The organism is Gimesia benthica (assembly GCF_009720525.1).
GTDB classification, from domain to species: domain Bacteria; phylum Planctomycetota; class Planctomycetia; order Planctomycetales; family Planctomycetaceae; genus Gimesia; species Gimesia benthica.
Window position 1 is genome coordinate 5,011,978 of record NZ_CP043930.1, and the last position, 230,686, is coordinate 5,242,663.

At 52.3% G+C, this 230,686-nt stretch carries 172 protein-coding genes and 8 pseudogenes (2 of these 180 running past the window's edge); 83 read left to right on the forward strand and 97 right to left on the reverse strand.

Going from position 1 to position 230,686, the window contains the following annotated elements; all coding sequences use genetic code 11:
• Both F1728_RS19465 and F1728_RS19470 read right to left on the reverse strand, forming a co-directional pair.
• Positions 1–174 carry the start of an IS91 family transposase gene (locus F1728_RS19465; protein ID WP_145043935.1) on the reverse strand. 1,050 nt of this gene lie to the left of the window's left edge, so the window shows 174 of its 1,224 coding nt (coding positions 1–174); its start codon is at positions 172–174; its stop codon lies beyond the left edge, outside the window.
• The gene (locus F1728_RS19470) at positions 171–1,040 is read right to left on the reverse strand and encodes a tyrosine-type recombinase/integrase (RefSeq protein WP_145043933.1); all 870 of its coding nucleotides are present in this window, start codon (positions 1,038–1,040) and stop codon (positions 171–173) included. Before F1728_RS19470 ends, F1728_RS19465 begins: the two co-directional genes overlap by 4 nt.
• A 483-nt stretch (positions 1,041–1,523) precedes the next feature.
• Here F1728_RS19470 and F1728_RS19475 point away from each other — a divergent pair, with 483 nt between their 5' ends.
• The 12 genes from F1728_RS19475 (at position 1,524) to F1728_RS19530 (ending at position 9,188) form a co-directional block, all read left to right on the forward strand.
• Entirely contained in the window at positions 1,524–2,096 is a 573-nt protein-coding gene (locus F1728_RS19475) for a hypothetical protein (protein ID WP_155365463.1), read from the forward strand.
• A 1-nt stretch (position 2,097) separates the two neighbouring features.
• Positions 2,098–2,475 carry a DUF1257 domain-containing protein gene (locus F1728_RS19480; protein ID WP_155365464.1) on the forward strand — a complete coding sequence of 126 codons (378 nt, stop codon included), beginning with the start codon at positions 2,098–2,100 and terminating at the stop codon, positions 2,473–2,475.
• A complete protein-coding gene (locus tag F1728_RS19485) occupies positions 2,462–2,656 on the forward strand; it encodes a DUF2997 domain-containing protein (RefSeq protein WP_155365465.1) in 195 nt (64 codons plus the stop codon). Before F1728_RS19480 ends, F1728_RS19485 begins: the two co-directional genes overlap by 14 nt.
• 59 nt (positions 2,657–2,715) lie before the next feature.
• A complete protein-coding gene (locus tag F1728_RS19490) occupies positions 2,716–3,321 on the forward strand; it encodes a hypothetical protein (RefSeq protein WP_228030248.1) in 606 nt (201 codons plus the stop codon).
• A 45-nt stretch (positions 3,322–3,366) separates the two neighbouring features.
• Complete coding sequence (locus F1728_RS19495; RefSeq protein WP_155365466.1) at positions 3,367–4,863, forward strand: AAA family ATPase; 1,497 nt, start codon at positions 3,367–3,369, stop codon at positions 4,861–4,863.
• A gap of 22 nt (positions 4,864–4,885) precedes the next feature.
• Complete coding sequence (locus F1728_RS19500) at positions 4,886–5,833, forward strand: hypothetical protein (RefSeq protein WP_155365467.1); 948 nt, start codon at positions 4,886–4,888, stop codon at positions 5,831–5,833.
• A 9-nt stretch (positions 5,834–5,842) separates the two neighbouring features.
• A complete protein-coding gene (locus F1728_RS19505) occupies positions 5,843–6,088 on the forward strand; it encodes a hypothetical protein (protein ID WP_155365468.1) in 246 nt (81 codons plus the stop codon).
• Between the two features lie 96 nt (positions 6,089–6,184).
• Positions 6,185–6,400 carry a hypothetical protein gene (locus F1728_RS19510; protein WP_155365469.1) on the forward strand — a complete coding sequence of 72 codons (216 nt, stop codon included), beginning with the start codon at positions 6,185–6,187 and terminating at the stop codon, positions 6,398–6,400.
• A gap of 214 nt (positions 6,401–6,614) precedes the next feature.
• The gene (locus tag F1728_RS19515; RefSeq protein ID WP_155365470.1) at positions 6,615–6,839 is read left to right on the forward strand and encodes a MoaD/ThiS family protein; all 225 of its coding nucleotides are present in this window, start codon (positions 6,615–6,617) and stop codon (positions 6,837–6,839) included.
• A gap of 90 nt (positions 6,840–6,929) precedes the next feature.
• Entirely contained in the window at positions 6,930–7,946 is a 1,017-nt protein-coding gene (locus F1728_RS19520) for a hypothetical protein (protein ID WP_155365471.1), read from the forward strand.
• Between the two features lie 19 nt (positions 7,947–7,965).
• Positions 7,966–8,526, forward strand: a complete 561-nt coding sequence (locus F1728_RS19525; protein WP_155365472.1) for an MPN domain-containing protein — start codon at positions 7,966–7,968, stop codon at positions 8,524–8,526.
• Positions 8,523–9,188, forward strand: coding sequence for a ThiF family adenylyltransferase (locus F1728_RS19530; protein WP_155365473.1), 666 nt, complete (start codon positions 8,523–8,525; stop codon positions 9,186–9,188). Before F1728_RS19525 ends, F1728_RS19530 begins: the two co-directional genes overlap by 4 nt.
• Positions 9,189–9,215: 27 nt before the next feature.
• On the opposite strand, the gene F1728_RS19535 is transcribed toward F1728_RS19530, so the two are convergent.
• Positions 9,216–10,445: a tyrosine-type recombinase/integrase gene (locus F1728_RS19535; protein WP_194242446.1), complete on the reverse strand. Its 1,230-nt coding sequence runs from the start codon at positions 10,443–10,445 to the stop codon at positions 9,216–9,218.
• A 333-nt stretch (positions 10,446–10,778) separates the two neighbouring features.
• On the opposite strand from F1728_RS19535, the gene F1728_RS19540 reads away from it, so the two are divergent.
• The 6 genes from F1728_RS19540 (at position 10,779) to F1728_RS19565 (ending at position 18,854) form a co-directional block, all read left to right on the forward strand.
• Entirely contained in the window at positions 10,779–12,122 is a 1,344-nt protein-coding gene (locus F1728_RS19540; protein ID WP_155365475.1) for a hypothetical protein, read from the forward strand.
• Positions 12,123–12,811: 689 nt separating this feature from the next.
• Positions 12,812–13,069 (forward strand): hypothetical protein, encoded by a 258-nt coding sequence (locus F1728_RS19545; protein ID WP_155365476.1) that lies wholly within the window; start codon positions 12,812–12,814, stop codon positions 13,067–13,069.
• 212 nt (positions 13,070–13,281) lie between these two features.
• Positions 13,282–14,502 (forward strand): recombinase family protein, encoded by a 1,221-nt coding sequence (locus F1728_RS19550; protein WP_155365477.1) that lies wholly within the window; start codon positions 13,282–13,284, stop codon positions 14,500–14,502.
• Positions 14,503–14,584: 82 nt separating this feature from the next.
• Positions 14,585–15,649, forward strand: a complete 1,065-nt coding sequence (locus F1728_RS19555) for a hypothetical protein (RefSeq protein WP_155365478.1) — start codon at positions 14,585–14,587, stop codon at positions 15,647–15,649.
• 830 nt (positions 15,650–16,479) lie between these two features.
• The gene (locus F1728_RS19560) at positions 16,480–17,847 is read left to right on the forward strand and encodes an IS701 family transposase (RefSeq protein ID WP_155365479.1); all 1,368 of its coding nucleotides are present in this window, start codon (positions 16,480–16,482) and stop codon (positions 17,845–17,847) included.
• Between the two features lie 78 nt (positions 17,848–17,925).
• Positions 17,926–18,854, forward strand: a protein-coding gene (locus F1728_RS19565) for an IS630 family transposase (RefSeq protein WP_261344466.1) whose coding sequence is annotated in 2 segments (ribosomal slippage) — positions 17,926–18,246 and positions 18,249–18,854 — 927 coding nt in all. Because the reading frame shifts where the segments join, the coding sequence is not laid out codon by codon here.
• A gap of 371 nt (positions 18,855–19,225) precedes the next feature.
• Here F1728_RS19565 and F1728_RS19570 read toward each other — a convergent pair.
• Positions 19,226–20,287: an integrase core domain-containing protein gene (locus tag F1728_RS19570; protein WP_155365481.1), complete on the reverse strand. Its 1,062-nt coding sequence runs from the start codon at positions 20,285–20,287 to the stop codon at positions 19,226–19,228.
• A gap of 159 nt (positions 20,288–20,446) precedes the next feature.
• Here F1728_RS19570 and F1728_RS19580 point away from each other — a divergent pair.
• Positions 20,447–21,754 (forward strand): annotated as a pseudogene (locus tag F1728_RS19580) (IS110 family transposase).
• A 77-nt stretch (positions 21,755–21,831) separates the two neighbouring features.
• On the opposite strand, the gene F1728_RS19585 reads toward F1728_RS19580, so the two are convergent.
• The 3 genes from F1728_RS19585 to F1728_RS19590 form a co-directional block, all read right to left on the reverse strand.
• The gene (locus F1728_RS19585; RefSeq protein WP_155365484.1) at positions 21,832–22,143 is read right to left on the reverse strand and encodes a transposase; all 312 of its coding nucleotides are present in this window, start codon (positions 22,141–22,143) and stop codon (positions 21,832–21,834) included.
• 102 nt (positions 22,144–22,245) lie between these two features.
• Entirely contained in the window at positions 22,246–22,545 is a 300-nt protein-coding gene (locus F1728_RS32620; RefSeq protein WP_390642225.1) for an SLOG cluster 4 domain-containing protein, read from the reverse strand.
• 419 nt (positions 22,546–22,964) lie between these two features.
• Entirely contained in the window at positions 22,965–23,231 is a 267-nt protein-coding gene (locus F1728_RS19590; protein WP_155365485.1) for a hypothetical protein, read from the reverse strand.
• Positions 23,232–24,024: 793 nt separating this feature from the next.
• On the opposite strand from F1728_RS19590, the gene F1728_RS19595 reads away from it, so the two are divergent.
• Positions 24,025–24,564 carry a ferredoxin--NADP reductase gene (locus F1728_RS19595; RefSeq protein ID WP_261344558.1) on the forward strand — a complete coding sequence of 180 codons (540 nt, stop codon included), beginning with the start codon at positions 24,025–24,027 and terminating at the stop codon, positions 24,562–24,564.
• A 253-nt stretch (positions 24,565–24,817) separates the two neighbouring features.
• Here the strand turns inward: F1728_RS19595 and F1728_RS19600 are convergent, their stop codons facing one another.
• From F1728_RS19600 to F1728_RS19610, 3 genes are all read right to left on the reverse strand, one after another.
• Complete coding sequence (locus F1728_RS19600) at positions 24,818–25,072, reverse strand: hypothetical protein (protein ID WP_155365487.1); 255 nt, start codon at positions 25,070–25,072, stop codon at positions 24,818–24,820.
• 53 nt (positions 25,073–25,125) lie between these two features.
• Positions 25,126–26,553, reverse strand: a complete 1,428-nt coding sequence (locus tag F1728_RS19605; RefSeq protein ID WP_155365488.1) for a TolC family protein — start codon at positions 26,551–26,553, stop codon at positions 25,126–25,128.
• Between the two features lie 151 nt (positions 26,554–26,704).
• Positions 26,705–28,114: a PP2C family protein-serine/threonine phosphatase gene (locus tag F1728_RS19610; protein ID WP_155365489.1), complete on the reverse strand. Its 1,410-nt coding sequence runs from the start codon at positions 28,112–28,114 to the stop codon at positions 26,705–26,707.
• Positions 28,115–28,157: 43 nt separating this feature from the next.
• On the opposite strand from F1728_RS19610, the gene F1728_RS31765 reads away from it, so the two are divergent.
• Positions 28,158–28,511 (forward strand): integrase core domain-containing protein, encoded by a 354-nt coding sequence (locus tag F1728_RS31765; protein ID WP_390644250.1) that lies wholly within the window; start codon positions 28,158–28,160, stop codon positions 28,509–28,511.
• Between the two features lie 259 nt (positions 28,512–28,770).
• Here F1728_RS31765 and F1728_RS19620 read toward each other — a convergent pair whose 3' ends face one another.
• The 4 genes from F1728_RS19620 to F1728_RS19630 form a co-directional block, all read right to left on the reverse strand.
• Positions 28,771–29,241 (reverse strand): amidohydrolase family protein, encoded by a 471-nt coding sequence (locus F1728_RS19620; RefSeq protein ID WP_145187196.1) that lies wholly within the window; start codon positions 29,239–29,241, stop codon positions 28,771–28,773.
• A 39-nt stretch (positions 29,242–29,280) separates the two neighbouring features.
• Positions 29,281–31,920 carry an efflux RND transporter permease subunit gene (locus F1728_RS32265; RefSeq protein WP_261344467.1) on the reverse strand — a complete coding sequence of 880 codons (2,640 nt, stop codon included), beginning with the start codon at positions 31,918–31,920 and terminating at the stop codon, positions 29,281–29,283.
• Complete coding sequence (locus F1728_RS32270) at positions 31,920–32,801, reverse strand: efflux RND transporter permease subunit (RefSeq protein ID WP_261344468.1); 882 nt, start codon at positions 32,799–32,801, stop codon at positions 31,920–31,922. The genes F1728_RS32265 and F1728_RS32270 overlap by 1 nt, the downstream gene beginning before the upstream one ends.
• 79 nt (positions 32,802–32,880) lie before the next feature.
• Positions 32,881–34,758 (reverse strand): efflux RND transporter periplasmic adaptor subunit, encoded by a 1,878-nt coding sequence (locus F1728_RS19630; protein WP_155365491.1) that lies wholly within the window; start codon positions 34,756–34,758, stop codon positions 32,881–32,883.
• 1,840 nt (positions 34,759–36,598) lie between these two features.
• Between F1728_RS19630 and F1728_RS19635 the strand changes: the two genes are divergently transcribed.
• The 8 genes from F1728_RS19635 (at position 36,599) to F1728_RS19670 (ending at position 45,658) form a co-directional block, all read left to right on the forward strand.
• On the forward strand, positions 36,599–37,156 hold the full coding sequence (locus F1728_RS19635) for a hypothetical protein (protein WP_145187188.1): 558 nt from the start codon (positions 36,599–36,601) through the stop codon (positions 37,154–37,156).
• A gap of 442 nt (positions 37,157–37,598) precedes the next feature.
• Positions 37,599–38,426, forward strand: coding sequence for a hypothetical protein (locus F1728_RS19640; RefSeq protein WP_145187185.1), 828 nt, complete (start codon positions 37,599–37,601; stop codon positions 38,424–38,426).
• Between the two features lie 374 nt (positions 38,427–38,800).
• Positions 38,801–39,091, forward strand: coding sequence for a glycogen-binding domain-containing protein (locus F1728_RS19645; protein WP_145187182.1), 291 nt, complete (start codon positions 38,801–38,803; stop codon positions 39,089–39,091).
• A 113-nt stretch (positions 39,092–39,204) separates the two neighbouring features.
• A complete protein-coding gene (locus F1728_RS19650; protein WP_145187179.1) occupies positions 39,205–39,654 on the forward strand; it encodes a hypothetical protein in 450 nt (149 codons plus the stop codon).
• Between the two features lie 337 nt (positions 39,655–39,991).
• On the forward strand, positions 39,992–41,254 hold the full coding sequence (locus F1728_RS19655) for a cation:proton antiporter (RefSeq protein WP_155365492.1): 1,263 nt from the start codon (positions 39,992–39,994) through the stop codon (positions 41,252–41,254).
• A gap of 314 nt (positions 41,255–41,568) precedes the next feature.
• A complete protein-coding gene (locus F1728_RS19660) occupies positions 41,569–42,930 on the forward strand; it encodes a Glu/Leu/Phe/Val family dehydrogenase (protein ID WP_155365493.1) in 1,362 nt (453 codons plus the stop codon).
• A gap of 200 nt (positions 42,931–43,130) precedes the next feature.
• Positions 43,131–44,042: an AlbA family DNA-binding domain-containing protein gene (locus tag F1728_RS19665; protein WP_155365494.1), complete on the forward strand. Its 912-nt coding sequence runs from the start codon at positions 43,131–43,133 to the stop codon at positions 44,040–44,042.
• Positions 44,043–44,077: 35 nt separating this feature from the next.
• Positions 44,078–45,658 carry a PP2C family protein-serine/threonine phosphatase gene (locus F1728_RS19670; protein WP_155365495.1) on the forward strand — a complete coding sequence of 527 codons (1,581 nt, stop codon included), beginning with the start codon at positions 44,078–44,080 and terminating at the stop codon, positions 45,656–45,658.
• 66 nt (positions 45,659–45,724) lie between these two features.
• On the opposite strand, the gene F1728_RS19675 is transcribed toward F1728_RS19670, so the two are convergent.
• Positions 45,725–46,783, reverse strand: a complete 1,059-nt coding sequence (locus tag F1728_RS19675) for a GNAT family N-acetyltransferase (RefSeq protein WP_155365496.1) — start codon at positions 46,781–46,783, stop codon at positions 45,725–45,727.
• Positions 46,784–47,389: 606 nt separating this feature from the next.
• On the opposite strand from F1728_RS19675, the pseudogene F1728_RS32625 reads away from it, so the two are divergent.
• A pseudogene (locus F1728_RS32625) lies at positions 47,390–47,779 on the forward strand (recombinase family protein).
• A gap of 16 nt (positions 47,780–47,795) precedes the next feature.
• On the opposite strand, the gene F1728_RS19685 reads toward F1728_RS32625, so the two are convergent.
• The 5 genes from F1728_RS19685 to F1728_RS19705 form a co-directional block, all read right to left on the reverse strand.
• Positions 47,796–48,896 (reverse strand): hypothetical protein, encoded by a 1,101-nt coding sequence (locus tag F1728_RS19685; protein ID WP_155365497.1) that lies wholly within the window; start codon positions 48,894–48,896, stop codon positions 47,796–47,798.
• On the reverse strand, positions 48,893–49,147 hold the full coding sequence (locus F1728_RS19690) for a hypothetical protein (RefSeq protein WP_155365498.1): 255 nt from the start codon (positions 49,145–49,147) through the stop codon (positions 48,893–48,895). Before F1728_RS19690 ends, F1728_RS19685 begins: the two co-directional genes overlap by 4 nt.
• Positions 49,148–49,160: 13 nt before the next feature.
• The gene (locus F1728_RS19695; RefSeq protein WP_155365499.1) at positions 49,161–49,349 is read right to left on the reverse strand and encodes a hypothetical protein; all 189 of its coding nucleotides are present in this window, start codon (positions 49,347–49,349) and stop codon (positions 49,161–49,163) included.
• 205 nt (positions 49,350–49,554) lie between these two features.
• Positions 49,555–49,938 (reverse strand): hypothetical protein, encoded by a 384-nt coding sequence (locus tag F1728_RS19700; RefSeq protein WP_194242449.1) that lies wholly within the window; start codon positions 49,936–49,938, stop codon positions 49,555–49,557.
• A gap of 796 nt (positions 49,939–50,734) precedes the next feature.
• Complete coding sequence (locus tag F1728_RS19705; protein ID WP_155365500.1) at positions 50,735–51,247, reverse strand: response regulator; 513 nt, start codon at positions 51,245–51,247, stop codon at positions 50,735–50,737.
• Between the two features lie 428 nt (positions 51,248–51,675).
• Between F1728_RS19705 and F1728_RS19710 the strand changes: the two genes are divergently transcribed.
• From F1728_RS19710 to F1728_RS19725, 4 genes are all read left to right on the forward strand, one after another.
• Positions 51,676–52,023, forward strand: a complete 348-nt coding sequence (locus tag F1728_RS19710) for a hypothetical protein (protein WP_155365501.1) — start codon at positions 51,676–51,678, stop codon at positions 52,021–52,023.
• A 432-nt stretch (positions 52,024–52,455) separates the two neighbouring features.
• Positions 52,456–53,190 carry an IS5 family transposase gene (locus F1728_RS19715; RefSeq protein ID WP_155365502.1) on the forward strand — a complete coding sequence of 245 codons (735 nt, stop codon included), beginning with the start codon at positions 52,456–52,458 and terminating at the stop codon, positions 53,188–53,190.
• On the forward strand, positions 53,187–53,546 hold the full coding sequence (locus F1728_RS19720; RefSeq protein WP_155365503.1) for a hypothetical protein: 360 nt from the start codon (positions 53,187–53,189) through the stop codon (positions 53,544–53,546). Before F1728_RS19715 ends, F1728_RS19720 begins: the two co-directional genes overlap by 4 nt.
• Positions 53,547–53,801: a transposase gene (locus F1728_RS19725; RefSeq protein WP_155365504.1), complete on the forward strand. Its 255-nt coding sequence runs from the start codon at positions 53,547–53,549 to the stop codon at positions 53,799–53,801. It begins immediately after the preceding gene.
• A gap of 862 nt (positions 53,802–54,663) precedes the next feature.
• Here F1728_RS19725 and F1728_RS19730 read toward each other — a convergent pair.
• Positions 54,664–55,838 (reverse strand): annotated as a pseudogene (locus F1728_RS19730) (IS3 family transposase).
• 497 nt (positions 55,839–56,335) lie between these two features.
• On the opposite strand from F1728_RS19730, the gene F1728_RS32630 reads away from it, so the two are divergent.
• The 3 genes from F1728_RS32630 to F1728_RS19750 all read left to right on the forward strand — a co-directional run bounded on the left by F1728_RS32630 (position 56,336) and on the right by F1728_RS19750 (position 60,165).
• Positions 56,336–56,554 (forward strand): transposase, encoded by a 219-nt coding sequence (locus F1728_RS32630; protein ID WP_155367436.1) that lies wholly within the window; start codon positions 56,336–56,338, stop codon positions 56,552–56,554.
• A gap of 633 nt (positions 56,555–57,187) precedes the next feature.
• Positions 57,188–58,690, forward strand: coding sequence for a TolC family protein (locus F1728_RS19745; RefSeq protein WP_155365506.1), 1,503 nt, complete (start codon positions 57,188–57,190; stop codon positions 58,688–58,690).
• Positions 58,691–58,755: 65 nt separating this feature from the next.
• On the forward strand, positions 58,756–60,165 hold the full coding sequence (locus F1728_RS19750; RefSeq protein WP_155365507.1) for a multicopper oxidase family protein: 1,410 nt from the start codon (positions 58,756–58,758) through the stop codon (positions 60,163–60,165).
• Positions 60,166–60,807: 642 nt separating this feature from the next.
• Here F1728_RS19750 and F1728_RS19755 read toward each other — a convergent pair.
• The 18 genes and pseudogenes from F1728_RS19755 to F1728_RS19840 form a co-directional block, all read right to left on the reverse strand.
• Positions 60,808–61,395 (reverse strand): annotated as a pseudogene (locus F1728_RS19755) (glucoamylase family protein); the annotation flags it as partial.
• Positions 61,396–61,578: 183 nt separating this feature from the next.
• On the reverse strand, positions 61,579–61,887 hold the full coding sequence (locus tag F1728_RS19760; RefSeq protein WP_228030253.1) for a DUF5676 family membrane protein: 309 nt from the start codon (positions 61,885–61,887) through the stop codon (positions 61,579–61,581).
• Positions 61,880–62,071 carry a YHS domain-containing protein gene (locus F1728_RS19765; protein WP_228030254.1) on the reverse strand — a complete coding sequence of 64 codons (192 nt, stop codon included), beginning with the start codon at positions 62,069–62,071 and terminating at the stop codon, positions 61,880–61,882. The genes F1728_RS19760 and F1728_RS19765 overlap by 8 nt, the downstream gene beginning before the upstream one ends.
• A gap of 441 nt (positions 62,072–62,512) precedes the next feature.
• Positions 62,513–63,853 (reverse strand): APC family permease, encoded by a 1,341-nt coding sequence (locus F1728_RS19770; RefSeq protein ID WP_155365510.1) that lies wholly within the window; start codon positions 63,851–63,853, stop codon positions 62,513–62,515.
• Between the two features lies 1 nt (position 63,854).
• Entirely contained in the window at positions 63,855–64,223 is a 369-nt protein-coding gene (locus F1728_RS19775; protein ID WP_155365511.1) for a DUF5676 family membrane protein, read from the reverse strand.
• 192 nt (positions 64,224–64,415) lie between these two features.
• A complete protein-coding gene (locus F1728_RS19780) occupies positions 64,416–64,604 on the reverse strand; it encodes a YHS domain-containing protein (RefSeq protein WP_155365512.1) in 189 nt (62 codons plus the stop codon).
• 68 nt (positions 64,605–64,672) lie between these two features.
• Entirely contained in the window at positions 64,673–65,329 is a 657-nt protein-coding gene (locus F1728_RS19785) for a methyltransferase family protein (RefSeq protein WP_155365513.1), read from the reverse strand.
• A 105-nt stretch (positions 65,330–65,434) separates the two neighbouring features.
• Positions 65,435–67,543, reverse strand: a complete 2,109-nt coding sequence (locus tag F1728_RS19790) for a copper-translocating P-type ATPase (RefSeq protein ID WP_155365514.1) — start codon at positions 67,541–67,543, stop codon at positions 65,435–65,437.
• A gap of 21 nt (positions 67,544–67,564) precedes the next feature.
• Positions 67,565–69,517 carry a M48 family metallopeptidase gene (locus F1728_RS19795; protein WP_155365515.1) on the reverse strand — a complete coding sequence of 651 codons (1,953 nt, stop codon included), beginning with the start codon at positions 69,515–69,517 and terminating at the stop codon, positions 67,565–67,567.
• A gap of 15 nt (positions 69,518–69,532) precedes the next feature.
• Positions 69,533–70,135, reverse strand: a complete 603-nt coding sequence (locus tag F1728_RS19800) for a LemA family protein (protein ID WP_155365516.1) — start codon at positions 70,133–70,135, stop codon at positions 69,533–69,535.
• 85 nt (positions 70,136–70,220) lie between these two features.
• Complete coding sequence (locus F1728_RS19805) at positions 70,221–70,556, reverse strand: DUF302 domain-containing protein (RefSeq protein WP_155365517.1); 336 nt, start codon at positions 70,554–70,556, stop codon at positions 70,221–70,223.
• 238 nt (positions 70,557–70,794) lie between these two features.
• Positions 70,795–70,947, reverse strand: a complete 153-nt coding sequence (locus F1728_RS32635; RefSeq protein ID WP_155365518.1) for a hypothetical protein — start codon at positions 70,945–70,947, stop codon at positions 70,795–70,797.
• Complete coding sequence (locus F1728_RS19815; protein ID WP_228030255.1) at positions 70,944–71,159, reverse strand: hypothetical protein; 216 nt, start codon at positions 71,157–71,159, stop codon at positions 70,944–70,946. Before F1728_RS19815 ends, F1728_RS32635 begins: the two co-directional genes overlap by 4 nt.
• Before the next feature lie 59 nt (positions 71,160–71,218).
• Complete coding sequence (locus F1728_RS19820) at positions 71,219–71,911, reverse strand: carbonic anhydrase (RefSeq protein WP_155365519.1); 693 nt, start codon at positions 71,909–71,911, stop codon at positions 71,219–71,221.
• 2 nt (positions 71,912–71,913) lie between these two features.
• Entirely contained in the window at positions 71,914–72,687 is a 774-nt protein-coding gene (locus tag F1728_RS19825; protein WP_155365520.1) for a hypothetical protein, read from the reverse strand.
• A 340-nt stretch (positions 72,688–73,027) separates the two neighbouring features.
• The gene (locus F1728_RS19830) at positions 73,028–73,849 is read right to left on the reverse strand and encodes a cytochrome c3 family protein (protein ID WP_155365521.1); all 822 of its coding nucleotides are present in this window, start codon (positions 73,847–73,849) and stop codon (positions 73,028–73,030) included.
• A gap of 94 nt (positions 73,850–73,943) precedes the next feature.
• Positions 73,944–74,990: an IS3 family transposase gene (locus F1728_RS19835; RefSeq protein ID WP_155364858.1), complete on the reverse strand. Its 1,047-nt coding sequence runs from the start codon at positions 74,988–74,990 to the stop codon at positions 73,944–73,946.
• Positions 74,906–75,142, reverse strand: a pseudogene (locus F1728_RS19840) (transposase); the annotation flags it as partial. The pseudogene F1728_RS19840 and the gene F1728_RS19835, both read right to left, overlap by 85 nt.
• Positions 75,143–75,609: 467 nt before the next feature.
• Between F1728_RS19840 and F1728_RS19845 the strand changes: the two are divergent.
• Complete coding sequence (locus tag F1728_RS19845) at positions 75,610–79,557, forward strand: serine/threonine-protein kinase (RefSeq protein ID WP_155365522.1); 3,948 nt, start codon at positions 75,610–75,612, stop codon at positions 79,555–79,557.
• A 118-nt stretch (positions 79,558–79,675) separates the two neighbouring features.
• Here F1728_RS19845 and F1728_RS19850 read toward each other — a convergent pair whose 3' ends face one another.
• From F1728_RS19850 to F1728_RS19865, 4 genes are all read right to left on the reverse strand, one after another.
• A complete protein-coding gene (locus F1728_RS19850) occupies positions 79,676–80,773 on the reverse strand; it encodes a hypothetical protein (RefSeq protein ID WP_155365523.1) in 1,098 nt (365 codons plus the stop codon).
• Between the two features lie 68 nt (positions 80,774–80,841).
• Entirely contained in the window at positions 80,842–81,075 is a 234-nt protein-coding gene (locus F1728_RS19855; RefSeq protein ID WP_155365524.1) for a hypothetical protein, read from the reverse strand.
• Between the two features lie 171 nt (positions 81,076–81,246).
• Positions 81,247–81,807: a hypothetical protein gene (locus F1728_RS19860; RefSeq protein ID WP_155365525.1), complete on the reverse strand. Its 561-nt coding sequence runs from the start codon at positions 81,805–81,807 to the stop codon at positions 81,247–81,249.
• Between the two features lie 173 nt (positions 81,808–81,980).
• Positions 81,981–82,523: a hypothetical protein gene (locus F1728_RS19865; RefSeq protein WP_155365526.1), complete on the reverse strand. Its 543-nt coding sequence runs from the start codon at positions 82,521–82,523 to the stop codon at positions 81,981–81,983.
• Positions 82,524–83,021: 498 nt separating this feature from the next.
• Here F1728_RS19865 and F1728_RS19870 point away from each other — a divergent pair, with 498 nt between their 5' ends.
• The gene (locus F1728_RS19870; RefSeq protein ID WP_155365527.1) at positions 83,022–83,279 is read left to right on the forward strand and encodes a hypothetical protein; all 258 of its coding nucleotides are present in this window, start codon (positions 83,022–83,024) and stop codon (positions 83,277–83,279) included.
• A gap of 78 nt (positions 83,280–83,357) precedes the next feature.
• Positions 83,358–83,834, forward strand: a complete 477-nt coding sequence (locus F1728_RS19875) for a hypothetical protein (RefSeq protein ID WP_155365528.1) — start codon at positions 83,358–83,360, stop codon at positions 83,832–83,834.
• Positions 83,835–83,889: 55 nt separating this feature from the next.
• Here the strand turns inward: F1728_RS19875 and F1728_RS19880 are convergent, their stop codons facing one another.
• The gene (locus F1728_RS19880; protein WP_155365529.1) at positions 83,890–84,519 is read right to left on the reverse strand and encodes a sigma-70 family RNA polymerase sigma factor; all 630 of its coding nucleotides are present in this window, start codon (positions 84,517–84,519) and stop codon (positions 83,890–83,892) included.
• Positions 84,520–84,839: 320 nt separating this feature from the next.
• On the opposite strand from F1728_RS19880, the gene F1728_RS19885 reads away from it, so the two are divergent.
• Complete coding sequence (locus F1728_RS19885) at positions 84,840–86,552, forward strand: hypothetical protein (protein WP_155365530.1); 1,713 nt, start codon at positions 84,840–84,842, stop codon at positions 86,550–86,552.
• Positions 86,553–86,948: 396 nt separating this feature from the next.
• On the opposite strand, the gene F1728_RS19890 is transcribed toward F1728_RS19885, so the two are convergent.
• From F1728_RS19890 to F1728_RS19900, 3 genes and pseudogenes are all read right to left on the reverse strand, one after another.
• Positions 86,949–90,800, reverse strand: coding sequence for a mechanosensitive ion channel domain-containing protein (locus tag F1728_RS19890; RefSeq protein ID WP_155365531.1), 3,852 nt, complete (start codon positions 90,798–90,800; stop codon positions 86,949–86,951).
• Positions 90,801–91,231: 431 nt separating this feature from the next.
• Positions 91,232–95,071: a hypothetical protein gene (locus F1728_RS19895; RefSeq protein ID WP_155365532.1), complete on the reverse strand. Its 3,840-nt coding sequence runs from the start codon at positions 95,069–95,071 to the stop codon at positions 91,232–91,234.
• Between the two features lie 30 nt (positions 95,072–95,101).
• Positions 95,102–95,592, reverse strand: a pseudogene (locus tag F1728_RS19900) (hypothetical protein); the annotation flags it as partial.
• A gap of 825 nt (positions 95,593–96,417) precedes the next feature.
• On the opposite strand from F1728_RS19900, the gene F1728_RS19905 reads away from it, so the two are divergent.
• From F1728_RS19905 to F1728_RS19915, 3 genes are all read left to right on the forward strand, one after another.
• Positions 96,418–96,957: an ester cyclase gene (locus tag F1728_RS19905; RefSeq protein WP_155365534.1), complete on the forward strand. Its 540-nt coding sequence runs from the start codon at positions 96,418–96,420 to the stop codon at positions 96,955–96,957.
• Between the two features lie 334 nt (positions 96,958–97,291).
• Positions 97,292–100,213: a tripartite tricarboxylate transporter substrate-binding protein gene (locus F1728_RS19910; protein WP_155365535.1), complete on the forward strand. Its 2,922-nt coding sequence runs from the start codon at positions 97,292–97,294 to the stop codon at positions 100,211–100,213.
• A gap of 89 nt (positions 100,214–100,302) precedes the next feature.
• On the forward strand, positions 100,303–101,700 hold the full coding sequence (locus F1728_RS19915) for a sulfatase family protein (protein WP_155365536.1): 1,398 nt from the start codon (positions 100,303–100,305) through the stop codon (positions 101,698–101,700).
• Positions 101,701–101,861: 161 nt separating this feature from the next.
• On the opposite strand, the gene F1728_RS19920 is transcribed toward F1728_RS19915, so the two are convergent.
• The 6 genes from F1728_RS19920 to F1728_RS19945 form a co-directional block, all read right to left on the reverse strand.
• Positions 101,862–102,026: a hypothetical protein gene (locus F1728_RS19920; protein ID WP_155365537.1), complete on the reverse strand. Its 165-nt coding sequence runs from the start codon at positions 102,024–102,026 to the stop codon at positions 101,862–101,864.
• Positions 102,027–102,306: 280 nt separating this feature from the next.
• The gene (locus F1728_RS19925; RefSeq protein WP_155365538.1) at positions 102,307–103,389 is read right to left on the reverse strand and encodes an HD domain-containing phosphohydrolase; all 1,083 of its coding nucleotides are present in this window, start codon (positions 103,387–103,389) and stop codon (positions 102,307–102,309) included.
• Positions 103,386–107,417, reverse strand: a complete 4,032-nt coding sequence (locus F1728_RS19930) for a PAS domain S-box protein (protein ID WP_194242451.1) — start codon at positions 107,415–107,417, stop codon at positions 103,386–103,388. Before F1728_RS19930 ends, F1728_RS19925 begins: the two co-directional genes overlap by 4 nt.
• Before the next feature lie 505 nt (positions 107,418–107,922).
• Positions 107,923–110,547, reverse strand: coding sequence for a hypothetical protein (locus F1728_RS19935; RefSeq protein ID WP_194242452.1), 2,625 nt, complete (start codon positions 110,545–110,547; stop codon positions 107,923–107,925).
• A gap of 69 nt (positions 110,548–110,616) precedes the next feature.
• Positions 110,617–111,705, reverse strand: a complete 1,089-nt coding sequence (locus F1728_RS19940) for a DUF1559 family PulG-like putative transporter (protein ID WP_194242453.1) — start codon at positions 111,703–111,705, stop codon at positions 110,617–110,619.
• On the reverse strand, positions 111,695–112,546 hold the full coding sequence (locus tag F1728_RS19945) for a DUF4339 domain-containing protein (RefSeq protein WP_194242454.1): 852 nt from the start codon (positions 112,544–112,546) through the stop codon (positions 111,695–111,697). The genes F1728_RS19940 and F1728_RS19945 overlap by 11 nt, the downstream gene beginning before the upstream one ends.
• A gap of 290 nt (positions 112,547–112,836) precedes the next feature.
• Here F1728_RS19945 and F1728_RS32640 point away from each other — a divergent pair.
• The 6 genes and pseudogenes from F1728_RS32640 to F1728_RS19975 form a co-directional block, all read left to right on the forward strand.
• Positions 112,837–112,953 (forward strand): annotated as a pseudogene (locus F1728_RS32640) (helix-turn-helix domain-containing protein); the annotation flags it as partial.
• A gap of 107 nt (positions 112,954–113,060) precedes the next feature.
• Positions 113,061–113,537: a hypothetical protein gene (locus tag F1728_RS19955; protein WP_155365543.1), complete on the forward strand. Its 477-nt coding sequence runs from the start codon at positions 113,061–113,063 to the stop codon at positions 113,535–113,537.
• A 238-nt stretch (positions 113,538–113,775) separates the two neighbouring features.
• Complete coding sequence (locus F1728_RS19960; RefSeq protein WP_228030256.1) at positions 113,776–115,212, forward strand: efflux RND transporter periplasmic adaptor subunit; 1,437 nt, start codon at positions 113,776–113,778, stop codon at positions 115,210–115,212.
• 9 nt (positions 115,213–115,221) lie between these two features.
• Complete coding sequence (locus F1728_RS19965; RefSeq protein ID WP_155365544.1) at positions 115,222–118,662, forward strand: efflux RND transporter permease subunit; 3,441 nt, start codon at positions 115,222–115,224, stop codon at positions 118,660–118,662.
• Between the two features lie 29 nt (positions 118,663–118,691).
• The gene (locus F1728_RS19970; protein WP_155365545.1) at positions 118,692–119,189 is read left to right on the forward strand and encodes a hypothetical protein; all 498 of its coding nucleotides are present in this window, start codon (positions 118,692–118,694) and stop codon (positions 119,187–119,189) included.
• A 125-nt stretch (positions 119,190–119,314) separates the two neighbouring features.
• The gene (locus F1728_RS19975) at positions 119,315–119,665 is read left to right on the forward strand and encodes a DUF3147 family protein (RefSeq protein WP_155365546.1); all 351 of its coding nucleotides are present in this window, start codon (positions 119,315–119,317) and stop codon (positions 119,663–119,665) included.
• 24 nt (positions 119,666–119,689) lie between these two features.
• On the opposite strand, the gene F1728_RS19980 is transcribed toward F1728_RS19975, so the two are convergent.
• Both F1728_RS19980 and F1728_RS19985 read right to left on the reverse strand, forming a co-directional pair.
• Positions 119,690–120,925, reverse strand: coding sequence for a glycosyltransferase (locus F1728_RS19980; RefSeq protein WP_155365547.1), 1,236 nt, complete (start codon positions 120,923–120,925; stop codon positions 119,690–119,692).
• The gene (locus F1728_RS19985; protein ID WP_155365548.1) at positions 120,922–121,716 is read right to left on the reverse strand and encodes a hypothetical protein; all 795 of its coding nucleotides are present in this window, start codon (positions 121,714–121,716) and stop codon (positions 120,922–120,924) included. The genes F1728_RS19980 and F1728_RS19985 overlap by 4 nt, the downstream gene beginning before the upstream one ends.
• 409 nt (positions 121,717–122,125) lie before the next feature.
• Between F1728_RS19985 and F1728_RS19990 the strand changes: the two genes are divergently transcribed.
• The gene (locus F1728_RS19990) at positions 122,126–123,352 is read left to right on the forward strand and encodes an ATP-grasp domain-containing protein (protein ID WP_145043625.1); all 1,227 of its coding nucleotides are present in this window, start codon (positions 122,126–122,128) and stop codon (positions 123,350–123,352) included.
• A 60-nt stretch (positions 123,353–123,412) separates the two neighbouring features.
• Positions 123,413–125,443 carry a hypothetical protein gene (locus tag F1728_RS19995; RefSeq protein WP_155365549.1) on the forward strand — a complete coding sequence of 677 codons (2,031 nt, stop codon included), beginning with the start codon at positions 123,413–123,415 and terminating at the stop codon, positions 125,441–125,443.
• Between the two features lie 36 nt (positions 125,444–125,479).
• Here the strand turns inward: F1728_RS19995 and F1728_RS20000 are convergent, their stop codons facing one another.
• Both F1728_RS20000 and F1728_RS20005 read right to left on the reverse strand, forming a co-directional pair.
• Positions 125,480–128,434, reverse strand: a complete 2,955-nt coding sequence (locus F1728_RS20000; protein ID WP_155365550.1) for a PVC-type heme-binding CxxCH protein — start codon at positions 128,432–128,434, stop codon at positions 125,480–125,482.
• 17 nt (positions 128,435–128,451) lie between these two features.
• Positions 128,452–129,405: an amidohydrolase family protein gene (locus F1728_RS20005; RefSeq protein ID WP_155365551.1), complete on the reverse strand. Its 954-nt coding sequence runs from the start codon at positions 129,403–129,405 to the stop codon at positions 128,452–128,454.
• Between the two features lie 169 nt (positions 129,406–129,574).
• On the opposite strand from F1728_RS20005, the gene F1728_RS20010 reads away from it, so the two are divergent.
• Positions 129,575–130,477 carry a hypothetical protein gene (locus tag F1728_RS20010; protein ID WP_155365552.1) on the forward strand — a complete coding sequence of 301 codons (903 nt, stop codon included), beginning with the start codon at positions 129,575–129,577 and terminating at the stop codon, positions 130,475–130,477.
• A 6-nt stretch (positions 130,478–130,483) separates the two neighbouring features.
• Here the strand turns inward: F1728_RS20010 and F1728_RS20015 are convergent, their stop codons facing one another.
• A complete protein-coding gene (locus tag F1728_RS20015) occupies positions 130,484–130,897 on the reverse strand; it encodes a DUF2721 domain-containing protein (RefSeq protein WP_155365553.1) in 414 nt (137 codons plus the stop codon).
• A 79-nt stretch (positions 130,898–130,976) separates the two neighbouring features.
• Positions 130,977–132,443, reverse strand: coding sequence for a sulfatase-like hydrolase/transferase (locus F1728_RS20020; RefSeq protein WP_155365554.1), 1,467 nt, complete (start codon positions 132,441–132,443; stop codon positions 130,977–130,979).
• Between the two features lie 225 nt (positions 132,444–132,668).
• On the opposite strand from F1728_RS20020, the gene F1728_RS20025 reads away from it, so the two are divergent.
• From F1728_RS20025 to F1728_RS20035, 3 genes are all read left to right on the forward strand, one after another.
• On the forward strand, positions 132,669–134,159 hold the full coding sequence (locus tag F1728_RS20025) for a glycoside hydrolase family protein (protein WP_155365555.1): 1,491 nt from the start codon (positions 132,669–132,671) through the stop codon (positions 134,157–134,159).
• A gap of 212 nt (positions 134,160–134,371) precedes the next feature.
• A complete protein-coding gene (locus F1728_RS20030) occupies positions 134,372–135,697 on the forward strand; it encodes a hypothetical protein (protein ID WP_155365556.1) in 1,326 nt (441 codons plus the stop codon).
• 181 nt (positions 135,698–135,878) lie between these two features.
• Positions 135,879–137,441, forward strand: a complete 1,563-nt coding sequence (locus F1728_RS20035) for a LamG-like jellyroll fold domain-containing protein (RefSeq protein ID WP_194242455.1) — start codon at positions 135,879–135,881, stop codon at positions 137,439–137,441.
• Positions 137,442–137,532: 91 nt separating this feature from the next.
• Here F1728_RS20035 and F1728_RS20040 read toward each other — a convergent pair whose 3' ends face one another.
• The 4 genes from F1728_RS20040 to F1728_RS20055 form a co-directional block, all read right to left on the reverse strand.
• The gene (locus F1728_RS20040; protein WP_155365558.1) at positions 137,533–138,225 is read right to left on the reverse strand and encodes an ABC transporter ATP-binding protein; all 693 of its coding nucleotides are present in this window, start codon (positions 138,223–138,225) and stop codon (positions 137,533–137,535) included.
• A 4-nt stretch (positions 138,226–138,229) separates the two neighbouring features.
• Entirely contained in the window at positions 138,230–139,450 is a 1,221-nt protein-coding gene (locus tag F1728_RS20045) for an ABC transporter permease (RefSeq protein ID WP_155365559.1), read from the reverse strand.
• 29 nt (positions 139,451–139,479) lie between these two features.
• Positions 139,480–140,271 carry a hypothetical protein gene (locus tag F1728_RS20050; protein WP_155365560.1) on the reverse strand — a complete coding sequence of 264 codons (792 nt, stop codon included), beginning with the start codon at positions 140,269–140,271 and terminating at the stop codon, positions 139,480–139,482.
• 206 nt (positions 140,272–140,477) lie between these two features.
• Entirely contained in the window at positions 140,478–140,870 is a 393-nt protein-coding gene (locus F1728_RS20055) for a hypothetical protein (RefSeq protein WP_155365561.1), read from the reverse strand.
• A 527-nt stretch (positions 140,871–141,397) separates the two neighbouring features.
• Between F1728_RS20055 and katG the strand changes: the two genes are divergently transcribed.
• On the forward strand, positions 141,398–143,809 hold the full coding sequence (gene katG, locus F1728_RS20060; RefSeq protein ID WP_155365562.1) for a catalase/peroxidase HPI: 2,412 nt from the start codon (positions 141,398–141,400) through the stop codon (positions 143,807–143,809).
• A gap of 87 nt (positions 143,810–143,896) precedes the next feature.
• Here the strand turns inward: katG and F1728_RS20065 are convergent, their stop codons facing one another.
• Positions 143,897–145,330: a sulfatase family protein gene (locus tag F1728_RS20065; protein WP_194242456.1), complete on the reverse strand. Its 1,434-nt coding sequence runs from the start codon at positions 145,328–145,330 to the stop codon at positions 143,897–143,899.
• Positions 145,331–145,461: 131 nt separating this feature from the next.
• The gene (locus tag F1728_RS20070) at positions 145,462–146,832 is read right to left on the reverse strand and encodes a Gfo/Idh/MocA family protein (protein WP_155365564.1); all 1,371 of its coding nucleotides are present in this window, start codon (positions 146,830–146,832) and stop codon (positions 145,462–145,464) included.
• Positions 146,833–147,215: 383 nt separating this feature from the next.
• Between F1728_RS20070 and F1728_RS20075 the strand changes: the two genes are divergently transcribed.
• The 3 genes from F1728_RS20075 (at position 147,216) to F1728_RS20085 (ending at position 149,221) form a co-directional block, all read left to right on the forward strand.
• Entirely contained in the window at positions 147,216–148,112 is an 897-nt protein-coding gene (locus F1728_RS20075) for a dienelactone hydrolase family protein (RefSeq protein ID WP_155365565.1), read from the forward strand.
• Between the two features lie 34 nt (positions 148,113–148,146).
• Positions 148,147–148,671 (forward strand): DUF3916 domain-containing protein, encoded by a 525-nt coding sequence (locus F1728_RS20080; RefSeq protein WP_155365566.1) that lies wholly within the window; start codon positions 148,147–148,149, stop codon positions 148,669–148,671.
• 67 nt (positions 148,672–148,738) lie between these two features.
• On the forward strand, positions 148,739–149,221 hold the full coding sequence (locus tag F1728_RS20085; protein WP_155365567.1) for a hypothetical protein: 483 nt from the start codon (positions 148,739–148,741) through the stop codon (positions 149,219–149,221).
• A 91-nt stretch (positions 149,222–149,312) separates the two neighbouring features.
• Here F1728_RS20085 and F1728_RS32645 read toward each other — a convergent pair whose 3' ends face one another.
• The 4 genes and pseudogenes from F1728_RS32645 to F1728_RS20100 form a co-directional block, all read right to left on the reverse strand.
• Positions 149,313–150,002 carry a class I SAM-dependent methyltransferase gene (locus F1728_RS32645; protein WP_228030869.1) on the reverse strand — a complete coding sequence of 230 codons (690 nt, stop codon included), beginning with the start codon at positions 150,000–150,002 and terminating at the stop codon, positions 149,313–149,315.
• 51 nt (positions 150,003–150,053) lie between these two features.
• Positions 150,054–153,179: pseudogene (locus F1728_RS20090) on the reverse strand (efflux RND transporter permease subunit); the annotation flags it as partial.
• Positions 153,176–154,576 (reverse strand): efflux RND transporter periplasmic adaptor subunit, encoded by a 1,401-nt coding sequence (locus tag F1728_RS20095; RefSeq protein ID WP_155365569.1) that lies wholly within the window; start codon positions 154,574–154,576, stop codon positions 153,176–153,178. The pseudogene F1728_RS20090 and the gene F1728_RS20095, both read right to left, overlap by 4 nt.
• Positions 154,577–154,930: 354 nt before the next feature.
• Entirely contained in the window at positions 154,931–155,551 is a 621-nt protein-coding gene (locus F1728_RS20100) for a TetR/AcrR family transcriptional regulator (RefSeq protein WP_155365570.1), read from the reverse strand.
• A 217-nt stretch (positions 155,552–155,768) separates the two neighbouring features.
• Between F1728_RS20100 and F1728_RS20105 the strand changes: the two genes are divergently transcribed.
• From F1728_RS20105 to F1728_RS20115, 3 genes are all read left to right on the forward strand, one after another.
• Positions 155,769–157,361 (forward strand): efflux RND transporter periplasmic adaptor subunit, encoded by a 1,593-nt coding sequence (locus F1728_RS20105; protein ID WP_194242457.1) that lies wholly within the window; start codon positions 155,769–155,771, stop codon positions 157,359–157,361.
• Positions 157,358–160,726, forward strand: coding sequence for an efflux RND transporter permease subunit (locus tag F1728_RS20110; protein WP_155365572.1), 3,369 nt, complete (start codon positions 157,358–157,360; stop codon positions 160,724–160,726). The genes F1728_RS20105 and F1728_RS20110 overlap by 4 nt, the downstream gene beginning before the upstream one ends.
• A gap of 90 nt (positions 160,727–160,816) precedes the next feature.
• Positions 160,817–161,527 (forward strand): class I SAM-dependent methyltransferase, encoded by a 711-nt coding sequence (locus F1728_RS20115; RefSeq protein WP_155365573.1) that lies wholly within the window; start codon positions 160,817–160,819, stop codon positions 161,525–161,527.
• Positions 161,528–161,535: 8 nt separating this feature from the next.
• Here the strand turns inward: F1728_RS20115 and F1728_RS20120 are convergent, their stop codons facing one another.
• Positions 161,536–163,614 (reverse strand): FAD-dependent oxidoreductase, encoded by a 2,079-nt coding sequence (locus F1728_RS20120; RefSeq protein ID WP_155365574.1) that lies wholly within the window; start codon positions 163,612–163,614, stop codon positions 161,536–161,538.
• A 265-nt stretch (positions 163,615–163,879) separates the two neighbouring features.
• Between F1728_RS20120 and malQ the strand changes: the two genes are divergently transcribed.
• The 6 genes from malQ (at position 163,880) to F1728_RS20150 (ending at position 174,002) form a co-directional block, all read left to right on the forward strand.
• Positions 163,880–165,412, forward strand: a complete 1,533-nt coding sequence (gene malQ / locus F1728_RS20125; protein WP_155365575.1) for a 4-alpha-glucanotransferase — start codon at positions 163,880–163,882, stop codon at positions 165,410–165,412.
• A 48-nt stretch (positions 165,413–165,460) separates the two neighbouring features.
• Positions 165,461–166,540 (forward strand): transaldolase, encoded by a 1,080-nt coding sequence (tal, locus tag F1728_RS20130; RefSeq protein WP_155365576.1) that lies wholly within the window; start codon positions 165,461–165,463, stop codon positions 166,538–166,540.
• A 1,106-nt stretch (positions 166,541–167,646) separates the two neighbouring features.
• On the forward strand, positions 167,647–167,871 hold the full coding sequence (locus tag F1728_RS20135) for a hypothetical protein (protein ID WP_155365577.1): 225 nt from the start codon (positions 167,647–167,649) through the stop codon (positions 167,869–167,871).
• Between the two features lie 157 nt (positions 167,872–168,028).
• Positions 168,029–169,984, forward strand: a complete 1,956-nt coding sequence (locus F1728_RS20140; RefSeq protein ID WP_155365578.1) for an efflux RND transporter periplasmic adaptor subunit — start codon at positions 168,029–168,031, stop codon at positions 169,982–169,984.
• Complete coding sequence (locus F1728_RS20145; RefSeq protein WP_155365579.1) at positions 169,981–173,502, forward strand: efflux RND transporter permease subunit; 3,522 nt, start codon at positions 169,981–169,983, stop codon at positions 173,500–173,502. Before F1728_RS20140 ends, F1728_RS20145 begins: the two co-directional genes overlap by 4 nt.
• A gap of 35 nt (positions 173,503–173,537) precedes the next feature.
• Complete coding sequence (locus tag F1728_RS20150) at positions 173,538–174,002, forward strand: hypothetical protein (RefSeq protein WP_155365580.1); 465 nt, start codon at positions 173,538–173,540, stop codon at positions 174,000–174,002.
• A gap of 114 nt (positions 174,003–174,116) precedes the next feature.
• Here F1728_RS20150 and F1728_RS20155 read toward each other — a convergent pair whose 3' ends face one another.
• The 6 genes from F1728_RS20155 to F1728_RS20180 form a co-directional block, all read right to left on the reverse strand.
• On the reverse strand, positions 174,117–175,088 hold the full coding sequence (locus F1728_RS20155; protein ID WP_155365581.1) for a cation diffusion facilitator family transporter: 972 nt from the start codon (positions 175,086–175,088) through the stop codon (positions 174,117–174,119).
• 166 nt (positions 175,089–175,254) lie between these two features.
• A complete protein-coding gene (gene glnT, locus F1728_RS20160; RefSeq protein ID WP_155365582.1) occupies positions 175,255–176,616 on the reverse strand; it encodes a type III glutamate--ammonia ligase in 1,362 nt (453 codons plus the stop codon).
• Between the two features lie 47 nt (positions 176,617–176,663).
• Positions 176,664–178,019: an FMN-binding glutamate synthase family protein gene (locus F1728_RS20165; RefSeq protein ID WP_155365583.1), complete on the reverse strand. Its 1,356-nt coding sequence runs from the start codon at positions 178,017–178,019 to the stop codon at positions 176,664–176,666.
• A 38-nt stretch (positions 178,020–178,057) separates the two neighbouring features.
• On the reverse strand, positions 178,058–178,750 hold the full coding sequence (locus F1728_RS20170) for a GltB/FmdC/FwdC-like GXGXG domain-containing protein (protein WP_155365584.1): 693 nt from the start codon (positions 178,748–178,750) through the stop codon (positions 178,058–178,060).
• Positions 178,738–179,631 carry a class II glutamine amidotransferase domain-containing protein gene (locus F1728_RS20175; protein ID WP_155367439.1) on the reverse strand — a complete coding sequence of 298 codons (894 nt, stop codon included), beginning with the start codon at positions 179,629–179,631 and terminating at the stop codon, positions 178,738–178,740. Before F1728_RS20175 ends, F1728_RS20170 begins: the two co-directional genes overlap by 13 nt.
• 159 nt (positions 179,632–179,790) lie before the next feature.
• On the reverse strand, positions 179,791–182,916 hold the full coding sequence (locus F1728_RS20180) for a DEAD/DEAH box helicase (protein WP_155365585.1): 3,126 nt from the start codon (positions 182,914–182,916) through the stop codon (positions 179,791–179,793).
• A 214-nt stretch (positions 182,917–183,130) separates the two neighbouring features.
• Here F1728_RS20180 and F1728_RS20185 point away from each other — a divergent pair, with 214 nt between their 5' ends.
• Positions 183,131–184,393, forward strand: a complete 1,263-nt coding sequence (locus F1728_RS20185; protein ID WP_155365586.1) for a sialidase family protein — start codon at positions 183,131–183,133, stop codon at positions 184,391–184,393.
• A 325-nt stretch (positions 184,394–184,718) separates the two neighbouring features.
• Here the strand turns inward: F1728_RS20185 and F1728_RS20190 are convergent, their stop codons facing one another.
• From F1728_RS20190 to F1728_RS20215, 6 genes are all read right to left on the reverse strand, one after another.
• Entirely contained in the window at positions 184,719–185,012 is a 294-nt protein-coding gene (locus F1728_RS20190) for a hypothetical protein (RefSeq protein ID WP_155365587.1), read from the reverse strand.
• A gap of 152 nt (positions 185,013–185,164) precedes the next feature.
• Entirely contained in the window at positions 185,165–189,433 is a 4,269-nt protein-coding gene (locus F1728_RS20195; protein WP_155365588.1) for a M56 family metallopeptidase, read from the reverse strand.
• A 56-nt stretch (positions 189,434–189,489) separates the two neighbouring features.
• Positions 189,490–189,846, reverse strand: coding sequence for a BlaI/MecI/CopY family transcriptional regulator (locus F1728_RS20200; protein WP_155365589.1), 357 nt, complete (start codon positions 189,844–189,846; stop codon positions 189,490–189,492).
• Positions 189,847–189,991: 145 nt separating this feature from the next.
• Entirely contained in the window at positions 189,992–190,801 is an 810-nt protein-coding gene (locus F1728_RS20205) for a glycerophosphodiester phosphodiesterase (RefSeq protein ID WP_155365590.1), read from the reverse strand.
• A 90-nt stretch (positions 190,802–190,891) separates the two neighbouring features.
• Positions 190,892–192,367 (reverse strand): DUF1501 domain-containing protein, encoded by a 1,476-nt coding sequence (locus F1728_RS20210; RefSeq protein ID WP_155365591.1) that lies wholly within the window; start codon positions 192,365–192,367, stop codon positions 190,892–190,894.
• Between the two features lie 6 nt (positions 192,368–192,373).
• Positions 192,374–195,148 carry a PSD1 and planctomycete cytochrome C domain-containing protein gene (locus F1728_RS20215; RefSeq protein WP_155365592.1) on the reverse strand — a complete coding sequence of 925 codons (2,775 nt, stop codon included), beginning with the start codon at positions 195,146–195,148 and terminating at the stop codon, positions 192,374–192,376.
• Positions 195,149–195,505: 357 nt separating this feature from the next.
• On the opposite strand from F1728_RS20215, the gene F1728_RS20220 reads away from it, so the two are divergent.
• The 3 genes from F1728_RS20220 (at position 195,506) to F1728_RS20230 (ending at position 199,503) form a co-directional block, all read left to right on the forward strand.
• The gene (locus F1728_RS20220; protein WP_155365593.1) at positions 195,506–196,663 is read left to right on the forward strand and encodes a hypothetical protein; all 1,158 of its coding nucleotides are present in this window, start codon (positions 195,506–195,508) and stop codon (positions 196,661–196,663) included.
• A 180-nt stretch (positions 196,664–196,843) separates the two neighbouring features.
• Positions 196,844–198,040: a hypothetical protein gene (locus tag F1728_RS20225; RefSeq protein WP_155365594.1), complete on the forward strand. Its 1,197-nt coding sequence runs from the start codon at positions 196,844–196,846 to the stop codon at positions 198,038–198,040.
• Between the two features lie 29 nt (positions 198,041–198,069).
• Positions 198,070–199,503, forward strand: a complete 1,434-nt coding sequence (locus tag F1728_RS20230) for a sulfatase (RefSeq protein ID WP_155365595.1) — start codon at positions 198,070–198,072, stop codon at positions 199,501–199,503.
• A gap of 8 nt (positions 199,504–199,511) precedes the next feature.
• On the opposite strand, the gene F1728_RS20235 is transcribed toward F1728_RS20230, so the two are convergent.
• The 3 genes from F1728_RS20235 to F1728_RS20245 form a co-directional block, all read right to left on the reverse strand.
• Positions 199,512–200,921 carry a DUF1501 domain-containing protein gene (locus F1728_RS20235; RefSeq protein ID WP_145043540.1) on the reverse strand — a complete coding sequence of 470 codons (1,410 nt, stop codon included), beginning with the start codon at positions 200,919–200,921 and terminating at the stop codon, positions 199,512–199,514.
• Between the two features lie 286 nt (positions 200,922–201,207).
• Positions 201,208–202,164, reverse strand: a complete 957-nt coding sequence (locus F1728_RS20240) for an amidohydrolase family protein (RefSeq protein ID WP_155365596.1) — start codon at positions 202,162–202,164, stop codon at positions 201,208–201,210.
• 97 nt (positions 202,165–202,261) lie between these two features.
• Positions 202,262–203,737, reverse strand: coding sequence for a sulfatase (locus F1728_RS20245; RefSeq protein WP_155365597.1), 1,476 nt, complete (start codon positions 203,735–203,737; stop codon positions 202,262–202,264).
• Positions 203,738–204,028: 291 nt separating this feature from the next.
• On the opposite strand from F1728_RS20245, the gene F1728_RS20250 reads away from it, so the two are divergent.
• Positions 204,029–206,563, forward strand: a complete 2,535-nt coding sequence (locus tag F1728_RS20250; RefSeq protein WP_155365598.1) for a hypothetical protein — start codon at positions 204,029–204,031, stop codon at positions 206,561–206,563.
• Between the two features lie 14 nt (positions 206,564–206,577).
• On the opposite strand, the gene mntR is transcribed toward F1728_RS20250, so the two are convergent.
• The 3 genes from mntR to F1728_RS20265 form a co-directional block, all read right to left on the reverse strand.
• Positions 206,578–207,027 carry a manganese-binding transcriptional regulator MntR gene (mntR, locus tag F1728_RS20255; RefSeq protein WP_261344560.1) on the reverse strand — a complete coding sequence of 150 codons (450 nt, stop codon included), beginning with the start codon at positions 207,025–207,027 and terminating at the stop codon, positions 206,578–206,580.
• A gap of 145 nt (positions 207,028–207,172) precedes the next feature.
• Positions 207,173–208,288 carry an alpha/beta hydrolase family protein gene (locus tag F1728_RS20260; RefSeq protein ID WP_155365599.1) on the reverse strand — a complete coding sequence of 372 codons (1,116 nt, stop codon included), beginning with the start codon at positions 208,286–208,288 and terminating at the stop codon, positions 207,173–207,175.
• A gap of 173 nt (positions 208,289–208,461) precedes the next feature.
• Positions 208,462–209,754, reverse strand: coding sequence for a hypothetical protein (locus tag F1728_RS20265; RefSeq protein WP_155365600.1), 1,293 nt, complete (start codon positions 209,752–209,754; stop codon positions 208,462–208,464).
• Between the two features lie 334 nt (positions 209,755–210,088).
• Here F1728_RS20265 and F1728_RS20270 point away from each other — a divergent pair, with 334 nt between their 5' ends.
• A complete protein-coding gene (locus F1728_RS20270; RefSeq protein ID WP_145043521.1) occupies positions 210,089–210,286 on the forward strand; it encodes a cold-shock protein in 198 nt (65 codons plus the stop codon).
• A gap of 89 nt (positions 210,287–210,375) precedes the next feature.
• On the opposite strand, the gene F1728_RS20275 is transcribed toward F1728_RS20270, so the two are convergent.
• Both F1728_RS20275 and F1728_RS20280 read right to left on the reverse strand, forming a co-directional pair.
• Positions 210,376–211,611, reverse strand: coding sequence for an aminotransferase class V-fold PLP-dependent enzyme (locus F1728_RS20275; protein ID WP_155365601.1), 1,236 nt, complete (start codon positions 211,609–211,611; stop codon positions 210,376–210,378).
• A gap of 319 nt (positions 211,612–211,930) precedes the next feature.
• Entirely contained in the window at positions 211,931–213,370 is a 1,440-nt protein-coding gene (locus tag F1728_RS20280) for a hypothetical protein (RefSeq protein WP_155365602.1), read from the reverse strand.
• Positions 213,371–213,735: 365 nt separating this feature from the next.
• Here F1728_RS20280 and F1728_RS20285 point away from each other — a divergent pair, with 365 nt between their 5' ends.
• Positions 213,736–215,010, forward strand: coding sequence for a YkgJ family cysteine cluster protein (locus tag F1728_RS20285; RefSeq protein WP_155365603.1), 1,275 nt, complete (start codon positions 213,736–213,738; stop codon positions 215,008–215,010).
• On the opposite strand, the gene F1728_RS20290 is transcribed toward F1728_RS20285, so the two are convergent.
• Positions 214,991–215,311 (reverse strand): DUF427 domain-containing protein, encoded by a 321-nt coding sequence (locus F1728_RS20290; protein WP_155365604.1) that lies wholly within the window; start codon positions 215,309–215,311, stop codon positions 214,991–214,993. The two genes, F1728_RS20285 and F1728_RS20290, sit on opposite strands and share 20 nt — an antisense overlap.
• Positions 215,312–215,512: 201 nt before the next feature.
• Positions 215,513–215,848 carry a hypothetical protein gene (locus F1728_RS20295; RefSeq protein WP_155365605.1) on the reverse strand — a complete coding sequence of 112 codons (336 nt, stop codon included), beginning with the start codon at positions 215,846–215,848 and terminating at the stop codon, positions 215,513–215,515.
• A gap of 357 nt (positions 215,849–216,205) precedes the next feature.
• Here F1728_RS20295 and F1728_RS20300 point away from each other — a divergent pair, with 357 nt between their 5' ends.
• From F1728_RS20300 to F1728_RS20315, 4 genes are all read left to right on the forward strand, one after another.
• Positions 216,206–216,700 carry a hypothetical protein gene (locus F1728_RS20300; RefSeq protein WP_155365606.1) on the forward strand — a complete coding sequence of 165 codons (495 nt, stop codon included), beginning with the start codon at positions 216,206–216,208 and terminating at the stop codon, positions 216,698–216,700.
• 488 nt (positions 216,701–217,188) lie between these two features.
• Positions 217,189–217,626 carry a hypothetical protein gene (locus F1728_RS20305; RefSeq protein ID WP_155365607.1) on the forward strand — a complete coding sequence of 146 codons (438 nt, stop codon included), beginning with the start codon at positions 217,189–217,191 and terminating at the stop codon, positions 217,624–217,626.
• Positions 217,627–217,712: 86 nt separating this feature from the next.
• Complete coding sequence (locus F1728_RS20310) at positions 217,713–218,795, forward strand: Mrp/NBP35 family ATP-binding protein (RefSeq protein WP_155365608.1); 1,083 nt, start codon at positions 217,713–217,715, stop codon at positions 218,793–218,795.
• 139 nt (positions 218,796–218,934) lie between these two features.
• Positions 218,935–219,372, forward strand: a complete 438-nt coding sequence (locus F1728_RS20315; protein ID WP_228030258.1) for a SufE family protein — start codon at positions 218,935–218,937, stop codon at positions 219,370–219,372.
• Positions 219,373–219,413: 41 nt separating this feature from the next.
• Here F1728_RS20315 and F1728_RS20320 read toward each other — a convergent pair whose 3' ends face one another.
• The gene (locus tag F1728_RS20320) at positions 219,414–220,769 is read right to left on the reverse strand and encodes a hypothetical protein (RefSeq protein ID WP_155365610.1); all 1,356 of its coding nucleotides are present in this window, start codon (positions 220,767–220,769) and stop codon (positions 219,414–219,416) included.
• A gap of 294 nt (positions 220,770–221,063) precedes the next feature.
• Here F1728_RS20320 and F1728_RS20325 point away from each other — a divergent pair, with 294 nt between their 5' ends.
• Positions 221,064–222,254, forward strand: a complete 1,191-nt coding sequence (locus F1728_RS20325; RefSeq protein WP_155365611.1) for a DUF1570 domain-containing protein — start codon at positions 221,064–221,066, stop codon at positions 222,252–222,254.
• Between the two features lie 12 nt (positions 222,255–222,266).
• Here the strand turns inward: F1728_RS20325 and F1728_RS20330 are convergent, their stop codons facing one another.
• Positions 222,267–223,289 carry a disk-shape morphogenesis protein volactin gene (locus tag F1728_RS20330; RefSeq protein WP_155365612.1) on the reverse strand — a complete coding sequence of 341 codons (1,023 nt, stop codon included), beginning with the start codon at positions 223,287–223,289 and terminating at the stop codon, positions 222,267–222,269.
• A complete protein-coding gene (locus F1728_RS20335; protein ID WP_155365613.1) occupies positions 223,286–225,118 on the reverse strand; it encodes a hypothetical protein in 1,833 nt (610 codons plus the stop codon). Before F1728_RS20335 ends, F1728_RS20330 begins: the two co-directional genes overlap by 4 nt.
• A 395-nt stretch (positions 225,119–225,513) precedes the next feature.
• On the opposite strand from F1728_RS20335, the gene F1728_RS20340 reads away from it, so the two are divergent.
• Both F1728_RS20340 and purB read left to right on the forward strand, forming a co-directional pair.
• Entirely contained in the window at positions 225,514–226,194 is a 681-nt protein-coding gene (locus F1728_RS20340) for a metal-dependent transcriptional regulator (protein ID WP_145046486.1), read from the forward strand.
• Between the two features lie 92 nt (positions 226,195–226,286).
• Positions 226,287–227,717 carry an adenylosuccinate lyase gene (purB, locus tag F1728_RS20345; protein ID WP_155365614.1) on the forward strand — a complete coding sequence of 477 codons (1,431 nt, stop codon included), beginning with the start codon at positions 226,287–226,289 and terminating at the stop codon, positions 227,715–227,717.
• A 91-nt stretch (positions 227,718–227,808) separates the two neighbouring features.
• On the opposite strand, the gene F1728_RS20350 is transcribed toward purB, so the two are convergent.
• Together F1728_RS20350 and F1728_RS20355 are read right to left on the reverse strand one after the other, a co-directional pair.
• Positions 227,809–229,257: a DUF1501 domain-containing protein gene (locus F1728_RS20350; protein ID WP_155365615.1), complete on the reverse strand. Its 1,449-nt coding sequence runs from the start codon at positions 229,255–229,257 to the stop codon at positions 227,809–227,811.
• A gap of 4 nt (positions 229,258–229,261) precedes the next feature.
• A protein-coding gene (locus tag F1728_RS20355) for a PSD1 and planctomycete cytochrome C domain-containing protein (protein ID WP_155365616.1) crosses the window boundary here: on the reverse strand, positions 229,262–230,686 show its 3' portion. The gene runs 1,008 nt beyond the window's last position; only the last 1,425 of its 2,433 coding nucleotides appear in the window; its start codon lies off the right edge, out of view — the gene reads right to left on this strand; it ends in the stop codon at positions 229,262–229,264.

The window sequence follows — 230,686 nt, forward strand, 5'->3', positions numbered from 1 at the left end:
CTGCCGATGGTCGCAGGAGCGGCACGTTTCCACATGCCCTCCCAGGACCGCAGTCCGGCAGTTCTGCAACGCCCGCATGACGCGGCGCTGGGCAACGGACGTGGGATAGCGCTTCAGGTATTCCGCACCGTACTGCCGCACGACGTCAGCGAGTTCCCACCGGGGACGCGTCATGAGTCCTCCTGTGGCGTGTCTGGCTGGTCTTGCTCATGGAGCAGTTCCAGGGGACTGCGGGTGCCGCCGATCAGGTGCTTGGAAACGTGCGTGTAGATCGAGGTGGTCCGCAGGCTGGCATGGCCCAGGAGTTCCTGGATGACCCGCAGTTCCGTGCCGGCTTCGAGTAGATGCGTGGCGAAACTGTGACGCAGCATGTGCGGCGTGACGGCTTTGTCCAGGCCGGCCTCACTACAGGCGTCCCGGCAGACTCGTTGCACCGATCCCACGGCGATCGGCTTGATCCGTGAAGGACCGAGAAACAGCCAGTCGGCCGGACGGGCGGCCCACCAGTAGTGCCGCAGCGTTTGCAGCAACAGGGGTGAGAGCAGTGTATAGCGATCTTTGTTTCCCTTGCCCTGCACGATGCGGATCACCATCCTCTGGCTGTCGATGTCGCACACCCGCAAACGCACTGCCTCGGAAATCCGCAATCCCGACGCGTAGGCCGTCATCAGGATGGTGCGGTGCTTGAAGGAGTGCACCGCCTGAAAGAAGCGGCACACCTCGTCAAAACTCAGCACTTCCGGTAAATGCCGTTCGGGCCGGGGGCAGCGAATGTCCTGCACGATCTCGCCGCGCTGAAGTGTATTCCGATACAGAAACCGCAGTGCCGCCAGTGCCTGATTGTAGGTTCCCCAGGCGACTTGCCGGTCCTGGACCAGATACAGCAGGTAAGTCCGGATGGCCTCCGGTCCCAGGACTTCCGGGCTTTTACCGAAGTGCCGGGCAAAGCGGGACACGTTGTTGACGTAAAGCTTGATCGTTTTCGGGGACAGGTTCCGCAGTTCCATGTCCTCGATCATGCGCTGCCGCAGTGGAGTCATCACTGGACCTTTCGTGAAACAGAGATTTCAGAGACCGGGAAGGTACTGAAACTATGCCTCACAAATGGCGTAAGCGCAAATCGGAATATTCGGAACAGGCCGTACAGACGGACCTGGGTACCTACGTGTGCTTTACGGTCCGGGGGGACGAGCCCTCAGCGGAAGGATCAATCACAGTTGCCGATCCCAGGCCTACCGCGAAGCGGTTTAGTTCAATATATAGGGGAAAGATTAGCTATCGTACGATGGTATTTGATCCCAAATTCAAACTCTTCATCAGTAAAAACGCCTCGCATTGCACATAATGCGTGGCGTTTTGTTTTTACACATCCCCAATCAGAAAGGAGCATTACTTGGAATACGTAGTTTTAACGTTCGTCTCTGTCGGTCTGTTGCTGGCCGTTATCGCTTTCATCAAGGAACGGCGGTTGCGGCTGGCGCTGCAGGGAATTCTCAGGCACTTGATTCAACGCTGGAGGACACATGGAAAAACTGACTCTGCAAATCACACTAACACTAATCCTGCTGACCGGAGCCAGCTGTAGTTCCGACGAAAACAGCCGTGTGGTCGAACTGGCCACGCGGCAGCTGGAACGCCAGGCTGAGCAGAACCAGCGGATGGCGGAACTCCAGCAGGAAGTCGCCTCCGGATCACGGGAACTGGTGGAAGCGGATGCCAGGTCCCGGCAGGAAATGGTCACTCTGCAGCGCGAGATACAAGCCGAGCGAAACGAGATTGGACACCAGAGGGACCAGCTGGAGGCAGAACGCCGTGAAATTGCTGACAGACGACACCGTGACCCGATCATTGCGGCGGCGATCACTAGGGTGGCCATGGTGGTCGTTAGCCTGCTGCCCCTGTTGATCTGCTGGTTGCTGCTCAGGCAGAAAATCGAACCCGCAAACGATCAGCAAATGACGGAGTTGCTGCTGGAAGACCTGGTCTCAGCGGAACCATGGCTGATGTCACCTGCAAATACAAATCCGGACAAACCACGGCTGCCGGATTTCCCGCAGCCCCCCGATCCAGAACATCCCACAAAAAGGAACACATGAAATGTCACACATAGTCACGATCCAGACAGAGGTCCGCGACGTAGAAGCACTGGGCCTGGCCTGCCGTCGACTCGAACTGGGAGAACCCGTTCAAGAGACTGTCCCGCTGTTTAGCGGGGAAGCCACGGGCTATGCAGTCCGTCTCCCCGACTGGCGGTATCCCGTCGTCTTTGACGTCGAACGGGGCCAAGTCCGCTACGACAACTTTGAAGGCCGCTGGGGTGAGCCGGCTCACCTCAATCGGCTGCTGCAATCCTATGGCGTCGAAAAATGCCGTCTGGAAGCGCGCCGGAAGGGACATTCCGTCCTGGAAAACCAGCTCAGCGATGGTTCCATCAAACTCACCATTCAGATCGGAGAGGGTCATGCAAACGATTGAAATCATCATTTCTACCGACGGTCAGTCCCGGATCGAAACCCGCGGCTTTACCGGTTCCCGCTGCCGGGACGCCAGCCAGTTTCTGGAATCAGCCCTGGGAAAAGTTTCCTCGGAGCAACTGACCGCCGAATACCACCAGTGTGTCCAACATCCTCCCAACCAATTGCGACAGGAGAATTAGTTTTCACTTCACATGAGATACAGGTTTTACCTAAGAGTATCATTGACGATCCCCCACCGGTGCGAGTCCTGGTCGTCGTCGAAGGGACGAACGACATCAAATTCCTGACGCGCATCTCGACGCTGCTCCATGTCGAGCAGCCCGCACTCCCTGATCTGGCTGCCATGGAAGGCATCGGGGAACTCATCTTTCTCCCGATCGGCGGCCATCCCCGGGCCTGGATCAAGCGACTGGCCCCACTTCAGCTTCCTGAGTTTTATCTCTTTGATAGGGAAAGCCCTCCTGAGACAGAGCAGCGGGCAACGCTGGTTGCCGAGATCAACCGACGAACTCGTTGCCGTGCCGTGCTGACGCGGAAACGGAGCCTGGAAAACTATCTGCATCCCCATGCCATCCAGGCCGTTGCCGAGATCATACCTGAATTCGGGGACCATGATTGCGTGGCCTCAGAAGTGGCACAGCGGATATTCAATAGCCGGCATGACGACTATTGCTGGGAACGGCTCGATCGTCGGCCGCAGATCAAGCTCAGGAATCGGGCCAAGCACTGGCTCAATACCAGTGCGGTTGAAAAAATGACGGTCCCTCTGCTGCAGGAACGCGATCCGGACGGGGAAATCATTTCCTGGCTGGAAACGATCGGCCAACTGGCTGAGACCGCTTAAGCACACTTCACACACCTATTTCTTCAAACCAACAAGGAAACACCTATGTTACTATCCGAACGACTGGCGGAGAATGTACGCGCCTGCTTTACCGGGATCTGGATTCAGAGCCACGAACATGACGAGGCGTTACTGGAAATCACGCGACTCTGCCACAGCAAAGACTGGGGCCTGCTCTCCTGGGACATTGACCGGGGACTGCAGGGGACAGAAGTCCTTGGGGAGAGTGACTCATCGTATCCCGATCCCCTGGCAGCCATTCACAGTCTGAACAGTCAGACCAATCCAGATCGGCCCACACTGCTGGTTCTCAAGAATTTCCACCGGTTCATCAATTCCCCGGAAATCATCCAGGCCCTGACGCAACAGATTAGCCTGGGAAAGCAGACCCGGACCTTCGTGATTGTCCTGTCCAGCCTGGTCCAGATTCCCACGGAACTGGAAAAACTGTTCGTCTGTCTGGAGCACGATCTTCCCGATCGGAGCCAGTTGGAGGAAATTGCCCGCAGTATCGCCACGGAGCCCGGTGAACTACCTGAAGGAGCGGAACTGGAGCGTGTGCTGGACGCCGCCTGTGGACTGACTCGCTATGAAGCCGAAGGAGCCTTCAGCCTCTCCCTGGTACGGCACGGACGCATCGACGTCTCCGTCGTGCTGGAACTGAAGGCTCAGACGCTGCTGAAAAGCGGTTTGTTAACGCTTCACAGCGGCTCGGAATCATTTGACGACCTGGGAGGCCTGGAATCCCTCAAGGCCTTTTGCCGGCGTGCGCTGCGTCCCAGGATGCAGGAATCATCCCATGTGCGTCCACGGGGCGTGCTGCTGCTGGGAGTCCCTGGTACCGGCAAAAGCGCCTTTGCCAAAGCCCTGGGAAAGGAGACTGGACGGGCCACACTGACGCTCGACGTCGGAGCCCTGATGGGCGCGCTGGTTGGCCAGACTGAAGAGCGAACACGTCGAGCACTCCGGATCGTCGATGCGATGCAACCCGCCGTCCTGTTTATTGACGAAGTCGAAAAAGGACTGAGCGGGGCTGCTTCTTCCGGACAGTCCGACAGCGGGGTCTCCACACGCATGCTGGGAACGCTTTTGAGCTGGCTCAACGACCACACGTCAGACGTATTCGTGGTCTGTACTGCCAACGACATCTCAAAGCTTCCTCCGGAACTGATCCGCGCCGAGCGTTTTGACGGTCTCTTCTTTCTGGATCTGCCGGGGGATGGCCAGAAGCAGGCGATCTGGAACATCTACCGCGAACAGTATGACCTCACTGAGGACCAGAAGCTGCCTGAGGATCGGCACTGGACTGGTTCCGAAATCCGGGCCTGCTGTCGCCTGGCAGCCTTGCTGGATGTCCCGTTAACTCAGGCTGCTGAAAACGTGGTCCCCGTGGCTGTCACAGCCGCAGAATCGGTGGCTCGCCTCAGGCGTTGGGCCAGCAACCGTTGCCTGTCTGCAGAGCAGCCGGGCGTCTTTGTTCACGGAGAGCGGTCGGGAGCCCGTGCACAACGAAAGCTCTCCCGCGATCCTCGCAGAAACTAAACCTGACTCAAATCAAGGAGAAATGACTACTATGGCTATGATTGAAGAAGAAGTTCAAACCCGCCACGATCCCATCGACCGACTTCGGGCGACTATGTGTGCCACGCGGGTCAGTTTTGAATGGTTCGGTACCCGGAAGTCACTCACACGCGACCAGAAGGCCCAGGCTGCTGAGTCGTTTGGGGCGGAAGGAGCGTTCCTGAGTGCCGGTAAAAAGCTGCTGGATACGGGACATCCCCGTTTTCGGGCTGTGAGTGCGGTCCGCAACCAGGTACGCAAGTACTGGACTTCGGTCAGTCTCCCCTTTCCGGAACCTGGAATTCGGCTATTGCGACAAGATGCGTTGAACGCCTTCCAGGAGCAGATGCACCAGTTTACTAAAGAACTGGCAGACGCGGTCGCGGAACTGGATGAACAATATCTGTCCATGAAATCAGCGGCCCGGGAGCGACTGGGGAGTCTATTCAATGACGATGATTACCCCGGGACACTTATTGGTTTATTTGAGATCAGCTGGGAATTTCCCAGTATCGAACCGCCGAATTACCTCCGGCAGCTCAATCCCGAGCTCTACGAGCAGGAATGCCAGCGCGTGCAGTCGCGATTCGAAGAGGCGGTCCGGCTGGCGGAAGACGCCTTTCTGGACGAACTGTCGAAGCTGGTATCTCATCTGACGGACCGTCTGAGCGGACAGGCCGACGGCCATCCCAAGGTCTTCCGGGATTCGGCTATCGGGAATCTGCACGAGTTCTTCGAACGCTTCCGGTCGCTGAATGTCCGTTCCAACGAGCAGCTGGATGCGCTCGTCTCCCAGTGCCAGAACATTGTGGAGGGGATTCAGCCCCAGGAACTGAGAAAGCGGGACGCACTCCGGCAGCAGGTCGCCTCCGATCTGTCTGGCGTCCAGGCTGCCCTGGATGGCCTACTGGTTGATCGTCCGCGACGTCAGATCATGCGGACCCCAAAGTAAGGAGGCCACATGCAACTCATCATCACAGCTGAGGGGCAAATCCGCTGTATTTACGCGGAAGCCATTGACCTGGCGACCATTGGTCGCATGCGCATCTCACGCGGCTCGTTCGTTGAACCGAATACTGACGGTCAATGGATCGTGGATCTGTCCCCCATTCAGGGACCGCGGCTGGGGCCGTTCGCGCAACGGAGTGCGGCCCTGCAGTCAGAAATTGACTGGCTGGAGCAGCACTGGCTCTCCCCCAGCCCCTGATATTGTATTTTTCCAACACTATGCCCCGGTCTTGCAGAATTGTCTCTGCAGGGCCGGGGCTTTTTTTATTGAACCCTTGTTTTTAGGAGACATTAGATGAAGCAGTCAGACTTGAATCGGGCCGTCGCCCTGGCTACCGGCGAGACAATTGCCACCGTTAAACGCTTGGGCTTCCTGCTGGCGGAGCCCCATGAATCCGTTGATCCGGATTCAGAAACGTCGGGACCACTGGTGATCGACTGGGACGAACTGGACAACCAGCGAATGATTACTCAGGCAGAGGGATTGAATCATGTGCCGTCATGGGTCTGATTCCAATTCCGTCGGGTTTCTTTGTCTCAGTCAGACAGATGTGCCCTTCCACACGAACCGCCTGCAAATGCTCCGCAGCGGGCGGCAACGGGGACGACGCAGCTTTAAATCCCGGCATAGAAAACGACGTCGCAAACGAAAGTCGCTTGGTTAAAACAGTGAGTCCTCTTTTACCTCTTCAATTCAATTCAAATCAATTCCAGAGAGGAATGCTATGAAAGTTTTACTGATAAACAACGATGGCGGCGGATTCGCGGACTACATCGAAGTTGCCATGGGAACTACGGTCGCTCAACTGTTTGAAGAACGCATGGGAGATGCGAACGCTTCGGACTACCTGATCCGGGTTAATCGTCAGCCGTGTCCCCCCGATCAGACGTTACAGGACGGGGACCGGATTTCGATCACTCCGACAAAAATCGAAGGTGCGAAAAGCTAGCCTTTTTTGAAGTGAATTAATTTGTCTCTGACAGGCTGTCGGAATTACAGTCCCGGCAGCCTGTTTTCAATTAACAGGAGTAAACAACCTATGAAACAGAGTCCAAAAAGGGTCTGGCGGATGGCCAGTCTCATTGAGCAACAACTCAGCTTACAGGAAAATGAGATAAACCTCGGGCTGCCGGAAGCGGCCTGGTTAAGCTGTCTGCGGTTGATCCGCATGAGACAACAGACGCAGGAACGGGGTTGGTTCCAAGCGACCTCAAGACTGGATCGGGAACTGACAACGGAGGTACTTCAACTAACGCAGCAACTAGTGACGTTGCAACAGGAACTGGAGTCAGCCACTGTTGAAAAGCCTGTTCCTGCAATACGCATCATCTACGAAGACCTGCTGGCCCTGGAAGAAGAGTTTGCTGGATACGACATCGACCTCAAGACTAAGTCTATTTCGGTGGTGACAGAGTCGATTGTGCTGGAAGGCGTCTATCTGGGGGCGTTTGAGATTCGGCTGGAACTGGTAGCCTCGAATTCAGACTCACCCTTTCACTACACGGTGATTGCCCACGATCCGCAGCCACCGATTACCAATGACTCGGTCACGCATCCGCATGTGCAGTATGACAATGTTTGTGAAGGAGACGCCCGCGTGCCCATCAGACGCTCCCTGGAACAGGGGCGGCTGCTGGACTTTTTCGTGCTGGTGACTCGTCTGTTACAAACCTACAACGCTGAAAGTCCCTACGTCGCCCTCAGCGATTGGCATAGTGCGGAATGCAGCGAGTGTGCGGATGTCGTGACCTCAGACGAACAAGCCTATTGCACCAACTGCGAGAACCGGTTGTGCCTGCAATGTGCCAATCGCTGTGCCGACTGTAACTCCTCATTTTGCCACGATTGCGTGACCCGCTGTGAAGTCTGTCGCGATGACTGCTGCGAATCCTGTTTGAAAGAGTGTGGACTCTGTCGTTCCAGTTGTTGTTCAAATTGCCTCGATAATGAAGAAAGGTGCCCGATCTGTGAATCACAAGAAGACGAAGAAACGAACGAACCGGACCAGGATATCTCCTCGCCGGAGACGGTCTCCTCTGCCGACACTCTGCTTTAGCCCGACCGCCTGGGCCAAATTGCTGTTTTTGCGTGATTATGGGGATACGGAGGTCGGAGGCTTTGGAATCACGGCCCCAACGGATCTGCTGCTGGTTCAGGACCTGCAACTGGTGAAACAGACCTGCTCTCTGGTCCATGTCGCTTTCGACGATGAGGCGGTGGCAAATTTCTTTGACGATCAGGTCGATGCTGGCCTCCGTCCTGAGCAGTTTGGCCGGATCTGGATTCATACTCACCCGGGAGCGTGTCCGGAGCCCAGCCCGACCGATGAAGCGACCTTCGAACGCGTCTTCGGTCGAGCCGACTGGGCCGTGATGTTCATTCTGGCGCGGCAGGGAAGGTCCTATGCGCGACTGCGGATGAATACCGGCCCCGCGTTTGAATGTGAGATCCCGGTCAGGCGGGATTACTCTGAGCCCTTTCCGGGCTGTGACCCCGAGTGCTGGGAAGAGGAATATTTAACGAACGTGCATCCCGAACAATACAAACCCGGTATGTCGTTATCGGCACTGGACAGTATTCACTGGGATGCCGACTGGTTTTTCGATGATCCTGATATGGAAGGAGACCTAAAGTGACAAATAAAACAGTAGACCGTTTTCAGAGACAGAGTGGACTGGTCCCAGCTGAAAGGCTTTCAGAGATTACGGCGACCGTGATTGGTGTGGGGGCCATCGGCCGTCAGGTGGCCCTGCAACTGGCAGCGATCGGGACTCCGCGGATTCAATTAATTGACTTTGATACGGTCGAGTTGACCAATATCACAACTCAAGGGTACCAGGTGGCCGATCTGGGCAAGTACAAGACGACTGCGACGCGAGAGGCTGCTGAAAGTCTGGCGTCTGAAATCAGTGTCACGGAGCTACAGGACCGTTTTCGTCCACGGTACAACACGGGCAGCGTAATCTTCTGCTGTGTGGATTCCATTTCCGCACGGGAAGCGATCTGGCGTGCCATCTCAGCGAAATGTGACTTCTTCGTGGATGGCCGGATGCTGGGGGAGGTGATCCGGGTGCTGGCGATCTCCCCTGCAGAGATGATGGACTATTATGAAGCCACGCTGTTTGATCAGTCGGAGGCTCACACGGGTGCCTGCACTGCCCAGAGTACGATCTACACAGTCAATATTGCAGCGGGCATAATGCTGCACCAGTTCAGTCGCTTCCTGCGTCGTCTACCGGTTGACAGGGATCTGAGCCTGAACCTGCTGGCGAGCGAATTGGTTCTCGCTCCTGAGTGAACTCCAACCTCTTCTGGGTAAGTGATTTTAAGCCGCTGATACCAGCTCATTACTGCGTTTGGTGAAAACTTCGATCAAGGGCAGGAACTGTCTTTGAGCGGCTTCCAGATAATGTTCCCGTAACTGGTCCAGGTGGGTGTAAGTGCTTATCGCAGACTTGCTGACGGCATGGCCCATCAAGTATTTACGGTAGTATTCTGGCATCCCAGCGTTCATCATGGCTGTGCTGAACAGATGGCGAAAATCTTTAAGTGTCGCCTTGGCTGGCCAGGATAACTGGTCAGCCAGGCGACGAAATTCGTTTTCAATATGGTCATACTTCAGTCCGCCAGCTTCCTGGAGTAGCTGATCTCGAATCTGTATCCCCTGCTCTGCACTGAGGTTCGTGCTTTTTCTACAACGACGGGTATACTCCTTGGTGATCTCATCCAGGGAATAACTCAACAAAAGTGATTTTTCAGTTCCTCCCCACACGCTACGGCGGTGAAGTAACAGCCCTGAATCCATGTGGCGGAATTGCTTCTCAAATAATGTCCGAACAGGTTCCAGCAAAGGCAATCGCTTATCCCGCCTCCCCTTGGTCCTGTAACTTATCTGGGGCAGGCAGACGACTTTCAACCAACCATCTGAGGTCAGGTTATCCCGGAAAAGAAAACAGGGTTCGGAAGCCCTGAGGCCATAAAATATCAACAGGGCGAACAGTTGAAGCTGATAGCTGTCGCATTTTTCCAGAAATTGTGCCGCCATGGGTACTGTGATGTCGGGCTCACCAAACAAGTCTGGTGCGACTGACTCAGTTTGTCTGAACTTTCCCTGGAAAGGATTTCGGAATCCTGAAGGCATTAAGTTTCCACGATCAGGGTCCGCCGCCCAGATATACATTCCCCGGACAACATCGAGAACATAATCAGAAGAAACCATGGTATGTTTCTCTGTATTAGGGTGCCCGTTTGAAGAAATCTGCAGGTTTTTCAGATGCGATTGAAACTGTAAGACCAGTTCTCGATTGATGTTAGTGGCTGATGGACATGTCGTTGAAATCAGTGGTTGATTTACGAAACAGCGATAATGTTCTAATGCTGATGCGTATCGCCTGACCGTTTTGGGATCGATTTCACCGGCATCGGCTCGACGTTGTAAGTGACTTTGATACAACTCCAGCAGACTCTGATGTTTCAGTTTTCCTCGCCCCAAACCGGATGAGCGAAAGTGCTTGAGGCGCTCCTCAATTTCGCGGGCGCGAAAGATGGCGGTCACCAGGTCACCGTCGACCCGTTCTGTGAGATTCTTTTTCGCAGCAGGGTCCCAGAACTGCAGTCGGAAGTAGTCGTTTTGCCTGTAAATTCGCACCTTTTGAGGCGGATCGATCCCGTCCGGGAAATTCTCGATGCGAGTCCACTTATGTTTTTCACGATATTGGTTCCAACAATTTTTTGATTTATGATAAAATGCCTTTTTGTTCATCACACACCTCGCATAAAAGGGTTCTGTTTCCCTTTAGGCATGTGCGCAATGGAGATTCTTTATCACACAAGTGTTTAAATAATTTCTATTTATGTTTATCAAGCATAAAAGAAATAGGTACTGCAAATGTCAAGTATTCAAAAAATTGAAATCCCCAACAATCATGGGACGTTTACTTTTGAATTATGCCATCGCGAACTTAATTTTGGGGGCGCCAGGCAAGGTGAATATTACTGGATGGACGGTCGCAAGTTTCGAAATGGATCAGGCGGTTCCAATTTTCGATCATGCATTGATTTCTGGTGGGCTTGTGCAGAAGAAGCAAACGAGGCAGACGACCTTTATAATCAAGAGAATCTTGTTCAGGCAGAGATCTATTCACTGATCAATACATCAAGAGCGATGCAGAATGTATTTCTCGATGCTCATCTTCACAAATTAGTCGGTCTGCAACCTAAATGTGAATCACATCCACCACACGAGTCACAGAAACCAAGTAAGAGCGCCTACAACCTCCCTGAAGAGGAAATTATGCGACTCAGACAAATCGTTGACTCACGCAATGTGCTCGAAGTTCAGAATGAACTGGAGCAGCTGTTTCTAGGTGATCAGCCTGAAGAAAAAGATAGTCCTCAATTTGCTGAGAAATATGAGAGTTGGATAAAGGAACCGTTGGATGTATTTCGAACGGGAGGCAGGCAAACGCTGCAAGAATACATTCAGAGTGAGCTGAAGCAGAAAATTTCAAAACACCGAAAACGTGGAAATAATTCCGATTCTCGATTATTTCTAAACATGTTTTCATACGAAAGCAAAGTAGCCTTCTATCGATGTTATGCGAGTGCCTGGGCATTTATATTACCGACATTAGAACAATATAAGGGAGTTAACGAGCTATCGGTTCGCTTCATGGGGATGTGGCACCATCAGAACCAGCCTGGGGAAATTGAGGGGAAAGTATATCATATATTCTCGGGCCAGGTGCTCTCCCTGCATCCGTTATCAGCCTTTGTCCTGAACGATTCGACAGCGTTGTCAGTGATTGGTAATTGGGTTGGAAATCCCCAATATCAACACCTGATTGAACATAATAAAGTAGCAGATTCCCCAGAATACTGGGAAGTCGTTTTAATCATTTTGATCGCTGCGAATGAATACAAGCAGTCACACCAAAAGTGGGATGAATCCCGTGGAAAGAAAGAACTCGTCAATTCACCAAAAGTTGCACATGAAGCGAGCATTAGTAATGACCTGTCGGTGGCTGAAAATATTGAAGACTATCTTGCTCAACGAAGTGTTTTTTGTGAAGAGTGTGCCGGGTTTTTGGAGTATCAGAATCATTTAGCTACTGGTGGTCAAAGTGTCCTTAATCTCCGCTGCCGAAGCTGTGGGCAGAAAAGAAACATGAAAATCGAGTCTGCAGATTTTGAAAAATATTTTTTTGATTCATCTGATGCAGACTGCAAATAAAGCTGAAGACGTAAAAATGATATGTCAGCGTCCTAGGCTTTTTGATCTCAAGCTTTCTGAAAATTCTTCTGTTTTGTTCCTGAAATATAATCTGCCCTACTGACGATCGAAGTGGTGGATGGGGCAGAAAAGACCTGAGAAGGTTACTCTCAGCTGTCCCTGCCTCTCTTCTCTATCAAGAAACTTTCAGTGACAACAACCCACCATAGGATGTCGGACACGATCTTCTAAAAGTCTGGACGAGTAACGGATGCCGGTGAAAGAATACATCGACTAGGCTGTCGTTGTATCATTGCGTTATTCGGATGACTCCTGAAAATCAGGAACGGAGTTGAGTTCTCCTGTATATCCTGGCTGGTTTCCGATTCCCCGTCTCCAGCCTTAAGCCTTTGAGCTTATTGTAACTTCTATGCATCTCTCCTGCCGTCGATCTCACTGCCTGGTGACGATGCGGCGATGCTGACTGAATCTGTCTGCATATCTGGGTACCCCCTCACTTTCCCGCTTCAACTCTGAAGATGAAACAAGCCAGATTCAATAGACATGATGACCAGGGCGAACAGGAGAATCTCATCGCTGGTATTGTCCCAGAATGTAAATGAGTCATCTGGGGCAGGTAGCTGTCAAAACTTCAGAACTATAAAAAAAGTGACAAAACCCCACAGGTCTCATTCCCAAAGGAGGTGCCAATGACTGAACGTGAGAGAGTAAATAAGGAAATGCAATCCAGCCACAGAAAGTATGATCAGGGGTGTAGTGGGGCAACTTCCAGGGAGCGGTTGACGCAAATCTCTCATCTGGTAGCTGATGGCGACATCAGTCCTCTCAGTAAACTTCCCCCCAAACAACTTCAAATCGTAATTCAGTTAGTTCGTGACAAACGACGCAAAAAAATGCTGCAGTTGCTCGCAAGAGTGATTTTTGAAGATTTGAAAAACAGCTGGTAGCCACTTTTATTTTAGGGCCTTAAGACGATGTCTTCCTGCCAGATTCAAACTTAAATCACTTTGAAAAAAACTGCTGCGCACATGCCTACTGTGTGTCTGACGCGGTTCAGATCAGCGCCTAAACAGGTGCTGTAAATATCATCGGTATTTGAATTTAAGGCATATGCCAGGCGATTCTATGCCGGAACATCCAATAAAACAGGAGCGTTTCAATGCTAAAAACAAAATTTGGCAGAAACCCAAACCCGCGGGTAGTCATTTATGCTCGAATGTCGAGCAGCAGGCAAAATCCAAGAAGCCCGGAACAACAGATCGATACGATCACGGACACACTTAAACGCTTGGGGCTGAATTGGCAGGTAGTCGCAGTTTATCGGGACGATGCCATCTCCGGGCGCTATTTTCGTAAGCGACCAGGATTTCAAAAAATGCTTCGGGAGCTTAAGTCAGGCGTTATAAGAGCTGAATATGTTCTTGTTGACACCTTTGAACGACTGTCTCGCGCTGAAAACAACGCTGAGATTCGTCGTATGTTGGTCAAGGCAGGAGCACTTGTCTTGACGGCTGACAGTCAATTTGCAGATCCGAATAGCGTGCCAGGACGCGCATTGTCTTTCATGGAGACTTATCGTGCGTCTGAAGAGTGCCGTGTCAAAGCACATAATGTTTTACGCGGTAAAAAAGACGCCATTCGACAAGGAAAATGGCCCGGTGGTTCTCCACCATTCGGATTCTTTCTGAAGAATGTCATGGTGGTCCGAAATGGAGTTGAAGAATTGGATCACCGTGTTCTGATACCGATTCCGGAGCAGAAATGGATTGTCGAATTAATCTTTACCTTGTCTGCACAAGAAAACCTTGGTCCAGTTCGCATCTGCAAAAAACTTAATAACCATCCTGATATTCCAAGCCACCTGAGCCCCTTCACCGAAGCCACAGTTGCCAGCATCCTTCGCAACGAACTGTATTATGGTGAGATGGTCTGGGGCAAAAACTGTACTGGGATCGAGGATGACGTAAGAGTCCTGCAGAGCATTCCGGAAGAAGAATGGGAAGTAAACTCTGAATTCTGTGAAGCCATAATCACCAAAGAGCTATGGCAGCAATCAATGCAGATGATTGAGTCACGTCGCCATAAAGTGACACAGCCTGATCTGGACGGTCAGGATGCTGCTCATTCTGTGCTTCGTCCCAGTGGAGTGGCACTGAAGTACCCACTATCTGGATTGGTAGTCTGTTCTTCCTGCGGGCGGGCCATGGTCTCATCGGCCAGTTCTGCTTATACCACCAAGGCCGGTGAGGTTCATAGCTACGCTTCATACGGTTGCCCAGCTTACCGTTCTGGGGCATGTGATAATGATCGCCGGGTTCCGGAATCCTGGCTGCGAGAAACCGTGATTCAACTTGTAAAAGACAGGCTGTTTCCTCACTAAAAACAATAGATTCTTTTTCTTGAAATGGGTGACGGTAATCCACCGTCACCCCTCTTAAAACTATATCGAAAGGACTCGACTGATGAATCATAAATCGAAATTGATTGAATCAGCTGAATTAAATGAGTTAGCGAAATTAATTCAGAGGCAGTTCGAACAGGACTGCCCTGAGTTGTCTATGAAAATCAGTAATCTGCAATCTGAGTTGAAGCAGCTTGAACGACTGCGTCAAGGATGGCAACAATCTCTGGGCAATCCAGACCTGCCCCTCGAAACCCGTTCTGCTTTAGAGCAGGATATCGCCGATACGATGAAACAGATACTTGAGATTGAGACCAGAATTTCTGAACTGGAATCAGCAAGTTCGAAAACGCAGGAAGCATTAGATCCAGAAGCGATAGCAGAGAGATTGGATCATCTTGCTAGTCTTCTGGAAGGCGATCATGCATCGGCAATGAACGTCGCATTATCGCAGCATATTGAAGGAATCTACTGTGATGACACCGGTAAAGTTGTAGTACGCATGTGCCGGTTAGGTGCGTTGGCAAATCCGGATGAGATGATTCATCTACTAGCCAGACCAGATGTTGGCATTTCTGACAGTCAAGACACTGGTACTGAAGCGATCAGGGACAGGGGGCGAAGACGCACCAGACGTAACCTGGGGGATCATTTTGAAGATGACGATGTCGCAGACTTCGCGAACGACTTTGCCGTCGACCCCCGTCGGTATTCACAACTGGGAGATGAATGGTTCACAGAGGATGTGTTTCACATACCGGATCGCCCTCTCTGCTGGTCCGCCGCACATGCACGTGAAGTCGCGGAATACAGGCTGAATAATCATGCTTCCATGGAAGTGACAGCAGACTATTTCGAAACGACGGTACCTACGATTCGTAAAGCATTGAACTATGCGAAAGAACATTATGGGATAGATGCTTTAGGGAAATCAATCAGCAAGCCTTCCCGTCGGTGTTGGGCAAAAGACCATGCAATCCAAGTGGCACAATTCTTCAGGCGTCCAGGGGCCAGTGTGAAGAAAGCGGAGGCAGTTTTCGGTAAATCACAACCAACACTGGCAAAAGCCAAACGCCTGGCAGTTGAAATCGAGAAATCGAAGGAAACTACTTCGAGTTCTGACTAATATTTTACTGCCCCCTGGGCTTTACTACCCTTCGGTAAGATGATTCCTGTGTGACCAGCTGGTGGTATTATTCACTGTCAGCTGGTCGCCCTGCCGGCGTCAGAGAGGTCTGCTGCATCAGTGGGATTTCCCCAAGCGGAGATCTTCAAGGTTGAGTCTGATTCGGTCAGAGTGAACAAATTCCGCATGGTATTAGGTTGGTCTGCAGGCCAGCCAGCAAGACTTTTTTTTAGCTATCCCGGACCGGACTCAGCATCCTCATTTTTTGTCCACAGCTTTTCTGGTGCCGTAGCTCATTTTTTGAACTCAATCCGTACTACAGAAATGGTAAAGTCACCTACTCCTCTCCTAGATGCTAAAAACAAGGATTGGCATGAGTCGGTTTGCACTCCCGAACAAAGACCTGGGCAGCACGACGTCGCAAATTCTGAATTCAGAGTAACATACGACTCAAAAAAGTATCGGAAAGTCCTCTCGCATCCTCCCTTGTAGAGGGTCATATACAGGGTGGGATACGAGATAATTTACCGATGATATTTTTAGTCTGAAAGCTGACGTTAATCAGACTGTTGGTCTGATTTTGTAGGTATTTAAATTGCTATAGATAATCCCTCTATCCTGGATATGCGTCTTAGAAATATAATTTACAGCACTTGCGGCTCGTGTAAACAACGGCCAGAAAACTTAGCGCCTGCATGAGAGTGGCAAATTGGCATAAAAACGTAGTGACTAGTACTACAGCGCCTGAACGATTGATCTTTTACGCCAAAGCGATTTTAGAGTATAACATTAATCGTTTGACCGGTTTTCTGTAGCTGGGAGGTTCAAGGATGGACGTGCAAGCGATTGAGTCGCTGATGCCGGAACTGAAATCTTTTGTGAGTCGCTACCTGCCTCACTTTGGGCGGGTGCAGAATCATTCGCATGCGATGACGATCTTGCAGGGACTGCTCGCTGGCGGTGATCGACGAAACGTAGAGAACATGGCAGAAACAATCGAAGGCGGGGTAGTACGCACATTGCAGAAGTTCATTGCCCAGGCTGTCTGGTCCGATCAGGAGGTGCTTGCAGAACTTCGACAACATGTCTGCGAAGCCCTGGGTGAAGAAGATGGTCTGCTGATCGTTGATGAGACCGGTTTTCCCAAGAAGGGCAACCAGTCCGTGGGGGTAGCCCGACAATATTCGGGAACGCTCGGTCGCGTCGATAACTGCCAAGTGGGCGTTTTTGTGAGTTATTGCAGTTCGCAAGGCGAAACACTGATTGATCGTCGACTGTTTCTTCCTGAACAATGGATGGCAGATGAACAACGTCTCGCGCAGGCCGGTGTTCCCTCCACCGTCATTTTTCGCAGTAAGCCGGAACTGGCCAGTGAAATGATCCAACAGGCAATCATTGAGGGTGTCCCATTTCAATGGGTCTGTGGCGATAGTGTTTACGGCACCAGTCCGGTATTCGTGCAAACCGTTCGGGAGTTGGGAAAGTGGTATGTCGTGGAGACAACCTGTGATGCCAGAGTGTGGACCACCAAACCGAAGTTACGGCCCGTCGGCCAGACAACACGCCAGGGTGGCCGCCCTACAAAGAACCCCAAGCCCCTGAAGAAGCCCCAACGCGTGGATGAACTGGTGGCAAATCTTCCCGCGTCTTCCTGGAAGCGGATGACCGTTGCGGAAGGAAGTCAGGGACCACGCCTCTACGAATATACAGAAATCACAGTCTGGTTTTCCGAACAGTCGCGTCCGACCGATCAGCGGGAACGGCTGCTTGTTCGCCGTTCTGTGGGACAAGATTCTGAATTAAAATATCAACGCTCCAATGCCCCCGCTGAGATTCCCTTGAAGAAGTTAGCGGAAGTCGGTGGCAGCCGCTGGTGCATTGAAAAGAACTTCCAGAGTGGTAAAGGCGAATGCGGGCTGGATGAATACGAAACGCGTGGTTGGATCGGTTGGCACCATCACACCTGCCTGTCGATGCTGGCGTTGCTGTTTTTAACCTTACAGAAACAGCGGCTGGGGAAAAAAACATCACGGGCTGACTGTTCCGGAGGTCCGCAACGTACTCAGACACCTGCTATATACAAGAGGCTGGACCGCGGCAGAACTCGTTCAATGGAGCCAATGGCGAATGGCCCGCAATCAGATCGCAAAACACTGCCACGAACAAAGAAGAAGAAAAGAACTTCGAAGACGCACTAGAGCGCATCACATTTTAGCATAGCGCGATTGCGACAGTTCAGGTAAACTGGTGAGGTCTCATTTCAGGGAGGATTTCACATGTTGATTTATTCCAAAGAACGCCGCCTCGAAGTTCTGCAAGCGGATGCAGCCGGTTTAACGACACGGGAGATTGCGTTGCAATTTCAATGCAGCGAATCGTGGGTTAGACGGGTCAAACAGGAATATCGAGAGCAGGGAAAAACCAGTCCTGCCACCAGGCGTAAACGAGTTCCCGAGTGGCATTCCCTGGCAGATCGTATTCAGGCTGCAGTCTCAAATAAGCCGGATATCACTCTGCAGGAATTGAAGGATGAGCTTGGTACAACACTCTGTCGTCAGACGTTGTGCCGTGCTTTAAAACGCTTGAAACTCACTCTCAAAAAAAAGTCCTGATCGCATCAGAGCAGGATCGCCCCGATGTTCAACAACGTCGCGCCGAATGGAAAGTGAGACAGCAGGGACTGGATCCGGAACGGTTTGTTTTTCTCGACGAAACATGGGCAAAAACAAATATGACTCGTCCCAGGGGACGCTCATTGAAAGGGACCCGATTGATGGCCAGGACGCCTCACGGGCATTGGAAAACGACCACATTCCTGGCCGGTTTGCGAACCAGTGGCTTAGTGGCGCCCCTGGTTGTTGATGGAGCCATCAATGGTGATGTGTTTGTGGCTTATGTACAACAGCACCTGGTTTCTGTTCTCCGGAAAGGAGATATTGTGGTCATGGATAACCTGAGTAGCCACAAGCGATCAGAAGTGCGCGAGGCGATTGAAGCTGTGGGAGCCGAACTGTGGTACCTGCCTCCCTACAGCCCTGATCTCAATCCCATAGAGCAGGCTTTTTCCAAATTCAAATGGCTGATCAAAAGCGCGGAAGAACGGACCGTATCCGGTCTGTGGGCAGCCTGTGGCAGACTCGTTGATCAGATCACCAGCACAGAAAGCAGGAACTACATTACACACTGCGGATACCGCTACGGTTAACTGTGATGCGCTCTAGAAAACGTAAACAGGCGCTGTAGTACTAGATGGCCATTATTTGGTTTAAGGCCAGACTCTCAGTATATGAGTCATTTCTGATCCGGAAATAGCGGGGGCAAGGTCAATCTCCTGATTAGTATATCAATTTCTGGATGCGGTTAAGGGGGCACGTCAATCAAAGTAAAACCGGTCGTTGGGTACAAAAAGACCGTCGCCCGTTAAGTCCCGTAGCCAATTGATCTTTGAAAATAGATCTGTCGAAAGAACTGATGTGTACCGTGGCACATATGCCTTGAAGGACTGTTGGTTGTGACTTTTTCGGAGCGAACGCGCGTACGCTGAGCGTGAAGAAATGACTTGCGTTTCGATTTGATCTACGCCGCAATCCGCTCGTACGATTTGATCAGCCCGCCGAGATGTTCTTCGCAGTGGATCTCATCAAGCCTGATCGTCTCAAATTCCGGCGGTGGCTCGGCACAGCAGGGCGGCAGATATTCTCGTGAGCTGTGCGCTCGATGTTTGGTGTAATAAGAAATGAATTCCGAAACGAGATAATCGAGATGTGTCTTGCCGAAAGTGATGAAATGGTTCAAGGCTTCGTATTTAATCGTTTGCACAAACCTTTCGACCTGGGCATTCAGATTGGGAGATCGGATCGGCAGCCTCTTCGGTTGGATGTCTTCGTTCTTCAGAAACTGCCTGAACTCGGCAGAGAACTTGGTGTCTCGATCATGGATCAGGTAGGTCTGTTTCTGCTCCCGGTCAGCAACGTGGTTTGCGAACGCTTTCGCTTGTTTTGTGACCCAGGCAGAATCTGGATTTCGCGTTGAAGGTGTCACAAAGACTTCACGCGTCTCAAGATGCATGAAAACCAACACATACAAATCGACGAGCCCCTGCGGTGTCACCGCTCGTTTCGTAAAGAAATCGTATGCCCAGAGTGTTTCCGCATGAGTTTTGAGAAACTGATCCCAGGTGCCGGTACTTCGTTTCGGACTCGGCTCGATTCCTGCTTCCTTGACGATATTTTTCACAGTCTGACGGCAGATCCGGGAAATACCGAGTTTCCGAAGTTCACCCAGGATACGAGTATAGCCGAACCCTGTTTCCCGGGCGATCTTGAGATCCAGTTCTCGCAGTACGGCACTCTTTCCTGGTCGACCAATGAGCTTTCTCTTCCGCCTTCGTTTCTCTTCCCGTACCCAGCGATGAAAAGTCCCGGGTGTGAGGATCGTAATCAGTTCATTAATCGCTTTTCCGAGCGGCTTGCCATATTTCAAGAGCTGAGCACGTTCGTGAGGTTTCGTATGAATTTCACCTGGAATACGGTCCCGCAGAATCCGGTTCTCATTTTTCAAGTAGAGGACGTATTTGGCCAACAGACTGTCGGAAGCAGTCGCTATCAGTGTCAGCAGGGGATGAAAAAGTTGGAGCATCGTGGTAGAATCAGTCTCGGTGGTAACATGCTGTAAAATAAGGAGATGTCACTTTATTTGTACTCCGCTGTGACACAGTTCACATTCGATGGACGGCCTCTTCCAGTGCTCTGCGGAACCTTCAGCGAACCGCCTGTCACCAAACCGGAGGGACGAATCATGAAGCGATTTATTGGACTGGATGTCCACAAAACAGTTGTCGAAATATGCATGATCAACGAAGCAGGAAAAATTCTTTCCCGTCGCCGCATTGACTGCACCCGTCAAAAACTACTGAAATTTGCTCAAGAGCTGACTCCAGACGATGCCGTAGCCCTCGAAGTGACGACTAATGCCTGGTCGGTTGCAGATTTGCTGGAACCATTTGTTAGACTGGTGGTGGTCAGCAATCCTATGAAAACCAAGGCCATCGCCGAAGCCTAAGTGAAGACCGATAAGGTCGATGCAGAAGTGCTCGCACAACTGCTGCGCTGCGACTACCTGCCCAGCGTGTGGGTTCCTGACGCGACTACGCGTGTCATGCGACAGTTGACCAGTCGGCGGGAGCGGCTGGTTAGCGAGCAAACACGACTGATGAATCGAATACAAAGTGTTCTTGCCGGCCTGCTTGTGGTTGTTCCAGTCAAGACTCTCTTCAGCCAGGAAGGTCAGCTGTGGCTATCAGAGTGCGAATTGCCGGCTCACGAACGGGCGTTGATCGAGTCGGATCTGCGTCTGATCCAAACCGTTCGTCAGGAAATCGAGGGGGTGGAGAAATCACTTCGAGAAGAGGCCTGGAAGATACCTCATGTTCGACTTCTGATGACGATTCCCGGTTTCGATTATTGCACGGCCGTGACACTGATGGCGGCACTGGGGGACCTCTCCCGCTTCAAGGACGGCGATCAGGCTGCGAGTTACCTGGGGTTGGTACCATCGATCAAGCAATCGGCCAACACTTGCTCTTATGGATCAATTACAAAACAAGGGAATTCTCATGCGCGATGGATGCTGACCCAGGCGGCTCAGAATATGGCCCGCCATCCTGGGCCGTTGGGAGTCTCATTTCGGCGTCTGGCCAAACGAAAATGCTGGAACGTAGCGGTCTGTGCAACGGCCCGCAAGCTGGTCACCATTGCCTGGCTGATGCTCAAAAACAATGAGCCTTACCGCTACGCCAGTCCGACAACGACGCAACATAAACTCACCCGTCTTCGCGTTGCCGTAACAGGTCAACAGCGCAAAGCGAAACACAAGGGACGTCGTCCCGGTGTAAAAAACGGCCAGAATCCACCCACGCGGCAAGTCCCCTCGCTGAATCAGGTCTGCGAACAGGAAGCATTGCCACCAGCCCATGGATTCGAGCAGTTACCCACCGGAGAACAGAAAATCCTGCGTACCCTGGGTGTGATCGAGTATGTTCAGGAGATTCAGTCTGAACGACGGATACCTCGTACCATAAGATCAAAGAAGAAAACACCTCAATGATTAACTCCGGACGGCTCTTTAAGTTCCAGAGAGAGTAACCTGGATGAGATCTCAACATCAGCCGCGATAAACTGAGTTCAAAAGCAGAGAGGCAGTAGAAAATGCGAATTCGGAATTGACATTTCCAGAGGTAAGATGTCACGCTCCATCCGCAAACGCTTATTCTCTTCACGCAGTCGCTTCAACTCTTCGTTCTCGGTATCACTTTCCGGCTGGGAGAACTTTGCCTTCCAGTGATGTATCAGGTTCTCATTGACATCCAGGCTGCGTGCCACTTCAGAAACTTTATAACCCTGTTCGGTGACCATTTTAACGGCTTCGATTTTGAACTCTTCAGTGAATGACCGCCGGGTACGTTTGGGTTTCGAATTCGAATGTTCTTTGCTCATGTTGTTCCTCCTCAGAATAGTTTACACTCTTTTTAGAGCGCCCACTATTTCTGGGGAACTTCAGAACGACCTCACGTCCCATCAGCCCACTGTCAGTAAAGATCAGCACGTGGTGGGCGAGTGTTGGAGAACCATATTTATAAGCATGCTCATCAAGACTAAGGGCGGGAGAAATACCGATAACGGTCCCCCCTTCTTAAAAGCTCCCTGTGTAGCAGCGAGAGGCAAACCAGGACACGCTCCCGTAATCATAATACGGCCTTCTGCAGCAATTTCTTCACCAAGTTGAGTAGCACGATCCAAAAAATGTGCTGGAATATCACTCCCTGCACCTCCCATGACGCCAATTATGAGTGGCATCGGATCTTCACTCACAGGCTTTATGGACTGTTTCCGTTTCATAGACCTTTCCTATGCTCCAATTATTTGCAGGGACACTACAGGTAGCCACAATAAAATCCACCGCTTCTTGCTGTCCTGTCACTGGATGCACAACGCCTGCCTTATCTTCATGTAAGTCGAGAAAATATCGTAAGAATCTTTACCACACTGGTATAATAATTAATGCATGTTCCAGCCATCATTCGGTTTGCAAAGACTGCTATACCTAAAGTTATCGTACTGAAAAGTTATGATAGTCATAGCGCACATACATAAATCAAGCCATTTTGTACGTTTCGGGCCATAGAGATCTCTGCTTTGACTGCCACGTCTCATGATTTGCTAGTCAAGACCCCGGGAAACGGGCGCTCTCAATTTGAAGTACCCGTTTCCCGGTTGACCGATCATTCGGTCATCGGTGATTGGTCCATACGCGTGGATCAACGAATGATCGAATGCTGGCGCGTCGATGCACCGCGTAAATACTTGTCCGGATTCCGTTTCACCGCGGCGACGCATCCCTCACAGCAAACGAAGATCGACTGACCTCCGACGGTCACGCGAATTGGCTTGCCCATCGAACCCAGCGGCTCCTGAGTCACTGGACAGGTTCGTTGCCTCAACGCGGCGACCTGGTCAGTTGCAGAGAGTTGAGCAATCCCTTCCATGCCGGCCGGGATCGACGGAGCTTGCACAGCGTTGGGCATCGCTGGTCGAATCTCTCCAGTGCCGAACGATGGAATGGGCGGGAACGCCGGTTGCCGGCTCCTGCTGTCGCTGTAAGGAGATCTCGAATCAAAGAAGGGACTCGTTGATGGTGGGACCGTTTGGCGGGGAAATCTGCTTTGAGACAGTGGGACAGAGTAGTTCCCACGGAAGCCAGAAGGTGCAGGGGCGTAGTGACCACTCGAATTTTGGTATCCGCAAATCCCATTTGAGCATCCGCCCGCGGTGGAGTAGCTGTGAGGGTAGTTGAAATTGCTTGAGTAAATGCCATTGGTGCTGCAACCGCACCCCCGCGATGGATAGGTCGAGAATCCATCGTTGGCTGAAGAAGGGACGGCCGTGGCAACGAGTGCCGCTACGGATGCAAGGGTCGTCAGGATTTTGCAGGTCATTGTTCACTCCCAAGTAATCGGAACAGATGTAGAGAAGACGTCCAGTCGTTCATCACGGAGCGTCAATGGACCGCGTTGTCAGTATACGATGCACGCCGCGTGCCAAACGTCATCTCAGCACTGCTTTTCTCCGCTTGAAAATCCCGATCGTCCGTAAATACATAGCTCACAGAGCGGTTTCTGCATCTGTGCCAGAACAACAGAGCCCGCTGTTTTGTTGTCGTCGAATCGACAACTTTTGACATCAATTCGATCTGCCAGGACTGTGATTGAAAAATCGACCAGAACTATAAATCTCAATTCCAGGAGAGGATTATCTTCTACCCAGGACTTTCTTTGAGGATCTCAGGATGCACTTGACTCCTGTATTGGTATCACACCGCTGATGAGTATGTTACGACACATGCGCGACACGGGGAGTCAGCGGCCGGTCACGCTGCTGTTTGCCAACAAGACCGAATCCGACATTGTTTTCCACGATGAATTGGCCAAGATGCAGGCCGCCCAACAACCGCCACTGCGCGTGGTGCATATCATTTCCCGCCCGGATGAGTCATGCACCAAGGAACGAGGCCACATCGACGTTGAAAAACTGGACCGTTGGCTCGGCGATGATTTAACGGGGAAAGGCTACTATATCTGCGGCCCGGCGTCGTTGACGAAACAAGTTGCCAAGGCACTGCGTCAATGCAAGGTTCCGCAGGATCGTATGCACGCCGAATCGTTTTCGCTGCTGGAGGACACCGCCCCGGTGACTTGGCGCAGCGTCCAGCGGAGTTGGGCGACGGTCGTTATGGTGTGTGTCACACTGGTTCTAGTTGTGGTGGCCGCCGTGATGCGTGCCGACGGGACGACTTCGCCTGACGATCACGGTGAACATTCCCCCGCCAAATCCGCGCACAGTCACTCGAATCATGAGTAGCGTTTTTTTTGGGTGGGGGGAACCGATTCTGGAACAGAATTCACAATTCTGTGAAGAAACACCCTTTGTTCTGCATCTAATTACGAAGGTTAAGTAACTTCGATCTGTTCGACGCGCGAATGAGAACGCGTTGAGAAAGCAGCCTCCCTGTCTCAGCTAAGAAGGATTTCTTAAACCACAAACGCAGAACTCATCTGGTGTTGGTCCCCGTACTCGGAGTAAGTGTCAGTGGCCTCGACGGCGTACTTCCCGGTCACTTGCCTGGTTCGTCATTGTTGTCCCTAGGCTCCGCTGCTTCATACTGATGCGGCAGACTTTCCAGATAGCCCGAGACTTGTCTGGAATGACAAACACAATTGTCGTAGAATGTATAGGGAAGTGGAGGTGGATCACAGTACTGGCAATCGACCTGACTGCCGGAATAGTCGTGGTAAGTCGAGGCACAACCTGTAATCAGTATCGCTCCCAGCGTTGAGAACCATTTCATCCCCTTTTGAGCGTTGTTCATCTTAAGCTCCTTTGTTTGCAACTGCGTTTTCATCGGTTGCAGTAAAAAACGGTCTATTCTGGTTCTTCAGGTAATGGCAAATTATTGAAAGCCTCGGGTGCTGCGGGAATGGGTTGCAAATTCTGTGTATCACTGCCACCAATGACCCGTTCTAATTCTGCCAGCGATTGTCCTAATGAAGCTTCGAGCCTCAGGTAACTCACCTCAAACCGCAGCAATTCTCTCCAGTTATCCACCAACTGTAAAAAGTCGACTTCTCCGGTGTTATAGGCCTGGCTGGAGACTTCCAGTGTCTGGCGGGCTTTGGGGAGAATATCTTCACTGAACAGAGTTAACAGATCCTGCTGGCTTTTGGCTTGAGCAAATAGGTCCGCGACTTCTTCAAGTGTTTCGTCTTTCAATGAATCATAAGTTCGGGCCGTTGATACTGCTTTTGCCTCTGCGGAGCGAACTGCTGAATCCAACTTTTTTCTGTAAACCGGCAGGTTAATTCCTGCCGTGATTAAAAATGAATCGTTTCCGTTGGCAACAGGACTGACACCGGTAGATCCGACATCGATCCAGGTGGCCCCCAAAGTGACATCCGGTTTATACGCAAGGCGCGCCAAGTTTAGAGCTTGCCTGTCTTTTTCGAGTGTTGCTAATTGTGCATGCAACTCAGGACGAGAGGCTATCGCCTGACGTTGCAGCCAGTCTAAGTCGGCAGGTAGAGATCCCGGTTCGATATGTTCGAGTGCCAGTAATTTTGTCTGAGGTGAAATATGCAACAAACGAGCAAGTTTTGCCTGACCACTCACTAGCTTTTGTTCCAGACGAATCAATTCATTTTCGACATTCGAGATTTCCAGTTCAGCACGCAACAAGTCCTGCTGACTGACTTTTCCTGTCTTGTAACGTACGTTAGCTACGTCACGAATCTCGACTAATAATTGTTTATCTGCCTCAGTTACATTAATAGTCTGCTGAATAAAATAGAGTTCGTAATAGGCTCGTTTTACTTTAGCAACTGTGGCTAGTTCGACTGCTGCCAGTTGGGCTCTTGTCTCGTTTGTCTGTGATTCAGCCAGTTCTCCCTGTGCATTCAGTTTCCCGCGAGCTGGGAACTTCTGTGATATATTCAAGGCAAACTCCTGAGGGCCAGCAGCGGTCTGGACCTGTTCCGGATAAAACGTCATCCCCAGATTTGGGTCTTGCAAGCTTGAAGCAACAGGGACTTGATAAGCATTGGCTTCGACACGTTTTCGGGCAGCCTGGATATCCGGGTTTTGAGATAATGCGTACTGAATATATTCTTCAACCGAATGGGGCCCCTCCAAATCAGCAGCGACTGGATTGACTGTCTCTTGAGTCGGCGAGTATGCGGCTTGATGAACAGCCTGGGAAACTTGAGCGTACCCGGGGTCGTGGATCTGCTGCGCAGATTTACAACCGTTCAATAGTAGAAACAAGCTTAAAAAATGAACTGTATACTTCATGGCCATCCTTGGCCTCCCCCCGTGTTATGATCGATAACGACACATATTAGTTGTCATCGGTAAATTTGATTTGACCGAAACAGAGATTACTACTAAATCTTCAGTGAACCGAATTCGCACGTAACGATATTTCGGATTAGGTAATATCCAGTTCTGTTTACTGAGGGACTGACTGAACTTCCTCGTAAACTGTGGATGCCTGATGCTCAGAATTTTTCAGATAGGGAACCAATTCACATTTTAGCGCCAACAATGTCAGATCATCATTCGGCGAAGAATTACAACGCCACTCAGCTATCACTTCATTGATTTTCATGATAGCGACAATGAGCGGCCTCTCATTTACTAGAGAGAACCAGGATGTTAATCGTGCTAACCCGAAGAGATCGCCTTGAGAGTTGGCAGATTCTGTCACGCCATCACTGAAGAGTAAGATCCGATCGCCCGGTGACAGAACGGTGTCTAATTGTTCCCATTCTGCATTTGCATCTAGTCCAATTAATAACCCCGTGCTTTTAAGGGAATCGAGTGAACCGGAATCTCTTATCAGAATCCCAGGAAGATGACCTGCACTAACCCATGATAAGGCACGCGATTCAGGTTTCCAACGTGCAAGAAACATTGAAGCAAAATTGCCTGGTAGGATCGTTGCCGCAAACTGACGATTTACTTCTTTTATTATCCGGATCAGATCGAATGGGGATTTTTCTGAAGCGGCCAATAGTAGTGATTTCAACATCGCTGCTCCCATCGCGGCTGGAACACCGTGACCACTTACATCAGCTATGCAAATTAACCATGATCCGTCTGATAGTGGTAAAAAATCGTAGTAATCTCCAGCAACGCTGTCCGCCGGTTCAAAAATGTGTGCTGTTTCAAGACCCGGAATCTGAACGCCTTGGGGTAGTAAATACTGTTGTATCTTTCGTGCCTTCTCCATCTGATAACGACGGTCGCGGTCGTTATCATTTAGTGACATACTCATGGAATTGATGGCCGTTGATAGCTGATTGATTTCACTACTGGAGAATGACGGGGCGACAGCCCCTAATTGTCCGGAAGTTATATTTTCGACTGTCTTCAACAATTGACTTAATGGCCTACCCACAATCTTTAAGAGCACGTAATTGACGATGCCAGCAGCCAACAATCCTAATATTCCCAGAACGGCAAGCTGAATTAGAACCTTCTTTCGTATCGCACGGCGCACATTTTTTAATGTTTCAATTACAAATACACTTGCTTCTTCACCAGACTGATGTCCGACGACAAGCTGGTGTTGACTGAATTCGTTCCATTGAATCGATTGTGGTTTTGAAAAATCGTATTGAGATAATATTGATTTGCTCTCAGGAGAAGAATTTCCAGCTTTAAGGTAAGTGCCATGCATGCTAACTATGATTTGATGACCGGGGGAAGCCGACTTTCGCATCTCCGAGCAGACTCTATCAATATATCCCTGGACGTCACCATGACTATGATCTTGTATCAAATGTGAAACGGCGGACTGAATCGCAATAGATTCATCATTCAAGCCGGTTCGCATTTGATCTGTCGCATTTTGCATTTCCCTAGCGGACAGTCTCGCTACACCTCTGGTCAGTACCGCTCTGAAAAACGCTATCGAATCCCGGCGGCCCGAGACCCAGCGGTTGCTGCACCATAGTGATCGGGGCTGCCAGTACACCAGCGACCTCTATCAAACGACGTTGAAGACACTCGGGATCACATGCTCCATGAGCCGAACCGGATGCTGTTACGATAACGCCGTGATGGAACGATTTTTCTGGTCACTCAAACACGAGTGGACCAAACATGAGAAGTATGCCGATCTCACAGAAGCACGCCTGAGCGTGTTCCGCTACATTGAGACGTTCTACAATTCAAAACGTTTACATCAAACATTAAACTATCAATGTCCCGACCAGTTCGAGAGAATATACGCTCAACAACTGGCCGCATAATTCACTCTTCGGGAGTCCGCCAGTCCTGGGCTATCGCAAACAATGCTGACATGATGTTAAATATTCTTCATTCGATGATGAAATTAGACAGCAGAATAAAAATGCTAAAAGTTGAATTTGTTATATGTGCTTTTACAAAAGAATACATGGAACGCCTGAGCGTCGTTTGTTAGCGCAACATTCAATCACTCAGGTGTTCCAACTCAGGAGTCGACCTGAAATAAGTAACGTATTCTTAAGCCTGCAAAGATTGCTTCTCTCACTTACGTAATGTCGCGGCATACAATTCGTCGACCTTGCTCAGATAGGTTTCCGGATCTGCAGCGATCTTTTTGGTACAAGGAGGGCAACAGACATAAACTATCCGCCCGTCTACAATGGTCCATTTCGGTTTCTGTGGCAGCTCTTTTTTCATCACCGGGCACATGTGCTGTGCTTTTGCAAAATTGCCATGAATTGTCGACCAGTGCTGAGGGTCGACCTTGCTTTTTAAGCAGCCTTTACAACACAGGTAAACAGATTCTTTACCGACATTGACTTTGATTGGCTGACCATGATTACCCAGTTTCTGTCCCGAGACCGGACAAATCTGCTGGGCCTTGATACGTAACTGATCGCGTTGACTTAGCTTTCCATCGGCCTGTAGTTGTTGTGCCTCTAACAGGTTCTGCCCACAGACTACGGTTCCTGCTACGACAGCCAGTGCAAAAATCATTTTGATACATTTCATAATATTCTCCTTAAAACTAAAAAACGAATTCAGACCCGACTAGGAAACGGGCCCGGTAAGTGCTGGATCGAACGACGAATTCTGCGATCCAGACTGTTGTTGATCCTGACAGAGCACGTGTCCCTGCAGCCCCACTCTAATTTTGAATTCCAGGTATGCACAATAGATGGTAGGGACGATGAATGTAGTGAAAGGTTCGACCAGCATGCCACCCAGCACAGGCAGTGCCATCGCGCGGGCCACATCTGCCCCGCGCCCCTGCGAAATCAATACTGGCAGCAGGGCAAAAATCGTGGTCAACGTCGTCATTACACAAGGGCGAATGCGTTTCAGCCCTGCTTCATAGATGGCTTCGCGTAAGTCAGCGATGCTGGTAACCGAACGGCGTTTCAGTGTCTGCTGAATGTAGGTAGCCATCACCACGCCATCGTCAACCGCAATACCAAACAGAGCGATAAATCCGACCCAAACTGCGGTATTCATATCCACGCCCATCCATGCTACAGCAATCATTCCACCGGCAAAGGCCACCGGAATCCCCGAAAAGACGATCGCCGCGATGGCCAGATCTTGAAAACTCAAATAGATAATCAACAGATTAACCAGCAGTACTGTGGGAATGATCCACATCAGTCGCCGGTTGGCTTCGATCTGGTTCTGAAACGACCCCACAGCCTGTAACTCGAAATTTCCATCGGGAAAGGTCAGTGTCCCGTTTTCCCGAGCAGCCCGTAATGCAGACATCACCTCATCAACGGTTTCCAGATCCCCAGAAGCACCTGAAGGAGAGAATGCGACGTGGGCAACGAGACGGGCATCTTCGCTGTTAATCGCCCCTGGCCCCCAGGTCGTAGTAACGTCTGCCAGACGTTCCAGGGGCACAATATCTCCGCCGTGTGTCACCACGGATACCTGACGTAAATCATCCAGATCCTTGCGGACGCTCCGTTCAAAACGGACCTGTATCGGGTAGCGTTCGCGACCTTCCACTGTCGTAGTGACATCGATTCCTCCTAACCCGGCAGACACGATCTGATTTACCATCATCGTCGTCATGCCATAGCGGGCGGCTTCTTCCCGGTCGACTTCGAATTCATAGTAAGGCTTGCCCATCACAATGTCGGGATTGACGGTTCCCGCGTTGACATAATGGTTCTGCTTCAGGTTTTTTGCGACTGCCAGCGATGCTTTTGACAAGCCCTCCAAATCGTCGCCGTAAACCCGAATCGCCATTGAGGCCTTGATGCCGCTCTGCAGCATGACGACACGTCCTTCGATCGGCTGCAGAGGTGAAGCCGGTGTTACCCCCGGCAGGGTAGCCACTTTGTTGATTTCGTCCCAGATCTGTCTTGCGGTTATCCCTTCCCGCCATTCGGCGCGGGGCTTGAGCATGACATAAGTTTCGACCATTGCCGCTGGTGCCGGGTCGAGTGCAGATTCCGCGCGACCAATTTTACCCAGTACATTTTGCACTTCCGGGATCTCTTTGATCAACGTATCCTGGGCCTGCAAGATCTCCATCGTCTGAGAGAAACTGGCAGCTGGATACAGGCTGGGCATATAGAACCAGCTGCCTTCATCCAGGGCAATCCAGTCATCCGACTTCAGTCCCGTAAAAAAGTGTTTCGCATCCACATAGCCGGGCACCTCGTTAAGGTCTGCTCCGAGTAGCGAGACGACCTGTTCCAGGGGACGTAACACCGTCGGCAAGCCCAACCAGGCGCCTGCCCCCAGAACCATGATCATCGCGGGGATAGAGAGCATCAGCAGCTTATGCCGTAGCGCCATCCTGAGCCGGCCCGCATACAGAAACCGCACAAAACGACTGGCGGGATTCTCTTCCATGGAACGAATTTTCTCGCACGTTACCCACCAGCCCAGCAGAAAACCGGCTACCGCAGCAAAGACAGTTGCCGCATACAGGGTCAACGACGACCCTTCGGCGATGTGGTCTCCCCAGACAAACCAACAGAGGGCGGCTGTGAGACAGCCTACGCCCGCGCCTGCCGCCAGTTGTCCCCAGCGGGGGATTTGCGAACTGCGGAGAAAGATCCGACAGAGCATCGGCAGCACGATCACCGCTACAATCAGGCTGGACACCAGCGCGAACGTCTTAGTCCAGGCAAGTGGAGCGAACAGTCTATGATCACGGCCGGTCAGAAAAAAGACGGGTAGAAAGCTGATGATCGTCGTACTGACGGCGGTGATTACGGCGGGGATCACCTCAGCGGCTGAATCACGGATGACGGTCAGCCGCTGCTGGGGACCACCCGCAGAACCGTTGGCTTCCCAGTCGGACAGGCTGCCATAGATGTTTTCCAGAATGATAATCCCCATATCGACCATCGTGCCGATCGCAATCGCGATACCTGCCAGCGACATGATATTGGCATCGACACCAAAAGTTTTCATGGCAATGAACGACATCAGCACCGCCATGGGCAGTGTGATGGCAATAATGATGCTGGCGCGGATGTGCAGCAGAAACAGAACCATAACCGCGATGGTGATGATCGTTTCATGAATTAACGCTTCGGTCAGCGTGGAAACCGTCTCGTCGATCAAGACACTCCGATCGTAGACGCCATGTATTTTTATTCCACCCAACTCCGTCTCCAGAGAATCAATTTTGGACTGAACACGCTCGATCACTTTACGGGGGTTCTCACCATAGCGCATCACCACCACCCCCCCACGGATTCATGTCCATTAAAATCCAGGGCACCGCGTCGGAAGGCAGGACCGGTCTGGACCTGGGCTACGTCGCTGATACGAATCGGCACGCCTTTGCTGACGGTGATCACCGTACTGTTGATCTGTTCGATGGTTTCCTGTTCCGTTTTATCCGCACCGATAAAACCCTTGCCGCGAACAATGAATTCCATCCCGCCCGTCTCGACGGTCTTGGCGCCGACGTCGATGTTTGATGCCTTGACCGAATCAATTACCTTGCTGAGCGGGATGTTATGGTAGCGGAGTTCATCCGGGTCAACTTCGATCTGATACTGTTTCACATAGCCGCCAATCGAAGCCACCTCTGCCACACCGTCTACTGACTGGAGCGCGTACTTAATAAAGAAGTCCTGCTTCGATCTCAACTCAGCCAGATCCATATCTTTTGGCGGCTCAAGCACATAGTAGAATATTTGTCCTAAAGCAGTGGCATCTGGTGCGAGTGTTGGAACCACACCCTCCGGTAGAGAACCGTTGACTGTAGTCAGTTGTTCTGCCACACGAGAACGGGCCCAGTAGAAATCGACATCATCGTCAAACGTAACCTGCACGAAGCTAAAGCCGAACATGCTTTTGCCACGGACACTTTTGGAACCCGGTACCGCCTGTAACGCAATCGAAAGTGGATATGTAATCTGGTCTTCCACATCTTTCGGAGACCGTCCGGCCCATTCAGTGAGCACGATTACCTGGTTTTCGCCCACATTGGGAATCGCATCGATGGGAACCTGTTGCGCCGAGTACCAGCCATAACCGAGCAGAGCAACGGACAGTAGTACAATCAGGAGTCGTTGACGGAGGCAAAAATCGAGTACGCTGTGAATCATTGTCGAGCCTTCTTATTCTGTCCGGCGGCTGTTTGTGGTGTGACGGGCCGTGGTGGTTTCAGTTTCAAAGATTCGTGTTCTATTTCCATGTCCATAGGCATATCAATTGGGGGCAGGCTGTCGTCAAATTCCATGATTTCAGGCATATCCAGGGGGGGAGTTCCATATCATTCCCTGAGTCGAACTGATTCTTCGATGCATCTGCAGTTTTGATTATTTCCAGATATTTCTGAGGATGTTCCAAAAGACTTTCGCGGCAGCCTTCACAACAGATGAAAACAGTTTCTCCATTCACGTCTACTTTGGGAGGTGCGCCCATCGAACCTAGATACATCATGGTTACCGGACAAATCCGTTGATTTTCGACCAGTTTTTGGTCTGTTTTAGGGAGTTTCGAAAGCGTGGCCAACATCGTTTCCGACAGGCCTTCATCCGGCAGCGGTTCGGCCCGAGTCGGATCAATCAGAGAAGGATTACCCGCCAACTGCATCTGCGAATCGATCAGGAAGTTCCCCCTGGTCGCCACCTGTTCCCCTTGTGTCACCCCTTTCAGGATCACGATCTGCTCACCACAGATCGGACCGAGTACGACGTTGCGTATCTCAAAGCGACCTGGCTTGGTTTCGACATAGAGCACACTGTGTTCGCCCGCCATCAGAACCGCATCGCGGGGCACTGTGAGCGCTTCACTCTCAGCAAATGACTGCGACACATAACCATACTGCGACGTGGGAACCAGATCTTGGCCTGACAGAGGGCACTTACCGGAGGCTTTGGCGATAATATGAGGATGTCGCGGACAAATCCAACAATCCGCTAACTCGGAATCATAGATGCCGCTTGACTTTGCTTTGCTTCCCGCAGGAAGGGAGATCGTCGCGCGTGCATAATCTCCGACGCGTAACTGTCCTTGTAGATTCGGTATCACAATCCGCACACCCACCGTACGAGTCTGGGGATCGACCTGAGGATCGATAAACGCCACACGGCCGGAAATGGTCTCATCGGGCTGAGACTGGATAATCGCCTCGACTTTCTGTCCGTAACGGATCGCTGCAGCATCTTCAGGAAACAGCTCGAGCATCAGCCACAACTGCGAAAGATCGGCCAACTGATAGATGACCTGACCTTCTTTGACATACTGGCCTTCGATGGCCTGTTTTTTGATCACCGTTCCACTGATGGGGGCACATAAATGCATTCGGCTATTAGCAGTGCCCGTTTTTTCGATTTCGTCGATCTGTGACATTGTCATGCCAAGTTCGACTAACCTCTGTTTCGAACTCTGATAGAGATTTTCGTTAGTCTGGATCACCCGCTGAAGTGTGGCAGAGCGACTGTGCTTTAACGCTTTTTTTGCCAGAAGCAGCTCGACCTGACTCGAATAAAGCAGGGGCGAGTAAATATATGCCAGATGATCTCCCTGTTTGACTTCGACACCGGTGAAGTCGGCATAGAGTCGTTCAATACGACCGTCCACATAGGCAGACAGTGTTTTAAGGTTGCCTTCGTCATAGCCCAATTCACCCACGGAATGGATTGTATGAGTCAGAGGGAGTGATTGGACCGTTGCGGTTTGAATATTGGCAATCCGTCTGGCAGCGGGATCAATGTGGACTGCGCGGGGATCTGAGTTCGAGCCATCGGAAGTCGCGGGCACAAGCTCCATTGCACACACCGGACACCGGCCGGGTTCTGATTGAGGCGGGGTGCACATCATCGGACAAATATATTTGATGGCTTTGCTGAGAGCAGAACCGTGACTATGGCCTCCTCCGCCTGCAGTAATAAATCCCATCTGCTGGGCGACTCCCAGTCCGGCGATCAACAGTGCCCCACACAGCAGAAACAGTGCTGGTTGTACCAGTAGTCGAATCCACCAATGGCGTGTCTCCTGTTTGCGCTGAGAGGCTGCATTATCTACAGCGCAGATCTCACTTTTATTAGAATTATTCATACCAACCTCAACAGAATTGTTTCAGCCAACTGTAATCTCTTAGGAAAATGGGGTCTGTCCGTTTTACTTTGGCCAGGGATTGATGAATCGAAAACGCATCAACTCTGGAGCGTGTTAATACAACTGTAAAACAGGGGCAAACTGCGCGCACAAAGACAGCAAAGGCGTGAGATCAGATCAGCCAGCGGCAAAGAATCTCTTGCTGGCGAGGAATGGGCCGAAATGAGAATGGCAGGGTGTCAAACGTAGCGTCTGCTTGCGATTGTTTCATGCAGACAGCAAACGTGACGACCAGTGCGGCTGCGCGCCGGGATGATTCACGTTCATGTGAACTACGATTTTCATCCGGAGCGGCAGGAAGTTCCTTCTCGACTGAACATCGGCATTGCAGCTGATGAGATGATTGAGAGCAGCAACTGTATTCCGCTTCAATCAAGGGTAAGCAGCAGCACGCTTCAGTACCACAATGACTACCAGCCTGCGCTAACGGAACAATTCCCCCGAAGAGAGTTGCTGCCACCAGCACACAGGAAGTCAATGAGTGAATAGAAAACGGAAACATCGCTACACCAGTCAAAAGGAAAGTCTCATTTGTTTTAAGGCCCAGACTTACGACAGTCAAGTCTGAATTCTGTTCACGCTAAGCTGAGCAATTCTCATGGTCTACCCTAATACTGGATTTTTAAAGACTTTGCATCGTTTAATGCGATCAGAAATTTGTTACTGATTGCGAAACGATAGCGCAGGGAAAAAAAACAGACGTGTGAGCAGCGCGTAAAGATATTGCTAAAACTAACCTATAGCGTGAAGCGGCAAAGAGATACGCAGCGATCAAGGGACACCAGAGATGCTGAAATACAGCGAGGTTTTCCCAATTTTGGTGGCTGATCGACAAGAGTCGTCACCACCGTCAACTGTGACAGGCTCACCAATTTTTCGGAAGGATTTTTCGCGTCTGATGACGGTACAAGGGGACTAACGGGCTGGCTTTGCTTACCACAATGACAGTTTGTCCCGCAAGAGCATGAACCAGGTTCTGCAGCCTGAGTTTCGATACAACAGGCGTCTTTTTCTGACTGTGACTCACAACCAGAGGCAGAGTCTGTCGTGATTTCTGTACCCTCTCCACAATGGCAGATTGGTGCACCCGTACAACAACAGCAGTTCGTGAACGATAGAGAACAACCAAGGCTACAGTTACAGGAAGCAGCAGGTAGATCTTGCAATGGAACTGTCAGCATAGCTAGACAGATCAAAATGCGAGTCGTGATTGTATTAGTCATCCACATGAAAGAAAAACCCTTTATTCTCTGCTGCCCTGTGTCAGCGAGGAAGTTTCTATCCATTTAAATCGGTCCATACAGAAATGAACTACAGGCGAACTATCTGGAAATCGTCAATCTTTTCAGGATGTGTCGCAAAAATGTAGATGCTAAAGATTTGGGTAGACTGCGGGAGTATCTTCATAATCAGACATAGAGTCAATAGAGGTTACGCTTGCATCTCTATCATGTAATCGATGCAGAAACTGGTGAGATGAAAATCTCCAATCTGAATCTGAACTCATTACATTTCAATCACTTCCATCATCAGGGGAGGCGATTCATTACATAAATAGAATGGCCCCTTTAAGTTCGTTCTGTCGATTATGCCAACCCAAATGGACCAATTCTCCCGCAGTTATATTTCAATGTTGCCAGGTCACTATTTCTTCAAAGTGAGCTAAAAAAAGCTGATATTTACAAATTCAAAGTAAGTCGTGAAGAAACCGGTATCATCACGCATCCAATACCAGCGATAGCGTTCAATTTAACATTTCAAATATTTTTGGGAGAAGATCATGAAACACTCACGTCTCTTATTAGCAGGAATCTGTTTTGCTATCGTCGCGCCTGCGATATTGTCAAAAGATCTGTCGGCGTTTGCCCCGCCGGGATCGCGCCCATATATGGGAAAGCCTCACTATGGGTCGAGCACTTTCCGTTCATCGCGCAACATGAATCACGCGAGAGATTATTCTCGTGACCTCTATTACTATACTCGTGATGCTCAAACCATCGACCCAGAACTGGCAAGGTCAGAGTCCACAGAACTCGCGCGGAATATCGACGCTACGAAAAAGGAACTCGCCACGATCCGCAAAGAGTACGCCGGAGATAAAGAAGTCCTGGCGAGCTTAAAGGTAATTGAAGACCATCTAACGAATGCAACAGCACAACACAAGAAACTACACGCTGAATGCCAGATGGACACGTTCGATCGAACTGCTGGGATGAAATGCTGCAGTGACATCACCAAAGAGTTGGAAAAAGCGATGGCTGAGCATGCAGCGCTGATGCGTAAACTCGAAATTAAGGAACTAGCCAATAGTAAGAAGGAAACCACACCAAAAAAGTAAGTGTTTGTGATCTCTCCAACAATACTGGCGATCCTTACAGACAATGAAGGAGAGCATTATTTCATATTTTGACAAATTGAATACCTGCAAACGAGAGGGGATTCACCAAGGAAGTTGCTGTTCTTCCTTGGTGCCTTCGGATCTAGACGGATGAGAAATTCAAGATTTCATTGATTTTGTTTGTCAGAGTCGAGGCAAGGCCGCTCGCACTTCGTTCCAGCGATTGCTGCTAAAGGCCGAAGAGGAAATGGCTTAGAAAGCGACCATCCTCAATGCTCACGACAGCAAGTTCTCTCTGGCCTTAAAATAGATTGATGCGGAATACAAACATGATGCTGCCAAAGACACCATGATAACACGAAGGCGAAGCTCGAAAATCAGAAATAAAAGAGGTTTCCGTCTAGATTCTCAGTTAAAAATCAGTTGAATGAGGAGCGTTATAATGAACTACGCCACAAGGACCAAGAATTTTCAAATTGTTTTGACTTTGGTCGCAGTCCTTTTCTTATTGAGTTTAGTCAGTTTGAGGACAGTCCGCGCACAAAGTTCTACAGCGAAAGGTAGTCCTCACACGAATCACACTTCAGGCAAGTCAACCACCGGTGACCAATCGTTAGCCGCTCAAATTCAAGACTTACAAACCAAAGTGGCGAAACTCGAAATGACGTTACAGCAAAAGCACGATGGCAAAATGGGCTCCGGGATGAAAAGCAATCCGATGAAGGACATGATGGGGAAAGGTATGGGAAAAAAAGTTGGCATGGGCATGGCAACAATGTCTGGGCAGCGAATGTCTGAAATGGGAATGATGAATGGAAAAGGAATGTCGGGAATGGCAATGATGGGACAGATGAAAGGCATGGGGCAGATGCAGATGCCGTCGGCATTGCCTGGGTTTGCCGGCGCATCGCACATCTATCATATTGGCGCCACCAGTTTTTTTCTCGACCATTCACAGCACATCACGTTGACTCAAGAACAACAAGTAAAGCTGAATCAAATCAAGGAAAAGGTGTTGTTGGGTCAGGCCACATTTGACCGTTGGATTTCGGAGGCAGAGCAGGAACTTTGGGTGTTAACCAGTTCCGATACGCCCGCCGCGGCCAAGATTGAGACCAAGATTCGTGAAATCGAAAAACTCCGTAGCGACAAGCGGATCGCCTACATCCGAGCAGTCGGGGAAGCAGCCAGGGTTCTCACTGACGAACAACGTCAAACTCTCGTCGGAAACTTGTCTCCGGATCACCAGACGACGGGGGCGCGCGAATAGAACTAAGTCATCACTCACGCGGGAAAAGGTCTGAGAATAGTTACTAAATTTTTTATAGAGCAAGATGAAGAATAAGTAAGAATACGAACAATAACCACCGCTACGGCAACGTATAATTTGCCATGAGCAGAATTTTGTGAACTAGAAGCACGAGATCACGTTTAGCAAATGATTTGTTTGTCACGGCATCCAACTATAGCGATTCAAAATGCTGCCAAAGCTTTGAATGCTGCCAGGTCTGATTCTGGCAGTCAATTGGGGGTGGGAAGCAAATCATCACCTCTGTGGCAAAGACAAAGTCCACCCAAGTAGATTCTGAAATCATTAAGACTCTCGACGAAAAACCCTCTTGTAATGTAACAAGGAACAGTTTTATGTCAAAACGAAAAACAAAATCGACGAAGTTTAACTGCCACGCACCAGACGCTGAAGTTGTGTTTTTGGCCGGTACATTCAATGACTGGCAAATGGATGCAACACCGATGACAACGGACGGCAAAGGTAACTGGACTACCGAATTGAAATTACCACCCGGGAGGAGTGAATATAAGTTCGTCGTGGACGGCCAGTGGTGCTGTGAGCCAAACTGCCAGACTTCGGACGAATGCCCCAAATGTGTTCCGAATGACTTCGGCACGCTGAACCGGTTCGTCGATGTCGTATGATTTTCCCCGTACATTACGGGCAATGAAAGGAGAGACGAAAAACAGCACGTTCACAATATACGGTCAGAAAAACCATGTTTGTCCTCAACTAACTAGTTAAAGGAGCCACGCTCATGACAAAGAAAACTAACCTCATCAGCAAGCTTAGCATCACTACTGGACTTACACTCGCTATTTCGATGATGGTGTGGTGGTCCGTTGCAGCCCAAGCAGATGACAAAAAACATGATGCTCATCATGGGCATGATGCGGTCCATATGAACCACATCAAGACCCAAGCAGAGGCGGAAGCTCTGAAGCCGGGAGACTCGATTGCCATGGCGTGTAGCATGTGCAAGCATGTGATGGTCCAGCATGTGACTAAGGACAAATCGCATGTCAAAATGCTGACTATTGGCCAAAAGCACAAATGTGCCGCTTGTGGCGGTAGTGTCGCTGTTGTTGGTACCGGTAAAGGCAAAGGAAAGAACGAAGAAGTGAACCATGTTTGCTCGAAGTGTGGTGATGACGCGATGTTTGTCTGTGCGACCAAGCCTGGCAGCGGTGCTAAACACCATCACTAACCAGGCAAAAAGAAACCTGAAATAGTTAAGACTTAATCTGACCGTGAGGGTCAGGACTACACCAAGCTGTCACCGTAGGGCAGAATCCCAACCTGCCCTACGGTTGTATAAGTCCCTGTGGGGAGTCAAATTCGCTATGTGCCGATTCGTCCTTTACATGGAGGCCGAGATCACTCTGAATGTCTTAACAACGCGCCCATCTAACCGAGCATCGTCGATAATCATTGCGTCTGAGCCACTCAACGACGAGCCAGACTGAGAACCCGTTCCGCACAACAACCTGTTACTGATACTTCCCAACCGTTCATTGCAGATGCGAGGCATCGGATAATCGCTCATGGATATAATATCTGTCACGATTGTCGCCCTGGGAACCATTTTCTTCGGTCTTGTTTCGGCGCGTTTGCGGCAGAGTGTCGTCACTGCACCAATGGTCTTCGTCTTATTCGGTCTGTTGATTGGAGATGCGGGCTTTCGCCTACTCGAATTCCAACTGGCAAACAACGCAATATATTTTCTTGCTGAACTGACTTTGGTCATAGTCCTGTTCACAGACGCATCGCGGATCGACCTGAAACTGCTGTACAGGGAACATAATCTGCCGGTCCGGTTACTGACGATTGGACTGCCGCTTAGTATTGCTTTCGGTACCCTTATCGCTTGGTTGTTATTACAAGAACTGGGTTTTTGGCAGGCCGCTGTATTGGCGACGATTGTGACGCCAACTGATGCCGCTTTGGCCCATGTTGTAGTTACGAATAAATTAGTACCGATTCGAATTCGCCAAAGCATCAGCGTCGAAAGTGGTTTGAATGATGGGCTATGTCTACCACTGTTTCTGATCTTTTTGTGCGGCGCACGTGTGGCTGAGCATCCAGAGTCGACCACGTATTGGGTTCGTTTTACCGCGATGCAAGTCGGCCTTGGTCCACTGGTCGGCATCGGAGTTGGCTACGTCGGGGGTAAACTGATTGAGCATGCGTCACGACGCGAGTGGATCAGTCATTCGTTTCTCGAACTCACGACACTCGCCCTAGCACTGCTCTCTTTTGGTGCAGCCGAGTTAGTCGGCGGCAACGGTTTCATTGCGGCCTTCTGTGCAGGACTGACCATCGGAAACGTCTCGCGAGCACTCTGCGGCGCAGTTCGCGAATTCGCAGAGACCGAAGGGCAGTTACTGACGTTGCTGGTATTTCTAGTTTTTGGTGCCGTCCTGCTGCCGCAGGCCTTTGCCAACATCACATTCCTTGGGTTTTTCTACAGTATTATGGGATTGACTGTGCTAAGGATGCTGCCTGTGGCAGTGAGCCTTGTGGGAACACGGCTGCGACGGGATACACGTTTGTTTGTCGGCTGGTTCGGACCACGCGGAGTTGCATCGATTGTATTTGCTTTGGTGCTGATGGAAGAAATTGCTATCCCTGCTCGGCAGGAGGTCTTCGCAGTAGCCATGGCGACGGTGGCTTTAAGTGTGTTCAGTCACGGATTAACTGCCTATCCTGCAGCGAAATGGTATGCTCGTCGCACAACGGCCACGAAGAAATTGGGTGCAGCCGCTGAGCACGAATCAATCAACGAAATGCCGTTTCACCGATACTGAGGTAATTTCCACGGACGCGAACTCATGGCGTGTTGACGAAGTTCCGGAAGTGGAGAACGTTTTTGCGTTTGTCATATATATGATGCGCCGTGCATCAACGGGGATCAATTGGGACAGGATAGTGGTTCCAATATTGCTGGCCGTGGAGGGCTTGTGTTGCCAAGGCCGTAAAAGAAGAAAAAAATCTACTACATTCTGAAGAATGCCGTCCTAAGCAGCATCTAAGGAACTATAGGAGACTGGTGCTCTCTAAACCGAGTCAGCATTCAGCCTTGAACAGGCTATAGCAGACATGATTTCAAGAGGTAGTAACGATGGCCAAACAGGAAGTTAACGGAATTTTTGAGGACGCCATTGGTCGACTTGATCAGGCAGCTGAATTCACAAAAATTGATAAAGAGGCAATCGAGCGACTGCGGCACCCCAAGGCTGTGCTGCAGGTCTCAATACCGGTTCGCATGGATGATGGCTCGCTACGGATTTTTCAAGGATTTCGTGTCCGACACGACGACACACGTGGACCGACAAAAGGTGGCATCCGCTTTCACCCAGGCGTGTCTCTGGATGAAGTAAAGGCGCTGGCCTTCTGGATGACCTGCAAGTGTGCCGTGGTGGGCATCCCATTTGGAGGCGGAAAGGGCGGCGTGATTGTTGACCCAAAACAACTTTCACGGATGGAGTTGGAACGGCTGAGCCGCGGATTTATCGGACAAGTCGCAGACTTCGTTGGGCCAGAAACTGACATTCCGGCCCCGGACGTGTATACAAACGCCATGATTATGGGTTGGATGATGGATGAATATTCAAAAATTCATCGCCAACGTATACCGGCTGTGATCACCGGCAAACCAATTCCTTTGGGCGGTAGTCTAGGGCGTGACGACGCGACGGGCCGTGGAGCATACTATTGTATTAAGGAATTGGAGAAGCTGAAGGATTGGCAACCAACCGACATTCGTGTTGCCGTTCAGGGATTCGGAAATGCGGGACAACATGTCTCACGACTGCTACATGCTGACGGCTACCGTATCGTCGCCATCAGTGATTCGCGAGGTGGTATCTATCGAGCCGAAGGACTTGATATTCCAAGGGCCATCAAGTTGAAACAAGAAGGCCAGATGATTGGTGGCGTCTATAGTGAAAGATCAGTATGTGATTGTCCCGTTTGTGGAGACGCTGAGTCAAAGTGCAAATGTACCACAAATGACCCAGCTACGGGTGAATCAATCAGCAATGCCGATCTGCTGGAATTGGGCGTGGATATTCTGATTCCCGCCGCGCTGGAGAATCAATTAACCGCTGACAACGCCAGCCGAATCAAGGCGCCAATGATTGTCGAGGTCGCCAATGGCCCCACAACAAGCGCTGCTGAAGAAATTTTGGACAAACGAAACACGTTCGTGGTTCCGGATATTCTGGCTAATGCGGGGGGCGTTACAGTAAGCTACTTTGAGTGGGCTCAGAACCGTGCGGGATATTATTGGACGCAAGATGAAGTACAAGATCGCTTGCAGCGCATTATCGCTCGGGAGTTCAACGCGATATACGAACTGATGACAAATCATGCAATCAATATGCGAACGGCCGCCTATGCCCAAGGATTGAACCGAATCAGCGAAGCGATTGAGTCACAAGGCACCCGCCAATATTTCTCGAACGGCATCGACTCAAATTAAAGATGAGAACGAGACCAGCGTAAGTTAATCGACTCTATGAAAGCTGATGTGAGAGTGACTGGAGACAGCATGAGCAAAGACTTAATTCTGAACTTTAAGGTAGTCCCGTGGACCGGTGTGCCGTTCCTTGCTGTGCTCGGGCTTGCGTTCATGGTCACGCCACTCACCTAAAGATTTATCGGCAAGGAAGACAAAATCAAATGAATCACACATTCGACCGAGATCCATCAACCGAGATGGCTACCGATGTAACCGTTAGAAGAGAAGCAGCGCTATCGCATAATGAGCAACTTAACAACCAAGGAAGACGAACGGAACGGCGTCATGATCGGCTGAAGTGGCTCGTGCCGGTTCATACACTGAGCGGTGTTATTCTGGGAATTTTGATTTTGCATCCCGTGACAATGGTCATCTATTGTTTCGAATTTCATCCCGAACTTACGCAATCCGGCGTTCTTCACTTGGTTGCATCGCGGATGGGGAGCGCTTTCATGCCTCAAATGTGGCCGATGACCGGAGCATTTGCACTGATCGGGGGATTGTTGGGAATGGGGTCGGGGCTCTATGCGCGTGCCATCACGTGGAAACTACTCCTCGTTTCTCAACTGGACCGGAAATTGGGGATGACGATCCACTTACTCATCGCTACGGGTGAAAGTGACGTCGTCGAGTTCAAATCCTCGCTGCGGTGGGACCACCGTCAGAAGAAGTGCAATAAGGCTCTCGAGATAGTGATTGTCAAAACGATTGCTGGATTCTTGAACCATGATGGTGGTGACCTACTGGTCGGTGTGGCCGATGATGGATCAATTGTCGGCTTGGAAGATGACTACGCTACCTTGCGAAAAAAGGACCGTGATGGCTTTGAATTGCTGCTAATGCAGTTGGTCAAAAACGCACTCGGCGGTGACGTGTGCACGTTGCTGCACGCGGTCTTCCAGGAGATCGATGGCGGTGACGTATGCCGTGTGTTGATCGAGCCATCAGAACGCCCTGTGTATGTCCAGCATGAAGGGAGGGCGTGGTACTTCGTGCGTACGGGCAACTCAACCCGCGAACTTGATACCAAGGAGGCGATTGATCATATCGCGCGGCGAAAGTCACGATTGTGAGCCTTCCGAATTCTAAACGAGAGTTCAACTGGTTGGTGACGAGCATCGATAATATGTCATGCCTTGATGTCACGTTACTTGAAAGAAACTACAACAAGTGTGTCGCGAGAACTTATCTGGCAAGAAAACTTTTCCAGGAAAAATCTATGAACTTGAATTTGCCGCTTCACACTCGATCAATTCGTTTCCAACTACTATTAGCGGTCAATCTGCCACTCGCGGTGTTGGCAACGCTGTTCCTTGTTTATGATTTTCGTCGAGAAATATCAGATCGAGTGGTTGAAAAGAGGATCGCTCTCGACGAAGAAGCCAAGACCATGCTGCCGGCGGTGTTGCAGATGCGACATCACGGCAAAGATTCTGTACAGAGTTACATAAATACTGTCTGTGCTCGCATGCAGGACAGTGACTCACCGGGTCACCACATTGCCGTTGTCTTCCCAGAGGCAATGTTGCAGGCGGAAATACATCATCGTGCATCTCCTGAAATGATTCAGACGTTACAACAGGCCGCTCAATCTTCCACTCGGCGGGCTTATGTGGGAGAGCAAGAAATCATCGTGGGCAATTACGGACAGGATGGAACAACCATTTTCGTTTCAGAGACAATGGAGCGTCTCCGTAGATCAGTTTGGAACGATCTAGGCCGGCAAATAGTAGTTTTCCTGATTCTGGCTTGCGTCGCCGCAATTGTGGTCAACGTTGTGTTGCTCCGTTTCGTAACGGCTCCGCTCAGGCGGCTCGTCAATACCGTCCGCGACATTGCAGCGGGAAAGCTCGGCAGTCGAGCTGTGGCGTTTTCGTCGGCCGAACTCCGGTTCCTGGCCAACGAGATCAATCAGATGAGTGAAGCACTTACTGCGGCTGACCGGTATCGCGGCCTCCAAATGGCTAAGGCTCGCGAAATCCAACAACATGTGCTCCCGGATACACAATCCATACCCGGTTTAACGATGGCAAGCCTGTTCCTGCCAGCTGATGAAGTCGGCGGGGACTACTATGATGTCATCTCACTATCGGACGGAACTGTATTACTGTGTGTGGCGGATGTCACCGGCCATGGTGTATCGGCCGCCATGGCGACCGTATTATTGCGGTCGTTATTACACACGGCGGCTGAGTCCCTTTGCTGTCCAAGAGAGATCTTGGACTTTGTTAACCGGCGTTTCGAAGAAGCCACGTTACCGGGAGATTTTGCCACAGTAATCCTGGTTCAAATCGATGTGCAATCTCAACGACTGGAATACGCCAGCGCAGGCCATGAAACCGCACTACTTCTGTCTCCGGACGGCGAGCGACGTGCCCTGGAGTCTACCGGCTTAATTCTTGGAATTGATGCGAATGCGACATGGGAATCGCAAGAGTACGACCTCGTACAAGGCGAACGGTTAATGCTCGTGACCGATGGAGTTACGGAAACTCATGGTCCCAACGGCACATTATTCGGCCGCGACCGTTTGGTAGAGTTGCTGGAAAGTTCTTCAGAGTTGTCACTCAACGAGGTCATTGATAGGATTAAACATGACTTGGCTGCATTTCAACAGGAAGCGGTGCAGCACGATGATGTAACGATCGTGCTGGCTGCTCTGGATAGCCACACCTCGAGTTACCGATAAAACTGATGTGGTATCAGTGGCATGGTCTCGGTTACCCGTTGATAGACCGTTTATTTTCTGAAACAGTTACAGCAGTTCGGCGTTTGTCAGGTGCCAGCAATTGGAGTCGTGCAGGACTTCCATTTGAAAGTCTTTAAACTGGGGATTGTCATGCACAAAGACCTGGGTCGACGACTTACGTTGAAAGAACCCGAATCGCGAAAGCATGTTTGCGATTTCTTTTCGACCAAAATAATTCATGACGATCGTTTCCATTCTGATCTGACGGCAGTGCTGGATGAAAGCCACCAGTAACTGTTGGAATGATTTCTGGTCGCGATAGAAAAAGTCCTGAATTCCCGCTGCATGGTCACCATTTCGGCCGGTTTCCCCAATCACATAAACCAGATAGCCCAGTAGCTCCTGCTCACGGTTCTCCAAAGTCATGATCTGGAAGCGAGTCGACGGCTCATGACAAAAACGCCATTCCAGAAATTCGCGCGTGCGCTCGACCATGATAAGATTGTGAGCATGCTTTTCAAAAAGTCGATGAAACCGTTCATCAATCGGTGCGTCATTATTTACTTTAAGACGATGCGACTTGAATGTTCTGGATTCGAGAGAGTAGAGATTAAGTGCCAGATCAATGAGTACTGTCGCTCCTTTTCTGACAAATCTGTTCGAGATTTTATTCTTAAGCTTGTATTCACTGCGCAGCGGTTTGACCCAATGCTGGAAGGTGCCGATTTGTTTGTAGCGACATCGTTTAAAGACCGCCGCCGCAGTTTCCGTCATGCCATACACAAAGTGAAAGTCCGTTTCGGGCAGGTGAGAGATTAAGGCGCGTTGCAGTTTGAGCGCTGCCTGAGCCGATCTGTGTGCTTCATCGATGTTGATTGCTTCAGCCTGACCGACTGCGAAGGACTGGCCGTCATAGTTCACTCGCCTTCGCAACAGGCCGGTAGAACCAATAAGTTTACCGGCTGATTCTTCCCGGGCCAGCCAGCAGAGGTTTTCACCAAATGGATTCTGCCGTTGAGACCAGTTAAACCACTGCGGGTCGTTTTTCTGAAAATTCCGATTAATCAGGGAAGTCAGTTCTTCCTGATCGTCACTCGGTTTGGCCTGGGTGATAGAGTAGCCCATGTTATTTCAGCCCGCTTCTGAAAATAAAAAGTGCAATTATGCCTTAGATAGACGCTGCTGAAGTCTAGGTCTCGGGGACATAAAGTCAAATTAGTTCTGATCAACATGATTTCTTGTCTCGTTTGCATACTATTTCTTTCTTTGAAGCTGGCTTTCAAATTAAGACGGTAGAGATTACCTGGAACATGCCAATCATTCTTCAACACTTGAAAGTGCCACAGCTAATGTTTTCTTAAATATCAACTTTTTCGCACTTAGATGTAAACACCGGTCAGAAAACGTAGGGCCTGCCGGTCGACAGCATAGCCTGAATACTTGATATATTTAGATATTATTTTCAAATCCAGAATCTTTGTAACAACTCCTAATGAACAAATTCATGTTGCCACGTTTCTCTAATGGTGGAGAAACATTGTCAGCCAAATGAAGGACATTCAAAATTGTACTTCATGAATTTCAGCAACATCGTTTGATTGGCTATGCCCGAGTGAACACAGATGATCAAGAACTCTCACTTCAAGTTGATTCTCCTACAACATAGGGGGCGAACGAGAGCATATCTTCTGTGACAAACTCTCGGGCGCTAAAACTGATCGAACGGGGTTTTTGCTTTACCAAGAAAGTTTGCGACTTGGAGATACTCTCCTTGTTTGGAAGCTCGACCGTCTGGGACGATCAATGAGCCATCTCGTAACTATGATCGAAGAGCTGAAGGAACGAGAAATCGGATTTCGTTCGATTAGTGTCGGTATCATCGATACAACAACACCTTCATGAGAACTGGTCTTTCACGTCTTCTCTACTCTCGCCCAATTCGAACGGCGACTTATACAAGAGAGAACTAAAGCTGGCTTGGCTGCAGGGGATGACGATTCTGCCACATCCAATCGTCGTACATGTGGTGACCGGAAACCAGCGAAACTGGAACGCGAACAGACACAAATCCCGCTACTCCAGAGCCCTTCTGCTCGCGTCCTAATTCGATCGGACATCTGATAAGTGATCGTTGCTATTAAAGTAGTCGATTCAGGAACTGAGCGAGCACGGGACCGCAGCGTGCCGCATCGTAATTTGATCGCGAATTCCACGCCGCTTCGCGCAATTTCGCAACCAGCGAACGGTCAGCAAGCGTCTGTGCGAGTTCGTCTGCCGTGTCGAACTCTAACAGGGGGTAATCCCTCAGGTAGCTCTTGATGGCACCATAACCCTGCCTCGGAATTGCCACGGGAACCCCCGCAGCCACGCTGGTGATTAATCGGTCGGGAATTGTCAGGTAGAAACGGTCGTCGCGTGCACATCCCTGAGTGTTATACGCGATCAGACTCGCATCAAATTCACCAATTTTGTCGATCAATTCTCGCATCGGAAGTGGTGAGAAATGGCGGCGATGCGGGTGACCATCATCCGTCTCGGGCGACCGGGCATGGTGTAAATCAATGCCCGTACCGAGGATGCTGTTCATTAACGGACGCACGTCGTCGGCCGTAGTGGCTGTGGGACTGCTCATGTCTGTTCGCCCGACGAAAATCAAACTCGGACTCGCCGCCGTGCGACGCAGTTCGCAAGTCGCCTGAAAGCTTCGAGGCCAGCAGGGAGGGATGACGACCGATGGTGGAAAGCCGGTGCGAAAGACTCGGCCACGCACATACCCCTCGGTCAGGTCCGACGGAAACACGATTCCATCCAGAAATCGGGCGGCCCTTCGCAGATAAAAGTCCTGCCGGAGAATTCCACCATGTGACAAGGCCAGAGGGTAACACAGCAGCAGTAATACCACTTTGACATCTGGACGGGCCTTTTTTATCGCCAGCAAATCAGGCAGTGGCAGTGTTCCCCAGTAGCCGATGACAATTTTTGATTGAGTTTCGTCAAGCGTGGACAGTACGGAGTTCAGATATCCAGGGTCACTGGTTCCCCATAGCTGATCTCTCAGTCGAGAAAATTTCGATCTCCAATTTCTCCGGTTCTTCGTGGCACTTTGGGAATCCGGCAGAGCCCCAAATCCGGCCACATGACCGTCCAGCATGGCCTGCAGGCTGTCGGTGTGTTCGCACTGCGTGTCGGTACCGAGTACCGTAACAATTGTTCGCTCCAGTGAAGAATGGCTTCTCATGAGGTCACCCTGATTTGATTTAGTGTGCGGAATACATAAACGCAGCCAAGCTCCCTTTGAATTAAAGGTTCGCCCTCCCTGTCGATTGCAATTTCTCCACCATTGCCTGCTCCTTCCATAGTCAATGCAAGATGGGTAGCAGTTTGATAGCGGGCTTCGCTCACACTAACGTTGTAGAACACGGTGGTGGCCCCGAACAACCAGCCCAGAATAAAGATTTCCAGCGCACCCACTATCATTTCCCAACGCATGATTTTCTCCCGCTCAGTCTTGCTGCTTGAGGTGTCCATCTTCACCGTGCCGGTGTCCGCGCATCATGAATAAATGGCACGAGAACATAAGAACAACAAAGACAAACATCGTCACACCTTCGCCGACGCCGAACAAAGTTAGAATTAAAATCAGCAAGAACGGCAGCACACAGCCTATCAGCATGTGGACGAAATATTTCACGTTTCATCACCCCCGTTGGTCATTCTTGCTGAATCTTACAAGCGCAGCCAACTACAGCGGTGATTAAATTAGTACTTAATCGCTCACGCAAGGCTGCATTTTTTACCAGTTATTAATGTCTCATTAGAACAAAAATCACCGATTGCCCGATGAAAGAGCTCTCTTCAAAACCGACACTCAATCAAAAATACTACTTATGTTTCGGCTACTCTTTTTTCAACTTAGCGAGATATACATCGGGATCGCTGAGTAGCTTATCTTTGCAGCCATCGCAGCAAATCCATACAGGCTGATCGTTAGCGTCGACTTTTTGAGGTGGTCCCATCACACCGAGCATCTTACCTGAGACAGGACAAACATGCTGTTTCTCTGCTGAAGCTGCATCTTCAGTAGACAGTTTCGATAGTGCGACGTTCATTTTTTCCATGTCGCTTTGTCCGTTCATACCCTGGTGGCTGTGGTTACCGTGGCCATCACTGGTAGAAGGAGAGCTTGAGTCAGTGGGTTGAGTACGATCAGAACCACAACCGAATAGGAAAATTGAAATAAATATGACTGACAAGAGACTAAAAGGAACCATGTATTTCATCAAAATCCTCGTATATCTTAGAAACAAAAACAACCATGTCCACAAAACGACTTTGCAGCACCTCGGTTAGATGCACAATCACTACAGTTTCTTCATGAAAATTGAAATTCTTTTTCTAGATGATTTACGAATTGAATTTCTGTCAGATCAATAGACCTGACTTGTCAGCAAAGATCGGAATTCTCCTTAGTTTCATATTATTTTGACGAATATTATGAAATGACCTTCCTGCCGCTTCATAGATCGCGTTGCATAAATCTTCGACATCATAAATCTTACGAAACATTAGTGTTTGTTGAATGTAAGTCGTCATTAGAACGCCATTATCAAAGGCGATACCAAACAATGCTATGAATCCCAACTGACGACGTAGACAACTAGCCGCCACCCGACTCTCACACTACAAATACCGCGACTACTCAATTAAGATAAATGCGTTACTGTAATATTAGTTGATAATTGGCGATTGGCCGATGTTATGTCAAATCATAGGATGAACACATCCGGCTGCCTGGAGACAACCGGACGCGCTTCTAAAGGAATGGTTTCCTCAAATAGGATTCAATGGTTGTGGCCAGCATGGCCGTCCGAACCACTATTTCCTCCTCCGGTTGATCGGCAGCCGTTGGCACCAGCGATGAGTATTGCGGCTGCTAACAAGACAACCACGTACAGGATTCTTGACATAATAACCTCCTTGTTGTTTGAGTAGAAGAAAAACGGAATTATAAGAAACGAGAGAGGACTGCTATATGGGAACCATTATAGTCGGCGGAATTCGCTCAATTCGGAGTCACTACTGGTCGGCACGCAGTATACGTACCGTGGCCAGCCATTTAACGAGATCTTGTCGAACGTGTTGGACAAGCCGAAGCAAGACGCCGCCGTATTCGATCACTCGGTCGACGCTGGAGAACTCTTTCCAAGCAGTGGTCGGTTGTGGGCACTGGACCGCATATAGCCAGACGGGTAATCGAAGACACGTAACCTGAAGCTTGCACGCAACCAACCAGCCGCTCTCATCGGGCATGGACTCATTGACCAGCACAAGATCGGGCGAAAATTGGGCGATTGAGCCAGCCACGGCCGCACCGACTTCCGCCCGTATGACGCGGCAATCGTGTTCTTCAAGGACGACTTTCAATCCAGCGTAAACTTCGTCTCGAAATTCGACAACAAGCACGCGCGGTCGAATCGGTGAGTATCCGGTCGCGGTCGCGATTGAATCACTTATGCGGCACAATGAGGCATCGATTGAACTGCGGAAATCTGCTTTACAGAATCGCAATTCGGTCATAGTTTTAAACATTACAGAACCTTTCTGCTTATGGTATAATGGAGGGTTTAAAGAAGTTCAGTAATTCCAAACGACCGCCGCGGAAATCCCAACGAAGCCGAGTTCGTCAGCGTTTGGGGAGCGCAATCTGAAGTCTTATCAACTTCCGCAGCTATTGCCAAAACGGGAATTCATGCCTTGGACGGAGATTATCGACGGCACGACCACAACTGATCGGCGCGAGACCATCCCCATTCGAAAAGCCTTACACTATGAAGCGAGAGAGAGCAATGCAGCGATCAAGCGAACCGTGATAAGTACTGCGTTCTTGATTGCAGTGCACGGCAGGGAGCGCAATTGGCGTCAGCATATTAGCGTCGAACTCGTCGCCGCTGACTTTGCAGGGCGAATCTTCTTCCGGCTGAAGAGGATTCGTAGGTCGTGAGGGATGTTTCTCCGACTTGCAGGAGCATGAGTTCTCGCACGAACAACCCTCGGAAGATGCTGTCGATAATCCTTTTTTGCAGCAACTGCTTGGTGTGTTACCGAATTCAGAACAGCAAGCGTTCTGCCTCTTTCTGGAGAAATGGCCTGACAGCGATTTGGATTGGTTAAGGTCTAACTGGCCACAACAATTGCAGTTCGATGCCGCCGTGCCTATGGCACAATGGCAAGCTGAAACGGGGGCCGCGGGGAGTGCAAACATCGCAACCGTCAACCAGATGATGGCTTTGGCAGCATACTGTTGCACTCGTTTGACGAACATCACCGGCTCCGATTTCACTGACAATTTAACAGGACTACAGTAAATATCGGTATTTTAACTAGCCGGACTTCAACGATTATTCCGGATTTGATCGACGGGGATAAGGCAACGGAAGTCTGACCAGAGCCACCAAGAACGTTTGAGAGCGGGATTATCGTCATTAACAGCGAATTTGAGCAATGTCAGTTTCCGAATATAGTGAACGCACGGTGGTTCGGTGAGGCAGCGTGATCGTTTTGACTCAACGCGCCGTCGCCACGACAACAACAAACTGTTTGCGAGAGTTCAATATAAAACACTGTGTGTCAGTTAGTTGCGTCTCTTTATTTAGAGTTGGCATAGAAAATGCTGTTTAGTCGTCCCTGAAATACAGTTTTGAATCTTTATTCTTAGACTGGAAATGTCAAACAGCCTAACATAGAGATTGCAAGGGATTCTGTTTTTCAGCTCCAAAACCTTGCAATTTGAGTCTGCCATGAAGCCTAAACCGCGTGCCCAATCCAGTCAGCTCGATCTTTTTCAAGCGCATTTCGATCAGCTGCTCAATCTCGATCATCGGCTCTGTATTCTGGCTCGAAAAATTGACTGGCAGCGGTTCGATGTCGCCTTTGCTCATTGCTACAGTTCGGAAATGGGAGCGCCTGGCAAAGACATTCGGCTGCTCGTCGGACTGCATTATCTGAAGCACATGTTTAACGAATCAGACGAATCGCTGTTGGACCGCTGGGTGGAGAATCCATACTTACAATACTATTGTGGCTTCACGACGATGCAGCATGACGGGCCATTACACTTGACGTGCCTGGTGAAATGGCGGCAACGGGTGGGAGGAGAAAAGCTTCTGGCCCTGCTAACCGAAACAGTTACGATTGCTGTCAAAGATAAACAGATCACTAAAAAAGAACTGGCTCAGGTCAATGTCGACACAACGGTTCAGGAAAAGAACATCACTCATCCAACTGATTTAAAGCTGTACCTGAAGGCGCTCAACAATCTGTCTGCGGTAGCGAAACAGCACGGTGTCAAATTGCGGCAAACTTACTGCCGCGTCGCGAAGCAGGCAGCCCAGATGGTCGGTCGCTACGCGCATGCCAGACAGTTTAAGCGGATGCGAAATCGATTGCGAAAACTGAGGACCTGGCTGGGTCGTGTGATTCGGGACATGCGACGCAAAGTGCCACAGTCGGATGCGGCTCGGAAGGATTGTTGATCCTGTGCGAGCGTGTGCATGCTCAGCAGCAACAGGATCAGCACAAAAATTACAGCCTGCACGAACCGGAAATGAAGTGCATCAGCAATGGGAAAAATCACAAGAGTTACGAATTTGGCCAGAAGATTTGGGTGACCTCGACAAATCGCCACAACTGGATTGTGGGAATTACTCTTTGCCAGGGGAACCCTTACGATGGGCACACACTGAAACAGGCGATCGCCACGACAGAACAGATCACTCAGGTCGACGTGACAGACTGCTTCGTTGATAACGGCTATCGTGGACATGGCTGCGTCGGCTTGGCACAGGTACACACTGCGGGCAGCAGCACACGAAAACTGACGCGAACTTAAATGAAACGCCGCAAGCGATGTAGTGCGGTCGAGCCGAAAATCGGACACCTCAAGAGCGACAATCGAATGGGCCGCTGCTTTTTGAGAGGCCTGATGGGAGATGAATTCAACGCGGTGTTGGCGGCAGCCGGGTCGAACTTAAAGAAACTGCTGCGGGCGATCACGTCTGCGCTAATTTTGTGGCTGTGGAGCGGGGACAAGGCTCGTTTTGGGGAAATGCATTCCAATCAGCGACTCGCTCCAGCACCAGTCTGAGTCCAATTCAATGGCATGAGTCGGGATAGTTCACCCGTCGAGATCACAGTGACTTTTTCAGGGACGACGACACAGCAAGAAGTGGTCAATTTGCGGATGAATGCTGGTTCGACAATGCGGTCGATCTGCCGGAGCAAGTGAACTTCTGGGTTGAACGACTCCAGATCAATAACCGTCCTGGTCCTGGGCGTGCATCAGTCGGTTTACTTAATCAACCTTCACGACGTTCATTGTTCCGGTTGCGTATTGTGCTTATATGGAGTTTAAGATGCGAGTTGGTTTTCATGATCAACTCATCTCTGGTCATAACCAGAAAGAGGAAGTAATGCGCACCTCAATTAATTTCTGCGCGCCATCTACTTTTTCTACTGCGTCTTCCTATTCTTCCATCTATAATCCGGTCATTCCATTCCCCGACTACAGGAGACGACCATGTATGTGAAGGATCATGTTTCTCTGGAGAAACTCAAGAAGCCTGCTCGATCAGAAAAGAATTCCAGAATTACTCGCCGAATTCAAATCATCATTCTGACCACACAAAGTTAAACGGCTCCGGGAATAGCGCTGTCGTTGAGCCTGTCGCGCAGAACCTGCTAGAAATGGGTGCAACGCTTCAATCAACGGAGACTCATGGGTTTACAGGATCTTCCGGGACGGGGCCGCAATGCATTGCTCACTCTGGTAGAACAGAAAACATTCAAAAAACGACTTGATACGGGTCCCACAGACGTGAACGAAGTTTGCACGTTTTGAGGCGAGGATTTACGACAGACCTTAAAAAATGAGTTTGAAAAATCTTGCTTGCTGGTTGCGGTTTACTACTTGTTGGACTTCGCCAGGAATAGTGGGCGCGGTGTTAAGGTTAGGTGGCCTGTTCAAACTGTTCGGGGCTTTTATAGCCCAAGGCTGAATGTTTTCGCTTGCGATTATAAAACGTTTCGATGTAGACAAAGACGCTCAAACGCGCTCTCTGACGGGTTGTGTACCGCTCCTGATAGACCAGTTCCTTTTTCAGAGTTGCGAAGAAGGATTCCATGGGGGCATTGTCCCAGCAGTTCCCCTTCCGGCTCATGCTGCATTTGATCCCGTGTTCTCTCAACAACCGTTGATACGCATCACTGGCATATTGACTCCCGCGATCAGAATGAATCAGTAATCCTTCCCCGGGATGCTGCCGGCCGATGGCCATCTTCAAGGCATCGCTTACCAGATCAGCTGTCATGGTCTTTGACATCGACCAGCCTACAACCTTTCGCGTATATAAGTCGAGAACGGCAGCCAAATACAACCAGCCCTCATCAGTCCATAAATACGTGATATCACTCACCCAGATCTGGTTGGCCTGTGTGGGAGAGTCAAACTGTTGATTCAACAGATTCTCAGCCACCCGCAGATGGTGATTCGAGTCCGTTGTGACACAGAATTTCTTCGTCGTTTTGGCATGAATTTCTGCTTCCCGCATGTATTTTGCCACGGTATTCACGCTACATTTGCAGCCACGCTCCTGGAGTTCCTGATGAATCCGTGGTGAGCCGTAAACCTGCTGGTTCTCCTGATGGATCGCACGGATTTCCTCAATCAGCTTCTGCTGACGAAGTTGGCGGACACCCGGTTCGCGTCGTTTCCAGGTATAGTAACCGCTCCGTGAAACCTGAAAGGTCTGGCACATGGCAGTGACTTCAAAGGACTGCTCGTTTTCTTCGATAAAGGCAAAACTCATTGATTTTCCTTCGCAAAAAAAACGGTGGCTTTTTTTAAAATGTCCCGTTCCATTTTAAGACGACGATTCTCTTCGCGTAGCCGCTTCAGTTCTGCTTTTTCATCTTCCGTCAGCGAAGGCGATTCTTTGTCCTGGGGCATGAATTTTTCTTTCCATTTACGAATCTGGCTGGCGTGGACTCCCAGGCTCCGGGCAGCTGCAGCGATTGAATAGCCCTCTTGAGTCACCAGACGCACCGCATCCAGCTTGAATTCCTCGGAATAAACGCGTCGTGATACCTTAGGTTTTGACGACGATGATTTAGCATTTCTGGACATACTGAACTCCTCTCAGAGAGTATACACTCTCAGGCAGGCGCCCACTATTCCTGGGGAAGTCCATGTTGCATCAACTGGGATACGAATCATTGAATCCTCGCCCCCAGCACAGAAACGCCGACGAATCCGGCCAGCAGGCTTTTAAAAAAAGTTCCCCGAAACAGTCCAAGCCATAGCCGTGCAACACCCGAATCAAAAGCTGAGAATCTTTTTCCAGGACGAAGCGCATTTCGGACAACAAGGAACCCTCACTCGTGTCTGGGCTCCCAAAGGTTCTCGGCCTCGGGTGATGCGGTAAACTCAGTACGACTATATGTGGGTGATTTGCGTGGTCTGTCCTGAAACCGGTCAGGCGGAAGGGCTACTCAGTCCATGCTTGAATATGAAAATGATCCATATATTTCTTGAGCAGTTTTCCAAGACCATTCCCGTTGATGAGTATGCCGTGGTGATCTGGGATAGTGCCGGTTTTCATTGGTCGAAGGTGTTGATGATTCCTGAAAACATCACATTGGTTTGTCTTTTCTCCCTACAGCCCAGAATTGAATCCCATTGAAAACCATTGGCACTATCTGAAGAGTGACTTCTGGTCGAATCGGGTTTACGCGGACTTCGAAGCATTAATGGATGCAGCGGAAACTGCTTGGCATAAAGCCTGCATGGACACCGATCTGAAAAAAACCGTTTGCAATACACCATACGCAGTTATTTCTTGAAACACGTATAAACACTGCATTAGATGGTGTAATCATTGGTCCCGCCTACCGGGGGAAAGTTAGTTTTTTAATGTCCTGTTTTTAGAAGGAGCATGAAAATTGCAAGGATGTTTTTTTGCTGTGGCTGCGATAGGCCTAGTTGTGAGCGTGAGCAACTGAACGTCATTATGTCGTGAGATAGCTCAGGCTTTCTATCAATAGCCAAATCGAAAAAACTACCTAATCCAAAAAACCGGAATATACAAACTGAGTTCACAGGATATTTGGTCATAATGACTATTCTGGTGAAATCAATTTTGTCGATCACATTATTGTAGTATGTCGTTTTTGCTGTCTTGGTAGCTAGATTAGTTACAATCTATATAGCTCCTGTTTTCCAACGAACCCAAGAGCGCACTTAAGAGTTTTAGATATTGTCGATTTGGATTTTACTAATTCTAGCTGAGAAAAGAATATTATCGTAATCATCGTTGTACATGATGTTTAGATGGCACCGTCATTCTATTCTACATAAAACCGTTGAAATCGATATATTTGGATAAAACAATAGTACAGATCTCGCCGATAACTATAAGTTAAGGGAATCGCGTGTAAAGAATTTGCGAGGCTAGTTCTAGACTTCGGGGGGCTGTGGTGAAATCAAAGAATCTAATTTCTATCTTACTGGCAATAGTATCAATTAGTGGATGTGCAGCCAGTACGAAAAGGGATGTTGCTAATCAAATAGGTAAAAAACCTGTACCAGCAGAAAATGATACTTCGCAAGTCATTGTGCGCGATGATGCGGAAGCAGAATATGATGCAACCTCTGAGACTGAAACGCGACTCGTATCGCATCAAGAGTCAATTGAGTTACCAGTAGAGAAATACGATCCACTTCTTCTCCCCATGCCGGGTGATGTTGTAACAAACCAAAGTACTGCGATATCACTGGATGAGCTAGAAGCTTTGGCACAAGCCAATAATCCGACACTGGTCCAGGCGGCAGCGCAAGTTGAAGCATCGCGTGGCGCAGCCTATCAGGCGGGGCTCTACCCAAACCCGGTTGTAGGATATGCCAGCGATCAAATTGGCATCAATGGCACGGCTGGTGAATTACAGGGGGCATTCGTCTCACAGGAATTTGTCACAGGTGGTAAGCTGAAGCTCAGTCGCGCGAAATGGACAAAGCAGGTCGCAGTTGCGGAAACCAACTTATCAGCCCAGTACACGCGGGTCTTGAATGACGTGCGGATTCATTTCTACCGGACACTGGCAGCGCAGCAGTTACTCGCAGTCCAAGGTAAACTTCTGGAGAATGCGAAAGATAATTTACAAACACATAAAGAGATGCTTAATCTAGGACAGACGAATCAGTCCGGCCTGTTGCAGGCGGAAGTCGACTTGCATCGCGCACAATTGAAACAGCAGGCGGCTGAGAACGACTTGGAACAGGAGTGGCGAAATCTAGTGGCGATGGTGGGTACTCCTGAATTACAATGTACAACTCTGAGAGGGAGGCTTGAGCCTCCTCAGGAATTTTATGACTGGAATTCGGCGCTCAATCAGTTATTAGAAAGCAGTCCTGAAATCGTTGCTGCCTGGGAACGTGTGCAACATGACGAAATAACCGTAGAGCGTGAACGTGTCCAACCGATTCCTAATATTCTGGTCGATGTCAATTTCGGTCATAATTTCGAGACCGATAATTCAGTAGCAGGGGTCACCGTCGGGTTACCTATTCCCATCTTCGACAAAAATCAAGGCACCGTGGATCAGGCCTTAGCCGATCTCAACCGATCTCGGGCGGATGTGAAACGGTTGGAATTATCTTTGATGAGCAGGCTTTCAACAGAGTTTAGAAATTATCAGACCGCGTGTCAGCATGTAGAAACTTACAGAGATGAAATGTTACCTAAGGGTAAGCAAGCCTACGATCTGTTACATCACAGTTATAAGGAGCGGCGCGCTCCCTGGCCTGATGTGTTGATGGCACAGCAGATCTATCTCAATTTGCAGGCAGACTATATCATGAGTCAATTAAAGTATCATGAAAGTGAGATTGCCATTAGCGGTATGTTATTGACAGGTGGACTGGCCGAGCCTCCTGCGCCAGTGGGTGGCGGACATATCAATGCCGTTCCCAAACCCCGGTAATCGTAAGAGACCATGAACAACGATCATTTAGCAAAACGAAATAAAACAAAATGAAAGGCCTATCAATGGGTACTCAAAATGACCGCAGGGACTTTCTAAAGCAGGGTGCGGCAGCCACAGCCGGATTGTTTGCTGCGGGGACCGCTATGGGGCAGTCATCGGAAAGCGGAGCTTCTTCCGATAAATATCAAGGTCAGGGAGGCACATATCCCCGTATGCATCCAGGCACTGGTGGCCCAGTTGGTAGTCCGACTGACCGAGGGAAACTCGTGCCCGGATTGCGAAAAGCGGGGGAGCCACCAGTCAATGTGATTGCACCTGATTTGAAAACATTGAGCGGGAAAATTGTAAATGGTGCGCGCGAGTTCCATTTGCAGGCGACCCCCACCCGTAGAGAAGTACTGCCGGGGATCTGGATGGACGCGTATGGATTTAACGGCCAGTTTCCCGGTCCTGTATTAGAAATGTATCAAGGCGAACGAGTACGGATTGTTTTTCGTAATGATTTGCCAGAGCCGACAACTCTGCATTCACATGGCTTGGAACTCCCCATTAGTATGGACGGAATACCTGCCGTTACACAAGACCTGATTCAACCGGGCAAGACCTTTGTCTATGAATATGACGTACATCAGGAAGGTAGTTTTTTCTTGCATCCGCATGTGGCGATGCAAGAAGCAATCGGAATGGTGGTGCCTTTCATTGTTCATCCCAAAGTGGCTTTTGAACCTACCGTGGATCGTGACTTCGTGTTAATGACTCAGCAGTTTTCGATGTTACCCAACGCGCACATTCCCAATACGGTCTCCATGGACTGGAACTTTCTTACAATCAACGGGCGGTGTGGCCCTTACACGACACCACTGGTTTGTAAGTTAGGCGAACGGGTCCGCATTCGATTTCTAAACTTCAGTACGCTGCATCAGCATCCAATGCATTTGCACGGACACACTTTTTGGGTGACAGGGACTGAAGGGGGACGTATTCCGGAAACGGCATGGATTCCGGGAAATACAGTGATCGTGGGTGTAGCTCAATCGCGGGATGTAGAATTCGTGGCCAATAATCCCGGTGACTGGGTACTGCATTGCCACATGTTTCACCACATGATGAACCATATGGTATCGCAAGTCGGGCCCATCATTCGCCAGGAAAAGAATGATCCGGGTTTCGAGGTTCCCGGCTATCCGCAAATCATGAAGGGGATGTCGAGCATGAAAATGGAAGGTAAGCATGCTGGTAAGATGCAGATGGAAAAGGCGAATGACTATAATATGCCGATGACAATGGAAGACATGAAAAAATTAACCGATCGTCGCGAAACCCAGGGGATGCGCGAAGGCTGGTATAAAGGTGTCAAAGGGCTGTTTACTGTGATGCGTGTGCTGCCACCGGATCTATACGATAAGTTGATGACAACCGACGATCCCATTCCACCGAATTCGAGCACGCCGTTGAATCCACATCATGCCTAACTTCCAATATAGCTCTGATGTGATCCTTATTTGAAATACGAGTTACCCGTTTGCCAAATTCAATAAAATGTGTGATAGGCATCTACTTTGTGATTCACACAAATACGACCATTCATTCAAGTCGTGTTGCAAACCTTACCGGCGCACAATGACTGGAATCGATAGCGTTGACGCTATCGTCAATCACGGATTAACCAATCTGTAAACCAATAAGTCTCAGGCAGTGGCAATGCAGAATTGTAAGACATGCGTAAAATAATTCGCATAGCAATACGTCATTGATACGTAATTTCATTCAATCCTGGCAACCAACAACTGGACTGATTCCGAAACGTTAGCAATTTGCGCTTTCGTCCAGATACGAACGACTGGTATTGCAATCTTCGTTTTGAATCTCCGATTACTCAGTCTTGAGACGTCTCCCATCTTCACTGAGACCGACCCACCATTCTAGATCGCATCACATTTTACTCCAAGGAGAATGCGGTAAAGTAGGTAGACTGGTGAGATTTCATTTCATGGAGGATTTTACATGTTGATTTATTCCAAGGAACGATGCCTCGAAGTTCTGAAAGCGTATGCAGCTGGGTTTAACGACACGGGAGATTGCGTTGCAATTTCAATGTAGCGAATCATGGGTTCCTCTGGCAGCGGGTACGTCGGCGAACCGAGGCCAAGCACGTATACGAGCAGGGCCTCATCGTACCCATTCCAGCGGTACTTCAAAAAACCGCTTTTGGGCTTCCAACCGTGAGTGATTGTCGCTCCACCGTTACGCGCCCATTGCCAATCGGCACGACGGTAGAGCGCATCGGCCAACGTGCGTATCTCCCGCTCGTCCTCACAATCCTCATCGAAATAGATTGCCGCGGTGAGCATTCCAGCGAGCAGGAAAGCGGTGTCGATGGTTGAAAGCTCACACATCCCTGCGCGGCGGCCAGTCGTCATATCGAGAAAGTGGTAGTAGAACCCCTTGTAGCCTGTGGCGTCCGGTGCTGTTCCCTGCGGGCTGGTCCAGAAAAACCGCAACACCGCCAGCGTTCGCTCTGTTGCTTCGGCGCGCGTCATCCATAAACGCTCGACGCCTGCTGGATATCCTGCAAGTGCAAACCCAATTGCGGCGATGCTCGCGGGGGCATCCGCTTGCGTCTTGTCCAGCACAAGGCCGTTCGCAGGGTTGTTCTCGCGTAGAAAATATCCGAAGGCATCGCGCTGGAGCGAGTCCACCATGTCTTCATTGCTGGACGGTTGCTTCGGGCGGTTCGCCCGGTGATTCGTCATGTCGTTTTCCTGTCACGAGTGCGTGACCGAACCATCCACCGGTGTGGTTCGTCAGAATGGTACTTTCCAGTCTGCTGCGGTTGCTTTGTGTTTTGCCTCGGTCATGGGTTCACAATAAATTCCGCAATCGTCCTATCCGGATTTGCGAACACCCAGATTATAGATTCCCGCGATTAACACCCCTGCAATCCAGCCAAGGATAAACGTGCTGATCAATCCCAGCACGACTTCGCCGACAGGCACGCCGGTTTTCAGAATTGGATCGACGTTGAATCCGTGCAACAGGCCGTTGAACAGGACTACCACCTTCTCACGCGGTACGATGGCCATCGTGAGCATGCAGCCGAGGTAGAACACTACTCCGGTTGCTCCGAATGCCCAGCCCAATCGCGTGGGGCTCAGCCGCGCGGTTGAGAGAGTGGTATGCGTGTTGTTATCCACAGCAACCTCCTGGTTTGTCATCCGGCTTTGCATCAGCGGGCGAGGACAGGAACTTTTCTCGGCAGTGTTCACTGCAAAAGTAAAATGTTTGTCCGTCGCGGTCGGCGTGGATCGCGGTGGCTTCGTCCACAGTCATGCCGCAGACAGGGTCTTTAATCATGGATTTCGATTCATTCATGGTCATGTTTCTTTCCTGGTTCATAGTGTCATTGTCTTTTTCTGGATTTAGAAACGAATGTGTTTACCCGAAATCGTGGTGCGACTCCGCGCCTGACTTGCTTTCCCAGGTCAATCCGGTGTCGATGCATTTCCGGTCGCGGCAGCTCGATCGAGGGCTTTCTACCCGCTTGATTGGCCCGCTGGACTGCTCCAGACCTACCCGCGCCGGTATAGGCCGGGCTGGCGAACATCGACCCGAAAGTCAGGGTGGTGGCCACGAATCCCAACGGCAGGATCCAGCGGGCCAGACGTGCCTCCGGCCACAGTGGCTTTCGTCGAATCACGAGCGCCAATTCGCCCACGAGCATCAACCACGCTTGCCGGGCGGGTGAGAGCGGAGCTTCACGAAAGTGGAGGTCTTCCTTCAACATTGTTCACTTTCTACTTTTTTCATCTGTTTGCCGGGTCATCCGGAATGCTTATGGTCCGGCTGCCCCTCGGACGGTCGTGTTCTGAGGAAGAAAAACTCCATGATCAGGATCGCCGCCATAACGGCTGCTGCCACGATCAAAACTAAAGGATCAGAGGCGCCCTTGACCCAGAGAAAGCCGCCAAGAATGATCACATCCAGCACAGTGGCCATGATCGGGATCACTGGATTGGCCCCCACCTCTTTTCTCAGGTGGCGCAGCACACCCCAGTGAATGGCAACGTCCATGATCAGATAAAAGATAATACCCAGCGCCGCGATGCGGGAAAGATCAAAAAACGCCGTCAGCAGCAATCCCAGCACAATCGTATAGACCAGCGTATGCTTCTGGATGCTCCCCGGCATATGAAAGTGGCTATGGGGAACCAGCTTCATCTCCGTCAGCATGGCCAGCATGCGTGACACCGCAAAAACGCTGGCGATGATGCCGCCCGAGGTGGCCAGCATGGCCAGGATCACGGTAAACCAAACCGCGTATTCTCCCAGGGCCGGCCGGGCCGCGGCGGCCAGCGAGTAGTTGCGCGTTTCGATGATCTTACCCAGTGACAGGTTGCTGGAGACCGCAAAACCGACCAGCGCATAGATCACCACACAGAGGGCGATTGAGATCATGATAGCTTTGCCAAGGTTCCGGCGCGGGTCTTTGAGTTCCGAACCACTGTTGGTGATGGTAGTAAACCCTTTGAAGGCCAGAATGCCAAGCGCCGTGGCACCCAGAAAACCAGTTAGCGACGCCCCGGGATCCGCCGCGGAGAAATTCACTTCCACCGAGTCCGCCACCAGTACCCCGACCACGCCGAACAAAACGATGCCGCCAATCTTGATGAAGCCGAGCACCGAGGCGACCCCCTGAATCAAACCGGTGACGGCCAGATTGAGTAGAAAGGCCACCAGTAACAGCCCTACCCCAAGCGTGGGAACCAGCAGGCTGCTGTCGTCGATGGCAAACAGCTGCAAGGTGTAGGATCCGAAGGTTCGCGCCAGAAAGCTCTGGGCGATCACCATAGAAAAATACATCAACAGGGCATGGAAGGCGGTGGTCAAGGTTTTGCCATACGCTTTCTCCAGATACATGGCGATGCCGCCGGCGGAGGGGTAGGCATTGGATAATTTGACGTAGGAGTAGGCGCTGAACGAGACGATCAGTGCGGAGGAAAGGAACGCCAGAGGAAACAGGCTTCCGGTCATCTCCGCCATCTGGCCGGTCAGCGCGAAGATCCCGGCTCCGATCATCACGCCGGTCCCCAAGGCAATGGCGCCGATCAGCGAGAGGCTGTCCGCCTGATATTTCGTAGTTCTGTCGGGCGCACTTTCCATACTATTTCCATTTCCTCATGCTAAGACTCAGATTGTATATCCCAGCGATCAAGACCCCCGCGAACCAGCCCAGGATGAACGTAGTAGTGACCAGGCCCAGTGAGACTTGGGAGATGGGCACGCTGATTCTTAGAATTGGCCCCACACCGAGGTCGTGCAGCAGACTATTGAAAACGATCACCACCTTGTCGTGCGGTACTGTGGCCATCATGAGCATGCAGCCAAGATAGAACACCAGACCGGTCGCGCCGAAGGCGAGTCCAAGGTATTGGGGGTTCAGATGCGGTGTGGAGTGCGTGTGCCGGGAAGCCGATGTCGGCCGGGCGTTCCCGGATCCGCGATCGTTCCTCTGATGAATGTCGGTGCTCATGATCGTGTCCTCCGTTTTTTTTCATCCTTGTGTATGCCGAAGTCCATCAGGTGGCAGAGCATGATCGCCCCGAAGGCCGCAGCCGGCCACCATTATCAGTGTCTGCTTCATTATTCGGAACCTGTGGCAATTTGTATATTATATTTGAGCGAATACCGCATTTGCCTCGTTCTGAATGCTTGTAGCAGGGCTTTACTCACAGCAGCAGCCACCGGACTTGTCGTCCGGCTTGGAATCTCCAGATGCTGACAGGAACTTTTCTCGGCAGTGTTCGCTGCAAAAATAGAACGTCTTTCCATCGCGTTCGGCGTGGAGAGCGGTGGCAGTGTCCACGGCCATGCCGCAGATCGGATCAATGGCTTCAGTCTTGGATGTGTTCATGGTCTTTGTTCTTTCTTGTTCGTTGTCATGATTACTTCGAATTCGGTTTATCGAGGTCTTGAAATATTTCAGGCAGGCGTATCGTCCCGGGTCGTGGCCAGCTTGCGCCATTCCCCCCAGCGCGGGATGAACATCGGCACGCGCTTCCGGTATTCGCGATATGCCTCGCCAAATTCATCCTCAACTTTGCGTTCCTCACTGCGCGCCAGCAAATAGTAAGCGAGGACGATGATAGGAAATAGAGCGACCGAGAAGATGGTCGGCCAATGAACGACTCCTTCGCCGAAAAGCGCGACGAAGAGCCCGGTGTACTGAGGGTGGCGCACGAGCCCGTAGAGGCGGTCCGTGATCAGCCGTCCTTCCTGGCGGGCGCGGTGCAGCTCGCGCCAACCCTCCATGAAAATTCCGATGCCGATGAACAGGATCGCGTAGCCGAAGATCATCGCGATCATCATGCCCGTTTCTCCCATGCCCAATAGGGTGGACCAGAGGCTGGCGTTGAGATTGGTCTGGTCGAGGCCGAAGAATCGGACGAGCAGATAGATGGTGAGCGGAAAGCCATACATTTCCGCATAGAGGGCGATGATGAAGGCCTGGACGACCCCGGCGCTCGCCCACTCCTTCCACGTCTTGGGCGCGAGATAGCGGTATAGAAGCCAGGAGGCCAGTACGATCACGATCAGGGCGATTCCCCAGGTTCCGGAATGTGCAATCGGTTCGTTCACGGTCGTGCTCCCTTCTTAGTTGTTGTGGTCACCGTCTTTGAATTCCTGTTTTCACGTTGTCTCGCGGACATCGAATCCTCGTATTCTCATTCATCGATAGCTTGGTCATTTTTTGGCTTCAGGCTTAGACTCGGCCTTCAGTCTCAGCAGTCGCGCATTGATGGCTACGACCACCGTGCTCGCAGCCATCAGCCCCGCACCCACCGCGGGACTGAGCAGCACGCCCCAGGCGTAGAGCACTCCGGCCGCTAGAGGAATGGCAAAGACGTTGTAGCCAGTGGCCCAGACGAGGTTTTGAATCATTTTCCGATATGTGGCGCGGGAAAGTTGCACGATGGCCACGACATCCAGTGGATTGCTACGCACCAGAATCACGTCGGCGGTTTCCACCGCGACATCGGAACCGGCTCCAATGGCAATGCCCACATCAGCCTGGGCCAGCGCCGGGGCATCGTTCACGCCGTCGCCGGTCATGGCCACCAACACGCCCCGGGACTGGACTTCTTTGACTTTAGCTGCTTTGTCCTGCGGCAGGACTTCGGCGAAGTATTCATCCAGTCCGACTTGGTCCGAGACCCATTTGGCGGTCGCTTTGTTATCGCCGGTGAGCATCATGCAGCGGATGTCGAGCGCCTTCAGGGCATCGATGGCCTGCTTCGCCTCGGGTCGCACGATGTCTGCCAGCGCAATCGCGCCCTTCAGCTTTCCGTCAACGAGGACAAACACGACCGTCTTTCCCTCGGCTTGCAATGACTCAACGCGTTTGTCAGTAAGATCGATGTTCTGTTCGCGCAGGAAGCCCGGGCTAACCACCTTGATGTCTTTGCCGTCGACCCTGCCTTCGGCCCCCTTGCCGGGAATGCTTTTGAAGCTTTCGACGGGCAGTTTGTTTTCCGAAGCAGCCGCAATGGCCTTGGCAATGGGATGTTCGGAATTCGTGTCCACCGAGGCCGCGTACTTGTGCAGCGTTTCTTCGTCGAAATCCTCACTGAACATGAGCGTGTCGGTCACGCCAAACCGACCCTCGGTCAGCGTGCCGGTCTTGTCAAAAATGACGGCCTGCAGTTTTCGGGCACCCTCGAAGGCAACCCGATTACGAATGAGCAGGCCGTTACTGGCCGCCAGGGCCGTGGAGACAGCCACAACCAGCGGCACGGCCAGGCCGAGCGCGTGCGGACAGGTGATGACCATGACGGTCACGGCCCGCTCCATGGCAAAGGCAAAGTCATGCTTCATGAAAACCAGCCAAATCACCAGGGTGAGCACGCCGCTCCCGAGGCCAATCACGGTCAGCCACATCGCGGCGGTGTTGGCAAGGTTTTGGGTCTTCGATTTACTTTCTTGGGCCTGCTTAACCAGGTCGATGACCTGCGACAGAAACGAATCCTTGCCGGTGCCTTTGACCTCGATGGTCAGCGAGCCTTCGCCGTTGATGGAGCCGCCAATGACCTTGCCGCCAGTCGTCTTGGTAACCGGAGTTGATTCTCCGGTGAGCATCGCCTCGTTAACCGAACTCTCTCCCTCCACAATGACACCATCCGCCGGGGCTTTCTCACCGGGTTTGATGAGGACTTTGTCGTCCACCGCCAGTTCGCTCAGCGGCACATCTTTCACGCTGCCATCGGGCATCAGTTTGTGTGCGTCGGAGGGCATGAGTTTGGCCAGTGCCTCCAGTGCCCTTGAGGCACCCATCACCGACCTCATCTCGATCCAGTGCCCCAGCAGCATGATGTCGACTAGCGTGGCCAGCTCCCAGAAAAACATCTTGCCGGTCAGACCGAACACTACGGCGCTACTGTAAAGATAAGCCGTCGTGATGGCGACAGCAACCAGCGTCATCATCCCGGGCTGCAGGGATTTCAGTTCTTTGTACATCCCTTTCAAGAACGGCCAGCCACCATACCAAAAGACTGCCGAGGCGAAGCCAAACAGTACGTAGAGGTCGCCGGGAAAATGGATGGATTCACGCAGCCCCACCAGTTTCTGGAGCAGCGGTGAGAGGAGCAGAATCGGCAGGGTCAGCGCCAGCGAAATCCAGAACCGATTTCGGAAGTCAGCCGCCATCTGGGCATGATGATCCTGGTGGTTGTGGTGGTCCGCATGGTTCGAACCGGCGTGCGGCGTTGTGCCTTCGGCGTTTACCTTGTTCGCCAACTGGTCTTGCGCCGGCTTGGTTTCGGGCTTGTGCTTTGTTATGTGTTCGTGTTCTTTCATAGGGCGTCTCCGGTCATATGTTTAGCTTTCGGCAATGTCCACAAACGGCGGGATCGGGCAATCCAGCGTGTCGGCGATGGCGCGAAGCAATTCGGCTTCGCGTTCCTGGATCGAACCGTCCGCGCCGACGACCTGCACGCAGGCTTCGATTAAATTCTTTTTGATCTGCGGAGCGGCCAACGCGAAGCGGTCAAGCGCGGTATCCAGTTGTTCCAGCCCGGATTCTTCGCGCGGCAGGAGTTGCAGCCCGTCGGATTTCTCCACCAGATGAGGCGCGCCCTGCTGGAATGCTTTTGCGACTTCGCCGGTTTTGCGACTGCCGATGTTCGCCAGCGCGGAGAGCACGACACTGCAATCCCGTACGAGCGGTTTAAGTGTGTGGTATTTAATGGAGGTCGGACGGGTTTCGCCCGGATGCGACGCGAGGTGGCGGCGGACAATTTTCTGAAGGACGAACTCAAAGATTTCGATCTGCCCGTCGCTCTCAATGAGCCATTGCAACGCCTGGCTGAATTGCTCGACCTCGTCGGGCCGAAGCTGACGCAGCGCGGGCAAAGCGAGGTTCACGAGCGGCAAACGGGCGCGCGAGTCGATGGGCGCGACTTCTGGCCAGAGCGCGGCGGTTTTTTCGCCTACTCCTGGCGCGGCTCGCTTGCCAAGTTCCGTGAGTTGCGTCACGTGCAAGGCGTCGTCCGGACTGAGGAGCATCGCGTAAACAAGTGCAATGGCGTCGAGCGGTTCGCGAGCGGCGGACTGGACCTTTTCTGAAAATGAATTCCGCAACTCCTCGGCGTAGCGCAAGTGCAGCGGCGTTGGCTTGCCAACGTTCGGCAGCACGGCTCCCATCAGGACTGCGTTGGTGGCGAACCCTCCGTCGCCAGCCCGTGTGCCGGGCATCCCGGGAATCGTCGTAAACGGAGATCTTGAGGACGTTGGTTTCGCCGCCTTGCGTGAAGATTCTGCTTCAACTGCGGAGACACCGGCGGTCTTGAATTTCCCGTCCCAGCCCGGATCGATGGCACGGATGCGCTCGTCGAGTGGAGGGTGCGTGGCCAGCGCACCGAGAAACGGTTTACCCATGCCGTTTCCGAAGAACATGTGGCTGGCTTCACCGGCGTGAGCGGATTCAACCTGCGAACCGACGCCGCCGATTTTTTGCAGCGCCCCGGAGAGCCCCGCAGGATTGCGGGTGAATTGCACCGCGGAGGCATCGGCCAGGAATTCCCGTTGCCGACTTAGCGCGGCCTGGATAAGGCGGCCGAAGAACACGCCGATCGCGCCAATGACGATGAGGGCCAGCCCCAGGAGCATCAGCGGATTCCGGTCCCGGCCGCCGCGCGAGTAGATCAGGACCCGGCCAATTACCGCGAGGCACAGGATGCCGAAGATGACGCCCATGATGCGGAGATTCAGGCGCATGTCGCCATTGAGGATGTGACTGAATTCGTGGCCAATGACGCCCTGCAATTCATCGCGGTTGAGCAAGGTCATGCAACCGCGCGTGACGCCGATGGCGGCGTCGCCCGGCGCGTGACCCGCAGCAAAGGCGTTGATGCCCTTTTCGTCGTCGAGCACATAAATCTTGGGGACGGGCACGCCGGCGGCGATGGCCATTTCCTCGATCACGTTCCGCAGCTTGCGTTCATCGGGATGGGTTGTGTTGGGGTTGAGGAGCCTTCCGCCGAGTGATTCGGCGACGGCACTGCCGCCCTTGGCCAGGGCGGCGGTTTTGTAGAGGCTACCAATGAGGACGACGCCGAGCGTGCCAAGCACGACGTAGAGGAAAAGCTTGGGATCCCACAGGACAAGTTCTGGCGTCGGGGCGCCGGGCTGTTGTTTCGCGTGGGTTCCATAGAAAATCAGCAGACTGGCGAGATAAACCGACGCGATGATGCACAGGACGGCGATCACGAAGTAAATCACCAGCACTTTCGTGTTTTTCCTGGCTTTGTCCTGATGTTCGAAAAAATCCATGAGTCACGTCCCTCTTCAAGAGAACGACACCTTTGGTGCCTCCCGTTGTTCCGGCTGCTCGATGACAAACAGCTCGGCGGCGGTAAAGTGGAACGTGCCAGCGATGAGACTGCTGGGAAAAACTTCCCGCTGCGTGTTGTAGAACATCACCGAGTCGTTATATGCCTGCCGGGAGAAGGAGACTTTGTTCTCAGTCGAGGTCATTTCCTCCATCAGGCTCAGCATGGTCGTGTTTGCTTTGAGGTCGGGATATGCCTCGGAGAGCGCAAACAGGCGGCCGAGCGTGCCGGTGAGCGTGCCTTCAGCGCTGGCGAGTTGCTTCATGGCTGCCGGATCGCCGGGATTGGCGGCGGCGTCGGTGTTGGCGGACGATGCGGCATTGCGCGCCGCGATGACGGCTTCGAGCGTGTCGCGCTCGTGTTTAATGTAACCCTTCGCGGTCTCGACCAGATTTGGAATCAGGTCGTAGCGCCGCTTGAGCTGCACGTCAATTTGCGCGTAGGCGTTTTTGAAACGGTTACGTAGCGCGACGAGTTTGTTGTAGATGCTGACGACGAACATCACGGCAATCAGTGCCAGCACAGCCAGCACTATGAGGATGATTAGGGATGTTTTCATGATAATTTACTCTCTGGGGTTAAGTTGTTTCAGTCAGTCAGTCTGCCGCCTCCTGCATGATGTTAACAATGGTGTCTTCCACTTCCTACGCCACGTCTTTGAGTTGCGGCGTGTTAAACATCGCCAGCAGGGTGGTGGGCTTCAAGGTCGCCAGGATGGTTTTACCGCCCTCCTCGTAAATGGAGATCCGGCAGGGCAGTGCGGTGGAGACGCTCATGTTTTCATCGAGGACCTTCTTCGCTTGTTGCGGCTGACAAACCTCGAAGATCAGACATTCACGATCAAACTCTACGCCTTTCTTCGTCATGGTCTCTTTAAGGTTATGCACCTGCATGACGCCAAAGTGATTGGCTTGGACGGCAGCCTGCAAGGCCGCCGCCGCATCAATCACAGTTATGTCAGTGGATAACTTGATCAGCATTGGTTTTCTTTCGTGCTTAGCCGTTCATTTCACTATCAGGTCGTGAATTCGTGACTATTTCCTGGACTGGTTGTTGATTGCGACGACCAGCAGGATGACTACCAGAACACCGATCACCGTCCACAGCCACATTCCTCCGCCCATCCATCCGTTCATATGATTCATCATAAAGTTCCTTTCGTTGTGCTGAGACCCACCCACCACTGGGCAATCCAAAAAGTGAGCGGATGCAACAGTGTCATTTGGGGAAGCGGCCACAAGCCCGCGCCAAGCTCAGGCACCACGTGTATCCTCGCTGTTGCATCGCATAGAGCGCCGGGAAAATCTTCTTGTAAACAAGGTCGCCGGTGGCCCCGAAGATAACCACAGCGTCAGACGGAGGCATGTTCATGATACGTTCCTATTTGTCTGGTTTTCCAAATGTCCGCCGAACCCAAATCGCTTCGCCGACAGCAATTTGTCCTGGAAATCCGCCTCGCCGCGAGAGGCGAATCTGGCATACATCGCCATGGTGAGCACCGGCACACCTTCGACGATGGCCGTTTGGATCATCCACAGGCCTTCGCCCGAGTCCGACCCCCGGCCCATCATCCCGATTTGCATTCATTATCTTTCGTGTTCCGGGTCGAATTTCGTGAATAACGTATGATACTTTTAAAGAATTAGTCGTCGAGGAACATGATCTCTCCCGAATCGATGTGGTACACCGCGCCCACGACCTTGACATGCTTCTCCTTCATCGCTTTCGCAATCGAGGGAACTTCGAGAAGTTGCTTTACCGACGCTCGCGCGTTGGCCTCGACGCGTTGCTTCCGTTCCTGCTTGCGATCCACGGAGTCAATGGCCGGCCGTATTTGATCCAGCAGCTTGCGCAGCTCCGGCGGTTCGTCTTTCGTTTGATCCGGCGGCGCGAGCGCAGCAGTGACCGCGCCACAGTTTTGATGACCAAGTACGACAATCAGTTTGTTGTCGAGGTGTTCCACCGCATATTGAATGCTGCCGACGACATTGGGGTCGACAATGTTCCCGGCCACGCGGACCACGAACAGTTCGCCGAACCCTTGATCAAACAGTAATTCAGGGGCTACGCGGGAATCGCTGCAGCCGAGCACTGTCGCAAATGGTTTTTGCTTGAGAAGAAATCGTTCCCGCCATTTCTCCACGTCGTGTCCATGCGTGGACTTTCCTTGCACACAGCGGCGATTGCCTTGCTCCAACTGCGCCAGCGCCTGATCGGCGGTGAGGAGCTCTCCTTGGGACTTCGGGCTCTCTTCAGCCGTGCCCGAGTTAGCCAACACGATCAAAACGAAGATGACGACAAAAGCAAAGGGGCGTCGATGCTGTCGTTCGATCATCTTCACTTGACCTCCATCATCTTCATCTCCAACTCCAGCATCTTCATCTCCATCATCTTTATCTTCATCTCCATTATTTTGAACTTCATCTTCATTAGCTGGCCGGTAGAACCGCTCATCTCGGCCTTACCTCCGCCCATGCCTTTTCCGTCTTGCCCCATCATGCCCATGCCCTTACGGCCGCCCATGCCTTTGCCGCCTTGCCCCATCATGCCCATGCCCTTACCACCACCCATGCCTTTTCCGTCTTGCCCCATCATACCCATGCCCTTACCACCACCCATGCCTTTTCCGTCTTGCCCCATCATACCCATGCCCTTGCCACCGCCCATGCCTTTTCCGTCTTGCCCCATCATACCCATGCCCTTGCCACCACCCATGCCTTTTCCGCCTTGCCCCATCATACCCATGCCCTTGCCACCACCCATGCCTTTTCCGCCTTGCCCCATCATGCCCATGCCCTTACCACCACCCATGCCTTTGCTCTTATCGCCACCCATACCTTGGCCGCTCGCAGCGCTGGCTCCCGCCGTATCGTTCCGTGTGCCCGCAGGGTCGCTCTGCGCGGGTGTGTCAGAGGCCATCCCGTTAGAGTTTTGTTTCAAGGCGGCCTCCAGCCGAGCAACCCTGCCCTGCAGTTCCACGAGCTGACTGGTCAAATTCGGTTCAAGATCCTGGGCGGTGGCCAGTGCGGGCCAAATCAAACCAAGGGCCAGCACCGATCCCAGTATGAACATCGTCAGACGTAAGGTCGATAAAGTTTTAAGATTTTGCATGGTATTCCCACTTTCTTAGAGGTTTGAGATTTAAATTCGAGTAAGTGGCATCAGGTCAGCTCCCGCAAATTCATAAATTATTACGGACTTCATTGAGTTTCGATGCGCGATCTAATTGATTTCTTCACGAGATCGAATATCTTTGTGGAATAAACGGCCCCAGTAACAGAACGTTTGACCATGTATGCAGACGCGTGACTGGCCCCATCTTGTCGCTGTTAGGGTCTATCATTGCTGGTGTCTCCATGCCCTTGGTATCCGCCGATACTGGTTGCTCCACGGGATAGGAACACTCGGTCACGGCGAAGGCCGGATCATTCCTTTATTGTAACGGAGCAGACTAATGATGCTTGTACCAGCCGACTCCCTTGATATCGTTCCATGAAGTCGTCTGGTGGCACTCGTAACACTCGTTGACCTTGGCGCTCGGCTGCCGAGCTACCTTGGCCGATATCTTATTGAAATGCATCATGTAATGGCTGGGCGGGGCCTGGTGGCATTGAGCACAATCGGTGGAGTTGGGCGAAGGATGCCGATACTCTGGGATCGTCCACTTCGCCGTTCCATGGCACTGCGCACAGTTTTGGCCGAACAGTTCGCGGTGCGGATCCTTTGTGGAGTGGCAGGTCGCACAATTCAAGACTGCTTCCTGCGGCGCGAGGCTCGAATGGCCTTTTAACCCGCGAACCGCGGGTTCGTGCCGGTCGATCCAGTTAAGCAGATCTTTCCGCACCTGGTTGTTGACACCGTCTGACAAGGGGTCCGCTTCCAGTTGACGGAAGCCGATCCTGGCAAGCGCGACGTGATCCATGTCGATCGGGTGCTGGCCGCTTCCCCGATGCTCACGGTGGCAATCCCGACAACTACCAACATTGGCATGAAACGCGGTCGGCCGGCGCTGCAGCAACGACTTGTTGTCGGCGTGGCAGGCGATGCACTTGCTGGCCTCAACACCCTTGACGGACGTGTGACAAGCCTCGCAGTTATGCTCCAGAAACGCGTGGGCCTCGGACAACGCACCGGGACTGGCCATACGCTGCCAAGACGTTTTGTTGAACACGTCGGAGGGTTGCTCGCCGGCATGACTGCCGAATAAGTAGGCTGCGGCGAACAACGCCACGAAAAGAAATAACGCGATCAATAGGGCATGTCGCATGCTCATGAGAACCACCTCAGTCCGAAATGAATGCCGGCCCAGATGTGTAGCCCGAGCAATACTGCGATAGCCCAGGACTGGCGGACTCCCGAAGAGTGAATTATGCGGCCAGTTGTTGAGCGTATATTCTCTCGAACTGGTCGGGACATTGATAGTTTAATGTTTGATGTAAACGTTTTGAATTGTAGAACGTCTCAATGTAGCGGAACACGCTCAGGCGTGCTTCTGTGAGATCGGCATACTTCTCATGTTTGGTCCACTCGTGTTTGAGTGACCAGAAAAATCGTTCCATCACGGCGTTATCGTAACAGCATCCGGTTCGGCTCATGGAGCATGTGATCCCGAGTGTCTTCAACGTCGTTTGATAGAGGTCGCTGGTGTACTGGCAGCCCCGATCACTATGGTGCAGCAACCGCTGGGTCTCGGGCCGCCGGGATTCGATAGCGTTTTTCAGAGCGGTACTGACCAGAGGTGTAGCGAGACTGTCCGCCATAGACCAGCCGACAACTTTGCGGCTGAAGAGATCCAGGACGACAGCCAGATAAACCCAGCCATTTTGAGTTGGCAGGTAGGTGATGTCGGTGACCCACTTTCGATTCGGAGCGTCCGCAGAAAAGTCCTGATTCAAGAGATTCGCTGCGGGACGTTTATCCGGATCGACGACAGTCGTGGTCGGTTTAAACTTTTTGGAAACCTTGCTTTTCAAGCCGATTTCACGCATCGCCAAGGCGACCGTGTTGCGGCAAGCCGTTTCTAAATTGTCATCCGCCTGCATGGCTTCAGCGATTTTATAACTGCCATAAATCTCGTTTGATTGCTCGTGAATTTCTTGTACCGTCTTGCGAATGCGTTCGCTACGCTGGGCCCGCGGACTGGGTACGGCTTTCAGCCATTTGTAAAAACCGCTTTTCGATACGCCGAGAACACGACACATGACAATTACCGGAAACAAGTCGCGATGTTGTTTGATCCAGGCGTACTTCACTGCGACTCCTTCGCAAAGAACGCCGTTGCTTTTTTTAACAACGCTCTTTCCATTTCGGCTTCGCGAAGCTGCTTCCGCAGCCGTCTGTTCTCTTCCTGAAGCTGTTGAAATGTGGCGTCTTCGCCGCACGCCTGGGGTTCGGGAGCGTACTTCTCGTACCATCCTCGCAGGCTGCTGGCACTCACGCCAACGGCTTGTGCAGCACGGTTGAATGAATAACCTTCAACGGCAACAAGATTGACCGCATCCCGCTTGAATTCTTCCGTAAACGATCGCCGGTGCTGTTTCCCTGACACTTTGAACTCCTTGCTCATGATTTCCTCCTAAGAAGATTCTGAAGTATTCTTCAGGAGTCCGCCAGTCCTGGGCTATCGCACCATAGAGTTTCACTTTGCCTGTATACCGTGTTTGGCCTTGCGCACCCTTCATAAAAATGTCTAAGTTGAGATGATTTCTCTAGATTATTCGTAATATCATTCTGGCAACGGTAAGTATTCCAACCACTGTCCATCTGAAGATCAAATCAGATAGCAAGAAAAGAGGGTGACATTCAAATTGATGACTCTCCCCGGTGATATTCCCAATCTGAATTGCGCATGCGGGGAAAGAGAAATTGAAAAGTATTTCACCGCAGATTGTGACACTGATCTTTCAAGACTCGTCTTTTTCTAATTGATATAAAATCTTCTGACGTGTTACTATTTTGCTTGTCCTGAAAACACAACCTCTGAAGTTCATTGTTGGTTGTTTACGCTGTCATTCAAGAAGATTGATAAATCTGATGACTGACTCCACGAAAACTTTCGATTACAGCGTGTGGCAGAGAATCGATAAACTGTGCGATCAATACGAGCAGTCTAAACGCTCGGGGAAAGATCCCCAGATTTCAGATTACCTGAAGCAGACGGATTCTACCGAAGAGCGGCAAGTACTGTTGCGGGAGCTTCTCGTTTTCGAACGTGAAATAAAGGTACACGATGAGAATTCTATCGCCGACCTGAAGCAGGATTATCTGAAACTATTTCCAGATGACAGTGCTTTGATCAAAGACGTATTCGAAACGTCTAATAGAAACTCGCTGGAGAACAGTGAGCCGAAGCAACAACAGTCTAAGCAGGGTCTGCTTTCAGCAGGGCAGACGATCGGGAATTATGAATTGCTAGAAGTGCTTGGACAGGGTGGCATGGGGGTCGTTTACAAGGCCAGGCACCAACTGCTGAAACGGGATGTAGCGCTGAAGGTGACTCGCTCGGGAAACCTTGCATCTCAGGAAGAAATTGAGAGGTTCCTGCTCGAGGCGCATACGGCCGGAAAAATCAATCATTCTGGAGTGGTTACCGTCCACGAAGTGGGCGTAGTCAGTGATCAATATTTTATCGCCATGAGCCTGGTAGATGGTCAGAGCCTGGCAGATATTGTTCATGAGGGACCCCTGGAAAACAGAAGGGTAGTCGATATCTGCGTGGAAATAGCAGATGCAATTTGTGCCATCCATGAGAATGGAATCATTCATCGTGATTTGAAACCGGCTAATGTTTTGATCGATCAGGAAGGGCATGCACATATCACCGATTTCGGACTTGCGCGCCTGGTGAAAAACGATTCGAATATTACAGCCACAGGCCAGATCCTGGGAACGCCGAGTTTCATGGCTCCTGAACAGGCTTCAGGTCGGACTCATGACATCGACGAGCGGACTGATGTTTATGCTATGGGAGCCGTTCTGTATTGTCTCTTAACAGGTCGCCCCCCTTTTCAAGCTGTCACTTTACCTGAAACACTGCGGCTGGTTCTGGAAAACCCTCCGATTCGCCCGAATTTACTTAACCCACAGGTTGATCGCGACCTCGAAACAATTTGCCTGAAATGTCTGGAAAAAAATCCTGATCAACGCTATCAGACTGCTGCTTATTTACTGAGTGATCTGCGGGCTTGTTCCGAGGGGCGACCAATCTCGGCACGTCCACTGAGTGCTACCGTGAAGACCTGGCGCTGGATCAAACGAAAGCCCGTCCAATCTGCCTTAATCGCGTCACTGTTGTTGTTGATTCTTTCTGTCGTGACAGTAATCAGTTTCCGTAATCGAATTCTCATCACGACTAAATTACAAAAGAATGCGGAAGAATTAGCCCAAAGCAACAAGAGACTGGCAGGGACACGCAAGTTCTACGGAGATGTTCAGAAAATCCAAAACGAGATGGCTACCCGCAAGCCTGGCTGGACCTGGAGATGTCGTGACTCCATAGAATCGTTAGATGTAATTGAAGACGCTGATCAGTCCGGGTACCTTCTCAGGACAGCTGCCCTGGCAGCTTCAGCAGCCTTCGATTTTAAACCATTGCGAAGCTTTCCAGTGCCCGGTAACAGAGTGCCTGGAGAAAACAAAGCTGCTGGATGTGTAAGTTTCAGCCCGGATGGTTCTTTACTGGCATTTGGAGAATTAATTAACGGTTTGGGCCCCTCTATTGCCATTTATTCATGTGAGGATTTTGATCAGCCTCCCAGAATTCTGGAATGGAGTACAATGCTTTCCTCACTGATGAAAGTATTGCAAAGTGAGAAGAAGCGATCAGACGGATTCCGGTCATTATCATTCAGTCCAGATAATCATTACCTTGCAGCCGGGACCCGATTTGGGAAAGTGATTGTATTCGATCTGACTCAATCAAATAAAAAACCTTTGGAACTTCAGGTACGAGATGGAGTCGAAATTACCAGAGTTGATTTTTCGAATGACGGACAACACCTCTATGCAGTGGGTAATCATAAAATAATCAAGGAATGGGAGTGTTTTGAGGAAAAAAGTTTCCAGGAGATGGATGTGATTGATATGTCTGTCAATCCATCACAAGATATGATTGTGTGGCACCAGCATGGAGAATTCCACCTTCGTACTCAACTCAGTGGAAAAGAAATATATTACCACCCCGAAGCAGACATTCGCCAGAGGTTACCCAATACTACTTTTCTTTCCCTGTCTCCTGATGGTAAAAGGCTGGCCGTAGCAGCGAGCGATCACTTTGTGTACGAAACCCGCAGCGGACGGCAAATGGGAAGACTGACCAAAACCAATTCAGAACGTCATTCGCGATTGAAAGGGTCTCCCGAATTCAGCCCCGATGGTTTTTATCTGGCACAAGCGCTGGAAGATCAGATCGTCTTCTGGGAATCTGATTCCGGTGCTCTCATACAAAAGCTTCCCATTCCCAATGCCTTAATTTCCTTTGATCCACTTGGAAGATACTTTGTTGCATCAGACGACTCCCAAGTCAGAGTGTACGAACTCAATCGTTACCAGCGGGTCTTAGTACATCAAATTTCAGATGGTGAATCTCCCGCAATTGCCATGGGAGCCAATTCAACTCTTGGTATCGGGCGATCAGTGTTTCATCATCATAACTGGGCGACGTTCGTGGAAGAATCCACGTCTGAGCACGGCGCAATACGCGATGAATATGCCGTCAATATTCAATCCAGATACACGCCATGGGTGGCGATGTCTCCCGATGGTAGACACTCAGTAATGTCAACCAGTTGCCTGGGAGCGATTGTTTCACAAAAAAACGGCAAAGGGTGGAAGAGAACATTCCTGCCACATCTTTTGGGACCGGCCATTCAGTTTGAAGCCTCTCCAGATCAAACAGCATCGTCCTCCCCTGATGGAACCCTTCCACAGAATGTTTTGACCGCAATCAATGTCAATCAACAATCGACTAAAGCATCTAAAACTGAGTTTGAGCTCCCGGTTAATCAGATTGGATCAGGCGTGAAATCAGTTTTCCCGGTTATTGAAGTAGTTTTATCAAATGATGAATCCAGAGGTGGCAAACTTGATTTTCGAAATCCACATTTTGGAGCGATCGAGGATTCTCTGATCGCAGGAAGATTCCTTTCAAGTAAATTTCCCAACCTGCTCTGTTTCAATATGAAAAAACGGGATGACCTTCATGCAATAGGGGAAATCTCTCTCTCTGGACTTACTCAGCAAGCATCTCCTCATACTAAGGTACGGAGCTTGTCGCTGGTGAAGTCTGCCACGGATGAAATTCGCCACTGGGATGAGACTCAACTGGGGCCTTTCTCCTATTCTCCAGATTCCCAGGTACTATGGGGAATCGTGAATGAGGAGAATCTATGGTCATGGGATTCAGAAACACTCAAGGTTCGGACAAAGTGGCCATCGTTAATGCAACACACTGTCCTGCTTGATATTGATGCCGGAAAGAAATGGGTCGCAACCTGTTCACGAAATGGTTCTGTTCAATTCAGCGATGTAGCGACGGGACAATATTCCCCCGATCTTGCCAGTGCGCTACGTCCTGGAAAAGCAATTCGAAATGTCAACTTGAGTTCTGACGAAACCTGGTGCCTCACCTCAGGCGACGCCGGGATCTTAGAACGAATCTCAGTCGAGTATGGGAATGTTCTACAAGTAATTCATCAACAGGACGATCCTTATACAGCTCAATGCCTTTCAGTTGATGACCGTCTGATTGTGACCGGCGATCAATCAGGAGTTTGTAGAATCTGGATTCTTCATGAAGGCAAATATCAGCCACTCGTTGAACTACCAAAATTCCGCGCTCCTGTTGCTGACCTGTGCTTAACTCCATCAGGAAGCCAACTTGCGATTACCGTCATGAATCAAAGTTGCATTTATTTATTGGACATCAATCATGTCATTGAAAATTTCCAGGCGATGAGACTTTTGAAGCATGAGCAAAAATAACTGATGGCTATACAACTGATTTCAGTATGTTCCAGACTTCGTGCTTGCTGTATCAGTTTGATGAAAATGATATTGAGCTGGTGTAGTCTTGTGAATATTAACATGTAGAAGTTGCTGGTTAATGAGTTCCTGCTGAACTGCCTTTCTTGAACCATCTGCCAGCAACATATCCAAACCAGCCAACAAGTGGAAAGTAGTACAACAGGTATGGAATATGTTCATCCTGTTTTCGAGATATCTCAGATTGAGAGCGCTTTGGGTTTGATCGGGTGGACACGGTGTCAAAGATGGGGGGCAAGCGTTGTGTAAGTGTGTCTGCAAATCTTTCGTGCTTTGACTGTGCATGTAAAAGATTATCCCAAATCAGATTCAAGTGGTTGGCATTACCATCAATAAAAGACAGTTGTTGTATATTCATCGGAATGCTCTTTTCTAAACTCGGGGATATTCCTCCTTGACAAGCTTCGATTACGATGGACGAGAAAGTCATGTCATACTTATCTCCCACATTGGATACAATCGAGAAAAACTCGCTTTTCGTTATTCCTGATCGATGTACCCAATCTGGTAAATTTGCTTCATCTACCTGGTGACTCGAAAGTGCTAAGACTTCATCCCTGTTTGTATTCTGATGTCGCACTGAAATGAGTGGTGTGAGAAATCGTTCTTTACTACCATGTGATTTTACCACGAAAATAAATTCATGATCGTCGGCACTAAATATTGTAGCGACTTTCTCTAATACCCGACGTAATATTGCAGATTGGCATAATGGGTTACTAGCATGTATATAGTTGTCGAAGCATGGTATAGCGAGACACATATTTCTAAACTGCGTGTCCCCAGCTCTATAAATAAGAAATCGCCCTTCTCTAGCCATGCGGTTCGTGATGATGACACCATTCAGCCTTCCATCCCTTCGCGGGAGTCGATGCTGAATGATATCTACTTCCAGATCAACGACGGCTGGAAATAAATGCATGTCGCGTTCGTATTGTCTGGAAAGTTCTATGAACTCATCTTCACCCGTCTCACGTAACCAGTTTATGATCGTCTCATAGTTTTTTTGTTCGTTTTCATTTGGGGCGGTTTCATTGGCATAGTAGATAAGTACCTCCTCGGGTCCATTCTGAGCGCCTCTAACATCAAATGGTAAGGACATGACCAATATGGTGATCATCATATAAAGCAATAGTTGGTGTCGTCGATTCGTCATGGCCATTAGCCTCGTTCGAAATAGCGGAAAAATGGGGGGCTATCTTTGATAGCCCCCCATTTAAAACTCTACAAAATATTGGCTCCCAGGCCTTTCTCCAGGCCTTTCTCCAGGCCTTTCTCCAGGCCTTTCTCCAGACCTTTCTCCAGACCTTTCTCCAGACCTTTCTCCAGACCTTTCTCCAGACCTTTCTCACTTATTGATGATAGTGGAGTCCTATTGCTCTTAACTTCTTGGATGGTACCAAGGCCTGCGATTGCCGCAGATAAAATTCCAGTAGCGACTGTCAACGAAATATTCATCTCATCATCCTTTTCAAGTTTTGGGGAACGAATTACAGGCTCAAAACAAAACCCTGCATTATTGTTAAAAGAGATTCGTCGAAAGACTTTTTGCTCAAAGCAATCCGTTTTAAAAACTAATTAGATTCATGTTGTAATTTAACGTTTCAAGGCCCCGTTGCCTTTTGATTTTCAATACAGGCTAACGGTATATCGAGTGAAATGGCGGCTCCCAAAGTCATACTTCTTATGGGGAGTATTCTTTCTGTCGATGGGATGGTAGAAACTGTTGGTGCCATCCCAGAATCTTCCGTTGTCATAGACGCTGACATAAAAGTTACGACTTGTAGCGTTGGCAGCATGAATCGTCTGTCCTGGATTGAGAGTCAGATATCCATTGTCCGACCAGAAATCAGCTTCATACCCACTGATCTTCTTGCTCAGATTGTTGTAAAAGTGGATGGATACTTTCAATCTCCGACTGGTTGCATTCCTGAGATAGATCCTCGTGTAATCTCTTCCCGGCTGAGGACGCAGTTGAGGAATCTTAATGGGTGTCAGCGGTGTCATGACATTTAAACGGTCTTGATCAATTCTTCTGTAATGCTCTCTTACTAATGAGTTTTTGTTTGTTGGGTCTACCTTTCTCAGTTCTTTTTTAAAATTGTTCATAGAGATCTGTGCCTGAAGATCACTAACACTTGAAGTAACAGCCACTGCCATCACAATAATCAATACGGTTTTATTACTCATTGGAATTCTCCCCACCTCATTTTTGGTTATTTTGAGTTAATCTTTCTCTCTGCGAAGAATGAATTCTGGATTTTTAAAGACGACTTCTACTTTGGGATGTAAAGGTCGATAACTGATTTGCACGAATTGACTCACTTTACCGGGAGCCTTTCGTAAATCAGACGAAATCGGTACTAGTTGATTGGAATCACAGCCCCGTTAAAAGGACCATTGCCGCCTCCCTGATTACCACCGGCATTGAAATTTCCATCCCAGTTCCCGCGAACCGGCCCCTGCTGGTTATTGACCAGGAACCCCCACTTCCCCGTAAATCGGGGCGTTCCATTACTGTCCTGGTAAAGTTCCCACCTAAACCAGCCCGTTGATCCCTGGAACTGCCACAGGCCTTTCACGAATTTGGTTTGTGACGGATTATTCACCCCGGATAAGGGACTGTTGGGACCCGGCATCGGGCTTCCTGGTGCAGGCATGGGAGTGTTTTGGCGATTTCCAATGGAGACTCTGACTTGTGTAAGTTGTCCATCGCCGAACTGCGTCTTATAGACTCCATTTCCAAATTGATCTCCGGGCATTTTAGATAGAATCACGAAAGCATTTACCTGGCCACCACCTGCTGAAAGATACTGCGAATTCCACTGTGAATTGAGTGGATCTGAAGCAAAGCAGGTCCCAGAAACACAAAAAGCAGCCATCAGAAAGAGCATCTTGGATTTCATCGTTAGACTCCATTGATTTTCATTGAAGATTATGTTTTTGCCTTGCCATTCACTGGCTAACACTCTTCAACCGTCAAGCTCTTTACATACCCGTTATCTTTTTGTGATTTTTTTATCGAAATCATCCAGGCCACTTCAGGGAGTCACTGCACACAAGCTTCCTGTCGTGAGTCTCTCTGCGATCGGGAAATGTGACTATGCCTGGATTTGAGCCTTCATCAGACCTGATTATCCATAAGCTTGCTATTCAGAAAGAATCCTGGAGAAGTTGCGATTGGACTGAAATTATTGAATTCCAGATGAAGGGTGCAGGATGATCTTGTCGGTATCATCAAAGCTGATGCGGTTATGGATGGTCAGCAGTTCGTATATCAGAATAGATACAAATATCAGTAAATCGATGGAGTTACGACAGTCAGAGATATACAGGCAATGGTTTGATTCTCATTGGTCCCATATTGGTAATGCTTACCGAAGTTTCATCAGAAAGGTGTAAACATGAACGATTCAAATATGGTTAGCCAGGCTGAACTAATCCTTCGAGGCAGCGCACCGCTCTTTTGGGTCATGAGTTGGCATGCTCTTCCAGATGGTGCTCCCAAAGGCAGAGTTGAGCGGATTCTTTTTTCAAATTCTGGGCAACTGAAAGACCTTGCACGGGGAGAAATACTGCACCAACTGTTAGAGGAACTTCCGAAGAATCCCGAATTACTGAAAAGTGTTTTGCAGCAGCACCGTTTAATGTCTCCGACTTAACTTTACCCGTTGATCTGATCCCCAGAATAATACCTGATTTTTACCCAGTTTCAGTTCACGACATTCAGAGAGGCAGAGATGAACAAGGAATGTTTTACGCCTGAAAGTTTGATGCAGATGAATTTTTTATACTGCGACAGTGAATTTGCAGCATTATACGAACAATGGTTTGATTCTCATTGGTCGCATATCGGTAATGCTGGTGTGTGGCAGGAGACCGGTCAGCTCAGCTTGAGATTTGGTCTGACTCTGGATGATGATATTAATCAGGCCGTTCGGGAATTGAATATTTTTTTGCCGTTGATTGATGAAATTACTGATGATTCCTTATCAGAACTGGGAAAGTTCAAATGTCTGAAAATCGACCACATTGCACCCGAGCGTGGATTATATTTTCTTGGGATCCAGGACGTAGGATTTTATATTATGAGAGTGGGGATCGGTACCCGTATCTCTGAGTATGAGGCACAGTTCACCGATCTTCTTGAGTGTGTCAATTATATCGCCAGGAACTTACCACGTAATGAGGGGAGCGATTCTGAGACCACATTTTAAGTGATCTGCGGCAGCTACAGATCTTAAAATCAGAGATACGCTGACATGCTTCTGTTTAAAACTCATCAGATTTGTTTTGGGAGTCCTCTAATCTCTGCATCCATCGCTTACGGACCATTCTCAATTTTCGTTCGACTGTACTGAGAGAAACTCCCAGCTTTTCGGCAATTTCCGTCTGTTCGTACCCTTCCAGACGCAACTGGATAAAGGGGCGGACATTCTCCCCCAGATCATTAATTGCCGCGGTTGATTCCTCTTCGATTAGAGCGATGAATTCAGGCGTCAGATCTTCACTGACAAACTGCTCAATTCCTGCTGTCTGATTTTCTTTACCTGGAATGTATCCAAAGACAGATTCACCGAAAACCATCCCGCCGCCTCTTTTCTGGCGTGTCTCATGGCGAATTCGGTCGACGGCTTTTTGTCGCGTCATTGCCAGCAGCAACCGCCATAATTCATCTCGGTTTTTGAGTTGATTAAATCGCCCCTCCCTGGCTCCTCGACATAGACTGTTGAAAACACTGACTGCGACATCTTCTTCATCATGAACGCGACGTGGTGAGTCTCCAAGTCGGTTATTCGCTGCCCGGACAATTTTATTGAAGTAACGCTCCCAGAGATACTCGGCAGCTGAATCTGAACCTTCTGCCAGATGGTTCATCCAGTTCGTAACGGAATCTTCCACAATAAAGCCCTTTAAACGAAGAGATATTTCTCAACTGATTGACTACCGTTCCCTCTTGGAAATTATTATGCCCCCTCAGAAATAATTCCAATGATAGATCTCGTATTTCACTCAACTTGTCCTGAATGAGCGAAATGCCCTACGAAAATAGTCTTTCTATTTGGCAGACAAAGACTTGAAAAATGGTGACGGGTTCAGGTCAAAAACAGCGGTGAATATCCAGTACAGTCTGTTTCTGGTTGAAACACTCATATTGGGAGAAAATGATGAGAACCAAAAGTACATTACTACCAACTTTGTTGAGCGTATCTTCATTGATCATGATTTTCGGGCCAACTGCCCCCTTGCAGGCACAGTATTATCAGCATGACGAACAGAGGCCTCGTCGCCCCCAGCAATCAGGAAATAATCATGGTAACAGTAACCTTGGGGGTATTATCAGCGGAATTGGTGCGATTATTGATGCCGCATCTCAAGAGAACGGGTATTACCCTGATTATGAATATGAATATGAATATGAATATCAGACTCCACAATACGAGCCCGTAAACCCGCAATTCAATCAGCCGCCTCCTCAACCTCAGGTCCCCCAAAATCCGATCCCGTCTGCCTCTGTTCCAGCGAATGTCGTACCCGTGCAGGTGGTGGCTCCTGCCAACTATTCGCTTAGATCACGGATTCCGACTTTACCACCAGCTGATCAGAGGCGAATTAAAAAACGTCTGGACCAGGTGATTGAGGACGACCTGAAAGAACTGAGTGAACTGAATCAGAAAATAACACAGGCAGCGCAGGGAGCAATCGATGCGAAACTGAAAGAATTGCCCAAGTCGGAACGGGATGCATTGAAGGCTGCAATGTCTCAGGGAAATACTAATGCAGTTCGTGATTTGCTGAACAAGTATCGCGATCCTGCTTCTGGAGCAATCAAATTTGGCAACACTGTGGTCCCTGATCCTGAGACGTTCATCTTTCAGTCTGAGATGATTTCAATAGAGAGTAATATTCAACAACTCAGGGCCAATGGAGGCTCATCCCGGGATTTGATGCAGGCGATTCAGGATATGAATAAAACAGTGTCTGATTACAATGCCTATGTTCAATCCCGTCCCGGTATCAGTCAGGCAACTGCACAGGGATTTGGTATGATCAAACAACAGTACGATTCCAGGCTGAATCAGTTACAGGCTTCACTCCAGTTATCTCAATGGTTTAACTCCTCATCCAGCAATAACGGTTTCGCTGGTAATTCAAATTCATTAAGTGGAATATTGAGTAATCTGTTGAGGTCTGGATCTGTTCCTGTGTTTTTCGATCCGCAGTTGGACGCCGGGCAATGCTATATGATGGGTCCTGGGATGGTCGCTGGTACGGGAGGAAAAGGAACTTATCGTGCTACTTCAGCTGCTCCCGCTGTCGCTATGGGAATTCCACTTGCATCTACTAAAACCGTCTCAGATGCCCGTGACGTCCCCGATAAACAGGAACTGGTTATCAAGAATCTTTCGACAAATGGAGGCACTGTAGGGTTTCTCCTCGCGGGGCAGACTCATTCTCTCCAGGCTGGAGAGCAGCAAACTTTTAACTCAGTTAATAAGTCCGTCATCCAGTTCAATCAGGGAAGCGGAAAGGGGAATGCCCGCTATACTCTGACAGCCGGAAATACTTACGAATTCGTTGTCGAAGGTGATGCCTGGAATTTAAGACAGCACACTTATTCTCTGACACTCGATAACTCCGCCAGCGCTCATGATTTCCATTATCTGCTGGATAATAAGGTTGAAACGGTTAAAGCGGGATCGACGCGTCACCATGAAAGCGACCGGCCGGTTGAAATCGTGTTCGACCGCGGAGATGGAGAGAAACAAAACAGGATTCTGGAGGGAGGGCTGGTTCGAGTCGGTATCGACTCTAAGCAGCGAGTGTGGTCTCTTTTCCCTGAGGAGACTGAATTCTCCGGAGGAAAATCTGATACAATTGTGACCTCAACCCCTGTTGAGCAGACAGAACTGGTTCCTCCTCCACGTGGTTGATTATGTACTGATCAGAATATCGGTTTGCCGTAAATAATTCTGCAAGTAAAGACTCGAAATTACTTTCGTACAAGTCGATCTGATTCAACAGGCCACCATCAGATGCAAGCCGGGATTCTGGGCAATCCAGACGTCCCGGTTTTGTTTTATAGAGTGACAAGTCGAGTTCGTTTCACAGTCGCGGACTCCCGTCTGGAAACAGGTTCCAGGGCCATTAACGACAAGATGGATTTGTGGCCGTGACCATCCGACATTCAAGTACCAATTTGCGGGTAAGCCCCGGCTTGGTCATTGACTGTTACAGATGATTGCAGGAATAGTGGAATCTGCTTTCGATCATGAACCGCATAATCATTAAGTCATGAGGCTGTCGACATTCGCGGTGGAAGGACAACATTAAGCCGCATCTGCCAGGCCGTCTTCTCTATGCGCCGTCATGTCCGGTGCAGCATTTTTCTTATTCTGCGAACTTTGTTCGGCTGATTCAAAAGAAACGGAATCTGTAAATGTGCGAATGTGCAAATCCTGTTGCGGAAATGCAATTTCAATACCAGCCTCCTGAAATACCTGTTTGATAGCAACATTCAAATCGTGCAATACGATTGAATAGTCGTCTCTCTTTCCGATGAAAACACGCAATTCCAGATCAAGTGTGCTGTCACCGAATCCCTTGAAAAGTGCAGACGTGTGAGGTTCATTCAAAACGAGTGGATGGTTTCTCGCGACTTTCAACAACAGTTCCCTCGCAGTCGATGGGTCACAGTCGTATGAGATGCCAACAGGAATCACAAAACGCGTAATCGGATCAGATAGAGTCCAGTTGACTACGTCTTCGGTAATGAATCGTTTATTGGGGATAATTGATTCTTTACGATCATAATCGGTAACGGTTGTGGCCCGGATTTGCATTCGCGTCACTGTGCCGGTGACTCCGTTAACGGTCACTGTATCTCCAATCCGAATCGGTTGCTCAAAGAGAATGATTAAACCTGAAACCAAGTTCGCGAAGATTTCCTGTAAACCAAAGCCAAGTCCTACCGTCATCGCAGCAGCCAGCCATTGCACACTGGACCATTTGATCCCTACTAAATGACAGGCCAGAATAAACCCTGCCAAACTTACGATGTAGCGACTTACCATGATGATGACATGCCGCATCGCAGTATCGATAGGCAATCGCCCCAGGATAGATATTTCCAATAAGCCCGGGAGTGTTTTTGTCGCAACATAAGTGCCGAGAATGGCAATGATGCTTAAAAATAAATCGGCCAAAGTAATGGGGACAATCTGCGGGACTTGCTCAGTAATGGTTTTGCCATCCGCAGTCTGCATCTGCTGATTTGACATTTCAGTAATATTCCAGAGCTCAACGCGATCGAATATCTGTAATGCGGGTAAGACATCAGACCAGACAAACCAGTTACAACAAAGAAACGTCAGAAACGCTGCACCTCTCACCAGTTGACTTAATTGTTTGCCAACATTTTCCAGTTCAAGTGCTGAATCATCGACGGCTACATTATCAGTCATATCTGATTTTAATTTTGACTTTTTTATTCTGAGTCTGAGAAGTTTCTGCTGTCGCATTCGATTCCAGACAACCAGCAAGAGTCTCGTCAAGAGTTCCTGAATCAACAACAGTGCCAGCAGGAAACAGACAACCAGCCACATTCGCTGCAAGAGCTGGTTTGCGGTATAAACGTATCCCATATAAAGCAGCGAAGCTAATGTGATGGTGAAGCCAACCCCAAATAGATAGGTTACAAACCGGAAGCGATGTCCCCATAAATTCCCTGAGCTTGCAAATGCTTGAGGAATAGCTCCCTTGCCTGGTCTCAACGAAATGTGGAGGTAAAACCCAAGAATTCCCAGGCCGGCTAAAAAGGAAAGACGCCCCAATGAATTTTGCCACTCTCCACTATGATGACGGGTCAGCATACTGACGATGAACAATGTCGGGAGTGCTAAGAAGCTGAATCGATTTAAATTTCGGGATAATGGAGCCAGGCTGGCTTGAGGCCAGCCAAAATGTTTGTCTGCCAGACCACCTTCGCGACAAATCATTCGAAATAATTCGATCACAAAATAAAATATGGCAACCGAAGTGAATGCATCTGCCAGACCAAGAACCAGGTCTGTTGCATTTTGATTGAGTGACATCCACCAGCCTACGCACCAGAACATCAAAGGTCCCACGGCGGCCAGGAATACCGTAATGATAAATGCCCTGAACGTGGGGATAAAAGAGAGATGATTTTCATCCTGAACGCGCTGCCCTGACTGTTCCAGCCATCCTAGCAGGCGTTTCCGACTTACAATCAACAGGATGCAGGTCAGTATCAGAAATAAACTGGCAACAGGATAATCTTGCGCATTACGAGTCGTGCTTTTATAGACGTCGTACCAGCTTTGAGGCTTTAAGAAAGATGCTAATGCATCATAGCTCTTGGTAAACTCTGCTTTTCCAAGTTGATTTGCACTGGGAATCCATAAGATCTGTTCGTCAATATAACTTCGATACGATGTTGTTTCCTCAATCAACTCGCGCGACACTAATTCGAGATTACTGAGATTGTCATGGTAGGTATGATAGTCCAGAATCAGGCTGTCCAGATATTGACGGCGATCTTTAATCAGTTCCCGGACAATTTTTTCCAGTTGTTGAGGATGTACCTGGTCTGAGTCAACATCGAGGTCAACCAGCGTCTGCTCAATGGTCTTTTCATAATCCCCTAACTGTGATCGATCATTTTCTAATTCAAGAAGTGCTACTTGTGCAGCTTGCATTTCCTGTTCACTGAAAACAATTCTTTGTTTATGAATTTCAATGGCGGGTAAATGGTCTCGACGGTTCCTGAGCAGCAAACCAATGGTTGGTGTCATCCCATACACTTCGATCTTCTGTTTGACTGACTCGAAGTCCTCTTTTAATTTCGTCAACTTTTCCTGAACGCTCAAAAGATAGCCTGCAGGACCCGAGACGATCTCAATACTCTTAGTCAGTTTCGTTCGGCTTTCAGCCAGCAGAACATTTTTCTCTGCATATTCCCGAACTGCCGGATGGGCATTGCTGGCTGCTGTTCTCGCTTCTGCTGCATGTCTCTTTGATTCAGAAGAACGGAAATCGTTCACAATCACCTGGTGCTTCTCAACCAGTTTTTCTGCTTGCGAAACCTCGCGTTTAGCGAGATCACGTTTAACAGGGAACAATTCGACTAAGGCATCAGATCGATTGATCTCGGCATCAATCATCAAAAGCTGTTGCTTTAACGCCGCCTGGCGGGCCTTATTCTCAATGCCGATTACATACGCTTGTTGTTCAGAAGAAGACTCACTGCTGGCAGGAGTTAACTCGGTTGTTATTTTCTCCAACTGACTTTTAGTGCCTTCTTTTAATTTAGCCAGTTCTGTTTTGCGATTCGTTCGGTCCTTCGAGTTCAAATCTTTTTCTGCCTGAACCAGTTTGGCCTGAGCCGCTTTTAAAGTGTCTTTAGCTTGCCCTAATTGCTGTTCAAGCTGAGCGAGTGTGGCATCTGCTTTCTGCTCAATTTTGGTGACTTCAACCTCTGTTTCGAGCTTTTCTTTTAATTGCTTGAGTAATTCCGGAGCCTGCTTGATCTCGGCTTCAAACTGAACTGTCTTAGCTTGATACTCTTTGGCATTTTCAAGCCATTTGATTGCCTGGTTTAAGTAGGCGAGATATTCAGTCTTTTTCTGGCCGTCTACAGATTCCGAACTTTCAAGATTTTTGATGATCTCGTTGATCTTGTTTACAGACAACTCATCCTGCAGGATGGAATTCTGTTGTGCCGGAGCATCTTCTATCCCTTTCTCGCCCTGCTGGGATCCATCAGCCTTGTTGTCTTTGGCTGCCTGGGTGTGACTCATTAGCAGGATTGATCTGTGAGCATGATCTGTTGTTTTAAAATGAGCCTGGGGAACATCACTCTTCAGAGTGGGCGTGCCTCCGAATGGATCTTGTGTTTTTGCACTTGAACGCGCGGGTTTGATTTGATTGTCCCACTTGTCCCTGATCGGTGATGCGATACCTTGATTGGTCCGAGGACTGCGAAAAATATCATCAACCTCAACCAGAGGTTTTTCTTTCCTGGCCTGCTGTGCCGTACCGGATGAATGCTGAGCATTCCCCTTCGTTTGCCGAGTCAGCGGCTCCCATGTTTGAGCATGTGATTTGTTGCTAAGACAAAAGAACACAGCAGTCAGCAATACAAGACTAAGTTGTCTCATTAGTAAACCTGTTGAATTAGACCATTTGACCGCCCTGGAAATGGAGCTTGAGGCGGTCGAGATATGAAGTTCGATGTATAGATCTTCCACCACAATGTTTGGCTGGATTGAGCGAAAACGGATAGTGGGGTTAGATTTAAAGAAGACAGAGAGATGGTTATTAGAGAAGGAGAGGAGAGTGCTGCAGGATATAGAATTTGACCATCTCGGTAAAGGTTATTTTCCATGCGGCAGGTCTCAACTCATTGTCATGAGATGATCGGATTGATCTTACTGTCGCTTTGACAACCAATTCAGCATCAGAAGAGATCACTCGGACGGAATCCAATACCATGTCAACTTTAGCTAGCTATGCAGGTGGCTTGATCTTTGATTACCAATCAAGCCGAGTGATTTTGAGAAGTGAAGTATGCTTGAGTAATTAACTACTGTCAGACGATCATGTCAGAAAGAAAGCAGTTCACTTGCTTCCTCAAAGGAAACAAAAAGTCATCGGTTGCCTCATCCCACTCTGACAGTCTTGGTATCCCGAGGGCCAGAGTGTCTTCAATCACTCCGCTGGCTGCCTGATCATTTCCTTGCAGGTGATCTAATTGAAGGCGATTCACAGTCCGGAGATCGATCAGGTCCTCTGCTTCACCGCTGGAGATCGCAATTAATGACAATTGGCTCTCGTATTGATCCTCACTATAATCCAGAGGCGTTGCATCAACAGACCAGCCAGAGCCAGCTCCATTGACATCGATGTAAATCGTATTTGCAGTCACTCGTCCCAGAGTAGTTTCCCCAGGCCCCCCTCCCACAATCTTGATATCCTCCAGCTGTTGCTGCTCTATTCTCGCAATATCAGAGCTCACATCCTGAGCTGCCGACAGCAGCTTCACATCTGTCTGGATCTGCTTCAGAGAGGGAGTTGTATTTTCGATCTGAGATAGAGTTGAGACCTGGAGTGGAGGATTCCAGGCAGTCGGGAAATTGTTCGGATAGACTATCTCATGCTGCTCTGCTTTGGATTTGTTATAATTAGATGCAAAGTAGAGCAGATCTTTAAATTCGACTTTGTTACTCTGATTCAAGTCTGAAAACCAGGCATAAACTGATGACGACTCACTGGTAATTTCACCGTACGTACTGGCAAAGAGGATCAGATCTCTAAAATTGATGGCATCGTCATCATTTAGATCATAAGGATTGGCATAGATGTTCGTTGATGTTGCTGTATTGACCTGCGTTGTTGTCAGGTTATCCCCGACAACAGTGACCTCGGGTGATTCAACGGAAAATCCCAGGTCATAGGGTCCAATAGACTGACCATCGAGATCTAAATCGACTCCATCATCTGTCAGAGAATCAAACTGAATCCGGGCAAATAAGAGATAGTCGCCAATTCCCAGTCCTTCCCCGGTTGTTTCAGCGTAAAGGTTTTCTACAGCACCAAGTGTGTCATTGATGCTACCCGACTGATTGAGAGCAAAGCCCGGGCCATATTCAATCATTGTGGCTGAGATAATTTCTGTCTCGTACTGGAGATCCAGACCTGTCGTGAAGATTCCCTGGCTCGAGGTGCTTTCGGTTGTAACCCAGATTTCGAGCAGGAACGAGGACCATTCCTCGACAACACTCTGGTGATCAGGCAGGATGGCGGCTGCCCCGTCCGAATCCAGGCTGGTGGGGGTCTCGACAACCCTCAGTTCGATTTCCAGGAGGTTGCTGACAGTAATATCAAAGGTTCGTTCCAGAATATTGTTGTCAAAAGTAGTTGCCAGATTTTTATCAAGGCCGCCATCCTCCACAGTTACCGTAATTGTAGCCAGACCGGTCTGATCCGGGAGGGGAGTAAACTGCAGACTTCCTGTGGAGTTTGGAGATGCATATGAAATGATTGGATCGGGGATCAGGCTCTGATTATTACTGGTGGCAGTGATACTGACTGGATTCCCTCCGAAACCTCCCGCAGCGATGCCTGTCAGGTTGACTGTCTGCTCTGAGGCATTCTCAAAGACCGTCATATCACTGAGCGGATCAAAGGTCAGGTCTGGATACCCGTCCCCCTGTGAATCAACCCAGACTTTGCCGTCACTCAGAAAAACGCTGTAAAAGGTATTGTTCAGGTCATGGGTGACGATGTAAGGAGAAATAATATTCCACGCCAATCCCGTTCTGCTGTTGCTGGAGGTGATTTCTCCACTCACTCCAGTCGTTCCGTTTCCATAAGTTACGGCCCCTGCGTTAGCAGTGGTGCCATCATCCCAGGTTGGACTGCGAACCACGTAGTTTCCATTATAGAGCGTGGTCACACTGGAGACATATTGATCTATAATTTCATCATAGATCACCCTACCGACGGCGTCGTTATACGTCGAACCTGCCAGGCTGTTTGTCTCTGATACCATCCCGTTTATCCCGGTCGTTCCACTCCCAAAGGTCACAGCCCCCGCATTAACTATGGTTCCATTATTCCAGTAGGGACTGCTGACCACGTAGTTCCCATTCAGAAGCGCTGAGACGCCTGCTATTCCCACCTGGTCATAATCGGTAGTGCCGACGAGACTGTTGGTTGAAGAAATTGTGCCACTGATACCGGTTGCCCCGTTTCCAAAGGTTACTGCACCGGCATCAACATCAAATCCGTTGTTCCATTCGGGGCTGCTGACAACATAGTTACCATTGGCAAGTGCTGTTATGCTGGATACATACTGATCACCATTATAGAGTGGCCTCCCGACATTATCATAATCAGTTGTACCAACGAGGCTGTTCGCTGCGGAAACGACTCCATTGATGCCTGAGGTACCGTCTCCAAAGGTCACAGCACCCGCTGATGATTTTATCCCGTTGGACCACTCATAACTGCTGACAACATAATTACCATTTTTGAGGGCTGTGATCCCTCCGTTCCCGACTCGATCATAATCATTTGACCCTACCAGACTGTTTGCAGAAGAAATTGCCCCGGTCACACCGCTGTTTCCGTCCCCAAAAGTAACGGCTCCGGCATCCTCGTCTATCCCGTTATTCCATTCCGGACTACTGACGACATAATTGCCATTCGTAAGTGCTGTTACCTGAGGCCGTTCATCGTAGGAATTAAGTCCCACATAATCACTGTTTGAGGAACCGACAAGACTGTTGGATGATGAGATTGTTCCCATGATACCTGTGGTTCCATTCCCAAAGGTGACAGCACCAGCACCGTAGATTGAACCGTTAGTCCAATAGGGACTGCTAATCACGTAATTACCGTTTGTCAAAGGGACTACTCCAAAGGTCCCTACCTTATCACCATCCGAGGAGCCGACGAGGCTGTTTGCCGAAGAGATTGTCCCTGTTACACCTGTAGACGCGTTCCCAAATGTCACCGCACCAGCATCATACACAGACCCATTGTCCCAGTTGGGATTACTAATCACGTAATTTCCATTGGATAGAACCGTCACACTGGAAACGTATCCTTCGTCATAATCACTGTAGTGCTGTGCCCCCACCTCGTCAGAATCTGAACTGCCAACCAGACTGTTGCTAGATGAAATCACTCCACTGATCCCGGTCAGTCCATTACCGAAGGTGACTGCTCCGGCATAATTTACAGAGCCGTTGTTCCAGTAACTGCTGCAGACGACGTAATTCCCATTTGGAAGAGCAATGACCCCAGCATTCCCCACCTGATCGTAATCCGAACTCCCAATCAGGCTGTTGCTCGCAGATATATTCCCACTGACACCTGATGTTCCGTTTCCAAAGGTGACAGCTCCAGCACCGTAGAGCGAGCCGTTTGTCCAATTTGGACTACTCACCACATAATTACCGTTTGATAGTGCGGTCACACCAGCGGATCCCAACTGATCGGAACTGGATGTTCCGACCAGACTGTTACTCGAAGAGACAATTCCTGATATGCCAGTGGTTCCGTTACCAAAGGTCACTGCTCCTAGACCATATTCCACTCCGTCGCTCCAGTAGGTACTGGTGACGACATAATTACCATTCGAGAGTTCCGTTACTGCAGAGATATACTCACTTAGATTATCATCATAAACCGGGGATCCCACCTGATCGAAGCTGTGGGATCCCACCAGACTGTTGGTTGAAGAAATTTCTCCGACCACACCTGTATTTCCGTTTCCGAAAGTAACAGCACCAGCATCTGCTATCGAGCCGTTGTCCCACTGGGGGCTGGTCACAACATAATTTCCATTGGCAAGCGGAGTCACGCTGGAAGGATAATTTCCATTGGAATTGAAGCCCAGCTGATCTGAACTGGATGCCCCCACCAGGCTGTTCGTTGCAGAAACAACGCCGCTGACCCCGGTCAGTCCATCCCGAAGGTGACCGCCCCGGCGTAAGATGCGGATCCGTTATTCCATTGGGAACTACTCACAACAAAATTACCATTTGTAAGCGCAGTGACCCCGGCATTTCCCACAAGGTCATAGTTAGATGATCCAGTAAGCGTGGAAATGAGGGAGCCCGTCGTTCCGTCGAACAGATAGACAGCACCGGCGTCTGTTCCCCCTGCATCGTCGAAAGGCGCCGTGATCACGACATTGCCATTATTTAATGCAACGATCGAATTACCGAATCCATTATCAGCACTTGGATTCGGATCGACAAACTCCGGAAACGCCGCAGAGAGGACCGTACGATCTTCCAGAAGCTCGATCTGGCATATTGATGGACGTGATTGTTGTTGTACAGACGGAAAGGATCGACGATGAGTCCAGAACTTATGGTTGCTCACGAAGATTTTAAATTTACATCGAAATCGTTCAAACAAGGGCCCGTTGAACCACATCTTTTATCAACCTCCACATAAATGATCAGCTGACGAATTGAAGAAGTGATTTGTTAGACTATCAACTCAAAAGTGAAAAACGATAACAAAAACTGCTAAATCTCAGTTCTGTAGGTAAACTGGGTATTCAGCAGGTGAAGCAACTGCGTACTTCGTCAGTAAATCTGGTGTACATGCGAAGGGAAGATCTCATTTAGCTATCAGGGTTTTTATACAAGGATATCGTTGATCATAGAGTGCCTATGCATTGATCTGGAAAGAAGATTGAATAGCGAAAGTGTTTCGGACCGGCTGAGTGAGCTGTCTGTCTTACGGGGAATCCTGGGTCATGCTCTTATTCAAAATGGTCCCGGATTCGCCTCTAATCGGTAGAAGAACTCGCTTCAGAGGGGCTAAGTGAAGCTCGCGTTACTTGAACCAGGAGGCCACTGAGAAAACGGTTCATTGAATCCTTCAACGGAAAGCTCACAGAGAAATGGCTCAACGGGAGTGAGTAGATCCCTGATGAAAAGCCAAGGTACTGATCGAACGCTGGAGAAGAGTTTTTAACTCGATCAGGGAACATAGTTCACCGGGCCAGAGAGCCCCGGTACCGGATGCGAAGCCCTTCTACTCGCCTGCTTATGCTCCGCTTCCTCTGACGAGCATGACGGCCAGGAAATAAATAGATCACCAAGCCTTGTGACTGGTGCCGTTCAATAGGGGGCGGCAATTAATCGCGCGAATATTCTGGGATAATTTTGGAAGATGGCAGATCTGGAAGTTAAACTTATAACTTGAAATCATCACGGCAAACCTGCGATCTTACTGAAAGTGATTCGACTAATGACTCAATATACTGACGCAGAGAAACAACTGATCGATGTCTGGGATGCTCATACGGCGGCAGAGTTTGAACACAAAGACGCCGATGCGGCCATCGCGACCATGACGGATCACCCTATCTTGATTCATGTTCCTGTGAATACAGGTGCAACCGGGAAAGAGGCTTTGCGAAAATTTTACGCTGAGATCTTTATTCCTCAGGCCCCACCTGACATCAGCCTGCAGTTGCTCACCCGCAGCGTAGGACAAAACCGTATCATAGATGAGTTCATTCTGCGTTTCACACACACCCTGCGTATGGACTGGTTTGCTCCCGGAATTGAGCCGACCGGTCGTCAGCTGGCTGTGCCTCATGTCGGCATCGTTGCCTTTGAGGATGGAAAAATCAGCTCTGAGCACATTTACTGGGACCAGGCCACGGTGCTGATGCAACTGGGACTTCTGGACGAAGCGTTACCCGTGCTTTCCCGCACTCAGTGCGATCGCCTATTAGATGACAATGCCCCCGTCAACCAGTTGATTGATCGGTGTATGCCGTAATATTCTAAAATGAGACAGTATTATCGCCCTCTGCGATGTCAGGCCAGCATGCAGCGGTCACTTTTAAAAAGGCGGTACTATCTAATATCCTGTTATGAACAATTTTCGATGCCGTTTTGAATCATTCTCGGCAGAAGCTTTTCATGATTCATATCTTAAACCTGGGCCATACTTTTCTCATCATCGAAGACAGTGGGAAATTACCCGGGAGAATTGGAACTGGTAGTGTGAAAAAATCATAATCATAACCGGGGTGAGGGAATCCTCTGTTACCGAATTATCGATGATCTCTGTTGAGTAAGGGGTTAAGCAGTCATCTGCACCAGTATAAAATATGGATGCGATTCAAAACACAATTGTTCAATTATCTTCACCTCTCAGCCTGACGTTGATTGTAGTGGGAACATCGCTTGGTATTTTCGTAGGGGCGATTCCCGGGTTAACCGGAGCCATGTTGATCGCTCTCACGTTGCCGTTGACGTTCACGCTTGATCCTCAACTGGCGATGACATTGTTAGTGAGTATGTATGTGGGATCAATCAGTGGTGGCTTGATAACCGGTACACTCTTGCGCATGCCCGGCACACCCGCTTCTGTGATGACCACCCTGGATGGTTACCCCATGTCGCAACAGGGACAGCCCGGCCGTGCGCTGGGGTTGGGAATTTATGCTTCCCTGGTGGGGGGGGTAATTTCCTGTGCGTTTTTGGTCTCCTTGTCTGCACCGATTGCCCGCTGGTCAACACAACTGGGGCCTTTCGAGTATTTCTCTCTGGTATTGATGGCTCTGGTGTTGATCGCGACCATTGATGGCGCATCGCTGACGCGATCACTCTTGTCGGGAACATTGGGAATATTGGCTGCCATGCCGGGGATTTCTGCAGCCACTGGTGAGGTACGACTCACATTCGGGTTCACTCCTCTCAATGCTGGTTTCAAGTTGTTGCCCGTTTTAATAGGATTGTTTGCGATCAATCAGGTGCTGCGCGATATTGCGAATATTGATCAAAAGGTTCCGCGCGTCTCAGTAACACACAGGGGGCTGTGGCTGACATTCGCAGATTGGAAAAATCAATGGTTGAATATGATGAGGTCTTCTCTGATTGGGACCTTTATTGGCATTCTTCCCGGCATTGGTGCCAACATCGGCTCGATCGCCGCTTATTCCGCCGCCAGAAACAGTTCTAAGACTCCGGAACAATTCGGTTCCGGTTCTGCTGAGGGAATTATTGCTTCCGAAGCAGCCAATAATGCAACTGTCGGCGGAGCCTTGATTCCACTCGTGGCGATGGGCATCCCCGGCAGTGTAATCGATGCTATTTTGCTCGGCGCATTAGTTCTACATGGATTGCAACCGGGGCCGCGATTATTCAGCGACCATCCCGAACTCGTGCATACGATTATGGGAACCTATTTTCTGGCAAACCTGGTCATGTTTGCGGTGATGATTGCATCCGTCGGTTTCCTGGCAAAACTGGTGCGGTTCCCACGCCCTTATTTGTTGCCCATTATTCTCACCTTTTGCATTGCCGGAGCATTTGCACTGTCGAACCGCATGTTTGATGTCTGGGTGATGCTTGGTTTCGGGCTGTTGGGACTGGTATTAGAGCGAAACCGCATCCCATTGGCCCCCTTTGTCATTGGTTTTGTCTTAGGTCCGATTGCGGAAGAAAATCTGTCCGCCGGGTTAATGTCATCGCAGGGGAACTGGTTACCGATCGTCACCCGGCCCATTTCTTTACTCTTTGTCGTCATCTCTGCCTTATTGCTGTTTGTGCCGCTCGTGCGTCAGTTCCGCAAAAAACGGGTCAGCAAAAACGAGACCTTAGAAGAGAATACTGCTGAAGAGGCGAGTAGCATCCTTTCGTCAGAAACAGGGAATGAGAATGGGGAGCATGCTTCTCACGCAGTCTGGAGTCGATTTGGTATACCAGTCTGGCATATGACTGCGGTACTGGCGATTATCGGCATGCTCGTCTTTCTGTATTCCGGCTTCTTTACGAATCAACAGGGGCTGACACAATTTCCACAACGCCCCATTCAGGCTGTCGTGCCGTTTTCTGCAGGAGGTGGCACGGACCTGTTTGCCAGAATCATTCAAAAGTCAATCACCGAGGACCAGCTGCTGGAACAACCATTCGTCATCATCAATCAGCCGGGGGGCAGTGGAACGATTGGGAGCCGCTATGTCAAACAGGCGCGGGCTGATGGGTACAAAATACTCTGTAATCATGAAGGGATTATTACCTCGAAATACTCCGGAAAAGTGAACTTTGGGCCGGAGGCTTTCGAGCCGATTGCCCAGACGGGAGAGATCAATCTGGTGGTTGCCGTGCAGAAAAATGCCCCGTACAAAAATCTGGCTGAGCTGTTGCATGATGCTGAGAAGCATCCGGGTGAAGTTCAATTTGGTACCAATTTCGGGGCCCTCGCCCATTTCGCTGCCAAAAAAATAGAACAGGCATCGGGTGGCGAATATTTTAATTACGTGCAATCGGGAGATGGCCAGAAGCGATACACCATGCTGATTGGTGGCCATATCGATGCCACCATATTTTCGCTGGCAGAATTTCTGTCCTATCAGGGAGACGGGCAGATTCGCGCTTTGGCAGTCTTGTCTGACAAAAGGCAATCCGTCCTGCCGGACGTTGCAACGGCGAGCGAACAACAGATCGATGCCGTGGTGGGTAACTCGTTTTACTGGTGGGCACCTGAAGGAACTCCACAGGAGCGAATTGATCTGCTGGCAGATGTACTGGAACAGACGATGCAATCTGATTCGGTGCAGAACAGTTTGCAGTCGTTGTCGATTGAGCCAGTGTTTTATCGCGGCGAGAAACTAGATGAGAACATCAGCCAGAGTGAGAAGAAATTCAGCGAACTGGTTTCCGGCTCAACAGTTCGACTGCCTGATTTTCCTTTCTATATTATTCTGGCGACGCTGTTTTTGATGAGCATCATCGTTGTACAGGGAATCTTTCTCCGCCAATCACCGTCATCGATTAGTCACTCAAGCAGCAAGCCGCGCATCTGGCTGGCCGTTTGTTGTTTTGCACTGCTTTGCTGTTATGTACTGGTGTTAGAACAGGGCTGGCTCAATTACTGGTTGGCGACGGCATTGATGATTGCAGTCACGGGAGGAACTATGGCAAAATGGAAACCGAGCTATTTGCCAGTTCTTATCGAACTTGCTTTGTTGACTGGTCTGGGGACAGAAATTGTGTTCACATCAGTGTTTTCTGTTGTACTACCGTAACTGGATCATCCCAGCAAAGCAAAACAGACCTCACGCAGAGGTTCCATAGTTTTTTCAATCACGAAGTCTCAAAACTCAAAGGCTGTTTCATGACTCGCCCTAATATTTTATGGTATTGCACCGACCAGCAACGGTTTGACACGATTGGTGCACTGGGGAACGCGTATGTGAAAACACCCGTGGTTGATTCACTCGTGGCAGAGGGGGTGGCCTTTACACACACGTATTGCCAAAGCCCCATCTGTACGCCCAGCAGGGCAAGTTTTATGAGCGGCTTGTATCCCTCGCGCTTACATAATACCAGAAATGGCAACGATACCTTTCCTGACTGGCCACCCCTGATCAGCAAGTTAATCGCCGAGAGTGGTTACCTGTGCGGGTTGATTGGAAAATTTCATTTAGTGAGCGCCGGCCATCGCGCCGAGCCTCGCCTGGATGATGGGTTCACACTCTGGCAGCACAGCCATGCTCCGCGTGATGACTGGCCTGCAGGCACACACGATTATGCCGACTGGGTGCGTGCTCAAGGCAAAAGCCTGGATGACATGCGGAACAGCAAAGAGAATGTGGACCCCGAATACCATCAGACAAAGTGGGCCTCTGATCGGGCGATCGAATTTATCGAACAGGATCATCAACAACCCTGGTTGCTGAATATCAATGTCTATGACCCACACCCCCCGTTTACGCCTCCTGAAAAATATGCGCAGCTGTTCGACCCGACCGCGATGCCCGGCCCCCATTTTGAGCAGTCTGACAAGGCGACCCAGGAACTCCTTTCCCGCGTTGATTTTCAGCCAGTCACGATGTCTACGGAAATCAGTGAGCTGAAAAAAGTTCAGGCACTTTATTACGCCATGATTGCTCAAATCGACGATCAGTTTGCGCGGATCCTGAGCGTATTGGAATCAACAGGACAGCGAGACAATACGGTCATCATTTTCACTTCAGACCATGGGGAGACGTTGGGAGATCATGGGCTGGTACAAAAGGGATGTCGTTTTTATGAAGGCTTGATCCGGGTCCCATTGATTTTCTCCTGGCCGGGACACTTTGTGGCCAACCAGCGGGCCACCGGGCTTGTGGAATTACTCGATCTTTCTGCCACATTACTCGATTTAACGGGTGTTCCCATCCCTGACTATCATCAGGGGCAGAGCCTGCTCCCTGTACTCACGGGCGAACAGACGGGCGCACACATTCGTGAGAGTGTTCGCTGTGAATATTTTGATGCACTCGATCCGTTTTTCACGGGCGGGGAGGGCAGTTTTGCGACCATGTATCGCGACGATCGCTATAAATTATCTCTGTATCACGACAAGAATCTGGGCGAGCTTTACGATTTACAAACCGACCCCTGGGAACACAACAACCTCTGGGACGACCCGGCACATCAGGCTGTCAAACATGAGTTAATATTAGCGAGCTTTAACAGCCATGTCGTCTTAACAACCGATGTGGGCTCCAGGCGGATCGCCCCGATGTGATATAACCCGGTCCCAACTTCGAACAAAAACACCTCCCGATTTCCAGCGCACTTCTGTCTCCAAAACTGAACAGACTCCCCTTGATCTGCACTTCCCGAATCATAAAGTTGTGCAATTGTGCTTCGCGCGCGAGGCGGACGATGTGTGCACCGGAACCTGTCTCACAACTGACGCAGATGCACCTGAATCGCCGTCGATTTTTCCAGTTTTTCACCGGAATAATCATCACCGGTTCCCTCTGTCTCGTAACATTTCAAATCATTTCGGAGCACTTTCAACGCACTTCGCAGCACACTCACCCGGAAGTCACTGCACATTGAGAGCATTTCACTCTGCTCGCAATCCCCAATTCTGCTTGACCCCCTCACGCCGATTCACAAAATTGAGACATCATGGGAGGAGCTGACTGAAGCCAATAATGAAAACACACGGGAGATCGTCGGGGCAGTCCATCTGTCTGTAGAAAGACCAGACCGATTCTAAGCAACCGCACCACCGCGCCAATCTGAACATCGAGCAGTCGTTCGCGCAGGACAGTTTTCAGATTCCGCCTCAATTTCTGGCAGCGGGGTCTGTCATTGAAATGAAAATAATTCGACGAAATGACTATGCCAGGGCACCGTGCGAGAGTAACAACCGTTTTTCGGCGGTGACGCAACGTTTGCGGGCTTCTTCTTCCTCGTTCTCGCAGTCGGCATTATTTTTTCGGATCTGGATGAACTCGTCTTCCACTTCCAGAAAGGCGGCGACGATCTCCGGATCGAAATGACTGCCGGATTCGTTCTGAATGATTTCTGCAGCCATTTCATGGGAATAAGACTCTTTGTAGACCCGCTTGGAAGTCAGCGCGTCATACACATCCGCCACGGCGACAATCCGACTTTCCAGCGGAATCGCTTCCCCGGCCAGCCCATATGGATAACCATCGCCGTCAAACCGTTCGTGATGATGCAGCGCAATGTCATGCGCCATCTGCAGGAAACGGGCATTCGGAAACTGCTTCACTGCAGCCGCTAAGGTTTCCGCACCCTTCAGCGTATGTGTCTTCATCAGTTCGTATTCACTGTCCGTCAAGCGTCCCGGCTTCAACAGCACGCTGTCGGGGATCGCAACTTTGCCGATGTCATGCAGCGGACTGGTCTCATAGACCAGGTTGATGAAGTTGTCATCCACCAGGTTCTGATAACGGGGCTGTTTCTGCAACTGCAGGGCCAGTACCCGACAGTAGGAACGAACCCGCTCCAGGTGCGCACCCGTTTCCGGATCGCGCGACTCGGCCAGCTTGGCCAGGGCGAAGATCGTCATTTCACGACTTTCCAGCCCAATAATCCGCTGCCCCACATTTGCCCGCATCAGGAGCTCTCCCGGATGAAACGGCTTCGTCACGTAGTCATCGGCGCCTGCGTGTAACCCGCTGATGATATCTTCCGACTGGTTATTGGAAGTCAGCATGATCACATAGATGTAACGGTTGAGATTGCTGTTTCGGACGGCCTTACAGAATTCGATCCCGTTCATGACCGGCATTTCCCAGTCACAGATCACCAGTTGGGCATGGTTCTGACTGAGCAACTCCAGCCCCTCCTGGCCGTTGCCGGCTGTAAGCACCTCGTAGCCACCTTCCAGCAGCGTGTTTTGAATGGCCAGGCGGGCCAGGGAATCGTCGTCGATTACTAATGCTTGCTTCATTTCGCGTTCTCGTTGATCGTTTGAAATTCTTCTCGTAGTTTAGGCAGGCTGTCCAGGCACTCCTGCATTTCTGCAACCACCTGCTTGATCAGCTCGTTAAGATCATCTGTGTATGACTCATTCTGACTGGCCTTCTCGACCTGGAGCGAAAGGTCATATAACGGAGAGGCACACAGAATCCCGGCTGTTCCCTTTAACGCATGCGCCGCATCCGCGATTCCCGTCAGATTCTGCTGATCGGCATTCTCTTGAATCTCAGTGATGCGGTCGGGGCCGACGGCCTCAAGTTCATTCAGCAATGAATTGGCAAAATCCAGGTTTTTAAAACAGCGTTCCCAGAGCTGCTGACTGTCTATCGGCGACTCGGCACGGCTCTGCTCGCTCTGATCACAATCCGCGCGAGACGAGTCAGAAGGATCTGCCTGCTGTTCCAGCAGTCGGGCGAACACTTCTCGAATCTGATTTGTCTGAACCGGCTTACTGAGATAATCATCCATCCCGGCCTGCAGACAGACTTCGCGATCCCCTTTCACCGCATTCGCGGTCAACGCCACAATGGGGATGTGACCACTTAAAATACCGTCTGCTTCCAGTTGACGGATTTGCCGCGAAGCTTCAAAACCATCCATCTCCGGCATCTGACAATCCATCAGAATCAGGTCAAACTGACTTCGTTTGACCGCTTCAATGGTTTCGAGACCGTTCAGAGCCGTTTCACAAGTGCAGCCCAGCGCTTTGAGCAACTCTTCCATATACATCTGGTTGATGCTCTGATCTTCTGCAATCAGTACATGGGCCGCTGGTAGTCGGGGCTGCTCCGATGTCGTATATTCCTCGATAGACTCCACTGTTTTCAGGCCACCGTGCTCTTCTCGGCCGTTCAATACACCTTCGATCACGCTCAACAACTGACGACGATGCAGTGGTTTGCAGATCGTCGCATCGACTTCACGCTTCTGTTCTGAATCCAGTTGGTCTTCCAGTGAATTGAGTAACAACACGGTGTGAGGCAGGTCCTCCCGGGAACTGTTCCATAACTTCAGCTCATCAGGTCCGGCCAACTCTGAGTTCACCAGCAGCAGATCATAGGCAACGTTGTTCTGTGTCCCGGCTTCGATCGCTTCTTGCACTTCAGCGAACGTACTGACTGCCACTGCATCGAGCTTTAACTCCAACGCGTACTCACATAGAATCTGTCTCCAGGTCTGATTCTCTTCCGCAATCAGAGCCCGTTTACCCTCCAGACTGGAAGTCTGGGGTGATGTCTCTGTCCTATCTGAAACGACCTGGAAGGGAATCTCAAACCAGAATGTCGAGCCGGTGCCAGGTTCGCTTTCGATACCGATGGTTCCACCCATCAGCTCCACAATTTCTTTCGAGATCGCCAGCCCCAGACCGGTGCCCCCATAGTTTCGCGTCGTCGAGGTATCTGCCTGCGAAAACGACTGAAACAGGCGGCCGATTTTCTCTTCTGAAATACCGATTCCGGTATCAGAAATCGAGAATCGCGCCTTGAGCTGATCCTGAGTCATACTGACCGATTCGACACGTACCACAACTTCACCCGCTTCGGTAAACTTGACCGCATTTCCAATAAGGTTTACTAGAACCTGACGCAGGCGGTTGCTGTCGCCGTTTAGCATGCGCCGTGTAGCGGGCTCGACATAATAGGGTAATTCGAGTCCTTTTTCCGCGGCCCGCCAGGCCATGGTCGATACGGTATCAATCATCAGCTTTTCGAGGTCAAAGGCCTGCTGGTCCAGTTCCAGCTTCCCGGCTTCAATCTTGGAAAAGTCGAGGATATCGTTGATCAGATACAGCAGTGATTCCCCACTGGTGCGACAGGCGTCCACAAACTGGTGTTGTCTTTGATCGAGTTTCGTCAGGCCCAGCAGCTCTGTCATGCCAATGATGCCATTCAAAGGCGTGCGGAGTTCATGGCTCATGTTCGCCAGAAATTCACTCTTCGCCCGACTCGCCTCCTCGGCAGTCTGCTTGGCAATTTTCAAACTTTCTTCGGTCGCCTTTTGCGAAGTGACATCCAGCACGAAACAGAGACAGAGGTCGTCCGCTTCGTCCAGCATGGTCACGCCAATCACCACCGGAATTCGTGTTCCGTCCTTGCGGAGATACTCTTTCTCGAACGGTTTGGCGTGTCCCGTCTGGCTCAGTTCTTCAATCGCGGCCAGGTCCATTGGTGCCCACTCGGGCGGCGTTAACTCTTGCCAGTTGAGTTGGTTGTCGATGGCATCTTCATAGCTGTAGCCCAGAATGCGCAGCAGTTCATCGTTGATCTGCTCGATTCGGCCATCCAGCCGGCAGGTCATGATTCCCAGAATGTCAGCAGTCAGTAACCGTTCGAACTGACCGGTGGCCTTGCGTAAGGCCAGCTCCGACTGCTTACGCGCGGTGATATCAACCTGTGTCGCGATGAAGTTGATTAAAGTTCCCGCGTCATCGAATACGGGATCGATTTTGAGTTCCACCCAGTATTCCCGCTGCCGACGATCGTAATTAATGATCTCAACTGCGATACTTTTCTGCTGTTGCAGGTGGTTACGAATCACAGCCGCCGTCGCCGGGTCTGTATGCGGTCCCTGTAAGATCTCGCCCGGCTTTTTGCCTTCGATTTCAGCCAGTTCATAACCAGTCAACTCGCTGAATGCGCTGTTCACCCATTCAATTCGACCCTGCGCATCGGAAATAATCACCGAGTGCTGTGTCTTGCTGGCAACCAGTGACAGTTTTTCGACCTGATCGTGATACTTTTTCAGTTCCTCGGCTGCGTCTTTGCGTTCCTGAATATTTTCGACAACAGAGATGAAGTGCTTGGGTTCTCCCGTGTGATGTCGAACCAGGCAGACCGTCAGGTTAACCCAGACCTCGGAGCCGTCTTTGCGGAGATACCGCTTTTCCATTGAGTAGGAGTCGATTTTGCCTGCTAACAGTTGTTCAACGTTATACAGGTCGGCTGTCAGATCGTCCGGGTGCGTAATATCCTGGAACGTCAGCTTCAACAGTTCATCACTGTCGTAACCGACAATCTCACACAGCCCGTTATTGACTCGCAACCAGCTGCCATCAGGGGCGACCAGCGCAATGCCGATGGCAATCTGCTCGAACGTACTGCGGAAATTCTGTTCGCTTTCCAGGAGAGCATTCTCCTGAATTTTACTCTCCGTGAAATCGTGGCAGACTCCGATGAATTGCTCGGGTGCGCCGTCTTCTCCATAAGTTACTCTGCCTTCCGCGTGTATGTAGTGCATGCTGCCGTCAGCATGGATGATCCGAAACTTCGAATTGAACGGGCACCCGGAGGTAATGCAGTCTTCGATCTGATCATCAATTCCCTTGCGATCATCGGGATGCAGCAGGTTCAGGAAATCTTGAAACCGGAACTCCTGCTCTGTCCCGTAGACCTCGAATATATCTTGTGTTCGTTGATCACCATAAATTGTATTGTGTTTGAGGTCCCATTCCCAGATGCCGATCTGCCCCGAATCCAGGGCGAATTCGAGACGATCTTTATTTTTCTGCAGTTCTTTCGCCAGCAGCGCAGCTGAAGGCAGGTTCAATGCTGCTGGAATCAGACTGATCAACGCCACTACAGTAATCCAGGAGACTACCGCCGTACACGCTTTGATCAGACCGGAAAAGCGATACACGGGCCACCAGAAGATACCGGCTTCAATCAGGTGTCCCAGGCCACAAAACAGAATAAACGCGGCAAACAACCAGATTACTTTGGGAAAAGGCAGGTCCTTCCGCTGTAACATGTAGTACAGCAGGATGACAGGAATCGCGAAATAGGCCCCGAAAATGCCGATATCCGAGATAATGTGTAACCAGCCGTTATCCGATGACCAGGTTCCGCAATACCAGCGCTGTGGGAAATCACTGGTGTCGAACAGCTTCGAGAAAAAGACGAAGGGCCCCTCAGCCTGGAATGCGTTCTCATCCAGGGAAGTTGCACAATGTCCGGGAGCGCAGGATGGGCAGGCTTCTTCGGCCGCAAGCGGCGCGCACATCACAAGTGTGATCAAAATAGCTATGTAGAAATTTCTGGCGGACATCATTTGATAAACGGATCGCAGGCTGCGTTGATTCAAGGCAAACTTGAGAACGCCCCTCCCTGATTCTTCATGTGTTTGGTATCACGCTCAGCACATTAGTGGGCTGATGGATGGTTTCAGACAGTCTCTGCGAGCGGCAGCGAGACTGGTTGAATGTTCTGAGCGAACAATGAAGACGGGATCACCAGAAGTGAAACAATACGCATTCGTTAAAACCGGACGATTCATCACCGCCGGAATAACGAGCGTCAGCAGGCTTCTTCCTCGCTCGCTTAACAATAGAACGCAGTCAAATGGAAGCGGAAGAAAATGTTGTTTTTAAGCAACACCAGGATTTGTCGAAGTACGGTTAAGCAGATTCGTTCAAGTGATCCAGCTATAACGAATTGTTCCCCTGAACTTGTGCACTGGAAGCGTGTCACGCTTCTGAGTTTAACCACTTGGGTAAGAAATAGACCGCTTACGATTCAGCACGATTTTTCAGTTTCACTCGTACGAAATAGATGACCACGAAGATGAAGAGCAGTACATTGATTGTGAGCACCATTCCCGGTACGTACTTTTTTTGGGGTGTGGGAACGTGTCGTTTGAAGTGGTCGATCATCCGCGGGCTGTAACTGTATGGCGGCAGCATGACCACTGCCGTCTTTTCCTGAAATTCAGCCAGGTTCAATGACTCGTCGTGATCCAGGTCCAGTGCTTTAAATTCTTTTTCGAATTTGGTCCGCACCCGCTGGTAGTGAATGTTATTTTTGAAACGTACAATTTCCTGAGTCGCAGCGAAGACCTCATCAATCGAGAGCCGGCCATCGTCATTTTGATCCAGGCTTTGAAACACAAGATCCCGCGGTGCACGGGAAAGGTCGAATTTCACAATAAATTCCCGCTGATCAAGATGCTGGTCCTGATTGAGGTCCAGCTTGTCAAAGTAATCCTTGATCAGGCTCATCCCCAATTGTCCGGTACTCCAGTTAAACTCGAGGCGCGACAGTTTTCCATCGTTGTTTCTGTCCTTTCGTTCCACGTGCCATTTCACCACGGGATTGGTAATAGGAGTATTCATGTATTCATACAGCGATAGCACCCCGTCCTTGTCTTCGTCAAATGCTGGAATCAGGTAGGGAGCCAGATCACGATGAAAACCGCTGTCACCGGCCAGCTCCGCAGGATCGAGACGCGCATCGAAATTTTTATCGATTCGCTTGAAGTAATAAACCGGATCGATCCAGCATTCACTCGTCGTCTTCCATTCCTCCAGATCTAATTCCTGATCCTGGTTGGCATCCGCCTGTCTGATCAGTTCCTCGACCTTGTTTTCTGCTTGCAACTGGGGCAAAAGTTCCCCGGCACTCAGTCGACCGTTGCGATCCGTGTCCAGATGTCGGAACAGCCTCAGGTTCACCACCCGCCCCGAAGGCTCACGCAACAGCACGCCTTGCGGCGTACGCACCGCATAAGCAATTTCCAGGAACAGTTTACTCTTCTCTTGTGAAAAATTGCGATTCCCATTCCATTCAAAAACAGACCCGGGAGGGCGCTGCGTCACTCGATTCAAACGCTTTTTCGTCTCGGATGAACCGTCTTTCTCTGGTGTTTCGGGGGCTTCTGAAGCGGACTGCTTCTCGATATCGTCCTTCTGTGCACGAAACCGTTTTTCCTGCATAGCCAGCAGTTGTTGGACTCGGTCTATAACTGGATCCGGTATCCGCCGCTGCCCCAGAGGGACCGCAGGTGTGCTGAAGTATTCGTGAAATGACATCTTCTGATCCTGATCAAAATCGCCGAGCAGGAATTCCAGACGACCAACTTTCTGGTGCTCGGGCTTGAGCCGCGCCAGGTACTCTGCCTGGTCCAGCACCTTGTCGCCATTCGTATCTGCTTTGTCAAACGTTTTGCGGGGCGTCTGGGCATTCGTAGTGAATAAGAACTCGCCCTCATCCAATTGTCGATTCTGATCCAGGTCGAGCAAGTGAAATGATTCACGCACCAGCGAACGGGCAGACAGGCCCAGGTTCCAGTCAAATTCCGTCTCCGAGAGCATGCCGTTATTGTTCGTGTCTTTCCGCCCCACATGCCATTTCACCACCGGATTGGTGATCGGCGTGTTGCGGTACTCATAAAGCGAGAGCATCCCGTCGGCATTGGAGTCAAAAGCAGGAATCAGGTAAGGGGCCAGATCGCGGTGAAAACCACTGTCACCGGCCAGTTCCTCGGGATTGAGTCGCGCGTCGAAATTTTTATCGATCCGCTTGAAATAGTAATATGGATCGATCCAGCAATCGCGTGTGGACTTCCATTCTTTCAGGCTCAGCTGCTGATCCTGGTTCTGATCTGCCTGCTTGAGCAGGTCCTGAACTTTGTTATCGGTTTTCAACTGGGGCTTGAGCTCCGCCGCGTTCAGCTGGCCGTTATGATCCGCATCCAGATGGCGAAACAGCATCCAGTTGACCACCCGCCCCGTCGGTTCGCGCAGCAATTCCCCCTCGGGCGTACGCACGGCATAAGCGATTTCCAGCAAACGGGTGATTTCGTCCCGGGTGATCTGCTCATCTTTGTCCAGGTCCCATTCCGGAAAGAATGTCCGTTCCATTCCGGGAACACTTTCTTTCAACCGCGAGGCCCGGAATTCCTCTTTGCTGAGCCCCCCATCGCCGTCGATGTCCCATTTCGCAAATTGCGAATTCAGAGAACTCACCAGTACTTTGACCCGGTCTCGAACAGGATCAGGAATCCGCCGCAAATCCGCCGGGACAGCCGGCGTTCTGAAGAATTCCTCGAAGGTCATCTGCTGGTCATCATCTTGATCGCTGATCAGGAACTCCAGTCGGCCCACCTTCTGATGCTCGGGTTTGAGCCGCGCCAGATACTCCGCCTGGTCCAGCACTTTGTCTCCATTCGTATCTGCTTTGTCAAACTGACTGCGGATTTTGAGTTCGGTTGACTGGGGGATGCCTTCCAGAAAGGAAGCTTCTTGCTGTTCGTCCTCGGCCGCCGATAGCGGAGTGAGGAGTCCGCCTGCCAGCAACAGCAGTAAACCGCTCAAGATAGCTGCTGCAGTTGACATGAACCGGCTGAAATAGGACATGGGCATGATTTCTGTTTCTATCAACAAGTCGTCTGTATGTTTCGTCTGACGCGAATCTTGATGCGGTGGCTATTGGGCCAGCAGTGTGTTCTCGAGTGCCTGCCCCTGGGGGCTGGCCATGGCAGCGTAAATTTTCCCGTCAATCTTCTCGGAGAGAAACTGGATATGTCCATCACAAAAACCAGCATGCACGCCTCCTTGATGCAGTGAGCTGGGAAAGGGAGATTGCCCTTCCGACTTCTGAATCCCCGCGTTGATCGCACTCTCTCCGGAGTTTGCCAGATTGTAATCGACGTTGCCTGCAGCGCAGTGTCCCCCCTTGCAGGGAGTTCCAATATAAAAGCTGGTCAGGTAAGGGTTCGGAGAAGCCCAGTTGGACAAGGGGTCTTGCGGATTGTAACCGGTGCGAATATTTTCTGAGATCAACAGCGTGTTGGATGTCCCATCGGTGATGCTGGCCATCGTGTGATGCCGCTCCGCGCGAATTGTACCCTTCCACGTTTCATTGAAAAACAGTCCCATCTGAAAGAACAGTTCTCGGTCGGAGGGCGTGCCGTCCCCTTTCGTTGAGGAATTACAGGTGATCCCGTTCCCGTTCAGATCCAGCTTTCCGCTCAGCGGGCCAATCGGACAATCATGCACACCGCCGATCAGGGCTGAAAATCCCACGCCGCTGTTCACGACATACGTCAGGTTCCCCTGTCCGGGAACTTCACTGATGTCATCCGGGCAGATCAGTACCGGAATATACGTATCTCCCAGAGGACCATTGGTGGTCTTCAGGTAATGTTCATCAAAGTCCCACTCGTTATACAGGCTTGCCTGATCGATGTAAGGCAGAATATCCACTACCCAGCTGCGGAAAGAACCCACGGTGCCCGGAGTCCCGTCCCCATAGTAGCCACAGGCGGGAAACCGGTTGGCACTGTCTGTCGCCTGTAACAGGCCCAGGCTCACATTCCGCATGTTGTTTAAACACTGGACCCGCCGCGCCGAACTCCGGGCCGACTGCAGGGCAGGAAATAACAGGGCAATCAGCATACTGATTACTGCGGTGACTGTCAGGAGTTCAATGATGGTATAGCCTCTCCGGGCGCGAAATGACTTCACCTGCCGGGGTGTGACAACAGTTCGAGTACTTCGATAATTACACTTCATCTGCATGAGACTCCAGCCAGCGGGCGGTAAAGAATGTCAGCACCGCCACAAAAATCAAAACGTCCGTGAAGTACATCCAATAGGAAAAAGTCGAACACTCTCCCATCAACGGGAAGAAGAGTTTTGCTTCCGCCTGATTTCGCGCGGGAAAAGACAGGTTCTGCCGTTCGGACCAGTGCAGCAGATACAGCGCAGTCAGACCAGCCGTGACCAGGGGCGCTCCCAGTTTGTATCCCGCACGCAGATATGTGGTCGACACATAGGACAGCAGCGGGACGATCATCACCACGACCAGAAATGCACAGGTCGCATAAACCAGAAACAGTAGCGGAGAAGTCTCACCGACCAGCGGGAAATAGACCTGCTCTTCTCCCATCCATTGAATAAAGCCATACACCCCGGCACACGCACACACCACCAGAATGCAGGCCAGAATCACCATACGCACTGCAGGACGCTGCAGAAGGGAGAGGCTGATCTCGGGAACGATCTGCAGGGGCTCCGCTTCCTCCTGCTCTTCCTCTGTCGGTTTCGGGTTACGTGAATCAATCTTATCCACGGCCGCTTTCACCGTCGTCGACCAGGTCTCGTCCGAATAGGCGCCAGTCTCGGCTTCGTCGTCAACATCCGGATCAGCTTCCGATGACATCTCCCCGGTGGGGGCCTCTTCTGCTTGATCAAATAATCCGCTGACGGAGTCGGCACGTTGCCAGTCCGCCTCGGTACTGTTGCGGACCAGGGTTTCAGGGCCCAGCTTTGCTTCGCGCATCAGTTCCACCAGTTCCTGAAACGGATAGGGTCCCAGAATTTGTTCGTCCTGTTGGAAGTACCAGTCACTCATAATCGGGAGGGGATTCCGTCTGTTAAAATATTTCGTCTCATTGGAAGCGGTTACTGCTGTATGCAGGTACATAGGATTACTGTTCCATAGTACATAGTGCGCGGGCGAGTTCCAGAGCGAAACACCCAAAAAACAGGATTAGCATCGCGAGACCAGTGTCTGTCTAAAGCCTGAAATATAACAGGGGCCGGACTCTCGGCTTTGAGAGTCCGGCCCCTGTAACGAATCACGATGAGATTGGAATATCAGTCGGGTGGTCAGCACAACAGTCACCCGTCCCGAAGAGAGCAGCCGAGGCCGCATTCCGCGTCGGCTACGAAAGCCCTTCCCAGTTCAGCAGAGAATACCGCCGCCTCTTCGGCGCACCCCCGCGACAGGACATCGCTGCCCTGAGTGCTGAATCTTAACCTGATCACATTTGCGGGTTCCGCATCGTGAGAGTCGATCTGGACTTTAACTGGCCGGATGTTAGAATACGGTCAACACTTACAGACCTTCTATTGAAATGATGGGTATGTTTCGAAAAACCGTGTCCCTGATTCTGATTCCGTTTGTGATGCTGACACAGTCTGTCGCATTCGGACACGCGCATGCAGATAACCAGCCTGCAGGACACGACTTGCGCGTCCACATTCATCTGAACTCTTCCGAGGCTGACGCGGAACATGGGCACGTGCATTCCCACGGGAATCACTGCCATGCACATGGGGACCACGCGCATTCCGAACAGGAGCAAGAACCTTCCAGTCAACTGGATTCTCCGTTCGACCACGATTCCTCCGCCATCTATCTGAACAGTACCGACCTCACTTCCGGGGCACGATCCAACATCAACCTCGATGTGAACGACCTGCTCCTCCGGTCCCTGACTAGGGCGGATTCCGTCAGCGAAGTGGTATCAGCTTACGGGCCGGCCCTCCGTGAGCCTGACTGCGCGCCCCCCGATACCGCTGCGCCGCTGTTCCTGCGCCATCACGCGATCCTGATCTAAGCACGCCACCCCGGCAGTACCAGATCGGATTCTGAATCTGGCCGCTGCTGCCTCTCGCTTCAGGCGTTGAAATTGCTCTCCTTGCCCACGGTCATTTTCCCGTTTCACACTTGGCAGTTCGCGATCTTCAAGGTCTGATTCTCCAGGGAAAATATTCCGCTTCGATTCACTGTGGTTCTCATTTGAAAGAGATCACATCCATTGGCTGCATTGATCTGCGACCTGATAAGGGACAGACATGAACGTACTGCTTAAATCACTGAAACCCCTCCTGGCTATCACAGTGTTTGTGGTCATTGCCGGAGCGTTCGTTTTACGAGACCGCTGGTTGCCGCTGCTGGAGCAGAATCCGTCTGACGCGGATCGTCAGGCTGCTGCCTCGAAAAAATCGGGGAGTAAAAAAGATTCCGAACAGCAGAAGATCATTCTCTCAGATCAGGCGATTGCCAACCTGGGATTGCGGGTCAAATCCATCCTGCCGGAAACGTACTGGAAAACGCTGCAGGTCCCGGGCATGATCGTCGATCGCCCCGGACGCAGCGACCAGGGCGTGATCTCTCCCGTGGAGGGCGTCGTGGAGAAGATGAACTTTTACCCGGGCGATACCGTGCAACCGGGAGACGTGCTCTATACGATTGGCATCCTCAGTGAATCACTACAGCAGACGCAGACGAATCTGTTCAAAGACACCCACAACATCGCACTGGCCGAGAAAAAACAGAAACGCCTGGAGACTTCGCGGGGCGCAATACCCGAGGCACGCATCATCGAGGTCGTCAATGAAATCAAGCGGTTGAAAGTCGCCATCAAAGGCTATCAGCACGAACTGCGCAATCGAGGCTTCACTCCCCAGCAGTTGCAGGAAATCGCCCAGGGAAATTTTGTGCGGGACCTGGATATTCTCGTTCCCGATCGCCTGCCCCCTTCCCAGCTGCAGGAGACCTCCGTCGTGATGAAAACTTCGGGAGACACATCCCGTCAGCAGACGCCGCTCACATTCGAAATTCAGGAGAGTGACATCGACCTCGGACAACAGGTGAAAACGGGCCAGATGTTATGCCTGCTGGCAAACCATCGTCTGCTCGCCATCGAAGGGCGTGCCTTTCGGAATGAAACCCAACTGCTGGAACGAAGTGTCAGAGAAGGCTGGCCGGTCGAAGTCGATTTCCAGGAACACAGCTCCAGCGACTGGCCCCCCGTTGATCAGGTATTTCATATCCAGAAACTGATGAATGTCATCGACCCGGTGAACCGTACCTTTGCCTTTCGACTGCCACTGGACAATCAGTCGCGTGTGGTACAACAGGATGGGCAGTCCCAGGTGCTCTGGCGGTTTCGTCCCGGACAGAAAGTCCGGTTGATGATTCGGGTGGAAAAACTGGACAACGTATTCGTGCTCCCCGCTGACGCCGTCGCCCGCGAAGGCGCGGAGGCGTTCGTCTTCACTCAGAACGTGAATACCTTCCACCGCAAACCGGTGCGAATACTGGAACGGGATCGCCGCCATACCGTGATCGCCAACGATGGTTCACTCACCCCCGGTTCCTTTGTGGTTCAGGGCGCGGCAGAACAGTTAAATCGCATGCTGAAGTCCTCCTCCGATAATGATTTGCCCGACGGCTACCATATCCACGCGGACGGCAGTCTCCACAAAAACGAAGACGAAGGGAAATAGGAGAACGCCGTGCTCAATTCCATTATCCGAATTTCGTTAACTCATCGCACACTGGTCCTGGCGGCCTGTGTGGTCATCCTGGCGTATGGCGGTTACCTGACCACTACGCTGCCGATCGACGTCTTTCCTGACCTCGACCGTCCCCGCGTGGTCATCCTCACACAGTGTCCCGGCATGTCATCGGAAGAGGTGGAAACCCTCGTCACTTATCCCATCGAAACGGCCATTCTGGGGGCCAACGGCGTCGAGGATGTCCGCAGCCAGTCCAGCCAGGGGATGAATGTCATCTACGTCGAGTTCAGCTGGCAGACCGAACCGCGTTACGCCCGGCAGATCGTTTCGGAACGACTGGCCAATGTTCCCATGCCGCCGGGCATCCGACCGATCATGACTCCCCAGGCCTCGATCATGGGACAGATTCTGCACGTCGGAATCCATCGTCGAAAGGGACCACAAGGGGGGCTGCTTGCGCCGCTGGAGCGGGCCGACCTCCTCGCAGAGCGGACTGAGCGGGAGGGACGCCCCGTGCTCACTGTCTGGGATCCCGTCGTACGCAACGATCCCGACCAGTGGCAAAAAGTCGAAGTGCAGGCCCCCCACTGGAACCCGGCCCTCCCGGGACGAGAGGTTTCATTTACCTGGAATAAACGTTCCTACGACGTTGTCTTTCCCACGCCTTTAGAAGAAAAGATGGACCTGCGGACCACGGCAGACTGGTTGATCAGACCCCGCTTGCTCAAATTAAATGGCATCGCTGAAGTCATCGTCATGGGCGGCGATCAGAAACAGTACCAGGTCCTCGTCGATCCGATCAAGTTGCAGGAATATAATGTCTCCCTGCAGGATGTCGAAGAAGCCGTTAAGTCGAACAATCTGAATGCCAGCGGCGGATTTATCCTCAGCGGACAGACCGAACGACCCGTACGGGTCATCGGCCGACTCGGTGCGCTGACCAATAATGTCCTCGAAGAACTACGCCAGGCGCCCGTGAAGATGAATGGGGACCGGGCGGTTTTGCTGGAGAACGTGGCCGAGATCGTCGAAGGTCCCGCACCCAAACGCGGAGACGCGAGTATCGACGGACACCCGGGTGTGGTGATTACCATCGTCAAACAACCCCACGCCGATACCCGTAAGCTGACCGACGACGTCATGGCGGCACTCCGTGATGCGGAAACGTCCCTGCCCGCCGACATCGTCATCAATACCAAACTGTTTAAGCTGAAGAGTTTCATCGACCGCGGAATTTACTATGTCGAAGAGGCGCTGGTCATTGGGGCGGTACTGGTGGTGATTGTACTGTTCCTGTTTCTCTTGAACCTGCGGACAACCTTCATCACCCTCACAGCCATTCCCCTCTCGCTGGTCATCACGACACTCGTGTTCCGCGTGGTAGGAGTGATTACGGGGACCGAACTGTCGATCAACGTGATGACCCTGGGAGGCATTGCCGTCGCTATCGGAGAGCTTGTCGACGATGCGATTGTGGACGTGGAAAATATTTTCCGTCGGCTGGGAGAAAACAACATCAGCCCCGATCCCAAACCGGCGATAGTTGTCGTGTTTGAAGCCAGTCGGGAAATCCGTTCGGCGATTGTCTTTGGAACCGCCGTCGTGGTGCTGGCCTTCATGCCTCTGTTTGCCCTCTCGGGAGTCGAAGGACGTCTGTTTGTTCCCCTCGGTGTCGCCTACATTGTTTCTATCCTGGCTTCCCTGCTCGTTTCGCTGACGGTGACCCCGGTCCTCTCGTATTACCTTCTTCCCCAGGCCAAAGCCACCCACACGCATCAGGATGGGCGGCTGCTGCGATTTCTGAAATGGGGCGCCGGATATCTGATCCGGTTCAGTATGCGGCATGCCGCTCTGCTGCTGTTACTGACCTGGGGCCTGGTCGGTGTCAGCGTCTGGGAACTCTCCAGACTGGGAGCTGACTTTCTACCGAAATTCGACGAAGGCAGCGTACAGATCAACGTCACCCTGCCGGGGGGATCTTCCCTCAAAGCGTCTAACGAAGCTTCCTCGCTGATCGATGCCCAACTGGTCAAAATGCAGAAGTCAAAGGACAATCCCCGCGGCCCGATCCTGCACTTTTTCCGCCGGACCGGACGTGCTGAGCGGGATGAACATGCTCAACCCGTCAACGTGGGCGAATACATTCTGACCATGAATCCGGAAGCGGATTACGACCGCGATGAGTTCCTGGAAACTTTGCTTTCCGACCTGAAAACCAACGTCCCGGGAGTCGGCATCGAAGCAGAGCAGCCACTCTCTCACCTGATCAGCCACATGCTGTCCGGCGTCAAAGCCCAGGTCGGCATCAAACTCTATGGCGACGATCTCGATAAGCTCCGTGAACTGGCAGGCGACGTTCGCACTGCCATCACAGACATTCCCGGTGTAACACCGCCGATCATCGATCCGCAGGAACGCGTCGATGAACTGCACGTGGTGCTCAAGCCCGACGAACTGGCTTACTTCGGATTAAGCCGGGAGTACGTCGCCCGCTTTGTCGAGACTGCCCTCAAAGGGGAAGCTGTCTCTCAGGTTCTCGAAGGACAGCGGCGCTTCGATCTGGTCATCAAGCTCGATGAACCGTATCGTTCCGATCCTTATAACCTCGGCACACTCAGGCTCGAACTCCCCGATGGACGAGGACAGATTCGCTTACGGGAGCTGGCTGACTTTCCCGCTTCCGCCAGTGGTCCGAACCTGGTCAACCGGGAAAATGTGCGCCGCCGGCAGACCATTCGCTGTAACGTTTCGGGACGCGACCTGGCCAGTACCGTAGCTGAGATTGAAAAGCAGGTTCGAGCAGAAGTCGAACTGCCAACCGGATATTTTGTGGAATTCGGCGGGCAGTTTGAAGCGCAACGTTCGGCCACACTCCTGATTACCATTCTGGCTGCCGTCTCGGTCGCCGGGATCTTTATTGTACTGATGATGCTCTATCCTTCCGCCCGCATCACCTTCCAGATCCTGAATGCCATCCCGACGGCGTTCATCGGAGGTGTCTTCGCGCTGGTCTTAACGAACCAGACCCTCACGGTCGCCAGCATGGTGGGCTTCGTGTCTCTGGGGGGAATTGCCGTTCGGAATGGCATTCTGCTCGTGACGCATTACTTCCATTTAATGGAAGAGGAAGGGGAAAGCTTCTCTCCCGAGATGGTACTTCGCGGCAGCCTGGAACGCCTGGCTCCCGTGCTGATGACCGCCCTCACAGCCGGAATCGCCCTGATTCCCCTGGTTGTGGGTGGAAATAAACCGGGACTGGAAATTCTCTATCCCGTCGCGACTGTAATTCTGGGAGGCCTGGTTACATCCACCTTCTGTGAATTCTTTATCCACCCGGGACTCTTCTGGAAATTCTCTGGCAAGGATGCCGATCGACTGGTTCGCAGCGAGACATCGGATGCAGAACTCCTGCGGACTGCAACACAACAACACTCTTGATTATTTTCTCTCAAGCAAAGGAAAACGAAATGAAAAATCTGAACATCTCCGGCTTACTTTTCGCCGCTCTGCTCGTAACAGGTTGTGCGGATAAAGGCGCCCCTGAATCGGCACCTCCCGAAGCGGCCGCTGAGCCCGCAGCACATTCAGAAGAAAATCATGCGGAAGCACATTCTCACGGAACCGGTCCCAACGGCGGGGTCGTTTTTGATCTGGGTAAGTACCATGCGGAATTCACCGTCGATCATCCCAGTCATGAATGCACGATTCTCTTCCTGGGTGCCGATGAAAAATCACCTGCTCAGGTTGCAGCCACAGAGCTGACGCTCACAACCAAAGAAACGAAAACGGCAGAGGGTAAGGTGGTCCCACCCATGACAGTCAAGCTGCTTCCACAGGACGCCGCGGATGGGAAAGCTTCCAAATTCGTCGGCACTGATCCCGGAATCGGAAACGTCGCAGACTTCTCCGGCACGGTACTGGGAGAAATCGACGGTAAACCATCCCAGGGAGAATTCGAAGAATAATTGAACCGCCTGTATTACCGGTCTCGCAGCTGGTCATCGCCTGGATGAGTGATTCGGGCGGTGCCCGGCCGGGGCACTGTTACGTATGCACGGGGACACTTCAACGCCAGCGAGGATACAGACACATGTGGTATTATCTCCTGAAAGTCGCAGTGACGGCAGTTCTGGTGGTTGCCGTTTCAGAAATTTCCAAACGCTGCTCACTCTTAGGTGGTGTGCTGGCTTCGTTACCTCTGGTGTCTTACCTCGGTATGATCTGGCTCTATATTGATACGGGAAGCACTGCCAAAGTATCGGAACTGTCAAGCAGTATCTTCTGGCTGGTCCTGCCTTCACTCTCCTTCTTCCTGCTTTTGCCCTGGTTGCTGAAAAAAGGAATGGGCTTTGGTGCCAGCTTCGGAATCTCAACGGTCGCAATGATCGGCTTCTACCTGGCGATGGTCGTCTGTCTGAAGAAACTGGGCATTCAAGCCTAGATCTGTTTCTCACCAGATGCCGCTTCAGCGAGGTCCGGTCAGCCAGAGTCTCATCCGCTGCAGTTTCAACGCCAGCCGACCGGCAATCGAGCCGCGAAATTCCGCGTATTCGTGTGCGGACTGTTCATGTTCTGTCTGCCGTTCCTGCAACTGGGACTGCAACTGTTGAAGCTGCTGTTCCAGCAGTTGAGCGCGTTGCTCAAACCCGGCGGCCCGCTGTTCGACTTCTGCCTGTCGTTTCACCAGCGGAGCCAGTTCCTGCAGGTAATTCGCCGCTGCTCTGAATTTGCTGGCAGGAGAAACAGTCTCATCCTGACTCCGCTGCACAGCACCGTGATAAAGCAACTCCAGCTCATCCAGGTACTGCTCCAGGTCAGCCTCCTGGCGAATCCATTGTGAAACTTTTGATGCATCTGCCGCGTTATATCCGGAAAGGGCATCCACAAGACTGGCTTCCATTAAGGGGGCCGCCTGCATCGTCCGCACCCCAAAATTCAATCGGCGGAGCTGCTGCATGTTTTGTGAGGTCACCAGCCCTCCCACCCCGTAATGTTCGGTGACGACCACCGCACAACCCACGGCCATCGCTTCCAGCGCACAACGGGCTTTCGCAAACACAACGTCATATTGAGGCAGCAACTCTTCGGGCCGAGGCTGCACATTCCCGGAGCTCTGTCCGATGAGATCCACCCGTTCGATGCCCCTCGCACGACAGGCTGCACGAATCAGCCCTGCATAGTTCTGATCCGACGCCTGGTTGCTGAAGATGAGCGCAGACTGCGGTTGTTCCGGCAGTGGCGCTCGCGGCTGATAACGTTTCAGATCGACGAAGTTATACAAAGTTCTGACCTGCTCAGACGCAATGCCCGGCGTCGTCAACAGCCGCTCGCGACACAAATCATCGACGGCGACATATGTGAAAATATTCGGAAACACGACCGGACGTTCCTGCCAGGGAAGCCAGCCATGACAGTAATACACGACAGGCGTCTCAGGAAAATGCAGCATCGCCGACATCGCTTCCAGATGATGCTGCGCGTGAATCACATCAGGCGGTTCCTGCAGTGCGTTCAGATCGTTGATCACGGGGATCGTCTTCGATTGTAACTCTTCTCCCAGGTCTCCCAGTGTTGTGGAATACGCCACCGGCAGATGTCCGCGACGCAACAGTCCCTGCGCCACGTCGGACAGGAACAGTTCCGAACCGGCTCGCAACGCGAGCGTATTATTCGTCAACAGGATCCGCAGGGGGGACGTCATGCGCGGTCGTCCCTCCCCAGGGCGGAAATCAGGGGAAGCATATGCTGACGAAACTCGATCGCGCGATCATAGTATCCCGCTGAGACCTGACGGGCCCCGTGCCGCTCATAGAACGGAGGTGTCTCCTCAAAATGATTCAGTTCATGACCCGAGATGGATGGCGAAAACCATTCCTCCCCCAGGATTTCGTCTCCAAATTGCGCGAGCATCTCTTCGACCTCTTCGAGCAGGGTGTCTCCCACTTTCCGGGCGTAATCTCGAATCTGGGCTAGCTTCCATGCCTGTTCGGTCTGACTGAGTGCGTGGCACCAGGCTCTATCCCGATCTGACCAGGCACTGGGAGAATCCACGAGCGGGAATTCATAGTTGTGCACTGTTCGACCGGATGTCTGCTGCAGATCATGTACGGCACTGTCAATCAGGCTGCGGCACAGATCATGTGAAGGGTTATAACCCTCGATCGAGTCGCCCACCACCAGAGCGATCTGCTGTTCCTGAAGTGTCTCGCAGATCTGAGTTCGCAGTTGCGTAAAGAAATCCAGATCCTGATCGAGTATCGCCTGGTAAAACTGCTGATCGGTAAAATTCCCGCACAACGATCCCAGACGACCGCCGGCCCCTTCGATCAATTGACAGGAAAGTTCAATCCGAGGCTGAGTGGTATGACCGGAACCATCAGTCAGAATCAATACCAGCGGTCGAGCTGTTTTCAGCCAGCCGAGTACGCGCAGTTCATGACCGGGATGGCTCAGAATCAGAGCGGTAGAGGGAGAATTAGAAGTCGGGCGCATTGTCACAGTAGTATAGAAGATCGCAGTAGTAGATCACTCAATTCCGAGGGGAATGATCGGCATGTTGTCTGGAACGTTACAAAAGTGCTCCTGGCCCTGTGGGGTTATAATTATAGCACTCCCATTCTTGAAGCGTCTAGTGAACTTAAAACCCTTGTTCCCGCCGGTACATTTGCACTTAAATGTTCCCGATCTCTGTCTGATTCCGCATAAGAATGAGACTGCGAAAGAGTGCCCTTGGAATTAAGGTCCTCAGCCGTTAAGGTGAAAAGAGAGAATAAAGAAACGAAGAAAATTTGTGAGTCGGTCCCTTTCAGCAATCCAACACCATTCTGATCGTATCATTCGTTGTCATCACGCAGCGTGGCCGGCAATAAACTTACAATGAGAACCTCAACGAAAGTTTATTATGGCTGAAAAAAATCCTGATAAAGGTTACATCGCATTACTAGGCTGGTCTTTAGGCGCTATTGAAGCCGCAGAGAATTTTGACCGGCGTTACATCGTGATTGCCCCCGAGTGGGCCGAAGACTACGCCCGCGAGCATGGAATCCCCTATCTTCCCTGGAACTTTGAACGTCTCAATGAACGTTCGCTGGAAATCGCTGAACAGTTGCAGGAGAAAGGGGTCGACATCGCCATACCCCTGTTCGAAGAGACCGTAGAATGGGCAGGCGCCATTAACTCCGTACTGCGTCAGAACCCACGCCTCCACGGCCAGGCGGTTTTGTTTCGCGATAAAGCACTTATGAAACGCCGGGCCCAGCTTGGCGGGATTCGCGTCGGGATCTTTGAAGAAGCCCACGATCGCGACGACGTGATTCGCTTCATCCGCCGGGTCAACCAGACACTGCTCAAACTCGACGGCGATCCGGATGACCCGATCCATGTGAAGGCCTTTGATAAAGCAGGCTGCCTGGGCCATCGTATGATCAGCACGCCGGAGGAAGTCTATCGGATTCCCGACGAGGAATTTCCTCTGCTGATGGAAAGCCATCTCGACGGGCACGAGTTTGCCGTCGAAGCCTGGATCCACGATGGGAAAATCCGCTTTCTTAACATCTCGGAATATGTCCGGCTGGGCTACTCCGTCTTCGTGCCCCCGTCTCCCGAACTGGAAAAATGGCGGCCCCGTATCATCGAAGAAGTCGAAAAACTGATTCACACGTTCGATATTCAGTTCGGCCAGATTCACCCGGAATACTTCCTCACCAGCGACGGGACCATGTATTTCGGCGAAGTCGCCTATCGACCGCCGGGGTTCAAAGCCTTTGAGCTCATCGAACGGGCGTACGGCTTTAATCCCTATCAGGCCTCCATGCTGGTCTTCGATCCCAAAACCACGGAAGAGGAAATCGAAGAATTCTTTTCCGAGGACGTAAAGAAAGCCAAAGGACATGCCGGCTGTTTCGCCGTCTATCCGCGCCGCTGGGTCGTCAATCGGCTGGAAATTCCAGACGAAATTCTGGATCACGACTATTTTGAATTTCATGAACTCCCCGAACCGCTCGAATCCAAGGTCTCCAAACGATCCGCATTCGGCACACACTGGGGGCTCTTATTCTTTTTCGGAGAAGATCCTGTTCAATTGAAGGAACTTCTGGAACATCAGGAAGAGCTGGACTTTTACGTATAACTTCGCCTCTCACCAGGTATTTTCACGATGCGGAAACCATACCCTGGCGAAAACTGACCTATGACGAATATCAATACCGACGAACTGACGCCGGCTCTGGAGCGGTTTTCAGCCGCCCTGGAGCGACTCGAACAGGCACCGCTGTTTGCCAAAAAGAATCATCGCAGCAGACTGCTGGACACGGCTGAGCGCCTCCTGCGGAAACCAGGAGGCGTCGAAGCGGTCTACCAGTCTGCGGAGCGTTTTGATGCCGCCGGTCTGTTTGAGGGCAGCGACTGGGCATTCCCCTCGCGCCTGCAGCCGGGCCTCGTACCGCGCACGCTGGCAGAAGCGGATCGCTGGACAGTAACCCTCGAATGTCTCAGTCAGTTGCGAATCCTGGCGCTCTCCGAACGAAAGGTCTCCCGTCCCGGGTTCTCTGCCGAGCAGGCCAGTCACTTTCTCAAGGAACTGCTCGCCCTGACCCTGGAGTATGTCTTCGATCATCATCAGACCGAAGCGGCTCGCGTCAACGCGGCTGCCTTTCAACTGCCTCGGAACGTTCTGCGGTATGTGGCTGAGAACATCGGTTACGATAATCTGCTCGAGCAGCTCGTCGAAGAAATCTGGCGATTGTTGCGGCAGCGCCCGATTCGCATCGAGCCTGTTAAACTGATGATCACGAAGCTGGCCGTCTACTGTTACGACCCGCAACACGAAAATATCATGATTCCGGCCGGGGCCGAGCGACTCATCAGCTCCCTGTTCAGTCCGAGTCCCAATTCGCTGGGAGATCCGGGAACGTCGGTCTATGCGGAGCGGCTCACCACGCTCGACAGTCAGGCCCTGGGAGAAGAAGCCGGCGCCTGTGCCCGTTCCATGTACGACACCGGGCTCGTATCCCCCTATCACGCGGTATTGGTTCGTTTCCTGGTCAAAGAAAATCCCGAGTTGCTGGTCACGGCCCTCGGACTGAGCAGCACCGGCGTTGATGGCCTGTTGACCTACCGCGAACTGGTTCACGCCATCATCGACAAAGCCGTTCATCCGGAAACCAGTCAATCGATTCTCGGTCTCTCAGGTATGCTGGAACGTGCCGTCCTGCATTTTCCCGGCGTGGCTTCGTCCCTCTGGCGACAGATCAATCTTCCACTGACGCTCGCGACGCAGAATCGACTGATCGCTTCCTGCGGCAGCGAACAGCCGCCGGACGTCTATCTGCTCGCGGGACTGCTCAGCATGCTCGGCCAACCACTGGGTGTAGGCCAGGGAGACAACCCAACCTGTCAATCAGCGCGTGCTCTCTCCTGGTGGGCCTATTCCGATCCGGACTACCTGCTGCAACTCCTCGCCTGGGCTGGACGCGATGATGGCGTGCTCATGACCTTTCGCGGGCAACGCATCTCATCGGCGTTTCTCCCCGCAGGTGGAGCCGGCGTTGTTGGCAGCGATCTCGATCCCGTATCAATGGTCCTGGTACCCCACCTCGATCGCGTCTATGCAGAGATGTGTCGACTGGTACACAAGGCGGGCGAGGATCCACATCTGCACGTCAATCCGGAGTTTCATGGCTGGCAGGTGGGCGGCGGGTTTGCCATCGCCGTCGATGTTGCACACGGGAAACTGCACGAGTATGAAACCTTCATTCGTCTGTTCTACGCCTGTTATCACCCCGTCTATAATGGCGGCAATCCGGTCATTCATCCGCAACCCGTCGGGCTGGCGGTGACCGATTCACTGGCACGCTTTGTCGGCTGGCATGCGATCACGATATTACGGGTCGCCATCGATCAGACCGGCGTAACCCGTGTTTACTTTTTCAATCCCAACAACGACAGCGGTCAGGATCTGGGGAACGGTGTCGTCGTCTCGACCAATGGAGCCGGCGAAGTCTACGGCGAATCTTCCTTGCCGATCGCAGAATTCGCATCACGTCTCTACCTGTTTCATTATGACCCGCTGGAAGTCGGCGATCAGACACGGATTCCCGCAGAACAGGTGCAAACCGTGATGCAGCTTGGCAAAGAAAGCTGGGCTGCACAGAAAATTCCCGCTCTGGATGACCTGATCGCCCCACCTCCCGCACAGCTCCCTTCCACCTATCCGAAATAGGCGAATTGCTGGTGGGGGAATGGTACCCGTGCGACTTTAATTCACCGCATTCGCAGCATTGGCCTGCAGGCTCATCAGGTACGCCAGCAGGTCAGCCATCGTACGCTGGTCGATCTGTTTCTCCAGACCTTCGGGCATGAAGGAGAGTCCTGAACTGCGGATCTCTTCAATATTGATCCGCAGCACCGTCGTACTCGTACCGTCCGGTTTGCGGACCGTGATACTGTTCACGCTTTCGTCGGCAATCATTCCCGACAGCACCTGGCCGCTCTCCAGCACCAGCGTATAACTCATGTACTGCGGCTTCACTTCGCGGTTCGGATCCAGGATATGCAACAGCACTCCCGCCTTCCCACGATCGCGAATCGCCTTCAGATCCGCGCCCACCGCAGTCCCGACACCTTCCAGACGATGGCAGGCTGAACACACCTTCTTAAACACCGCCTTGCCCGAGGCGACATCACCGTTCGTTTTCAGAGCGGACTGGTATTGCTGAACCACCTCGTCCCGGCGTGCCAGCGAACGGTCTGCATACAGTTGCTTGACCCGACTGGCCAGTCGTTTGTCCGGATGCTGTTTCAGCAGATCTACCCGTGCCGGGCTCAGGTCCCCGCGACCGATGCTTCCGGCTTCGATCGCATCGATCAGTGCACCGCTCCAGGCAGCACGGGACAGCAGCGTCTCAGCGGCTTTGGTTCTCAACTCCGGTGTCATCTTCGGCCAGCCGCTGATGAGCAATGCAGCGATCTCCTGGTCCGGAAACTGTCCCAGTTGAACAATCGCAGCTACCTGCACCGGGTTCACCTGCTGAGGTTCGAGTAACTCGCTGAACACGTCCCACACTTCCGCGTAGGGAGCGAACCCCAGCCGCTTAATGGCCGTCAGTCGCTGATTGACTGGCAGCCGCGTGTTGAGTGCCGCTGCCCGGGCCTCCTCCAGCACCCGTCCCATAATCGGCTTCAGTGATGCCTGGTGACGATTCAGAAACTCGCGACGCGTCTTTTCCGGCTGTGCTGCCAGTAACGTCAGCAGTACCGCTGCCTGTTGCTCTTGAGCAGCGCTCCACTGCAGCAGACTGTTAAGCACAACCTCTGTTTCCTGGGGACGACCTGCAGCCCCCGTCTGTCGGGCCAAGGCTGTCAGAAAACGAATGCCTGTCTGAGAGCGAGGATATGCGTCCTCGTGGGCCAGCCGCTGAAACACGGTCCCTGCCCCCTCCGCTAAGGAGCTCAAGATCGCCAGTTCCATCCACTGGTCCTGACCATCCCGCATCGCCAGCGACGCTAACACTGCGTTCCGCTCCGTCGTTGATTTCAGTTCTCCCAGCGAAAACGCCAGCTGATAGCGAACCTTGAGTGCAGGATCTTCACCCATCGCCAGCAGTTGATCGCGCACGGCTTTTGATTCCTGTACCCGCTGCTCAACCAGCCGGAGAGCATGCACCCGCACTTCAGGTACATCATCTTTCAGTGCCCGCAGCAGACTCGCTTCGTCCAGTGACTCAAGTCCCTTGAGAGCGTACAAAGCCGTCATTCGAGCCACTGGATAATCTGACTCAACAGCCAGTTGTTTCAACAGGGGGACCGCCGACTGATCCTGTCGTTCGTAAATCAGTCGGGCCGCGGTATCGCGATGCCAGCCGTTCCGATGGGACAACAGTCGCACCAGTTCCGCCGTCGTCGCCTTGCCCAATTGCGGTAACGGCGATTGTTCAAAGTTTTCCCGCACGATCCGATAGATCCGTCCCCGCTGATCACCGCCGTTGACATTCACTTTCTTGAGTAACTCGGGCGGCAGGAACATCGCCCCTTCAATCAAATCGCGGTTCATGTCGATCACATACAGATTACCATCCGGCCCGTTAGCGAACTGCACCGGACGAAACCGCGTATCCATAGAAGCCAGAAACTCGCGACCTGCATCCGCCCGTCGGGCCACTAGACCCACGCCGTCCGGCTCCAACTGTCCCCGAAACACGAGGTTATTCGCGGGCTCACCCACAAACACGCTTCCCCGATACTCTGCCGGCCAGGCATCGCCCCGGTAAATCGTCACCCCCGTCGCTGCGGTAAAGAAGCCGGACGATTTACCCCCCTCATTGCTCCCCCGGAATTTGCCTTCGTTTCGCAGGCGGGTCCGCTCCTGCCGCCAGTATTCCTCCGGGCTGATGCGAAACAGCTGCGTATGCTTCCCCCCTTCGGTGATTTCCACCGCGGGAGCCGGCGCCTTGAGATACGGATTCCGCGCCAGGTAGCGATCGTCGTACATCAGCATCTTGACCGGCGAACTGTTCGAGCAGAGAAACTCCTGCCCCCAGTCGTCGATCGCTAGTCCATGCTGTCCGCCGCCACTGGAGAGAGCAAAGTGCAGCGTCCGCGGATCAAACAGAAACCCGCGATTTCTGATCGAACGAGCCTTCTCACCTGGATGTTTCACTGCTCGAACTTCCGAACCGGAATAACTGGTGCAGGCATGAAAGCGATTGTCGAGTCCCCAGAGCAGCGTGTTCAATGAGGGATCGGTCCGGTTCTCAAGCCGACGAAAGCCGGTGAAGACCACCTCCCGCGTATCGGCTCTGCCGTCCCCGTCCGTATCCTTACAGAACAGCAGGTCGGGGGCGGCTGCCACGAATAGTCCGCCGTCATAACAGGCGACCGCAGACGGCGCCGCCAGATCCGAGACGAATACCGTGCTCTTGTCATACTGTCCGTCCCCGTCGGTATCTTCCAGCATTCGCACGCTGCCTGTTACCGGCTGTTTGTCTTTCGCGAACTGCTGGTTGTATTCCGGATACTCCACCACGAACATCCGACCGTTTTCATCGAAAGCCAGCGCCACCGGATCACGTAGCAAGGGCTCTGATGCCACCAGTTCGACACGAAAACCAGGTTTCACTTGAAACGATGAGAGTGCGTCCGCCGCTTTCTCATCCGCCATCGCAGTCTGTAACAGCATCGCTCCCGTCAGCAATGACAGGCATAAACTTCGCATCAGCTTTTCCTTCCCTCTCACGCATTCCCGTTCAAGGCGCGTTCGGCGTTGTTGTAGAAGATGTCCTGCAGCGTGGCTTCATCTTTCACCATCCGCACGAGGAACTCCTGCAGACGCGTGCTGTAACAGACACCATTGAACTCGCCACCTCGACCGTCGCTACAGGGACAGTCACTGCCGAACAGCATCTGTTTCGGATGCCGTTCCAGGAAACCGGCGGTGAATTCTTCATCTCGCGACAGCGCATTAAACCCGCTGCCGGCGGACATGTCCGCATACAGGTTCGGATAATTGCTCAGCAGATGATCCAGCAGTCCACCCGGCTTGACTGGTCCCCGCGGATAGAGTGTCTTATCCGGCGACGGAACATCGGCACTGATATGCGACCAGAAGGACTGGGCATGACCGATGATCCGCACCCGCTGGTATTTCTTTAGATACGGTTCCAGGTATTGTTCGATCCCCTGGTTGAATCCTTTTTTGTCATCCTGGAAATGAATTGTGATCGGCCAGTTGAGCTCGTCGCACTCCGCAATGACCGCCTCCACCCGTTTGTCATTCAAAGGCAGATGCTCTTTCTGTTCGCCGATCCCCCGGCAGCCCAGCAGGTGGTAAGCGCGAATTCGCTCGATCACATCCGGCTGACGAATGTCGGTCTGGCAGAACGGAATCAGACGCTCCGGGTACTGGTGAAACGCATGCAGTACGGTTTCGGTCCTTAGCGTCACGCCCCCTTCTCCCGTCTCTAAAGGCAGGATGAACGCCTTATCCGTTCCGGTGTTATCCATATGCTTGATCGTATCTTCAATCGTGCGCCCCTTGTGGTTGATATGCAGGTGGCAGTCCAGCTTCTTGTATTTCTTCGCCTGTTGCGCCGGATCGGCAGCTGCACTCACAGGCAACAACGCACTACAGCAGGCCGCGCCCGTTGCATACAGAAAACCACGTCGCGAAATGGTCGGATTCCACATATCTACCTCGTTTCATTCAAATTAATGCAGCGCTGGAATAAAATCGTTCCTTTATGAATCACTTTCAATATATCATAAACAACGTTAAGTTATCACGCATGAATCTGAATTTTCGCCGGTACATTCACGGGCGAAACACCTGTCAACCGCCTGTTGAAAAGAGTTTGAAATGACCCTCGCCCGAACGTTGCTCGCCTGCTGTCTCTCCCTCCTGCTCCTCTTTGTCAGCCCGTTACCAGCCGCCGATCAGAGCCCGGACCGACTCTACGATCCCGGCGTTCCCGAAACCGGCTTCCTCACGCTCGAGACAGATAACTACACCATCCCCATGGACGCCGCCAGTGGCTGGACCATCGAGAAGATGTTTTATAAAGGGTACGAGTTCAGCCTCAACAACGGTCACTATGGAACTGTGTTGCGTCCCAAAGGCGAACAGTGGTGGGGTACCGGCCACAAAGAAGGGGGCCGCGAGGTCGTTCACAAATTACAGCTCATTGTCGACGGCAAAGAAGTTCCCATCACGAAGACCGGCGAGACAATCAAAGGCCAACGGATTGAGTTCATCAAGGTATCCACGATCTGGAAATTCAAAGTTCGCGCCGAAACCACGATCACCAATTCCGAAGTCTTTGAACGCACGCAGCTGGAAGCCCTCGCAGACTGCGAACTGGACCTGCTCTATTACTTCATGCACTGCTTCCCGCCAAGCTCTACGAAATGGATGGCACGCCTCCCCGACGGCACCATCGAAACCGGCCCGCTCTCGCACTCCAAGAAAATGGCCGTCAGTCAGGACACATCCTGGGTCGCCCAGTTCAATCCGGCCGAACAGCTCAGCGTGCTCTGTTACACTCCCCGCGTCATCACCGGCAACAAAAGCGCCAGCATGATCTGGGACCTCGACCGCTACCACAAATACTACCTCCGCCACAACGACGGCCAGGCTTTCAAGCAGGGAGACAAGCTCGACTTCACCGTCATCGTCAAAGTCATCCCCCAGGAAACCGGCGACTGGAAAGCCACACAAAAGGCGGCCGCAGAATTGATGAAACAGTTTCCGGCGGAGAAGTGAGGTTCGTTACCGCTCACAATCCCGCTCGATCCGTTCAAAGTGTTCGTCGATCACATTCAGACTCAACAGCGATTCACGCACCAGTTGCACCGAGGCGAACACCACGCAGCCGATGCCGACGATGATCAGCCCGCCCACAAACCAGAGCGATTGCGGCCGCCAGAGATTCACGACGCCCCCCAGCAGACTCCCCAGCGAAAACAGTCCCACGCTGACATACAGGCTCGCCAGTGCGTCGCGGAACAGCCGCGCCCGCTGTTGCAGGTTGCGTGACAGAATCTGCGCCCCCGCATCGGGGTGATCCAGCAGATGGTGAAACTCGGTATGAATCTGACCAAAGCGGGCCGAAGTCGAACCAATCAGCAACGCCACTCCCGGCAACAGGATCAGCGGCGTTAACCAGAATTCAGTACTGCTCATGTATTGTTATCTTTCAAGGATCAGGACAGACTCGCCACAAAAACCTTTTTCGTGTCTTTCGTGGTTCATAAAAGACTGATTATTTCCGCTTCGCTTTCTTTTTACTCCCGCCCAGAATTCCCGGTTTCTGATCCCACTTCTGTGGCGGATTCTTTTCGTACCGTGGAGCAGCATCTTTTTCCGGGAACTGGTCTGCGATTGCGGTCAGCCGTTTCAGAGCAGCCTGGTCTTCAGGATCATTGGAGTCGATCAGGTTCTTCTCTTCCCACGCGTCGCTGCTGACCTTATACAGCTTAAACGGTTTCCCCTTCGCATTGATCCACAGCTTATAGTCTTTGTCGCGAATCACACGGTCGTCATAATCCAGCGCGGGTTGAACGCGTCCGTCACGCAGCGCCGCCGGCCCGCCTCCCATTGAGAGAATCCATTCCCGCGGCCCTGTCTGCGTCTCTCCCAGAATCAGCGGTGCGAACGATTTCCCATCCACCACGCGATCCGCCGGCAGCTTGGCTCCTGCCAGCTCGGCAAACGTGGGCAGGATATCGGTGAAGTCGATCAGGGCGTCCGTCTCCACACCCGCGGGCACCGTACCCAGGCAGTTGACGATGAACGGCATCGCCGTCCCGTTCTGCTCAGTCATCTTCGTCTTACCACCCCGCACCATACGACCATTGCGTTTGTTACTCTGGCCGCCGGTACCGTTGTCGGTAGTAAAGACGATAATCGTATTCTCACGCACCCCGGCAGCGTCCAGGGCAATGAGCAGTCGTCCGACCAGCTTGTTGGTGTAACGCACCATGCCGGCGAACATCCGTTGTTTTCGCTCGTTCTGACCCAGGTCGTTATCGTTTTCGAAGTCCTGTTTATTGTCGGGCGTCGTCGTCAGCGGACTGTGTGTCAGCACCATCGGATAATAGAGCAGCATCGGCTCGTCTTTGTGTTTCTGTATGAAGTTCGCGAGGTAATTGCAGAAAATATCGGGACCGAATTCACCTTGAAAGGTCTTGCTCCCTTTCCCCTTGATATTGATATAGGGATTCCAGTACCGCTCGGCACTCGGCGGGTTATCTGCTTCATACCCCGTCCACATGCACCAGTCGTCGAAGCCCGCTTCTTCCATCGCCTTCGGTTCGACACGAAAATCGTCGATCTGCCACTTCCCCACCGCACACGTTTTGTAACCGGCGTCGCGGAGTACATTCGCAAATGTCGTATTTAAACTCGGATCAAAATGCGCACCCGCGCCCCAGCGGGGAACATCCCAGTGATTCGTCCAGCCATGCCGGAACGGATACTGACCTGTCAACAGCGTCACCCGCGTCGGCGTGCACTGTGGCATACACCACGCGTTGTTGAACTTCATTCCGGTCGTCGCCAGCTGATCGATGGCCGGCGTCCAGACTCCTTCACCCCCGTAACTGCTGATCCACTCCTTGCCCAGGTCATCCACCAGGATAAACAGGATGTTCGGCTGACGGCGCTCTTCCGCCTCCGTGGGTTGAATCAGTAACAGTAACACAATCAGACACAGCAGGCTGCGGTACATGATAAACCTCTTGATAAGGTGAAGGTGATTAATGATCACTCAACCTGCGATTCTAACTCTACGCAGGTACCATCTCAACAACAAAGCACTGGCCACTGGGAACCGCACATTGCAATCTCTCAACACGCAGGCTACTGTGAAGGGAATGGGGGAGTGTGTGCATCACACTCCCGTTCACTCCCGGAGTCCTCTGAACCTCGCGCAACTTCATCGGAAACCAGAACCATGCCTCAGCATCCAGCCTGCTTCATTCTCAGTTCCCTGCTCTCTCTTTCACTCACGACGATTGCTGTCGCTGAAGACTGGGTGATCGACACACAACAGCAATGGACCGCTGCAGCCAACTATCAGACGCACCTGGAATTCAAAGACGGCACTGCGGTTCCCACTGACAGCAAAGCCACCTTCGTCAGTGAAGTCGAACGCTTTAAAAAGAAACACAAAGCGAAATCGCTGGTCGTCCAGCAGTCTCCCCTCTGGCAGAACTGGGAACCCGTCGCGAACCTCGGCCCGGTAAATCTGCAGGATGCTCCCGTCTTTCTGCCCATCGGTCCTGATAATTACTGGGTCTTCGGACGTTACGGCGGCGTGAAGAAAAAGAAAGGTTTCCAACCCGAAGCCGCTAAACTCGACGGGTTCGACGTCAAGCTGCAGACCACGCCCTGGAAACATCAGTTTGATGCACCGGGGGGACTCAACAAAGGACTCGGCGGCTACCACGCCTGGCAGAGTCGCGACATGGTCAACTGGGTACACCACGGACCCGTCACCGAAGCCTTCTCCCGCTGGGTGACCAGCGCCGAATATAAAGACGGCAAGGTCTACATCTATTACGACTACCCCAACGACCAGGACCCGCACGTCTACATCGACGAAGATCTCACCGACGGCAAACCCGGCAAAGACATGGGCCTGGCCGTCAAAGATCCCTCACACGGCTCCGACGCCGGCTTCATTCGCGATAAGGAGGGACGCTTCCACGTGATCCTCGAAGACTGGAGCCCCATCAACGCCAGCAAACGCTCATGGGACTCCCCGCTGGCTGCTCACGCGGTCAGCGAAGATGGCGTCACGGACTGGAAGTTCCTCGCCCCACCCGTCGACAACCGCACGAAGGACACCGGCAAAATCGCTGAATACAAACACCCGCACTGGCTGCAGCACCCCGACTGGAACACCAACATCGGGAAATACCACGTTCACGAGCCCGAACAGGAAGCCTACGGCGACTGGGCCCCCATCTGCGTCGGTTCACAATACTACCTCTTCGGCGATTACGATCCCGCCGGCGGCGGACACATGAGCGTCGCCTGGTTCACGAGTCCCCGTATCGACGGACCTTTTGCCTGGTGCGACAAGATCGGCGAAGGACACCCCGACCCCGATATCGGCTTTGCCGAAGGTCGCTTCTATCTCTTCACCCAGCAGAAAACTGATTTTACCAGCCCCGGACCCTGGGTAGAACAGGTCGAGGCCCATGTCGGCGTAGACACCGACAACGACGGCAAACTCGATACCTGGACCGACTGGCAGGAAGTCAAAGAGACCTACGATTACACGCCCGGCCTCTCCAAACACGTCAAAAAAACACCGGCTCAACTCGACCTGACCAGTTTACCCGCCGGTTATGGCTTCGGCTTTGAGCTGAAACTGAAAGACACGACCGCCAACAAGTCAAAACCGATGATTGATAAGGTCACGCTGACCTTTGAATAACTCGACGGGGCAGCAACGCCTGAAGCCAAGTCTTCAGGCGTTCTTCCTCTCTACTTTTCAAAAAAATTGGACTGGCAGATTTCTCCTGCCGACGGGTAAAATAGAGAGCATACTCGTCAACGTTTTCCAGAAACGGCCTCGCTGAGACAACAACTGAAAACGCAGTCGCGAAGGATTTCAGGTCAGGAATCACCCGTTGGAGTGCCTCTGAAATGCGCGTCCCCCGTCTCATTCTGGTTGTCGTATCTGGTTTGCTCTCAACTCTCTTCATTGCCGGTGCCAGCTCCTTAACAGCAGCGTCCACGAAAACCCCCGGTAAGGCGGCAACAACCGCTGAAGCAGAAGCCGTTCTCGACCTGGCCACGTTCCCCTTACCCGCCGGCGCCGCGACGCAAGGCCCCCGCAGAATGGCAACGTTGAGTTACACGGCTAAGCAGCCTCTCAAAGAAATCTTCGACTTTAATGTCAAAGAACTGACCGGGCGGGGATGGAAAGAAGTCGCAGGCAGCCGTCGCAAAGGCCCCTTCGCCGGCGTTGAGTTCACACACGGTGATTTTCACCTCAACCTCTCGGTCATGCAGCCTACTCCTACCAGTCCGGTCAACGTGAGCTTCTCACGCTACGGCAATATTCCATTAACTGCCCTGCCGGTCCCTAAGGGAGCGAAGCAGGTCTATGCTTTTCCAGCGACCATCATGTACACAACCGAAGCCCCTGTGAAAGAGACGGCGGAACAGTGTCGCGATCTGATGCTGAAAGCAGGCTGGTCCCCCTACGGCAGCGCCAGTACCACGGCCTATTATCGTCAGAACGCGGTGCTGGTGATGGTAAACGTCATGAGTGCACCAGGCCAGGGAGGCAAAACCGCAATTACTTATACCAGTTCGCTGCTCTCGCTCGCTCTGCCGGCTTTCCCGGATGCCATCGAATTTCGTTACACCGATATGACCTCCGAGTTGTCCTTCGATACCAATGCCACTCTCGAGGCGGTAACCGATTTTTATCGCAAGGCCCTGGCGACCGAGGGCTGGAAGGCCACAACCGACGAGCCGGTTGCCATCAAATGGAAGAAGCTCACTATCTTCCGCAAACCGGGACAGCAGATGATTACGATCACCACTCACGATTTTGAAGGCCGCACCCGCGTGCGAATCAAACATCAGACCGCCGCTGAAGTGGCGGAAGAAGAAGTTCTTGCTTACGAAGAAGAGGGGCGCAAAGCCACGTATCGTAAAGGCGAAAAACCGGAAGTCGCTGTTTTGACGAAAGACAGTCTTAAAGTGCAGCAGGAAAAACCGTACGCTCTGCGGATGCAGGTCAAATCGGGTTCCGCATTCGCGGTGGGCAAGGCCGTAGTCGATGCGCTGATGGCAGCCGGCTGGAGCGGCACTCTGCCGAAGCAGGCTCCCGTCTTTACCACTTGTGCTCTGAAAAAGGGGGAGGCACAAATCTGGGTGATCGCGACGGAACCAACCAAAGCCGATCCCTGGGTCGCAGTAATCGGAGCTGGCGTCACGCTCAAACCCACAGACCAATAATGTCTGCAGCTGCTTACTGCAGGAATCAATTCCCTTATCATTGAGGGGACGGGTTAACCATAGCTTCATCTCCTCTTAATTGAATTCCGCCGCGCACTTTCTCTATACTGAGGAATGCTCTGGCGGTACAGCAGTGCGCTGACCGTCAGTCCTTCTCTGTCTTCTGATGAAAGTGAATGTGATGAACCGCTCAAAATTCTGTGCCGGTCTGCTCTGCTGCCTGCTGGCGTCTCTGTTCCTGCAGACAGTTCAGGCAAAAGAACCCGCTGATCAATCCAACAGGCATGTCCTCATCATTGGTATGGACGGCACCCGCCCCGACGCCCTGCTGAAAGCGAAGACCCCCACCTTCGACAGACTGATTAAGGAAGGCGCCTTCACCGACGATGCCAATATTCTGGGCACGCGTTATCAGAAGAACGATACCATCAGCGGTCCCGGCTGGTCGAGCATCCTCACCGGCGTCTGGGCCGACAAGCACGGCGTGCACGACAACAGCTTCAAAGGGAAAAACTACGAACTCTTCCCCCACTTTTTCAAACGCCTTAAACGCCAGCGGCCCGACGCGAAGACTGTCTCGCTCGTCTCCTGGGATCCCATTCACGAACACATTCTCTCCGAGGCCGATATCGCTCAGGTCTTCCCGCTCCCCCGCAGTAAACAGCAGATCGCAGACCTCCGCGTCTCTGGTGATAAACTCAACATCGACACCCGCGACGGTAAATGGCATCACCTGCTCGCTACCCGTCAGAAAGACACTCTGAAACTCTATCTGGACGGCAAAGAGATCGGTTCGCTCTCAGGCGTCGACCTCGATTATACACTCGGCGGCGACTTCTATTTTCTCGGCCGGGATTCCCGCACCGGTCCGACCTGCTTCCATGGTCAACTCGACGATATCCGACTCTGGAACCGGTCGTTAACCGATAAACAAATTGCACAGGCCGCCAGCGGTGCGACTCCCGATCGCCAGGGCCTGGTTGCCGAATATCGCTTTGAAGACGCTGCCGACTCCGGTTCACAGGTCCTCGATCTGCCCCATAATGGCGGGAAAAACCACGGTCTGCAGGTTCCGTTAACCGAATCCCTCAAACAGTTACCCCATGCTGATTTCACCATCGAAGCCCGCTTTCGCACGACCGATAAGGGACGAAATATCCTCTTCGGCAATTACAACGGCAAAGCCGGTGCCCTGAATCTGGAACTGCATGAAAAGAACAGCGTCCGCATTTATGTTCAGCCCCCCGATCCCCGCAATACCGATGCCCTCGCTCGGGAAGGAGAGCGGGACAAAACTATTGCCGAGACTGCCGTTCGCATCCTCCGCGAAGAAGATCCCAACGCGATGTTCGTCTACTTTCATCAGACCGACGCCACCGGCCATGCGATCGGCTTCAGCCCTGAAGTGCCCGAATACATCACCGCGATCGAGAACATCGACAGTCGCGTCAACTCCCTGCTGCAGGCTGTTCAATCACGACCGAATTTCAAGAATGAGGACTGGCTCACAATCGTCTGCACCGATCATGGCGGTTTGAAACGCAGTCACAGCGACGGCCTGAATGTACCGGAAATCCGTCGCGTCTTTCTGATCGCCCATGGCCCCTCCGTGGCACCCGGCAAAATCTCGCAGCAGGCCTACCTCGTAGACGTCACCGCGACCGCACTACAGCACCTGTTGGGCGAAGTCGATCCCAAATGGCAGCTCGACGGCAAACCGGTTGGTCTCAAAGCGACGAAGTAACTCATAGACCGTCCTTGAAGTAGACGTAAAAAAACGGGCCCCCTCGTCTTGTGAGGGGGCCCGCATCACTTCTACCAGATCGTGATTAACTTCAAGCCGACTTCTTCAGATCCTCTTCAGTGCCTGATTGAATTCGACCCTCGGAAAGCTTCAGGGTCCTGCGGGCGCATCCCGCAGCGGAGAGGTCATGCGTAACCATGATGATCGTCCGACCTTCTTCGTTAAACTGCCGCAAAAACGACAGGACCTGATCCCGGGTATCGGGATCGAGGTTTCCCGTCGGTTCATCGGCCAGGATGATCGAAGGGTCGTTCGCGAGCATCCGGGCCAGCGCCACGCGCTGCTGCTGGCCGATACTCAGCTCACTCGGTTTATGCTGCAGACGATCCTGCAGGCCGACGGTGGCCAGCAGTTCCTCGGACCGCTGCTGTCGCTCCGTTTTATACTTCTGCGACAGCATCATGGGGACCTGCACATTCTCTATCGCCGTCAGATAGGGGATCAGGTTGAATGTCTGAAACACAAACCCGAGCTTGTTCTGACGGACTTCGGCCCGTTGTTCGACAGGGAGATCATAGATCGATTCCCCGTCCAGCAGAATCCGTCCCTCGGAAGGGGCGGACATCGCTCCCAGCATTGACAGCAGCGTCGTTTTGCCACTGCCACTGGGGCCGATAATCGAAACAAAATCTCCCCGCGGAATGTCGACACTGGTGGAATCCAGGGCCACGACTTCGTCCTGTTTCTTGCGGTAGACTTTTTTGACGTTTTCTAACTTCAACATGCGGTTAGACCTCCTTGAAACAGAGACAGGGATCGAGGCGGGACGCCTGGCGTGCCGGAAAGTAACTGGCTGCCAGTGTGACCAGTACCGCCACCGCTGCAGCGACCAGTGCCAGACCGGGAACCGGAACGACGGCAACATCCGCAAAGGCAGGACCCAGGAAGACAGCAATCACGCTGCCCAGGATATACCCGCAGATACCACCGGCCAGACCCAGCAGCGCTGCTTTCGCCAGGAAGAGCCGTGTGACGAAACGCGGCGTCGCTCCCAGTGCCATCAGCGTACCGATTTCCCGGCGGCGTTCGATGACATTTGCGAAACTCGCGCTGGCCATACTCGCACCGCCCACGGCAATCAGAATCGCCAGGAACAGGTACGACAGGTTCGTCATCATCCGGTTGATCGAAACCTGCGTCTCGACCACGTTGGCGATGGTGACTACCTTCGTGCCCGGCAGCAGCTTTGACAGATCGCCTACCAGACCATTGGCCACATCCTCACAGCAGCCCATCACTTCGATGATGTTCACAACCGGACCCGCAGAAGACAGCCGCTGGACGGTATGCAGGTGAGCAAACACCCGGCTGTCATCCACAGTACCAGTTGCAGGGAGTACGGTCAGGACGTTGAACGACTCTCCCAGCAGTTCCAGTGAATCACCGGCTTTGAGGTTGTTGGCAGCAGCGAAGTCCGATCCCAGTATGACTTCCGATTTATTCAGATGCTGCAGCGAACGTCGCTCGGCCAGCGCCTCGGGGGAATCCTGGTTTTCGTCGGCAACGTTGATCTTCGCTTTACAGCCTTCGTGCTTTTTGAAGAGCATGCCGCCCCCCGACCAGGCATTCATCTTCTGAATTTCTGATTGAGGCAGAATCCCCGTCAGAATCACATCCTGGTCGTCGACCTTGGTCGGGACACACAGTTTCGGCGTAATCGCTTCTACGCCGGTAAGTCCCGCCAGTGCCAGTTCGGCCACGTGTTCTTCAGGAATCGTTTCCTGGTGCATGTCCGCAGCGTAGTAGTCCTGCAAGGTGACTCCCTGGGGGAGAATCAACACGTTGGCCCCCAGTTCGTCGAGTTTGCCGGCTACTTCCTGTTCAGAAAAGATCGTGATGTTGCGGATCGCCACCAGTGCTGTCACACTCAGGATGATCGCCAGCAGACTGGCAATCAACGCCGTGGGACGCTCCTTCAGTTCTTTCCAGATCATGGTGCTCATTGTCATGAGAAACCTCCTTCTGTGAGTGAGACGGTCTATTCTTTACAGTGCTTACAGCCTTCCACACCACAGCTTTTGCCCGCTTTTTTGAGCTCGGCGATCAACTGCTGGCTGGTAACCTGACCGCTGTATTGACCAATCATCACACCCGGAGGCGCCATGAACACGATTGACGATTCCTGGGAAGCCGGCACTTCCAGCTCTTTCAGGAAGTCACCTTCACCCGGTGCACTGCGGTCGACGGTGACGACTTCCACCACGTCCTTGTAGCAGGGAACCGCTTTGAATGCCTGCACGCCCGCAGGTACGCCTGTGTTTCCGCCAGGATTGACACACAGCAGAACCATTTTGCGGCTCTGCAGGTTCAGCATGCAGCGGGCCTTGGTCGGAGACACAAAAGCCTGCTGAATGTAATCATCATTGATCTGTTTCACGAACGATCCGGTGATGGCACCATTGGGAGCAACTGCCAGCGTCAGCGGCATCGGTGCCCGGGAGACACCGTACTCTTCAATGATCTTCTGCTCTTTAGGATCGTTGGTATTCACGGCGACAAAAGAGGTGGTCTCTTTCTTGCCGTTCAGGTTCTGCGACAGCGTATTCCACATGCTTTTCGTCGCGTCATCCTGATCTTTGTAGAACATGATGAACGTGTATTTGTTCTGTTGCGAAGCTGTAGCACGCGAGCTTTCGGCTCGACTCAGGGCAGCGACGCGGGGTACCTCTTCAGCCATCGATACCGTGGTCAGAGAACTCAGCAGAGTTCCGGCGGCCAGCAGGCGGATACCGTTAACTTTGAACAGTCTGAGAATCGAAGGAGTCATCATAACGATCATTTTCCTTGTCAGTAATGGGAATGAATAAATCTATTTTGGTGAGAGGAGCCAGCGACGGACGTGGAACGTGCTCCGCGTGAAGATCTGTGATCTTCTGATGGATTTAGCGCAGCGCTGTTCTCCTCGGTATATCAACTGAAAGACAACTCTGGTTCAGCATCCAGAGCGATCGCCTGCGCAGAGCAGGCCACGAGAATTTATAAACGCAAGGGGAGCGTCAGCGGCGTCTGTGATGTGTCCCTGGAGAAAGAATCCAGGACGGTGAAACGCGACCAGTCCTGATCATGATTGACCACAATTCCGGGAAGTGGTGTCACACTGATGAGTGGCACTACTGGTGCATTCGGTGCAAAAACCTGATCGGCCATGTGACAGATACAGGGACAGTCATGGTGATCATCATGCGAGTATTCACTGCGGATCTCTGCCGACTTCGAGGTATGCACGCAACAACTGCAATTCGGAGCGGGAGCGAGACAGACTTCGCCTGCGGTGGAAACAGCTTCATCGCAGCCGGCCAGACCATGTCCCCAGCAGACGGGGCACGGTTGCAGCAACAGTGCGATCATTAAAAGGCGAAGCAGTTTCATCTGTCTGTCAGATCCAGCGTAAAGTATCAGCTAACCGTTTCCTGAGAGATTGTATTTCCGTCAGGAAAGAGCTTTGTGTGCGCCCCGATCAGGGGACATAACCAATGTTGATATCGTCTGCCGAACTTATTCCGCTTGATCTCATCTGATCAGTTATAACGTTTGTGCCGGTTTGTCAGGGAGCAGCCAATAAAGACGATGCCGGGTCACCAGGCTCTTTAAACTACCTATCTATTCAGTCGCGACGATCCTCCTTAACTAGGGGATCAGGAGCGGTCTCACCTGGCACTCGCACTGGATGTAGATGTCATGTTTTATGTTACATTTAAAAATAGGATATGCAGGTCAAGAATGTAACCTGTTAAATAGATTCGTCTTGTGATGAATTTATGCCATGCGTCAAATGCATGGTATGTATGTGAGTAATGTATTAGACATATCGCGGCCTCTGTCTAGAATGAAAGTGTCTCAGGAACAGTCCCGGTCGAGGACACTCCAATTCACTCTAAATACTGACAGGAGATGTGATGACTAGTTACTTTGGTCGCTCAATACAGAAAGGCACAGTGCTGGTGTTATGCGTCGCCAGTTCTGCGTTCGCACAGAATCACCCGCCCCACGCGAAACAGACTCAATCAGAGGTTCACAAACAGCATCCCCATGTGGCCGCACTGAAAGGTGACAAAGAAGGGGCAGCCGCCAAGTGCCCGGTCATCGGCCACGCCCAGGGCCAGCGACATACCGCCGCCGCAGCGGGAAACATGACGATCGGCGACTGGTGGCCCAACCAGTTGAACCTCGATATCCTGCATCAGAATTCCCAGAAGAGTAATCCGCTCGGCAAAGATTTCAACTACGCCGAAGAGTTTCAGAAACTGGATCTGAAAGCCGTCAAGAAAGACATCAAACAGCTGATGACCACTTCCCAGGACTGGTGGCCGGCAGACTACGGACACTACGGTCCCCTCTTCATCCGGATGGCCTGGCACAGTGCCGGTACCTACCGGGTTACCGACGGACGCGGTGGTGCATCAGATGGCACCCAGCGCTTTGCACCGCTGAACAGCTGGCCCGACAACGCCAACCTGGACAAGGCCCGTCGCCTGCTCTGGCCGATCAAACAGAAGTACGGTCAGAAAATCTCCTGGGCTGACCTCATGATTCTGACCGGAAATGTCGCTCTGGAGTCCATGGGCTTCGAAACCTTCGGCTTCGCCGGCGGTCGTGAAGATGTCTGGGAACCACAGAAAGATGTTTACTGGGGACCAGAGAGTGAATGGCTTGGACGTAAACGTTATGCGAATGATGACAAACTCGAAAACCCGCTCGCTGCAACCCAGATGGGTCTGATCTACGTCAACCCGGAAGGACCTGCCGGTAAGCCCGATCCACTGGCAGCCGCTCACGCCATCCGCGATACCTTCGGTCGCATGGCAATGAACGATGAAGAAACCGTCGCACTGATCGCCGGCGGACACACCTTCGGTAAAGCCCACGGTGCCGCCAGCCCCAAAGGCAATGTCGGTCCCGAACCAGAAGGCGCTGGTCTCGCTGAACAGGGACTTGGCTGGAAAAATAAATACGGTAAAGGAAATGCCGGGGATACCATCACCAGTGGCCTGGAAGGTGCCTGGACATCAACCCCAACCCAGTGGTCCAACGGCTACTTCGACAATCTGTTCGGTTACGAATGGAAACTGGTCAAAAGCCCCGCCGGTGCGTGGCAGTGGACTCCCAAAGAAGAATCGGCAAAAGGAACGGTTCCCGATGCCCACGATCCCTCCAAATCACACGCACCCATGATGTTCACAACTGACCTGGCGTTGAAGATGGATCCCGCTTACGGCAAGATCTCCAAACGCTTCCACGAAAATCCGGATCAGTTCGCCGCAGCCTTCGCGAAGGCCTGGTATAAACTGACGCACCGTGACATGGGGCCCGTCTCCCGCTGTCTCGGTCCTGAAGTTCCCCAGGCACAGATCTGGCAGGATCCCGTACCCGCCGTCGATCACAAGCTGGTCGACAAGCAGGACATTGCAGAACTCAAGCAGAAAATCCTGGCTTCCGACCTAACTGTTCCGCAGCTGGTCTCAACCGCCTGGGGTTCCGCTTCCACCTTCCGTGGCAGTGATTATCGTGGTGGTGCCAACGGAGCACGTATCCGTCTCGCACCGCAGAAAAACTGGAAAGTCAATCAGCCTGAAGAACTGGAAAAAGTTCTGCAGACGCTGACGAACATCCAGCAGGAGTTCAACAAGGCTCAGACAACCGGCAAGCAGGTTTCCCTGGCTGACATGATCGTACTCGGTGGATCTGCCGCTGTGGAGAAAGCAGCCAAAGCCGCCGGTCATGATGTGAAGGTTCCCTTCTCACCCGGTCGCACCGATGCTACCCAGGAGATGACCGACGTGGAATCCTTCGCTGCCCTCGAACCACAGGCAGACGGTTTCCGCAATTACTACTCGCACGGATTGACGACGCCGGCTGAAGAGCTGCTGGTCGACCGGGCAAACCTGCTCACACTGACAGCGCCGGAAATGACAGCCCTCGTCGGTGGTATGCGGGTGCTGGATACGAATGTCGGCGTTCCGGGGCTGGGAGTTTTCACTAAGCAACCAGGAACCCTGTCCAACGACTTCTTCGTGAACCTGCTCGACATGGATACCAAATGGCAGAAGTCACCCATGTGCGATCACTTCTTCGAAGGTCGGGATCGCAAAACCGGACAGGTGAAGTGGACGGCCAGCTCTGTGGACCTGGTGTTCGGTTCGAACTCACAGTTGCGGGCGATCGCCGAAGTCTATGCCAGCGAAGATGGTAAAAAACGATTCGTGGAAGACTTCGTCTCCGCCTGGACAAAAGTCATGAACCTCGACCGGTTCGACCTGGATCCGGCTCTGAAGAAGGCGGCTCCCGCAGCCAGCCTGAGTCAGCGCTAGATCTGACGATCAACGCCTGAAACGTTGACGCGAACGGGGGAGTGGGCCAAACGTCCTGCTCCCCTTTTTTTGATTAATGTCCGCGTCTCATTTCTGCCTGAGAAAGCTCCGCTCTGTCGCAACCGGATCCGCATCATCCCACCGCTGCAGCCAGGTATGCAGTTCCCCTTTCAGCCGCTTCAACACCGGTGCCATTTCCGGCTTGTCGACGAGATTCGCCAGCTCTTCCGGATCAGCCTGACGGTCATACAACGCCCATTCCGGACGATGATGCAGTCGCTGCACCAGTTTGTCCTGGGTCTGACGTTTCGTTTTTTGAGCTCTGCGGACCCACGAACCCGCGGTGTCTGCGCGGCCCTGTGAGTTACCGGCCTCAAGCCACTTAAGTGCCTGGGTGAGCGTAGTATTGGATGTGATCTCCTGGTCTGCACGCGGCGACCAGATCAGAGTATAGCGCTGGTCACGGATCGAACGGATCGGAAAAATCCGTTCCCGGTTATCAATGATGTTACAGTTGGTAAAGGCACCGTAGGCGTATTCATGCACCCTCTGATTGCCGCCTGTCAGGTTGACCCACTGACTGCGTCCATCAAAATCCTGATCGTCAGGCTGGCCTCCCGCAGCGGTGAGCAGCGTGGGGGCGATGTCTGCCAGCCACATCAGTTGGGAGTTGCGCTTCCCCTCCGGGATGACTCCAGGCAGCGAGACCACAACGCCAGTTGCCAGCCCATCATCGAAACAGGTCCACTTGGAAAAAGGAAACGCATTCCCCTGCTCGGAACAGAACAGGACCAGCGTGTTGCTCGTAAGTTGTTCTTCTTTCAGTACGGTACGCAGCTGTCCCAGCAGATCATCCAGATTGGTGATCTCTGCGTAATGTTGGACCAGTTCTCTGCGATAGGCCCGCGTATCAATGGTGTCGGCGTTGAGTGATAATCCCTGCTGATCATATCGGCTGGGGTCACCCGTTGTATAAGGGCCGTGCGCATCATGTGAGGCAACAACCAGGCAGAACGGCTGACCCGCTTCGCGGGCGGTCGTCATGTACTCACGCGCCAGCTTGACCGCTTGGGGGTTCGCATTTTCCTGCTTGGACAAACTGCCGACATTGTCGAAGGGATAGCACTCGTTCGGACCGATGTGACGCTTCCCCAACAGGCCCACACGATAACCCAGCGGTTTCAGATAGTGCGGCAGACTCTTTGTCCCTTTGACCGACTTGGAATGATTGGGCATCGCCCGCGTCCGCCAGACAGTGCGACCACTGTAGAGTTCCTGCCGGAAAGGAGCACACATCGCGACGTTGCAGTACACGTTGTCCAGTCGCATGCCGTCCCGCGCGAGTTGATCGAGGTGCGGCGTCTGTGCCTGACCACCCCACGGACCCAGGGAATCGCGGTCGATGTCATCGCCCAGCAGGATCAGAATATTCGGCGGTGCTGCTTCAACGTCAGTTTCTGCAGACCAGGCACAGAACAGTAGCAGTACCAGAATTCCACTCACAACAGGAACGCGCATCATCGACCCACCCATGGCTTGAGAACATCTGGAGAAAGATCACCGTAATCCACAAAGCATCCACGGAAAGACGCTCGACCGGATCGCGCAGTGACGCACAACCCGGTCGAGTCTGTTCCCTGTATCCAGCTGGATTACATGTTGATCTCATACCCCTTGCGGTTTTCGCGGGAGAGGAATGAGTTCGCCTGATCGTCGCCGATAATCTCGCGTTTCTTCGGATCCCAGTTCAGATCGCGACCGAGACGCATGGCGATATTCGAGAGATGGCAGATTTCCAGCATCCGGTTATGCGACCAGACATCCGAAATCGGCTGCTTGCGGGATTTCATTCCCTCAATGAAGTTAGCGGTGTGGTTTTCACTCACTTTGCCGCCATACACAGCTTCAATCGCACCGTCTGGCAGCGGATTGTCTTTCAACGCTTCAACGGGGGCACCCACAATCTTGCCCCGGTTGACGAAGAACCGGCCTTTGGTCCCTTCGAACAGAATGCCGTTATCACCTTCGCTGGTGATAATTATTTCCACATCTTCAGGCATGTCGACCTTGATACGAAAACTCGTGGCGGCATTGTACTGATCGTTGACGACGGGGTGACCATCTTTGTATTCCACAGGCAGTTCGTAACTGACGGGGGAAATCTTGCTGGGGCCGGTATCGGTGGCCCCCAGTGCCCAGCAGGCGATGTCGACGTGATGGGCACCCCAGTCGGTCAGCTTACCGCCGGAATACTCATGCCAGTTGCGGAATGAATAGTGACAGTTGCTGTAAAGCGGTACGCCTCCGCCGTAACCTTCACGCATTTCAGGCAGAGCACGATAAGCCACTTTTGGAGCTGGTCCCAGCCAGAATTCATAATCCAGGCCTTCAGGAACTTCCGCTTCGGGAATTTTGGGAGACCCTTCCATGCCATTGATGCCACAGGTCACTTTCTGAACCTTGCCGATCCGACCATCGCGGATCAGGGCAATCGCCTGCAGGAACCGCTGTCCCGATTCGGATCGCTGCATGGTTCCCACTTGGAACACGCGACCGGTCTGCTTGACCATCTTTTCGATCAGCTTGCCTTCGTCGATGGTCAGCGTTAATGGTTTTTCGCAGTAAACGTCTTTGCCCGCCAGCATCGCTTCGACGGCGATTTTGGTATGCCAGTGATCGGGAGTCGCAATCATGACAGCATCAATATCCTGACGATCGAGCACCTTGCGGTAATCTTTATAAGCGTCCGGTTTTTTATCCTGCTTCTTGACCAGCTTCTCAACGTTGGCACCCAGTACGTTTTCATCCACATCGGCCAGTGCCGCAAAGTCGGCGAACTTGGTTGATTTGTTGGTGATCGCCCAGCCCTGGTTGCGCAGACCAATGGTCGCAAACACCGGACGTTCGTTGGGGGACTCATATCCCATGGCCCGATTGAGCGAAGGGCTCAGGATACCGGCAGCACCCGCAAAGGCGACTCCCTGGATAAAATTGCGGCGCGACATTTTTTGAGAAGTTGACATTCAGTGAAATCCTCTTGGAGAAATTAAACGGAAATAGAAGTTCTGCAGATAAATACAGGCTCAAACTGTTCGCGTACGAGACGGAACAGGGACCCTGTGGGGATCATAAATTGTAGCTGATGCCCTAACCTGAGTACACAGTAATCATTGTCTGACAGAAGTGAAGCCAGGTCCTGAAATCAACTTTGGAACAGTCTATTCTGGATTCGGGCCACTCCCTCAGGAATATTCGAAGTACCATCATAGCTCGACGACTTTTCTAAAAAAACTTTCCAATTTCAATGCCAAGTTTTTATCATGAAAGACAGTGTACGACTGCTTATTTCTTCGTGATCGGGATCAGACCTCTCCTGACCGTGACAGTTAAAATGAAAGACCCTTCCATGGAACGTAAATCCGCATCTGAATTCGATCAGAAAGTTCTGGACCTCTACGACGACTATGCCCACGGCCGACTCAATCGACGGGATTATATTAAACAACTCGGTGCCTTCGCTGTTGGAGGCCTGACAGTGGAAGGCCTGCTGGCCAGTCTCTCTCCCAACTACAGCTGGGCCGAACAGGTCAAGCCTGATGACCCACGCATTAAGACCGAACGCATCACCTACGACTCCCCCGACGGAGCCGGCAAAATGAAGGGCCTGCTGGCCTGGCCCGCAAAGGGAGAAAAATTCCCCGCGGTCCTCGTGATTCATGAAAACCGGGGCCTGAATCCCTACATCGAAGACGTGGCCCGCCGCCTCGCTGCACAGGGTTTTCTGGCACTGGCTCCCGACGCTTTAACGCCCCTGGGTGGTTATCCCGGTAACGATGACGAAGGCCGCACCATGCAGCGGAAACGGGAACCTGAAAAAATGAAGGAGGATTTCGTCGCAGCCGCGAAACTGCTCGACAAACATGACAAGTCCACGGGCAAGGTCGGCGTGGTTGGTTTCTGCTTCGGTGGGGGCATGGTCTATCAGGTGGCTCTCGAACTTCCCGACGTCGTCGATGCCGGCGTCCCCTACTATGGTCGTCAGCCCGATGCTGCCGAGGTTCCCAAACTCAAGACGCCCCTGCAGATTCACAACGCATCACTGGATCGACGCATCATGGCTGGTGCTCCCGAACTGGAAGCCGCTCTGAAAAAGAACGACAAACCGTTCGAGGCCTATGTCTACGAAGGCGCGAATCACGGCTTCCATAACGACACCACTCCCCGCTACGACGAGAAGTCCGCAGAACTCGCCTGGAAACGAACGATCGACTTCTTCAAGAAACAGCTCGGGGAACAGAGCTAAGTAAAACTCGGCGACCAATGAAGGTGCAGCGTTTGTGAGACGGATTACTCTGAATCGCCCCAACAGGAAACTGAGAGGGGTACGGCGTCATTTACGAAGCCTGACGAAGTGGGCAGATCTGATTCATTTTGAAAATGATCTTCGACCGGGGGAGAAGTATGTTAACTTCAAAGTCCCACTCCCCGCTGCACTGGTCGAAGGGCCGCGGTCGCGACATCGTCTACAGGCAGACGTGATTTCACAGTTACTGCGGGCAGCCGAGAAACTGGCCAGGCAACAACCACCTGAGAATAGCCAATTCTACCGGGTGGCAGTCCTGTTGACTTTGCCTAACCTGTTTGCAAGTGAAGTCACTCTGTTTTTTGATGAAGACTATTTCCACGGATTCCTCTACGAGAACAGTCTCCCCGACTCGCAGCGCCCCAGTCAGCTCTATGCAGTTAAGATTCCGGAGATATTTGATATCGAGTGTGGCTGCCTGGTCTCATACACGGATGACGAGTATGTCTATCGCAGCCATCATTGGACGATTACTGCTTCAACCCCACATCAGATCTGAATTCTTTTTTGCCAGTAGTTGACCAGGCTGTTCATCCAGTCGTAGCGAAAGTATCGAAGAGCCCGTGATGCATCGATTTTATCACATCGAAGAAGTTGACGGCGTTTTCGAAACGGTGTTACCACCCTTCGATCACACAGCCTGGCCAGATATTGTGCCGGAACAGGGATACGTCTGGATCAGTAACCCCGGCCTCGAAATCGCAGGGAAATTGGATTCCATCCTCTCCCAGGCACTTTTTCAGACAGACGCGATCGACTTAAGAAGTGCCATTCATCGGCTGGAATTCGATGTCTCAATTCCCGCCGCTGATTTTTTACACTTTGCCGAATCGAAGTTCACTCAGGGCATCGATTTCATCCTCAGTGAAAAACATCAACCTGCGGAATTTCAATGGTCCTTCCTGCCCCGGCACAGCTGGCCAGACATCTTGGCACAGAACCAGATCACCCTTGTCTTTCACAGGCCAGCCGGTGGAGAACCTTCAAAAATCATCTCGCCATTTGGGGACATATTGAAAAAGATCATCGACCGGATTTCCAGTCGATGATCGATAGGTTTGCCTCAACTCAATGTAATCGCGATGATTCCAGCTTATGTGTCGCAACCAATAGCGTGACTCAAGTGGCTTGATCGGCCACTTAAACCCGCTGAGTCACAGCAAACAACGCGTGCGGTCCCCCTTCCGAGAAGTGGGTGTCCGCGTCTTCCCGCGTGACGAAACGACAGTCAACGATCAACTGCACCTGCCAGCCCTCCTGGAAGGTGTTACGCAGTTCTTCGCTGCTCACGCGTCGCGGTCCTTCGCCGGCAGGCTCCTTGTCGCTGAAGCACTGCAGATAAAGCGTCGCCCCCGGTTCCATCACCTGGGCCAGTTCACTCAGGTAACGCACACGATCTTCATTCGAGAGAATGTGGAAGAATCCACAGTCAAGTACATTGTCAAACAGCTGATTCAACTCTGAAAGCTGCAATGCGTTCTGTTGCAGGAACGTTGCCCGCAGGCCCCGTTCGGTTGCCTTACGATTGGCTTCCGCAATTGGGTCTGCCAGCAGATCAATACCGGTCACTTCGCAATCCTGAGCTGCGAAGAACAGCGCATTCTCTCCCGTACCACAGCCGACGTCCAGCACGCTGCCCCGGATCCGGTCCGCCACATTTACAAACTCCGGCTGCGGTTCACCAATGTCCCAGGGAGGTCTCTCTTCCGCGTACATCTGTTCGAAGTTCTCAGCGGGAGTGGTCTCTCGGTCAACCGGACCAGGGGAAGTGGAGTCGGAACTGTTCGCATTAGACTGGCTGCGGGAAACATGTTCGTCGGACGGTAACATCGCATTGGACTCCTGGTTCAAAACAGCAGTATCCCCACCGGCCACTGCAGGCTTACGGGAGAACCGCCGCAGCACCACGTAGAAGACCGGGGTCAGGAACAGACCAAACAGGGTAACTCCCAGCATACCACTGAAGACCGCGGTCCCCAATACCCGTCGCATTTCAAAACCGGCACCAGTGGCGATGAGCAACGGAATCACACCCAGAATGAAGGAGAACGCCGTCATCAGAATCGGCCGCAGTCGTAAGCGACAGGCCGCGACAGCGGCTTCAAACCGGTCCTTACCCGCATCTTCTTCCGCCTTGGCGAATTCCACGATCAGAATCGCATTCTTACAGGCCAGACCCACGAGTACGATGAATCCGATCTGCGTCAGAATGTTATTGTCCATGCCACGGAACCAGATACCCATGATGCCGAACAGCAGACACAAAGGCACAATCAGAATGATGGCCAGTGGCAACAGCCAGCTTTCGTACTGGGCTGACAGCGTGAGGAATACAAACAGCACCGCCAGCGGGAACAGGAATACAATCGTATTTCCTGCCTGCCGTTCCTGGAATGCGAGTTCAGTCCACGCATAACCAAATCCAGGCGGGAGACTCTGTTCCGCCAGCTGTTCCATCGTTGTCAGCGACTGTCCCGTACTGAAACCCGGTACGGTATCACCATTCAGGTCAGCGGCAGGGAACAGGTTGTACCGCACCAGGCGGTCCGGTCCCGCGGTTCGCTTCAACTGCACCACCGAACCCAGCGGGATGCTCGTTCCCCGGGCACTGCGGGTGCGCAGGCGGAGAATGTCACTCGGTTCGTCACGGAACTCAGGTTCCGCCTGTGCCGTTACGCGATACGTACGCCCCAGGAAGTTAAAGTCATTCACGTACACCGAGCCCAGGTAGACTTCCAGCGCATCGAAAACGTTGTTAATCGGAATATCGAGCATCTGTGCCTTGGTCCGGTCCACCTCCGCATAAATCTGAGGCACGCTCGTCCGGAAGTTTGAATAGACCTGCACCAGCCCGGGCTGTTGATTGGCTTCCGCCACCATTCGCTCGGTGACCTGGTTGAGGGCTGCCACGCCGGCGCCACTCTGGTCCTGCACGTACATTTTATATCCGCCACCACGACCGATCCCACGGACCGGGGGCGGGGGAATGATGAAGATCTGCGCTTCATTGATTGAAGAGACCTCACGCCGCAGGTCCCCGATAATCGCATCCAGGTTCCGTCCCCGCTTGGCCCGCTCCTTGGCATCTTCCAGCGGGAGGAACGTCACCGCGGCGTTGGGACTGATCGTAAACGTCGATCCCGACAAGCCGGCAATCCCGACGGAATGTGCGACACCATCGATCTCACTCCCGATTTGCGCAACCTGTCTGGTAACCACATCGGTTCGCGACAGCGAAGCACCGTCGGGCAGCCGGATACTGACAATCAGATATCCCTGGTCCTGGGCAGGGATGAATCCTGACGGGACCATACCAAAGCTGTACCAGGTCGCCACCAACAGGCCGCCATACAGTATCAGCGAGAGTGCCGACACACGAATGATTCGGGAAATGAAGCCCGCATAAACGTTTCCTGTGAAGTCAAAAAAGCGATTGAACCCTCGGAAAAACCAGCCGAAGAAGAAGTCGACGAATTTCCCCATCTTATTCCGTTCAGCATTCTTCGGCTTGAGCAGCAACGCACACAGAGCCGGGCTCAAGGTCAGCGACACGAATGTTGAAAACGCGGTCGAGATGGCAATCGTCATCGCGAACTGTCTATAAAAGCGACCACTCATGCTCGGTACGAACATGGTCGGCACGAACACGGCAATCAGCACCAGGGTTGTCGCGATCAGCGCAGAGCCGACCTCGTCCATCGCTTTATGTGTGGCTTCGCGCGGCGAATAACCATCGCCGATCAGACGTTCCACGTTCTCCACCACCACGATGGCATCATCCACCACAATCCCGATCGCGAGCACCAGCCCGAACAGCGAGAGCGTATTCAACGAAACGCCCAGCACCTGCATCGCGGCAAATGTTCCGATCAACGAAATGGGAATCGCGATCACGGGAATGATCGTCGGTCGCCAGCCGTGCAGGAACAGGAACACGGTCAGCACCACCAGCGCAGTTGTGATATAGAGAGTTTCAAACACCTCCGCGATGGACTCTTCTACGTAGTCGGTCGGGTTGTATGCAATCTCGTAGCCTACCCCTTCAGGGAAGTCCTTATTCAGATTGGCCATGGTCTGCTTCACTTCGGCTGCAGCATCCACCGCATTCGTACCGGGCCGCTGATAAATCAGAATCGCCACCGCCGGCTTTCCGTCCAGATAACTGATACGCGAATAATCCTGGGCTCCCAGTTCAATCCGGGCCACATCATTCAGACGCGTCACGCGACCATCATCGCCCCGTTTCACGATGATATCGCCGAACTCGCTCTCTTCGCGCAGACGTCCCTGGGTGGTGACGTTCAATTGAAAGTCACCAGAGGCATCAATGGGAGGCTGACCAATCACACCAGCCGCCACCTGTGCATTCTGTTGACGGATCTCCGAAACGATGTCGCCCACGGTCAGACCCACGTGCGTCATCTTCTCAATATCGAGCCAGATGCGCATTGAGTATTCGTTACCACCGGCGACACGAATATCCCCCACACCATCCAGACGCATCAACGCGTCGCGAATGCGCAGGAAGGCGAAGTTACTGATATAAAGCTGATCCCGGCTATTATCAGGTGAGTTCAAGTGGACCACCATCAGCATATCGGGAATCTGTTTGCGAGTGGTCACACCAATCTGGCGCACCGCTTCAGGCAGACGCGCTTCTGCAACCGCGACCCGGTTCTGTACCAGCACCTGCGCGTCATCGAGGTTGGTTCCCAGCTGAAACGTGACGGTCAGCTGCATGGTACCGTCACTACTCGAGGACGATTCCATATACAGCATGTTGTCCACGCCGTTCATTTCCTGTTCGATCGGCGTCGCCACCGTATCCGCGATCACCTGGGGCGTCGCACCGGGATAACTGGCGCGAACCACAATCGTCGGCGGTGCCACATCGGGATACTGGGAGACCGGCAATGAGAAGTACGCCAGACCTCCTACCAGAACCACGATGAAGGAGAGCACCGACGCAAAAATGGGGCGTTCAATAAAGAAATGGGGGAACTTCATGGATTGTTCCTCGGCTTTCCAAACAATGAACTGACCTTGGGTGCCGGCTTCGTCGGCAGGGGATCGGGTTCGGGTGAGATCCATTGCTCAGGCGGCAAGGGGCTGTAATCGTTGGGCAGGCCATCTTCGACGACTTCAATTTTCCCGGGTTTCACCTGGACCTCCATCTCCGGACGTACCAGCAGCAGACCGGCGATGATGAGCTGCTCATCCCCTTTCAGTCCCTCGCGGACCACGCGCAATCCATCCACGATTGGCCCCGGTTGAATCACGCGCTGCTCGACTTTGCCATCCACCACCACATACACAAACTGTGATGACTGATCGGTACCCACTGCAGAGTCGGGAATCAGGATCGCATTGTAAGCGGCACTTCCCGGAATCCGGATCCGGGCAAACATCCCCGGCAACAGAGTCCCGTTTTTATTCGGGAAAATAGAACGTGCCCGCATGCTGGCGGTATCCACATCAAACCGGTTGTCTACAAAGTCCATGTGTCCCTGGTGAGGAAAACCTTTCTCATCCACCAGTCCGAGGAAGACTGGGTTTTTAGCCACACGGGAACTGGCACGTTTGCCGTTCTGAGCCAGTCGGGTGTATTTCAAAACTTCCTGCTCGGTGGCATCAAAGTTACAGTAGATCGGTGCGACTGAAGTGATCGTCGTCAGCATCGTCGAAGTGGAAGTACCTCCGCTGACGAGGTTTCCCTCCGTGACATGTTTCTTACTGATGCGTCCCGTGATGGGCGCATAGATTCGGGTGTAGTCCAGATTCAGTTCGGCTGTCTCAACTTGTGCTTTCGAAGCTTCGATGACTGCCAGTGCGGTTTCAATGGACGCCTTTGCAGAACTGATGCCTGCCTGGCTCGCTTCCACATTCGCCTTCGCTTGCAGAAAAGCCGCTTCCAGCTGATCGAGTTCATCCTGCGTCGTCACGTTCTTGGATTTAAGCGAGCGCGCCCGCTTGACCTGGGCAAAGGCCAGTTCCAGTTGCGCCTGTGTCTGCTCCTTCTGGGCATTCGCTTCTTCCAGTTGTGCGCGTGCCTGCACGAGTTGCGAATTCGACTGACTGAGCGTCGCTTTAGCAAGACTCAGCTCCGCTTCGAAAGGGCGGGGATCAATCACGAACAGCAACTCGCCTTCATTGACCATCTGCCCTTCGTCAAAGTGGGTTGATTTCAGGTAACCGCTGACCCGCGCCCGCACTTCGACAAAGTCGATTGCTTCCAGTCGACCGGTGTAAGCGTCCCATTCCACAATCTGCTTGACGACCGGCTTGGCAGTCGTCACAGTGGGGGCCACTTTCTGGGGTGGGGCAGTCTGGGCTTCGTTGCATCCCGACAGGCTGACACACAGTCCGCCCAACAGGACCAGGGATATACTCGTGAAATACTTCATTGAACCCGCCGATGTTTAATTGACTCTGAAGGAAGGCAGTTTTCGGAAAAGAGATGCTGGCTTTCGGAGCGCCCTGTTTTCCGAGGTGGTGCACACTTACGACGATAATCGGTAAGCCTGGCTAATAGTTTATGCGAAAACTATTCACATGAAGTTTATGCGGGATGTCGAAATGAGGCAATTGCAGAATTCAGATTTTTCAACAGAAAATCGGGAGGCCCGTTCTTCCTAACTGCAGGAAGCTATTCAGGATGTGACTGTCCAGAATGTTTGTCCTGGACACTTGGTTTTAGACCCTTGGCAGAGAGTTCGTCGGGGAGCTGTGACCCTGAGACCATCGTTTCTGGAGCGTTTTCAGCAGGAATACTGAGCCAGAAACATGCTGACCGTCGACTCGACAAGCTGTTTCTTCTGTACTTCCGTCAGTGGCGCTTCCTTGCCGATCAGCGGGGGCCAGAAGGCGAAGGATTGAATCAGTCCCAGGAACTGCTTCGCCGCCAGTTGGGCATCAGGAATCTGCAGGTTACCCTCCTGATGCGCTGTTTCCAGCCAGACGATCAACCCGGCCTCAAACTGGGTCGAATCAATCATCATCTCACGAGCCAGGTCCGGCGACTGCAAAAATCGCGAAAGCGTAACCCGGGCCAGGTCCTGAAATTCGGGGGAAGCCATCAGATCGACGGCCGTCTGACCAATGTCGCTCAACTGCGTGGCAATGGGTTCACCGGGAGTATAGTCAGAGACTTCGATCAGCTGACAGCGCGACATCAGTTCATCCACAATCGCAGCAAACAGATCTTCTTTACTGGGAAAATGATTGTAAACCGTTCTCTTGGAAACAGATGCGACTTCCGCAATCCGGTCCATACTGGTGTTGTCGAAACCGTTCTGCTTCAACTCCGAAACGGCGGCCTCCATAATTGCGGCCCGTTTCCGGTCTGTCAGTCTTCCCTTGTTTGCCGATTTTGACGTCATAAAAAAAGTACACTTTGCGGTTTACATACTTCGATAAAAAACTACACTACCCGGTGTAGTTTACTTGCGCTTCTACCCAATTCCCATAGCGACCACGGAAATTATGAACGTTCCCTGCTCGGTTCTGCTGATAGCAGTAGCCATCTTATCAACAGCCTGTGATTCATCCAGTCAAATCGATTCAAAACCCAAAGCCCCCCGGCCGGTCTCAATTTTTATGCTCCACGAGATGACCCCGGTTTCCCATTCACTCGTCACTGGATCGGTGGGTGCCTGGAAGACCGAGAAAATCGGGTTCGAAATTTCGGGACGCGTCGAAAGTGTGCTGGAGCCCGAAACCGAAATCGAAGGCCGCGTGCTTGACCAGGGGAGTGGCAAAGTGCTGGTGCCGGGCACCGTCCTGGCTCGATTGCACGACGAACGGTACCGCATTGCCGTCGATTCCGCCCGGGCTGCCGTCGATGTCGCCCTGCAAAGAAAAAAAGCGATGCAGGTGGAAATCGCCGAAGGTCTTCCCGCCCGACTCGCTTCAGCCCAGGCGGAACAGCAACTGGCTAAAGCCGAGTCGCAGCGCACGGTGACCCTGGTCAGCAAAAAAGTCGCCACCCGTTCCGATTACGATCGGGCGATGGCCGAACTGCAGACCACAAACGCCACGGTCAAGAATCTCGAAGCAGAACTGAAAACCAAACAGGCGGAACTCAGTTCCCAGGATGCAGAGATCGAAAAAGCCCGCTTTCAACTCGCTGAAGCCGAACGCAATTTACGCGACACCGTCCTCTACTCCTCCTTTCGCGGACAGGTCGCTCAGGTACACGCGGTTCCGGGCAGCTACCTCGATGCCGGTGATCCGGCTTTAACCATTCAGATCATGGATCCCATCAAAGTCGAGCTGGAACTCTCGGCAAACATGTCGCGGCGTTTTCATCGAGGCGATATTGTGCGGGTCATCGCCGAAAACAGCCAGGGACAGCAGACCGGGCTCGAAGGCTATGTCTATATGACCGACCCCAATGCGGATGCGGAGACCAGAACCTTCACCGTTACCCTGCTTGTGCGCAATCGGAAATCGCAACTCAAAATTCCCCGCGGCTATCCGACTGAGAACATCGCCCGTACGAAAGATATCTGGCCTTTGAATTTTGCTCCGATTGTCAGCGGCGGTAACGCGCTCATGACTGAAGAAAAAGCGATCAGACGAGATGCGAATGGTGCTTTTCTCTGGAAGATTACGAACCGCAGGGCAGGCGAAATCACCTCGTCTGGCAATCGCGTCTTGAACGTCGAAAAAGTCCGTATCACGCCCGGTACGATTCGGGTTCCTTTCCTGGGAAACTGGTACTTCGTCCCAGTGGAAATTCAGCCAGGACAGAACTTTGATCCGCAACGTGATCTGGTGGCTGGGGAACTCAAGGTCAGCCAGGGGCAGCCAGACAACTGGAACGGACGCCACATACTCCTCGACGAATCAAGCTGGCTGCTCAGGCCCGGCGATGTCGTCCGTGTCGGTCTCGATCAGGGAGCGACCACACCCGGACTCTACGTGCCCATGAAAGCCATCCGCCAGCAGGCCGGCAAAACTTCAATTTTCATAGTTGACGACGCGACTGAGCAGACCATGGCCCGTGAAGTCGAAATCGTCCTTTCGGAAAGCAGCTTCCCTTCCTCGCGGGAAATGATGTTACGGCAGATCAGACCGGCCCCCGGAGTGAAGCTGCCCCCGAAAGCGAGAGTCATTCTGGAGGGCATGCCCTTCCTCAGCGATGGCGAACCGGTGACAGTCGTCGGGAAACCGGAGGCCGTCCAATGAACATTCTCCCTGAATTTGCCATCCGATACCGAACGATTGTTTTTACCATCGTCGGTCTGCTGGTCATCTGGGGCATAGTCTCCTTTCAGACCATGCCCCGCCGTGAAGACCCTGAATTTACCATCATGACCTGCGTCGTTACGACTCCCTGGCCGGGCGTCTCGGCGGAAAAAGTCGAAGAGTTGATTACCGATCCTCTCGAAGAGGTCCTGGATGGCATCGAAGAGGTAGACGTTCTGCGTTCGACTTCCATCAACGGCCTGTCGACGATCTTTGTCGATCTGTACGACAACGTCTCCCCTGCGCACGTCGATCAGGTTTGGGATCAGGTACGCGCCCGTGTCCGAAACGTGGAGATGCCCGAGGAAAATATCACCCCGATTGTTACCGACGACTTCGGCGACACAAGCGTAATCCTCTTTGCCATCTATCAGAAACCGTTGCCGGGCCGGACAGAGATCGACCCGCATCGCATTTATACGGACCGCGACCTGGATCTCTATTCAGAACGCGTTCGCGATGCCCTCCGCCTGCTCGACGGCGTCGCCAAAGTCCAGCGATTCGGTGTTCGGGAAGAAGCGATTTATATCGAGACCGATGCCGGCACCTGGTCGCATCTGCAACTCACCACCGGCGACCTCAAAGATCTGATTTCCGACCGCAACATTATTGAAGCAGGGGGCCTGCTCGATACCGGCGATGGACGTTTTTATGTCAAACCGGGCGGGAAACTCGACGTCGTGAATGAAATCAACACGATCGTCGCTGATCTCTCCAGTTCGGACAAAGGTTCCAACCAGGTGTATCTGGATGACCTGGGGCTGAATGTCAGACGTGCTTACCAGGATCCCCCCTCGCTCATCTGCCGCTACAGCGATCCAGAGACTTCGCAGTCTGCGGTGATTGTCGCGGTCACCATGAAATCGGGGTCGAATATCATCGATATCTGTAATGCCTCCAAAGCCCGCCTGGAGGAAATGCAGAATCTGACCTATGAACTTCCGCCAGATCTCGGACTCGTTCCCATCTCCGATCAGTCCGAAAGTGTGAATAACCGGATTCATGACGTGATCATCAATGTCATTGAAGCGGTGTTCATTGTGGTCGTGGTCGTCTACCTGGTCGTCGGCTTTCGCACCGCCACCGTCATGGCTGCTAACATTCCCTTTGTCACCCTGATTGCCGTCGGCGTCATCACGCTTTTCGGAGTCCAACTCGAGCAGATGTCGCTGGCCTCCATGATTATCTCACTCGGTCTGCTTGTGGATAACGCGGTGCAGATCTGTGATCAGTCGCGCACCAATCAGATCGAAGGCATGGGACCGATTGAAGCCAGCGTCAGCGGAGCCCGCATGTTGGCGGCTCCCATGCTGAATGGAACCCTTACCACTATCGCCTCCTTCGTGCCGATGGTCATCTTTTTTGAAGGGGGCAACCGCGAGTTTATTTACAGTCTCCCGGTCACTCTCTCCGTGATGCTGGCCGTCAGCTGGGTTCTGGCGATGACCTTCTGTGTGATTCTGGCGGCCATGTTTATTCGCCCGCCCAAATCCAAAGATCAACCCAGTGCGCCCCTGGTCCGCTGCTTCTACTGGTTCAAAGGCCTCTTTCGCCGCAAACGGGCTGCCGACGAATTCTCCTGGAAATCGGAGAACCAGCATTACATCAGCCGGGTCTACGGGGTACTCGTCTCACAGGCCATAAAACATAAATTCCTCACGCTGGGCGTTTCCATCGGTCTCTTTTTCCTGGCACTTAAACTGCCGGTCAGCACCGAGTTCTTCCCCCAGGGAGAACGGGACCAGTTTGTCGTCGGCGTCTGGTTGCCGGAAAACGTGAGCATCGAACAGACCAATCAGGCCGCCAGGCAGGTTGAAGAACTGCTCTGTAAACTGAGCCCGACCACCAACGAAGCCGGCAACCAGGTCGAACGCCTGCGGGCCATGCGCACCCTGGTCGGAGGCGGCGGCTCCCGCTGGTATCTTTCCTGGAATCCCGAATCCCGGAAAGCCAACTACGCCGAGATCCTGATTCGAACCTCCGATCCGAAACTCACACACGACTTTGCCCAGCAGGTGCGTCAGGTCGCACTCACCGGCGATGCGGACTTGGGCATCGATCCGCTTCCCGGCATCCGCGTCGTCCCCATGGAGATGATGCTCGGACCACCGGCGGCCCCGGTCGCTCTGCGAATCACTGGAAATGGCTTCGCAGATCTGCATAAACTCCGCGAGGTCGCCGGCCAGGTGGAGAAGCTGATCCGCGATCAGCCCGAGACCTGGAACACGCACGATTCCTGGGGCGCCGACGGCTACCAGCTGCAGGTCAACGTGGATGCCGACCGCGCCAGTCTGGCAGGAGTCAGTAATGCCCAGATCGCCTCGACCCTGAATACCTACTATTCGGGAAAACAGCTGACCATGTTCCGCGAAGGGGACTATTCGGTCCCCGTCTATTTCCGCCTGATTCCCGAGGGACGCAAATCAGTGTCGACTATCGAATCTGCTTACATCGAAGGTCGTAACGGCAAGGTTCCCATCAAATCGGTCGCGGCTTTCGAGTATGGTTGGGAACCCGCGGTCATCGAACGCCGCGATATGAACCGCACCATCGAAGTCTCTGCCCGAGTCGAACCCGGTGCCTCCGGGAACGATATCGTGAGCCGGATCATGTCCTCAGATGAATTCAAACAGATCGAAGCGAATCTGCCCAACGGGTTCCGTATCGAGATTGGCGGTGCACTCGAAGAATCGATGCAGGCTTCCGGCATGATGCTTAAAGCCTTCGGCATGTCTTTTGTAACCATCCTGCTCCTGCTGGTCATTCAGTTTAACAGCATCTCGAAGTCGATCATGATCATCTTCACGCTTCCCCTGGCATTGATCGGGGCCTTGCTCGGTCTGTATCTCACCAGTAATCCCCTGGGCTTCATGCCTCAGCTGGGGATTCTGTCCCTGTTCGGCATTGTTTTGAATACAGCTATCATCTTCATGGAGTTCGCCGACTACCAGATCGCTACTCGCTCGAAGGCCAGCAACGGCCGTGGTCCCATTGTCGGGCTCACCCGGGACGAGTTCCGCGACTGTCTGGCCGAAGCCGGCAAGCAGCGTCTGCTCCCCATCTTCCTGACGACGGCCACCACCGTCGGCGGCCTGCTTCCTCTCGCACTGGCCGGCGGTCCCTTGTGGGTGGGCATGGCCTGGCTGATGATTGTCGGCCTGTTGATGGCCACCCTGCTGACCCTGTTCGTCATTCCGGCTTTGTACGCCATCATTGTTGAAAACTTCCGCATCAGCCCGCTCAGTGTTCCCATGGAGGATGAGCCCGTTCTCAAGGAGGTGCCTCAACCACTATCTGCCGTTTGACGGTTCCCTCGCAGATACCTTACATGTAAAATAAAAGCACTGGCCAAATCGAATAAATTGTTTCGCGTCCCCTTTATTCAGGAACCTGCTATGCGTGCTTTATGTTTTGCTCTGCTTGCCACCGTCTGCTTGCATTTCTCTCCTGTCATGGCCCAGGAGACTGCTACCGCGCCACCACAAAGTGTGAAGCCGGGCATCAACAAGTCATTCCTCGATCCCGATCTGGATGTCGATCAGTGGATTAAACGCTTTGAAGTCGAAAGCCGGGAAGTCTTCCGTGCCCGCGACCAGATTGTGAAACAGCTGAAACTCAAGCCCGGCGATCGCATCGCCGACGTCGGCACCGGGACGGGGCTGTTCGTCGAGCCGTTCTCCCTGGCAGTTGGAGAAAAGGGCTGGGTGTTTGCCCTGGACATTGTCCCCAAGTTCGTCGAACGGGTAGGGAAAATCTCGGATATCCTGGATCTGAAGAATGTCACTCCCGTCCTCTGTGGACAGGACGACGTCCGCCTGCCCCCCGGTTCGATTGACGCTGCCTTCATCTGCGATGTCTACCACCATTTCGAATACCCGTCCCGTTCGATGGCCTCCCTGCACAAGGCAATCGTTCCCGGCGGTCAGCTGATTCTGATCGACTTCGAACGCATCCCCGGTAAGTCCCGCGAATGGACGCTGGGCCATGTTCGCGCAGGCAAAGAGACCTTCCGCAAAGAAGTCGAAGATGCCGGTTTCGAATTTGTGGAAGAAGTCAAAATTCCCGCCTTCGAGGAAAACTACTTCCTGCGTTTCAAACGCAAGTAAATCCGAGCTTACTTTTCCGCGATCGGCAGCAGCTGGATCGCATCCAGAATCACGAAGCCGTCAGTCTGATCGTTGCTGACGGTGATCGTGGTTTCGGTAGCGCCCTGCAACCGAACTGTTCCGATCTCGCGAAACTCTTTCCCCGCCGGCAGTGGCCTGGTCTGATCGACGGTCAGCGTCGCTTGCTCTGTGCCGCTGGTTACTTTCACGGGAACCTGTTTTGCGCGGGTCGGATGCGCTGAGTAAGCCATCAGCAGCTGATAACGGCCCGTGTGGGGGACTTTGAAGCGGAAGGTCGCCGTCGCACTTCCGTTCCCTGACTTACCGTCGTGTACATAACCCTTGCCGATATAAGGTTTGAAATTTGTAGAACGGCTCCAGCTCCCCTTAAGTTCCGCTGCTCCATCATCCAGCACCACGCCCGGCAGTGTCTTCGGATCAATGCCGCTTACGGTCTTCGGTTCCGGAGGGACTTCGGGCAACTCCAGTACCTGTCCCCGCTCCAGCAGTCTCTTCCGCAATTCCGGGTAGGGGAGCTTCTGCACGGTCGTATTCTTACTGGCAGTCAGAGCCGCCGCGATACCGGCACTCTGTCCCAGGATCATCCACGTGGGCTCCACACGAATCGAAGAGATACCCACGTGAGTGCAGGAGAGTGCCACCGGCACCAGCAGGTTGGTGCACTCATCCGGTTTTGGCAGGATCGATCGATAGGGCACGTGATACGCATAGCCCTGCTTCGGATAGGAGCGTCTCACGGGGAAAATGGTTCCCTCATTGATCACGCCGCCCCCTTTCAGGGCCACCCGCTGACAATCGTGCGAGTCAATCGGAAAGGAAGAGATCACAATCGGATCCTCTTTTTCGGGTTGTTCCAGAATGTCTTTCTGGCTCAGTACAAACATGCCCCGCATCCGGCGTCCCTCGCGCACATACAGGGCGGGTGAGAAATGTCCGTAATCGGGAAACTCATCTTTACAGAGCCCCAGTCGTGCATACTGCTCACGGATCTTTTCCGGGACCACAGGATCCGTTGTCAGAAAATGATAAAACTCCAGCGTGTACTGCTTATGCTCTTCCCAGATCGCGGCCCGCCCTGCTGCATCGGCTTCACTCCAGCCATTACACGCCCCCACCAGGCCGAGCGAGAACTGGCCCCCGATTGAATTGTTGCCATCCAGTTTTCCGCCGGGCAGCGGATACATATCCCAGCCCACGCGGCCTCCCGATTTCACATAGCGTCGCACCACCTCAAATCGGGCGGGGTCGTAATTCTTCGGCTTGGGGAAAGGGACCCGGTTGTCGGGATCATCCGTCAGGCAGAGCCGGAAACTGTAAACCATGACACGGAAATCCCCCTCATCTTCGGGGCCTGCATCGGTCGTGGTAATCAAAGGCAACGGCTGACCCTTGTCATCGAAACCGTTGATTTTCATCTTCCCTTTCGGATAGCGTTTGCCTGCCAGGGACTCACCATATTCCGCTTTCCCTTCGCGTCCAATGGTCCAGCTGACGCCAGCCGCTGCCATCAGATCCCCTTCGTACGTGCCGTCCACGAAGACCTGCGCTGCGAAGCGTCCTCTGTTGGTGACAAGTTCTTTGATTTGAGTCCCTGCTTTCTGAACCGACTGCAGACGCTGCTCCGGCAGTACTTTGACGCCCGCCTCATTCAGCATCTGTCGTGTCACCCGCATCGCCACGTGTGGCTCGTAGGTCCACTTCGACTGGTCTTTCACACTGACCTTGTACGGCAGTGTGATTCCCCGGTCGGCATAGTCTTTTTCAATCCGAGTATGCCATTCATCGAACAACCCCATGACCGTGCTGCGGACAGTCTGGTTGGAATCACTGAAGCTCAGACCGCCAGTATTCAACCCCCCGATATGATCGGTCGGCTCCAGCAGAATCACCTCAGCTCCTTCGCGTGCCGCCGCAATTGCTGCACAGAATCCCCCCGGCGTTGCCCCGTAAACGATGACATCAGCCCGCAGTGGTTTTTGTTGCTCGGTCTGTGCTGCTTGGAGCGGACTAAGCAGCAGGAAAAGGACTGCCACGAACAGGGAGAGTAGACGAACTGGTTGAAACATATGTAAATCCTATGGAAGAGCGCGAAAAGGTAATTTAATTCTGGTACTGAAAATCACGCGAGGACGAGTGCTCCCAGCCTGGCTTCAATATAAAGCCTTTCTCCTGATTTTCCCAGTCGATCAGAAGGTGTTCCCGATTTGATGTCATCCTGGGAAGAACCACGCCACCTGTAACTTCTCAAAATTTAATTAGCGAATCTTCTTCGGGTTCGCATAGAATACTGCGTCAGCTTAAGGTGATTTGAGGAAAGGATTCGAAATAGATATGACCGTCGATGATGAGATAACAGACCATGCCTCCCCCGTACTGCAGAAACGCGGTGCCGGCCTGCTGCTGCATGCGACATCCTTACCCGGTCCGTATGGCATCGGCGATCTGGGAGCCGCGGCCCGTGACTGGATCGATCTGCTCGCACGGTCGGGACAGTCCTGGTGGCAGATGCTACCCCTCTCGGCGATCGGCTACGGAGATTCTCCCTACCAGCCCGTCTCCTCTTTCGCCGGCAACTGGCTGTTGATCAGCCCCGAAGATCTCCTCGCGGTGGGGCTGGTTCATGACAATGAACTGGAGGTTCCCGATTGCTCAACCGATTATGTCGACTATCCAGCAGTCCGAGCATTCAAACAGCGGTTGCTGCAGACCGTCTACGCCAACTTTGATCCCAGGGCCAGTGAAGAGCTCCGCCAGGACTTCGCACGGTTCTCGGAACAGGAACAGCACTGGCTGGAAGAATACACCCTGTTCCAGGCGCTCTCAGATCGCTATCAGGGAGCCAGTTATCTCACCTGGCCTGCAGAACTGGTCCACCGGGAAGAGGCTGCCCTGTCTGAGGCCCGTCGACAACTGACCCCGGAAATCGAACAGATCCGCCTGGCCCAGTATCTGGTGTACCGTCAGGCGGAGCGACTCAAAGAGTATGCGCACGAGCAGGGCATTCAGCTTATCGGCGATCTCCCCTTTTTTGTCTCCCCCGATTCCTGTGATGCCTGGGCAAATCCGGAACTGTTCCTGCTGGATGAACAGTTCCGGCCGAAGTACGTCGCCGGTGTCCCTCCCGATTACTTCAGTGCCGAGGGTCAGCTCTGGGGCAACCCAGTCTTTGACTGGGAGGCACTCCGAGAGACCAGGTATCAGTGGAACCTCAATCGCATCCGCGCACTCCTGCAGCATGTGGACCTCATCCGCCTTGATCATTTCCGGGGCTTCGCTGCCGCCTGGCACGTCCCCGCTGGTGCACCAAATGCGCTCGCGGGGGAATGGGTGACCGGACCGGGCAGTGACTTCTTTAATGCAGTACAGCGGGAACTGGGCTCACTCCCCTTTATCGCTGAGGATCTGGGAGTCATCACCGACGACGTCAACGAACTCCGCGACCGTTTCCAGTTGCCGGGAACCCGGGTTCTGCAGTTTGCCTTCGACGGGGATCCCGCGAATCCTTATCTGCCTCAGAATTTTAATCAGAATTCCGTCGTCTATACGGGCACGCACGATAACAACACCACCCGTGGCTGGTTCTGCAGTCTGTCTGCAGAGGAACGTCTGCCGATCTATCAGCTTCTGCAACGTGCAGAAGTCTCCGAGACAGAAATCGCACCGCTCTTCCTGGAACAGGCCTGGTCCTCCGTGGCAATGTTATCGATCGCCCCCCTGCAGGATCTGCTGAATCTGGGCGAGGAAGCCCGGATGAATACGCCTGGATCGTGCGAGGGAAACTGGCGCTGGCGATGTACAACGGACCTGTTATCGGAGTCAGCCTTTCAATCGCTGCAGAAATTGACGACAATGGAAAAACGATAAACGGAAACTCATAGAGAATAAATCTAAACCATAACAGGAGGTCATCGAATGCCAGCCACGCAACAACTTCATGATCTGGGGCAAAGCCTCTGGATTGATAATATTACCCGGGACATGCTGAAAGAGGGCACGCTCCAGCAATACATCGAAGAGCTTTCACTCACAGGTCTGACCTCCAATCCCACGATTTTCCAGAAGGCCATCAAGAGCAGCAAACTCTACGATGATTCCATCCTCGAACTGCGAAACCAGGGACGGGAAGGCGAACAGCTCTTCTTCGAACTGGCGCTGCAGGATATCCAGGAAGCCGCCGATTTATTTCGACCGGTCTGGGAACGCACCGCGGGTGTCGACGGCTGGGTCTCACTCGAAGTCTCACCCACCCTGGCATATGATACCGCAGGCACGATCGCTTCGGCGATAGACCTGCATGAACGTGCGGGACGGTCGAATGTCCTTATCAAAATTCCGGGGACGACAGAAGGTCTGCCCGCCATTGAAGAAGCGATCTTCGCCGGCATTCCCGTGAATGTCACGCTGCTCTTCTCTCCCGAACACTACGTGGCTGCTGCAGAAGCCTACCTGCGTGGCATTGAACGCCGCATCGAAGCGGACCTCAATCCGGTCGTGGGATCGGTCGCTTCCCTGTTTATCAGTCGCTGGGACCGGGCAGTCGTTGATCAGGTTCCCGAAAACCTGCATAACCGCTTGGGAATCGCCATTGGTCAGCAGTGTTACAAAGCCTATAAAGAGCTGATGAATTCACCCCGCTGGCAGCGGATCTTCAACTGTGGTGCGCAGATGCAACGTCTGCTCTGGGCCAGTACCGGGGCGAAAGATCCCAACGCTTCTGACGTTCTTTACATCACATCTCTGGCCTCCCCCTTCACCGTCAATACGATGCCCGAAGAAACACTGCACGCGTTTGCCGATCACGGCGAGATCGGAGAACTACTGGCAGACGATGGCGGTGAAAGCGGCTCCCTGTTAAGTGAGTTTACCAGTGCAGGCGTCGACTGCGATGCCCTCGCTGCAAAACTGCAGAAAGATGGCGCCGAGTCGTTCGTCGATTCTTGGAAAGATCTACTCGAACAGCTGGCATCCAAGAGTGCTTCGCTGACCAGCTGATTACAGCTCATAACGCTAACCTGTTATGTGATAACACTGAGCGCAACGACAACGTGTCGTCTGCGCTCTTTTTACGTAGCGCAGGTTGAATTCCTCTTGACGGCTGCGAGGGGAATCTGGATACTTCCGCAGCTTGCCCCGGTTTTGGTGCTTAGCAGCGCAAAACCCGAACTGTCCAGGAAAGGTGATTTCACGTCACTTCACCTGCAGTTCCATACGACAGCGGACGATCATCATTAAGGATAGTGACCGTCGCTGCAACAGGGCAGCGATCAGCAAAGGAATGCCATTTCATGTGGATGACCAGTTCACAATTGACACGCATCTTAATCTGCCTGGCGGCTTTAACGACCCCTCTTCAGGGGATGAGTGCGTCTGTGTGTCACTGCTGTTCCGGACATGGTCTTACAGCTACTGACTGCTGTACCAGTCAGGACAACGGTACTCCCTGTTGCTGCACCGACGCAAGTCATTGTCAGTGTTCTGATATCGCTTCAGACAACGAAGCTTTGTCATGTTGCGATGATAGTCAGACTGGGGAATCAATTGCCTGTGGATGTGGCTCGGACTGCCACTGCGGCGAATCACATTCCACCCCCATACCGCTCACACCGGCTCCCGTTCAGAAATCTCCGACGGAACAGCTGACAGACTTCGGACAGTCTGTGATCTCTTCAACACTGATCACACAGATACGACCCAAGAAGCCAGTCAGCAGTATTTTTGTGATGGAGCGCGCCTCCGATCGCTGTGCCTGCCTCTGCTGCTTCACGCTATAAGGCTATCTGAGCGGTATCTTTGCGCGAGGAACTCCCTGTCCCCGATCAACTCGATGGGGATCTGGTGAGAATCACTCATTCAGTCGTATTCTGAATTCAGACTTGACTGTAGTAAGTCTGGGCCCTGAAACGAATGAGACTTTCCTTTTGACCGGTGAAGCAATGTTTCAGTCTTTAAAACAATCTCTGATTTCCTGGATGCTCGTGGCTGCAACCCTCCTTGGGGGAATGGTCGCGTCAGCACAGGCAGGTCAACTTTGTGCCTCTGAAACCTGTTGTTGTTTGCCCGCGTCGGATTCAGAACAGAGTTGCTGCTCTGAAACTTCGATGCAGCTTCGCTGCCGTTGTTCGGTCGAAAAGGAACTGCCTGCAACCCCGGATAATCAACGCCCTTCTCAGGAACGAGTTGTATCCCGGCTGGCAGCCACTCAGGTGGTGACGTACGACGCCTGCATGCAACCAATGCATTCCGGCACAGCGTTAGACACGCCTCAATTCGCATTTCAGCCCATTCTTCGCCAGCAGGAAATTCTCTGTAGCTGGTTGATCTGATCTCTCCCTCAGCTGTCTCAGTGCGCACGGTATACCCTCTTTGACGGATGTTTTTCGACATCCCGGGCATGGACTTTCCATTCCTGCGCATCGATCACAGTCAGATTCATTTTCCCTGAAAATAACCGTTGTCTGTCACGATTCCGTTGAGGTTGAGATGAAAGAATTAAACAGCAAAGAGGCTGTCACGGCTCCCGCAGGAGCTTTTCAGATAAAACAGGAACGCCGCCGCTGGTGGATCCGCCTGCTGGTTCAACCGGCCCTGTTCCTGCTTGCCGGCGCGATCCTGATCGCGGGCCTGGGTGTCGCCCAGCGGATGGGTTTCATTACCGCTGGCGGCGGAGGGCACAGCCATGGATCGACCCTCAGTCAGCTCGTCAAATATATCTGCCCGATGATGTGTACCCCACCCCAGACCGAACCGGGACGCTGCCCGGTCTGTGCCATGGAACTGGTGCCTGCCACCTCGGACTCATCGAAATCAGATTCCCGCGCGGTACAGATCGATCCGGCTGCCCGGCGAATTGCCAATATCCAGACTGCACAGGTGAGCTCCCGTCCGTTAACACAGACAATCAATGCCGTCGGTGAACTCCAATACGATGAAGGAAACCTCAAGACGCTCTCAGCCTATATCGATGGACGGATCGAACACCTCTATGCCGATTTTACCGGTGTGGAAGTGAAGCAGGGAGACAAGCTGGCCTACGTTTATTCGCCACAGCTTTACTCTGCCCAGGTCGAGTTGTTAACCGCGCGGGAAACTGTCAGAGGCAGTAAAGCCACAACACTGGCTGCTGTCCGGGATGCGAACCGGAAGTTATACAGCAGTGCCAGGCAGCGTCTGATCGAATCCGGGATGACCGAAGCCCAGATCAGTACACTGGAATCAACTGGAACCGCCAACAGTCGCATGTATCTCTATGCCCCCATCAGTGGCACCGTGATCGAGAAACGGGCCATCGAAGGGCAGTACGTCAAAGAGGGACAGGTGATTTATCAACTGGCTGATCTCTCGAGTCTCTGGTTGATGCTGGAACTGTTTCCCGAAGACGCTGCCCGCATCCGCTATGGTCAGAAAGTCGAGGCGACCGTACAGTCACAGCCCGATCGAACTTTTTCCGGACGCGTTGCCTTTATCGATCCTCAGGTCGATCCTCAGACTCGAACTGTGAGCGTGCGGATCATGATGCCGAATCCGGATCAGAGTTTGCGTGTTGGTGATTATGCCCGCGCAGCGATTTCTCTACCTGCTGGGGGTAAAGGAAATTCGGGGGGCATCTATGATCCGGAACTGGCGGAGTGCTGGATCTGTCCCCGACATCCGCATGTTATTTCCCACAATTCCGGAACGTGTTCCCTCTCGGGGCAACCGCTGGTTCCGACCTCTCAGTATGGTTACGTTTCGCATACACTGGCTGAGACAGATGCCCTCGCGGTTCCCCGTGATGCCGTCCTGATGGCCGGACAGCATAGTGTGGTCTATGTGGAAACCGAACCGGGACGATTTGAAATCCGAAATGTGGTCCTGGGCCCCACCTGTGGTGACCAGATTGTCATCCTCAAGGGCGTCGCACAGGGTGAGCAGGTGGCAATCCGGGGAAACTTCCTGATCGATTCACAGATGCAGCTGGCTGGGAACCCCTCACTCATCGATCCGACCAGGGCCGAACCGCTGTCGGATCAGAAACAGTCGGAAACGATTCTCGCTGCACTTTCTCAGTTACCGGAGCAGGATCGCAAACTGGCAGAAAAACAGCAGATCTGCCCTGTCACAATGATGTCTCTGGGATCGATGGGAGCGCCCGCCAAAGTGGATCTGAACGGAGAAACTGTTTTCATCTGTTGCGAAGGCTGCCGGGAGAGTCTGCTGGATCGTCCGCGAAAGTATCTCGATATCATCAGGACGGCGGAAGCGACCGGCACTAGCAGCGATTCTGGTTTTGAAAGTGACCTGCCTCCGTTAGAAATGCCACAAATGATCTTACCGGATGACAGCCTGCCTCCCCTGGAAATGCCCATGGAGCTCGAACCCGAACCCCCGGAACAGAAACCGGTAACAGGAGGCGCTCCCCGAACGGCTGCAGGTACAAAACAGGAGGCACGTCAATGATTCGCAGCATTCTCGATTTCTGTATTCACCAGCGGCTCCTGATTCTGATGTTGTCTGTGTCACTCATCGGCTGGGGCTGGTATTCGGCTCAAAATGTACCCATTGATGCGATTCCTGACGTGGGAGAAAATCAGGTGATTGTGCTCGCTGAATGGGCGGGACGCTCTCCCAAAGATGTGGAGGATCAGGTTACATATCCACTCTCCATCGCCCTGCAGGCGGTACCGGGTTCTCGCAGTGTCCGCGGTAAGAGCATGTTCGGTTTCAGTTTCGTCCAGGTCACGTTTGATGACGACGTCGATTTCTACTGGGCCCGCTCTCGTGTCGTAGAGCAACTAACGACCGTCACGGGGTCACTGCCGGAAGGGGTTGTGCCTGCACTCGCTCCCGACGCCACCGCGCTGGGACAGATTTACTACTACGTTCTCGAACCTCCAGCCGACATGGACCTCGCAGAACTCCGCTCGAAGCAGGATTTCTTTATCAAGTATGCCTTGCAGTCAGTGGATGGCGTCGCCGAAGTCGCCTCCATCGGTGGTTATGTGAAACAATACCAGGTCGAAGTCGATCCGGATGAACTGCGTTATCACAACATTCCACTCAGCCAGGTGATCGAATCCGTCAAGGCTTCTAATATCGATGTCGGAGCCAAGACCGTCGAAACCAGCGGCATGGAATTCATCGTTCGCGGAAAAGGGTTTATCGGAGCCGACAAAACCGAACAGGAAACCATTGAGCAGATCAATAATACCGTGATCACGACGACCAGGGGCGTGCCGATTCGGGTCAGCGATGTGGCTCAGGTCCAGACTGGCCCTGCCTTCCGCCGTGGTGCCCTCGATTTGAACGGACAGGAAGCGGTGGGCGGCGTGGTCGTGATGCGCTATGGTGAAAATCCTCGTAAAGTCATTGAGCGGGTTCAGGCAAAAATCGCCTCGCTCGAATCGGAACTGGGAGGGATCAAGATTCAGGGTATCTATGATCGAAGCCAGTTGATAGATGAGACGGTATCCACACTCACCGAAGCGCTGCTTCAGGAAACGGTGATCACAATTGTCGTCATGGTCCTGTTTCTGTTACACGTTCGTGCCAGCATCATTATCGCCATCACACTACCGATGGCCGTGTTGATGTCCTTCATCGCCATGAAAATGTTCGGTGTCGATGCCAATATCATGTCGCTAGCCGGGATTGCGATTGCGATCGGTACCATGGTCGACATGGGAATTATCATTCTGGAAAACATATACGGCAGCCTGGCGGACTGGGAAGCCGAGGGAGCGCCAGGTGGTCCACAACAACGTCTGGCCGTCATTCGCGAATCAGCAGCGGAAGTGATTCCGGCCGTCATTACCGCGGTCAGTACCACGATTATCAGTTTCCTCCCGGTCTTTTTCCTGACGGGCCGCGATCACAGACTGTTTACACCCCTGGCCTGGACCAAATCGTTTGCCCTGATTTCCAGCCTGATTGTCGCCGTGGTGATTCTGCCGATGCTCTGTCGGATTTTCCTGCGCAGTACTCGGATTTCCCGCTGGGTACAACTGGCGGGCGCAGCCGGAGTGGCCTGCCTGACCTCCAGCCTCTGCTGGTTTGTCTGGGGAGACTACATCGCCGATGGATCCACGCTAACCCTGTTTGCTGCAACTCTCTTTGCTGCGGTCGCTGGTTTTCTACTGGGCTGGTGGGTCACCAGCGAAAAGATTCGCTCCATGGAAGAGAATCCCGCCAGTCGTTTCGTCCGGTTTCTTTACGCGGGCCGACTGAAGCTGGCCTTGCAGCATAAGCTGTTAATGCTCTCCCTGCCCGCAGCCATCGTCGTTCTCGGCGCCGGGGCCTGGGTCGGTCTACCAACCGTCTTAAGACCGGTTGAAAAAGTTGTCGAACTGCTTGGAGCGGATCTGAATCAGGTTCCCGGATACGTCGATGTCAAACATGTTTTCACAGGGCTCAAGTCAGACGACTGGATCGCCCTGGATGAAGGGAGCTGGTTTTACATGCCCAGTCTCTATCCGGCAGCCAGCTTCTCGCAGACCATGGAGATCTTGCAGGCCCAGGATACGCTGATCAAAGGGATTCCGGAAGTCGAGCATGTACTGGGTAAAATCGGTCGCGTGGAATCGGCACTCGACCCTGCCCCTGCAGCCATGGTCGAAACCTATGTGATGCTCAAGCCTCGCTCCACATGGCGGGAAGGGATGACCCCGCGCAAGATCTGGGATGAAATCAACCAGGTCGCCACTCTTCCCGGTGTCACGCCCGCTTCTCCTTTGCAGCCCATCGAGGGACGCGTAGTCATGTTGCAGAGCGGGATCAAGGCCTCCATGGCGATCCGGGTTTATGGTGATGATCTGGAAGGTCTCTCCCAGGCTTCCCTGGCTGTCGCAAAACACCTGAAACAGAACCGCTTTGTGAATGCGGGGACCGTCAATCCCGATATTGTGATGGGCAAACCTTACTATGAGTTCGAAGTCGATCGCGAAGAAGCCGCCCGCTACGGCATGACCACCACCATGGTGAATCAGATCGTCTCAGCCGGTCTGGGCGGACTCGATGTCACCACGACCGTGGAAGGTCGCGAACGCTACCCGATTCAGGTTCGCTTTGAACGCAGTGTCCGCAAAGATCTGAAGGACCTGCAGAAGGTATCGGTCGTTACCAGCGCTGGTGATATCGTGCCCCTCGAACGACTGGCGGATGTCACCACTACCTGGGGACCGGGGGCGATCAACAGTGAAGATGCCCGACTCGTGGCGCACGTCGCGTTTTCGCCTTCAGGCGTTTCGGGTGATCTGGAAACTGTAGAACAGGTGATGGCAGATTTGCGTACCGCTCGTGAGTCTGGAGCACTCACATTCCCCGCTGGAAACTTTGAACTGCAGGCCGTGGGCTCTTTTCAAAATCAGATCGAAGCGAACCGCAGACTGATGTGGATCATTCCCACGGTGCTGCTGGTGAACCTGCTGATTATTTATCTCGGCTTCCAGGACTTCGCCATCTCTACCATTGTCTTTTCCGGTATTCCCGTCGCTTTCGCCGGCGGGATGATTGCCGTTGCCTGGATGGGCGTGGATATGAATACCGCGGTCTGGGTTGGCTTCATCGCTCTGTTCGGTATCGCGGTCGACGATGGCGTGGTGATGGCCACTTATATTCAGCAGACACTGAAACGTCAGCCGGTGAATGACATCGTTGATCTGCGAGAAGCGATCTACACCGCCGGTCTCAAACGCATTCGCCCCTGTGTGATGACAACCCTGACCACGATTTTCGCCCTGCTGCCGGTACTGATGTCCGATGGACGAGGGGCAGACGTGGCCCGGGCCATGGCACTTCCGGTTCTGGGGGGAATGCTGGTCGAACCCTTCACCACATTTATCGTTCCAGCCATTTATTGTGCCTATCTCGAATTCAAGTTGAATGCGGGTCTGTCCGTTCAGGCCCAACACCAGAACCTGCCTCAAGTTGGATCACAGAATCCTCAATTTGATCCGGCTTTTAGCGGTCCCGCTTCCTGAGTGGGATCAATATGACTTTTTGAAAGGAGAATCTCATGAAATCATTCCGAACAATGATCGCGTTATCCCTGCTGACTGTTACCGTCTTCGGGGTTCAGCAACTGGTTGAAGCGCAGCAGCCACAAGCAGAAGGGGGGCAGCGAGATCAACTAAGGATCGCGGCCCAGCAGATCTGCCCGGTCTCGGGACAGAAACTGGGAGCGCACGGAAAGCCGATCAAAGTCAAGGTTGGCAAAGAGTCGGTCTACCTCTGCTGTAAAGGTTGTCTGAAAACCAAGGTGAACCCGAAACACTGGTCGACCATTCATACCAACTATGCGAAAGCACAAGGGAAATGCCCGGTCATGAAAAAGCAGCTGCCACAAAAACCGAAATGGACTATCGTTGATGGCCGCATCGTTTATGTCTGCTGCCCTCCCTGTACTAAGAAGATCGACGCTGACCCTCAAACATTTCTGAGTAAGGTCGATGCACTGTATGCAGCCAACCTGCAGAAGTAATTGATTACGGAATTCGTTCAGGATCATTGCAGAAAAGCCCGGGTGTTTCTCTATTGTAACGGGGAACACGCGGGCTTTTTGCTGATGGAGTTAATGATATGACGTAAGCACATTTCAATGCTCGGGAATCACCCGCGTATCATGGCACTGGTTTTCTGCTGCGTCAGCGAATTCGAATTCCAGTGTCGAGTGCTCAATCTGAAATTCGTGTACCAGCAACTCCTTGATCTGCTGCTTGATCGTCTCCATTTTCTCTGCATTCTGTTTCCGGATGACTACATGTGCCTCCAGCGCTGTGTGCTCTTCGTCCAGTTCCCACAGGTGCAGATGGTGGATCTCTTCGATGTCGGCATGCGCTTCGACGCGTTCGACAAGGGCTGGAATATCGAAGTCAGCGGGGGTTCCTTCCATCAGCATCCGCATCGCCTGCGGGAGCATCTTATAGACCTCCCAGAGAATATAACCCGAGATCAGCACCGTAATCAGCGGATCGACCCAGTTCCAGCCGAACCAGATAATCGCCGCTGCACCCACCAGAACCGCGATACTGCCCAACGCATCAACAATGTTATGAAAAAACGCGGCCCGGACATTTAAAGAACCTTTGCTCATCGACCACAACAACAGAGCCGACCCAACGTCGACCACCAGGGCCAGAATCGCGGTATAAGCCATCACCGAACCCATCACGTGCTCGGGTTCGAAAAACCGGGAAATCCCTTCATAAACCAGGTACAGACCTACGATTGCCAGCAGCGTCAGGTTGATCAAAGCACCAATCATCTCGGCCCGTCGATAACCAAAGGTGAACCGTTCGTTGGCTTCCTTTTGAGAAATCCGTCGCGCAATGTAGGCAATCAACAGTGCGTTCGCATCATTGAAATTGTGTGCGGCATCAGACAGCAGCGCCACGCTGCCCGAATAAATTCCCGCGACCACCTGCCCGACTGTCAGCAATTGATTCAGGACGATCGCCCAGATCAGCCGCGAACTGCTCACACCCCGTAGGGAATCCGCATGGGTCAGGCCATGTGAGTGACCTGCGTGATCCTCGCCGGCAGGTTCGTGTTCTGTTGCTTGAGTCATGATCAGCTCAGGTCGTTTCCGTTCCGACAGGTGACAACGGGAAATCGTCAGTCCGGTGACGATCTCTCTTCTCGTTGCACTATAACACATCCTGTTTTCCGAGAAGGACCAGAACACACATTCATATCGATTTTCTGCAAATCACCTTTTACAGACAGTATCGCGATCAGAAAAACGTCAGGTACTCATCAATCTCCCACTGCGTTACCTGGCGATCATAGGTTTCCCATTCCTGGGTTTTCAGTTCGATAAACTCATCGGCGATCACACCCAGGGCTCCTTGAATGACCGTGTCCTGTCGGAGTTCCTGAATCGCCTCCCATAAAGACTGAGGCAGAATCCTGATTCCCTGCTCCAGAATTTCCGCAGGCGTCTTTTCATAGAGATTGCCCAGATTCGGTTCGCCGGGATCGATCTGGTTTTCAATTCCGTCCAGGCCCGCTGCGAGGTAAGCCGCCAGCGCGAGATAAGGGTTGCATCCCGCTGAGACCGTCCGGTCTTCAAAATGCCCGGGCCCCGCGGTCCGAATCATCTGCGTGCGGTTGTTGTCCCCATACGACACAAACGCCGGCGTCCACGTGTATCCGCTCCGGCTGGAATAGAGACCGGAACCAAGCTGCAGCCGTTTATAGCAGTTCACAGTCGGACTCGTGACGGCACACAGGGCCGGCGCATGCTTGAGCACACCGCCAATGAAGTGATACGCCAGTTCCGAACAGCCCAGTCTCCGTTTGTCGGCAGCGTCATCAAACAGGCAGGCCCCTGTTTCCGCATCTGCGAGGTGAAAGTGAACGTGCAATCCGCTGCCCGTCCGATCCGCAAACGGTTTGGGCATGTGCGTAGCGATGGCACCATATTTTTTGGCAATCTGTGACGTCGCCATTTTGAAAAAGGTGATCCGATCCGCAGTAGTCAGCGCATCCTGGTAATCGAAATTGATCTCGTACTGACCATTGCCATCTTCATGGTCGGTCTGATACACGCCCCAGCCCAGCTCATTCAACGCCGTGGTCAGCTCCTGCAGATAATCCATCGCCGGTGCCATCGAGCGGAAGTCGTAACAGGGTTTGGCCAGCGAATCCACACCGTCCGGGTTCCAGGGTGACAGGCTGCCATCCGCGTTCTTTGTCACCAGGAAGTGTTCCGGCTCCATCCCCACATTGAACACATACCCTTTCTGTTTTGCTTCCGCGAGGACCCGTTTCAGGTTGGTCCGCGGGCAAAAAGGATACGACTCCCCATCCACGAACAGGTCCGCAGCGAAGCGGGCCGTGTTCTCTTTCCAGGGGAGCGGCGTGTAGGTGGCGAGATCAATTCGAGCCAGCATGTCATGCGAACTCGGCCCCTGTCCCACGCCCCAGACCGCAGCACCTGCGAAGCCGGCACCCGAGTCGATCATGTCATCGAAACCGGAATAGGGGACCATCTTTACTTTGGCCGAGCCGTGAATATCGACGAACTGAGCGAGCAGAAATTCGATCCCGGCGGTGTTCATGCGGCTCCGGATTGCTTCACGGTCACTCATCATGGTTCCTCATTGTCAGTTGCTGCGCCTGCGGCCCGCGTTTTGTGCGCTTAAACGGAACCAGTGCCCGGAATCCAGCTGGTTCCGGCCAGGGGGACTTTGGCCATCGCCGCTGCTTCAACAGTCAGCGCGGCCAGATCTTCTTTCTCCAGATGATGTACGTTCGACTTGCCGCAGGCCCGTGCCAGGGTCGTCAGCTCCATATTCAGAACCTGCAGATAATTCTTGAGACGCTTCGCCCCGACCTCCGGAATCAACCGGGGTTCGAGTTCGGGATCCTGCGTGGTAATGCCTACCGGGCACTGCCCCGTATGACAGTGATGACAATACCCGGGCGCCGTCCCCAGTTTTGCATAGTCACCGGTGACGTCGACCTCTTCTCCGTCCGCCCGCTGATACGCATGATGGTTACAACCCAGCGCGACGAGCACGCCCTGACCAATCGAAACCGCATCCGCACCCAGTGCGAGCGCCTTGGCGACGTCGGCTCCCGTACGAATCCCTCCCGAAATAATCAGTTGCACTTCACCCAGTACGTTCATATCGCTGAGCGCTTCGACCGCCAGGGGCAACGCAGCGAGGGTTGGAATGCCCGTATGTTCGATGAAGACCTGCTGCGTCGCCGCAGTCCCTCCCTGCATCCCGTCAATCACCACCACATCCGCGCCCGCTTTGACCGCCAGCTTGACGTCCTCCCGCACGCGCGTCGCGCCCATCTTGACGTACACCGGAATCTTCCAGTCGGTGATCTCCCGCAGTTCTTCGATTTTGATTTTCAGATCATCGGGACCCGTCCAGTCCGGATGCCGACACGCCGACCGCTGGTCAATCCCTTCGGGCAGCGTCCGCATCTCTGCCACGCGGGGAGAAACCTTCTGCCCCAGCAGCATTCCGCCGCCCCCGGGTTTCGCGCCCTGGCCGAGTACCATCTCGATCGCATCTGCTTTCCGCAGATCGTTGGGATTGAACCCGTAACGCGAAGGCAGACACTGATAGACTAAAGTCTTCGACGATTCCCGCTCTTCCGGCGTCATTCCGCCGTCGCCCGTCGTCGTGGACGTGCCCATCTGCGTCGCCGCCTGACCCAACGCTTCCTTCACATTCGCAGAGAGCGAGCCAAAACTCATCCCGGCAATGGTGATCGGAATCTCCAGTTCGATCGGCTGCTTCGCATACCGCGTGCCCAGCACCGTTTTCGATTCGCACTTCTCACGGTAACCTTCCAGCGGATACCGCGACGCTGACGCGGAGAGAAAAATCAGATCGTCGAAGCTGGGCACACGCCGTTTCGCACCCATGCCGCGGATCTCGTACAGCCCGTACTCAGCGGCCTGCCGGATGTAAGAGAGGGAATGCTCGTTGAAACTGGCACTCTCTTCGCGTTGAATCGACTTGTCCGAACTCACACTTGCTCTCCGCTGCTGATTTCGTTGCAGTACGTGGTTTAATATTCCTGATGGGCGTCCGCATTCCAGTGATACAGACTGCGGGCCGAACTGACCCGTTTAAATTCGCGGGCGTCATAATTCATCTCCGCCCGGGACAGCAGTTCCGCCACCTTTTCAAAATCGTCTGCCTGCATCTCTTCTTCGCGGGCATCGGCACCCAAACTGTGAATGGATCCGCGGACGTAGATCGTCGCTTCATACAGCGAATCACCCAGATTCGGGCCTGCATCGCCACAGACCACCAGCGTTCCCGCCTGTGCCATGAAGGCAGAGAAGTGACCGACACTCCCCCCGACCACAATCTCGGTCCCTTTCAGCGAAATGCCGCACCGGGAAGAGGCATCCCCTTCAATCACCAGAAGGCCACCATGCCCAGAAGCACCCGCACATTCGGACGCATGTCCTTTCACGCGGACCACGCCCGACATCATGTTCTCCGCGACACTCCAGCCGACGTTTCCGTGAATCGTCACCCGAGCCCGCTGATTCATCCCCGCGATGAAATAGCCCGCGTGCCCCAGGATATCGATCTCCACTTCCTTATCCAGGCCGGCGGCAATGCTGTGCAGACCGTCGGGGTTCAGGATCTCCACCCGCGCGGGGCATTCTTCCAGCAGTTCCCCGTGCAGATACTCGTTGACCTGGCGGACACTCAAGTCGGTTAAATCAAGCTGTTTCAGACTGACCATGAATAAATCTGTTCCGGAGCCGGCTCATACACGTGAGCATGTTTGATATCAGGCAAGTGTGCCAGGGAACGAAATTCCGAACTGACGGCGACATAATCGTCCGTCTCCGCGACCACCGCAGGCTTGCAGGCAAAGGCATCCCGGACGAGCACCAGTTTGTCAGCGGTTGCCATCAGGAAGGTGTAAAAGCCGTCCAGTTCCGCCTGGGCGACTTCGATGGCGGTCTCCAGCGTGTCCCCTTCCCGCATCCGCCATTCCAGAAAACGACAGCCCGCTTCCGTGTCGTTATCCGTTTCAAAGGCGATTCCCAGGCTCTCCAGTTTTCGTCTCACACTGTAAGGGTTCGACAGCGAACCGTTATGCACCAGGCAGAAATCCTCACCGGCTGTAAAGGGATGTGCGTGAGCCGGCGAAACCGCCGATTCGGTCGCCATCCGCGTATGTCCCACAACGTGTGTGCCCACCATTTCCGTAAAGTGGAACCGCCGGGCAATCTCTTCGGGATGCCCTTCGTCTTTGAAGATTTCAATCGCATGTCCTGTCGAGAGCAGATGCACTTCGGGAAACGTCGAATTCAGCCAGGGTTTAAAGATTTCCGGCTGGAGTTCGCTGACGAGTGACGCATGATTTTCGAGAGCGGCGACCGGCGCGGGCAGTCCCAGTTCCTGCTGACAGGATTCAGCCAGCGCCTGCCAGTCAAACTTGCGATCGCGGGTGGAGAGCGCAAACCGTCGGGAGGCAGGCAGTGGACGGTGAAACAGAGCCAGGCCTGCGGAGTCAGGTCCGCGGGTCGCCATGCATTCCAGCATGGGAGTGACGAGTTGTCCCAGACGTTCGCGATCAGCGTCGCGCCTGGCCAAAAAACCGACGATGCCACACACGGACAACAACCCCGGCAAGAGCTCATTTCATGCGAGCGAAACACGAAATGTCAGATTGAAACCGTTCAGGTATTCCACACCCGAAGATACCAGACCGGCCCCCCGGAACCAACTGAACTGTGAGAGATTTGTGATTTTTTTGGGTGGAAGTGTAGAAGACTATCCTACTGCTTGACGTGCCATTTGACGGTAAAGTCTAGCAGGTACGGAATGTTGAAGTCGCCAGATGATGCTCATTGGTCGGTCTCCAGTATGGGAGACATAGTCACAGGGACCTAGGTAGTAATAGGGAGAAGCAAGACCTGAAGAAAGTTTTTTCACTTCACGAACAAATAATAGTGGTGTGTAACCCTGTTTTTTATGGTTGATGTACCGCTGCCCTGTGGGGGATCCGGATGAAGTATTGCTTTGCGATTGCCAGTGAAATAGTTCATGCGAAATTAAATAGTCTTCATACATCGTTGTCGGGGAATACTCTTCTTCCGTTTTTTGTAAAGTGACAAAGAAGGCATCAATCTTTTTATCTTTCAGATGCAATATTCCCTCACGATGGTCTGGCCGATGCGCCAGAGACCAATGCCCTAAACCAACTAGAATTTCATCACGTGTATATTGAGCATGAATAGTTAATGGTCCTGATACTTCAGGAATACGTCCTGCATAATGTGAGGGAGCTTTCTGAAAACAGTAGTCAAGAATTGAGACTAAATCCTGTTTGGCAGACACATTGTCTAATAATCGATTGTGTGACTCTTCAATGTTCCAGCCTAGACCTTCTTTACCCCATAGTGTGACATAGAGCATTTCTAGTGCTTGTTTCTCTTCTTTAGAATACGGCATCAATCCTGATTGGATATGTTTAGTCCAGTATTCGATTTGAGTTGCACAATCAACGTGTATTAACCGACGTAATCCTTTCGCGAGTTGAGTTTCGTCAGAATCAAAAATTGGTTCAATGAGACCTGCTTCTGCGAGCAAACGAGACCAGAGTCCCCGCTTTAATAACTCATCTAGGTTAGTATGTAGATAATCCAAAGCTTCGTGAAGTAATGGACTACGTTCGAGGATTCGTCCTAATTCTTTAATTCGTATGATGATAGTTAGTTTGTTGAGCCGTAATGAATCACGGATATTGTCTAATACACGTTGTTGTGCAACGCGTTCCAATTGAACCACACAACCACTTGGTAAATGAGGGAAACCATGCTCGATTTCGCGATCGAGACGCAGTTCGGGTTTCGTACTGAGTGCACGAAATCTCGATGCAAATTGAAATTCCCGTCGTTGAGCGCCGATGAAATCGAGGATTGTCAAACAATCTTTTTCATCATGGAGACGCATCCCTCGTCCAAATTGTTGAAGAAAGATAGTGAGACTTTCTGTAGGACGAAGAAAAAGAATTGTATCGACTTCAGGAATATCGACCCCTTCGTTATACAAATCGACAACAAAGATAAAGTTGATTTCTCGAGAACGAAGTTGAGCCTGCACTTGGTTTCTTTGGTCATCAGCAGAATCGGCAGTCAACGCAGTTGCAGGGACCCCATGTTCGTTAAAGAATCGAGCCATGAACTCTGCATGAGCTTTACTGACACAAAAACCCAGCCCACGCGAATCCAATGGATTGAGTAGTATTTCGTGTGTTTTTTCTAAAATCAATTGCGCACGGCGATCATTGCCAGTATAAATATGATCCAGATCATCTATCGCATATCCACCTCGTTGCCAGTTCAGATCATCAAGGTTTTCACTATCTGAGACACCAAAGTATTGAAATGGGCAGAGTAATTTGCGATTGATGGCATCAGGTAGCCTGATTTCAGCGCTGGTTCGCCCTCCGAACCATTTTAGGACATCGAGTTGATCGGCCCGCTCTGGTGTTGCGGTCAGACCCAATAGGATATTTGGGCGTACGTGATCCAGTAAACGTTGGTAGCTTGGTGCAGCCGCATGATGAAATTCGTCTACAACGATGTATTCATATTCATCAGTTGGAGATTTCCAAAGTTCACGGGAGTTATAACTCTGAATAGAACAAAATAGATGTTGCTGCTGCGAAGGATCACGACCTCCAACTAAAAGATCCCCAAAGTTCTGATCCCGGAGAACACCGCGAAATGATGCGAGTGCTTGTTTCAGAATTTCTTCCCTGTGGACAATAAACAGTAATGAAGGTTGGCGATCTTCATCTTTGCAGATGCGTGCATAATCGAAGGCGGCTATCATCGTCTTACCCGTTCCAGTAGCGGCAACTACCAGGTGCGTATTTTTCTTTTGGACTTCACGCTCTGCGGCCAGGATGTCCAATATTTCATCTTGAAAAGGGTATGGGCGAATATGAAATGTAGGGAGCATAGATGGATCTGATGAACTCAACCGTTCATTCTTAATGGCAGATCTCAGCCGTTCAGGAGCCTCGCCACTGAATGGCTGGAATTCGTCGTCCTGCCAATATGTCTCAAAGGTTCCCGTGATCTTACCCCAAAGATACGAGAGCTCGTATTGGCTAACCTTGGTTGTCCATTCGAGTCCCTCTGAAAGGGCGGCATTTGAAAGGTTCGCTGAACCTACGTAAGCACTGCCGAAATCGGTATCTCGATGAAAGAGATAAGCCTTGGCATGCAAACGGGTTCGTTTCGTATCATAGCTGACACGAATCTCAGTGTTGGGGAGGTCGCTTAATGCTTCTATTGCCTTTGGATCGGTAGCTCCCATGTAACTAGTGGTAATAACCCGAATGCGGGGACGATCAGGGTGAGGGCTTGAAGCCAATTCTTTTAAGTCATCCAGAATGACACGGAGTCCACTCCATTTCACAAAGGAACAAAGAATATCAACAGAGTCTGCGGTTGATATCTCTTTTTTTAATTGGCTTCCCAAACTGGGGTCCAACCGAGTCCCTGTCAAAAGTGCAGAGCGAGATAAGGGAGTATCAGGGCGATTATCAGGAGTTTTAGGCTCGGTATGATGAATTGCCAGCAGTCGTTCGAGCGGAGTCGCGATACGTAATCGATTTTCCCAATCTCGTCCTAGCTCTTCTGCAAGCAAATTGAGAATACGATCAACCAATCGTTTTTGTTTCTCAGCTGCTTCCTTACCTCTAAATCCAGCAATCCCAGTTGCTAAAACATGTTCCAGGTATTGAGCAATCGCAGTATGGGCATCTTCCGCATCAACATTACCTATCGTAGCGTAGAGACGAGGGTCAGCGATTGTCTTTAGCTGCTCCTTTAATTCTTCAGTGAGAAGTTGTTCATAGAGTCCTGGCTGGAAGCTGTCTGTCATTCTGGTTCCTGATCTCAAGTCATCGTGGTGCCTGCCTCAATGGTTTCCCTATCACTGTAATCAGAAGTCAAGTGATTGACTACCGGATGGAACAAGTCGATCAACGCATAAAAACAAATAATTGCTGAAGTGATTTATCATTGTTTTTAAGTCAATTTCAACGATAAGATGACAGAATGAATTAAGTCATATAAAATTAAAAGAAAGCCCACCCATGTCTCTCAATCGTCGTGATTTCCTCCACACCTCTCTCTGTTCCCTGGCCGCGGCTTCTGCTGCGGGGACGGCTTCGTTGCAGGCTGCGGAATCGAAGCCGTTGATTGGCTCCATTTCGAAAGAAACGCTCTTTCGCAATCGCGATGGGGCCGGCGTCACCTGGTTTCATCCGCGAGGATGTATGATTCCCGGGGCCGAGGGGAACGCGACGTTTCTGTTGAACCTGCAGGAGATTGGCGGCTCGGATTACTTCGGGCAGGTGCACTGGACCGAATCGACGGATCGGGGCAAGACCTGGAAAGAGCCAGCACCCATTGCCGCACTCGGTCGGGATCCGGTCAAGGAACATCCCGGTCTCAAAGCGGGCGTCTGTGATGTGACGCCGCAGTATCATCCGCAGACCGGAACTGTCCTCGCGTTGGGGCACGTCGTCTTCTATCGCGGTCCCCGCTTCGCCCGTGGCGATCAGCTGGCCCGTTACCCTGTCTACGTCACGCGGGGCAAAGACGGCCAGTGGTCGGAACGCAAGATCCTGCAGTGGGATGATCCCCGTGGTGCCGAGATCTATACCAATAATTGTGGACAGCGACTCGTCATGCCCGACGGCGATATCCTGATGTCCTTCACCTTTGGCGCGGGCAAACAGCCCCGCATGGTGGCCGGCGTGCGCTGTGCCTATGATGGCACGGCACTCAAAATTCGTGAAGTCGGTCCGCCCCTGGAGAACAAAGTCGGCCGGGGCCTGCTCGAACCGTCCATCGCCCGCTTTGATAATCAATACTTCATGACGATTCGTGCCGAAGACGGACACGGCTACGTTGCGGTCAGCCCGGATGGCTTGAATTATCAGCGGAAGACCGCCTGGGCGTTTGACGACGGCACGCCAATCGGCATGTCGACCACGCAACAGCACTGGCTCACTCATTCCGATGGACTGTTCCTGGTCTACACTCGTAAAGATGAGACGAATAAAAACATCATCCGCTGGCGATCTCCACTCTGGTTGGCTCAGGTCGATCCGGAAAAACTCTGCCTGATCCGCGACACCGAACGTGTCGCCCTGCCGCTCGTCGGGGATGGCGTGGACGATCCCAACAATGTTGCGCTGATGGGGAACTTCGATGTCACCAACATCAGCCCGGACGAATCGTGTGTGACCGTCGGTGAATGGATGCCGCGGAACAAGGCCAAAGGCGATCTGCTGCTGGGACGCATCCAATGGAATCAGCCCAACCGCAGCGTCCCGGACTTTGTCAGTTAAGACTGACCTGCCGCGGAATCCACCGCAGATAGAGTGCATCCCGTTCCTCCAGCGATTGATAAAGCAGGCTTTCCAGTTCATCCGAAATCCCGGCTGCTTTCGCCAGTTCGACTGTTCCATGGAAAACGAAAATGTCGTTGGGCCCCTGTTCTCCATCCAGTTCAAAACGATCAATGAGAATCTTCAGATCCTCTCGGCTGATCGGTCCCAGATAAGTTGCGATTCCGGCGTCATAGAGATCGAAAATTTCGTCATCGAAGTCATCGAAAATTTCCGGTGGCGAGGTATCGAAAATGCCGGGATGTTCTTTTTTGTTTGATTCATACTATTCTGCTTCTTTGAGCAGAAATCGTTTTCTGGCTCTTCCCTCAGAAATATAACTGATCATCGCGGCTGGAAGTGCAAAAATAACACACACAGCCGAGATTTCAGAATCCCAGATCACCCACAGGAGACAACTGGAGATAAAAACAAGTATCGCAAGTTCTGCGACTAAGGTCGTTTCTCCTCCTGATGTCCACTTCCACGGCTGATAAAATCCGCAGATTCGTCCCAGGATACTATTCACGAGGAACAAAAACACAAAGGTGATCAGGAGAATGGTTAACAGGAGCTTCATTGGAACGGTCTCTTGCAAAATGCACGACGCGAAATGGCATGGATTCAACCATGTGAAGGTCATCATTTATTAGAGAACGTACTTAAAGCGATGTCGGATTGAAAATTTCAACCCGATTTCGTGATCTGCTGAAGAATTGAGCCGTACGTAAATCAGTCAGGTTTCAGTTCCACCCGCCAGATCAGCCGTTGCTGTTTCTGAGTGGTTGCGCGGTTGAACAGATCCAGTTCTGTTTTTCCTGTGCGGGAGATCGGGACACCTGCGACCGATGGAACGTCGGCGACAGGTACACGGGGCACCGTCAATGACTCTTTCGCCGAATCATCAATCCACAGTTTGGCGGCTGACTGGCTCTCTTCTTTCTCATTGTTAGCTAGCTGCAGTTGCAGATGATGCTGACCGGCAGACAGTTCCCGGGTGAAATGCTCTGTCTCGACCGGCTTCTCCCCGGATTCATCCACGGAGAACAGCCTCAGTCTGGCAGTACGACCTTTCGGGATGACGCAATTCCAGGCATGCCAGTTTTTATAGTCGCGACGACCACCGGCCACAATCAGTTCGCCGGGTTCCACCTCAAGCGGTTTGAACTGATGCGAGTTCTGGAGATCAACCTTGTAGAGAGGTTTCTTGCCTACACTTTCCTGAGCTGGAGCGATGAACTGATCGCGAACACCATCCCAGAACAGTTTCCGTGGCGCCAGGGTACCATTGGGCAACACGCCGCAGACAAGATGTTCCAGATCTTTCCCATTAAATTTCAAATCGAGATAACCAAATTCTGCCAGTGGTTTTGAGGGTCCGGGTTTGCCACTCCAGCCGGTTGCATTCGCATAGCCATAAAAGGTAAGTGCCGGTTTGTCTTCCTGACCGAGTTGGTACCAGCGCTGGATATATTCAAACGGACCATTGATCTCGAACGCTGAGGTAGAGACAAAATAATCATCGGTCCCTCCCAGATTATTCATCATCGCATGCGAGTAATTACCTTTGGATGAAGCCCAGCCTCCGATCATCCGCACCAGCGAGCCATCACTGGTTTTAAAGATGAAGGCGGCCATGGGGGGAGAACGCAGTCGTGGTTTGGTGTCCCAGCTGGCATCCTTGGGGCGGACATCACAGAGGACCGCGACCCTCCAACCCTCATCAGTTGGAACGACCAGAACCGGTGAGCGTTCCGATTTTTTCTTGTCAAAATCAGTGGCCAGATTCCAGTCTCCCCGGAACCGAAGTGGGGTGGCCGCCTTGAAGTCATTGACCTGTAGCAGACGATTAAGGATCACCAGCGATGGTTTCTTGATGAGCTGCTTGAGTAATCCTTGTGGGGAGTTGCTCAACAGTTCTGAAGACTGCAGGTAGTCGACTGCAACATCATAGAACGCGTATTTCTCTTTTGGCTTTTCATCCGAGACGGTCAGCACCACTACCCGTCCGTCGGCTTCGCGGGGAATAATCAGACGCTTGCGTTGCACATACGCGTCCTGTCCCTTCTGTTCGATGCGTCCCTGAATCGTAATCCGCAGACGGGATACCGCTTCCCCGTTCACTTCCAGGGGAACACGTAACTGAACGTTGCCGTCCTTGTCCGATTCCCCTGTTGCCAGAGGGCCAAACCGCTGTGAAGCCCAGAGTTGCCAGTCGTCGGGGGCATTTTCAAAAGCAATCTCGCTGACGGTAATTTTGATATCGGGTACCGGTTCCGCCTGACGATTGACAACCATTATTTTTCGAGGCGAACTGGGTACATACTTTTCCATGGTAATCGTTCGCCGCAGTGACTGACCTCCTGCCAGGTCAATCAGCGCATAGCGCGCAGGATCGTCGAGGGAAGAGGTTGGATAGACGGGCATCTGATAACCGTCGGCACTGACTCGATACGACTCCCGATCGTCGGCGGGCAGATTCCGGACCCGGGCGATTCCCTCTGCATCGGTTTTGACGCGCAGAAAGGTCTCCTGTGCCCATTGATAGCGCTGCTTGTTTTCATCCTTGCTGCGACTGACGATCTGGTTGGCCATCGTCAGAGACTCGGTAGCGGGAATGAACAGCTCCCCACCGAAAAATAATCCATTGGGATTAAATTTGACCTCGGCCCCTTCAATTGGCTGCCCGATGGGATCGACGACTTTCACATCCAGCGAAGTAGTTGGCGTGCAGGGAAGTTCCACTTCTGTCTTAAACAGTCCCGGCGTGAGCGGAAACAGGTGTGGCCAGAACGCATCGTGCCGACTGATGGCATTATCCAGGATCGATGCGTCTCCCGCGTTGTGCCGTTCCAGGTAGTTCTTGTACGACTGAACCATCGGTCGAGTAGACTGATAACCGTCAACCAGCGCAAACAGCTGAGCGGTACCGCCGGTCGGCAGGGAATCAAAAACGAAAGTCCCATCTGGTTTCACAGACGTGGACTGCTGCCAGGTCCAGCTGCCGTCGATCTTATGATCCTGCCCTTCATTAATGTAGAGTTCCACACAGCCGTATTTAATCGGCCGGGGGACTGAGTCATCCAGGCGTCCCTCCAGTCGGATACCTGGTTCGAGAATCGCCACAATTGTACCATCCTCTTCCACGCGTTCCGGTTTAGTGACATCGATCAGGTGGCTGAAGAGCACCGGCCCCTCTTCGTTGCTGGACACAACCCGCATCCAGCGGCGGTCGAGTTTCACGACCGGCGAGGTAAAGAAGCCCAGACGTCGATCGTCCTGTTTGAATTCCCGACCGATAACATGTGAGTCTTCCAGGAGAGGAAAGGCGTCCGGCAGGCGATTTCCTTTCGCATCGACTGCTTTGACGCGAATGATGCGTCCCGGCTGCAGAACCAGTTTCGGGTTGCCGTTGAGTGAATATTGCGTGCCCGCTTTGGCATATCCTTCAGCCTCGGCGGAGATCTGTGCCCGGGCGGCTCCCTCGGGAACCTGAATCGTGACCTCGCCTTTCTGATTGGTGACGGGAGGATTGATTGTGATTTTCCCCAGCATATCCCCTTCATTATCTTCCCACCAGCCGACACGGACCTTAGCGCCGGCGATGGGCCGATCCTGTTCGTCGACAACCTTCACGATTTTCGGCGATGTCTGCTTCAGGTTGATGTCTGGTTTTCCCGGTTTTCTCACCTTGCGGGCAGCCGGCTTCTTTTTCTCGGCCTCGGGTTTATTTGTGTTCTCTTTCGGTTCTACCTGCTTTTCTTTTTGAGGGGGATCCGGTTTTTGAGCAAGCACCTGCGGACTGAAGTGAACCGTCGCCACAACGACGGCAGAGAGGAACGCGAGCAGTCCACAACCATACCGCCAGGCAAGCGGAAGTCGATCGACGGCAGTCGGGCGTTCGAGCCACTTGAGCCGACGCAGCATTTGTGAACGGTCCGCCATCGCCAGCGCAGCCAGACGGGATTCCGCTCCCTGTCTCCGCAGAGCCCAGTGGGCCAGCAGACGCCGGTATTCTCTGAGACTGCTGATGGCATTAGCGGCTTGCGCGTCTGATAAATGCTCACAGGCCAGGCGATGCCGGTGCGGCAATCTCCAGACCAGCGGATGAAACCAGTAGACCGCCTGGGTCAGATGAGTGACCAGATTCCAGAACACATCGCGGCCGGCAACGTGCGCGAGTTCATGCATCAGGATGGCCGACTGTTCCTCTGCTGAGAGTGTCTCATACCATGTGCGGGGGAGATAGATTACCGGCCTAAAGACTCCCGCAGTACAGGGGCTTTCAATCTCTGTCGAGTACCCCACACGATGTGTGCCTTTCAACCGAAGTCGGTCCGCCAGAGACTGACACTGTTGTTGTATGTGATCGGGGACCAGCTCAGAATGTTTGCGCAGAACGGATGCCCGCCGTACCTGCCAGCTGAGTCTGATTAAGAGAACCGTCACGCCTGCCAACCAGACAAGGGTGATTAAAGTGCTTCTTGACAGGGAAGACTTGTCTGATGCTGGTTGCTGGTGAACTGTGTTAGTGGATGGGGTCAGGGGAGTTTCAGAAGTCAGCTCTTCTGGTTCCACATTTCCGGAGGGCGTCATGTTCGAGGATATCGCGATCTCCGGTTCCTGTTCCAGGGGCAGCGGATTGCTGTGATCCGGCGGAGGTGTTTCTTGCGGTACGAAGGGAGTCGTTTGTGTTTCCTCCGTCAGGGATTTTGGAACAGTTTCGCTCTGAGATGCAAAAGCGGGAGGCTTCATGTCGGGAGCACTCTCGATCACGGCTTCTGTCCTCTCTGCTTCCACGGGGGGTAAAATCGCCAGACCCAGTGGTGGTAATACATAACAGACCAGCGGAAACAGCAGGCAGGCGACAGACAGAAAGCGAGTCCACAAAACGGACCAGCGCGGATTGACTGCGGAAAGCGAGTACAGAAGCAGCCACCCGACTGCCAGTAACAGAGTCAGGCGGATTAATGTGTCTTGCAGTAGCTCAGATATATCCATCGCAGATCCTTTCCAAGTGGGAATCTGTGGTCTGTTTCAGTATAGCAGATTATTGCTTACTTTTCGCCGCGGGCAATTTTCTTGAGCTGTTTGAGCTCCTGGGGGTTCAGGCGTTCCTTCTCGGCTAACTCCATCAACAGTTGTCCGGTCGAGCCGCCGGTAAAGACCTCCGCCAGCCGACGCACCATCTGTCGCAGGTGAGTTTCCCGCTTGAGCTTGGGGGCATACAGATACGCCCGACCTTCGCGCTGACGCGTGAGCATACCCCGCTCAACCATGCCTACCAGCACGCTCCGCAAGGTGCCGTTATCGATCTCCCAGCCGAAGGACTCCTGGATTTCCCCCGGCTTTTGCGGCGCTTTGTTCCACAAAAGACGCAGAACCTCCAGCTCATTCTGATTGGGCTGTTCCATTCAATACTCTCCCATTCCGGAACATTAAAAAAATCCAAACTGAACTGTGATTGTTTCACAGTACATGCCGGAGTGCAAGGAGAAAGTGTGGAAAGTTCACATAATGAGAAGAGAGTGCGTGGTGAACTTGTTTCAGAGGCGGGAGTTACTGATTTTTCAATCCCAGCAGCAGGCTGGGATCGTCGGTATAAATGCGTTCGACGCCCTGTTTGAGCAGTTGCTGCATCAAATCGGGATCGTTGACGGTCCAGGCACCCGGCTCGAGGCCGGCGGCTTTGATCTGCTGGACTTTTTCTGGAGTGATCCCACTGTAATGTAGAACCAGGGCTTCAAAGCCGCGCTGCCTGGCAATCTTGATGTCGGCTGCGATATCGGTATCCGCACCACGATCCCAGAAGACGGGGATCTCGGGAGCCAGCTGTTTGACCTGGGTCATGTATTTCAGGTTTCCGTCATTGAAGCCGACCCAGGGCTCCATCTTCAGACGCTTGACCAGTGCGACCGCCTCTTTGACGCAGTCGGCCTTGGGTTGCAGCGAAACACGGGTTTTGTGCTGTTGCTTGACGAGTAGCAGTACTTCCTCGAGCAATGGCATCTGCTGGGGCGGGCATTCTGTTTTGGTCAGCTGCTTTCTGCGACGGAAGTCGGTAGCGACGTCAATCGTTTTCAGTTCTGCATATGTGGAATCGGCCACGTCCCGGTTCTGGTCACCCACCCGCTTCGTGGTCTTGTCATGTGTGACGACCAGCTTACCGTCCTTCGTGAGAAAGATGTCGAGTTCCAGCCAGTCTGCACCCGCTAAGATTCCACTTTCAAAAGCGGGGATGGTGTTCTCCGGCCAGGCAACGGAATTGCCGCGATGGGCGGTGACACCGTTCTTTAAAAAGGAGTGTTCCTCAGCAGGAAGTACCGTCAGCAGGTTGAGAGCGAACAGTAACGCGCATACAAATTTCATCAGTTGAGACTCCAGAAAGAAAAACCAGAGCCCATGCTAGCGGGCCCCAGTGAAGATCTCAAGAAGAGCAGATGAAATTCAGCGATGCGTTCAGGCGATGATATCGTGGACGACATTCGTTTCGAACTGATGCGTCAGCCGTTCGCCCAGGCCGTTGCGCTGGTAGACCAGTCTTTCATGGTCCATGCCCAACAGGTGCAGAATGGTCGCGTGCCAGTCCTGGATGCTGACGCGGTTTTCCACGGAAGCGTAGCCGACTTCATCGGTGCTGCCGTAAACCAGACCCCGTTTGACTCCCCCACCCGCCATCCAGGCTGAGAAACCGTAGGGGCCATGATCGCGGCCGGCGAGTTTCATCTGGGCGTTGTTGGTGATCTGGGCCGTCGGCAGACGTCCGAACTCACCACCCCAGAGGACCAGCGTTGAATCGAGCAGTCCCCGCTGACGCAGGTCTTTGAGCAGCCCCGCGACCGGCAGGTCAGTCTGGCCACAGGCACTCTGCAAGGAATTTGCAATCTTGGAATGGTTATCCCAGAGTTGAGTGCGAGTATAAAGCTGAACGAAGCGAACTCCTTTCTCGACCAGACGTCGGGCCAGCAGGCAGCGTCTGCCGAAACTTTCGGTCTCTTGCTGATCGATGCCATACATGGCCAGGGTTTCCTGCGTTTCCTGTGCCAGGTCGAGTGTCTCGGTCGCTTCGAGCTGCATGTTGGCAGCCATCTCGTAATTCTGTATGCGGGCTTCCAGCTCCTGCTGACCGGGGCGTTGTTTCTGATGCATGCGGTCGAGCTGTTTGAGCAGCTGTTGTTTGTTGCGACTGACCTGCTCGGTGTGAGCGTAATCGGGAGCCAAGTTCAACAGCGGAGAGCCCGTCGATTTCATTCGCGTTCCCTGGTAGAGGGGCGAAAGGTAACCCGACATCCAGTTGTCCACGTTGTTGACAGGCAGTCGATTGGTGGGATCAGCGAGTACCACGTAAGCGGGCAGATTCTGATTTTCATTCCCCAGACCGTATGTAACCCAGGAGCCGAGCACTGGATGCCCGGGAAACGTCTGGCCGGACTGCATTTTGTAAATGGCCGGTTCGTGGTTGGGATGCACGTTGTACATCGAGCGGACAATCGTCATCTCGTCCACTTCCTGCGCAATGTGGGGTAGCGCATTGGAAACCCAGGCTCCCGACTTGCCGTGCCGCTTGAATTCAAACGGGCTCTGCATGAGTTTCCCGGTGCGGTCGGTTTCGAATACAGCGTTGCCGGTAAGTTCGCGGGGGGCGGTCTGTCCATGATACTTCTTCAAGGCGGGCTTGGGATCGAACAAGTCAACCTGGCTGGGGCCGCCCTGCATGCAGAGATGAATGACCGACGTGGCGCGGGGAGTGAAATGCGGACGACGCGGCTGCAGGTTCTCTGGAAGATTCTGAGCGCGATGTGTTTCTGCTCCGAAGGCCTGCTGCCCCAGCAGGGAGGACAGCGCAACACCACACAGACCGTCTGTCATGCGATCAAAAAAGCGACGACGGGAAAGTTCAGTCAGCAGTTCATTTTGTAGCGGGGGAACGGTCATGTCTTCTCAGTCGATGTAAAGAAATTCGGCGGAGTTGAGCAACACGTGGCAGTATTCAGTAAATCCGTCAGCAGGACGGGAATCCTGTTGGGAATCCTTTTCAGCTGGGGGATTCAGTAACTTCAGTGAGTCGAGGGCCAGCGCAAGTTCTGTCTCAGCAGGGGGACGCTGGTAGGCCAACTGGTAAGCCAGCTTAATCTGTTGAGCAGGATCGTCTCCCGCCTGCTTCCGTACTCGATCCGCAAAGTAGACCGCCAGTTCGTGTACCATTTTATTGTTGACCAGCAGCAGGGGCTGGGAAACGACATTGGAAATCTTCCGTTCGGTGCAGTTCGGGTTCATCTGGGGCAGGTCAAACACTTCCAGGAAGGTCGGCATTTCTTTTCGGCGGTGACGGACATAAACGCTGCGTCGCCAGCCGTCCTCACTCCGCTTCGCAGTTACCAGTCCATCTTTCCGGACTTCCACAGCGACTGGCTGACCATACTTGGTCTCGTCGAGTTCGCCGGCAGTGAAGATCAGAGCGTCGCGCAGTTCCTCTGCTTCGAGTCGTCTGAGTGGCATACGGGAAAGCAGTTCGTTTTCCGGATCCTGTTTCTCCAGTTCCGGTGTGACGCCAGATGACTGCCGGTAGGCACGCGAGGTCATGATCAGCCGATGCAGTTTTTTGAACTGCCAGCCCTGCTGGACGAATTCAACCGCCAGCCAGTCCAGTAGTTTGGGATGGCTGGGAGGCGTTCCCAGGGCGCCAAAGTTGTCGATACTCTTCACCAGGCCGGTACCAAAATGTTTGTGCCAGATGCGATTCACAATCACCCGGGAAGTCAGCGGATGGTCGGGCTGCGTCAACCAGCGGGCAAACGCCAGTCTGCGTCCGGTTTTCTCATCGGTCTGTAACGAAGGATCAATGCGATAAGGCGAGATGCCTGCGGCGATCGCAGACGGCGGCCCCGGTTCCACAGGACGGGTGGGTTGCATCTCGTCGCCACGGCGATAGATATAGGTCGGCGAAGGACGCCCCCGGTCCCAGAGAGCCCGGATCATTTCCGGGGTTTTGAGAGAGGCCTTTAAGTCCTTGAGCTCTTTGTCGAGTTTCTTCTTTTCCGCCTTGTCCAGTTTCTTGTCTTTGAGTTTCGATTCGACGTCTGCAATTTTGGCTTCGATCGGTGCATTGTGCTGATCGATGGCGGCCTGTTCTTCCTTGGGAACCAGGGTCAGCAGACGACTGCGGGCCCGCTTCCACTGGTTGCTGAAAGGTTGGGGCGTCATCCAGTCGTACTCGTCGTAGGCTCCCTTAAAGATCGCCATAGAACGGTAATAGTCGCGCTGCGGAATCGGATCATACTTGTGACTGTGACAGCGGGCACAATTCATCGTCAGGCCCAGCACACTGCGGTACAGCACGTCGAGTTCATCCGAGATGACCTCCAGACGGTCAGTCACACGATTCACCGGGTTGGCTGAGGTCCCATCGGGCGCCATCCGCAGAAAGCCGGTCGCGACCAGCTTTTCAATCAGTTCGGGAGTGACTTCCGAGGCGTGTTGATGATCGACCAGTTCATCGCCGGCCAACTGTTCGGTGAGGAAGACATCGTAAGGTTTGTCTTCACCAAAAGACTGAATCACATAATCCCGGTAGCGATACGCGTATTTGCGGATCAGGTCGGCACTCCGTTTTCCTTCGGAATCCGCGTATCCCGCCAGGTCGAGCCAGAACTGTCCCCACTTCTCGCCATAACGGGGAGAAGCGAGCAGACGATCGACCAGTTGTTCATAGGCGTCCGGACTTTCATCCGCGAGAAATGCCTGTACTTCGTCTTGTGTGGGAGGCAGTCCTGTTAAGGCATAAGTTGCGCGGCGGATCAACGTTCGCTTGTCTGCCTCGGGGGCATAGGAGAGGTCAGCTGCTTCCAGCTTACGGAGCAGGAAGGCATCGATCGGATTTTTCACCAGTGTCTGATGTTTGACTGCGGGCGGAGTGACCTGCTGGGGAGGCTGGAATGACCAGAACTGACGATCTTCCGATGTGACCAGTGGATCCTGGTCGAGGCGAAACGGTTCGCTGTTGTCATCTTCATGCAGGCCTTCGGTGATCCAGGTTTTCACCGTTTCCAGTTCCGCGGCAGGCATCGGTTCGATTCCTGCGCGGCTGATCTCCGCTTTGGGCGGGCAGGTCTTCTCTATTATATATTTGACCAACGGGCTCTCGTCGGGCTGACCTGTGATGACCGCAGGACCTGCGTTACCGCCGGTCAGCATGGCTGCCTTGGTTCGCAGGTCGAGCCCCCCTTCCTGGTATTCCGGGCCGTGACACATCACACATCGGCGATAGAGGATCGGAATTACATCGTGCTGCGAAATTCGGCTTTCCGCCACAGACTGGGGCGCTGCTTTGAACTTGAGTCCGCCGCTGATCCACAGGCGCACGGTCTCGATTTCGGCTTTCGAAAGCAGCGTTTCGCCTTCCGGGGGCATCAGCTCTTCGTGCAGATAATCATAGAGCAGACTCTCTTCCGGTTGACCTGAGACGAGCCCTGCTCCTGATTCGCCTCCCTTGAGCAGGCCGGCGGTTGAGCTCAGATCGAATTCCGCTTTGCGGTTTTTCTTACTGTGGCATTTGACGCAGTGTTTCTGAAAGATCGGCAGGACGGTGTCTTCGTAAACAACGGATTTTTGTTCAGCGGGGGCGTCTGCAGCGTGACTGACGACGGTAGTGAAGTGCAGGCAGACAATCAGACAGTTGCACAGCAGGCCGGTGATGGTACGACGGGAAACGACCATTGCTGAAGGTTTCTCGCGATTAGAGGCAGGCGTTGATGGAGGATGACAATCGGGTCTGATTGTCCGTATGACTCAAGCTGGTAGTCACTCCCGTTCTGCGCGCGTCCAGAACTCGGGAAGGAACATAATTATAACAGTTTATGTGTCGGTTCTGTCAAGCACGAACCCCGACGATTCCTGTTTCGGCGGGTTCTACTTGACTGGGCTGCCTGAGCGGTCCGATGTGAAGAATCGCTATAAACTCTGTTTCCTGTTACAAAGTTGTTGACTCTCAATTCTCAGAAATTACGATTGAATTTCGTTGGAAGGGATGAGGAGCCCCACTATTTCGAGTGACTTTTTTCAGGAATCAGTTTGATGATCAGATCGCAAATCATGAAAGCAGGCCTCAGTGTGCTTGTACTGATGTTGCTGCTCTCCAGTGGACCGGCGCTTCAGGCCGGCGTGAGCAAAGATGCGGCGAGTAAGTATCTTAAGGATGTGCAGGCAGGAAACCCCGGTTTGAAATCGGTGGGAAAAATTACATTCGGACCCGGCGGATTGCTGGTGGTGGCGGACCCTGCGAAAGCGACAATTACAGTTATTGATACTCACGATGCGGGACCTCTGCAGAAGCTGGAGAAGAAAGTGCCCCAGATTGATGTCGCGGTGGCGGCCAGCCTGGGCGTCGAACCCGATCAGATCGACATTGCCGATATGGCCGTCAATTCACAGAGTGGCAAAGTCTATCTCTCGGTCAAACGCAAAACCGACAATCAACCAGCGATTCTGGTGATTGACGCGAAGGGGAAAGTCAAAAACTTCGATCTGTCGAATGTCGACTATATCCAGGTCTCACTTCCCGGCGGTGAAAAATCCAAAATTCGCAACATCACCGGCGTTGCGCTGGCCAGTGATCGTCTCCTGGCAGCAGCACAGTCGAACGAAGAGTTCGCCAACAAGATTTACTCGATCCCACTGCCGCTGACACATGGCACCTCGGCCAAAATTTTCAGCGCCGAAACCTATCATGTGGCTCATCGCCGCTGGGAAACCAAGGCCCCGATTCAGTCGTTCGTACCTTATTCGAATAAAGGTAAGAACTATATTGTCGGTGCGTTCGCCTGCACGCCGATTGCCAAGTTCCCCCTGGATGAACTGCAGTCCGGCAGCAAGGTCAAGGGAACCAGTGTTGTCGAACTAGGATCGGGTAACCGTCCGCTGGACATGTTGACCTACGAAAGTAACGGCAAGGAATGGTTGCTGACAAACACCTTCCGCTTCCACTGGAAGAAGAGCATGTACGGCCCCAGTAAGTGGTGGGGCGTTCGCGTCAACATGGATTACCTCGAGGCAGAGGACATCAATGAGGAAGCGGCTCGCCGCGATGTGAAACAGAAACAGGGGCCCAATGGCATTGAAATCGTCGATCAGCTCTCTGGTGCCGTGCACATCGACAAGCTGCAGAAAAAGGAAATCGTTGTGCTGCGTGACAACGACGGACACCTCGATCTGGAAATTGCCGAATTGCCATAACCCGTTCGGTTTTTGATTTTCGGGCTCTTTCCGGTTTTTAAACCAACGGGAAAGAGCCTGTTTTTATTCACGAAACAAATGAGCGGCATGGCGCTAGCCACCGGTATCGGAGAACCGCGTGTTTTCCAGATTACCGGCGATTAACGCCGTTCCGCTCACCTGTGCTCGAATGGTGTTGCGATGTTGTTATCAGTCCCAGCTGGAAAACTAGTCTCAATCACGCTGCTTTTGGTGACCACTTTCAACCTGATATCACCTGAGTATGCACAGGCAACCGGCTCACCCGATGACCGTCTGTTTCAACTTTGTTTTGAAGCAGACAAACAGGACCCGCGGCAGTGCCGCGTAATAGTGACAGCAGCTGATTCCCGACTCTGGACAACGCTCCGTGATGCCTCCGAGGAACAGTACCAGCAGGTCCTGTCACTGAAGCGGGAAAGCAAATCTTCTCAAGAGCTGCCACCTATGCTGGGACGCTATGAACTGCAAGACCAGCGGCTCACCTTTCAGCCTGCATTTCCGCTCGTGAGAGGCGGACGCTATCAGGCATCCTTTGACGCGCGTGCGTTACAACTGGCTGGGAAAGAGGGAGAACAGCGTCTGCACAAAACATACGCCATTCCCCTGCCCGAAACAAAACCGCCGCGGGTGCTGTCGATCTATCCTTCGGGTAAACAGCTCCCCGCCAATCATTTGAAGTTTTACATTCAGTTTTCGGAGCCGATGCAGCAGGGGGACATCTTTGATTATTTTTCGCTGTATAACAAAACTCAGCAGCAACTGGTCCCCCGACCGTTTCGACACACTGAGCTCTGGTCTCCCGATGGGAAGCAACTGACACTCTGGTTTCATCCCGGGCGGCAGAAGACGGGCGTAAATCTGAATGTCGAACTGGGGGCGATCCTGAATGCCGGACAGGAGTATGAATTACGGATCAACCCGAAGTGGTCGGCACTGACGGGGCATGCACTGGGACAGGAAGTTAAAAAAACATTCTCAGCTGTCGCCATGGATGAACGTCAGCCGAAACCAGAGTCATGGCAACTGAAAATTCCGACCTCCGGAACACGAGCGCCGTTGATTTGTGAACTGGGGGAATCGCTGGATTACGCCCTGCTGCACAGTCAGCTTCGGATTGAGACGACCAGTGGAAAAACGGTTCCCGGCAAGATCGAACTGGCGGATCACGAATCGGTCTGGAAGTGGACCCCGGAAAAACCCTGGCAGCCGGGCCGCTATCAGCTGGTGATCGGTTCTGTGCTGGAAGATCTCGCGGGCAACAGCCTGCAACAGCCTTTCGCCGTTGATCTCTCTCTAAAGCAGACAGGCTCGAACACGGTGGGGGAATTCGTTACACTCGGGTTTGAAATCAAATAAGCTAAGCTCTTCAAATCTGAGGTTCATCGATGTGTCGCGCGCTCATCTTCCTGATGCTCTGTTGTTGTTCGCTTCCCCTTTCGGCAGCAGAGACCCCGCCGAACATCGTCTTTATTCTGGCCGACGATCTGGGCTGGCATGATCTGCACTGTTATGGGGGAAAGCTCGCTGATACGCCCCACCTTGACCGGTTGGCGAAACAGGGAATGAAGTTCACGAATGCTTATTCTCCGGCGCCAATCTGCTCTGCTTCACGGGCCTCAATTCTAACCGGAAAGACACCTGCGAGGCTGCATTTTGAATTCGTCACGAAGCCGGCCGGAGTGCAACCGCCGACTCGTCTGATGCAGCCCCCCGCTTACACGCAGGACCTGCCTTTGAAAGAAGTCACACTCGGCGAGATGTTGCAGCAGGCCGATTACGAGACCGGCTTCTTCGGGAAGTGGCACGTGAATGAGCATTATCAACGTTATCTGGGCTGGAGTCCGACACACGGTCCCCGCCAGCAGGGATTTCAAAAAGCCGTCGAAACCTTCGGCAGTCATCCCTATGCCAAAAAGTTCGCCTGGAAACCGGGAGACTTTAAAAAGGATCAGTTTCCTCCTGACGCAGTTACCGAGAATGCTATCCGCTTCCTGCAACAGAAACGCAGGCAGCCGTTCTTTCTGTATCTCTCTTATTTCCATGTGCACACACCGGTTAAAGCACCCACCGACTGGCTGATAGAAAAGTATCGGAGCCGCACTGCAGCCGGTCCGGGAAATCAAAAGCTTCGCACGCACTATGGTGCGTTTATTGAAACCCTCGATACCTATGTGGGACAGGTACTGGACGCGCTGGATCAACAGGGCCTGCGCGATTCCACCCTCGTCGTCTTTACGTCTGATAACGGCGGACATCCCGAGTATGCCGCCAATGGTCCCCTGCGGGGAAGTAAGTGGAACCTGTATGAGGCGGGGATCCGTGTGCCCTTATTGGTCCGCTGGCCCGGGCATGTGAAAGCGGACAGCGTGTGCGAAGTACCGGTCAGCGGGACCGATCTGTTTCCTACTTTTTGTGAAGTCGCAGTGGGAAACTGTGACTCGCTGACGCTCGATGGTCAATGTCTGGTCCCGCTGCTGGAGGGGAAAACAGCCGCATGGCAGACGCGACCGCTGACCTGGCATTTTCCGTATTATCATCCGGAAAAAGGGTATGAAACAGCAAAAGAGACGATCGGCGTCAATGATTTCGCGGTGAGCAAAACCCGACCTGTCTCTGCGATTCGCAGTGGAGACTGGAAGCTGCTGCAGTTTTATGAAACGGGAAAACGAGAGCTGTACGATCTAAGCAACGATCCGGGTGAGCAGCATGATTTAAGTGCCAGCCAGCCGGAAAAGGCCGCGCAGCTGGGAACGCAGCTTCAACAGATGCTGCAGGACATGCAGGCCCGTTATCCGACTGCGGCTGCTTCTCAAAAGTGAATCGCGGTTTAAGCGAGTTCGGCGATCGGGGCGGAAGGACCTTCGACCAGAGGCGTGGGACGTCCTCCCGGTTTGATCCAGTGTCCGTAAGGATCGATGCCCAGCTTGCTGAACACGGTGGCACCCAGGTCGCCCGGGCCCAGACGTCGTTCGGCAATTTCACCACCACGACGATCGGTAGCACCAATCACCTGACCGCCGGGCACACCTGCACCGGCTGCCAGCATCGACATGACGGGAGTCCAGTGACCACGTCCATCGGTTTTGGTGATGACCGGCCCACGACCGAATTCACCCAGGACAAGGACCAGGGTTGAATCGAGCAGGCCGCGTTCTTCCAGATCGCTGATGAGCGTTGTCACGCCATGATCGAACGAGGGAAGCATCGGTTTCAGACCTTTGGTGATTCCGCCCCACTTGACTTCGTCACCGTGATGATCCCAGTGTCCCCAGGCATCACTCATGGTGATGAAGGTAACACCCGCTTCAACGAGGCGGCGGGCCAGCAGTGATTTGCGACCAAACGAGCTGTCGCCGTACTTGTCGCGGATCTTCTGAGGTTCTTTGTTGAGGTCGAAGGCACGGGCGACATTTCCCGACAGGACCATGTCGTAAGCTTCCTGTACGTAGCGATCCTGGAGGGCCAGGTCGGATGACATGTCAGCATGTTTTCGCATCTGGTCAAACTGACGACGGAGTGCATCACGGTCGGTGAGGCGGGAAGATGTGACGCCATCCGGCATGCCGAACTTACCGGCTGCTTTGACGCCATCCAGTGGTTCATAGCGATGTCCCAGGTGCCCTGCACCGTAGATGTCGGCAGCCATGCTGTCGGCCAGCGCGACGAAACCAGGCATCCCCGGAACGTTGGGACCACGGAATTTTGCAGCTACCGAACCCATGGAAGGATAGCCGCCCCCGTCACGGTTGTCGTTGGTTCGACGTGATTTGGGATTCGCTGCCTGGAAGGTGGTGGGTGTGTGATTGCTGGCTGTGGCATCCATTGAGCGAATGATGGCGAACTTGTCCATCATCGCTGCCTGCTTGGGCAGGTGCTCGCAAATTTCAATGCCGCTGACTGAAGTCTGTATCGGATTGAAGGGACCACGAATTTCTTTCGGGGCCTGAGGTTTCAAATCCCAGGTATCAAGCTGACTGGGACCGCCGGACAGCCAGATCATAATCACCGACTTGGCCTGGTACTTTTGGCTGATTTGTGCCTGGGGAGCGGCCTGTGCCTTTTGTCGTAACAGCTCCGGAAGTGACAAACCAGCGAGACCAGCCATGCCTGTCTGCAGGAACCAGCGACGGCTGCCACTGCGAATCAGGTCTGAACCGGGAGCGAAGCTGGCAAAACTGCTGCCGCTCTGATGGTGTCTTCCGTGTGTATTTTCTGGGTTGAAGTCTGACTGGGACATCCGAATTCTCCCATTTCAAAATCGAGGATTCGATTATTAATTAGGATTAGATAAAAACTGGTGTGGTAAATAAAAAAACAGCTTTTATCTCATACCCTGTGTGGTGAGTAGCGCTGGCAGGAATATGAAGGTTCTTTAATCATCAGCATACACAAATATGATCGGAAAGAACAGCGCGAAATTCCGCATTAATCTCCAGATTCGTTCGCTGTGTGTTCGTGTGTATACATTTCTCTTGCTCTAATCGGTGTATCCCGAATAAAAGGTGGTGTCTGAGGGCCTGATTTCAGGAAAGTTTCAACAGCTTGATTGCATTTTCTCGACAGATCTTGCTGCGGACCTCGTCGGGCAGAACCAGTTTTTCGAACAGTTCGAACTGGGGAACATGCTGACCGGGAGCGAGGTAATCGGTGCCGAACATGATCCGGTCCTGACGTCGGATCAGGAATTCCGTTCCGAATTCCATATCACGGGAAATTGAGTTGGCTCCCGAACCCGCGGAGAGATCTCCGTAGATGTTGGGGTAGCGGCTCATCAGATCATCAATCGCACCACCTGGTTCAACTTTCGATTTCGGGTAGCCCCCCAGTGATTTCTGATCGAGACCGCCGGAAATCGATGCCCACCAGCCGGGACCATGGCCGATGAAGTTCAGTTCGGGAAATGTCTTCAGTGCGTTCTCAAGTCGCTTGAGACCGGGAACATCTTTGCCGCGAATGTTATCGATATGGAACAGCAGCGGAATGCCGACTTCCTGGCAGGCTTCGTAAACGCGCATCATCAGTGGATCATCGAAATTCAGACCGACTTTGTGTTCCCCGAAGCCTTTGGCTCCCTGATCGACCCAGCCCTGGATCATGCCCGTGAGTGCCTTGACCGAGCCGGCGTGCGTTGTGCGAGGGTCGACCGAGCAGAAGGGAATCAGACGATCGGGATGATCTTTGGCAGCCGCCAGCACCGATTCGGTTGTTTGCAGATACTTCGTAGATTCAGGCGAAGTCAAAGGCAGCACCACCGCTTTCTCGACTTCGAATTCATCCATCCAGCTGATTAAGGCTTCAGGTGACAGATTCTTCTTCGGGTCTGTGTAGGTGCCGATGTGCGTGTGGACGTCAATGAACCCGGTGCCCGCTTCGATACTGGGAGCTGCCGCCTGAGCACGGCTGGTCGGCCATTGACCGGCTGCACATCCAAGGCCAGCGAGGAACAGTGATTTCGAAAAGGCACGTCGGGAAATATTCATCGCTCATTCCTTTGGGGGGATTTTTGAAGGAAGGTTCACTAATTGCTTTCTTCCATTCAAAACAACCCCCGCAGGAATTACAAGAGCGGTTCTGAAATTATTTGGGGACGCGACGTCGGTTTTCGAACTTGATCTGAGTGACCCCTTTGGGATGCACGTTGGCCTGTTCAATGCGTGCATGCAGCTGCTTTGCCAGCTTCGCACGCACTTCTGCCGTCGCTGGATCGCCGGCCAGATTCTTCATTTCTGCAGCGTCTGACTGATGATCGTAAAGCTCGACACCCAGCTTTCCCTTTTCTCCCCATTCGGTATAACGATAACGAGGAGTTCGCAGACTGTAGCCGTTGGCGTATTGAGTGAATGCCGAATCGCGCGATGCCACGGAGGCGTCTTTGAGTGTGGGAACCTGGCTCACTCCAACTGCAGAGGCAGGGGCTTTCAGGCCCGTCAGTTCTGCCAGTGTGGGATAAAAGTCGACCATTTCTGCAGGTGCTTCTGCTGTCTGACCCTGGGCAAGTACACCCGGGCCGGCGATGATCAGCGGCACATGCGTCGCATTTTCGTACAGCGTCGTTTTCTGCCAGTGTCCGTGCTCACCCATGTGATAACCATGATCGGAGGTGAAAACGACAATCGTGTTCTCTTCCAGCCCACTCTCTTTCAGTGCTTCCAGAATTTTGCCGAGTTGTGCGTCAGCAAAGGTGATGGAGGCGTAGTACGCCTGAATTGCCTGGCGGGCCAGATCATCAGGCAAGTCGATCTGTACTTTCTTCCGTCTCACTGACTGCCGGGCCGGTTTGGGAATCGTGTCGAGATAGCCTTCGGGAACCTGTGGGACTTTGATCTGCTCAGTGGGATACTTTTTGAAGTAGTCCTTGGGAGCGACATAAGGTGTGTGTGGACGGTAGAGGCCGACCGCCATGAAGAACGGCTGCTTACTTTTGGCAAACTTCTGCAGCTGTTCGATGGCGATATCCGCGGCAATGCCGTCTGTCTGTTCTGCGTCAGTTCCCTCTGCAGCGAGCCAGCTGAGTGTGCCTCCAAAACTGCCGGGGGTCAGAGTGAAAATCAGATCCTCATCATCCACATCGCGTCCGCGGGGATTGAAGGTCTGATTCCAGGAATAAGGGTCGTCGTGTCCGCCGGTCCCGATATGTTTGGGAACGTTGTAGTGATAGATCTTCCCCACCCGGGTAGCGAAGTAACCGTTGTCACGAAACATCTGCGGAATGGTTTTCACGTTGGGGACGTGTTCGCGGATGTAGATTGCATTGCGATGGACGAGCGTCTGATCGGGGTACATGCCGGTCATGAAGGAGGCCCGACTGGGACCACACAGCGGAAACTGGCAGTAGGCATTCTGAAAGCGAACCCCCCGTTTTGCCAGCTGATCGATATTCGGAGACTGGACCTGCGGATGACCATAGCAACCCAGATCGCAGTTGAGGTCGTCGCAGATCAGGAACAGAACGTTGGGTCTGCTCTCTTCAGCTGAGACGGCTGATAGAGAATTGAAAAACAGCGCGCTGCAAGCGAAGGCAAACAGCAGAGATCGACCGAGGCTGTGGATCATGAATGTACTCCCAGGGGAATTAGAATTAAGAACCAGCGAATGTGTACACACTCTTATCCTAACAGAGTGGAGGCCCTGTTTCAGTAGGGAATACCAGGTTCCATTTGAAGTTTTTGAGGCTCAGACTGACTCGTGAATTACAGGTCAAACCCGATTTTTTGTTACAGAGATTTATTTCTGTGAATCCCTGTTAATTCTTATTTGTTTACTGCTAAACAGTATTGATTGTCTCTGAACTGGAGTTTAGCCTTACGGGAGCTCATTCTGTTACTCTTAAAGGTCGTTTTATTGATGTCTGAGACTACTGTGATTGAATGCCCTAATTGTGGGGCTACGTTTAAAGCCAAATCAAAAGCAGCCCTGGGTAAAAAAGTTGCCTGCCCGAAGTGCCAGGTTCCTTTTGTCATATCTGCCCCATCATCTTCCTCAAAGTCAAAGAAGCCGCAGCAGGCGGCCGCGCAACAGGATGCCTGGGACGACCTCTGGGATGAAGAGGATGATCTGGAAGCCAGCCCGCCACCCCGTGAAAAAGCAAACCGCCCTCGAGGACGATCGGCGAAACGGAATCCGTCTTCAGGAGACTCTCTGAAGTGGATCGGTCTGGCAGCCATCGTGGTGATTGTCGGGGGAGGCATCGGGTTGATTGCTTTGAGTTCAGGGTCTTCCAGCTCTCAGAAATCTACGGATAATCTCGCCTCAAAACTGATGACCAAGGGGCAATCCGAGGAGAAAACCCCTGAAAAGGCAGAGCCAGATAACGCTGTAATGGATGTTGTCCAAGTCAATACTGCAGAGCCGAAAGCTGGTGCTGAGCAGAAGGATCAGGCTGTCATTGCCAGTACTACTTCAGAGAAGCCCGTCGCACCCATGTCGGAGAAGGAGACCCTGGACCAGCGGTCTCTGACTCCTGCTCAGGCAGCGGAAGCGCATCTTCTGGTCTATCGGATTGTCAAAGTTGATGCTGGTGTTACGAGCTCACTCAGCAAAGCAACCAGGAACCAGAAATTAGCCAGTGACATGTTTTCCAGAGGCATCGCCAATACTGTCGATCAGGAATTGCAGCAGGCGAAAATTCCTTCCTACCTGTCGGGAACAACTCAGATTGATCTTGAGAAGAAACTTCTCAGCCTGCAGGCTGATCCCCAGTCTGCGAAGCAGGTTGCTGACAGTATCAACAAAAGTGTCGCGATCAAAGTTCAGGTTGCGGATACTCCCGAAGTGGTTGCGCTCGAACAACCGGTAGATGAGGGGGACGAACTGGACTACAAGATCGATTTCGAGATCAAGCAGCTCGAAGAATCCTTCTCGAAACAGATTACCGCCAATCCGACTGCCGGGGCCAGTGTGCTGGCTCAACTCCTGAACCATCACCTGTCCCAGGCGATTCCGGAGTACATTCCCGAAACGCTGAAACTGGATCTGGAATCGCGTAAAATGACGGTCCATCTGACCCGCTATCCCGAGATGTTTCTGTACTCTCGAATAAATAAGATCCCTTCGATTCCTGTCAACGTGATCCCGATCCCCTATACCATTCGAGAGCTGCGAACGCCTGATCAACTCAAGCCGACCCAGGTAATTTTTAAAATCGAAGGCTTCAAACATGATCATACCTACCGATTTGAAGAAGGGCATTCCTACAACTTCGATCGAGGGAGAGTCTACAGTGGCCTGATGTTTCCCCTGACGAACGTGATCACCGGATATATCTCAGATTCCCTGGATGTAAATTTTGTCGAAAAGACTGTGACATTTCAGCTGGATCATGAACCGGGCAGGAATCTGTCTAAGCGAATCAATGAGTCTGTTTTTAATGATACGCTCCTTTCAGACCAGCCCCTCAAAACCGGTCCGCCGGAAACCCCTTTTCGGACCCCCGGGCGACCGAACAAACTTGTAGTAATGCGGATCAACGAAGCAAGGGAATTTAGCAAATCTATTTTCAGCGATCTCAATCCGGATGAAGTGAAAAGGCTACTGGCCAAAGAAGCGAGTCGGATGAACTCTTATTTTAATGGTGATCTCAGTGGCTTCATCGCGGATTCACTCGAAGTGGATCCGCAGCAGTTACTGATTGCCTTTCAGTTGGACCGCACTCCGCCGGCAGATCTGTCTAAAATGGTGAATTCACTCTTCTTTTTCCATTTCAGGGTCGCTGACGAAATCGTCGCAGTACATGATGTGCAGTACGATCCGGAATCTTCTGAGAAGAGTATGTCTTTCCGGTTTGTAAATCATAATGCAATCGGACCGCACATTGATCGGGATTATATCCGGGGGAAAACAGAGGGGGTTTTGAGATATATGTTACATCGCTACGTCCCCAATTCACTTCAGATGGACTTTGATCAGGGAACCTTCGATATAAAAATGCGTATTGGGGGCAACGAGCAGAGCGAAATTCAGACGATCCTCGAGTGGCAGGGGAAAAACAAAATCGATATGACCTATGTTAAAACAGTCCCCCCTCAGGGGAAAGGAAAAGCGCACCCTCTGGGGATCGGCATGGTTACTGAATCCGGGGCGGGAATGGCTGTCGGTTCATCCGGTAAGTTGGCAACAGGCAAGTATCTGAAAGTGACGATTCAGTACGGCCTGTATGCGGGTAAACTGAATATCGTCCGCAGTGCCCGGTCTGCCCTGGATGGATTTAGCTGGGTTGATCTCAAGACATTTCAGGTTGATGAAGCGAAAAAAGAGATTACATTCGAGACCACCGGGGAGATGAATGTTCCCGCACTTGATCGCTTGCTGAAACGCCAGAAGTTTTACCAGTGTGTTATCAACAGCGAGGCATTACCCGAACCCGAGGGCTCAGAGAAATAGCTTAACCGGGAAGCTCAACCCTGAGTACCGGCGATGTATTTTTCCATCAGTGCCAGAGTCTCAGGGCTGACATGGTGCTCGATCCCTTCAGTGTCGGTGGCGGCTGTCTCTTCACTGACGCCGAGTGCGACCAGGAAACTGAAGACGATTTCGTGGCGATGTCGCGAGTCTTTCGCGAGCTTCGTCCCCTTACTCGTCAGTTCGACGGGGCTGTAAGGTTCCGTGGTGACATAGCCATCCCGCTGCAGACGGCTCACGGTACGGTTCACAGTGACATGACTGACGGCAAAGTGTTCGGCCAGATCTTTGACCCGGCAGACTCCCTGCTCTTCAATGACTTCTGCGATGGCCTCCACATAGTCTTCTGCTTTTTCCGTGGCATGATCCACACGGGTGCGCTCGTGTTGATTCTTCGGTTTCTTTTTTGCGGCCATCCTGTTTTGCCTTTGGGGTTCTGAAAATATGGAGCACTATCTTAACGGCCGAAAACCGTTTTTAACAGTCTGGAACGCGTGGGAAACTACACACTCATCCTGTTCTAAAATTGACACCATGCATTGCTGATTTCTGAACGGGCCTGTCTGCGTATTTGTATTCTGTCATGTCGCCTTACAAATGTTTTTCCACAAACGCCCAGGCCGAGGCATCGTTAAATTCATGTCCCCCTTCGAAAATGACATGCTCGAAACGATCCTGCAGATTGAGCTGCTCATAATAAGCTTTGGCCCGGGGCGCCAGTTGCTTACCTTTCTCGCGATGCGAGGGCCGATCGGTTGCACCTGCCTGAATCTGTAAAGCACGGGGACAGATCAGCGCGACCAGGTCGGCATCATTGAAGAGCGTCATGCGATCCATAAAGCGAAAGTCGGGAGGGACCGAAAGTTCTTCTTCCTCATAACGGCCCTCCTGAACTCCAAAGTAACAGCTGGAGACCGCCACCTTAATTCGTGGATCGATGGCAGGAGTCACCAGGGCGTAATAGCCGCCGTAGGACAAACCAACCATCCCAATCCGGCTGGCATCGACTTCGGGACGTTTAATGAGTTCATCAATGGCATAGGTGATCTTGGCAATCTCGACTGCAGTAATACTGGTGCCGATGAGCCGCATGCGGTCATCGATCTGGCGGCGGATATCTTTGGGAAATTCGTCAGCACGGAACAAGTGCTGTGGGGCATAGACAATATAGCCTCGTTTCACCGCGCCGCGGACCATGTCATTGTAGTTTGCACCACCGTTAAATAACGCAACTTCAGGCGATCCGCCACCGCCGTGCATGGAGATAATCAGTGGTGCTTTCCCTTTGAGGGATTTAGGAAGAATGAAGATCCCCTCGGAATGCACACCCGGCAAAATCGGGAACATGGCCCGGTAGTAGACGCCGATACTGTCCTCGCCGATCTGTTGGTAGGAAGCTTTTAAATCGGGACGCTTGCCCGGTGGAGGATACCCGATACTCTGACAGAACGCACCGCGGTAAGCCTCTGCGGACTTTGCAAACGCGTCCGCCGACGAATAGTCAGGCTGAAACAGTTTCCTGAATCGACTCTGGTCGGCAGCCATCTTCTGAATATAGGCATCCAGTTCCCGCGCCTGTTCGTTACGGAGCGGATTCGAGTCGGCCACATTCTGATTGAAGTATTCAGACTTTTTTGAATCGGTTTGTCCACAGGCCAGGGTGGGCAGCAGACTAAAGACCAGAGCCAGGGCGGAAACAGCTTTCATGTCACACGGTCCTTTCAGGGCAGGTAATACAGGCGTGGTGCGTTGGTGGATGCTGAGTCTGATTCTAACTCAAGGAAGATATCGAGTCTATCAGGTACTGATATCACGAGCATACAATCATTGATCAGACATCAGCTGGTCGGTAGAGAATAGATCCGACTCTCTACTCTCCTTTAAGGCGTCAGCCGGGGAATACCGATCGTCTGACCGTAAGCCTGACAGAGTTGTTCGACGGTTAAGCCGTAGGCACGCTGCAGGCTGTCCTGCCAGGTGAGGCCTTCCTTGATGCCGTTGAAAAAGAGCTTGAACTGCTCCGGATTGGCTTTGAGCATCAACTGGATGATGGCACTGGCGGAACCGTACTGCCAGCCGTCGAGTCGATCGTTATTGAAGAACTGTCCCCCGAAGGTATGTGACTGCCTCAGTCGGGCAGCGGCTTCGGTCTGGCGAAAGCGGACCTCTTTGGAACTGGGAACGATCATCATCGCGATCCAGTCGGCGATCCCTTCGTTGATCCAGGTGGGAATCGGAACCGTTGATTTGTAACGGTGGATATAGCCGTGTGCGGTTTCATGTACGAGGACCGCTCCAAAGAAGTTGGGGTCGTTACCCCGGTAACACGAAACGATGACCTTGCCGTCACCATGGGAGTGGCAGAGACCGATGGCATTCCCGGTTTCGGTGCGGTTGTAGAATTCTTCTTCGAATTCGAGAAAGGCCTGTTTAGCCAGAAAAGCGACGACCACCGCTTTGCCACGCCAGATATTATGCCCGGGTTTGAAACCGAATGACTGACCCAGCAGTTCGTTCATCTTGTCGAGTTGTACCAGATAGGGGGCAACCTGCTTTGCCGGCATGTCGGTATAAAACAGAAAATACTTCGTCTCATACAACTGCATGTTGAAGCCAGAGAAATGTGTACCGACTTTCTTCAGGAACTCTTTGTATTCGTCGACGTACTTCAGTTGTTCCTTTTCGGGAATCTCGTCCCAGAACTCTTCGTTTGAGGCACGCAGTTTTTCTGAGATGGCTGCATTCTTGCGACTCATATCTTCAATGGCAGCCGCTTTGAGCGAAGGCAAATACTGGAACTGATAAGTCTTGTCGTCGACTTTCATTTCCACCAGACGCGTGGCGAACAGACGCTTGCCGCGTGTGGCGTTTTCAGCTTTGACCTCCATCGACTTGATCTGGCTCTCATCCCGTCCGGTAAAGAAACGGGTAATTTCAACGTCTACTTCTTCCTTGCCGTTGGATGTCAGCACGTTTGCCTTTTTCCCGACCAGGGAGTTCACTTCATCTGCCGAGAGAGCAAATTCCAGAGCAGCTGCTTCCACAGTATTGGAAGGCTTGGCGTTATATCGGGTCGCGCGTTTTTGGGCAGTCGCCGGTTGTCCCATCAGCAGCAGAGACAGCGACAGGAATATGACGCGGAAAACAACGGAAACAGGGCGAGGAACCATCATGAGTACTCGCTTTCTGAATGGAGATGAGAAGTGGCATCCTGTTATGGTTATTCTATTTATGGTGTTCCGTCAAGGAACAGCTGTCAAGTAGTGATGTCAGAAAACAGCCTGAATTTAATCAAAATGCAGGCAGCCGGCTGGAAAACCGGCTCCTCTGACAGAGGGCGAGGACGGTCTTAATCGGTTTTTTATTTATGCAGGATTATGGGATAATCCTGTTCAGTCTGCTTGTTTTCTGATTCAGTCGAGGTAGAATCGAGTCTTGCGGCAGAGGAATCTGACCAGTTGTTTCGGCAGGTGCCGCAGTTTTATTTTTGAAGGAAGCTGATATACGATGGCTGAAGGTACAATCAAGAAGGTGACGTCTAAGGGTTTTGGATTTATCGACACTGGATCAGGTAAAGACCTGTTCTTCCACCTGTCCAATCTGGAAGGTGTGTCGTTCGAAGAGCTCTACGAAGGACAGCGCGTCTCCTACACCGAGGGAATGGGCGACAAAGGACCACGGGCGGAGAATGTCAAACCGATCTAGTTCGGGAATGACATCAGGAAACACTGCAGCCGACGTGAACTCGTCGGCTGTTTTTTTATGCGCTCAGAGAAGCGACTCGTCGAGTTGAATCAAACCAGCCGCAGACGCTGACGGGCAAAATCGATGGCCTCAATCAATGCATCAATGTCTTCGGTTGTGTTATAGAAGGTCAGGCTCGCACGCACACTGGCGGGGATCTGCAGTAACTGATGCAGTGGCATGGTGCAGTGGTGTCCGTGACGCACCGCAATCCCCTTGCGGTCCAGCAGCGTTGCCAAATCTTCAGGATGCGCACCTGCGATATTAAAGCTGAAAATCGCGCCACGTTGTTCCAGTTCCTGTGGGCCATAAATTTCCAGGCCGGGCACGGACTGCAGTCGTTCCATGGCGTACTGGCTGAGCTGATGCTCCTGTTCTTCGATCACATCAAAGCCGAGCTGATTGACATACTCGATCGCGGTCCCCAGCGCGATTGCCTGGGCGATCGCAGGTGTGCCTGCTTCGAAGCGGGCCGGTAGACGAGCCCACTTTGATTCGTCCAGATGCACTTCGGAAATCATATTACCGCCATACAGGAACGGCGGCAGGTTTTCCAGCAGTGCCTTGCGACCATAGAGCACACCGATGCCCGAAGGGCCAAAAATCTTGTGTCCTGAGAATGCGAGGAAGTCGATCTCGCTTTCAACAACATCGACAGGCAGATGAGGCACGCTCTGGGCGCCATCAACAAAGATGAGTGCACCCGCTGCATGGGCAAGCCGGGCCATCTCCGTGATGGGATTAATCGTTCCCAGAACATTCGACATCCCGGTGACGGCGACCAACCGGGTTCTGTTCGTCAACAGACTTTGATAGTGTTCGAGATCCAGCCGTCCCTCGGGAGTCAGTTGGATGAACTTCAGCACGGCCCCCTGCTCTTTGGCGATCGCCTGCCAGGGGACGAAGTTCGCGTGATGTTCCATTTCATTCAGGATGATCTCATCGCCTTCCTTGAGGAAATGTCTGCCCCAGGAATAAGCAATGAGATTGATGGACATCGTAGTGCCGGAGGTGAAAATGATCTCTTCGGGATGTTCAGCGCCTATGAACTTTCGAATGCAGGTGCGGGCCGATTCCATTTCGGTCGTCACACGGTCGCCCAGCTGATGCACGCCGCGGTGGACATTCGAGTAATATTGTTCGTAGACTTCCGTAATTTTATCAATGACGACCTGAGGACGCTGGGCTGAGGCACCGCTGTCCAGGTAAACCAGCGGCTTCCCGTTGGGAAGGGAACGCTGCAGGATCGGAAAGTCGTTTCGGATGGCTGATAGATTGGCGACCATGGTTGTCTAAGTCTGGTAGAAGTTTATAGAAAATCGACATCTCTACAGGAATTCTAACAGGAAACCCCGTAATGAAAAGGCTGTCGCGCCAAAGCAGGGCGCAGACCGGATTCTCTTCAGGTCGACAGTTCTGTGTCCCCGATAAACAGGGGAGTACCAGTCAGACACAGGGGTAACAGGATGTGTTCAGGGCTGAGCGCGGATCTGGTATTGTTTTGAGGCCAGCTCAGTCGGAAGTTCTGCTTTCAGAGATTGCTTTCGACGACTGAGAGATACCGGTCTGATCGCGCCAGTATCTCTGTCATGAACACATGCAGGCTCATTTTTTGGGGACGAGCCGTTGTGCCTTGATGACTTGATAGCAGGGCTTGCCCATGCGATCCTGCTGAGAGCCGTCAATGCGACCATCAATCAGGACGACATCACCATTTTTGAACCGGTTGAGTTTTCCCTTGTCCAGCAAAACGATGTTTCCGCCAAATTTATCTGTTTGATCGGGGGTCGCATTGTAGGTGATGTTCCAGCTCTTTTCCTGTTCATCGAATTCCACCACACCTCGCAACCAGCGATAACCCTGACGATCGTAGCTGAATGGCGAAGGTGCCTTACCTGCTGAAGTCGCTGCACCACCGGCAGCCGGAAACTCGAAGGAAGCCGGCTGGAATTTGGTGGGAGCCATGAACTGCTCTGAGCGGACCAGCTGCGGACCGGAAGCAGGCATCTGATGGTTTGCATGGCTGACCTGACCAGGCGCCGATTTCATGATCGAAGTGTTGTTCGGGCCGAAGGTGTCATCGTTGCCGGGGAAAGGGTTATCCTGATTTCCGGGGAATGGATTATTCTGGTTTTCAGGGAATGTGTTGTCATTTTCCGGAAAGCTCTGGACAGGAGGCTGGAATTCCTGGCTGCTGTCGAATGCGTTTTCTTCAAAGGTGTCAGCGGGAGCACCCTGATTAGCACTGAATTTTTTGGGATTCGCTTCGAAGGTATCGCCACTGCTTTCAAAGCTCTGCTGCTGTACCGGGGAAGGCACGCTGAAGCCGCTATCGCTGTTCTCCTGGAACTGATCATTGGCTTCAGGAAACTTTTGCGGCGTATTTCCGGGAAACTGATCATTGTTATTGGGACCAAACTGATCGTCCGTCTGGATGTTGCCACCCTGTGGTTGCGGGTTTTTGTTGCTCTGGAACTGATCGTTGGTGTCCGCAGGGAACGGATCATTCTGCGGGGGCTGACTGCTGTTTTGAGGAAACGTATTATCGATCGGCGGATTATTGTTCGGACGAATCTGGTTGGGATCCTGGTAGCTCGGCACAGGCTGGCTGCTGGAAGAACCGCTGTTGAAACCACCGCTGGGATTCGTGTTGCGTCCCGATGCTGTTGAATTGGCATCGAAGGGCGCGTTCATATCCGAACCGGAAGGACTGTTGAGTGGCTGTTTCCACTGTGTATCGACGCCATCGTAGTTAGTGTTTGTATTGTTGGGGAATGAATCGTTCCAGGCCTGGGAACCATTGGAAGGCAGAGCGCCCTGTGGTGGCGGTACAGGCTGTCCCAGATCCGGTTGCATGGGATAATTCCCGGGGGGAATCGTGGATTCCGGAATAACGGTACCGGGAGGCATCTGATAAGGACCGGGCGCACCGTAGGGACCGGGATAAGTTCCACCATACGGATACTGATGGTGAGGATAACAGCCGGTCGCAGCGCAGCATAACAGTGCGCACCAGCTGGCATTGATTAAAAATCGTCTCGACATGATTGGGTCCTTAATGTTCCAAATGATTTCCCGGATGAGACTGGTGATCTGCAGGAAGGGAAAAACTTATGGACGGGTACCTGCCGAAATTCAGATTTCGGGCATTCTGTTTCACATACAGCGGGGATTGATGTGGCCGGTCTCTGCGGAAAGACCGAACAGAAATGATCTGATTGTTCAGCAAGCGAGCGGGATTTTAGAGAATCTTGATTATGTGTCTATACCGAATCAGCGATTCTCAAGGTCCGTCTGTAAAAGTTGGCAAGAAAAATGGACCAGAGACTGACTTTGCGTTTCCCTTTTGTAATCTTTACAATTAACGGTCCCATTAAACTGTCTCACAATGTCTGTCTTAAAGATTCTTCATGCCTGCTCCCTCATTAAAGCTGCCCACGATCCAGAACTGGAACTGCCATAATTGTGGGGGATGTTGTAAGCAGCATCAGATTGAAATCACGTTGGAAGAAAAAGAACGGATCGACAAACAGCGCTGGGCTGAGGATGATTCGATCCCAGGGAGCAAACCGGTGATCGTAAAGATGGGGATCTCACCGACCAGCCAACGCTACCGCCTGGCACATCAGGAAGATGGCTCCTGTATCTTTCTGGATGAACGGGGCCTGTGTCGGATTCATGCTAAATTTGGCGAGCCTGCCAAGCCGCTGGCCTGCCAGGTTTATCCGTATGCCTTCCATCCTGCAGGCAATGACATTGCCGTCAGTCTGCGTTTCAGTTGTCCTTCGGTCGTTGCGAACCTGGGTGAACGCATTGACCGGCAGGAACCCGCGATTCGAAAGATTGTCAACCAGGTGTTGCCCAAGCGGCATAAAGCTCCTCCCGCACCGAATCTGACGGCACGGGAAGCGGTGGGCTGGCCGGATACACTGAAAGCAGTTACCGCGCTCAGTCGTTTCTTCGCTGATCCAGAAGTCCCTGTGCAAACCAGTCTATTGCGCGCACTGGGGTGGGTTGAGTTGATTGAACACGCGCGGTTTGACGTTGTGCAGGGAGAACGCTTCACGGAATTTCTCGAATTGATTTCCCAGGCCGTGGATCAGGAACTGCCGGCTGATCTGGAGATCCCCCGCACGCCTCCCAGCAGGTTAGGGGGAATTCAGTTTCGCCTGCTGGCAGCACAATACGCCCGCAAAGATACACATGCGGAAACAGCCAGGGGGTTAGGCAGACGGTTATCGCTGCTGATGTCCGCGTTGAAGTTTACCCGGGGCAGTGGCAACATACCTCAACTGCAGGAACGTTTTCAGCGTGTCCCTTTCGCTGCCCTGGAAGAGCCGTTTGGGGCGCTGCCTGCCGAGAGTCAGAAGTTATTCTCACGCTACTTTCGCGTCAAAATTCAGGGGCTGCATTTTCTGGGAGCAGCCTATTACGACATCCCGTTTGTGGAAGGTTTCTACCATCTGGCGCTGATGTTCCCCTCAATTCTCTGGATCGCACGCTGGATTGCCGCAGGAGAGGGGAGAACAGAACTTGTGGCGGAAGATATCAATGAGGCGATGACAATTGCCGATCACCACCATGGATATTCACCGGTTTTCGGAATGCCTCATTTTCGCAGCCGGGTGAAAACGTTATCACGCACCGGCGACATCAAGAAACTCATCAGTTGGTACGGTCAGTAGAAGATGAGATATCAGATTCGTTTGTCAGCTCGACTCCTTTCCAGAACGCAATCCGGTTTTTGAGCTGCCCATATTCTTTTTCGGGGTTGAGATAATACCAGGCGGCATCCCGGTTCACCTTATCCTCCACGACAACATCGTAAAAGAAGGCTTTGCCTTTCTGGGGGCTGGTAGATGTAGAAGTGCTCTTCTTCAGAAAGCGGGAGTTGACCGATTCAATGGGAAAGTAGATATCCCCATCCACCATAACGGTGTCGTTGGACTCGACCAGGACAGCCTCATTCCAGATTGCTTTAGGCACACCGAACTCCTCATCGTTAAGTGATAACAATGGCTTGACTAACGAAATGAGAATGGTTTATTCAGTGAGGTTGCCCACAACTATCGTAGTCAAGTCGGCCCGGAATACTAACAAAAAAATGAAAAAATAATTCACCGATCAGCTGGCGGTGAAAAAATGCGATCCTCAACAGTCAGTCAAACTGAAAGTGGTACAGGGTAATCAAAGACTGTCTGAGGCTTCGGGGGGCATCTGTCGGGGGCTGAAGGAGATGATTCCCAGTTCCCACTGTTTGCGTTTAAACATGTTTTCTGAATTGAGAGTGTGGATGAAAGTCGCATCCTGGCGCTGATAGGAAATCAGGCCACCATCCTCAAGTTCTACGATATGAATGGTTTCCTGAGGATGAGCAGAGGGATGCTGTTTGATCTCCACATCCTCTGCCCCAATCAGTTCTTCCACTGAGAGCAGGGATTTACTTTGATTCAGCGTGAACCGCCCCTGGCTGTCTGGGATTTTTTCCCATTGATATCGTTCAAGTAAATCGGAGACTTTCATACGTGCACACTATAAATCTGAATCGGGTATAACAAACGAAAACTTACAAATATAGATGTTAAAACCTGAGTCTAATGGCTGTTAACGAAAATTGGAAGGATGCTGGCCAGCTTTCGATTCTAATGCAGCGCGCATAAAAAAAATGATGTTTCCCTATTAAAGAGAGACACCATTTTTTTCAATTTTTTATCGCAGTTCAATTCAGATTCGATTGGTGAAGGACGTTCTTTCTGGTGAAGTCCGTCCGAGGGAAGTGATTCCCTCGGACTTGACGTTCACGATTATTGAAGCTGCCCTTCGGACCTGATTAACCAATCCCTTAGTGCGGGGATTTCAGTTAGTTTCAAATCTGATTAGTTGCAGCAAGACTTGGGTGACGGAGCACAGCAAGTCGGCTTAGGAGCTGGTGCACAGCAGGTTGGAGCTGGAGCACAGCAAGACTTCTTAACTTTGCAGCAACGAACTTTGACTTTGCAGCAACGATCTTTGCAACGGTTGAACATTTTGCCGCAACGATCTTTGCAACCCCGCAGGAAGCCACCATTGAACAATTTCTTGTGTCCGCAGCAGCTGCTTTCGCAGGTGTTGCAGCAAGATTTAGGAGCTGGGGCACAGCAGGTCTTAGGAGCAGGTGCACAGCAAGTCTTTGGTGCAGGAGCACAGCAGGCCTTCGGTGCGGGAGCACAGCAGGTCTTAGGAGCAGGTGCACAGCAAGTTGGCTTGGGGGCACAGCATTTCTTAGGAGCAGGTGCACAGCAAGTAGGGGCAGGAGCACAGCATCCTTTACCCAGGAAGCCAGCAGCTTCAGCAGATACACCAGCACAACAAACAACCGCTACAGCGGCAACGTAACTTAACAATTTCATTTAGGCAATCTCCAAGGATTCGCTTCGTGGACGGTCGTGAGGTACTCTTCTCGGTTTGGTTAGATGAGGTTTGCTAACTAACCGTGGAGTCCATAGCCTCACGTAATTAAAAAGGTAAACCTGCCTATCTTTTCGGCCAGATTCCGCGGAGAGTTATTGAATAAACACAAAATTGTGGGGCCACCCCCCAAAGTGGGTCCTGAAGGGGTACTTGTAACGATTATGACGGCATTCGATTCCGCAAAGGGTGTCTCACACGGTGTTTGGCATATATTTGCGTTATGTGTACATGTGGTCCTTCTGCTGCGGCTCACGCTCCATAGCAGTCGGAACCTGAAAAAACTATCCGCGACCTGATTCTGTTCCCCTGCTGTGAGTTGTATTCATCCCGTGCCTGTATACGATTGAAGAAGAGAGACAATTGGATCTGATGTGTGGTGTTTTGTGCAGATTGTTGACTGGGATATTGATCTCATGAAAAACGTGTTTGTTCTTGAAGAGCGGGCACACCTGGTTTCGGAACTGCGCTGGCAGTTTGAAGGCCGGTCTGACTGGAACATTACCGGTTTCTCTTCGGAGCAGGCCTTGTTTCAACAGACCCTGCTGGAAGATCCTGGCTCTGTGCTGGTCATTCTCGATTTCAGTGCAGGGAAAACTGTCTGTTTACAGTTCCTGCAGAGGCACCAGACGGCACGTTCCCGGTTTCCGGTGATGATCTTTTCACCGGATCCTCTGGAAAACCTGGAGTGGGCCTTACGTGAGCTGGGCGTATTTCATATACAGAGTGGAAAACTGGAGCCGGATCGCCTCGCCAAAATCTGTTGCTGGTATCTGGAACCTTATCCTCAAAAACGTCAGACTTATCTGTCGAAGACCCGCGTGACAATGTCTCATCCGGAAGAAACGAACTGACTGTGATCGGCTACCCTGATGTGTAAAGAATGCTGCCGTCCCGTTTCCGGAAGAAGTATTAAGTAATAGGAAAGTAATCTCAACTGATGTCGAATACCGAATTCACTGAAGCAAACCTGCAGAAAAGTCTGACCGATCTGAAAGATCCCGTTTTTGGTAAGCCCCTGACGGAAAGTGGTCTGTTAAAGTCAGTCCAGCCAGGTGACAGCGGACAGGTAACGGTTCGGATCGAACTGCCCGTGCCTTCCTATCCACTACAATCAGAACTGACTGAGTCAATCAGCGGCACCATTCAGAAAGCCTTCCCCGAATGCCAGTATGTGGATGTGGAATATTCCACGAACATCAGGGGCAAACAGTCGGGCGGTCGCCTGGGCCTGAAGGTGAAGAATGTCATCGCCGTCGGAGCGGGCAAAGGGGGCGTCGGCAAAAGCACGGTTGCTGCCAGCCTGGCTTATGGGTTGAAGCAGTTTGGTGCTAAAGTCGGTCTGGTGGATGCGGACGTCTACGGCCCCAGTATTCCCCATCTGGTAGGAACCAGTGAAAAACCGATGGCGCAGGAGTTTCAGGGGAGAGACGGTCAGACACTCACGCGAATTATTCCAGTGGAAGCGGACGGACTGAAAGTCATGTCGATGGCCTTTTTCGTCGAACCGGATCAGGCTGTGATCTGGCGGGGCCCGATGCTGCACAAGGCGATCACCCAGTTTCTCCAGGACACGGAATGGGGAGAACTCGATTATCTGATTATTGATATGCCGCCTGGTACCGGTGATGTTTCCTTAACATTGTCTCAGTTGCTGGAACTGGCAGGTGCTGTCGTCGTCTGTACTCCGCAGCAGGTTGCTCTGCTGGATGCTGTTAAAGCAGTGCAGATGTTCCGGCAGGTTAAAATCCCCGTTCTGGGAATTGTCGAGAATATGTCGGGCGAAATCTTCGGGCGGGGCGGTGCCAAAGCCCGTGGGGAAGAATTACAGATTCCCTTCCTGGGCGAGATCCCGATGAACGCCGAAATTCGGGAAAAATCGGACGCCGGCCAGATTTCACATCTCGTGACCGAAGAATTGGCTTCGACTGAGCCATTACTCAAAGTGGCCGAAGCGACTGCCATCGAAATTGCCCGCGAACTGCTGGAAAATCCAATCAAGCCTGCCATGGAGATTCTCTGATCCCGCGTGATCGCAAGCCGTGTTCTTCAGCCGCAGCGTTCTGAACTACATATTCACCCTGTGATAATATAGTATAGAATGTGAGATAGTATTGAATCCGATGTCTGACAGACAAAATTCAGCCGTACAGAATACCGAAATGAATGAGAAAATAATCACCATTGATGAGTTGCTCGAGGAGTTTGATTTTCTTGGTGACTGGGAAGAGCGTTGCGACTTTTTGATCGATCTCGGTTTTGAACTGCCGCCGATGCCCGAGACTGAGAAAACGGAAACCAACCGCGTGCACGGCTGCCAGAGTATGGTCTGGTTGACGACGGACCTGCAGGAATCCGAAGGCCGTAAGGTATTACGCATCAATGCAGACAGCGATGCCCTGATCGTCAAAGGTCTGATTGCGGTTCTGCTGGCGATCTATCAGAACCGGACGCCTGATGAAGTGCTTAAGATCGATGTGAAGGATTATTTCTCCCGTCTGCAACTGGATAAATATCTCAGTACGCAGCGCAAAAACGGGTTGATGGGCATGGTCGAACGGGTTCAACAGGAAGCCCGCGTGCTCGCCGAGCAGAACTAAGACGCTACCAACCAGGTCTTCCGCTGATGTCAGCAGACTATCTACTTTTGCGGCGGGAGTTCCAGTTTTTCAAAGCGGAGCTCAATCGGTGCCGCAGTGATCAGGGTGGGTGCCAGGTAAGTAAACTGATCGGGGTGCGCAGTCGCCGGCAGGCCTGTGAAACGATAGAGCACGCCAATTTTTCCTGTGCTCTCAAGAGTCGTCTGTGAAGAACCTTCGAGCCAGAATTTTTTCCCCTGCGCATCCTCCAGATAGGCCCGGTTGTGGTAAATCCAGGTACGATGCGACTCAAATGCAGGCCCGCCATAATCGTAGCTCAGGGCGATGCGTACATTGAGAACCTGACTGTCGGGCAACTGCTTTCGCTCGACGTCGACGAGTTCGACCGACACGTTGCCCCGTCGACGGACTGCTCCCTGAGAAGAGGAGAGATCGCGAAACGTAATTGGCAGGGTTTCTGCAGCCAGTTCCATCTCCAGGTTACCATGCACGCGAACCGCCTGTGGATGTTGTCCCCGCTCCAGAATCCACTGCATCGTAAAGTTCAGATTTTTGCCCCTCTCTCCCAGCGGGAGTTCATATTTTGCGCCGGGATTAAAAGGAGGCAGCCTGGTTTCCGTCGTTCCTGCTGCTTGCAGTCTGCGGGCGGCATAACTCAAAAACAGTGGCCGTAAACGGGGCTCGACCTGAATGCGAAATGTAATGCGGAGCAGATCCTGGTTCTCACTCCCTGCCAGAGGACGCGTCTGCAGGCGATCCGCTGTAATTCGGAAGGGCCCGTCATAACAGACTGCGGGATCAGAGGCGGTCTTGGATTCTGATGAGGCACGCGGTTCGAAGTGGATTTGATCACGAGGGCCATTAATCTGATAAGTTACTGGCACCTTGTGAGTTACTTCATCAACGGCTTGCCAGAACGGTGTCGCGATAAAACGAACATCAAGTTGCTGCTTCAGCTGTGATTCGGATAACCGGGTCCAGTCCAGCTGATTATCCGTCTGTTTCATGATCGTCTGCAGGATCTGTTGTAAAGAATAATGCCCCTGTAGATTAACCTGGGAGGCTTTGATTGATTCCCGGGCCGCCTGTTTCTCGATCTGCAGGCGAATCCGTTGCAGCGCCTCGCGAACGGATGGACTGGAGACCAGTTCGGGAGCCGGGAGCAGGTTCAATACCGGCTTCCCCAATTCAACCAGCGCCAGTTCGGCCCGCTGTCGCACCATCCGCTGATTATCATCCAGCTGGCGAATCAGTTCTTCTACCTGTTTTCTGTTTGTGGTTTGTTGTTCGCTGGCAGGAGGCTCAGGTGGGGCAGACAGTGTGACAGACGTCAGACTCAATACAGCAAGCAGGCATAAACCACTCATCTGGAAGTTGGTCGTGCAGGAACGGTACACGGGGCTGCTTTCTATATCAGGGCAAGAGTCGAAGAGATCGTAATAATCATAAACGCATTAGCTACTCTTCATTGTAACTGTTGGTCGGATGGTGAAAATGCCGGAAATCGAGATTCACCAGAATGAGTATCAGTTAAAACCGGCACCTTCCTTGCAGTTTGACAGCAAATTTGTACTCAGAGTCGCCGATGTTGATTTTTCGCAGCCTGTCCGCCAGACAGGTATTATACTTTCAACAGGATGTTACTCATCACTCCCCCCCGCCAGCCTGTCGTCTGACTTAAGGCCCGATTAATGTCAACCTGCCTGCAATCATTCCTGTTCTGTCTCAGAGGCGTCAGTCTCTTCTGCCTGCTGGCAGTGCCTGTCTGCGCCAAACCTCCTTCCTTGATCGAACTAAAGACCGAAGACCAGGTCTTTACAGGAAAATCTCTGATTCATGACCACGACGTGAGCTGGATGGTCGATCAGACTGGTATGTTGTCAGAAGTTCCTTTGAAAAAAGTGACCTCGTTCCGCAGGGTGGCATCCGAGTTTCAAACGCTTTCTCTTTCCGAGATGAAAAAACAGCTGCAGGACGAATTCGGACCGTTGTTTGAAGTCACGACGACCCGGCATTACCTGGTGTGTGCCCCCCGCGGTAAAGCACGCGCCTATGCCAACGTGTTTGAAGAGCTATATCAGTCGTTCAGTCATTACTTCGCTTTGCGTGGCTACCAGGTGAAAACTCCTGAATTCATGATGGTGGCGGTGATCTTTCCGGATCAGCAGCAGTTCTTCGAATACTGTCGCAAAGATGGTGTCCGCGCGGGGCAGGGTTTACTGGGTTACTATCACCCTTATACAAACCGGACGGCACTGTTCGACCAGAATGCAGCTCCCACAGTCGGAGAACTGGAACAGACGCAGAGCGGCACACAACTCACATATTCCCGGATCTCAAATAGTGGCAAGAATCTGACTGAGGCACTACGGGATACCATGATCCATGAAGCGACGCATCAGCTTGCCTTCAATACCGGTCTCCATTCGCGGATTGGCGATAATCCACGCTGGGTTGTAGAAGGCCTGGCGACTACTTTCGAGTCCGATGAACTCCGTTCCCATACGGGAGGCAAATCGGACTCCACTTCCCGCATCAACCGCGATCGGCTGATCTGGTTCATGAATTATTCTCGCACCCGACGCAAACAGGATTCTCTGCGTTCCTTCATCCGGGAAGATAATTTATTTAAAACTTCGACACTGGATGCGTACGCCGAATCCTGGGCGCTCACCTTTTTCCTGGTGGAAACACAACCGGCCCGCTATGCACGCTACCTGAAACAGGTTGCCCAGCGCGATCCGCTTAAACCCTATACCGCAGATGTCCGGGAACGCGATTTTCAAAAGGCGTTTAAAACGAATCTGCGTTCACTCGAAGTCGACTACCTGAAATTCATGGACCAACTCGCAGAGAGTCTGGTCAAACAGAGTCGCCCCTGATTCTCGTCTCAATCAGGCAGCCTGAGCGGAAGATTCTTCTTCCATCGCGGCAATGACCAGCGCACCGCGGATGATTGCATCAGCGGCATCCGGAATACAGACGACCTGTTGCGCGTCGAACTGGATGTCACGGCTGTTTAAATGCTGAGCCAGTAATTCTCCCAGTCCGTTAACCGTAGCCAGTTCGCCCAGGTAGATCACGGGTAGTGTGGCCAGCGTGGAAGTGTAAGCCTGAATGGATGCCATCTGGGAAACGAACTGATCCAGCAGACTGTCGAGCAGGCTGTCGTACCAGCTGGATATGGCAGACGGGCTGGAAAGGTAAGGGCTCAGACTGACTTCCGGGCCGAGACGTTTATCTCGGGCGCCTGCCAGATCAGAAACCATTTCTCCATCCGGATTCCTGGTCAGCAGCTTGTAGGCATGTGCCAGTTGTTCGTCCATCCATTCACTGCCATACGGGGTCGACTGACGCGCCACGACACGGCTTTGATGGATCAGCCCAATCTCGGAGTGCGAGTGTCCCAGGTAAACGACATATCCCGAAAATCGCGAGGCGGCTGGTAGCGAAGACAACCCTGCAGCCAGGGTGATCGTCGTAGCGAATGGTTTGTAACCCTGCAGGGCGATTAACTGAGACACCAGTTTTGATAACGCTGATGTAGATGTCGATCCCGGCGTAATGAAGGCACAGTGCTCCCCGGTTGTCCGAGACCGCGGCAGTACTGACTGAATCAGCGTAGAGAGTAATTGACGATGAACGGGGTCGTTCAGCACCAGTTCCCCCTGTTCGATCAGAGGCAGCAGCTCAAGATTGGAGAAACGAGAGATCTTTCCCGCCTGTTCCCCGGGAATAATCAATGTCCCTTCTGAAAACAGGAACGGTACGGACAGACGTTGCAGCAACTGGCGGTTCTCGTTGGTATCATCCATGACAGCATAAGCCGTATCGATGGAACGCCGCGTCAGCTTAAACTGTTCATTGTTTTGTAAGGTTCGCAGGCAGATCGAGCCTGTCAGTAAGGCACTACTCATTTGGGCATGACTCCCTGTACGGCCTGAAGAACCCGATCAAGAATACTGCTTTGTTCTGTTTTCTTTTCTGAACCTGCTGGAGTTTTTCCTGGGGCACCTGTATGAGGTCGAGGTGGTGCCGCAGGAACTTCGTTGTCTTTGGTATTCCCGGGATGAGAACGATCAAAGCGGAAAGTCGGTGCTTTCAGTTTTTTCTCATCTGGATTTCGCACTGGATCCGGCACCGGTGGTGGAGATGCGTCGTGGCCTGATGCCACTTTCGTATCCGGAGTCTTCTGTTTCAGGAAATGCGGACCTTTGAGAGCTTCGGCCTGATCGATGCGTCCTTTTTTACTTTGATGACGTCCGTAGATGAATGTCTGTGTCGGAATCTGAGGCGTTTCATCAATCACGGGAATCTGCTTCTCCAGGATCTGCTCCAGCAATGACTTTTCGGGCAGGGGAGGCAGTTCGTCCCAGCTGGTGATGATCGCCGCCGGTTCCGATGATATCTGTTCCTTTACTTCCTGTTTCACAGATACCTGTGCTTCTTCGAAAACTTCTAAATCGAGCTCAGGCTGCTCTGCCTGTTCCTGAGGGAAGACCGGTTTCTTTCGCAGGTATTTCCAGAGAGCGAATGCGACTCCAGCCAGTAGCAGAAACCCGGTTCCCGGCGGCCAGAAGCCAGCTTCTTCTTCATCATATTCGATTTCCGATTTCGGATGCTCATCGTCGAGCAAAGTCTGTACGTCATCTTTCGGGGCTTCAGGAGCCCGGCCCAGGTCCAGATCGGGAACGGAAGAGCCAGCAGACTTCTGCTCAGCCCCATCAGCATGATGATGTTCGGAGTGAGACTCTTCTTTCTCTGAAGTAGCCCCCAGAGGATTCGGGATCGCAGCCAAAGTCGCTGAAGTCTGTTGCAACAGTGGACCATTGAGCTGCAGCGGTTTCTGTTCGGGTTCTTCAGCCTTCTGCTCTTGAGTAGGAATCTCCAGTTCCGGATGCGTAACCTGACGCGGATCAATGGAAGCTTCCTGATCCAGAGGAGTCGCGTTACGGAAACGTGAATCGTTGGCAGAGATCGAACTCGGAGCAGATGTCTGCCGATGGAGACGAGCCCCGGCGGCAGCAGAATTTTGTAAAGGTCGCGGCGTCGGTAATGAGCGGGGGACCAGCGAAAGATTCATCGCTTGTGGTGTACCCAGAACCAGTACCGTACCCGATTCGAAGCGGGTGGTCAGCTTTCTGGTTTTGAATTGCGCTTGGGCCCGACGACGTTCGGGGGGAATAATTTTGATGGATTCTGACATCGTTGCATACTGTTCGACCGGCTGTCGCAGGCAACGCAAGATGCTGGCCAGATCAGCGATTTCGGCAGGGACCCCAAATACAATCGGGTAGTCGCGTAAATTCAGAATGGCAATCTGAACCAGGCCTCGTGATGCCGATGATTGTGACGTTCCTGAAACCGTGTTGTCTTCGAGCAGATTTGCAGATGATTTCACGGCGATCAACACATCACCCTGCATCAGGGGCAGATCCATTTCTGGTGAATAGAAGATTTCCTGGCTGATGCGGCCGCCACGAACGACGCGAATTAATCCTGAAGCCTGGGGTGTCATTCCCCCTGCACCGGAAATGACAGCGTTCATGTTCAGTTCAGAGCGGTTGACTTCATAGGCAGCACACTGGTTGAATTCACCCAACAGTCCGATCACGGCCTTCCGCTGCGCGGGGGACTCGGTCAATTCCAGATTACGAAAGACGGTCTGCGCACGAGTGACGTTGCAGGCTCCTGATAGCAGAGCGAGCATCAAAGCTGCGAACCAAACCTTGTGCCAGCGGTACATCCGGCGATCCTTACTGTCAGTGGGAGAGTCAGACGATACGGCAATGAAATGCGTAGAGAGAGCCATACAATCATTAAAATCGGCATAAACTAACATGCGCCATCAGTCAAAATCTTGTTTTCCGGGGAAAACCACCAGATCAGAGGTCCTTGATGAATTCAATTAAGTGTTAATTTATCAGTCACTTGAATCGATTCCCTGGATTAGGGATCACGACCTGTGATCTCAAAATGCCACCAATTTCGTGATGGCTATTGATTCCAAGTCAAATCTGATATTGCTAGGATGAACCCGTGAGGAAAACGAAATTCAGATCCCTGGTTCCTGATTTCGGACTTTGTGCTCATTCACGCTCTTTTCCAGGGTCTTGCTGATTTGATGGGACCAGTCTGTTGGTGAACGCAACTAGTTTAACAGTCGAGAATTATCTAAAAGCGATCCTGCAGATCAGTCTCCAGTCCGGTTCGGAATGGATCAGCACCGGAGAACTGGCCCGCTACATGGACGTTGCTCCCGGAACCGTCACCAGCATGCTCAAAACTCTCAAGCAGTCTAAGCTGGTGGAATATCGACCCTACGAAGGCGCCAGCCTGACTGAGGCCGGTAAGCATTCCGCGATTCGCGTCCTCAGACGACACCGTCTGATCGAACTGTTCCTGTTTCAGACATTGAAGCTGACCTGGGATCAGATCCATGCGGAAGCCGAAAACATGGAGCACGCGGTCAGCGATTTTCTCGTGGACCATATCGACGAATATCTGGGCTTCCCGGAAGCCGATCCGCACGGCGATCCTATTCCGTCGATCGACGGTCGGATGCGGCGGGCCTATCCGAACCTGACCACCCTCGCGGCGTGTCAACCTGGTACACACGTCAAGATCGTTCAGGTCACCGATCAGGAAACTGAGTTTTTACGTTTTCTCTCCCGCTCCGGGTTACAGCTCGGATCGCAGGGAGTCGTCAAAGAGAAAAACAGCGAGGCAGGAATTGTTGTCTCGGAATGGAACGGACAGACGCTCTCCATGGGAGTCCATGTTGCTGAGAACGTCAAAGTTGTTCCTGTGGAAGCAGCTTAATTGGAATCAGGCTGCTGGTGCTAACAGAAACTGAGTGAACGACTGGCTGACACAGTTCAGGCCGGTTCACACTGCTGAAGAAAGAGAAGAAATTGAGTCACCTTACCTACGAAAACCCTTTAATCAGTCGTTACGCTTCGAAGGAAATGAGTCAAATCTGGTCGGCTCAGAAAAAGCACTCCACCTGGCGACGTCTGTGGGTGGCCTTGGCAGAATCACAACACGAAATGGGACTGCCCGTCACCCGGGAACAGGTCGAATCTCTGAGAGCAGCCGTCGATGACATCGATTTCGAACTGGCAGCGAAAGCAGAAAAAGATCTGCGACACGATGTAATGGCGCACGTGCATACCTACGGCGAACGCTGTCCGGATGCCAAAGCGATTATTCACCTGGGAGCAACCAGCTGTTTCGTCACCGATAACAGCGAACTGGTAATGATTCGCGAAAGTCTGGAGCAGGTTCGCAAACGGCTCGTCGCTGTTATCGATCAACTGGCAAAGTTTGCCGTCGAATATCGTGACTTGCCCTGCCTCGGGTTTACCCACCTTCAACCTGCCCAGCCGACGACCGTTGGTAAACGGGCAACGCTGTGGTGCTACGATCTGATTCTGGATCTGGAAGAGATTGAATACCGAATCGAAAAACTCCGTTTCCGGGGTGTGAAGGGAACAACGGGTACCCAGGCAACATTCCTGCAACTCTTCAAAGGTGATCATGCGAAAGTCGACGAACTCGATCGCCGCGTCACAGACAAGTTGGGCTTCAAAGATCGCTACGCAGTCACCGGGCAGACCTATTCACGAAAAGTCGATGCCCAGGTACTCAGTGCCCTCAGTGGCATTGGTCAGTCGGCGCACAAGGCGGGCAATGATGTACGTATTCTGCAGAACCGCAAAGAACTGGAAGAGCCGTTTGAGAAGAATCAGATTGGTTCATCTGCAATGGCTTACAAACGCAACCCCATGCGTTCCGAACGGATGTGTTCGCTGGCTCGTTTCGCGATCAGCCTGACTGCGAATGCCGAAGATACCGCAGCCACCCAGTGGATGGAGCGGACACTGGATGACAGTGCCAACCGTCGATTGTCGCTGCCGCAATCTTTTCTGGCCATTGATGCAGTGCTGATTCTGTATCGCAACATTGTCGATGGTATGGTCGTCTATCCAAAGGTGATTGAGAAACACCTCAATGAGGAACTTCCCTTCATGGCGACTGAAGAGTTCCTGATGGCAGGCGTCGAAGCGGGCGGAGATCGCCAGGATCTTCACGAACGGATCCGCGTGCATAGTCAGGCTGCCGGAGCGGAAGTGAAAGTGCGTGGCGGTCAAAATGATCTGATCGAACGCCTGCAGAAAGATCCGGCCTTCGCCGGCTGTGATCTGGCTAGTGCCCTGGATTCCCGAAAATACATTGGCCGGGCTCCGGAGCAGGTTGATGCCTTTGTTACGGAAATCGTGGATCCGGTGAGGCAGCGATATCAGGCCGACCTCGATCAGTCAGTTGAGGATCTCAAGGTCTGAAACTCTCCTGATTCCACTTTGTTCCCTGTGAAAATAAAGACGCCCCGATGGAAGACCATCGGGGCGCCTCAGGGACTATAGTAGTGCCTTGCTACGTCAGTACTTCTTTAATGACGCGTGCTTCTTCGACACCAGTGAGTTTGGTGTCCAGGCCCTGGAATTCAACGCTGAAGCGCTTGTGATCAATTCCTAAGAGATGCAGCATGGTTGCATGCAGATCACGCACGTGTACTATGTTTTCAACGGAATTATAGCCTAGTTCGTCTGTATTACCATAAGAAATTCCACCTCTTATCCCTCCACCGGCCATCCACATGGAAAAACCTTTTATGTGATGGTCACGGCCGGCGCCTCCCTTGCCCTGGAACATGGGCGTTCTGCCAAATTCCCCTCCCCAGATCACGAGGGTTTCATCCAGCATCCCACGTGATTTGAGATCGTTGATCAGAGCCCACGTTGGTTTATCGGTCAGACCACAGCAGGTATTCATGTAGCGGACCAGGTCACCGTGATGATCCCAGCCACGATGATAGAGGTGAATGAAACGGGAACCCCGCTCCGCCAGTCGTCGAGCCAGCAGACAGTTTGTGGCATAGGTGCCCGAACCCGCTTCGGCTCCGTACATTTCCAGAGTCTCTTTTGATTCGTCAGACAGATCCATCAAATCCGGAACGGACGTCTGCATCCGAAACGCCATCTCGTAAGCGGCGATGCGGGTATCGATTTCCGGATTGGAAACACTTTGGTTCCGGAAACGATCCAGTTTTCGGACGGCGTCGATCAGTTCTTTCTGCTGGGGATCAGTAATCCCTGCAGGGTTTTTGAGATAGTTCACCGGATCGCCGGTCGAATTGAACTGAACTCCCTGATACCGACTGGGAAGAAAGCCGGTTCCCCACTGTCGCGAAGCAATCGGTTGTGGATTACGTCCGCCGACACTGGTCAATACCACGAAGCCGGGAAGTTCTTCGGTCTCACTTCCCAGTCCATAAGTGACCCAGGAACCCATTGACGGTCGACCGCTGATCGCCGTGCCTGTGTTCATGAAGGTGTGCGCGGGATCGTGATTGATCTGCTCAGTGACCATCGAACGCACGATGCAGATATCATCAGCGATTTTGGCAGTCCAGGGGAGAAAGTCGCTGATCTCCTGGCCGTTCTCGCCGTACTTGCGAAACTTGGTCAGTGGTCCCTGGCACTTGAGATCGCGACCCTGCAGCTGGGCAATGGGTTGTCCTTTGGTATAACTTTCCGGAAAAGGCTTCCCATCCATTTCCGCCAGCTTGGGTTTGTAATCGAAGGTCTCCAGATGAGTCGGTCCCCCCGCCATGCAGAGAAAGATCACCCGTTTCGCTTTGGGGGCGAAGTGCGGCAGACCGGGTAGGCCATCACTGGCCGTTGTCACCGTTTTCGATTTCGCTACAGCCAGACTATCGCGGGTGAGCAGCGATCCCAGTGCCGCCGATCCCAGCCCAACGCCGGAACGGGAGAGAAAGGTACGCCGATTCAAATGTGTCTGTAATTGATTGAAGTCGAACATCTTCTTAGTTCCTCGTCACCACTTCATTCAGGTTGAGCAGAGCCCGTGTGACCTCCGTCCAGGCCGCGAGTTCAACCGCTTCCAGGTTGGCTTCGGTTTTAGTGAGACCGGTGCTGGTCAGAGCCTGGGCCTCTTTTGTCCGATCAGCAAACGCACGCCGGTTCGAGTTCAGCAGGTCCTGCAGCACTTCGACCTCGTACGATTCCGGTTCGCGTGACGTCGCCTGCGTGAAGGCAAAGTTGATACGGCTTTGATCGGATTTACCGCCCTGCTGGATCACATGTGCCGCGAAAACGCGGGCTGCTTCAATAAATGTAGGATCGTTAAGCAAGGTCATCGCAGCGATCGGGGTGTTCGAACGAGGCCGCTGCGCCGTACATTCTTCGCGACTGGGAGCATCAAAGGCTTTGAGCATCGGATGCAGGAACTGACGCTGCCAATGCATGTAGACTCCGCGTCGCCATTGTCGTTCGTCCTGATGCGACACATATTTTCGCTTCGGAAAATTCAAATGTCGATAGTACCCTGCAGGCTGATACGGCTTCACGCTCGGGCCACCAATCTCGGTCACCAGAAGACCGCTGATCGCCAGGGCGTTATCGCGGATCATCTCAGCAGGCAGACGGAAGCGGGCCTGGCGGTCGAGGCGTCTGTTGAAGGGATCGGTTTTCCGCTGTTCGGGAGTTTCCAGTGACGACTGGCGGTAGGCGCGGCTCATGACGATGAATTTCACCATCTGTTTGATGTCCCACTCATCTTCGAAAAACTTGATCGCCAGTTGATCGAGCAGTTCAGGGTAATGCGGTGGCCCTCCCTGTCCTCCAAAGTCGTCCAGCACTGGTGCAATCCCTCGGCCAAAGAACAGATACCAGAATCGGTTTGTCATCACGCGGGCCATCAGCGGGCCATATCCGTCTTTGGCTGAGAGCCAGTTGGCCAGGTCCAGTCGCGTGGGACGCTCATGGTCTGTTTTAATCTGTCCCATGAATTCCGGGATCGCGGGCTGGACCACAGGGCCACTTTCATCCAGCCAGTTACCACGGGGTAAAATTCGTATTTCGCGGGGTTTGATTGAAACGGTGATCATGGTTTTGACCGCACCGCGATCGATGGCCTCCCGCTCTTTTTTCAGGGGCCCCAACTGCTTATTCAGCTTACCCATCTGTTTGAGCTTCTGCTCTTTTTCCTCCGACGACTGTTTCTGGATATCCGGACTGGAAATGGCTTTCAACTTATCCTGGATGGATTTGATTTTGGCGTCGAGTCTGGCAATTTTCTGTTTTTCCTCTTCAGAGTACAGAAAGATTTCCGGTTCACGAATCGTCGGAATACGGTCAGCTCCCCGTTTCAGATGCTGGTCTTCATCAATATCCGCGAAGAAGGCGACCATCGAATAAAAGTCTTTCGCGGTATACGGATCATATTTGTG

What these genes read in the sequence shown, in the direction of transcription:
- F1728_RS19470 (WP_145043933.1), bottom strand. Translation starts at nt 1,040, where the DNA reads ATGACTCCACTGCGGCAGCGCATGATCGAGGACATGGAACTGCGGAAC.
- F1728_RS19475 (WP_155365463.1), top strand. Translation starts at nt 1,524, where the DNA reads ATGGAAAAACTGACTCTGCAAATCACACTAACACTAATCCTGCTGACC.
- F1728_RS19480 (WP_155365464.1), top strand. Translation starts at nt 2,098, where the DNA reads ATGTCACACATAGTCACGATCCAGACAGAGGTCCGCGACGTAGAAGCA.
- F1728_RS19485 (WP_155365465.1), top strand. Translation starts at nt 2,462, where the DNA reads ATGCAAACGATTGAAATCATCATTTCTACCGACGGTCAGTCCCGGATC.
- F1728_RS19495 (WP_155365466.1), top strand. Translation starts at nt 3,367, where the DNA reads ATGTTACTATCCGAACGACTGGCGGAGAATGTACGCGCCTGCTTTACC.
- F1728_RS19500 (WP_155365467.1), top strand. Translation starts at nt 4,886, where the DNA reads ATGACTACTATGGCTATGATTGAAGAAGAAGTTCAAACCCGCCACGAT.
- F1728_RS19505 (WP_155365468.1), top strand. Translation starts at nt 5,843, where the DNA reads ATGCAACTCATCATCACAGCTGAGGGGCAAATCCGCTGTATTTACGCG.
- F1728_RS19510 (WP_155365469.1), top strand. Translation starts at nt 6,185, where the DNA reads ATGAAGCAGTCAGACTTGAATCGGGCCGTCGCCCTGGCTACCGGCGAG.
- F1728_RS19515 (WP_155365470.1), top strand. Translation starts at nt 6,615, where the DNA reads ATGAAAGTTTTACTGATAAACAACGATGGCGGCGGATTCGCGGACTAC.
- F1728_RS19520 (WP_155365471.1), top strand. Translation starts at nt 6,930, where the DNA reads ATGAAACAGAGTCCAAAAAGGGTCTGGCGGATGGCCAGTCTCATTGAG.
- F1728_RS19540 (WP_155365475.1), top strand. Translation starts at nt 10,779, where the DNA reads ATGTCAAGTATTCAAAAAATTGAAATCCCCAACAATCATGGGACGTTT.
- F1728_RS19545 (WP_155365476.1), top strand. Translation starts at nt 12,812, where the DNA reads ATGACTGAACGTGAGAGAGTAAATAAGGAAATGCAATCCAGCCACAGA.
- F1728_RS19550 (WP_155365477.1), top strand. Translation starts at nt 13,282, where the DNA reads ATGCTAAAAACAAAATTTGGCAGAAACCCAAACCCGCGGGTAGTCATT.
- F1728_RS19555 (WP_155365478.1), top strand. Translation starts at nt 14,585, where the DNA reads ATGAATCATAAATCGAAATTGATTGAATCAGCTGAATTAAATGAGTTA.
- F1728_RS19560 (WP_155365479.1), top strand. Translation starts at nt 16,480, where the DNA reads ATGGACGTGCAAGCGATTGAGTCGCTGATGCCGGAACTGAAATCTTTT.
- F1728_RS19570 (WP_155365481.1), bottom strand. Translation starts at nt 20,287, where the DNA reads ATGCTCCAACTTTTTCATCCCCTGCTGACACTGATAGCGACTGCTTCC.
- F1728_RS19585 (WP_155365484.1), bottom strand. Translation starts at nt 22,143, where the DNA reads ATGAGCAAAGAACATTCGAATTCGAAACCCAAACGTACCCGGCGGTCA.
- F1728_RS32620 (WP_390642225.1), bottom strand. Translation starts at nt 22,545, where the DNA reads ATGAAACGGAAACAGTCCATAAAGCCTGTGAGTGAAGATCCGATGCCA.
- F1728_RS19590 (WP_155365485.1), bottom strand. Translation starts at nt 23,231, where the DNA reads ATGCCCAACGCTGTGCAAGCTCCGTCGATCCCGGCCGGCATGGAAGGG.
- F1728_RS19600 (WP_155365487.1), bottom strand. Translation starts at nt 25,072, where the DNA reads ATGAACAACGCTCAAAAGGGGATGAAATGGTTCTCAACGCTGGGAGCG.
- F1728_RS19605 (WP_155365488.1), bottom strand. Translation starts at nt 26,553, where the DNA reads ATGGCCATGAAGTATACAGTTCATTTTTTAAGCTTGTTTCTACTATTG.
- F1728_RS19610 (WP_155365489.1), bottom strand. Translation starts at nt 28,114, where the DNA reads ATGCAAAATGCGACAGATCAAATGCGAACCGGCTTGAATGATGAATCT.
- F1728_RS19620 (WP_145187196.1), bottom strand. Translation starts at nt 29,241, where the DNA reads ATGAAATGTATCAAAATGATTTTTGCACTGGCTGTCGTAGCAGGAACC.
- F1728_RS32265 (WP_261344467.1), bottom strand. Translation starts at nt 31,920, where the DNA reads ATGCGCTATGGTGAGAACCCCCGTAAAGTGATCGAGCGTGTTCAGTCC.
- F1728_RS32270 (WP_261344468.1), bottom strand. Translation starts at nt 32,801, where the DNA reads ATGATTCACAGCGTACTCGATTTTTGCCTCCGTCAACGACTCCTGATT.
- F1728_RS19630 (WP_155365491.1), bottom strand. Translation starts at nt 34,758, where the DNA reads ATGAATAATTCTAATAAAAGTGAGATCTGCGCTGTAGATAATGCAGCC.
- F1728_RS19635 (WP_145187188.1), top strand. Translation starts at nt 36,599, where the DNA reads ATGAAACACTCACGTCTCTTATTAGCAGGAATCTGTTTTGCTATCGTC.
- F1728_RS19640 (WP_145187185.1), top strand. Translation starts at nt 37,599, where the DNA reads ATGAACTACGCCACAAGGACCAAGAATTTTCAAATTGTTTTGACTTTG.
- F1728_RS19645 (WP_145187182.1), top strand. Translation starts at nt 38,801, where the DNA reads ATGTCAAAACGAAAAACAAAATCGACGAAGTTTAACTGCCACGCACCA.
- F1728_RS19650 (WP_145187179.1), top strand. Translation starts at nt 39,205, where the DNA reads ATGACAAAGAAAACTAACCTCATCAGCAAGCTTAGCATCACTACTGGA.
- F1728_RS19655 (WP_155365492.1), top strand. Translation starts at nt 39,992, where the DNA reads ATGGATATAATATCTGTCACGATTGTCGCCCTGGGAACCATTTTCTTC.
- F1728_RS19660 (WP_155365493.1), top strand. Translation starts at nt 41,569, where the DNA reads ATGGCCAAACAGGAAGTTAACGGAATTTTTGAGGACGCCATTGGTCGA.
- F1728_RS19665 (WP_155365494.1), top strand. Translation starts at nt 43,131, where the DNA reads ATGAATCACACATTCGACCGAGATCCATCAACCGAGATGGCTACCGAT.
- F1728_RS19675 (WP_155365496.1), bottom strand. Translation starts at nt 46,783, where the DNA reads ATGGGCTACTCTATCACCCAGGCCAAACCGAGTGACGATCAGGAAGAA.
- F1728_RS19685 (WP_155365497.1), bottom strand. Translation starts at nt 48,896, where the DNA reads ATGAGAAGCCATTCTTCACTGGAGCGAACAATTGTTACGGTACTCGGT.
- F1728_RS19690 (WP_155365498.1), bottom strand. Translation starts at nt 49,147, where the DNA reads ATGCGTTGGGAAATGATAGTGGGTGCGCTGGAAATCTTTATTCTGGGC.
- F1728_RS19700 (WP_194242449.1), bottom strand. Translation starts at nt 49,938, where the DNA reads ATGAAATACATGGTTCCTTTTAGTCTCTTGTCAGTCATATTTATTTCA.
- F1728_RS19705 (WP_155365500.1), bottom strand. Translation starts at nt 51,247, where the DNA reads ATGTTTAAAACTATGACCGAATTGCGATTCTGTAAAGCAGATTTCCGC.
- F1728_RS19715 (WP_155365502.1), top strand. Translation starts at nt 52,456, where the DNA reads ATGAAGCCTAAACCGCGTGCCCAATCCAGTCAGCTCGATCTTTTTCAA.
- F1728_RS19725 (WP_155365504.1), top strand. Translation starts at nt 53,547, where the DNA reads ATGAAACGCCGCAAGCGATGTAGTGCGGTCGAGCCGAAAATCGGACAC.
- F1728_RS19750 (WP_155365507.1), top strand. Translation starts at nt 58,756, where the DNA reads ATGGGTACTCAAAATGACCGCAGGGACTTTCTAAAGCAGGGTGCGGCA.
- F1728_RS19765 (WP_228030254.1), bottom strand. Translation starts at nt 62,071, where the DNA reads ATGACCATGAATGAATCGAAATCCATGATTAAAGACCCTGTCTGCGGC.
- F1728_RS19770 (WP_155365510.1), bottom strand. Translation starts at nt 63,853, where the DNA reads ATGGAAAGTGCGCCCGACAGAACTACGAAATATCAGGCGGACAGCCTC.
- F1728_RS19775 (WP_155365511.1), bottom strand. Translation starts at nt 64,223, where the DNA reads ATGAGCACCGACATTCATCAGAGGAACGATCGCGGATCCGGGAACGCC.
- F1728_RS19780 (WP_155365512.1), bottom strand. Translation starts at nt 64,604, where the DNA reads ATGAACACATCCAAGACTGAAGCCATTGATCCGATCTGCGGCATGGCC.
- F1728_RS19790 (WP_155365514.1), bottom strand. Translation starts at nt 67,543, where the DNA reads ATGAAAGAACACGAACACATAACAAAGCACAAGCCCGAAACCAAGCCG.
- F1728_RS19795 (WP_155365515.1), bottom strand. Translation starts at nt 69,517, where the DNA reads ATGGATTTTTTCGAACATCAGGACAAAGCCAGGAAAAACACGAAAGTG.
- F1728_RS19800 (WP_155365516.1), bottom strand. Translation starts at nt 70,135, where the DNA reads ATGAAAACATCCCTAATCATCCTCATAGTGCTGGCTGTGCTGGCACTG.
- F1728_RS19805 (WP_155365517.1), bottom strand. Translation starts at nt 70,556, where the DNA reads ATGCTGATCAAGTTATCCACTGACATAACTGTGATTGATGCGGCGGCG.
- F1728_RS32635 (WP_155365518.1), bottom strand. Translation starts at nt 70,947, where the DNA reads ATGAACATGCCTCCGTCTGACGCTGTGGTTATCTTCGGGGCCACCGGC.
- F1728_RS19815 (WP_228030255.1), bottom strand. Translation starts at nt 71,159, where the DNA reads ATGCAAATCGGGATGATGGGCCGGGGGTCGGACTCGGGCGAAGGCCTG.
- F1728_RS19820 (WP_155365519.1), bottom strand. Translation starts at nt 71,911, where the DNA reads ATGATCGAACGACAGCATCGACGCCCCTTTGCTTTTGTCGTCATCTTC.
- F1728_RS19825 (WP_155365520.1), bottom strand. Translation starts at nt 72,687, where the DNA reads ATGCAAAATCTTAAAACTTTATCGACCTTACGTCTGACGATGTTCATA.
- F1728_RS19830 (WP_155365521.1), bottom strand. Translation starts at nt 73,849, where the DNA reads ATGAGCATGCGACATGCCCTATTGATCGCGTTATTTCTTTTCGTGGCG.
- F1728_RS19835 (WP_155364858.1), bottom strand. Translation starts at nt 74,990, where the DNA reads ATGGTACGAGAAGTACGCTCCCGAACCCCAGGCGTGCGGCGAAGACGC.
- F1728_RS19845 (WP_155365522.1), top strand. Translation starts at nt 75,610, where the DNA reads ATGACTGACTCCACGAAAACTTTCGATTACAGCGTGTGGCAGAGAATC.
- F1728_RS19850 (WP_155365523.1), bottom strand. Translation starts at nt 80,773, where the DNA reads ATGACGAATCGACGACACCAACTATTGCTTTATATGATGATCACCATA.
- F1728_RS19855 (WP_155365524.1), bottom strand. Translation starts at nt 81,075, where the DNA reads ATGAATATTTCGTTGACAGTCGCTACTGGAATTTTATCTGCGGCAATC.
- F1728_RS19860 (WP_155365525.1), bottom strand. Translation starts at nt 81,807, where the DNA reads ATGAGTAATAAAACCGTATTGATTATTGTGATGGCAGTGGCTGTTACT.
- F1728_RS19865 (WP_155365526.1), bottom strand. Translation starts at nt 82,523, where the DNA reads ATGAAATCCAAGATGCTCTTTCTGATGGCTGCTTTTTGTGTTTCTGGG.
- F1728_RS19870 (WP_155365527.1), top strand. Translation starts at nt 83,022, where the DNA reads ATGAACGATTCAAATATGGTTAGCCAGGCTGAACTAATCCTTCGAGGC.
- F1728_RS19875 (WP_155365528.1), top strand. Translation starts at nt 83,358, where the DNA reads ATGAACAAGGAATGTTTTACGCCTGAAAGTTTGATGCAGATGAATTTT.
- F1728_RS19885 (WP_155365530.1), top strand. Translation starts at nt 84,840, where the DNA reads ATGATTTTCGGGCCAACTGCCCCCTTGCAGGCACAGTATTATCAGCAT.
- F1728_RS19890 (WP_155365531.1), bottom strand. Translation starts at nt 90,800, where the DNA reads ATGAGACAACTTAGTCTTGTATTGCTGACTGCTGTGTTCTTTTGTCTT.
- F1728_RS19905 (WP_155365534.1), top strand. Translation starts at nt 96,418, where the DNA reads ATGACTCAATATACTGACGCAGAGAAACAACTGATCGATGTCTGGGAT.
- F1728_RS19910 (WP_155365535.1), top strand. Translation starts at nt 97,292, where the DNA reads ATGGATGCGATTCAAAACACAATTGTTCAATTATCTTCACCTCTCAGC.
- F1728_RS19915 (WP_155365536.1), top strand. Translation starts at nt 100,303, where the DNA reads ATGACTCGCCCTAATATTTTATGGTATTGCACCGACCAGCAACGGTTT.
- F1728_RS19920 (WP_155365537.1), bottom strand. Translation starts at nt 102,026, where the DNA reads ATGCTCTCAATGTGCAGTGACTTCCGGGTGAGTGTGCTGCGAAGTGCG.
- F1728_RS19925 (WP_155365538.1), bottom strand. Translation starts at nt 103,389, where the DNA reads ATGAAGCAAGCATTAGTAATCGACGACGATTCCCTGGCCCGCCTGGCC.
- F1728_RS19930 (WP_194242451.1), bottom strand. Translation starts at nt 107,417, where the DNA reads ATGTGCGCGCCGCTTGCGGCCGAAGAAGCCTGCCCATCCTGCGCTCCC.
- F1728_RS19935 (WP_194242452.1), bottom strand. Translation starts at nt 110,547, where the DNA reads ATGTCCTATTTCAGCCGGTTCATGTCAACTGCAGCAGCTATCTTGAGC.
- F1728_RS19940 (WP_194242453.1), bottom strand. Translation starts at nt 111,705, where the DNA reads ATGAAGTGTAATTATCGAAGTACTCGAACTGTTGTCACACCCCGGCAG.
- F1728_RS19945 (WP_194242454.1), bottom strand. Translation starts at nt 112,546, where the DNA reads ATGAGTGACTGGTACTTCCAACAGGACGAACAAATTCTGGGACCCTAT.
- F1728_RS19955 (WP_155365543.1), top strand. Translation starts at nt 113,061, where the DNA reads ATGTTTCGAAAAACCGTGTCCCTGATTCTGATTCCGTTTGTGATGCTG.
- F1728_RS19960 (WP_228030256.1), top strand. Translation starts at nt 113,776, where the DNA reads ATGAACGTACTGCTTAAATCACTGAAACCCCTCCTGGCTATCACAGTG.
- F1728_RS19970 (WP_155365545.1), top strand. Translation starts at nt 118,692, where the DNA reads ATGAAAAATCTGAACATCTCCGGCTTACTTTTCGCCGCTCTGCTCGTA.
- F1728_RS19975 (WP_155365546.1), top strand. Translation starts at nt 119,315, where the DNA reads ATGTGGTATTATCTCCTGAAAGTCGCAGTGACGGCAGTTCTGGTGGTT.
- F1728_RS19980 (WP_155365547.1), bottom strand. Translation starts at nt 120,925, where the DNA reads ATGACGTCCCCCCTGCGGATCCTGTTGACGAATAATACGCTCGCGTTG.
- F1728_RS19985 (WP_155365548.1), bottom strand. Translation starts at nt 121,716, where the DNA reads ATGCGCCCGACTTCTAATTCTCCCTCTACCGCTCTGATTCTGAGCCAT.
- F1728_RS19990 (WP_145043625.1), top strand. Translation starts at nt 122,126, where the DNA reads ATGGCTGAAAAAAATCCTGATAAAGGTTACATCGCATTACTAGGCTGG.
- F1728_RS19995 (WP_155365549.1), top strand. Translation starts at nt 123,413, where the DNA reads ATGACGAATATCAATACCGACGAACTGACGCCGGCTCTGGAGCGGTTT.
- F1728_RS20000 (WP_155365550.1), bottom strand. Translation starts at nt 128,434, where the DNA reads ATGCGAAGTTTATGCCTGTCATTGCTGACGGGAGCGATGCTGTTACAG.
- F1728_RS20005 (WP_155365551.1), bottom strand. Translation starts at nt 129,405, where the DNA reads ATGTGGAATCCGACCATTTCGCGACGTGGTTTTCTGTATGCAACGGGC.
- F1728_RS20010 (WP_155365552.1), top strand. Translation starts at nt 129,575, where the DNA reads ATGACCCTCGCCCGAACGTTGCTCGCCTGCTGTCTCTCCCTCCTGCTC.
- F1728_RS20015 (WP_155365553.1), bottom strand. Translation starts at nt 130,897, where the DNA reads ATGAGCAGTACTGAATTCTGGTTAACGCCGCTGATCCTGTTGCCGGGA.
- F1728_RS20020 (WP_155365554.1), bottom strand. Translation starts at nt 132,443, where the DNA reads ATGTACCGCAGCCTGCTGTGTCTGATTGTGTTACTGTTACTGATTCAA.
- F1728_RS20025 (WP_155365555.1), top strand. Translation starts at nt 132,669, where the DNA reads ATGCCTCAGCATCCAGCCTGCTTCATTCTCAGTTCCCTGCTCTCTCTT.
- F1728_RS20030 (WP_155365556.1), top strand. Translation starts at nt 134,372, where the DNA reads ATGCGCGTCCCCCGTCTCATTCTGGTTGTCGTATCTGGTTTGCTCTCA.
- F1728_RS20035 (WP_194242455.1), top strand. Translation starts at nt 135,879, where the DNA reads ATGAACCGCTCAAAATTCTGTGCCGGTCTGCTCTGCTGCCTGCTGGCG.
- F1728_RS20040 (WP_155365558.1), bottom strand. Translation starts at nt 138,225, where the DNA reads ATGTTGAAGTTAGAAAACGTCAAAAAAGTCTACCGCAAGAAACAGGAC.
- F1728_RS20045 (WP_155365559.1), bottom strand. Translation starts at nt 139,450, where the DNA reads ATGACAATGAGCACCATGATCTGGAAAGAACTGAAGGAGCGTCCCACG.
- F1728_RS20050 (WP_155365560.1), bottom strand. Translation starts at nt 140,271, where the DNA reads ATGATGACTCCTTCGATTCTCAGACTGTTCAAAGTTAACGGTATCCGC.
- F1728_RS20055 (WP_155365561.1), bottom strand. Translation starts at nt 140,870, where the DNA reads ATGAAACTGCTTCGCCTTTTAATGATCGCACTGTTGCTGCAACCGTGC.
- katG (WP_155365562.1), top strand. Translation starts at nt 141,398, where the DNA reads ATGACTAGTTACTTTGGTCGCTCAATACAGAAAGGCACAGTGCTGGTG.
- F1728_RS20065 (WP_194242456.1), bottom strand. Translation starts at nt 145,330, where the DNA reads ATGATGCGCGTTCCTGTTGTGAGTGGAATTCTGGTACTGCTACTGTTC.
- F1728_RS20070 (WP_155365564.1), bottom strand. Translation starts at nt 146,832, where the DNA reads ATGTCAACTTCTCAAAAAATGTCGCGCCGCAATTTTATCCAGGGAGTC.
- F1728_RS20075 (WP_155365565.1), top strand. Translation starts at nt 147,216, where the DNA reads ATGGAACGTAAATCCGCATCTGAATTCGATCAGAAAGTTCTGGACCTC.
- F1728_RS20085 (WP_155365567.1), top strand. Translation starts at nt 148,739, where the DNA reads ATGCATCGATTTTATCACATCGAAGAAGTTGACGGCGTTTTCGAAACG.
- F1728_RS32645 (WP_228030869.1), bottom strand. Translation starts at nt 150,002, where the DNA reads ATGTTACCGTCCGACGAACATGTTTCCCGCAGCCAGTCTAATGCGAAC.
- F1728_RS20095 (WP_155365569.1), bottom strand. Translation starts at nt 154,576, where the DNA reads ATGAAGTATTTCACGAGTATATCCCTGGTCCTGTTGGGCGGACTGTGT.
- F1728_RS20100 (WP_155365570.1), bottom strand. Translation starts at nt 155,551, where the DNA reads ATGACGTCAAAATCGGCAAACAAGGGAAGACTGACAGACCGGAAACGG.
- F1728_RS20105 (WP_194242457.1), top strand. Translation starts at nt 155,769, where the DNA reads ATGCTCCACGAGATGACCCCGGTTTCCCATTCACTCGTCACTGGATCG.
- F1728_RS20110 (WP_155365572.1), top strand. Translation starts at nt 157,358, where the DNA reads ATGAACATTCTCCCTGAATTTGCCATCCGATACCGAACGATTGTTTTT.
- F1728_RS20115 (WP_155365573.1), top strand. Translation starts at nt 160,817, where the DNA reads ATGCGTGCTTTATGTTTTGCTCTGCTTGCCACCGTCTGCTTGCATTTC.
- F1728_RS20120 (WP_155365574.1), bottom strand. Translation starts at nt 163,614, where the DNA reads ATGTTTCAACCAGTTCGTCTACTCTCCCTGTTCGTGGCAGTCCTTTTC.
- malQ (WP_155365575.1), top strand. Translation starts at nt 163,880, where the DNA reads ATGACCGTCGATGATGAGATAACAGACCATGCCTCCCCCGTACTGCAG.
- tal (WP_155365576.1), top strand. Translation starts at nt 165,461, where the DNA reads ATGCCAGCCACGCAACAACTTCATGATCTGGGGCAAAGCCTCTGGATT.
- F1728_RS20135 (WP_155365577.1), top strand. Translation starts at nt 167,647, where the DNA reads ATGCAGCTTCGCTGCCGTTGTTCGGTCGAAAAGGAACTGCCTGCAACC.
- F1728_RS20140 (WP_155365578.1), top strand. Translation starts at nt 168,029, where the DNA reads ATGAAAGAATTAAACAGCAAAGAGGCTGTCACGGCTCCCGCAGGAGCT.
- F1728_RS20145 (WP_155365579.1), top strand. Translation starts at nt 169,981, where the DNA reads ATGATTCGCAGCATTCTCGATTTCTGTATTCACCAGCGGCTCCTGATT.
- F1728_RS20150 (WP_155365580.1), top strand. Translation starts at nt 173,538, where the DNA reads ATGAAATCATTCCGAACAATGATCGCGTTATCCCTGCTGACTGTTACC.
- F1728_RS20155 (WP_155365581.1), bottom strand. Translation starts at nt 175,088, where the DNA reads ATGACTCAAGCAACAGAACACGAACCTGCCGGCGAGGATCACGCAGGT.
- glnT (WP_155365582.1), bottom strand. Translation starts at nt 176,616, where the DNA reads ATGATGAGTGACCGTGAAGCAATCCGGAGCCGCATGAACACCGCCGGG.
- F1728_RS20170 (WP_155365584.1), bottom strand. Translation starts at nt 178,750, where the DNA reads ATGGTCAGTCTGAAACAGCTTGATTTAACCGACTTGAGTGTCCGCCAG.
- F1728_RS20180 (WP_155365585.1), bottom strand. Translation starts at nt 182,916, where the DNA reads ATGACAGACAGCTTCCAGCCAGGACTCTATGAACAACTTCTCACTGAA.
- F1728_RS20185 (WP_155365586.1), top strand. Translation starts at nt 183,131, where the DNA reads ATGTCTCTCAATCGTCGTGATTTCCTCCACACCTCTCTCTGTTCCCTG.
- F1728_RS20190 (WP_155365587.1), bottom strand. Translation starts at nt 185,012, where the DNA reads ATGAAGCTCCTGTTAACCATTCTCCTGATCACCTTTGTGTTTTTGTTC.
- F1728_RS20195 (WP_155365588.1), bottom strand. Translation starts at nt 189,433, where the DNA reads ATGGATATATCTGAGCTACTGCAAGACACATTAATCCGCCTGACTCTG.
- F1728_RS20200 (WP_155365589.1), bottom strand. Translation starts at nt 189,846, where the DNA reads ATGGAACAGCCCAATCAGAATGAGCTGGAGGTTCTGCGTCTTTTGTGG.
- F1728_RS20205 (WP_155365590.1), bottom strand. Translation starts at nt 190,801, where the DNA reads ATGAAATTTGTATGCGCGTTACTGTTCGCTCTCAACCTGCTGACGGTA.
- F1728_RS20210 (WP_155365591.1), bottom strand. Translation starts at nt 192,367, where the DNA reads ATGACCGTTCCCCCGCTACAAAATGAACTGCTGACTGAACTTTCCCGT.
- F1728_RS20215 (WP_155365592.1), bottom strand. Translation starts at nt 195,148, where the DNA reads ATGGTCGTTTCCCGTCGTACCATCACCGGCCTGCTGTGCAACTGTCTG.
- F1728_RS20220 (WP_155365593.1), top strand. Translation starts at nt 195,506, where the DNA reads ATGATCAGATCGCAAATCATGAAAGCAGGCCTCAGTGTGCTTGTACTG.
- F1728_RS20225 (WP_155365594.1), top strand. Translation starts at nt 196,844, where the DNA reads ATGTTGTTATCAGTCCCAGCTGGAAAACTAGTCTCAATCACGCTGCTT.
- F1728_RS20230 (WP_155365595.1), top strand. Translation starts at nt 198,070, where the DNA reads ATGTGTCGCGCGCTCATCTTCCTGATGCTCTGTTGTTGTTCGCTTCCC.
- F1728_RS20235 (WP_145043540.1), bottom strand. Translation starts at nt 200,921, where the DNA reads ATGTCCCAGTCAGACTTCAACCCAGAAAATACACACGGAAGACACCAT.
- F1728_RS20240 (WP_155365596.1), bottom strand. Translation starts at nt 202,164, where the DNA reads ATGAATATTTCCCGACGTGCCTTTTCGAAATCACTGTTCCTCGCTGGC.
- F1728_RS20245 (WP_155365597.1), bottom strand. Translation starts at nt 203,737, where the DNA reads ATGATCCACAGCCTCGGTCGATCTCTGCTGTTTGCCTTCGCTTGCAGC.
- F1728_RS20250 (WP_155365598.1), top strand. Translation starts at nt 204,029, where the DNA reads ATGTCTGAGACTACTGTGATTGAATGCCCTAATTGTGGGGCTACGTTT.
- F1728_RS20260 (WP_155365599.1), bottom strand. Translation starts at nt 208,288, where the DNA reads ATGAAAGCTGTTTCCGCCCTGGCTCTGGTCTTTAGTCTGCTGCCCACC.
- F1728_RS20265 (WP_155365600.1), bottom strand. Translation starts at nt 209,754, where the DNA reads ATGATGGTTCCTCGCCCTGTTTCCGTTGTTTTCCGCGTCATATTCCTG.
- F1728_RS20270 (WP_145043521.1), top strand. Translation starts at nt 210,089, where the DNA reads ATGGCTGAAGGTACAATCAAGAAGGTGACGTCTAAGGGTTTTGGATTT.
- F1728_RS20275 (WP_155365601.1), bottom strand. Translation starts at nt 211,611, where the DNA reads ATGGTCGCCAATCTATCAGCCATCCGAAACGACTTTCCGATCCTGCAG.
- F1728_RS20280 (WP_155365602.1), bottom strand. Translation starts at nt 213,370, where the DNA reads ATGTCGAGACGATTTTTAATCAATGCCAGCTGGTGCGCACTGTTATGC.
- F1728_RS20285 (WP_155365603.1), top strand. Translation starts at nt 213,736, where the DNA reads ATGCCTGCTCCCTCATTAAAGCTGCCCACGATCCAGAACTGGAACTGC.
- F1728_RS20295 (WP_155365605.1), bottom strand. Translation starts at nt 215,848, where the DNA reads ATGAAAGTCTCCGATTTACTTGAACGATATCAATGGGAAAAAATCCCA.
- F1728_RS20305 (WP_155365607.1), top strand. Translation starts at nt 217,189, where the DNA reads ATGAAAAACGTGTTTGTTCTTGAAGAGCGGGCACACCTGGTTTCGGAA.
- F1728_RS20310 (WP_155365608.1), top strand. Translation starts at nt 217,713, where the DNA reads ATGTCGAATACCGAATTCACTGAAGCAAACCTGCAGAAAAGTCTGACC.
- F1728_RS20315 (WP_228030258.1), top strand. Translation starts at nt 218,935, where the DNA reads ATGAATGAGAAAATAATCACCATTGATGAGTTGCTCGAGGAGTTTGAT.
- F1728_RS20325 (WP_155365611.1), top strand. Translation starts at nt 221,064, where the DNA reads ATGTCAACCTGCCTGCAATCATTCCTGTTCTGTCTCAGAGGCGTCAGT.
- F1728_RS20330 (WP_155365612.1), bottom strand. Translation starts at nt 223,289, where the DNA reads ATGAGTAGTGCCTTACTGACAGGCTCGATCTGCCTGCGAACCTTACAA.
- F1728_RS20335 (WP_155365613.1), bottom strand. Translation starts at nt 225,118, where the DNA reads ATGTACCGCTGGCACAAGGTTTGGTTCGCAGCTTTGATGCTCGCTCTG.
- F1728_RS20350 (WP_155365615.1), bottom strand. Translation starts at nt 229,257, where the DNA reads ATGTTCGACTTCAATCAATTACAGACACATTTGAATCGGCGTACCTTT.